The 223,314-nt window shown below is 64.8% G+C and carries 210 protein-coding genes, 6 tRNA genes, 5 pseudogenes and 1 riboswitch (1 of these 222 only partly in view); of the genes and pseudogenes, 115 read left to right on the top strand and 106 right to left on the bottom strand.

The genetic code is table 11. The features are described from left to right. The 3 genes from ACVWZ5_RS08330 to ACVWZ5_RS08320 form a co-directional block, all read right to left on the bottom strand. Positions 1-779 carry the 5' portion of an MFS transporter gene (locus ACVWZ5_RS08330; RefSeq protein ID WP_457340539.1) on the bottom strand. The gene continues 547 nt to the left of window position 1, outside the view, so only the first 779 of its 1,326 coding nucleotides appear in the window; it begins with the start codon at positions 777-779; its stop codon lies off the left edge, out of view. A gap of 28 nt (positions 780-807) precedes the next feature. Continuing rightward, a complete protein-coding gene (locus tag ACVWZ5_RS08325) occupies positions 808-1,878 on the bottom strand; it encodes a C45 family autoproteolytic acyltransferase/hydolase (RefSeq protein ID WP_062574455.1) in 1,071 nt (356 codons plus the stop codon). A 99-nt stretch (positions 1,879-1,977) separates the two neighbouring features. Next, a complete protein-coding gene (locus ACVWZ5_RS08320) occupies positions 1,978-2,895 on the bottom strand; it encodes a LysR family transcriptional regulator (RefSeq protein WP_062574456.1) in 918 nt (305 codons plus the stop codon). Between the two features lie 184 nt (positions 2,896-3,079). On the opposite strand from ACVWZ5_RS08320, the gene ACVWZ5_RS08315 reads away from it, so the two are divergent. Then, positions 3,080-4,801: an amidohydrolase gene (locus ACVWZ5_RS08315; RefSeq protein WP_325925981.1), complete on the top strand. Its 1,722-nt coding sequence runs from the start codon at positions 3,080-3,082 to the stop codon at positions 4,799-4,801. 24 nt (positions 4,802-4,825) lie between these two features. Here ACVWZ5_RS08315 and ACVWZ5_RS08310 read toward each other — a convergent pair whose 3' ends face one another. Further along, positions 4,826-5,401: a hypothetical protein gene (locus ACVWZ5_RS08310; RefSeq protein ID WP_062574458.1), complete on the bottom strand. Its 576-nt coding sequence runs from the start codon at positions 5,399-5,401 to the stop codon at positions 4,826-4,828. Positions 5,402-5,542: 141 nt separating this feature from the next. On the opposite strand from ACVWZ5_RS08310, the gene ACVWZ5_RS08305 reads away from it, so the two are divergent. The 10 genes from ACVWZ5_RS08305 (at position 5,543) to glpT (ending at position 16,134) form a co-directional block, all read left to right on the top strand. Continuing rightward, positions 5,543-6,001 carry a GNAT family N-acetyltransferase gene (locus tag ACVWZ5_RS08305; protein ID WP_062574459.1) on the top strand — a complete coding sequence of 153 codons (459 nt, stop codon included), beginning with the start codon at positions 5,543-5,545 and terminating at the stop codon, positions 5,999-6,001. Between the two features lie 146 nt (positions 6,002-6,147). After that, positions 6,148-7,650 (top strand): glycine betaine/L-proline transporter ProP, encoded by a 1,503-nt coding sequence (proP, locus tag ACVWZ5_RS08300; RefSeq protein ID WP_028691421.1) that lies wholly within the window; start codon positions 6,148-6,150, stop codon positions 7,648-7,650. Between the two features lie 149 nt (positions 7,651-7,799). Beyond that, positions 7,800-8,255, top strand: a complete 456-nt coding sequence (locus ACVWZ5_RS08295; RefSeq protein ID WP_062360968.1) for a (2Fe-2S)-binding protein — start codon at positions 7,800-7,802, stop codon at positions 8,253-8,255. Then, on the top strand, positions 8,255-10,498 hold the full coding sequence (locus tag ACVWZ5_RS08290) for a molybdopterin cofactor-binding domain-containing protein (RefSeq protein ID WP_457340538.1): 2,244 nt from the start codon (positions 8,255-8,257) through the stop codon (positions 10,496-10,498). The genes ACVWZ5_RS08295 and ACVWZ5_RS08290 overlap by 1 nt, the downstream gene beginning before the upstream one ends. Before the next feature lie 17 nt (positions 10,499-10,515). Next, positions 10,516-11,850 (top strand): cytochrome c, encoded by a 1,335-nt coding sequence (locus ACVWZ5_RS08285; RefSeq protein ID WP_343582110.1) that lies wholly within the window; start codon positions 10,516-10,518, stop codon positions 11,848-11,850. A 67-nt stretch (positions 11,851-11,917) separates the two neighbouring features. Then, the gene (locus ACVWZ5_RS08280) at positions 11,918-12,934 is read left to right on the top strand and encodes an XdhC family protein (RefSeq protein WP_343582111.1); all 1,017 of its coding nucleotides are present in this window, start codon (positions 11,918-11,920) and stop codon (positions 12,932-12,934) included. Between the two features lie 81 nt (positions 12,935-13,015). Beyond that, a complete protein-coding gene (locus ACVWZ5_RS08275) occupies positions 13,016-13,591 on the top strand; it encodes a hypothetical protein (protein WP_062574463.1) in 576 nt (191 codons plus the stop codon). A gap of 63 nt (positions 13,592-13,654) precedes the next feature. Beyond that, positions 13,655-14,209 carry a lipocalin family protein gene (locus ACVWZ5_RS08270; RefSeq protein ID WP_062574464.1) on the top strand — a complete coding sequence of 185 codons (555 nt, stop codon included), beginning with the start codon at positions 13,655-13,657 and terminating at the stop codon, positions 14,207-14,209. 58 nt (positions 14,210-14,267) lie between these two features. Next, entirely contained in the window at positions 14,268-14,573 is a 306-nt protein-coding gene (locus ACVWZ5_RS08265; RefSeq protein WP_028691414.1) for an NIPSNAP family protein, read from the top strand. Positions 14,574-14,781: 208 nt separating this feature from the next. Beyond that, positions 14,782-16,134, top strand: coding sequence for a glycerol-3-phosphate transporter (glpT, locus tag ACVWZ5_RS08260; protein ID WP_062574465.1), 1,353 nt, complete (start codon positions 14,782-14,784; stop codon positions 16,132-16,134). Between the two features lie 85 nt (positions 16,135-16,219). Here the strand turns inward: glpT and ACVWZ5_RS08255 are convergent, their stop codons facing one another. Beyond that, positions 16,220-16,564, bottom strand: coding sequence for a hypothetical protein (locus ACVWZ5_RS08255; RefSeq protein ID WP_062574466.1), 345 nt, complete (start codon positions 16,562-16,564; stop codon positions 16,220-16,222). Positions 16,565-16,652: 88 nt separating this feature from the next. Further along, positions 16,653-16,841 carry a DUF1289 domain-containing protein gene (locus tag ACVWZ5_RS08250; RefSeq protein ID WP_028691411.1) on the bottom strand — a complete coding sequence of 63 codons (189 nt, stop codon included), beginning with the start codon at positions 16,839-16,841 and terminating at the stop codon, positions 16,653-16,655. A gap of 155 nt (positions 16,842-16,996) precedes the next feature. Between ACVWZ5_RS08250 and ACVWZ5_RS08245 the strand changes: the two genes are divergently transcribed. Beyond that, complete coding sequence (locus ACVWZ5_RS08245; RefSeq protein ID WP_457340537.1) at positions 16,997-17,449, top strand: thiol-disulfide oxidoreductase DCC family protein; 453 nt, start codon at positions 16,997-16,999, stop codon at positions 17,447-17,449. 65 nt (positions 17,450-17,514) lie between these two features. On the opposite strand, the pseudogene crcB reads toward ACVWZ5_RS08245, so the two are convergent. Further along, positions 17,515-17,810, bottom strand: a pseudogene (gene crcB / locus ACVWZ5_RS08240) (fluoride efflux transporter CrcB); the annotation flags it as partial. A 73-nt stretch (positions 17,811-17,883) separates the two neighbouring features. Continuing rightward, positions 17,884-17,945, bottom strand: a riboswitch (Fluoride riboswitch). A gap of 360 nt (positions 17,946-18,305) precedes the next feature. Between crcB and nhaA the strand changes: the two are divergent. Then, positions 18,306-19,508 carry a Na+/H+ antiporter NhaA gene (nhaA, locus tag ACVWZ5_RS08235; RefSeq protein ID WP_457340536.1) on the top strand — a complete coding sequence of 401 codons (1,203 nt, stop codon included), beginning with the start codon at positions 18,306-18,308 and terminating at the stop codon, positions 19,506-19,508. Positions 19,509-19,637: 129 nt separating this feature from the next. On the opposite strand, the gene ACVWZ5_RS08230 is transcribed toward nhaA, so the two are convergent. The 4 genes from ACVWZ5_RS08230 to vasI form a co-directional block, all read right to left on the bottom strand. Next, on the bottom strand, positions 19,638-20,402 hold the full coding sequence (locus tag ACVWZ5_RS08230; RefSeq protein WP_457340535.1) for an SDR family oxidoreductase: 765 nt from the start codon (positions 20,400-20,402) through the stop codon (positions 19,638-19,640). Positions 20,403-20,928: 526 nt separating this feature from the next. Next, positions 20,929-24,546, bottom strand: a complete 3,618-nt coding sequence (gene tssM / locus ACVWZ5_RS08225; RefSeq protein WP_084941292.1) for a type VI secretion system membrane subunit TssM — start codon at positions 24,544-24,546, stop codon at positions 20,929-20,931. 6 nt (positions 24,547-24,552) lie between these two features. After that, positions 24,553-26,004, bottom strand: coding sequence for a type VI secretion system protein TssA (gene tssA, locus ACVWZ5_RS08220; protein WP_084941295.1), 1,452 nt, complete (start codon positions 26,002-26,004; stop codon positions 24,553-24,555). After that, on the bottom strand, positions 25,992-26,531 hold the full coding sequence (gene vasI, locus ACVWZ5_RS08215) for a type VI secretion system-associated protein VasI (RefSeq protein ID WP_253249218.1): 540 nt from the start codon (positions 26,529-26,531) through the stop codon (positions 25,992-25,994). Before vasI ends, tssA begins: the two co-directional genes overlap by 13 nt. Positions 26,532-26,939: 408 nt before the next feature. Between vasI and tssB the strand changes: the two genes are divergently transcribed. From tssB to ACVWZ5_RS08140, 15 genes are all read left to right on the top strand, one after another. Beyond that, a complete protein-coding gene (tssB, locus tag ACVWZ5_RS08210; protein ID WP_084941297.1) occupies positions 26,940-27,443 on the top strand; it encodes a type VI secretion system contractile sheath small subunit in 504 nt (167 codons plus the stop codon). Between the two features lie 17 nt (positions 27,444-27,460). Continuing rightward, a complete protein-coding gene (gene tssC / locus ACVWZ5_RS08205) occupies positions 27,461-28,951 on the top strand; it encodes a type VI secretion system contractile sheath large subunit (RefSeq protein ID WP_084941300.1) in 1,491 nt (496 codons plus the stop codon). Then, positions 28,948-29,358 carry a type VI secretion system baseplate subunit TssE gene (tssE, locus tag ACVWZ5_RS08200; RefSeq protein WP_084941303.1) on the top strand — a complete coding sequence of 137 codons (411 nt, stop codon included), beginning with the start codon at positions 28,948-28,950 and terminating at the stop codon, positions 29,356-29,358. The genes tssC and tssE overlap by 4 nt, the downstream gene beginning before the upstream one ends. Positions 29,359-29,361: 3 nt before the next feature. Next, the gene (gene tssF, locus ACVWZ5_RS08195) at positions 29,362-31,128 is read left to right on the top strand and encodes a type VI secretion system baseplate subunit TssF (RefSeq protein ID WP_084941305.1); all 1,767 of its coding nucleotides are present in this window, start codon (positions 29,362-29,364) and stop codon (positions 31,126-31,128) included. Beyond that, positions 31,092-32,108, top strand: coding sequence for a type VI secretion system baseplate subunit TssG (tssG, locus tag ACVWZ5_RS08190; RefSeq protein WP_084941308.1), 1,017 nt, complete (start codon positions 31,092-31,094; stop codon positions 32,106-32,108). The genes tssF and tssG overlap by 37 nt, the downstream gene beginning before the upstream one ends. Continuing rightward, positions 32,105-32,662, top strand: a complete 558-nt coding sequence (locus tag ACVWZ5_RS08185) for an FHA domain-containing protein (protein ID WP_084941310.1) — start codon at positions 32,105-32,107, stop codon at positions 32,660-32,662. The genes tssG and ACVWZ5_RS08185 overlap by 4 nt, the downstream gene beginning before the upstream one ends. After that, positions 32,659-33,453, top strand: coding sequence for a type VI secretion system lipoprotein TssJ (gene tssJ / locus ACVWZ5_RS08180; RefSeq protein ID WP_084941313.1), 795 nt, complete (start codon positions 32,659-32,661; stop codon positions 33,451-33,453). Before ACVWZ5_RS08185 ends, tssJ begins: the two co-directional genes overlap by 4 nt. A gap of 52 nt (positions 33,454-33,505) precedes the next feature. Next, on the top strand, positions 33,506-34,843 hold the full coding sequence (gene tssK, locus ACVWZ5_RS08175) for a type VI secretion system baseplate subunit TssK (RefSeq protein ID WP_084941316.1): 1,338 nt from the start codon (positions 33,506-33,508) through the stop codon (positions 34,841-34,843). Between the two features lie 64 nt (positions 34,844-34,907). Continuing rightward, positions 34,908-35,699, top strand: coding sequence for a type IVB secretion system protein IcmH/DotU (icmH, locus tag ACVWZ5_RS08170; protein ID WP_253249221.1), 792 nt, complete (start codon positions 34,908-34,910; stop codon positions 35,697-35,699). A 133-nt stretch (positions 35,700-35,832) separates the two neighbouring features. After that, the gene (locus ACVWZ5_RS08165; protein WP_084941321.1) at positions 35,833-36,348 is read left to right on the top strand and encodes an Hcp family type VI secretion system effector; all 516 of its coding nucleotides are present in this window, start codon (positions 35,833-35,835) and stop codon (positions 36,346-36,348) included. 69 nt (positions 36,349-36,417) lie between these two features. Continuing rightward, positions 36,418-38,580, top strand: a complete 2,163-nt coding sequence (locus ACVWZ5_RS08160) for a type VI secretion system Vgr family protein (protein WP_084941324.1) — start codon at positions 36,418-36,420, stop codon at positions 38,578-38,580. Continuing rightward, positions 38,577-39,497, top strand: coding sequence for a DUF4123 domain-containing protein (locus tag ACVWZ5_RS08155; protein ID WP_253249219.1), 921 nt, complete (start codon positions 38,577-38,579; stop codon positions 39,495-39,497). Before ACVWZ5_RS08160 ends, ACVWZ5_RS08155 begins: the two co-directional genes overlap by 4 nt. Next, on the top strand, positions 39,490-42,480 hold the full coding sequence (locus ACVWZ5_RS08150) for a T6SS effector BTH_I2691 family protein (protein WP_457340534.1): 2,991 nt from the start codon (positions 39,490-39,492) through the stop codon (positions 42,478-42,480). The genes ACVWZ5_RS08155 and ACVWZ5_RS08150 overlap by 8 nt, the downstream gene beginning before the upstream one ends. Before the next feature lie 2 nt (positions 42,481-42,482). Then, positions 42,483-43,376: a DUF6708 domain-containing protein gene (locus ACVWZ5_RS08145; protein WP_336196690.1), complete on the top strand. Its 894-nt coding sequence runs from the start codon at positions 42,483-42,485 to the stop codon at positions 43,374-43,376. After that, positions 43,373-43,630 carry a PAAR domain-containing protein gene (locus ACVWZ5_RS08140; RefSeq protein WP_084941491.1) on the top strand — a complete coding sequence of 86 codons (258 nt, stop codon included), beginning with the start codon at positions 43,373-43,375 and terminating at the stop codon, positions 43,628-43,630. Before ACVWZ5_RS08145 ends, ACVWZ5_RS08140 begins: the two co-directional genes overlap by 4 nt. A 77-nt stretch (positions 43,631-43,707) precedes the next feature. On the opposite strand, the pseudogene ACVWZ5_RS08135 reads toward ACVWZ5_RS08140, so the two are convergent. From ACVWZ5_RS08135 to ACVWZ5_RS08105, 7 genes and pseudogenes are all read right to left on the bottom strand, one after another. Further along, positions 43,708-43,892 (bottom strand): annotated as a pseudogene (locus ACVWZ5_RS08135) (integrase core domain-containing protein); the annotation flags it as partial. Next, positions 43,874-44,095, bottom strand: a complete 222-nt coding sequence (locus tag ACVWZ5_RS08130; protein WP_143514884.1) for an Arm DNA-binding domain-containing protein — start codon at positions 44,093-44,095, stop codon at positions 43,874-43,876. The pseudogene ACVWZ5_RS08135 and the gene ACVWZ5_RS08130, both read right to left, overlap by 19 nt. 21 nt (positions 44,096-44,116) lie before the next feature. After that, positions 44,117-44,192, bottom strand: a tRNA-Gly gene (locus ACVWZ5_RS08125). A gap of 64 nt (positions 44,193-44,256) precedes the next feature. Continuing rightward, the gene (gene pgsA, locus ACVWZ5_RS08120) at positions 44,257-44,817 is read right to left on the bottom strand and encodes a CDP-diacylglycerol--glycerol-3-phosphate 3-phosphatidyltransferase (RefSeq protein ID WP_028692524.1); all 561 of its coding nucleotides are present in this window, start codon (positions 44,815-44,817) and stop codon (positions 44,257-44,259) included. 33 nt (positions 44,818-44,850) lie between these two features. After that, the gene (gene uvrC, locus ACVWZ5_RS08115) at positions 44,851-46,674 is read right to left on the bottom strand and encodes an excinuclease ABC subunit UvrC (protein WP_050704747.1); all 1,824 of its coding nucleotides are present in this window, start codon (positions 46,672-46,674) and stop codon (positions 44,851-44,853) included. Positions 46,675-46,683: 9 nt separating this feature from the next. After that, complete coding sequence (gacA, locus tag ACVWZ5_RS08110) at positions 46,684-47,322, bottom strand: response regulator transcription factor GacA (RefSeq protein WP_028692526.1); 639 nt, start codon at positions 47,320-47,322, stop codon at positions 46,684-46,686. 63 nt (positions 47,323-47,385) lie between these two features. Next, positions 47,386-47,775, bottom strand: coding sequence for a helix-turn-helix domain-containing protein (locus ACVWZ5_RS08105; RefSeq protein WP_028692527.1), 390 nt, complete (start codon positions 47,773-47,775; stop codon positions 47,386-47,388). Between the two features lie 569 nt (positions 47,776-48,344). Between ACVWZ5_RS08105 and ACVWZ5_RS08100 the strand changes: the two genes are divergently transcribed. The 11 genes from ACVWZ5_RS08100 to ACVWZ5_RS08050 all read left to right on the top strand — a co-directional run bounded on the left by ACVWZ5_RS08100 (position 48,345) and on the right by ACVWZ5_RS08050 (position 62,484). Then, positions 48,345-49,652 carry a nucleotide sugar dehydrogenase gene (locus ACVWZ5_RS08100; RefSeq protein WP_062574490.1) on the top strand — a complete coding sequence of 436 codons (1,308 nt, stop codon included), beginning with the start codon at positions 48,345-48,347 and terminating at the stop codon, positions 49,650-49,652. A 96-nt stretch (positions 49,653-49,748) separates the two neighbouring features. After that, entirely contained in the window at positions 49,749-51,239 is a 1,491-nt protein-coding gene (locus ACVWZ5_RS08095; RefSeq protein ID WP_084941501.1) for a glycosyltransferase, read from the top strand. A 16-nt stretch (positions 51,240-51,255) separates the two neighbouring features. Beyond that, positions 51,256-52,419 carry a PilZ domain-containing protein gene (locus ACVWZ5_RS08090; protein ID WP_062574491.1) on the top strand — a complete coding sequence of 388 codons (1,164 nt, stop codon included), beginning with the start codon at positions 51,256-51,258 and terminating at the stop codon, positions 52,417-52,419. A 9-nt stretch (positions 52,420-52,428) separates the two neighbouring features. Further along, positions 52,429-53,877 carry a tetratricopeptide repeat protein gene (locus ACVWZ5_RS08085; RefSeq protein ID WP_084941490.1) on the top strand — a complete coding sequence of 483 codons (1,449 nt, stop codon included), beginning with the start codon at positions 52,429-52,431 and terminating at the stop codon, positions 53,875-53,877. Next, on the top strand, positions 53,874-55,319 hold the full coding sequence (locus ACVWZ5_RS08080) for an alginate export family protein (protein ID WP_084941489.1): 1,446 nt from the start codon (positions 53,874-53,876) through the stop codon (positions 55,317-55,319). Before ACVWZ5_RS08085 ends, ACVWZ5_RS08080 begins: the two co-directional genes overlap by 4 nt. A 12-nt stretch (positions 55,320-55,331) precedes the next feature. After that, the gene (locus tag ACVWZ5_RS08075; RefSeq protein WP_062574494.1) at positions 55,332-56,759 is read left to right on the top strand and encodes an MBOAT family O-acyltransferase; all 1,428 of its coding nucleotides are present in this window, start codon (positions 55,332-55,334) and stop codon (positions 56,757-56,759) included. A 9-nt stretch (positions 56,760-56,768) separates the two neighbouring features. Continuing rightward, entirely contained in the window at positions 56,769-57,863 is a 1,095-nt protein-coding gene (locus ACVWZ5_RS08070; protein ID WP_084941488.1) for an alginate O-acetyltransferase, read from the top strand. 18 nt (positions 57,864-57,881) lie between these two features. Further along, positions 57,882-58,511 (top strand): alginate O-acetyltransferase AlgF, encoded by a 630-nt coding sequence (locus ACVWZ5_RS08065; RefSeq protein WP_062574496.1) that lies wholly within the window; start codon positions 57,882-57,884, stop codon positions 58,509-58,511. 30 nt (positions 58,512-58,541) lie between these two features. Continuing rightward, positions 58,542-59,936, top strand: coding sequence for an alginate O-acetyltransferase AlgX-related protein (locus tag ACVWZ5_RS08060; protein WP_084941487.1), 1,395 nt, complete (start codon positions 58,542-58,544; stop codon positions 59,934-59,936). After that, complete coding sequence (locus ACVWZ5_RS08055) at positions 59,927-61,036, top strand: polysaccharide lyase (RefSeq protein ID WP_084941486.1); 1,110 nt, start codon at positions 59,927-59,929, stop codon at positions 61,034-61,036. Before ACVWZ5_RS08060 ends, ACVWZ5_RS08055 begins: the two co-directional genes overlap by 10 nt. Before the next feature lie 14 nt (positions 61,037-61,050). After that, a complete protein-coding gene (locus ACVWZ5_RS08050; protein WP_084941485.1) occupies positions 61,051-62,484 on the top strand; it encodes a right-handed parallel beta-helix repeat-containing protein in 1,434 nt (477 codons plus the stop codon). Between the two features lie 26 nt (positions 62,485-62,510). Here the strand turns inward: ACVWZ5_RS08050 and ACVWZ5_RS08045 are convergent, their stop codons facing one another. Then, positions 62,511-62,942 (bottom strand): GNAT family N-acetyltransferase, encoded by a 432-nt coding sequence (locus tag ACVWZ5_RS08045; protein ID WP_028692538.1) that lies wholly within the window; start codon positions 62,940-62,942, stop codon positions 62,511-62,513. Next, on the bottom strand, positions 62,932-63,318 hold the full coding sequence (locus tag ACVWZ5_RS08040; RefSeq protein ID WP_336196700.1) for a DUF488 domain-containing protein: 387 nt from the start codon (positions 63,316-63,318) through the stop codon (positions 62,932-62,934). The genes ACVWZ5_RS08045 and ACVWZ5_RS08040 overlap by 11 nt, the downstream gene beginning before the upstream one ends. Before the next feature lie 128 nt (positions 63,319-63,446). On the opposite strand from ACVWZ5_RS08040, the gene ACVWZ5_RS08035 reads away from it, so the two are divergent. Further along, positions 63,447-65,063 (top strand): inorganic phosphate transporter, encoded by a 1,617-nt coding sequence (locus ACVWZ5_RS08035; RefSeq protein WP_062574500.1) that lies wholly within the window; start codon positions 63,447-63,449, stop codon positions 65,061-65,063. Between the two features lie 35 nt (positions 65,064-65,098). On the opposite strand, the gene ACVWZ5_RS08030 is transcribed toward ACVWZ5_RS08035, so the two are convergent. Continuing rightward, positions 65,099-65,794, bottom strand: coding sequence for a glutathione S-transferase N-terminal domain-containing protein (locus ACVWZ5_RS08030; protein WP_457340533.1), 696 nt, complete (start codon positions 65,792-65,794; stop codon positions 65,099-65,101). 30 nt (positions 65,795-65,824) lie between these two features. After that, positions 65,825-66,340: a GNAT family N-acetyltransferase gene (locus tag ACVWZ5_RS08025; RefSeq protein ID WP_084941483.1), complete on the bottom strand. Its 516-nt coding sequence runs from the start codon at positions 66,338-66,340 to the stop codon at positions 65,825-65,827. Positions 66,341-66,523: 183 nt separating this feature from the next. Here ACVWZ5_RS08025 and ACVWZ5_RS08020 point away from each other — a divergent pair, with 183 nt between their 5' ends. Beyond that, the gene (locus ACVWZ5_RS08020) at positions 66,524-66,946 is read left to right on the top strand and encodes a hypothetical protein (RefSeq protein ID WP_336196701.1); all 423 of its coding nucleotides are present in this window, start codon (positions 66,524-66,526) and stop codon (positions 66,944-66,946) included. Here the strand turns inward: ACVWZ5_RS08020 and ACVWZ5_RS08015 are convergent, their stop codons facing one another. Further along, complete coding sequence (locus ACVWZ5_RS08015; RefSeq protein WP_084941481.1) at positions 66,947-67,444, bottom strand: PaaI family thioesterase; 498 nt, start codon at positions 67,442-67,444, stop codon at positions 66,947-66,949. A gap of 203 nt (positions 67,445-67,647) precedes the next feature. Here ACVWZ5_RS08015 and ACVWZ5_RS08010 point away from each other — a divergent pair, with 203 nt between their 5' ends. Beyond that, the gene (locus tag ACVWZ5_RS08010) at positions 67,648-68,898 is read left to right on the top strand and encodes a 2-aminoadipate transaminase (RefSeq protein ID WP_457340532.1); all 1,251 of its coding nucleotides are present in this window, start codon (positions 67,648-67,650) and stop codon (positions 68,896-68,898) included. A 3-nt stretch (positions 68,899-68,901) separates the two neighbouring features. Here ACVWZ5_RS08010 and ACVWZ5_RS08005 read toward each other — a convergent pair whose 3' ends face one another. Further along, positions 68,902-69,204, bottom strand: a complete 303-nt coding sequence (locus tag ACVWZ5_RS08005; RefSeq protein ID WP_062359438.1) for a hypothetical protein — start codon at positions 69,202-69,204, stop codon at positions 68,902-68,904. A gap of 185 nt (positions 69,205-69,389) precedes the next feature. Here ACVWZ5_RS08005 and ACVWZ5_RS08000 point away from each other — a divergent pair, with 185 nt between their 5' ends. Together ACVWZ5_RS08000 and fusA are read left to right on the top strand one after the other, a co-directional pair. Further along, the gene (locus ACVWZ5_RS08000; protein WP_062574505.1) at positions 69,390-69,818 is read left to right on the top strand and encodes a hypothetical protein; all 429 of its coding nucleotides are present in this window, start codon (positions 69,390-69,392) and stop codon (positions 69,816-69,818) included. 67 nt (positions 69,819-69,885) lie between these two features. Then, positions 69,886-72,000, top strand: a complete 2,115-nt coding sequence (gene fusA, locus ACVWZ5_RS07995; RefSeq protein ID WP_028692548.1) for an elongation factor G — start codon at positions 69,886-69,888, stop codon at positions 71,998-72,000. A gap of 92 nt (positions 72,001-72,092) precedes the next feature. Here the strand turns inward: fusA and ACVWZ5_RS07990 are convergent. Beyond that, positions 72,093-72,169: transfer RNA gene (locus ACVWZ5_RS07990), tRNA-Val, on the bottom strand. A gap of 201 nt (positions 72,170-72,370) precedes the next feature. Between ACVWZ5_RS07990 and ACVWZ5_RS07985 the strand changes: the two genes are divergently transcribed. Further along, positions 72,371-73,654 carry an NAD(P)/FAD-dependent oxidoreductase gene (locus tag ACVWZ5_RS07985; RefSeq protein WP_062574506.1) on the top strand — a complete coding sequence of 428 codons (1,284 nt, stop codon included), beginning with the start codon at positions 72,371-72,373 and terminating at the stop codon, positions 73,652-73,654. Between the two features lie 63 nt (positions 73,655-73,717). Here ACVWZ5_RS07985 and preA read toward each other — a convergent pair whose 3' ends face one another. The 3 genes from preA to hydA form a co-directional block, all read right to left on the bottom strand. Continuing rightward, entirely contained in the window at positions 73,718-74,992 is a 1,275-nt protein-coding gene (gene preA, locus ACVWZ5_RS07980; protein WP_457340531.1) for an NAD-dependent dihydropyrimidine dehydrogenase subunit PreA, read from the bottom strand. Then, positions 74,993-76,360, bottom strand: a complete 1,368-nt coding sequence (locus ACVWZ5_RS07975) for an NAD(P)-dependent oxidoreductase (RefSeq protein ID WP_457340530.1) — start codon at positions 76,358-76,360, stop codon at positions 74,993-74,995. Between the two features lie 206 nt (positions 76,361-76,566). Next, positions 76,567-78,006 carry a dihydropyrimidinase gene (hydA, locus tag ACVWZ5_RS07970; RefSeq protein WP_457340529.1) on the bottom strand — a complete coding sequence of 480 codons (1,440 nt, stop codon included), beginning with the start codon at positions 78,004-78,006 and terminating at the stop codon, positions 76,567-76,569. A 617-nt stretch (positions 78,007-78,623) separates the two neighbouring features. Here hydA and ACVWZ5_RS07965 point away from each other — a divergent pair. The 5 genes from ACVWZ5_RS07965 (at position 78,624) to ACVWZ5_RS07945 (ending at position 84,019) form a co-directional block, all read left to right on the top strand. Next, a complete protein-coding gene (locus ACVWZ5_RS07965; protein WP_186600319.1) occupies positions 78,624-80,114 on the top strand; it encodes an NCS1 family nucleobase:cation symporter-1 in 1,491 nt (496 codons plus the stop codon). A gap of 51 nt (positions 80,115-80,165) precedes the next feature. Then, positions 80,166-81,452 carry a Zn-dependent hydrolase gene (locus ACVWZ5_RS07960; RefSeq protein WP_457340528.1) on the top strand — a complete coding sequence of 429 codons (1,287 nt, stop codon included), beginning with the start codon at positions 80,166-80,168 and terminating at the stop codon, positions 81,450-81,452. A gap of 207 nt (positions 81,453-81,659) precedes the next feature. Beyond that, positions 81,660-82,154 (top strand): cysteine hydrolase family protein, encoded by a 495-nt coding sequence (locus ACVWZ5_RS07955; RefSeq protein ID WP_062359445.1) that lies wholly within the window; start codon positions 81,660-81,662, stop codon positions 82,152-82,154. Then, entirely contained in the window at positions 82,151-82,840 is a 690-nt protein-coding gene (locus ACVWZ5_RS07950) for a response regulator transcription factor (RefSeq protein ID WP_186600317.1), read from the top strand. The genes ACVWZ5_RS07955 and ACVWZ5_RS07950 overlap by 4 nt, the downstream gene beginning before the upstream one ends. 6 nt (positions 82,841-82,846) lie before the next feature. Next, on the top strand, positions 82,847-84,019 hold the full coding sequence (locus ACVWZ5_RS07945; protein WP_457340527.1) for an ATP-binding protein: 1,173 nt from the start codon (positions 82,847-82,849) through the stop codon (positions 84,017-84,019). A gap of 76 nt (positions 84,020-84,095) precedes the next feature. On the opposite strand, the gene ACVWZ5_RS07940 is transcribed toward ACVWZ5_RS07945, so the two are convergent. Together ACVWZ5_RS07940 and ACVWZ5_RS07935 are read right to left on the bottom strand one after the other, a co-directional pair. Then, positions 84,096-84,737: a DUF1109 domain-containing protein gene (locus ACVWZ5_RS07940; RefSeq protein ID WP_062574512.1), complete on the bottom strand. Its 642-nt coding sequence runs from the start codon at positions 84,735-84,737 to the stop codon at positions 84,096-84,098. Beyond that, positions 84,724-85,311: a sigma-70 family RNA polymerase sigma factor gene (locus ACVWZ5_RS07935; protein WP_062574513.1), complete on the bottom strand. Its 588-nt coding sequence runs from the start codon at positions 85,309-85,311 to the stop codon at positions 84,724-84,726. The genes ACVWZ5_RS07940 and ACVWZ5_RS07935 overlap by 14 nt, the downstream gene beginning before the upstream one ends. 215 nt (positions 85,312-85,526) lie before the next feature. Between ACVWZ5_RS07935 and ACVWZ5_RS07930 the strand changes: the two genes are divergently transcribed. Genes ACVWZ5_RS07930 through ACVWZ5_RS07915 form a run of 4 tightly spaced genes read left to right on the top strand, consistent with a single transcriptional unit; the run spans position 85,527 to position 87,882 of the window. Beyond that, on the top strand, positions 85,527-85,802 hold the full coding sequence (locus tag ACVWZ5_RS07930) for a BufA1 family periplasmic bufferin-type metallophore (protein ID WP_457340526.1): 276 nt from the start codon (positions 85,527-85,529) through the stop codon (positions 85,800-85,802). A gap of 16 nt (positions 85,803-85,818) precedes the next feature. After that, entirely contained in the window at positions 85,819-86,652 is an 834-nt protein-coding gene (bufB, locus tag ACVWZ5_RS07925; RefSeq protein ID WP_457340525.1) for an MNIO family bufferin maturase, read from the top strand. After that, the gene (locus ACVWZ5_RS07920; protein ID WP_084941473.1) at positions 86,649-87,404 is read left to right on the top strand and encodes an HvfC/BufC N-terminal domain-containing protein; all 756 of its coding nucleotides are present in this window, start codon (positions 86,649-86,651) and stop codon (positions 87,402-87,404) included. Before bufB ends, ACVWZ5_RS07920 begins: the two co-directional genes overlap by 4 nt. A 10-nt stretch (positions 87,405-87,414) precedes the next feature. Next, positions 87,415-87,882, top strand: coding sequence for a DoxX family protein (locus tag ACVWZ5_RS07915; RefSeq protein WP_096049848.1), 468 nt, complete (start codon positions 87,415-87,417; stop codon positions 87,880-87,882). A gap of 48 nt (positions 87,883-87,930) precedes the next feature. On the opposite strand, the gene ACVWZ5_RS07910 is transcribed toward ACVWZ5_RS07915, so the two are convergent. After that, positions 87,931-90,123, bottom strand: a complete 2,193-nt coding sequence (locus ACVWZ5_RS07910) for an OsmC domain/YcaO domain-containing protein (RefSeq protein WP_457340524.1) — start codon at positions 90,121-90,123, stop codon at positions 87,931-87,933. 161 nt (positions 90,124-90,284) lie between these two features. Between ACVWZ5_RS07910 and ACVWZ5_RS07905 the strand changes: the two genes are divergently transcribed. Further along, entirely contained in the window at positions 90,285-90,965 is a 681-nt protein-coding gene (locus tag ACVWZ5_RS07905; RefSeq protein WP_457340523.1) for a phytanoyl-CoA dioxygenase family protein, read from the top strand. Here the strand turns inward: ACVWZ5_RS07905 and ACVWZ5_RS07900 are convergent. The 3 genes from ACVWZ5_RS07900 to ACVWZ5_RS07890 form a co-directional block, all read right to left on the bottom strand. Beyond that, entirely contained in the window at positions 90,952-91,089 is a 138-nt protein-coding gene (locus ACVWZ5_RS07900; RefSeq protein ID WP_155721672.1) for a hypothetical protein, read from the bottom strand. The genes ACVWZ5_RS07905 and ACVWZ5_RS07900 overlap by 14 nt on opposite strands. Before the next feature lie 7 nt (positions 91,090-91,096). After that, complete coding sequence (locus ACVWZ5_RS07895; RefSeq protein ID WP_062359459.1) at positions 91,097-91,294, bottom strand: DUF1737 domain-containing protein; 198 nt, start codon at positions 91,292-91,294, stop codon at positions 91,097-91,099. 393 nt (positions 91,295-91,687) lie between these two features. Then, entirely contained in the window at positions 91,688-93,484 is a 1,797-nt protein-coding gene (locus ACVWZ5_RS07890) for a glycoside hydrolase family 15 protein (RefSeq protein WP_258800239.1), read from the bottom strand. Positions 93,485-93,724: 240 nt separating this feature from the next. On the opposite strand from ACVWZ5_RS07890, the gene ACVWZ5_RS07885 reads away from it, so the two are divergent. Beyond that, a complete protein-coding gene (locus ACVWZ5_RS07885; protein WP_457340522.1) occupies positions 93,725-94,774 on the top strand; it encodes a 3-oxoacyl-[acyl-carrier-protein] synthase III C-terminal domain-containing protein in 1,050 nt (349 codons plus the stop codon). 60 nt (positions 94,775-94,834) lie between these two features. Here the strand turns inward: ACVWZ5_RS07885 and zwf are convergent, their stop codons facing one another. Beyond that, complete coding sequence (gene zwf, locus ACVWZ5_RS07880) at positions 94,835-96,328, bottom strand: glucose-6-phosphate dehydrogenase (RefSeq protein ID WP_457340521.1); 1,494 nt, start codon at positions 96,326-96,328, stop codon at positions 94,835-94,837. Continuing rightward, positions 96,329-97,348, bottom strand: coding sequence for a phosphogluconate dehydrogenase (NAD(+)-dependent, decarboxylating) (gene gnd / locus ACVWZ5_RS07875; protein ID WP_257722101.1), 1,020 nt, complete (start codon positions 97,346-97,348; stop codon positions 96,329-96,331). Between the two features lie 160 nt (positions 97,349-97,508). Between gnd and ACVWZ5_RS07870 the strand changes: the two genes are divergently transcribed. From ACVWZ5_RS07870 to ACVWZ5_RS07830, 9 genes are all read left to right on the top strand, one after another. After that, positions 97,509-97,676, top strand: a complete 168-nt coding sequence (locus ACVWZ5_RS07870) for a DUF6026 family protein (protein ID WP_172402379.1) — start codon at positions 97,509-97,511, stop codon at positions 97,674-97,676. A 492-nt stretch (positions 97,677-98,168) separates the two neighbouring features. Further along, a complete protein-coding gene (gene glgA / locus ACVWZ5_RS07865) occupies positions 98,169-99,728 on the top strand; it encodes a glycogen synthase GlgA (RefSeq protein WP_062574521.1) in 1,560 nt (519 codons plus the stop codon). Positions 99,729-99,742: 14 nt separating this feature from the next. Next, positions 99,743-101,485 carry a malto-oligosyltrehalose trehalohydrolase gene (gene treZ, locus ACVWZ5_RS07860; RefSeq protein ID WP_186600309.1) on the top strand — a complete coding sequence of 581 codons (1,743 nt, stop codon included), beginning with the start codon at positions 99,743-99,745 and terminating at the stop codon, positions 101,483-101,485. Beyond that, complete coding sequence (gene malQ, locus ACVWZ5_RS07855; protein ID WP_062574522.1) at positions 101,482-103,551, top strand: 4-alpha-glucanotransferase; 2,070 nt, start codon at positions 101,482-101,484, stop codon at positions 103,549-103,551. Before treZ ends, malQ begins: the two co-directional genes overlap by 4 nt. Beyond that, complete coding sequence (locus ACVWZ5_RS07850; protein WP_062574523.1) at positions 103,548-106,322, top strand: malto-oligosyltrehalose synthase; 2,775 nt, start codon at positions 103,548-103,550, stop codon at positions 106,320-106,322. Before malQ ends, ACVWZ5_RS07850 begins: the two co-directional genes overlap by 4 nt. A gap of 20 nt (positions 106,323-106,342) precedes the next feature. After that, the gene (locus ACVWZ5_RS07845; protein ID WP_062574524.1) at positions 106,343-106,585 is read left to right on the top strand and encodes a DUF2934 domain-containing protein; all 243 of its coding nucleotides are present in this window, start codon (positions 106,343-106,345) and stop codon (positions 106,583-106,585) included. 69 nt (positions 106,586-106,654) lie between these two features. Then, the gene (glgX, locus tag ACVWZ5_RS07840) at positions 106,655-108,808 is read left to right on the top strand and encodes a glycogen debranching protein GlgX (RefSeq protein ID WP_062574525.1); all 2,154 of its coding nucleotides are present in this window, start codon (positions 106,655-106,657) and stop codon (positions 108,806-108,808) included. 169 nt (positions 108,809-108,977) lie between these two features. Then, positions 108,978-109,772 carry an endonuclease/exonuclease/phosphatase family protein gene (locus ACVWZ5_RS07835; RefSeq protein ID WP_062574526.1) on the top strand — a complete coding sequence of 265 codons (795 nt, stop codon included), beginning with the start codon at positions 108,978-108,980 and terminating at the stop codon, positions 109,770-109,772. 320 nt (positions 109,773-110,092) lie between these two features. Then, the gene (locus ACVWZ5_RS07830; protein WP_084941465.1) at positions 110,093-111,169 is read left to right on the top strand and encodes an autotransporter domain-containing protein; all 1,077 of its coding nucleotides are present in this window, start codon (positions 110,093-110,095) and stop codon (positions 111,167-111,169) included. 53 nt (positions 111,170-111,222) lie between these two features. On the opposite strand, the gene speB is transcribed toward ACVWZ5_RS07830, so the two are convergent. Next, positions 111,223-112,185 (bottom strand): agmatinase, encoded by a 963-nt coding sequence (gene speB, locus ACVWZ5_RS07825; protein ID WP_457340520.1) that lies wholly within the window; start codon positions 112,183-112,185, stop codon positions 111,223-111,225. 23 nt (positions 112,186-112,208) lie between these two features. Beyond that, positions 112,209-113,288, bottom strand: coding sequence for an extracellular solute-binding protein (locus ACVWZ5_RS07820; RefSeq protein WP_062574529.1), 1,080 nt, complete (start codon positions 113,286-113,288; stop codon positions 112,209-112,211). A 102-nt stretch (positions 113,289-113,390) separates the two neighbouring features. On the opposite strand from ACVWZ5_RS07820, the gene ACVWZ5_RS07815 reads away from it, so the two are divergent. Both ACVWZ5_RS07815 and ACVWZ5_RS07810 read left to right on the top strand, forming a co-directional pair. Then, on the top strand, positions 113,391-114,296 hold the full coding sequence (locus ACVWZ5_RS07815; protein WP_062574530.1) for a LysR family transcriptional regulator: 906 nt from the start codon (positions 113,391-113,393) through the stop codon (positions 114,294-114,296). Positions 114,297-114,366: 70 nt separating this feature from the next. Next, positions 114,367-114,837: an LEA type 2 family protein gene (locus ACVWZ5_RS07810; RefSeq protein WP_062574531.1), complete on the top strand. Its 471-nt coding sequence runs from the start codon at positions 114,367-114,369 to the stop codon at positions 114,835-114,837. Between the two features lie 24 nt (positions 114,838-114,861). Here ACVWZ5_RS07810 and ACVWZ5_RS07805 read toward each other — a convergent pair whose 3' ends face one another. After that, positions 114,862-115,803, bottom strand: a complete 942-nt coding sequence (locus ACVWZ5_RS07805; RefSeq protein WP_062574532.1) for a carbon-nitrogen hydrolase family protein — start codon at positions 115,801-115,803, stop codon at positions 114,862-114,864. Between the two features lie 66 nt (positions 115,804-115,869). Next, a complete protein-coding gene (locus ACVWZ5_RS07800) occupies positions 115,870-116,133 on the bottom strand; it encodes a hypothetical protein (RefSeq protein ID WP_028692589.1) in 264 nt (87 codons plus the stop codon). 131 nt (positions 116,134-116,264) lie between these two features. Here ACVWZ5_RS07800 and ACVWZ5_RS07795 point away from each other — a divergent pair, with 131 nt between their 5' ends. Then, a complete protein-coding gene (locus ACVWZ5_RS07795) occupies positions 116,265-116,585 on the top strand; it encodes a DUF883 family protein (protein WP_028692590.1) in 321 nt (106 codons plus the stop codon). Between the two features lies 1 nt (position 116,586). Here the strand turns inward: ACVWZ5_RS07795 and miaE are convergent, their stop codons facing one another. Beyond that, complete coding sequence (gene miaE, locus ACVWZ5_RS07790; RefSeq protein ID WP_028692591.1) at positions 116,587-117,204, bottom strand: tRNA-(ms[2]io[6]A)-hydroxylase; 618 nt, start codon at positions 117,202-117,204, stop codon at positions 116,587-116,589. A 156-nt stretch (positions 117,205-117,360) separates the two neighbouring features. On the opposite strand from miaE, the gene ACVWZ5_RS07785 reads away from it, so the two are divergent. Together ACVWZ5_RS07785 and ACVWZ5_RS07780 are read left to right on the top strand one after the other, a co-directional pair. Then, the gene (locus ACVWZ5_RS07785) at positions 117,361-118,224 is read left to right on the top strand and encodes a universal stress protein (RefSeq protein ID WP_457340519.1); all 864 of its coding nucleotides are present in this window, start codon (positions 117,361-117,363) and stop codon (positions 118,222-118,224) included. A gap of 130 nt (positions 118,225-118,354) precedes the next feature. Then, complete coding sequence (locus ACVWZ5_RS07780; protein WP_280071163.1) at positions 118,355-119,221, top strand: LysR family transcriptional regulator; 867 nt, start codon at positions 118,355-118,357, stop codon at positions 119,219-119,221. On the opposite strand, the gene ACVWZ5_RS07775 is transcribed toward ACVWZ5_RS07780, so the two are convergent. The 5 genes from ACVWZ5_RS07775 to ACVWZ5_RS07755 form a co-directional block, all read right to left on the bottom strand. After that, positions 119,195-120,352 carry an HPP family protein gene (locus ACVWZ5_RS07775; protein ID WP_062574534.1) on the bottom strand — a complete coding sequence of 386 codons (1,158 nt, stop codon included), beginning with the start codon at positions 120,350-120,352 and terminating at the stop codon, positions 119,195-119,197. The two genes, ACVWZ5_RS07780 and ACVWZ5_RS07775, sit on opposite strands and share 27 nt — an antisense overlap. 259 nt (positions 120,353-120,611) lie before the next feature. Further along, positions 120,612-121,931, bottom strand: coding sequence for a sensor histidine kinase (locus tag ACVWZ5_RS07770; RefSeq protein WP_084941462.1), 1,320 nt, complete (start codon positions 121,929-121,931; stop codon positions 120,612-120,614). Continuing rightward, entirely contained in the window at positions 121,928-122,596 is a 669-nt protein-coding gene (locus ACVWZ5_RS07765; RefSeq protein WP_084941461.1) for a response regulator transcription factor, read from the bottom strand. Before ACVWZ5_RS07765 ends, ACVWZ5_RS07770 begins: the two co-directional genes overlap by 4 nt. 1 nt (position 122,597) lies before the next feature. After that, positions 122,598-122,912 carry a PepSY domain-containing protein gene (locus tag ACVWZ5_RS07760; protein ID WP_062359482.1) on the bottom strand — a complete coding sequence of 105 codons (315 nt, stop codon included), beginning with the start codon at positions 122,910-122,912 and terminating at the stop codon, positions 122,598-122,600. Continuing rightward, entirely contained in the window at positions 122,912-123,217 is a 306-nt protein-coding gene (locus tag ACVWZ5_RS07755) for a PepSY domain-containing protein (protein ID WP_062574537.1), read from the bottom strand. Before ACVWZ5_RS07755 ends, ACVWZ5_RS07760 begins: the two co-directional genes overlap by 1 nt. 192 nt (positions 123,218-123,409) lie before the next feature. Between ACVWZ5_RS07755 and ACVWZ5_RS07750 the strand changes: the two genes are divergently transcribed. Further along, positions 123,410-124,489, top strand: coding sequence for a patatin-like phospholipase domain-containing protein (locus ACVWZ5_RS07750; RefSeq protein ID WP_062574538.1), 1,080 nt, complete (start codon positions 123,410-123,412; stop codon positions 124,487-124,489). Positions 124,490-124,542: 53 nt separating this feature from the next. Further along, positions 124,543-124,899 (top strand): 6-carboxytetrahydropterin synthase QueD, encoded by a 357-nt coding sequence (gene queD, locus ACVWZ5_RS07745; RefSeq protein WP_023630589.1) that lies wholly within the window; start codon positions 124,543-124,545, stop codon positions 124,897-124,899. Positions 124,900-124,958: 59 nt separating this feature from the next. Here the strand turns inward: queD and ACVWZ5_RS07740 are convergent, their stop codons facing one another. After that, the gene (locus ACVWZ5_RS07740; protein WP_028692600.1) at positions 124,959-125,438 is read right to left on the bottom strand and encodes a DUF1289 domain-containing protein; all 480 of its coding nucleotides are present in this window, start codon (positions 125,436-125,438) and stop codon (positions 124,959-124,961) included. Between the two features lie 409 nt (positions 125,439-125,847). On the opposite strand from ACVWZ5_RS07740, the gene acnB reads away from it, so the two are divergent. Continuing rightward, positions 125,848-128,457: a bifunctional aconitate hydratase 2/2-methylisocitrate dehydratase gene (gene acnB, locus ACVWZ5_RS07735; RefSeq protein ID WP_062574539.1), complete on the top strand. Its 2,610-nt coding sequence runs from the start codon at positions 125,848-125,850 to the stop codon at positions 128,455-128,457. Between the two features lie 143 nt (positions 128,458-128,600). Here acnB and prpD read toward each other — a convergent pair whose 3' ends face one another. The 6 genes from prpD to ACVWZ5_RS07705 all read right to left on the bottom strand — a co-directional run bounded on the left by prpD (position 128,601) and on the right by ACVWZ5_RS07705 (position 137,004). Then, positions 128,601-130,085 (bottom strand): 2-methylcitrate dehydratase, encoded by a 1,485-nt coding sequence (gene prpD, locus ACVWZ5_RS07730; protein ID WP_062574540.1) that lies wholly within the window; start codon positions 130,083-130,085, stop codon positions 128,601-128,603. A gap of 70 nt (positions 130,086-130,155) precedes the next feature. Further along, entirely contained in the window at positions 130,156-131,346 is a 1,191-nt protein-coding gene (gene prpF / locus ACVWZ5_RS07725; protein WP_062359488.1) for a 2-methylaconitate cis-trans isomerase PrpF, read from the bottom strand. 151 nt (positions 131,347-131,497) lie between these two features. Further along, positions 131,498-134,086: a Fe/S-dependent 2-methylisocitrate dehydratase AcnD gene (gene acnD, locus ACVWZ5_RS07720; protein ID WP_457340518.1), complete on the bottom strand. Its 2,589-nt coding sequence runs from the start codon at positions 134,084-134,086 to the stop codon at positions 131,498-131,500. 81 nt (positions 134,087-134,167) lie between these two features. Further along, entirely contained in the window at positions 134,168-135,295 is a 1,128-nt protein-coding gene (gene prpC, locus ACVWZ5_RS07715; RefSeq protein ID WP_062574542.1) for a bifunctional 2-methylcitrate synthase/citrate synthase, read from the bottom strand. A 105-nt stretch (positions 135,296-135,400) separates the two neighbouring features. Next, entirely contained in the window at positions 135,401-136,291 is an 891-nt protein-coding gene (gene prpB, locus ACVWZ5_RS07710) for a methylisocitrate lyase (RefSeq protein ID WP_028692606.1), read from the bottom strand. Next, on the bottom strand, positions 136,288-137,004 hold the full coding sequence (locus ACVWZ5_RS07705) for a GntR family transcriptional regulator (protein WP_028692607.1): 717 nt from the start codon (positions 137,002-137,004) through the stop codon (positions 136,288-136,290). The genes prpB and ACVWZ5_RS07705 overlap by 4 nt, the downstream gene beginning before the upstream one ends. A gap of 285 nt (positions 137,005-137,289) precedes the next feature. Here ACVWZ5_RS07705 and rloA point away from each other — a divergent pair, with 285 nt between their 5' ends. The 5 genes from rloA (at position 137,290) to ACVWZ5_RS07680 (ending at position 142,705) form a co-directional block, all read left to right on the top strand. After that, positions 137,290-137,826: a retropepsin-like aspartic peptidase RloA gene (rloA, locus tag ACVWZ5_RS07700; protein ID WP_028692608.1), complete on the top strand. Its 537-nt coding sequence runs from the start codon at positions 137,290-137,292 to the stop codon at positions 137,824-137,826. 5 nt (positions 137,827-137,831) lie between these two features. After that, entirely contained in the window at positions 137,832-139,367 is a 1,536-nt protein-coding gene (gene rloB, locus ACVWZ5_RS07695; protein ID WP_062359491.1) for an osmotic stress tolerance membrane protein RloB, read from the top strand. Then, positions 139,367-140,347 carry an alpha-L-glutamate ligase-like protein gene (locus ACVWZ5_RS07690; protein ID WP_028692610.1) on the top strand — a complete coding sequence of 327 codons (981 nt, stop codon included), beginning with the start codon at positions 139,367-139,369 and terminating at the stop codon, positions 140,345-140,347. The genes rloB and ACVWZ5_RS07690 overlap by 1 nt, the downstream gene beginning before the upstream one ends. Positions 140,348-140,513: 166 nt before the next feature. Further along, on the top strand, positions 140,514-141,857 hold the full coding sequence (gene pabB, locus ACVWZ5_RS07685; RefSeq protein ID WP_457340517.1) for an aminodeoxychorismate synthase component I: 1,344 nt from the start codon (positions 140,514-140,516) through the stop codon (positions 141,855-141,857). A 113-nt stretch (positions 141,858-141,970) separates the two neighbouring features. Continuing rightward, complete coding sequence (locus tag ACVWZ5_RS07680) at positions 141,971-142,705, top strand: phosphoadenylyl-sulfate reductase (RefSeq protein ID WP_457340516.1); 735 nt, start codon at positions 141,971-141,973, stop codon at positions 142,703-142,705. Positions 142,706-142,742: 37 nt separating this feature from the next. On the opposite strand, the gene cysB is transcribed toward ACVWZ5_RS07680, so the two are convergent. The 3 genes from cysB to ACVWZ5_RS07665 all read right to left on the bottom strand — a co-directional run bounded on the left by cysB (position 142,743) and on the right by ACVWZ5_RS07665 (position 145,400). Beyond that, positions 142,743-143,717, bottom strand: a complete 975-nt coding sequence (gene cysB / locus ACVWZ5_RS07675) for an HTH-type transcriptional regulator CysB (protein WP_011533140.1) — start codon at positions 143,715-143,717, stop codon at positions 142,743-142,745. A gap of 127 nt (positions 143,718-143,844) precedes the next feature. After that, a complete protein-coding gene (locus ACVWZ5_RS07670; RefSeq protein ID WP_028692613.1) occupies positions 143,845-144,342 on the bottom strand; it encodes a universal stress protein in 498 nt (165 codons plus the stop codon). A 95-nt stretch (positions 144,343-144,437) separates the two neighbouring features. Further along, the gene (locus ACVWZ5_RS07665) at positions 144,438-145,400 is read right to left on the bottom strand and encodes a putative 2-dehydropantoate 2-reductase (RefSeq protein WP_084941456.1); all 963 of its coding nucleotides are present in this window, start codon (positions 145,398-145,400) and stop codon (positions 144,438-144,440) included. A gap of 263 nt (positions 145,401-145,663) precedes the next feature. Here ACVWZ5_RS07665 and ACVWZ5_RS07660 point away from each other — a divergent pair, with 263 nt between their 5' ends. Next, positions 145,664-146,740 carry a 3-deoxy-7-phosphoheptulonate synthase gene (locus ACVWZ5_RS07660; RefSeq protein ID WP_028692615.1) on the top strand — a complete coding sequence of 359 codons (1,077 nt, stop codon included), beginning with the start codon at positions 145,664-145,666 and terminating at the stop codon, positions 146,738-146,740. A 58-nt stretch (positions 146,741-146,798) separates the two neighbouring features. Here ACVWZ5_RS07660 and ACVWZ5_RS07655 read toward each other — a convergent pair whose 3' ends face one another. Next, positions 146,799-147,080, bottom strand: coding sequence for a GNAT family N-acetyltransferase (locus ACVWZ5_RS07655; RefSeq protein ID WP_028692616.1), 282 nt, complete (start codon positions 147,078-147,080; stop codon positions 146,799-146,801). Between the two features lie 633 nt (positions 147,081-147,713). Between ACVWZ5_RS07655 and oprI the strand changes: the two genes are divergently transcribed. Next, a complete protein-coding gene (oprI, locus tag ACVWZ5_RS07650) occupies positions 147,714-147,965 on the top strand; it encodes an outer membrane lipoprotei OprI (RefSeq protein ID WP_003259780.1) in 252 nt (83 codons plus the stop codon). A gap of 230 nt (positions 147,966-148,195) precedes the next feature. Here the strand turns inward: oprI and ACVWZ5_RS07645 are convergent, their stop codons facing one another. The 3 genes from ACVWZ5_RS07645 to ACVWZ5_RS07635 all read right to left on the bottom strand — a co-directional run bounded on the left by ACVWZ5_RS07645 (position 148,196) and on the right by ACVWZ5_RS07635 (position 150,210). Continuing rightward, positions 148,196-149,170 carry a L,D-transpeptidase family protein gene (locus ACVWZ5_RS07645; protein WP_028692617.1) on the bottom strand — a complete coding sequence of 325 codons (975 nt, stop codon included), beginning with the start codon at positions 149,168-149,170 and terminating at the stop codon, positions 148,196-148,198. 94 nt (positions 149,171-149,264) lie between these two features. After that, positions 149,265-149,546, bottom strand: a complete 282-nt coding sequence (locus tag ACVWZ5_RS07640; RefSeq protein ID WP_028692618.1) for a hypothetical protein — start codon at positions 149,544-149,546, stop codon at positions 149,265-149,267. A 58-nt stretch (positions 149,547-149,604) separates the two neighbouring features. Then, positions 149,605-150,210: an arylesterase gene (locus ACVWZ5_RS07635; protein ID WP_280071169.1), complete on the bottom strand. Its 606-nt coding sequence runs from the start codon at positions 150,208-150,210 to the stop codon at positions 149,605-149,607. A 10-nt stretch (positions 150,211-150,220) separates the two neighbouring features. Between ACVWZ5_RS07635 and ACVWZ5_RS07630 the strand changes: the two genes are divergently transcribed. Continuing rightward, the gene (locus tag ACVWZ5_RS07630; RefSeq protein WP_457340515.1) at positions 150,221-150,904 is read left to right on the top strand and encodes an ABC transporter ATP-binding protein; all 684 of its coding nucleotides are present in this window, start codon (positions 150,221-150,223) and stop codon (positions 150,902-150,904) included. Further along, positions 150,904-153,411 carry an ABC transporter permease gene (locus ACVWZ5_RS07625; protein WP_457340514.1) on the top strand — a complete coding sequence of 836 codons (2,508 nt, stop codon included), beginning with the start codon at positions 150,904-150,906 and terminating at the stop codon, positions 153,409-153,411. Before ACVWZ5_RS07630 ends, ACVWZ5_RS07625 begins: the two co-directional genes overlap by 1 nt. Before the next feature lie 192 nt (positions 153,412-153,603). On the opposite strand, the gene greB is transcribed toward ACVWZ5_RS07625, so the two are convergent. The 4 genes from greB to ACVWZ5_RS07605 form a co-directional block, all read right to left on the bottom strand. Then, the gene (gene greB, locus ACVWZ5_RS07620) at positions 153,604-154,077 is read right to left on the bottom strand and encodes a transcription elongation factor GreB (protein WP_028692622.1); all 474 of its coding nucleotides are present in this window, start codon (positions 154,075-154,077) and stop codon (positions 153,604-153,606) included. Positions 154,078-154,166: 89 nt separating this feature from the next. After that, the gene (locus ACVWZ5_RS07615; RefSeq protein ID WP_028692623.1) at positions 154,167-154,475 is read right to left on the bottom strand and encodes a hypothetical protein; all 309 of its coding nucleotides are present in this window, start codon (positions 154,473-154,475) and stop codon (positions 154,167-154,169) included. Positions 154,476-154,721: 246 nt separating this feature from the next. Next, on the bottom strand, positions 154,722-155,156 hold the full coding sequence (locus ACVWZ5_RS07610; RefSeq protein WP_301140249.1) for a DoxX family protein: 435 nt from the start codon (positions 155,154-155,156) through the stop codon (positions 154,722-154,724). 111 nt (positions 155,157-155,267) lie between these two features. Then, a complete protein-coding gene (locus tag ACVWZ5_RS07605; protein WP_062574548.1) occupies positions 155,268-156,674 on the bottom strand; it encodes an MltF family protein in 1,407 nt (468 codons plus the stop codon). Between the two features lie 158 nt (positions 156,675-156,832). Between ACVWZ5_RS07605 and ACVWZ5_RS07600 the strand changes: the two genes are divergently transcribed. The 3 genes from ACVWZ5_RS07600 to ACVWZ5_RS07590 all read left to right on the top strand — a co-directional run bounded on the left by ACVWZ5_RS07600 (position 156,833) and on the right by ACVWZ5_RS07590 (position 159,664). Then, a complete protein-coding gene (locus tag ACVWZ5_RS07600; protein ID WP_457340513.1) occupies positions 156,833-157,639 on the top strand; it encodes a TatD family hydrolase in 807 nt (268 codons plus the stop codon). An 86-nt stretch (positions 157,640-157,725) separates the two neighbouring features. Then, positions 157,726-159,204, top strand: coding sequence for a methyl-accepting chemotaxis protein (locus ACVWZ5_RS07595; protein ID WP_062574550.1), 1,479 nt, complete (start codon positions 157,726-157,728; stop codon positions 159,202-159,204). 91 nt (positions 159,205-159,295) lie between these two features. Next, entirely contained in the window at positions 159,296-159,664 is a 369-nt protein-coding gene (locus ACVWZ5_RS07590; RefSeq protein ID WP_062574551.1) for an Mpo1-like protein, read from the top strand. Positions 159,665-159,724: 60 nt separating this feature from the next. On the opposite strand, the gene ACVWZ5_RS07585 is transcribed toward ACVWZ5_RS07590, so the two are convergent. The 3 genes from ACVWZ5_RS07585 to ACVWZ5_RS07575 all read right to left on the bottom strand — a co-directional run bounded on the left by ACVWZ5_RS07585 (position 159,725) and on the right by ACVWZ5_RS07575 (position 161,667). Continuing rightward, complete coding sequence (locus ACVWZ5_RS07585; protein WP_084941451.1) at positions 159,725-160,522, bottom strand: acyl-CoA thioesterase; 798 nt, start codon at positions 160,520-160,522, stop codon at positions 159,725-159,727. Positions 160,523-160,606: 84 nt separating this feature from the next. After that, positions 160,607-161,374, bottom strand: coding sequence for a CHAD domain-containing protein (locus ACVWZ5_RS07580; protein WP_457340512.1), 768 nt, complete (start codon positions 161,372-161,374; stop codon positions 160,607-160,609). A 14-nt stretch (positions 161,375-161,388) separates the two neighbouring features. Continuing rightward, complete coding sequence (locus ACVWZ5_RS07575) at positions 161,389-161,667, bottom strand: hypothetical protein (RefSeq protein WP_011533120.1); 279 nt, start codon at positions 161,665-161,667, stop codon at positions 161,389-161,391. 158 nt (positions 161,668-161,825) lie between these two features. Between ACVWZ5_RS07575 and ACVWZ5_RS07570 the strand changes: the two genes are divergently transcribed. After that, on the top strand, positions 161,826-162,866 hold the full coding sequence (locus tag ACVWZ5_RS07570) for a patatin-like phospholipase family protein (protein WP_062574554.1): 1,041 nt from the start codon (positions 161,826-161,828) through the stop codon (positions 162,864-162,866). Between the two features lie 107 nt (positions 162,867-162,973). Here the strand turns inward: ACVWZ5_RS07570 and ACVWZ5_RS07565 are convergent, their stop codons facing one another. The 11 genes from ACVWZ5_RS07565 to ACVWZ5_RS07515 all read right to left on the bottom strand — a co-directional run bounded on the left by ACVWZ5_RS07565 (position 162,974) and on the right by ACVWZ5_RS07515 (position 172,569). Further along, positions 162,974-164,833, bottom strand: coding sequence for a SurA N-terminal domain-containing protein (locus ACVWZ5_RS07565; protein ID WP_457340511.1), 1,860 nt, complete (start codon positions 164,831-164,833; stop codon positions 162,974-162,976). Between the two features lie 180 nt (positions 164,834-165,013). Further along, positions 165,014-165,286 carry an HU family DNA-binding protein gene (locus tag ACVWZ5_RS07560; RefSeq protein WP_062574556.1) on the bottom strand — a complete coding sequence of 91 codons (273 nt, stop codon included), beginning with the start codon at positions 165,284-165,286 and terminating at the stop codon, positions 165,014-165,016. A 153-nt stretch (positions 165,287-165,439) separates the two neighbouring features. Then, entirely contained in the window at positions 165,440-167,836 is a 2,397-nt protein-coding gene (lon, locus tag ACVWZ5_RS07555) for an endopeptidase La (RefSeq protein WP_457340510.1), read from the bottom strand. A gap of 155 nt (positions 167,837-167,991) precedes the next feature. Next, positions 167,992-169,275 carry an ATP-dependent Clp protease ATP-binding subunit ClpX gene (gene clpX / locus ACVWZ5_RS07550; protein ID WP_028692635.1) on the bottom strand — a complete coding sequence of 428 codons (1,284 nt, stop codon included), beginning with the start codon at positions 169,273-169,275 and terminating at the stop codon, positions 167,992-167,994. A gap of 108 nt (positions 169,276-169,383) precedes the next feature. Next, positions 169,384-170,025, bottom strand: coding sequence for an ATP-dependent Clp endopeptidase proteolytic subunit ClpP (gene clpP / locus ACVWZ5_RS07545; protein WP_043213484.1), 642 nt, complete (start codon positions 170,023-170,025; stop codon positions 169,384-169,386). Between the two features lie 91 nt (positions 170,026-170,116). Beyond that, positions 170,117-171,430 (bottom strand): trigger factor, encoded by a 1,314-nt coding sequence (gene tig, locus ACVWZ5_RS07540; RefSeq protein WP_028692637.1) that lies wholly within the window; start codon positions 171,428-171,430, stop codon positions 170,117-170,119. Between the two features lie 248 nt (positions 171,431-171,678). Then, positions 171,679-171,978, bottom strand: coding sequence for a DUF6388 family protein (locus ACVWZ5_RS07535; RefSeq protein WP_028692638.1), 300 nt, complete (start codon positions 171,976-171,978; stop codon positions 171,679-171,681). Positions 171,979-172,128: 150 nt separating this feature from the next. Further along, positions 172,129-172,204 (bottom strand) — tRNA-His (locus ACVWZ5_RS07530). Between the two features lie 36 nt (positions 172,205-172,240). Continuing rightward, positions 172,241-172,325 (bottom strand) — tRNA-Leu (locus ACVWZ5_RS07525). A gap of 56 nt (positions 172,326-172,381) precedes the next feature. Next, positions 172,382-172,457, bottom strand: a tRNA-His gene (locus ACVWZ5_RS07520). Between the two features lie 35 nt (positions 172,458-172,492). Next, positions 172,493-172,569: transfer RNA gene (locus ACVWZ5_RS07515), tRNA-Arg, on the bottom strand. A 255-nt stretch (positions 172,570-172,824) separates the two neighbouring features. Here ACVWZ5_RS07515 and folD point away from each other — a divergent pair. The 8 genes from folD to ACVWZ5_RS07475 all read left to right on the top strand — a co-directional run bounded on the left by folD (position 172,825) and on the right by ACVWZ5_RS07475 (position 179,926). Further along, complete coding sequence (gene folD / locus ACVWZ5_RS07510) at positions 172,825-173,679, top strand: bifunctional methylenetetrahydrofolate dehydrogenase/methenyltetrahydrofolate cyclohydrolase FolD (protein ID WP_457340509.1); 855 nt, start codon at positions 172,825-172,827, stop codon at positions 173,677-173,679. 199 nt (positions 173,680-173,878) lie between these two features. Then, the gene (gene ctlX, locus ACVWZ5_RS07505) at positions 173,879-174,796 is read left to right on the top strand and encodes a citrulline utilization hydrolase CtlX (protein WP_062574558.1); all 918 of its coding nucleotides are present in this window, start codon (positions 173,879-173,881) and stop codon (positions 174,794-174,796) included. A gap of 19 nt (positions 174,797-174,815) precedes the next feature. Then, a complete protein-coding gene (locus tag ACVWZ5_RS07500; RefSeq protein ID WP_457340508.1) occupies positions 174,816-175,862 on the top strand; it encodes an ornithine cyclodeaminase in 1,047 nt (348 codons plus the stop codon). Positions 175,863-176,285: 423 nt separating this feature from the next. Further along, on the top strand, positions 176,286-177,068 hold the full coding sequence (locus tag ACVWZ5_RS07495; RefSeq protein WP_457340507.1) for an ABC transporter substrate-binding protein: 783 nt from the start codon (positions 176,286-176,288) through the stop codon (positions 177,066-177,068). A 118-nt stretch (positions 177,069-177,186) separates the two neighbouring features. Further along, positions 177,187-177,894 (top strand): ABC transporter permease, encoded by a 708-nt coding sequence (locus ACVWZ5_RS07490; protein ID WP_028692670.1) that lies wholly within the window; start codon positions 177,187-177,189, stop codon positions 177,892-177,894. After that, positions 177,891-178,604 carry an ABC transporter permease gene (locus ACVWZ5_RS07485; protein ID WP_457340506.1) on the top strand — a complete coding sequence of 238 codons (714 nt, stop codon included), beginning with the start codon at positions 177,891-177,893 and terminating at the stop codon, positions 178,602-178,604. The genes ACVWZ5_RS07490 and ACVWZ5_RS07485 overlap by 4 nt, the downstream gene beginning before the upstream one ends. Before the next feature lie 4 nt (positions 178,605-178,608). After that, positions 178,609-179,421: an ABC transporter ATP-binding protein gene (locus ACVWZ5_RS07480; protein WP_457340505.1), complete on the top strand. Its 813-nt coding sequence runs from the start codon at positions 178,609-178,611 to the stop codon at positions 179,419-179,421. 13 nt (positions 179,422-179,434) lie between these two features. After that, on the top strand, positions 179,435-179,926 hold the full coding sequence (locus ACVWZ5_RS07475) for an Lrp/AsnC family transcriptional regulator (protein ID WP_096049808.1): 492 nt from the start codon (positions 179,435-179,437) through the stop codon (positions 179,924-179,926). Between the two features lie 52 nt (positions 179,927-179,978). On the opposite strand, the gene ACVWZ5_RS07470 is transcribed toward ACVWZ5_RS07475, so the two are convergent. From ACVWZ5_RS07470 to ACVWZ5_RS07460, 3 genes and pseudogenes are all read right to left on the bottom strand, one after another. Next, positions 179,979-181,661, bottom strand: coding sequence for a putative bifunctional diguanylate cyclase/phosphodiesterase (locus tag ACVWZ5_RS07470; protein WP_186600764.1), 1,683 nt, complete (start codon positions 181,659-181,661; stop codon positions 179,979-179,981). A gap of 12 nt (positions 181,662-181,673) precedes the next feature. After that, positions 181,674-182,783 (bottom strand): methyl-accepting chemotaxis protein, encoded by a 1,110-nt coding sequence (locus tag ACVWZ5_RS07465; RefSeq protein ID WP_371349884.1) that lies wholly within the window; start codon positions 182,781-182,783, stop codon positions 181,674-181,676. Positions 182,784-182,957: 174 nt separating this feature from the next. Then, positions 182,958-183,272 (bottom strand): annotated as a pseudogene (locus ACVWZ5_RS07460) (PAS domain-containing protein); the annotation flags it as partial. Positions 183,273-183,515: 243 nt separating this feature from the next. On the opposite strand from ACVWZ5_RS07460, the gene ACVWZ5_RS07455 reads away from it, so the two are divergent. The 4 genes from ACVWZ5_RS07455 (at position 183,516) to ACVWZ5_RS07440 (ending at position 186,831) form a co-directional block, all read left to right on the top strand. Then, positions 183,516-183,830 (top strand): helix-turn-helix domain-containing protein, encoded by a 315-nt coding sequence (locus tag ACVWZ5_RS07455; protein WP_028692676.1) that lies wholly within the window; start codon positions 183,516-183,518, stop codon positions 183,828-183,830. A 209-nt stretch (positions 183,831-184,039) separates the two neighbouring features. Next, positions 184,040-185,350: a C4-dicarboxylate transporter DctA gene (locus ACVWZ5_RS07450; RefSeq protein WP_336196755.1), complete on the top strand. Its 1,311-nt coding sequence runs from the start codon at positions 184,040-184,042 to the stop codon at positions 185,348-185,350. 70 nt (positions 185,351-185,420) lie between these two features. Then, a complete protein-coding gene (locus tag ACVWZ5_RS07445; RefSeq protein WP_301140257.1) occupies positions 185,421-186,122 on the top strand; it encodes a FadR/GntR family transcriptional regulator in 702 nt (233 codons plus the stop codon). Positions 186,123-186,141: 19 nt separating this feature from the next. Further along, positions 186,142-186,831: a GntR family transcriptional regulator gene (locus ACVWZ5_RS07440; protein ID WP_062574566.1), complete on the top strand. Its 690-nt coding sequence runs from the start codon at positions 186,142-186,144 to the stop codon at positions 186,829-186,831. Here ACVWZ5_RS07440 and ACVWZ5_RS07435 read toward each other — a convergent pair. Further along, positions 186,728-187,393, bottom strand: coding sequence for an isochorismatase family protein (locus ACVWZ5_RS07435; RefSeq protein ID WP_280070556.1), 666 nt, complete (start codon positions 187,391-187,393; stop codon positions 186,728-186,730). The two genes, ACVWZ5_RS07440 and ACVWZ5_RS07435, sit on opposite strands and share 104 nt — an antisense overlap. 99 nt (positions 187,394-187,492) lie before the next feature. On the opposite strand from ACVWZ5_RS07435, the gene ACVWZ5_RS07430 reads away from it, so the two are divergent. After that, the gene (locus tag ACVWZ5_RS07430; RefSeq protein WP_062574568.1) at positions 187,493-187,936 is read left to right on the top strand and encodes a GNAT family N-acetyltransferase; all 444 of its coding nucleotides are present in this window, start codon (positions 187,493-187,495) and stop codon (positions 187,934-187,936) included. 178 nt (positions 187,937-188,114) lie between these two features. Next, a complete protein-coding gene (locus ACVWZ5_RS07425) occupies positions 188,115-189,092 on the top strand; it encodes a hypothetical protein (protein ID WP_062574569.1) in 978 nt (325 codons plus the stop codon). Between the two features lie 29 nt (positions 189,093-189,121). On the opposite strand, the gene ACVWZ5_RS07420 is transcribed toward ACVWZ5_RS07425, so the two are convergent. Next, entirely contained in the window at positions 189,122-189,550 is a 429-nt protein-coding gene (locus ACVWZ5_RS07420; RefSeq protein ID WP_062574570.1) for a PACE efflux transporter, read from the bottom strand. Between the two features lie 100 nt (positions 189,551-189,650). Between ACVWZ5_RS07420 and ACVWZ5_RS07415 the strand changes: the two genes are divergently transcribed. The 3 genes and pseudogenes from ACVWZ5_RS07415 to ACVWZ5_RS07405 all read left to right on the top strand — a co-directional run bounded on the left by ACVWZ5_RS07415 (position 189,651) and on the right by ACVWZ5_RS07405 (position 192,566). Beyond that, complete coding sequence (locus ACVWZ5_RS07415) at positions 189,651-190,529, top strand: LysR family transcriptional regulator (protein ID WP_062574571.1); 879 nt, start codon at positions 189,651-189,653, stop codon at positions 190,527-190,529. A gap of 150 nt (positions 190,530-190,679) precedes the next feature. After that, positions 190,680-191,711 (top strand): annotated as a pseudogene (locus tag ACVWZ5_RS07410) (HAMP domain-containing protein); the annotation flags it as partial. Positions 191,712-191,825: 114 nt separating this feature from the next. Beyond that, the gene (locus ACVWZ5_RS07405) at positions 191,826-192,566 is read left to right on the top strand and encodes a methyl-accepting chemotaxis protein (protein WP_371263136.1); all 741 of its coding nucleotides are present in this window, start codon (positions 191,826-191,828) and stop codon (positions 192,564-192,566) included. A 135-nt stretch (positions 192,567-192,701) separates the two neighbouring features. Here ACVWZ5_RS07405 and ACVWZ5_RS07400 read toward each other — a convergent pair whose 3' ends face one another. Continuing rightward, a complete protein-coding gene (locus ACVWZ5_RS07400; RefSeq protein WP_062359526.1) occupies positions 192,702-193,079 on the bottom strand; it encodes a RidA family protein in 378 nt (125 codons plus the stop codon). A 194-nt stretch (positions 193,080-193,273) separates the two neighbouring features. Between ACVWZ5_RS07400 and ACVWZ5_RS07395 the strand changes: the two genes are divergently transcribed. Next, entirely contained in the window at positions 193,274-194,059 is a 786-nt protein-coding gene (locus ACVWZ5_RS07395; protein ID WP_084941442.1) for a sulfite exporter TauE/SafE family protein, read from the top strand. Positions 194,060-194,270: 211 nt separating this feature from the next. Here ACVWZ5_RS07395 and ACVWZ5_RS07390 read toward each other — a convergent pair whose 3' ends face one another. Then, complete coding sequence (locus ACVWZ5_RS07390) at positions 194,271-195,311, bottom strand: DUF1176 domain-containing protein (RefSeq protein ID WP_084941441.1); 1,041 nt, start codon at positions 195,309-195,311, stop codon at positions 194,271-194,273. Between the two features lie 150 nt (positions 195,312-195,461). Between ACVWZ5_RS07390 and ACVWZ5_RS07385 the strand changes: the two genes are divergently transcribed. After that, positions 195,462-196,034 carry a biliverdin-producing heme oxygenase gene (locus tag ACVWZ5_RS07385; protein ID WP_084941499.1) on the top strand — a complete coding sequence of 191 codons (573 nt, stop codon included), beginning with the start codon at positions 195,462-195,464 and terminating at the stop codon, positions 196,032-196,034. 18 nt (positions 196,035-196,052) lie between these two features. Here the strand turns inward: ACVWZ5_RS07385 and ACVWZ5_RS07380 are convergent, their stop codons facing one another. Continuing rightward, positions 196,053-196,424: a hypothetical protein gene (locus ACVWZ5_RS07380; RefSeq protein ID WP_186600726.1), complete on the bottom strand. Its 372-nt coding sequence runs from the start codon at positions 196,422-196,424 to the stop codon at positions 196,053-196,055. Positions 196,425-196,609: 185 nt separating this feature from the next. Here ACVWZ5_RS07380 and ACVWZ5_RS07375 point away from each other — a divergent pair, with 185 nt between their 5' ends. The 5 genes from ACVWZ5_RS07375 (at position 196,610) to ACVWZ5_RS07355 (ending at position 198,461) form a co-directional block, all read left to right on the top strand. Further along, positions 196,610-196,930, top strand: coding sequence for a transcriptional regulator (locus ACVWZ5_RS07375; protein ID WP_172402377.1), 321 nt, complete (start codon positions 196,610-196,612; stop codon positions 196,928-196,930). Continuing rightward, the gene (locus ACVWZ5_RS07370) at positions 196,917-197,237 is read left to right on the top strand and encodes a helix-turn-helix domain-containing protein (protein WP_062574575.1); all 321 of its coding nucleotides are present in this window, start codon (positions 196,917-196,919) and stop codon (positions 197,235-197,237) included. The genes ACVWZ5_RS07375 and ACVWZ5_RS07370 overlap by 14 nt, the downstream gene beginning before the upstream one ends. Positions 197,238-197,272: 35 nt before the next feature. Next, entirely contained in the window at positions 197,273-197,722 is a 450-nt protein-coding gene (locus tag ACVWZ5_RS07365; protein ID WP_062574576.1) for a GNAT family N-acetyltransferase, read from the top strand. 186 nt (positions 197,723-197,908) lie between these two features. Further along, positions 197,909-198,193, top strand: a complete 285-nt coding sequence (locus ACVWZ5_RS07360; protein WP_062574577.1) for a type II toxin-antitoxin system Phd/YefM family antitoxin — start codon at positions 197,909-197,911, stop codon at positions 198,191-198,193. After that, a complete protein-coding gene (locus ACVWZ5_RS07355; RefSeq protein WP_081100312.1) occupies positions 198,159-198,461 on the top strand; it encodes a Txe/YoeB family addiction module toxin in 303 nt (100 codons plus the stop codon). Before ACVWZ5_RS07360 ends, ACVWZ5_RS07355 begins: the two co-directional genes overlap by 35 nt. Positions 198,462-198,479: 18 nt before the next feature. Here ACVWZ5_RS07355 and ACVWZ5_RS07350 read toward each other — a convergent pair whose 3' ends face one another. Next, on the bottom strand, positions 198,480-198,767 hold the full coding sequence (locus ACVWZ5_RS07350) for a hypothetical protein (protein WP_036986696.1): 288 nt from the start codon (positions 198,765-198,767) through the stop codon (positions 198,480-198,482). A 583-nt stretch (positions 198,768-199,350) separates the two neighbouring features. Between ACVWZ5_RS07350 and ACVWZ5_RS07345 the strand changes: the two genes are divergently transcribed. Then, positions 199,351-201,291: a methyl-accepting chemotaxis protein gene (locus tag ACVWZ5_RS07345; protein ID WP_062575749.1), complete on the top strand. Its 1,941-nt coding sequence runs from the start codon at positions 199,351-199,353 to the stop codon at positions 201,289-201,291. A 63-nt stretch (positions 201,292-201,354) separates the two neighbouring features. After that, a pseudogene (locus ACVWZ5_RS07340) lies at positions 201,355-201,519 on the top strand (MFS transporter); the annotation flags it as partial. Positions 201,520-201,567: 48 nt separating this feature from the next. Here ACVWZ5_RS07340 and ACVWZ5_RS07335 read toward each other — a convergent pair. The 18 genes from ACVWZ5_RS07335 to ACVWZ5_RS07250 form a co-directional block, all read right to left on the bottom strand. Then, a complete protein-coding gene (locus tag ACVWZ5_RS07335; protein ID WP_457340504.1) occupies positions 201,568-203,385 on the bottom strand; it encodes an ABC transporter ATP-binding protein/permease in 1,818 nt (605 codons plus the stop codon). Positions 203,386-203,530: 145 nt separating this feature from the next. Continuing rightward, entirely contained in the window at positions 203,531-203,734 is a 204-nt protein-coding gene (locus ACVWZ5_RS07330; RefSeq protein WP_062574578.1) for a formate dehydrogenase subunit delta, read from the bottom strand. Next, positions 203,731-206,607, bottom strand: a complete 2,877-nt coding sequence (gene fdhF / locus ACVWZ5_RS07325; protein WP_457340503.1) for a formate dehydrogenase subunit alpha — start codon at positions 206,605-206,607, stop codon at positions 203,731-203,733. Before fdhF ends, ACVWZ5_RS07330 begins: the two co-directional genes overlap by 4 nt. Continuing rightward, positions 206,604-208,148 carry a formate dehydrogenase beta subunit gene (locus ACVWZ5_RS07320; RefSeq protein WP_186600729.1) on the bottom strand — a complete coding sequence of 515 codons (1,545 nt, stop codon included), beginning with the start codon at positions 208,146-208,148 and terminating at the stop codon, positions 206,604-206,606. Before ACVWZ5_RS07320 ends, fdhF begins: the two co-directional genes overlap by 4 nt. After that, positions 208,142-208,627 (bottom strand): formate dehydrogenase subunit gamma, encoded by a 486-nt coding sequence (locus ACVWZ5_RS07315; protein WP_062574581.1) that lies wholly within the window; start codon positions 208,625-208,627, stop codon positions 208,142-208,144. The genes ACVWZ5_RS07320 and ACVWZ5_RS07315 overlap by 7 nt, the downstream gene beginning before the upstream one ends. 388 nt (positions 208,628-209,015) lie before the next feature. Next, on the bottom strand, positions 209,016-210,173 hold the full coding sequence (locus tag ACVWZ5_RS07310) for a glutathionylspermidine synthase family protein (RefSeq protein WP_084941437.1): 1,158 nt from the start codon (positions 210,171-210,173) through the stop codon (positions 209,016-209,018). Positions 210,174-210,175: 2 nt separating this feature from the next. Beyond that, positions 210,176-210,928 carry a DUF1190 domain-containing protein gene (locus ACVWZ5_RS07305; protein WP_062359546.1) on the bottom strand — a complete coding sequence of 251 codons (753 nt, stop codon included), beginning with the start codon at positions 210,926-210,928 and terminating at the stop codon, positions 210,176-210,178. 25 nt (positions 210,929-210,953) lie between these two features. After that, positions 210,954-211,379 (bottom strand): DUF350 domain-containing protein, encoded by a 426-nt coding sequence (locus ACVWZ5_RS07300; protein WP_028692698.1) that lies wholly within the window; start codon positions 211,377-211,379, stop codon positions 210,954-210,956. A 12-nt stretch (positions 211,380-211,391) separates the two neighbouring features. Continuing rightward, entirely contained in the window at positions 211,392-212,048 is a 657-nt protein-coding gene (locus ACVWZ5_RS07295) for a DUF2491 family protein (RefSeq protein WP_028692699.1), read from the bottom strand. 217 nt (positions 212,049-212,265) lie between these two features. Beyond that, the gene (locus ACVWZ5_RS07290) at positions 212,266-212,967 is read right to left on the bottom strand and encodes a PspA/IM30 family protein (protein WP_028692700.1); all 702 of its coding nucleotides are present in this window, start codon (positions 212,965-212,967) and stop codon (positions 212,266-212,268) included. A 16-nt stretch (positions 212,968-212,983) separates the two neighbouring features. Then, positions 212,984-213,598 (bottom strand): YjfI family protein, encoded by a 615-nt coding sequence (locus ACVWZ5_RS07285; protein ID WP_051555763.1) that lies wholly within the window; start codon positions 213,596-213,598, stop codon positions 212,984-212,986. 87 nt (positions 213,599-213,685) lie between these two features. Then, positions 213,686-214,318, bottom strand: coding sequence for a hypothetical protein (locus ACVWZ5_RS07280; RefSeq protein WP_457340502.1), 633 nt, complete (start codon positions 214,316-214,318; stop codon positions 213,686-213,688). An 11-nt stretch (positions 214,319-214,329) separates the two neighbouring features. After that, entirely contained in the window at positions 214,330-214,620 is a 291-nt protein-coding gene (locus ACVWZ5_RS07275) for a hypothetical protein (protein ID WP_457340501.1), read from the bottom strand. 222 nt (positions 214,621-214,842) lie between these two features. Next, the gene (locus ACVWZ5_RS07270; RefSeq protein ID WP_457340500.1) at positions 214,843-217,254 is read right to left on the bottom strand and encodes a TonB-dependent siderophore receptor; all 2,412 of its coding nucleotides are present in this window, start codon (positions 217,252-217,254) and stop codon (positions 214,843-214,845) included. 163 nt (positions 217,255-217,417) lie between these two features. Then, on the bottom strand, positions 217,418-218,338 hold the full coding sequence (locus ACVWZ5_RS07265; RefSeq protein ID WP_062574585.1) for a FecR domain-containing protein: 921 nt from the start codon (positions 218,336-218,338) through the stop codon (positions 217,418-217,420). Continuing rightward, on the bottom strand, positions 218,335-218,850 hold the full coding sequence (locus ACVWZ5_RS07260) for a sigma-70 family RNA polymerase sigma factor (protein WP_050704877.1): 516 nt from the start codon (positions 218,848-218,850) through the stop codon (positions 218,335-218,337). Before ACVWZ5_RS07260 ends, ACVWZ5_RS07265 begins: the two co-directional genes overlap by 4 nt. A 329-nt stretch (positions 218,851-219,179) precedes the next feature. Further along, the gene (locus ACVWZ5_RS07255; protein ID WP_036986699.1) at positions 219,180-219,764 is read right to left on the bottom strand and encodes a hypothetical protein; all 585 of its coding nucleotides are present in this window, start codon (positions 219,762-219,764) and stop codon (positions 219,180-219,182) included. 325 nt (positions 219,765-220,089) lie between these two features. Then, on the bottom strand, positions 220,090-220,902 hold the full coding sequence (locus ACVWZ5_RS07250) for an aminoglycoside phosphotransferase family protein (RefSeq protein ID WP_028692708.1): 813 nt from the start codon (positions 220,900-220,902) through the stop codon (positions 220,090-220,092). 116 nt (positions 220,903-221,018) lie between these two features. Here ACVWZ5_RS07250 and ACVWZ5_RS07245 point away from each other — a divergent pair, with 116 nt between their 5' ends. After that, complete coding sequence (locus ACVWZ5_RS07245) at positions 221,019-221,630, top strand: hypothetical protein (protein ID WP_457340499.1); 612 nt, start codon at positions 221,019-221,021, stop codon at positions 221,628-221,630. 19 nt (positions 221,631-221,649) lie between these two features. On the opposite strand, the gene ACVWZ5_RS07240 is transcribed toward ACVWZ5_RS07245, so the two are convergent. Next, complete coding sequence (locus ACVWZ5_RS07240; RefSeq protein WP_051555764.1) at positions 221,650-222,057, bottom strand: hypothetical protein; 408 nt, start codon at positions 222,055-222,057, stop codon at positions 221,650-221,652. Positions 222,058-222,493: 436 nt separating this feature from the next. On the opposite strand from ACVWZ5_RS07240, the gene ACVWZ5_RS07235 reads away from it, so the two are divergent. Together ACVWZ5_RS07235 and ACVWZ5_RS07230 are read left to right on the top strand one after the other, a co-directional pair. After that, a complete protein-coding gene (locus ACVWZ5_RS07235) occupies positions 222,494-222,739 on the top strand; it encodes a hypothetical protein (protein ID WP_028692710.1) in 246 nt (81 codons plus the stop codon). A 110-nt stretch (positions 222,740-222,849) separates the two neighbouring features. Next, positions 222,850-223,119 carry a DUF3077 domain-containing protein gene (locus tag ACVWZ5_RS07230; RefSeq protein ID WP_028692711.1) on the top strand — a complete coding sequence of 90 codons (270 nt, stop codon included), beginning with the start codon at positions 222,850-222,852 and terminating at the stop codon, positions 223,117-223,119. Positions 223,120-223,314: the final 195 nt, after the last annotated feature.

Genomic DNA, 223,314 nt, shown 5'->3' with positions numbered 1-223,314 from the left:
GCCTGGGTGGCGTAGGTCAGGAAGAACGTGCTGCCGATGTAGGCAATGGTGCAGTAACCGAAGGCGATACCGGTGCACAGCAGCAGCTGCCGTGGCCGTTGCCGCAGGGCCTGGGCCAGGGGCGCCCGCACGGGTTTGACGGTAGACGCGGCCAGCGGCGTTTTCAGCCGCGCATACAGGCCGATCAGCACCAGGGAGCCCCCCAGCCAGAACGGGATCCGCCAGGCGAAGTCCACCAGGTTGTCATCGAACGCGGCGCTGACCAGGGCGAATACCGCCGCACCGAGAATGCCGCCCACGCCGATGCCCATGCTGGTGAAACTGCCCCACAGGCCGCGCCGGCCAGGCGGTGCCGACTCGATGCCGAACAGCGCGGCGCCGCCCCACTCGCCCCCGGCGGCAAAGCCCTGGACCAGGCGCAACAGCACCAGCAGGATCGGCGCAGCCACGCCAAGACTGGCGTGCCCCGGCAGGCAACCGATGAGGAAGGTGCTCAGCCCCATCAACAGCAAGGTGGTGACCAGCACCTTCTGCCGACCGACACGGTCGCCGAAATGGCCGAACACCAAGCCGCCCAAGGGCCGGGCGAGGAACCCCGCGCCAAAGGCACTGAACGCCACCAGGGTGGCGGTCAGGTGGTCCAGACCGGGGAAGAACACCTGGGGAAACACCAGCGCGGCGGCGGTGCCATAGATGATGAAGTCGTAGAACTCGAGGGCCGTGCCCAGGCCGGAAACGCAGAAGGTGCGCAAGGCGGAGCGGGAAGCTTGTGCATGCATTTTTGTTGTTCTCGTGATGCGGATGGGCTCAGAAGCGTTGGCAGCCGGTCTTGGCCAGTTGCAGCGGGGTGCCGGCCACGTAGTCGAGATGACCGTGCTCGGTGTCGATGGCCACGCTGAGCAGGGTCTCCCAGCGCTCGGTGTCGGGCAGCGCCAGGTCCGGATGGAAGCAGATCGGCGCGGCATCGCCCGCGGCGCCGCACATGGCCTCGGCACGGGCTCGTGGGTCGGCGCTGGTCATCTGGCCTACCACCTGTTGCAGATGGGCCAGCCGGCCCTCGGTCTCGGCCCGGTCGGCGACCTGCTCGCCGGCGCTGAGCTGCGGATCGAGGAAGTGGTTGGTGTGCAACAGCCAGCCATCTTCGCGGGGCAGCACCAGCGCCGTGCGCTCGGGACTCAGCTCGATGCTCACCGCACGTGGGCTGCGGTCCTCGCGGGAGAACACAGTAAGCACGGTGGAGGCGCTGACCCGCGCCGAACGGGCCAGCTCGATGGCCTCGTCGACACTGCATGCCTCCTCCAGCAGCCGTCGGGCGATGGCATGCACCGGCACGCCGCCAGCGGTGTTGTCGCTGTGGTGGTGAAGGATGTTGAAGTGCAGGCCCAGACCCGCGCTGTTGACCCCCAGCTTGGCCAGCATGCCGAACTCGCAGAACAGCTTGACCGCCAGGCCCTGGCGGCTGCGCAAGGCCAGCATCAGGCCATGGGGGCACAGGCTGTCGTGCCAGTCCCAGGTCTGCAGGGTCTGCGGCGCACGCGGGCCACGGGGGGCGTGCACGGTAGTGGAGCATTCGCTGTGGCGCGTGCGTGCCGCCAGCACCTCGGTACGGGCGTTGAGACTCGCCAGCTGCCACAACGGCAGGCCGCTGCCACTGGCCAGGCCAGCGATTTCAGCCGCCAGGTCCGGGCTCCAGGCCTCGAGGGCGGCCAGGCTGTTCTCGCCGATGCGCTGCGCTTCGCCCAGCGTCACGCCGACACGGGGAAAGAAGTCCAGGTACAGCTGGGTGGTCTCGCCGATCTGCCCGGCAAAGCGCTCGCCGACCTGACGGCCGCGGGCATGGGGATCGAGGGTATCGGTGACGCAGGTATGGATCTTCACGACGGCTTTCCTGATGGGACGCAAGCGGCAAGCCTAGCGGCGAGGCCCACCCCGATCATCGCCAGGCCCCGCACAACTTTTGTGCCCACCAGGAAAAACTCAGGCGCGCAGGCCCTGCCCGCGCAAGTGCTCATGCAACAGGGCGATGAATGCCTGCACCTTGCGCGTATTGCGCCGATGCGGCAGGTACAGCACATGCACCCAGGGGCCGAACGCGCTCAGCGCCCTCCAGTAATCAGGCATCACCTCCAGCAGTTGCCCGCTGGCCAGGTAGGGTGCCGCGCACCAGGTGGGGATGAACTGCAGCCCCTGGCCATCGAGCAGGCAGGCCAGCAGAAAGTCGAAACTGTCGCTGACCAGCCTGGCCGTCGGCTGGCGCACGCGCTGGGTCTGGCCCTCGTGCTCGATCCACCAGAAGCTGCGGTTGAGCAACGGGTGGCGCAGCAGCAGCCAGTCGTGCTGGGCGTAGTTGTCCAGGGTAATGACCTCGCCGCGTCGGGCCAGGTAGTCGGGACTGGCGCACAGGATCACGCGGTTCTCGATCAGCGGCTGGGCGATCAGCTCGGGCTGGTCGGTGGGACCGTCGCGCAGCGACAGGTCGTAGCCGCCGTCGATCAGGTCCTCGTTGGCATCGTTGAGGTTCACCTCCAGGCGCACCTGCGGGTGCTCGCGCATGAAGCGGCAGCACACCTGGTTGAGAAAGGCCGGGCCGAACGACGGTGGCGCGGTGATGCGCAAGGTGCCGCGCAGTTCATGCTGCAACTGCTCCACTTCCTCGGTGACCCGCTGCAGGTGCATCAAGGCCTGGCGCGCGCCTTCCAGGTAGAGGGTGCCGGCTTCGGTCAGCGCCATGCGCCGGGTGGTGCGCTCGAACAGGCGCACCCCCAGCTCGGCTTCCAGGTGGGCGACGGCCTTGGTGATGGCCGACGGCGTCTTGCCCAGTTGCTCGGCGGCACGGCTGAAGCTGCCGTGCTCGGCGGCGGCGACGAAGATGGTCAGGGCCGTCATTTTGTCCATGGTTGCTTCCTGGTTGGCACACGTGGGGCGTCGTGGAGTATCCATGGATTCCTGCGCAGGCGGCAATCGACGGAAACAGCAAGCACTCTTTCCAGAACGCGAATAAAGTTGTGCCTGCCGTGCCGTTTAAACGCCCTTCCCGCTTGGCTAGCCTGCCGCCTCCCCATCAAGCACGAGGCATCGCATGAAGCAGTTCCTGAAGATCGCGCTTGGCGCCGGCCTGGCCTGCGCCGCCCTGCCCGGCTTCGCCGCCGTCGACCTGATCCTGCACAACGCCAAGGTCTACACCGCCGAGCCGGGCCAGCCACTGCAGCAAGCCGTGGCGGTGGAGGGCGAGAAGATCGTCGCGGTGGGCTCCGACCTGGCCGTGCTGCGCCTGAAGGTCGATGGCACACGAACCATCGACCTGGGCGGCAAGGTGCTGATGCCCGGCCTGCTCGACTCCCATTCCCATGCCATCAAGGGTGGCCTGCAGCTGGAACTGGCCGACCTGGCCGGTGTACAGATCCCTCTCGACGCGCTGGAACAACGCCTGCGCCAGTGGCGTGACGACGGCAAGGCACGGCGCGGCGAGTTCCTCAGCGTCGGCGGCCTGCCGCCGACCTACTGGGACGACCTGGCCGCGCTCGAGCAGCGCTTCAACCAGGGCGAGTGGGCCGACCAACCGATCCTGTTCGCCGCCAACGACATGCACACCGGCTGGGCCAACCGCGCCATGCTCGCCCGTGCCGGCATCGACGCGGCAAAGATCGCCGCCCTGCCGGCCGCGGCCCGCCACACCATCGGCCAGCACCCGGACGGCACGCCGAACGGCTTTCTCGTCGATGCCGGGCTGTACCCGGTCACCGACCTGCTGCCGGCACTGACCCATGACACCCTGATGAGCGCCGGGCGCCAGGCCCTGGCGCACTATCGAAACCTGGGCGTCACCGGCTGGATGGACCCGCTGGCCAACGAGCTGCCCGGGGCCGAGGTACACAACGATTCGCTCGGCGTGCTGCCGGTGTACAGGGACCTCGCCCTGCGCGGTGAACTGACCGCCCATGTGGCCGCGCTGCTGATGGCCGACTCCAAAGCCCGTCCGGCCGACCTGGATGAGCTGGACAAGGTGCGCCGGCAGTTCCTCGGCGTACCCAACCTCACCCTGCCCGGCATCAAGGTATTCGCCGATGGTGTCGCCGAGATGCCGGCGCAGAGCGCGGCGATGCTCGAGCCTTACCGCAACTCGGGGCAGCACGGCGAACTGCTGCTGGACCCGGCGCACTTCGGCGAACTGGTGAGCGCCGCCGACGCCCGTGGCTGGCTGGTGCATGTGCACGCCATCGGCGACCGCGCCGTGCGCGCGGCGCTCGACGGCGTGGCCCAGGCCCGCCGTGATCGCGCCAGCGGCATCGCGCACTCGATCACCCACCTGCAGATGGTCAACCCGAAAGAGTACGCACGCTTCAAGCAGCTGGACGTGATCGCCTCGATGCAGTTGTACTGGGCCAGCGCCGACGAGGCCAATCTGGAGCTGGTCAAACCCTACGTCGATGCCATGGCCTTCCTGCACACCTTCCCGGCGCACTCGCTGCTTGCCCATGGCGCCATCATCGCCGGTGCCAGCGACTGGCCGATCAGCACCCCCGACCCCTGGCAGGCCATCTACCAGGCCATCAGCCGCGCCGGCCCCAAGGGCGTGCTCAACGCCGCCGAGGCCCTTGACCGCGAGACGATGTTCCAGGCCTATACCCTCAACGCCGCCCGGGCCATGCGCCTGGAACGGCAGATCGGTTCGCTCAGGGCCGGCAAGCAGGCCGACATGATCGTGCTCGACCGCGATGTCTTCAGCGTCGCACCCCAGGCGCTGCGCGACACCCAGGTGCTGCAGACCTGGTTTGCCGGAAAACGGATCTATACGCGCTGAGCCAGCTTGCGCGGGGCGGGTCGATCAACCGTCCATGCTCTTGGTCAACGCGTCGCTGCCCTTGGGCGGGTAGACCACCTCCCGGGTGTCGAGGTCGCGAATCTCGGAGGTGATGGTGATGGTCATCGTCTCTCGCCCGGGCGGACCGTTGATGGCATCGACGGTGTCAAAGTCGACGATGTAGCGCTTGCCTGCACGGAACTCGACGTCGCGCGCGGTGAAACCGCATTTGCCGCCACCGGTCCCCAGCGCGTTCATCGAGGCCCAGCACCAGCTCAGCGAGTGCTTGCCCGGCGTCAGCCGTAGCGCCTGCTTGCCCGCGATATCGAGGATCGAGCGGCGCCCGGCGCCTTCGAGCAACTGGTCATCGACATGGGTGGCCAGCAGCAGGCGATGGAACGGCACGCCCAGGGCGCGGTAACGGACGGTAGCGAAGTACACGACCGGTGCGTCGGCCTGGTTGCCGGACAGATCATAGGGCGTCATCGTCTCAGGCGCCCAGTCACCCTGGTACTCCTTGTAGTGGTAGTTGGAGCAGGCACCGAGCAGGCTGGCAAGTGACAGGGCTACAAGCGATTTGAGGCGGGACGACAGACGCATGGTTCTTCCTTGATGAATGCAGGCGCGAGGATAGCGGCTGCGTGCCCTTAAAATCAAAACGCTATCATCCTCGTCGATCACGCACTGCGGTGTATGCTTCGCGCAAAGCTCCACCCCTCCTGCCCCTGAAAGGACATCGTCATGCTCCGCCTGGACTGGCTGAAACACCATATGGCCCACAGCGACACCCTCGCCAAGTGGCTGCACCAACAGTTCCACTATGAGTACGCGGACGTACCGCTGGCCGACTGGCAACGCGAATTCGCCGAAGGCCAGCACAACGGTCAATGGCAATGCCTGGTCGCCCTGGACGGCGACCGCCTGCTGGGCAGTGCCGCCCTGGCCAGCGACGACCTGCCCGGGCGCAGCGACCTCGGTCCCTGGCTGGCCTGCGTGTTCGTCGCCCCAGAGGCGCGCGGGCAAGGCCTGGCGGAGCGGCTGATCGAAGGTGTCTGCGAGCATGCCCGCAGCAACGCAGTCACCACGCTCTACCTGCATACCCACGACCAGGACGCTTACTACGCCAAGCGCGGCTGGACGCGCATGGAACCGTTCGAGGCCTGGGGGCATAGCCATTGGTTGATGTCTCGCACGCTCTGACCAGCGCCGCTCCTACAGAAATCGCGCATGGTTTACCCCACGCAAATAACCCCGCAGGGAATTATTTAGCGCGCCGTAGTATCTGACCCTAGGTACAAGGCTGGCCAAACCATGGCCACGCCCCAAGCCTTCAAGGACAACGGCCCATGAAATCACGCAGGAAACCCGTCAAACCCATCGGGTTGAAGGACATCACCATCGTCGACGACGCCAAGATGCGCAAGGCCATCACCGCCGCCGCCCTGGGCAATGCCATGGAGTGGTTCGACTTCGGTGTCTACGGCTTCGTCGCCTACGCCCTGGGCAAGGTGTTCTTCCCCAACGCCAGCCCCGGCGTGCAGATGATCGCCGCCCTGGCCACCTTCTCCGTGCCGTTCCTGATCCGCCCGCTGGGCGGGCTGTTCTTCGGCGCCCTGGGCGATCGCTACGGGCGGCAGAAGGTGCTGGCCGCGACCATCGTGATCATGTCGCTGAGCACCTTCGCCATCGGCCTGATCCCCTCCTACGCCAGCATCGGCATCTGGGCGCCGATCCTGCTGTTGCTGGCGAAGATGGCCCAGGGCTTCTCGGTGGGCGGCGAATACACCGGGGCGTCGATCTTCGTCGCCGAGTACGCCCCGGACCGCAAGCGCGGCTTCCTTGGCAGCTGGTTGGACTTCGGCTCGATCGCCGGCTTCGTCCTTGGCGCCGGGGTGGTTGTGCTGATCTCGACGGTGCTTGGCGAGGAACAGTTCCTCGAATGGGGCTGGCGCCTGCCGTTCTTCCTGGCCCTGCCGCTGGGCCTGATCGGCCTGTACCTGCGCCACGCCCTTGAAGAAACCCCGGCGTTCCAGCAACACGTCGACAAGCTCGAACAAGGGGACCGCGAAGGCCTGGCCAGCGGCCCGAAAGTGTCGTTCAAGGAAGTCGCCACCCAGCACTGGCGCAGCCTCTTGACCTGCATCGGCGTGGTGATCGCCACCAACGTCACCTACTACATGCTGCTCACCTACATGCCCAGCTACCTCTCGCACAACCTGCACTACAGCGAGGACCACGGCGTGCTGATCATCATCGCGATCATGGTCGGGATGCTGTTCGTGCAGCCGATCATCGGCCTGCTCAGCGACAAGTGGGGACGCAAGCCGTTCATCATCATTGGCAGCGCTGGCCTGTTCCTGTTGGCGATCCCGGCATTCATGCTGATCACCAGCGGCAAGCTGGCGGTGATCTTCGCAGGGCTGTTGATCCTCGCCGTGCTGCTGAACTTCTTCATCGGCGTGATGGCCTCGACCCTGCCGGCGATGTTCCCCACCCATATCCGCTACAGCGCCCTGGCCAGTGCCTTCAACATCTCGGTGCTGATCGCCGGCCTGACCCCGACCCTGGCCGCCTGGCTGGTGGAGACCACCGACAACCTGTACATGCCGGCCTACTACCTGATGGTCATTGCGGTGGTCGGCCTGCTCACCGGCCTGACCATGAAGGAGACCGCCAACCGCCCGCTGCGCGGCGCCGCCCCGGCCGCCTCGGATATCGAGGAAGCCCGCGAGTTGCTGCAGGAGCACCACGACAACATCGAGCAGAAGATCGAGGATATCGACGCGCAGATCGCCGAGCTGGAGGCCCGGCGCCAGACGCTCGCACAACAGCATCCGCGCATCGATTGAGGGCTACTTGCGCATTCCGCCGGATTGCTTGCCTGATCCTCTGAATCTGTGGGGTGTATCGGTTGCGCAATGGGCCTCTGTGCTAGCGTTTCCAGATTGGGGAACAGCGTATTCCCCGCTTCCACAACCGATGATCAGCAGGTGAGCCCATGGAATTACGAATCAACCAGCAGACTTACCAGGTCGAGGCTGACGCCGACACGCCCTTGCTCTGGGTGATCCGCGACGACCTGGGCCTGACCGGCACCAAGTATGGCTGCGGCCTGGCCCAGTGCGGCGCCTGCTCGGTGCTGGTGGACGGCAACGTGGTGCGCGCCTGCGTCACCCCGGTGGCCGGCGTGGTCGGCCGCGAGATCACCACCATCGAGGCCATCGAGCACGATGCCGTGGGCAAACGCGTGGTAGCCGCCTGGGTCGAGCACCAGGTCGCCCAGTGCGGCTACTGCCAGTCCGGCCAGGTGATGGCGGCCACCGCGCTGCTCAAGCACACGCCCAAACCCAGCACTGCGCAGATCGACGCGGCGATGGTCAACCTGTGCCGCTGCGGCACCTACAACGCCATCCATGCCGCCGTGCAGGATCTCGCCGAAGGGGGTAAAGCCTGATGAGCACACGCATCGATACCCCCGAAGACTTGCTGAAACTGCCAGCAGGCGAAACCGTCAACCTGTCGCGCCGGCGCTTTCTGGTCGGCACCACCGTGGGCGCGCTGGTGCTCGGCTTCGGCCTGCCAGTAGGCGCACCACGCGTACAGGCCGCCAGCGCCCCGGAGCGCGGTACCCAGGTGCCGGCCTTCCTGGAGCTGCGCCCGGACGGCAGCGTGCGCCTGCTCAGCCCGTTCATGGAGGGCGGGCAAGGCGTCAACACCGCCATGGCGCAGATCGTCGGCGAGGAACTGGACCTCGATCCTGCCCGCTTCCTGGTCGAAAGCGCGCCCGCCGGCGAAGCCTACGTGGTGATGGAAAACGGCCTGCGCATCACCGGTGGCAGCATGTCGGTACGCATGAGCTACCCGACCATGCGCCGCCTCGGCGCCCTGGCCCGGGCCATGCTGCTGCAAGCTGGCGCCCAGCGGCTGGGCGTGCCGGTGAGCGAGCTGACCACCGAACCGGGCAAGGTAGTGCATGCCGCTTCGGGCCGTTCGCTGGGCTACGGTGAACTGGCCGAAACGGCCATGGACCTGCCGGTGCCGGACCCCGCCAGCGTCACCTTGCGCGACCCCAGCCAGTTCCGCTGGATAGGCAAGCCGGTACAGCGCCTCGACGCCTACGACAAGTCCACCGGCAAGGCCATCTACAGCATCGACATCAAGGTCGACGGCATGCTCCACGCCGCCGTGCAGCATGCGCCGCGCCTGGGTATGAGCGTCGGCGGCCTGCGCAACGAGGAACAGGTCAAGGCCATGAAGGGCGTGCATTCGGTGCATCAGCTGCCCGGCGCGGTGGCCGTGGTCGCCGAACGCTGGTGGCATGCCAAGCGCGCCGTCGAAGCACTGCAGGTGGACTGGAAGGAGGCAACTGCCGACAGCCAGGTGCGTGCGATGCCCGCCGATTTTTCCAGCGACGGCTGGCGCGACCACCTGGCCGCCCAGACCGGGCCGAGCCGTGACGAGGAAAACCAGGGCGACGTGGCAGGCGCCCTGGCAGGCGCCAAGACCACGGTCGAGGCCACCTACCACAACCAGTACCTCAACCATGCGCAGCTGGAACCGCCCTCCGCCACCGCCCGTTTCAACCCCGACGGCAGCCTGGAGGTGTGGCTGCCGAACCAGGCCCAGGACATGTTCCGCGACGACATCGCCAAGCGCACCGGCCTGGACCCGGCGCGGATCACCCTGCACTCGCCGCTGCTCGGCGGCTTCTTCGGCCGCCACTTCCTGTACGACTCGGCCAACCCCTACCCACAGGCCATCGCCCTGGCCAAGGCCGTGGGTCGGCCGGTGAAGCTGATCTGGAGCCGCGAGGAGGAGTTCCTGCGCGATGCCATGCGGCCGATGGCCGTGGTCAAGTTCCGCGCCAGCCTGGACGAAAAAGGCCTGCCGGTGGCCATCGAGGCGATCAGCGCCACCGAAGGTCCGACCGAGTCGCTCGCCGGCAAGCAGGGCGACAAGGTCGACCCCACCGCCCTGGAAGGGCTGTCGGGCAAGGCCTACGCCATCGCCAACAAGCGCACCGCGCAGATCTATGTCAAAGGCCCGGCCATGCTCGGCTACTGGCGTTCGGTGGGCAACTCGCTGAACGACTTCTTCTACGAGTCGTTCCTCGATGAGCTGGCCGACAAGGGCGGCCACGATCCCTTCGAGCTGCGGCTGCAACTGCTGCAGGGCAACCCGCGCCTGACCACCCTGCTGCAGGCAGTGGGCGAGTTGTCCGGTGGCTGGAAACGCGGCCCGTTCACCGCCGAGGACGGCAGCAAGCGCGCCCGCGGCGTGGCCATGGCCTCGCCGTTCGGCTCGGAGGCGGCGGTGATCGCCGAGGTGTCGCTGGAGGGCGGCCAGGTCAGGGTGCACGACATCTGGCAGGCCATCGACCCGGGCAGCATCGTCAACCCGGCGATCATCGAGGCCCAGGTCAACAGCGCGGTGTCCCTGGGCCTGTCCCAGGTGCTGCTGGAGGAATCGGTGTGGCTCAACGGCATGCCACGGGCGCGCAACTACGACCTGTACCCGGTGCTGCCGCCGTCGCGCATGGCCCGGGTGCATGTGCGCATCGTCGAGAGCGGGGCGAAGATGGGCGGCATCGGTGAGCCACCGCTGCCGGCGGTGGCGCCCGCGGTGGCCAACGCCGTGGCGCGGCTCACCGGCCAGCGCGTGCGCAGCATGCCCCTGAGCCGCCATACCTTCAGCTGACACGACAAGGACAGCCCATGAACAACCGCCGATTCGCAAGAACCGCAGGCTGGCTGGCCGTGCCGTGCCTGGTCGCGGCAGGCCTGCTGGCCTGGTACGTCACCCGCGAGCCCGCCTCGCCCTTCAGCGTCACGGACAGCGCCGACGCCGCCCTGGTCAGCCGCGGCGAATACGTCGCCCGGCTCAGCGACTGCGTGGCCTGCCACAGCCTGCCGGGCAAGGTGCCGTTTGCCGGCGGCCTGGAAATGGCCACGCCGCTGGGCGCCATCCATGCCACCAACATCACCCCGGACCGCGAGCACGGCATCGGCGCCTACAGCCTGGCCGACTTCGACCGCGCCGTGCGCCAGGGCGTCGCGCCGGGTGGGCGACGGCTGTACCCGGCCATGCCCTACCCGTCCTACGTCAAGCTCAGCGACGACGATGTGCGGGCGCTCTACGCGTTCTTCATGAAGGGCGTGCAGCCGGCCGCCGAGGCCAATGTCCCCAGCGACATTCCCTGGCCGCTGAACCTGCGCTGGCCCATCGCCTTGTGGAACGGCCTGTTCGCGCCGACCAGCGCCTATGCGCAGAAGGCCGACCAGGACCCGCTGTGGAATCGCGGCGCCTATATCGTCCAGGGCCCCGGCCACTGCGGCAGTTGCCACACGCCTCGGGGCCTGGCCTTCAACGAGAAGGCCCTGGACGAAAGCGGCGCGCCGTTCCTCGCCGGCGCCCTGCTCGATGGCTGGTACGCGCCGAGCCTGCGCCAGGACCACAACACCGGGCTCGGGCGCTGGAGCGAGCCAGAGATGGTGCAGTTCCTCAAGACCGGGCGGAACAAGCATGCGGTGGTGTACGGCTCGATGACCGAGGCGTTCAACAACTCCACGCAGTTCATGAGCGACGACGACCTGAACGCGATCGCCCGCTACCTCAAGTCGCTGCCCGGCGACCCGGGGCGTGACGGCGCACCCTGGCAGTACCAGGCGGTTGCCGCCGGACCCGACACGCCAGGGGCGCATACCTACGCGACCCGCTGCGCCAGCTGCCATGGCCTGGACGGCAAGGGCCAGGCCGAGTGGATGCCGCCACTGGCGGGCGCCACCTCGATGCTGGCCGCAGAAAATGCCTCGGCGATCAACATCACCCTCAACGGCTCGCAGCGCATCGTCGCCGCCGGGGTGCCGGACGCTTACCGCATGCCGGCGTTCCGCGAGCAGTTGTCGGACCAGGAGATCGCCCAGGTGCTGAGTTTCGCCCGCGGCGCGTGGGGCAATCACGGCGGCGAGGTGCAGGCCAAGGCGGTGGGCACGTTGCGCGGGCATACCGACCCGGCCAGCAGCAGCCCGATCATCCTGCATATGCGCTGATACCGGATTGCCGGCGATGGGCCGCGTAGCGGCCCGAAGCACAATCGACTGAAATACCGAGGACACCATGGAAAGCATCGACCTGCTGGTCCTGCGCACCACCCATGACTGGCTCCAGGCCGGCCATCGCGTGCTGCTCGCCACCGTCGCCCGCACCTGGGGCTCGTCGCCGCGTCCGGTCGGTTCGATGATGGCCCTGCGCAACGACGGTCGGGTAGTCGGCAGCGTGTCCGGCGGCTGCATCGAAGACGACCTGGTCCACCGCTACACCACCGCCTACGGCGGCCCAGGCCTGCCCGAGGGCGCGCCCGAGGTGATCCGCTACGGCGTCAGCGCCGACGAGGCCCACCGCTTTGGCCTGCCGTGCGGCGGCACGCTGGAACTGATCCTCGAGTTCATGCCCGCCGCCACCCCACTGCGACAACTGCTGGTACAACTCGACAACGGCCAACTGATGCGTCGCCAGCTGAGCCTGGCCGACGGCGCGGTCGACCTCGAGCCCACCGCCGCCCCGGAACAGTTCTGTTTCGATGGCCGGCACATGATCAACACCCTCGGCCCCGGCTACCGCATGCTGCTGATCGGCGCCGGCGCGCTGGCCGAGTACCTGGCGACCATGGCCCTGTTCAACGGCTTCCGGGTGGCGGTGTGCGACCCCCGGCCCGAGCACATGGCCACCTGGTCGGTCGCCGGCGTCGAATACCTGAAGGGCATGCCGGACGATGTGGTACACGACTTCAAGGCCGATCTGCGCACCTGCATCATCGCCGTCAGCCACGACCCCAAGCTCGACGACCTGGCGCTGCTCGAGGCCCTGCACGGCCCGGCGTTCTACATCGGCGCCATCGGCTCGCGGCGCAACAGCCAGCTGCGCCGCGAGCGGCTGATCGAGCACTTCGGCGAAACCGAACAGTCCCTCGAGCGCCTGCATGGGCCCATTGGCATCTACATCGGCAGCAAGACCCCGGCGGAAATCGCGGTGAGCGTGATGGCCGAAGTGCTGGCGGCGAAGAACGCCGTGAACTTGCCGGGGGCGGTGAGTGTGTCCGGGGCCAAGCGCGAGCGTGACCATCAACCTTTCTAGTGCCTGAACCTGCCGCACACCTGCCAACCAGTGTCTATGCTTCTTCTCGCATGCACCCTCGACCACAAGGAAGACAGGCCAATGAACCCGACCCGCGCCACCGCTCTCACCGCGCTCATCTTTGCCGCCAGCCTCACCGCCCACGCCGCCGAACTGCCCATCGCCAGTGAGGCGCTGGAAAGCCATGTCACCACCGAGGTGACCAAGATCGACCTGACCAATCGCCAGGTCACGGTGAAGGGTCCCCACGACAAGGACGTGACCTTCCAGCTCACCGAACAGGCCAAGGCCCTGCCCAACCTCAAGGTCGGCGATCAGGTCGACATCTACGTGACCCGCGCCGTGGCCTACGTGCTCAACACCAAGGAAGGCGGCGCACCGAAAGCGTCCGAGGAATCCGGCACCATCCGCGCCACCAAGGACAACCCCAACCCCGGCGGCGAAGCGTTCCGCCAGGTAAAGGTCACCTCGCAGATCAAGAAGATCGACCTCAACACCCATGAGGTCACCCTGCTGCCGCCCGAAGGCAAGGTACAGGTCGTCAAGGTCGAGGACCCGGACCTGCAGGCACGCATGAAGAACCTCAAGGTCGACCAGACCGTCGACGCCATCTATACCGAGATCCTGCGCGTGGAAACCTCGCGCCCAGCCCAGTAAAACCTTTGGCCGGCCCGCGTATCGAACATCATGTGAGCCCTTCCCCCCTTCAGGAGGTTTTCCATGGCGATGCGCCTGGCCGTGCCGTTTTACTGCTGCCTCACCCTCGCGCTCACGGGCTGCACCAGCGCCCGCGACGAGCCGCCACCCACCACGCAACAGATAGAACTGCAGCGCTACCAGGGCACCTGGTACGAACTGGCGCGCCTGCCGATGTTCTTCCAGCGCAACTGCGTGCAGTCCGAGGCCCATTACGGCCTGCGCGAGGACGGCCGTATCGATGTGACCAATCGCTGCCTGGAGAAGGACGGCCAGTGGAATGAGGCCCACGGCCTCGCCGAGCCACAGGTGGCCGGGCGCACCGACAAGCTCTGGGTGCGCTTCGACAACTGGTTCAGCCGCCTGGCCCCCGGCCTGACCAAGGGCGAGTACTGGGTGCTCTACCACGACCCGGACTATCGCGTGGCGCTGGTCGGCCATCCGAACCGCGAGTACCTGTGGCTGCTGTCGCGCTCACCGACCGTCAGCGCCCAGACCCGAGAACAGCTGCTGGAGCTGGCACGCCAGCAGGGCTATCCCACCGACCAACTGATCTGGCGCCAGCCAGCCCCCCAGTGACGGCCGCCATCCGCCCCTGTAAGGTGAGCCACCCGGCTCACCCAAAGGATTGCGTGCAATGATCACCTGCCACCTCAAGTACATCATCGACCCCTACCAGATCCCAGCCTTCGAGGCCTATGGCAAGCTGTGGATCGGCCTGGTCAACCGCATGGGCGGCACCCACCACGGCTACTTCCTGCCCAGCGAAGGCGCCAACAATGTCGCCTACGCCCTGTTCAGCTTCCCCAGCCTGGCGGCCTACGAGCAGTACCGCACTGCCTCGGAAACCGACCCGGAATGCATCGCCGCCTTCGCCCTGGCCAGCGAGCAACGCTTCATCCTCAGTTACGAACGCAACTTCCTGCGCCCTGTGCTCGACTGAGCCAGGGTCATTTGCGCCACATCACAGCTCTTTTATCAGTTGGTCGGGGCGTGTGCCGCCGTGAACCACGCCCTGTGCCGGGCTTGCTTCATGGCGGCAGCCGACCAGGTTCACAAAACAACAGAATCTCCCAGCGAAATCGGTATTTTTTCTGTAACGAAAATGTAAAATTCGTTTTCGCATACCTATAACAAGTTGGGAGCTTCACATGTTTGCCTTCTTCCGCCCTGCCGCGCACCAGGCGCCGCTGCCCGACGGGCGCGTCGACAGCACCTATCGCCGCCTGCGCTGGCAAATCTTCGCCGGGATCTTCTTCGGCTACGCCGGCTACTACCTGCTGCGCAAGAACTTCTCCCTGGCCATGCCCTATCTGATCGAGGAAGAGGGCTACACCCGTGGCCAACTGGGCGTGGCGATTTCCGCCATCGCCATCGCCTACGGCCTGTCCAAGTTCCTCATGGGCCTGGTCTCGGACCGCTCCAACCCGCGCTACTTCCTGCCCTTCGGCCTGCTGATCTCGGCCGGGGTGATGTTCATTTTCGGTTTCGCGCATTGGGCCACGTCCAGCGTGACGATCATGTTCGTGCTGCTGTTCATCAATGGCTGGGCCCAGGGCATGGGCTGGCCGCCGAGCGGGCGAACCATGGTGCACTGGTGGTCGCAGAAGGAGCGCGGTGGCGTGGTGTCGGTGTGGAACGTCGCCCACAACGTCGGCGGCGGCCTGATCGGCCCGCTGTTCCTGCTGGGCCTGGGCTGGACCAACGACTGGCATGCCGCCTTCTACGTGCCCGCTGCCGTGGCCGTGCTGGTGGCTGTGTTCGCCTTCGCCACCATGCGCGACACCCCGCAGTCGGTCGGCCTGCCGCCGGTCGAGCAGTACAAGAACGACTACCCCGAAGGCTACGACGAGAGCCACGAGCAGGAGTTCAGCGCCAAGCAGATCTTCGTCGAGTACGTGCTGCGCAACAAGCTGCTGTGGTACATCGCCATGGCCAACGTGTTCGTCTACCTGCTGCGCTACGGCGTGCTCGACTGGGCGCCGACCTACCTGAAGGAAGCCAAGCACTTCAGCGTCGACACCACCTCGTGGGCGTACTTCTTCTACGAGTGGGCCGGCATCCCCGGCACCCTGCTGTGCGGCTGGATGTCCGACAAGATCTTCCGCGGCAACCGCGGCCTGACCGGTATCGTGTTCATGGTCCTGGTGACCGTCGCCACCCTGGTGTACTGGCTCAACCCGCCGGGCAACCCGACCGTCGACATGATCGCGCTGTTCGCCATCGGCTTCCTGATCTACGGGCCGGTGATGCTGATCGGCCTGCAGGCGCTGGAGCTGGCGCCGAAGAAAGCCGCCGGTACCGCAGCCGGCTTCACCGGGCTGTTCGGCTACCTGGGCGGCTCGGTCGCGGCCAGCGCGGCGATGGGCTACACCGTCGACCACTTCGGCTGGGACGGCGGCTTCGTGCTGCTGGTGAGCGCGTGCGTGCTGGCGATCGCGTTCATGGTGCCGACCCTTTGGCACAGCAAGGCGGCAAGTGCCGGTCGCGAGGCGATCGCCTGATAGCCCCCTGAATCGGCGACACCTACCGTAACGACACTGCCTGGACGACCAGGCGGTGTCGCGGTCACCTCCTGAAGGAGCGTCCTTACTCCGCCCGGAAACTCCAGACAATCTCGACCACTCGCGACGCCAGGATGAGATAGAGCAGGCACAGGATGACCTGCAGTACCGTGTGATATGGCAACTTCGCCAGACGATGCAGCGTGTCGCTGATGTTCAACAGCAACAGCAACGCCGACACCAGGATCAACCCCCAGCCGGTGAAACTGGACACCCACAACCCCAACAGCATCTGCTGGTTGCCATGGATCGCCTCGGTGCCCGCGGCGAACAACAGCGCGCACACCAGCAGGTTCTTGAAGTTGTCGAAGACCTTGTTACTGAGGTCCGCATCCAACAGTGCGAGGTACTTTCGCCACAGTCTGCGCATAGCTTCCCCATGAATTCGGATCATCAGCAGGTGTCAGGGACACGCAAGCGCGCCTGAAGCCCGAGCCAGGCCGCAACGGCGTCTTGCACTAGCGCTTGGCGTTCTTCTTGACGATAGCCTTCATTCGCGAAGCCGCCCGCTGCACGGTCGCCATCTTCTCCGGGCGCTTCATGCCCCGCCATTTGCGAATCTCATCCCGGGTCCGGCCACAGCTCACGCACAGCTCGCCATTGAGTTGGCACAGCGAGACGCAGGGGTTGTCGATGTCCTTGGCCATGGGGCGCTCCAATATCGGGGGGGCGCATGATAGCGGTTCGACAATCGCCCTTGAACCGGCCAACCCCGAGGGCGCGGCTCCCTGCGCGCCGATTCATCGATACTTCCCATCCAAAGCCTCTACAATGCCGCTTCCAGCCTGAACGGAATCAAGCGATGCCCGTCTCCCTGATGCGCCCCTCTCACGCCCCTCTGCTCGCACCAGGAGAAACCGTGCTGCTGTTCGATGGCGTATGCAAGCTGTGCAACGGCTGGGCGACGTTCGTTATCCGCCACGATCGCCACCAACGCATCCGCCTGGCCACGGTGCAGTCAGCCGAAGGCCAGGCATTGCTGGCCTGGGCAGGCCTGCCCGTGACGGCGTTCGACACCATGGCGGTCATTCGTGACAACCACTACTGGGTGCGCTCCGAGGCATTCTTCGAGGTAGTACGCCAACTGCCTGGCGCCTGGCCGCTGCTGCGCATGCTGCGTCTATGCCCCTGCAGGTTGCGGGAAGGGTTGTACGATCGTGTGGCGCTCAACCGCTATCGGCTGTTCGGCCGATATGAGCAATGCCTGATGCCCAGCCCAGACCATCAACGTCGTTTTCTCGGGAAGCAGCCATGAACCGTCTTCACCAGGTCCACTGGCTGGCCCGCGCCACCTGGTTGTCACAGGTGTGCCGTGGCCATCGCCCAGCCAGCGCGGCCGTGCATGAGCATCGACAGCACTTCGGCGCAGAACGTCGAGAAGGTGGTCAGCCCGCCGCAAAAGCCCGTGGTGATCAGCAGCCGCCAGGCCGGATCGAGGTTGGGCAAGCGCAGGAAGAAGGCCATCGCGCCGCCGATGACGAACCACCGACGAGGTTGACCAGCAAGGTGCCCAACGGCATCCCGGGAAACAGCGAGTTCAGGCGCAGGCCAAGGATCCAGCGCAATACGCAACCGGCACTGCCTCCGACGACAACGGAAATGAACGAGAGGTACATCGACTAGCTCCAGGATAGGTCCGAAAGCCCCCCATGGAGAGAGACAGGCACAGGCCTACGCGCCCTCCAATGGGGTTGCGCAGGCATCATCAGCGCTGAGGCGGTTCAAGGAGGGAAGCCATCTCCTGAGGGTCGGTGCTACGGGTCGAAACCCTCGCTTGGCAACATTTCGATGCAAAAATGCAACACACACCTTCGCCCGCACCGTTAGAATGGCCGCCTGGCGTGTGCTGCGTGCGCCCGGGAGCCTTCCCGAATACGGAGAACATTCATTTGTTTTCCGTGAGATCCGTCCATGTTGCACGCATGCCTCCATTCCCCATGGCCCTTCCTGCCCCGTGTCCTCACGGCGTGGGTCGCTGCGCCGCATTTTCCATCCTTCTTCTCGCCCTTCGCCGCAGTGGCCCGTCTTGCCCGGAGCCAGCGTCCCGCCGTGCCCGTTGCCCGTCGCGACACTGCCACCGCGAGGGTGATGCCATGAACGAGGAGCGTTACATGACCGCACCCCTTCCACCCCTCAAGCCGCGCTCGATGCTGCGGCACCTGCTGGCCACCGAGGCGGCCGGTGGCGTCCTCCTGATGTTCACCGCCGCGCTGGCCATCGTCATCGCCAACAGCCCCTGGGCCAGTGCCTACCAGCACCTGCTGCACCTGCCCGTCGGCCCGGTGCTGACCGACAAGCTCGGCCCAATGACCGTGCACATGTGGATCAACGATGGCCTGATGGCGATCTTCTTCCTGCTGGTGGGCCTGGAAATCAAGCGCGAGCTGGTCGACGGCCGCCTGGCCAGTTGGGAGCAGCGCCGCCTGCCGGCCCTGCCGGCACTGATGGGCATGGCCGTGCCGGCGCTCATCTACCTGGCGGTGTCCCGTGGCGAGCCGGGCCTGGCCGACGGCTGGGCGATCCCGGCCGCCACCGACATCGCCTTCGCTGTCGGCGCCCTGGCCCTGCTCGGCCGGCATGCACCGCTGTCGCTCAAGGTGATGCTGGTGTCGGTGGCGATCATCGACGACATGGGTGCGGTGGCGATCATCGCCGTGTTCTACACCTCGTCGCTGAACCTGCTGGCCCTGGCCGGCGCCGCCGGCATCGTCGCGGTGCTGCTGGCCTGCAACCGCCTGCGCGTGGTCAGCCTGTGGCCCTACCTGATCGGCGTGGCCGCATTGTGGTACGTGACCTTGCTGTCGGGCGTACACGCCACCATCGCCGGCGTGGTCGGCGCCCTGCTGATCCCCTACAGCACCGGTGGCAGCGAGGCCCGCGAAGCCAGCCCGCTGCTCAAACTGGAGCATGGCCTGGCGCCCTGGGTCGGCTTCCTCATCGTGCCAGCCTTCGGCTTCGCCAACGCCGGCGTGTCGTTCGGCAATCTGGGCCTGAGCGACATCTTCGCTCCATTGCCACTGGCCATTGCCCTGGGCCTGCTGCTGGGCAAGCAGCTCGGCGTATTCGGCGGCGTGCTGCTGGCGGTCAGGACCGGCCTGGCCAGCAAGCCCCATGGCGCCAGCTGGCTGCAGATCTACGGCGTGGCGATGCTGTGCGGCATCGGCTTCACCATGAGCCTGTTCATCGGCGAGCTGGCCTTCCCCGGCCAGGCCGATAAGATCGACGCAGCCAAGATCGGCATCCTGCTGGGCTCGCTGCTGTCGGCGGTGATCGCCTGCCTGATCCTGCGCTTCGCGCCCAAACCGGCGGATTGATGCAAGCGCTCGGGGCTGCCTGGCAGCCCCGTTCAATCTACTGGTAACTGAACTTGCGTGTAGTAACTGGACTTGCGTGGGCATGCCCCGCGATCATTTTACAGCGCCACCCGGAACCTGCAGCCCACCTCACCCCCGCACCACCGACACCCCGCCATCCACCACCATGGCCGCCCCGGTCATGAAACTCGATGCCTCCGACGCCAGGAACAACGCCGCCTCGGCGATCTCCTGCGGCCGGGCCAGGCGTTTGAGGGCATGCAGCCCTTCGACATGGGCCCGGGCCTCGGGGCTGTTCATCGCACTACGGCCCATGGGCGTATCGGTACCGCCGGGCAGCAGCGCGTTGGCGCGTATGCCACGGCAGCCCTGCTCCGCCGCAATGACCTGGACCAGGCCGACCAGGCCGGCCTTGCTTGCCGCATAGGCGGCCATGCCCGGCATGCCCACGCTGTGGCCGACAAAGGTCGAGGTGAAAATCAGCGAGCCGCCGCCACGGGCCAGCAACGCCGGAATCTGCGCCTGGGCGCAGAGGAACGCGCTGGTAAGGTTGGTGTGCAGGGTGTGTTGCCAGCCCTCCAGGGACAGTTCGGGGACGGCGGCCAGTTCACCGAGGGTACCGGCATTGTTGAAGGCGATGTCCAGGCCACCGAAGCGCGCCACCGCCACGTCCACCAGCTCCCTGACCAACGCCGCATCGGTGATGTCGCCAGCCACGGCAATAGCCCGGCCTTGCCCGGCCGCCGCGATGTCCGCCGTCAATTGCTCGAGTTCGGCCTGGCGCCGGGCCGTGAGCACAAGGTTGGCGCCGTGCCGGGCGAACAATGTCGCCGCGGCTCGGCCGATACCGGAGCTGGCGCCGGTGATGATTGCCACTTTGCCTGCCAGTTGCATGATGAGTACCTCGTCCTGAAGGTGGGTGCAGGGTGCGCGGGTACTATCGGATGCGGTACAAGGGGGATGCTCTCCGTTTCTTGCGGACTGTGGTCAGCCGACCGCAAGATGAAGGTTCGACGAGTCAGGGGGAGCACTGGTCAAGGGCGAGGCAAACTGCTTACCTCAGGAAGATGGGAAACGGCGAACAGGAGCGCTGTGCCCCCCTTGGTAGGGCCACCATCTAGCGACTGCGCAAGCTTGCGTGCAGTCATCGAACCCATGCCCAGATATCGGTGGCCCCCCTACCGACACCTCGCTACGAACTGCCGCGCGAATCACGTCGAAGACCTTCTTTGTAAGCAGGCACTTAGCATAGCTCACGAACGATGCTTGTTCGGATAGCGGGGTCACCTCTTCTTCCATCACTTCCCCACCTGCGACGATCGGATTGCGCACGGTGCGCATCCCAGCCTCAAGTTGTTCGATGGCCTGGGTGCAGTAATGCAAAGCTTGTACTCGCCCTTCCTTTTGTATCGCCTACTCATTACATGACAGGTGCGATCGTCTGTCCGAGCAGAGCCACACTGGATGGCTGTTGCAGCAACCCGCGCGGCAAGCGGAAGCCTTTGAACGGTTGTTGAGTAATTGGGTTGAAGGCCTTCTCTGCGCTGAGTCGGTAGCGCATCACACCATCACCAGTCCTGAAACTCAGATCCACGCTGGTCGCCGTCCGCCCATTGAGCGAACCGCGACTGAGCAGGCGAAACATGGACCATGGCCCTCGGTACTCCAGGCTGCTGCTGTTGCCGTTCTGCCTGAGCAGTGTCAGGTTGCTACGCACATGTTGCCCAAGCGTATTGGGCCAGATAATGCCGGTGATCTGGCTCGTGCCATGGGTGTAGGAAATCAACTGACCGTCCAGATCCAGCAGGCTGGTGCGCTGGTTCGCACTCAGCCCTAACGGCTCGATACTGAACTGCACACTCAAGTTGCCGCGTTGATCGAAGAACGTTTCGCGAATGCGGTCTGCCAGTTCCAACTGCTCGATCACATCGCTGCGGATCAGGGACTGCCCCTGCTGGCCGGTTTGCAGGGCTTCGAGGTTGTCCTTCAGGAACACCTTCAGATACTGCTCATTGAACTGCTTCAGCCGGCCCTTCGGCCCGAAGAACGCCTCGAAGTCATCCAGGGACGCGTCGGGCGCCCTGGCCACGAAGGGGTATCGACCTGCCAGGCGCTGCTGGAAGAAGCTGTACACCTCGGCGTCCCAGCGCCGTTCCAACTCGCGCAGGGCTTCAACGTTCAATACCTGCGCCGTTTGATCAGCCACCTTTCGGACCTGGTGGTTGATCGGCTCAGGCAAGCCGGTGGATACCCGTTGCAAGGTGCCGATGGGGTCATGCCCGATCATCGAGAAACGCTGATGCACGGCCTGCAGAGCAGCCTTGCCTCGGTCCGGGCTGTCCTGCACCGCCTTGGCGTAGTCGTGCACGTCTGCGATAGCAGCCAGGGTTTCATCGTAGTAGCTAGGCTTCTCTGCCGTTGCCTGCAGCATCGCGCTCAGCCTGGCAAAGGCCCTTTGAATAGTCCACGCCTGCTGATGCCCAGGCTTACTACTTGTCGGTGGCACGGTCTTGGCTTCATCTGCCACCTCAACAACGCCAGTCGATGAGAGCGATGTGTTGTCCCTTACCGTATCGAGCAATCGATGCAGCGGCGCCGCAGGCCCCGTCAACTGCTGCAGGATCGCGACACCATGGTCCAGGTCACGGAAATCAGCCACGCTGAAAGCGTTGAGGGCATGGCGCCAACTGTCAATGTAATCGGCGCTGTATAAGTTGCGCAGCCGTTCGCTCAGCGCCTCCCTGTCGGCGTCCGAGTAATCGAGCTGGCTACGCTCGCCCAGCGCCCATTGGTCAATCATCGCCAAATCGGCGAAGCTCTGACTGCGTGGCTCGAAGTACTCCTTGAAACCTTTGGCAGTGAGCATCGGTGCTATCAGCACATCATTATCCTTCCTGGCGCCCATGGACGGCTGATACACCACGTCGAAGGCAGGCCCAACCTGATGACGCAAGTCCAGGCCGGTATGCAACTGCTCCCCGGCCTTTTGTTTCAGGCCGGCGTAAACCCGCTCGGGTAGCGGCACCTTGCGCAGCGCTGCCTGCGCCACGGCGACACGCTGGCTGTATTGCGGCAGGTCGGTATCGGCGTAGGCCAGGGCGTACTTAAGGTGCCGCATGAGGTCGCGCTGCAGTTGCCCCTGACCAGGGAATTTCTGCTGCCATTGTCGGGCCATCCACTCTTCGACCCATTCGGTGCGGCGGTTCTGACGGTCCTCCAGCATGCGGTAAACCCTGAGGGCAGCCATTTGCTGCTCACTGCCTGGCGGCGCCGCATCCATGGCATCGATCACACCACTGGCCAAGGCCGGCAGGAACCGCTTGGAGAGCAAGCTGAGATATGCCTCATCGACACGCGGGCCTATAGCGCGCCCCTGATACAGGCCAAAATCGGAAACACCTGGCCATGCAGCGCGGTAGTCGCCAAAAACCAATACCGCATCGCGAATCTGGTCCAGCGGCTCCAGCAGATTGCGCCCGGTAGGATCCAGACGCTGGTCCACCTCGTGATGGCTGTACTCCCTGCTTTTGGCAAGCACGTTGGCGGCTTTGTCGCCATTGATGTCGAAAAAGCGCTGCCAGCCGGCGATGGCGACACAAAAAGCCAGCATGCCTACCCCTGAGCCCATCCATAGGAGTTGGCGCTTGCTGCGTGCCACCTTGATGTTATCCCCAGCAAGTCCGGCTTCCTTATAGATGACGCGCCCGAACGCATGCTGGATGAAGTACGGCAGCGCCTTGGTTTGCGCCTTGCCCTCGAGCAGAGGGAGCTTCGTCTTGTAGGGTTGCGCAGCCTCGCGCACGAAAGCGTTGAGCATGTCGCCTTGCTGGCTGACCGAGGACCAGTACACTCCGCGTACCAAGGCTGGCGTGGTGTAGCGATCACTGGCCAGCGCTTCTTTCAGGAATTCCTGCAATATTGGGCGCAAGCCGATCAGTTGGGCATGCAATGAGAACAGGCGCGCGCGCTGCGGAGCACTGTCCAGCGCATCGAGCCGATCCACCACCTGCTCGAACAGCTGGCTGATCAACTGTTCGTAGTGATCGCCATACTCCTCCAGCCAAGCGTCGAACGTGCCGATCGCATCCAACTTGAAGGTGAAACCGAGCATTTTTTCCCGCATGGAGACGCAAAGCCCGGCATAGAGCTGGTCGAACCCGTCCAACAGGTCGAACTTGGTCAGCACCACATACAGCGGCAACCGCGAACCCAATTGATTACTGACCTCGTACAGGCGGGTGCGCAACACATGCGCCAAGGCAATGCGCTGCTCGGGTGTGCCATGCAATAGCGCGGGTAAGTCGACTACCAGCAATATGCCATTGAGGGCTCTCTGGCTGCGGCTGCGCAACAACCAGTCCAGCAGGTGCTGCCACAGCCTGGCCGAGGTTGCAGGTGGCACTTGCTGTGTGGCGGATTCGTCGACGGGCGAGCCTGCCAGCGACTCCTGCCTGATGAACGCCCCTGGCGGATCGATTATCACCGCATCATTGCTGACCCACCAACCTATCGGAAAGGCCAGCGCTTGGGCCTGCCTGCCCCGAGCCTGTGCCTTGTCGATGCGAGTCAGGGAAAAGCTTTGTTCTGTGCGATCGATGAAGCTGGTCTTGCCAGCATGCTGGTCGCCTATCACCAAGTACCAGGGCAATCGATACAACGCACGTCGCCCACCTGCGCCATCGAGAAATCGCGAAAGTCCTTGGTCCAAGGCTTTCTCTTGCGCTTGAACCAGTGGCAATACGCTGTCCAGCTCAGCGGCCACCGCCTGCTTGCGCTCAGCCTGCAGGCGAACGTATCGCCTGCGCAGCACCACTAGCCAGCACAACAGCGGCACCAGCACGAGCACCAGGCTGGCCACGCTCCGATGCGCCAGGCTGGCCAGCGGGTGCTGTTCGCGCCACGTCCACTGCGGCCCGAGCCACCAGATGGCGACCAGCATCAGTACGGTACCCAGCACAAGCAGCAGCGGGATGGCCAGGCCGATCCGACTCACCAGGGGCAAACCCCAACGTTTCAATAGCTTCCATAGTTGATTCATGGGGTCCTAGTCCTTGTTCTGATCAGCCAACACATGGGCAGAGGCATACTGTTGCAGTCGTTGAAACACCTCTGGCTCCCAAACGGCGGCCGTGGTGTGCTGCATGATCCGTGCGACGCTGGCGCACAGGTCCTGAGCCAGCCAGGACACGCCTCGCGCTGCCAAGAAATCGGCCGCAATAACGGTGGTATGGCAGCGCTCACGCGGAGCACGAAGGTCCGCCTGCATGGCCTGCAACTTGAGCAATACCGGCTCTACCCCACCTGCGTCCAACTGGCCGGCCAACTCTTCGCGCAGGCCTGCGAACTCATGGGCAGATTCGGCTTGCGTTTGCCCAGCTGCGCCTCTGAGCCAAGCCATGCTTTGATCGTCCACGAACGACCTGCCGTCGCTGAAACACAACTTCTGGAGCGCGGGCATGCGTTGGACGAATCGGGCAGTCGCTGCGCGGATTGCCTCAGCTACCTCCCCCATCGCCAGCCGTGTCGCCGTACTGGCGGCGAGGAAACTGCCGCGTACCCAAAAGGGGCAAGCCGTCACGCTCTTTTCGATCCGCTGAAGCAACGCCGCGTCGATCGCGGTGCCAGCAATCGCCTCTTCATAGTCGCTGGCGATATCCAGCGGCACCGCCATCAGTTCCGTGCGATTGGCTTGCTTGATTTGAGGCGCCGCCTGGATATGGGACCACAGGCCGAATCGACGCAACTGGTAGCCCGTCGGGTCGTAGGGGTCTTGTTGATTGATCATCTCGGCCATGGCCAGCACGGCCCGTCGTGATTCGCGCTCGTTGCCTAACGACACACGAGGCATTGGGGTGGCAATGACCTCGGCCAGCGGTGCAGACTTGGTGGCCGCCGCCGGCGACTTCGCCGCAGCAGGCTCGCCAGCACCGCTCGCCTGCTCCGCCTGCTTGCGCAGCAGCCGACCTACATTATTCAGAAAGGCTCCATCCAACTGAGCAACGGCTTGCTGCTGTTGCAGGCGCTGCAATGCCTCTTGAGCTGCGGCTGCATGAGCAGGGGTGAATGTGTAGCGGTCCAGGCGCGGCAGCGCTTCATTCAAGCGATCGAGCACAAGGCCAACCAGCTTGCGCTTGCCCAGGAAACCTTTGGGGCCAGGCTTTGGATGCGCTACCTCCCAATAGCGCTCGACCATGCCGGCCAGCAACGCCAAGGTAAATCCCCATCGCTCCCAACATCCACTGCGAAGCCACGCAGCACTCAGGTGCGCAACGATACGCAAGTGCTTGCACTGCTGGGCCAGATACTGTCGTGATGCTTCCTCGATATAGGCCCAGTCGATGGTGGATGCCTGCAGCCCGCCCAGCTTGACCATTTCCTGGTCAATGGCCTGATAGGTTTCGTCCTCCACATCGAACAGACCGACCGGTGCCTGCGCATCGATGGGTGCGAGCAGCCGGGCAATTTCCTGTGCGTTAACCTCTGCTACCAGCGACATGTTTTGCGCGCCTCGTCGATGAGCGGGTCCAGGCCTTGAGCATCGAAGACCAATCCATCAATGGAGGGGTTGTCGCTTTGGACCTGAATGCGATGGGCCCCAATCAGTTGCTTGATCTGCTCGATTCCGGGCAAGCCCCGACCCGCATCGAGTACCTGACCGTTCTCCGTCACCTGCCAAGGGGTTGCGACGGTGGTGCTCCGCTCCCCCTGCAATCGCACCGTCACCCGACCAGCGTCAATGGGATGCGCGGCGACCAGTTGCAGCCTGGAGATGTTCTGCAAACAACTGATCACCAGGTAGGGATGCGACGCGGCCGAAGCGATTGCAGGTGCAGAGATCGTCAGCCCGTCGTCTCCAGACGTGAGTCGAAACGTTAGGTCGTCGGGATGGCGTCCTGCTTCGTGAGCCAGCACCCGGCGCACCGTGGGTGAGTCCTGTTCTGGCGGCGACCACTGCATGGGCACCGAGTGTGCAGGCGTTCCGGCAGCTTCATCAAAACACGCCAAGCGCTCAAGGTTGGACACGATCCGCGAGCAATCCTGACCGGAATACACGGGTATTGGCATGCACCCGAGCAACACCCAAAGACTTACGCCACAAGTTTTATTACCAAGCATCGCAAGTAAATACCTTTCATATGGTGCATATGACCTATTCAAATTAGCGGATCTGAAACAGCCCTCTCAGGCACTCAAATTACCGCAAACGGCAAGAGCCTAGCCCATCGGAACAGCAACAAACAAAAAAATATTTTTTTACATTTTCATACTCGACGACATGACAAAATCAAGCGCAATGTTTTTACGCGACGCACAACAAACCCCGCACCCTGTTTACACTTCTGACAAATAACTAGGAAACTTCCCACGCACTAATTTGTAGCTAAAGATCCAATACGGACAACTCTTACTAGAACACGGAGAGATTCTGCGATGGCAAAATCCACAGGATCGGTTGCACCCAAAGAACGCATCAATATCAAATACGTACCCGCCACCGGCGATGAACAGGCCGAAGTAGAGCTGCCGCACAAAATATTGGTAATGGGCGACTTCGGCCTGGATGATACCCGTTCGCTGGAAGACCGATCGGTCATGCGTATCGATAAACACACGTTCAACAACGTGTTGAATGATGCCGATGTCAACCTGGCCATGTCGGTACCTTCCATGCTCAGCACGGCCGCCGACGCAGAGCTGGCGATCAACCTACAGTTCAGATCGATCAATGACTTCGGGCCAGACGGCATCGCCCGCCAAGTACCAGAGCTCAGCAAGCTTCTGGAGCTGCGTGAGGCGCTGGTGGCACTGAAAGGCCCGCTGGGCAACATGCCCGCTTTCCGCAAGCAATTGCAGCACCTGTTGAACAACGAGCAGGCCCGCAAACAACTCGCCGAAGAATTGGACCTGGTGCTTGAGGCGCCAAAAGAAGACTGAGACAACGGAGCGTCCCCATGCCAAAGCCAACCAGCACCTCCCTCGCCGCTGAACTATCTGGCGAGACATTGAGCCATGCCACTCTGCTCGATCAGATCATGGCGCAAACAAAACTAGTGCCCGCTCAAGAGGGCTATCAAGTCGCTCGTCAAGGCGTATCGGCCTTTATTGCAGAAATACTCAAAACTGGTGATCCAGATCAACTAATCAATAAACATCGCGTCGACCAGATGATTGCAGAGCTAGATCGAGTGCTCAGCAAGCAAATGGATGCCATTCTTCATCAACCGGAATTCCAGGCGCTCGAATCCTCGTGGCGCAGCCTCAAACTTCTGGTGGACCGCACGGACTTCCGCGAGAACATCAAGCTTGAAGTCCTGCATGTCAGCAAGGAAGACTTGCTCGATGATTTTGACAATGCCGCCGATATCACCTGCAGCGGTATGTACAAACACGTTTACACCGCAGGCTATGGGCAGTTCGGTGGTGAGCCGGTGGCGGCCATGCTGGGGAACTACAACTTCGGCCCCTCTTCGCCAGACATAAAGTTACTGAGCTACATGGCCTCTGTCGGCGCCATGTCGCATGCCCCGTTCCTGGCCGCCCCCTCTCCCGATTTCTTCAATCTGAGCAGCTTTGAGGAGCTGCCAAACCTGAAGGAAATCAAAGACATTTTCGCAGGGCCGCGACATGCCAAATGGCGCGCCTTCCGCGAAAGCGAAGATGCCCGCCACACAGCGCTGACCGGGCCACGCTTCATGCTTCGTTCGGCCTACCACCCCCAGGAACAGCCGATCAAAAGCTTCAACTACGAAGAAAGTATCGACGGGCGACACGACAATTACCTGTGGGGCAATTCCGCCTTCCTGCTGGCCAGCTGCATCAACGACAGCTTTGCCCGCTACCGCTGGTGCCCGAACATCATCGGCCCGCAGTCCGGTGGCGCCGTGGAGGATCTTCCAGTGCATCTCTACGAGGCGCTTGGGCAGTTGCAAGCGAAGATCCCAACCGAGGTGCTGATTTCCGACCGCAAGGAATTCGAGCTGGCCGAAGAAGGCTTCATTGCGCTGACCATGCGCAAGGACAGCGACAACGCCGCGTTCTTCTCGGCCAATTCGGTACAGAAACCGAAGAACTTCCCCAAGACCCCGGAAGGCTTGCAAGCTCAAACCAACTACAAGCTGGGCACACAGTTGCCTTACCTGTTCATCGTCAACCGGTTGGCTCATTACATCAAGGTGCTGCAACGCGAGCAGATCGGCAGCTGGAAGGAGCGCCGCGACCTTGAGTCCGAGTTGAACAGATGGATCAGGCAGTACGTCGCCGACCAGGAAAATCCCTCGGCCGACGTCCGCAGCCGCCGTCCCCTACGTGCTGCGAAGGTCGAGGTTTCAGACGTTGCCGGCGATCCGGGTTGGTATCAGGTTTCGCTCGCAGTGCGCCCGCACTTCAAATACATGGGCGCGAACTTCGAGATCTCCCTGGTAGGCCGGCTCGACACCCAATGAGCGGATTTTTCGACCGCTTGGTTGCCGATCAGTCCGTGATCCGGGCGCCGTCCAGGCAAGAGAACGCGTCCCACAAGTTCGCCGCCATCAAGCGCCACTTGGAAACGTTGCTCAACGCTCGTCTGGGTTGCTCACAGAGCAGCCCTGAGCTGGGCCTGCGCGATTTCAACGGGCATGACGTGAGCAGTGGCGACCTTCTGAAACAAGTGAGCGCCGACATACGCCGCACCATCCAGCGTTTCGAGCCTCGCGTGCAGGTACGTTCACTCAAAGCCGTGCCCGCTTGTCACGCCCCTCAGGAGCTGCAATTCAGGCTGGACTGCCAAGTGCAGGTGAACAACCACACGGAGCAGTTGCAACTGGAGCTGCTGGTCAACGGCCATACCCGCCATACCCGAGTGAGGTAATCGATGTCGCTCAAAGATCGATTCAGCGAAGAGTTACGCTACCTCCATGAACTTGGGGACGACTTCGCCCAGGACAATCCACAACTTGCCCGGCTGCTGGGCAAGAGGGGTAGCGACCCCGATGTGGAGCGCTTGATGGAAGCCTTCGCCTTTCTGACGGCGAAGCTGCGCCTCAAGTTGGAGGACGACCTCCCAGAGCTGACGCACCCCATGTTGCAACTGCTGTGGCCCAACTACCTTCGCCCGCTGCCGAGCGCCACGATCATCCAGTTCACACCGTGCAAACAGGCGCTCAGCCAGTCGCAACGCGTGCCAAGGGGGGCACGCCTGCTCTCCAAGCCTGTCGACGGAATTCCATGTGAGTTCCGCACCTGTACCACCGTGGACATTCACCCGTTCGGGATCGACGCGGTGGCCTCAACCCAAACGCTCGACAGTTCAGTGATTCGCATCGACCTACACACCTTGGTCGAGCGCCCATTGAACACGCTCGAATGCACCAGGCTCGACTTTCACCTGAGCGGTACCACCCGAACAGCGCGCACACTATACCTATGGATCGCTCACTATCTCAGCCATGTCAGCGTGACCATCAATGGCCAGGCTCGCCGGCTGCCGGCCAGCAGCATCGTCTTCCCAGGTTTCAGCCCGGACGACGCGTTGTTGCCTTATCCGCAGAACGTTTTCGACGGTTACCGGATCCTGCAGGAATACTTCATTTTTCCTGAGCGCTTTCACTTCTTCGCCCTGACAGGCTTGGAGAAGATCTGGCCTGGTCAGACGACTCAGCAAGTGGGTCTGGAATTCCACTTCACCCGTCAGTTACCGGACTCGCTGCGCATTGGCAAAGCGGATTTCAACCTGTTCTGCGCCCCTGCGGTAAACCTGTTCAAGCACAGCGCCGAGCCCATTGACCTCTCCAACGAGGCCGCCCAGGTCGAGCTCACACCTAAAGGCGCCGAGCGCCACGCCTACGAAATCTTCAGTGTCGATCAGGTGATCAGCACTCGTACGACAAGCGACGGAAGTACTGGTAAACACCTGCGAACCTTCCGCCCCTTCGAATCGTTCGCCCATGAGATCGAGCATGTTCAAGGGCGCACGGCGCTATATTACCGCTACACCCTCGAAGACTCACTGCGGGGTAATGGCGTCACGCATCGCATCGCCTTCGTGCGTGCCGACGCCAATACCTATATCGGTGAGCTCGAAACGGCGTCTATCGACCTGACCTGCACCAACCGCGATCTGCCCCTGGCTCTGGGCATCGATGACATCAATGTGCTCTGCGAAGTCACCCCGCCGCTGACCACCTACACGAATATCTGTGCACCGACCCGCCCCTATCGGCCGGTGCTGGACGGCCAGTTGCAATGGGCCTTGATATCCAACATGTCGCTCAATTACTTGTCGCTGCTCTCAGCCGAGCCATTGAAGGCGGTTATTCGCGCTTATGACTTCGCGGCCTTGCACGACATCCAGCAAACACGCACCACCCGCAAACGCCTCGACGGCATCCGGGATATCCAAACGGCGCCTCTGGATTGGCTGATCAAAGGGCAGCCCATTCGCGGCCTGCGCACGCAACTGAAGCTCGACCAGGCCGCATTCCTCTGCGAAGGCGACCTGTACTTGTTCGGCTGTGTGCTCGCGCACTTCTTCGCCTTGTACGCCAGCATCAATTCCTTCCATCAACTGGAAGTGATCAACATCACCAACAACGAGCACTACACATGGCCCATCCAGACCGGCAAGCAACCGCTGATCTAGCCGACAAGTTGCTCGCGGTCGCGCACCGGTACAACTTCTACCAGTTGCTCGAGCGCCTTCACGGGCTTCACGGAGACGATCTTGAACCCCGTTGGCCCAGCAAAGAAGCCCGCCTGCGCGTGCGGCTTGGCAGCGACCCGCGTCTGAGCTTCCCCGTTTCGGATATCTGCAAGGCCGAACGCATGCCCGAGGCACAAGATCGCTATCGCGTGTGCACCACGTTCATGGGCCTGCACGGCACTGATTCGCCTTTGCCCTCCTATTACCTGGAGCAGGTGGCATACGAGCATGCACAGGGTATCGGCGTGCGTCCGGCGTTCTTCGACTTCTTCAATCACTACCTGCTCAGCCTGCTACACCGCATCTGGCGCAAGTATCGCTACTACATTCGTTTCCAGCCGGGTGCCAGCGATGGATTCTCCCAGTACATCTTTGCCCTGCTCGGGTTGAATGACAAACAGCTGCGCGGCGACACGGCGTTGCCCTGGAGCCGGCTGCTCAGCTTCGCCGGCGTCATCGCCAGCCGCAGCCGAGCACCGGGCACCGTCGCCGGCATCATCGCACACTGCTTCGACCTGAAGCAGGTGCAGATTCGCGAGTTCGAAACCCGCCTGGTACCTACGACAACCCGGCAACAGGTAAGCCTTGGCCGTCACAATGGTGAGCTGGGCAATTCCTTCATGGTCGGCAGCCGCACGCGGACTCGCAGCAGCAAGTTCACCATCGTGATCAGCGAGCTCGACCAGGCACAGCTGCGTAACCTGTTGCCCAGCGGCATCAACTTCAACCGCTTGCGTGCTCTGATCGACTTCCTGTTGCGCGACGGCTTGGCCTACGACCTGGAGCTGCGGCTGAAGCAGCACGCGCTGTCGCCCTTCTGCCTGCACCCCAGCCGTGGCGCCCAATTGGGCTGGACCAGCTTCGTCGATGACCACCAAGGCCAGATCAGCCCTGTCGTGCGGTTCCGGGGGCGCTCATGAACACTTTGATCTTGAGCATCACCAACCTCGACCAGTTGCAGCACAACGTCACCGCCCGGCACGAATTCGATCGTGCAGGTGGCACCGTCGGCAGCGCGGGAACCACGTGGCTGATCAATGATCGTGAGCAGGGCGTGGCGCCGATCCATTGCGAGATCCGCTGGATCGAAGGCGGCTTCTGCGTAATCGACCGCTGCGAGCGCACCTACCTGAACGACAACCTCGATAGCCTGGGGCCGCTATCGGCGAGGCGTCTGCTCGAGGGTGACCGGCTCCGTGTTGGCGCTTATCGACTGATGGTTCAGCTTTCACAAGCTGATGCCCTTCCGCTGGAAGACTTGTTCACCACTGACTTGCGAGTGCTCGACCGACTCTTCCTGGATGCACCCGCGCAGCGTTGGCTGCACAAGCCCACGGCTGGCCCAGTCGTCGCTGAGATCTGCTCGGTCTTCGATCCGGGCATGGGCAACGATCCCTTGGCTGCCCTGGAAGCAGTGACACGGCCGGTGCAAGAGAACCCGTTGGATCGACTGATCTCAGGAGAAAGCTCATGACGCGTCATTCACTCATGGCCAGCCTCCTGGCAACACTGATCGAGCTCTCGGGCTGCACCGCCCTGAGCAAAATGGGCCAAGTGGCGATGGACCCCTCGATACCCGTCGGCACGACCAAGGATCAGCCCACCGAAATAGCGTTCAGCATCAACGCCAGCCCCACGCTCAACAGCAACCCCAACAGCCTGCAAGCAGCGACTGAGCAAGAAAACAGCCTGGAACCCAGCCCCTACGCGGTCAGCTTGAGCGCGGGCGACCCCTATGCCCTGACCGAGAAAGTCGGGACCCTGCTCGAGTTTCTTCACGAGCAATTCCCGGCCATCTCGCCCGTCGAACTGCCAGAGGACGAGGCCGATGAGCCGACTCGTTCTCCCATGGAGGAAAGCACGCCGGGCCACTACGAAGACTCGAATGTGGTGCTGACCTTACCGCGTGCAACCACAGTGGCCTCCGAGCCGACCGCCACCCCAATGGCCATCAAGATCCTGCAACTGCGCGACGACTCGCTGCTGCGCAACAGCATTTATGAGCTGTTGGACAAGGAGCCCGCCAAGGTGCTGCGCAGCACCTACATTCGTGATGACGACTACCTGCTACGCCCCGGGCAATTCAAGTTCATTCCGTTTGCCGCGATCGAGGCCGAGACCCGGTTCATCGCGGTGATCGCCGACTATCGCCATCAGGAAAACGCGACCTGGAGCCAGGTACTGCGCATTGCACCGCGCGGCCAACACATCATCTTGTCGGTCTTGCTCAACGACACGCAGATCCTGCTCAAGGAGGAGGACTGATGGCGCCTGCCCCCCTGCCCCTCTCACTTACTCACGCTGACATGGAGCGCTCATGAGTTCACGTAATCCCGTCCTGTGGCCTGAAGGTCTGTTCGTCAAGCCGCAGCATTTCCAGCAGGCTGGCCGTGCCGCTGAAGCGGCCCTGCATCAACGCCTTGGCAGCCTGAACGCAGCCTTCTATGGATTCAGCGAACTGCAACTGAACGACGAATATTTGAGCCTGGGCAAGATCGCCATCACCCGTGCACGCGGCATCATGCCGGACGGCACGGTGTTCGATATCCCGGCAGATCTGCCACCGCCGCCGCCGCTGGAAATCGAGGACAACGGCGCGAAAGACAGCGAGATCTATCTCTGCCTGCCACTGCGTACCGAGGGAGGCCGAGAGGTGAGCTGGCCCGACAATGCCGCCAACTTCCGCTACAGCGCACAGGCTCAGGAAATCAAGGACACCCATAGCGCCGACGGCGACTTGGCGCAGGTCGATCTGGCAGTGCCCAACCTTCAGCTCAAACGCAAGGCCGATGACAGCAGCGCTTACACCCGCCTTGCCATGGCACGCATTCTGGAGCGCCGGCCCGATGGCAGCCTGCAACTGGATGAAGGGTTCTACCCGACCTGCGTCTCGGTACGGGCGGTGCCGGCACTCCAGCGTTACCTCGAGGAGATCACCAATACCCTGCGCGAGCGCTCGCGCAACCTGGCTAGCCGGATAGGTGCATCGGGCCAGTCCGGTATTGCCGACATCCGCGACTTCAACCTGCTGCAGACCATGAACCGCTGGTGGCCGTGCTTCCAGCACTTGGCCAGGCAGGGGCAGACACACCCCGAGCAGTTGTACCTGCATATGAGCCAGGCCTGTGGCGAGCTCGTGACCTTTACCGACGAAAGCCGGCTGCCTCCAGAATTCCCCGCCTATCAGCACACGGCTCTGCGCACGTCATTCAAGCCACTGCAGGACACCTTACGCCGCGCCCTGGGTACGGTCCTGCAACCGCGGGCCATCTCGCTGCCGCTGGACGCGCTGGATTACGGCGTGATGACGACAACGCTCGAAGACCGCCGCCTGATCGATGACGCGGACTTCATTCTTGCCGTGCGCGCGGACCTGCCGCCGCCAACATTGCGCCAGCTGTTCCTGCAGAAAGCCAAGGTCACATCCCTGGAGACCTTGAATGACCTGGTGCATAAGCAGTTGCCCGGCATAGCGCTACATCCGCTGCCTGTGGTCCCTCGCGATCTGCCCTTCCATGCGGGGTTCAGCTACTTCGAGCTCGACCGCCGCGACCCGGCCTGGGTCTGCATGAAGACGGCCAACGGTTTCGGGATTCATATCGCGGGGGCGTTCCCTGGACTTGAGTTGCAGTTCTGGGCGATCAGGAGTGAGTGAGATGCAAGAGAACCACCTCACGTGCAATGAAACCGCATCAGCTCAAACTGAGCAGTTGCCATCGATGCTTGGAAAGGCTTTACCCACTGGCGCCGTGGCCTGCGAGGCAACCACACCAAAGCCCGCCCCTGTTTACAAGGGCTACCCCGCCGATCCCGACTTTCAGCTACGGGGCGGCTACGACAACCTGATGCTGGACGCAGCCACACCACTGCTTGGCCTGGTCATGCGTCTACGCACGCTCGATGCGCTGCCCAACATCAGGGACGTGCACCAACAGGTACGCAACCAGATTGAAAACATCCAGCAAGAGATGCGTCAGCACGGCTACGAGACCACGCAACTTCTGGCGTATTCGTACGGCCTTTGCCTGTTCATCGATGAGGCTGTGATGGAGCGGCCCTGGGGGCAGGCCAGTTGCTGGAGCCAAGAGCCCCTGCTCAGCATTTTCCACAGCGAAACGTTCGGCGGCGAAAAGATATTCACCGTTATCTCGCGCCTGATGCAAGAGCCCCAGCGCTACAAGGACGTGCTGGAGTTCATGTACTTCACCCTGTGCCTGGGACTCAAAGGCAAGTACGCCCTCGCGCCCAAAGGCGAAGAAACGCTGAACACCCTCATTCACCAACTCCACGGAATCATCCGTGAACTGCGAGGGCCCACGCCGACAACGGTCTGTGACCCCTACACCAACGTTGCCCCGCGCAACTTCCGCATGAATCGGCAGTGGCCCTGGTGGAGCCCATTGGTGATTTCCGCCATCGCCATGGCCACCGCCTACGGCATCTACAGCTACCGCCTGCACCTAATCACCAGCGAGGTGCTGCAGTCGCTCAACGGCATTTTGCAGCAATGAACAGCCGGCAGTCGGCACAACCGTATTCAACGAATTGACGCGGCGTTTGCCGCGTTGAAAAAGCCCATCGATTCCGATGGCCACGCTGCCGCTCATGCGCGTGCTTATCCACATGGACGCAGGAGAAACTGCCATGCCAACACCCGCTTACATCAAGATTGAAGGCCAGACCCAAGGCAACATCACCGCAGGCGCCTTCACCTCCGATTCGGTCGGCAACGTGTTTGTCGAGGGCCACGAAGACGAGATTCTGGTGCAAGAGATCAAGCACCAGGTGACCGTACCTACTGACCCGCAAAGCGGCCAACCTGCAGGCCAAAGGGTCCACAAACCCTTCATCTTCACCAGCGCCCTGAACAAGGCGACACCGCTGATGTATCAGGCCCTGTCCAGCGGAGAAATGTTGCCGACCGTTGAAGTCAACTGGTACCGCACTTCGGTAGAGGGCAAGCAGGAGCACTTCTTCACCACCAAGCTGGAGGACGCCACCATCGTCGACATCAACACCACCTTGCCTCATGCACAAAACAAGAAGAACGCTGACTTCACCCAGTTGATCGAGGTATCGATGTCATACCGCAAGATCTCCTGGACACACGTCACCGCTGGCACCGAAGGCTCGGACGACTGGCGTAAGCCCGTCGTCTAACCGCTGAACATCCCTGGCAGGCAGGCCTGCCGGGGGCGTTTTAACTCTCGGACGGCGAAAGGACTTTTCATGCCCAGCCAATCTGATTTGCGGTACACCTTCGAGCCACTCGTTGGCAATGCCGAGTTTGAAGTGGTGGCGTTTGAACTCAAGGAAGAAATCAGCGTGCCTTTCACGCTCGAGCTGGAATTGATCAGCTTCGAACCCGACATCGATTTCGGCCAACTGCTGGATAAACCCATCGTATTCACGATCTGGAATGGCAAAGGTCCGCTGCGCCACGTGCATGGGCTGGTCAGCCGATTCAGCCAGGGTGAAAGCGGCTTTTACCGTACCTACTACCACGCCTTGGTCGAGCCCATCCTGGCACGCGCCGGACTGCGCTCGAACTGGCGCATCTTTCAGCAAAAGACCGTCCCGCAGATTATTGAACTGATGCTCCAGCGTCAGGGCATCGATCAATACGAGCTTCGCGCGAGCCTGGACCATCAGGTGCGCGAATTCTGCGTGCAAGCGGGCGAGACCGACCTCGACTTCATCGCCCGGTTGGCGGCTGAAGAGGGCTTCGTCTATCGCTTCGAGCACAGTGAAAAACTGCATAAGTTGATCATCACGGATCAACTGCAATCCCTTGGGTTGATCAGCCATGACGCGCTCGAGACCGACAACGATGACTTCTTCGATAGCGAGGATGTTATCGATCCCAACTCCGTCCTGTATCAATCCAACAGTGGCGGCGATCAAGCCAGGCCTTGCCTACGGCGCTTGCGCTACAGCGAGCAGGTCCGAACCTCGCGACAGGTCCAGCGCGACTACACCTTCACTCACCCGGCGTATCGCCAGGAACACCGTGCTAGCGGCCCTTTCCTGGAACACCAGTCCGCCGAGTACGAGCGCTTCGACTATCCCGGCCGCTACAAACGCGATGCCGTGGGCAAACCGTTCACCGAAAACCGGATCACTGCCCTGCGTCATGATGTGCGGCTGGCTGAAGTCGAAGGGGATGACGTGCGCCTGCAACCGGGCCTCAGCTTCAACCTGACAGGTCACCCACGTGACGATCTCAACACCCATTGGCGAGTGAAATCGGTCAGGCACAAAGGCAGCCAATTCACCAGTCTGCAAGAAGAAGCCGTTGGCGTCGATCAAGGCACGCGCTACGAGCAGACCGCAGAGCTGGTGCCCGGTCGGACCGAATGGCGCCCTGCCCCACTGGAAAAACCGCGAATCGACGGCCCGCACATGGCTACCGTGGTCGGCCCGAAGGGAGAAGAGATCTATTGCGACGAATGGGGTCGGGTCAAGGTCAGCTTTCCTTGGGACCGGGAGAGCAACAACAACGAGTTCAGCTCCTGCTGGGTCCGGGTATCCCAAGGCTGGGCAGGTGGCAGCTGGGGCTCGATGGCCATCCCGCGGATCGGCCAGGACGTGATCATCCAGTACGTCAACGGTGACCCCGACCAGCCGATGATCACCGGGCGCACCTATTGCGGTAACCAGTTGCCGCCCTACGACCTGCCCGATCACAAGACCCGCATGACCATCAAAAGCCAGACCCACAAGGGCGATGGTTTCAACGAACTGCGGTTCGAGGATGAGCTGGGTCGGCAGGAGGTGTTTATCCATGCGCAGAAGGACCAGAACAATGTCGTCAAACACAACGAGACCACTTTCGTCGGCAATGACCGCAGTGAACAGGTCGGTCATGACGAGACGATCAGTATCGGGCATGACCGCAGCCAAACGGTGGGCAATGATGAGCGGGTCCGGATTGGCCAGGATACGTTTGTCGATATAGGCCGAAATCAGAAAATAAACATCGCCAAAGACCGCATAGAGGCCGTCGGTAATCATCGCCACGACCAGATCACAGCCAATCACCACATCAGCGTCGGCGGCAATCTTGAGCAGCAGGTCGAGGGCCATGCAGAGCTGGAGGCGGGACTGGAAATCCGCAGGCGCACCCGACGCTACGACCTTAGAACAGCGGAAGCTGTGATCATCCAAGGACCCGGAGGCTCCATCCGGATTGATGACACGGGCATCACCCTGGACAGCCCGAACCTACACGTCAACGGCGTCCTGCTCCAATCGCCAAGCGGTAGCACCAACCCCTTTTCCATCAGCAGCACACCCATCACTGGCAAACCTCTGGACCGCCTATGCGGGCGGCGCCCCGACGGCACCTGCCCGTTGCCCGACTGCCGCTGTATCAAAGGGCCAATCCAATGAATACAACGCCCTCGCATCTGTCCGGCGAACCTCTCGGACATCCTTATCGCTTTTTGCTGCTCATGACCCGCGAGCTCGAGTACTGGGCCTACCGGCCCATACCGCAAGAAGGCGAATTGGTGCCGGCCTATGCCCCATCAGTACTCGACCTCATCCATAACGTCAGCCGAAATACTCAACATGCATGGCTATGGAAGCGCAGCACGCTGGACGACCGCCACGAATTTGGCCCTTTGCTGGTCAACGTTTCAGAAGCGCCCGAACTGCTTGCCCATGCAATCACAACCTGGATGCCCGCTGGGGGGGCCATAGCACTGGATAGCGAAGCTTGTCTCGCCGTGCTAGCGGACCACTTCACCAGCCTTACTCAGGTTACGCTCCCGGATCAGGGAGCAGCCACTTTTTATTTAAAGCCGGATCATCTTGCAGCCTGGCTCGATGCATTGGACGACGATCATCGCGCCACCTGGCTTGGGCCTGTGTCGTCACTCGCCTGGCGAGTCAATTGGGGGCCGGCCCACGAATGGAAAACACATGAACGCACCCCGACCACTGCCCGCCTGATATCGCAAGCACCGCTGCGCCTTCGCGTACATGAAATGGAACGGCTGCACGCAGGTATCCGCGAGCACTTCATCCTCACGCTAGCGCACGAAGTCTTGGCCATGCCAACCCATGCCGCCCAAATGTTAGCCGCCATTAGGGAATGGATTGAAGCCCTGTTGCCGCAGCTGAAATCCCTCAACTTTCGCGACGAGGAAACTGCAGGTCAGTTCATTCGGCTGATGGCCGGGCACATGTGGCTGATGAGCAGTGACCAGGCTACGAAGATCTACACCAACCTCAACGAATCGCCCCAGGCCCGTCTTCGCGAGCTGCACGCACTGGTCCAAATCAAGGAATCCATCCATGACTAAAACCGCCGTCGGCAGCGCCACCTCCGGCCCCGCCTGCAGCCCACGCGTGCCCATCCTGCCAGTGCGCTATGCCATCGTCCCGCGCACGGGCGATGCCCCGGCCTGTCGCTACGCAGGCGCAGGCTTCAATCTGGAACAAGGCTTCGCCCCGCTGCAGCACTCGTCCTACACCCTGCGCGCGCTGCGCCCAGGCTACATCTACGTGTTCATGAAAGGTCCTCAGGGCGAAAAGCTGGTCATTCATGAATACGACGGCGAAGGACATTACCGGGAGCTGAGCTACCAGGGCCTGGAAGGCTACCACTTGCGCGAACGCTACCTGTCCAGCCAGAGCATGGGCTGGGTATGGGCCGACACCTGCCCGGACACCGCCAAGGAAGTGTGGATCGGCTACAGCCCGCACCTGTGGACCAACGCCACGACTGCCCGCATCACCGCTTCAGCAGCCCTGCGCAAACGGCATATGCGCCAGCTCGACATGGCCGAGCTGATTGCCAGCAACCCGGCCCCCTCCACTCAGCCCCATGTACTGCCGCTCAGTGCGCTGCAAAACTGGGTCGAAGACTACAAACCGGCAAGCCGGCGTATGTCCCTGACCTGGAGCAGCCACGCGTCCACCGGCATCTTGTCCCTCGGCAGGCTCAACGCCATTGCCCGGGACTATCCCAGCACCCAGCCGAAAATACCGGTGGTGGTGGCGCTGGCTGATGCTGAAGGCGTGGCCCTGGACCTGAGCCTGTCGGTCTCGGCCTACCAGCACCAACTGCACGACCTGATGCCCGCCGAACAGCTGGAACACACCAAACCTGCACAAGGCTCCGAGCAGGCAGGCGTACCGGCGTGCTACCAGCTGGATGCCGAACGGCTCAGCCAGCAGAGCCGCGATTTTCACCATCGCAACCTGGTCGCCCTGTTGCTGAACAAAACCCTGGAGACGATGTACCCGGCGGATATGCCCGCTACCGAAGTGGTCGAGACAAGGCTGCAGTCCACCCGCACAGGACGCCCTCTCCCCCCGGCCGAGGCACGTTACCGGGCCCTCACTCACGAGGACTATTCCCCCAACGGTGCGCGCTTGGCGCTGCGCATCGATACCGACAAATACCTGCAGTTCCTCGCCGAACGCGATGAGCTGGAGCAGCGCATTGCAGGCCTGCGCAACCTTGCCCTGCAAGCCAGTCATGATCACGACGCGTGGCTGGCCACGGCCGAAGCTGCGCATATCGATGACCCCTACAGCCTGGCCGCCGCACTGGCGTGCTATGACCGCAACGAACGCATCTCGGCCCGTGGCCTGGAAATCGCCCTGGCCCTGCTGATTTACCCGATGGGCCAGCCGACACCCGGTACCGAAGACCGAGACCTGCGCTTCAAACGCCTGGAACAGTGGCTGGACCAGCACGACAGCCCGCTCTACACCGCCCTGGCGCCGTTCAACCCCTTCAAGGACAAAGCCGATGCGGCCGGCGGTGTGCTGGGGGGCAGCGACAATGTCATCGAAGGGCTGGCTGGGCGTTTTCCGGCCATTGCCGACATCACCGATCTGACTGCCCAGTCCGTCAACGCCGTGGTGCTCAAACGCCTGCGCGGCCAAACCCGCTGGGATGCCAGCCATACCCTGCGTCAGCAAGTGCTGCTGGCGGCGCGTGAGGCCAATGCCGAGAAAGCGCTGGGGCTGTTGGCGGCGCGTTACCAGATCACCGACCAGGTCATCCGGGAAAACCCGTTCAGCCAGGAGGTGGAGCGGTATTTGAAGAGCGGCATGGCGCAGGTTGAGGAAATGAAGCAGCTGCGTATTTCGGGCAATCGGACGGTGGCGGTTGAGTTGACCACCACTGCGCGGGTTAAACCCAACTTGCTCGGGTTGCTTACGTCGGGCGGAGGCGGTGGTCTGAACGCCGGGATGCTGTGGTTCAACGTGATCTCGCTGAAGACGGCTTACAACAGCCTGCAGAAAAGCGATGCGCCGGAATACACCTTGGGGTTTGCGGCGTCGATTTTCGGGGTGATTGGTGCGGCCGCGGCGACATTGGTCAGCGTGCGGGCAACGCAGAAGGCTGTGATGCTGAGGTTGAGTTCGACGGCGCCGGGGATGGCGTTTGGTAACGGCGTGATCAAGTTCTTGGGGAGCAATCTGTTTGCACGATTATCCGGTTACCCAGCAATTTTTCTAGGACTCGCCTCAGACGTTGAAAAATCCGACAGACAGAAACTACATGGCAACCCTGAAGCATCTAACTTGACACTTTATGGCGGAAGCGCTGTCGCGGCAGGCTCCGTTTTAGTATTGGAGGGCGGGCTCGCGGTTGCGGGAGTAACATCAGTTGTACCCTTTGCCGGATGGGGCGCAGCAGCACTTGTACTCTTGGGAGCGGTGATCATCGCTGGAGGCTTATACCTTCACGCCAAGGCGTATGAACACCTCCATACCCCTATCGAACTGTGGGCAGCAAGGAGCATATTCGGCAATCGTAAAAACGATGGAGAGGTGCATCCCGAAGTCGTTCTGGATCATGAAAAAAAACTTCCTAAATTCCCGTCTCTGCAAGACGAACTTAAAGCCTGGCACGATGAGCATTACGGACCAAGGTTAATAACCGCAGAAGAAGCACAATCCTTTGGTATAACCGGAGTCGATAGCGGTTGGCATGAAAATAATTACTGGGCGCCAGCAAACTGGACCGCCATCACCCATAACGAAGTCACCACTACACAATCCACCGTGGAATTCACAGTATTCCTACCGGGCTTCATCGTAGGCACAAGCGAATGGTCAGGTAGCTTGAGCAGTCTTCGTGAAGACGGAGAAATGATCGTCTTTCCACTTACCGCTATTTGCTACGTTGTAGGCGCTGGCTTAATTCTGAACTTTAAAAATACGATCAACAACCAAAACCATGCCTCACTGCATCTAGCCTATATTTCCAACCAAGGCTTGAGTGGAGACAACGAGGTTACTTCAATTTTTCGTCTCGAGCGCTAATCATGGCAGTCACATGGATATTCAATAAAAACTTAAACTCCAGATACAAACCAGCAATTACCGGGCAGCTAGAAAATTTGTCCGCAGACACGTTAAGCTTGCGAAACCCGTGGGTATCCGACTCTGTATTCATGGCAAAACTATACACTGCCATGACACTAGCCCTGGCTATTTTTTTCTATCCCGACATTGCGGACCCCGAATACAGACCCATACTACTAGAACGCACAGAGTCAATGATGCAATATATTTTTGCACCACTAATATTCACACCATTCCTCGCCTATAGAATCTATTTCATAAAAAACCTTTCAAACTTCCATTTCAGCCGCTCAACCCAAAAAATCCTATACCAGCGCGGTAAAAAACTTATCACTTTTGACTGGAACAAGACCCATGGTGGTGTATTCAAACGCACCGAATTTGGAGGTTCATCCTTTAGCACCAGTTATGCACTTGCCTTCGCCCCACCTCGGGAGGATGGCAGCCTGCACCAAAAAGATTGCTTATGGGTAGACAGCAACGAACCCACTGAATCCGACATCAAACACGTCGCCGAAGTCTGGGAATACCTTCGCCACTTCATGAACCACGGCCCGGCCAAACTCCCTCCTCCCGGCGAACCCAACTGGTGGCACCGGCCGCTTCATGCCATCTGCCTGACCCCGGCAGAAGCCTGGCGCCACTACGCACCCTGGCGAACCGGCGAGCCCGGAGAAATGCAGGGCAAGAAGAACTGGCAACTGCCGTTCTGGGCCGTGTTGTTCCCTTACAACCTTGGCCTCGCCCTCTGCTGGTATGGCGTGTGTCGACTCTTCAATGTCCGGGCAGCACCGCCTCCGCCTGAGGCCTTCGACGAAGCCCCTGTTCAACTAAAAAAAGGAAAGCGCAAATGAAACCCATCGTACTCGTAGGCCATCGTCATAGTTGCCCTATCCATGGCGAAGGCACCGTAGAAACAGGCGCAAGCGCAGCATTCGTGGATGGCAGGGCAATAGCACGCGTCAGCGACCGAATCAGTTGTGGTGCTGTCATCGAAACCGGTGCTGGCAGCACGATCATCGAGGGCCAACCGGCGGCAAGGGAGGGAGACACCACCAGCCATGGCGGAACCTTGGTCGAGGGTGATTCGGGTTGGCTGATTGATTGACAGCAAAACCGGCAGGTGGCTTTGACAATGTCTAGCCCTGAAATAGGTTTACACCTGTTCAGGTAGGCCGATAGGCCTTAAAACGCCCGATGCACCGCAGCGGGCGTTTTGTTTTTCAGGGCCATGTTAGGCCGATCTGTGTTGTAGATCTGCACGGCTCAGCAACCATCTTCCTTGCCTGTTCCAGACTTTCAGGGCTACTTAGCAGCAGCTCTGTTTTGAGGATTCCGTTGATGCGCTCAGCTAGGTGTTCTGTTCTGCAAGGTTTTGGGTGCGGCGCTGATGCCGGCGATGCGTGCAAGGGTTGGTGCCTTGGGCGATCAGCCGCAGCGCTTCATAGCGCAATGAGCGCGCCTGACACAGGCCGACGTCGGGGTAGGTACCGAGGCATGCGATCGGAGTGGCTTTGACTGGAACGAAAAAAGACGCCGAAGCGTCTATTTTCAATGATCTAAAGAATTCCATCAAATTCTGTAGATCTATATTTGGAGCGGGAAACGAGACTCGAACTCGCGACCCCGACCTTGGCAAGGTCGTGCTCTACCAACTGAGCTATTCCCGCGTCGTGATGGGTGCCATTCTAGCGATTTCCAGAACGGCGTCAACCCCTTGATTCAAAAAAACTTTTACTTCTGCTCCGAACCTTCGCGCAGGTGCGGCCAGGCGGCCAGCAGGTAGTGCACCATCGAGATCAGGGTCAGGCCCGCCGCCACCAGCAGCAGCCCATAGCCCAGCACCACCCAGAAGGTCAGCAGCGGCGGGTTGGCCAGCAGGATCACCAGCGCCAGCATCTGCGCGGCGGTCTTCCACTTGCCCAGGTTCGACACCGCCACGTGGGCGCGGGCGCCGAGCTCGGCCATCCACTCGCGCAGCGCCGAGACGACGATCTCGCGGCCGATGATCACCGCCGCCGGCAATGTCAGCCAGAAGTTGGCGTGCACCTGCACCAGCAGGACCAGGGCCACGGCGACCATCAGCTTGTCGGCCACCGGGTCGAGGAAGGCGCCGAACGGGGTGCTCTGCTGCAAGCGACGCGCCAGGTAGCCGTCGAGCCAGTCGGTGGCGGCGGCGATGGCGAACACCGTGCTGGCGGCCATGTAGCTCCAGTGATAGGGCACATAGAACAGCAGGATGAAGATCGGGATGAGCAGGACGCGTAGAACGGTGAGCAGGTTTGGAATATTCATCGGTACGACTGGCTGCGAGTTGAACCCGGCATTCTACTCGCTATGCAGGCTGGCATAAATCGACTCGGCAAGCTTTTTACTGATGCCGGGGGCTTTGGCGATCTCGTCGACACTGGCGCGGTTGAGCTCCTGCAGGCCGCCGAAATGTTTCAGCAGGTCGCGACGGCGCTTGGGGCCGACCCCGGCGACGTCCTCCAGGCTCGAGGTGCGCCGGGCCTTGCCGCGCCGGGCGCGGTGGCCGGTGATGGCGAAGCGGTGGGCTTCGTCGCGGATCTGCTGGATCAGGTGCAGGGCCGGCGAGTCGCCCTTGAGAGTGAACTCGTGGGCCACGTCGTTCAGGTACAGGGTCTCGAAACCGGCCTTGCGGGTAACGCCCTTGGCCACCCCCAGCAGCGTCAGGTCAGCAAAGCCCAGTTCCTGCATCACGTCGCGGGCCATGTTCAGCTGGCCCTTGCCGCCGTCCACCAGCAGCACGTCAGGTAGCTTGCCCTCGCCGTCCTTGATCCGCCCATAGCGGCGCTGCAAGGCCTGGTGCATGGCCGCGTAGTCGTCGCCAGCAGTGACGCCTTCGATGTTGAAGCGGCGGTAGTCGGACTTGAGCGGGCCTTCGGGGCCGAACACCACGCAGCTGGCCACGGTGGCCTCGCCGCTGGAGTGGCTGATGTCGTAGCACTCCAGGCGCTGCGGCACCTCGTCCAGGTCGAGCACCTGGGCCAGCGCCTCGAAGCGCGCGGCCATGTGCTGGCGGTTGGCCAGGCGGGCATTGAGGGCCTGCTCGGCGTTGGTCACCGCCAACTGCTGCCAGCGCGCGCGGGTGCCGCGCACCCGGTGGCTGATGCTGATCTCGCGGCCGCGCAGGGTCTGCAGCGCCTCGCTGATGGCGGCGAAGTCGTCGTGCACCACGTTGACGATCAGCTCGCCCGGCAGCTCGCGCTCGGCGTTGCCCAGGTAGTACTGGGAGAGGAACGCGGCCATGACTTCGGCCACCTCCTCCTCGATGCCCACCTGGGGGAAGAAGTTCTTGCTACCCAGCACCCGGCCGCCACGCACGCTGATCAGGTGCACGCAAGCGCCGCCCGGGTTGACGAAGGCCGCCACCACGTCGACGTCGCCGGAGCCACCTTCCATGTACTGCTGGTCCTGGACCCGGCGCAGCAGGGCGATCTGGTCGCGCAGCTCGGCGGCCTTCTCGAAGTTCAGGGCCATGGCGGCCTTTTCCATCTCGGCGCTGAGCTCGTTGCCCAACTGCTGGCTACGGCCTTCGAGGAACATCACCGAGTGGCGCACGTCCTCGGCGTACTCTTCGGCGGCGACCAGCCCCACGCACGGCCCCTTGCAGCGCTTGATCTGGTACTGCAGGCACGGGCGGGTGCGGTTGGCGTAGTAGCTGTCCTCGCACTGGCGCACCGAGAACGCCTTCTGCAACAGGCTCAGGCTCTCGCGGATGGCACCGGCGCTGGGGTACGGGCCGAAATAACGGCCCTTGGCCTTCTTCGCGCCGCGGTGGATGCCCAGGCGCGGGAATTCACCGTCGGACAGGAACACGTACGGGTAGGACTTATCGTCGCGCAGCAGGATGTTGTAGGGCGGCCGCCATTCCTTGATCAGCGTCTGCTCGAGCAGCAGCGCCTCGGTCTCGTTGGCGGTGATGGTGGTTTCGACCTGGGCGATGCGCCCCACCAGGGCAGCCGTCTTCGGCGCCAGCCCGGTCTTGCGGAAATAGCTGGCCAGGCGCTTCTTGAGGTTCTTGGCCTTGCCCACGTACAGCAGCCGGGCCTCGGCGTCGAACATCCGGTACACGCCCGGGCGACCGCTGCAGGTCGCCAGGAACGCGCTTGCATCAAAAGGTTGTGACATGAGGTGTGCTTACAGACTTGCGTCGACCATACCGTGGCGGACGGCCAGCAAGGTCAGTTCGACGTCGCTGGTGACCGAGAGTTTTTCGAAGATTCGATAACGGTAAGTATTGACGGTCTTGGGGGACAGACACAACTTGTCAGAGATGATCTGCACCTTCTGGCAGCCGACGATCATCAGCGCAATCTGGATTTCCCGCTCGGACAGCGCGTCAAACGGCGAGCCCTGGGGCTGGAATGACTTGAGCGCCAGCTGCTGGGCAATCTGCGGGCTGATGTAACGCTGGCCGGCGAAGGCCAGGCGAATCGCCTGGACCATTTCGTCGAGCCCGGCACCCTTGGTGAGGTAGCCCGCGGCACCCGCCTGCAACAGGCGGGTGGGGAACGGGTCTTCCTCGCACACGGTTACCGCGACCACCTTGATGTCCGGATGGCTGCGCAACAGCTTGCGCGTGGCTTCCAGACCACCGATCCCTGGCATCTTCACGTCCATCAGGACCACGTCCGGCTTGAGCTCGCGGGCCAGCTTGAGGGCGGACTCGCCAGAGTCCGCCTCCCCCACCACCTGCAGCCCGTCGATGTCGGCCAGCATGCGTGTGATGCCGGTACGCACCAGATCGTGATCGTCGACCACCAGGACCCTAATCAAGCAGACACCTCGTCAGTGGGGCGATTGGATCCCGCCACCTTAACAAAATTTTTCACAACGAACCTAGCGCAAAGCGTCATGGAAATATGCCTGCCGGTCAGGCCGCCGAATGCGCAGCACTTGCGCGCCCCCCTCCTCGCCCGCCAGGCGGTTGAGCAGGTGCCAGACCGCGGCCTGGTCGGCCGAGGGCAGGCGGCGGAACGCATCGAGCAGACGGTTTTCGTCGGACGTGAGGCTGTCCAGCGGCGCGGGGGTGTGCACGCCGCTCAGCACATAGAGCGCATCGACGCCCTTGCTGGCGACGGCCGCGAGGTAATCCATGCGCGGCGTGCGTTCGCCGCTCTCGTATTTGCCCTGGGCGTTGGGCTCGACACCGCCGATATCGCCAAAGATACGCTGGGTCAGCCCCAGGCGTTCGCGCTCTTCTCTGAGTCGCGGACCGAATCCGTTCATCTGCTTGCCTCCTTTGCATGAATGGAAGAAGGGTGCATCCCGCACCCGAGTGAATGCTTGCGCAGTCGTCCGGCACTATGCCAATTGGATCCAATCCTTGCAAGCCGTCATTGCGCCCCAGCCGGGCGACTGGGAGACATGGGAGCGCCCGACGACAGTCGAAAATAGCACTTCCAAGAATCAGAAAAATCAACCAAGCCAGTAAAAAAGTGTACATCGAAGCATGACTGAAACGGCGGAAAAAGTGGCGAAAAACGCCATTTTGGCGTCATTTTATCGGCACAAACAAGCATATCGATTTTTTGACGCCTAACTTTTATCAAACTTTAACTCATTGTTTTACAAGCAATTTTTAACTTTCTCACAGCGAATTTAGATTTTATCAAAACAACAACACAACAAAGCTTGCCGAACTATCAGAAAACTCCTTAGGATGTAAAAAGACCACCAAGAAACAGCCTGCATCGCTATATATCTAGCGCGGCCTGATCCTGCGCGTCTGGCATTTCCACAACTTCTTGAACTGAGTATCTCGGCCGGCCTTGCGCCGCGCCTGGGGAGAGGGATCTATGAACATCAGTATCTTCGGACTTGGCTATGTGGGGGCGGTCTGCGCCGGCTGCCTGTCGGCACGCGGACACCAGGTACTGGGGGTGGACGTCGCCCAGGCGAAGATCGACATGATCAACCAGGGCCGCTCGCCCATCGTCGAGCCAGGCCTGGAACAGCTGCTGCTCGACGGCGTGCGCCAAGGCCGCCTGCGCGGCACCACCGATGTCCAGGCGGCGATCCTGGCCACCGAACTGTCGCTACTGTGCGTCGGCACGCCAAGCAAGGCCAATGGCGACCTCGACCTGGTGTACATGGAAGCGGTGTGCCGGGAGATCGGCGCGGCCCTGCGCGACAAGGCCAGCCGTCATACCGTGGTGGTGCGCAGCACGGTGCTGCCGGGCACGGTGAAGAACGTGGTCATCCCGCTCCTCGAGCAGGCCTCGGGCAAGCAGGCCGGGCGTGATTTCGGCGTGGCGGTCAACCCGGAGTTCCTGCGCGAGAGCACGGCGATCCAGGACTACGACTTCCCCGCCATGACTGTGATCGGCGAACTCGACAGCCGTTCGGGCGACCTGCTCGCCGGGCTGTACGAAGGCCTCGACGCCCCGGTGATCCGCAAGTCGATCGAGGTCGCCGAGCTGATCAAGTACACCTGCAACGTCTGGCACGCCACCAAGGTCAGCTTCGCCAACGAGATCGGCAACATCGCCAAGGCCTCGGGGGTCGACGGCCGCGAGGTGATGGACGTGGTCTGCCAGGACTACAAGCTCAACCTGTCGCGCTACTACCTGCGCCCGGGCTTCGCCTTCGGCGGCTCGTGCCTGCCCAAGGACGTGCGCGCCCTCACCTACCGCGCCAGCCAGCTGGACGTGGCGCACCCACTGCTGGCCTCGATCATGGACAGCAATCGCAACCAGGTACAGAACGCCTTCGACCTGGTGACCCGGGCCGGCAAGCGCCGCATCGCCCTGCTCGGGCTGGCCTTCAAGGCCAACAGCGACGACCTGCGCGAAAGCCCGCTGGTGACCCTGGCCGAACAACTGATCGGCAAGGGCTACGACCTGCGCATCTTCGACGCCAACGTCGACCACGCCCGTCAGTTCGGCGCCAACCGCCAATACATCGAGCAGCAGATTCCCCATGTCAGCGCCCTGCTGCGCAGCGACCTGCAGCAGGTGATCGACGAGGCCGAGGTGATCGTGCTGGGCAACAACGACGAGCGCTTCGTCCAGGCCCTGGACGTCGGCAACGGCAAGCAGGTGATCGACCTGGTCGGCTTCATGGCCGGCAGCAGCGACGCCCAACGCCACGGCATCTGCTGGTAAGGCACGCCGCCGCCCGCCGTCACGGCGGGCCCCGACCCAAGGAGCTACAACGCCATGGAACGACAGCAACAGCGGCCTTTCGCGGCCCCGGTGTACATGCGCGCGGCGGCCGGCTTCTGCGCCTGGGCGCTGCTCGCCGGGCTGATCGCCCTGGCCTCGCAGATGGTCGCGCCACAGTACCTGGACCCCAGCCACCACCAGTTCATCTTCATCATCGGCACCCTGGGCATGTGGCGCTACGGCAACGCCATCGTCCACTACCTGCGCGGCATGTACTTTTTGCACTGGCGCTTCCCGCGCCTGCGCCGCCGGGTGGAGCGCCTGGGCGACGCGGCCTTGCCGTCGCACATGTTCATGGTGGTGACCAGTTTTCGCATCCCCACCCACACCACCTTCAAGGTGTACCAGTCGGTGTTCCAGGAGGTGCAGCGGCTCAAGGTGCCGTGCACGGTGATTGCCTCGATCGTCGAGAAGGGCGACGAGCAGTTCATCAAGGACATCATGCGCGACGAGGTGCAGGGACGCGACGACATCGACCTGGTGATCGTCCGCGCCCGCGGCACCGGCAAGCGCGATGGCCTGGCCCATGCCTTCCGCGCGCTGTCGCGGCAGATGCCGCTGGACGACGCGGTGGTCGGCGTGGTCGACGGCGACACCATGATGCTGCCCGGCTGCGTCGAGCGGGCGGTCAAGCTGTTCGCCGTGCTGCCCGACGTCGGCGGCCTGACCACCAACGAGTTCTGCGAGGTCGAAGGCAGCCGCTGGATGCGCCAGTGGCACTCGATGCGCTTCGTCCAGCGGCACATCAACATGTGCTCGATGGCCCTGTCGCACCGGGTGCTGACCCTCACCGGGCGGCTGTCGTTCTTCCGCGCCGGGGTGATGACCGACCCGGACTTCATCCGTGACGTCGAGGCGGATTTTCTCGAACACTGGCGCCTGGGCCGCTTCCAGTTTCTCACCGGCGACGACAAGTCGAGCTGGCTGAGCCTGATGCGCGCCGGCTGGGACACCTTCTACGTGCCCGACAGCCACACCCTGACCGTCGAGCACCCGCCCAGCGACAGTTTCTGGGTGGCCACCCGCCAGCTGATGTTCCGCTGGTACGGCAACTCGCTGCGCCAGAACTTTCGCGCCACCGCCCTGCTCGGCCGCGCGCGCCTGGGACTGTTCACCCTCTATGTACTGCTCGACCAGCGGGTGTCGATGTGGACCTGCCTGATGGGCCTGACCGCCTCGGTGGTGGCCGGCCTGGTGTTCGGCATCCAGTACCTGCTGGTGTACCTGTTCTGGGTGCTGGTCTCGCGCAGCCTGGTGACGGTGCTGTTCGTCTTCGCCGGGCACCCGGTCAGCCCGATGTACCCGTTCGTTCTCTATTACAACCAGATCGTCGGTTCGCTGATGAAGGTCTACGCGATGTTCCACATGGACCAGCAACGCTGGACGCGGCAGAAGACCACCCTGGCCACCGGCAGCGTCGACTTCGACGCCAGCCTCAACCGCTGGTCCTCGAAGGCGATGCTGTGCTCCTCGATCGCCATCTTCTTCGGGGTCATCACCGTTCTTCTGGAACTCACGCAACGTTAAGGAAAGGCGCCTGCACATGAGTACTTCGAATACCCCGGCGGCCCCGGGCAAGACCGCGGCCAACATCGTCCACGAGGCCATCGACGAGCGTCAGTACGTGCGCACCCGCATGCACGCCCGGGTGCGCCTGTCCGGCGCCGGACGCGAACCGTTCGAGGCCGACCTTGCCGATATCTCGCTGGGCGGCATCGGCCTGCTGCACGAGGCGCAGCTGACCGTCGGCGCGCTGTACGACGCCTCGATCCAGCTGCGCCTGAACCAGGTGGACCTGTCGATCGACGGCAAGGTGCGCATCGTCTCCCAGCGCGGCAAGGAGGTCGGCGCGCAGTTCGTCGACCTCGACGCGCAGAAGCGCGACATCCTGCGCTACCTGATCAGCGCCTATCTGTCGGGCGAAGTCGCCGACATCAATGGCCTGTTCAACGTGATGCAGCGCGAGAACTACATCAAGGCGCGCAAGCACCAGCAGGCCAGTGCCCGCACCCCGGGCGAGCGTCTCAAGGCCGTGGCCGGCACCGCGCTGTACGCCGCCGCCGGCCTGGCCGCCCTGGGCTTCGTTGGCTACAAGGGCTACCTGCTGTTCTTCCGCGTCCCGGCGCTGCAGGCCACGGTGGCCGGCAATGCCCAGGTCATCAGCATGCCGGACAACGGCTACGTGAAGTACCTGCTGCCGGCCGGCGCCAGCGAGGTGCAGGCCGGCCAGCCGCTGGCGAACATCTCCACCCAGCTGGCCACCAGCTTCACCAGCCCGGCGGACATGAAGGCCCTGGCCGACCTCGCCCCGGGCGACCTGCAGGCGCTGCTGGGTCGCGCCAGCGTCGAGACGGTGATCAACAGCCCGTGCGACTGCCAGGTCTGGTACCCGTCGCCGCCGCTGGACGGCTATGGCTACAAGGCCGCGCCGATGATGCACCTGCTGCCGAAGAACGAGGGCTTGTTCGTGCGTGCCAACGTGCCGTTCGACAAGCTCGCCGATGTCGGCCGCGTGCGCTCGGTGGACATGCAGGTGTTCGGCCTCGACCAGCACTTCAGCGGCACCGTGGTCGACGCCCGCTCCGACGAGCTGAACCACAACCTGGCGCTGACCATCCAGCCGGACAGCCCGCTGCCGGCGGCGGCCTACCAGAAGGCCGTGGCGGTCGACCTGTACCTGGGCCTGCCGTTCGGCAACGGCAACTGAGGGCCGCTCATGAACGCCAAGAACGCCCCGCGCCTGTTGCTGGCCGGCCTCGGCCTGGCCTGGGCCGGCAGCGGCTGGGCCGGGCAGAGCCTGGAGCAGATCCGCTACGCGCTGTACAAGGACCCGAGCGCCGACGTCACGAGCGACCTGCGCGCCCTCGCCGAGCGCGGCGACCTGGCCTCCAAGCAACTGCTCGGCGATGTACTGGCCAACAGCGACAGTGCCAACCGCCAGGACATCGTGAGCCTGTACCAGGAGGCCTTCGCCGACGGCCACGGCCAGATCCCGGCGCTGGCCTCGCTGGCACGCCTGCTCGACCGCACCCCGCGCCTGCAGCGCAGCCACGAGGCGTGGGTGCGACAGGCCCTGGCCCGCTACCCCAACGACCGTGATCCACGCAGCACCAGCACCAGCCTGGAGGTGTTCCTGGTCTATCCGCAGCTGTTCCCCGGCGAGCGCGCCGCCGAACTGCTGGCGCTGTACGAACAGAGCTGCCTGCTCAACTGCCGTCCCGAGCTGTACCGCGCCGTGGTCGCCGAGCGCCAGGGCGACCGCGCCGCCGCCGAGCGCTGGTACCAGCAGGCGGCACGCATCGACCCGCGCGGCATCGAGCGCTACTACCGCTTCCTCGGCGAGCACCAGGACCCGGCCTTCATCGCCTTCGCCCGCAGCCTGGAGCCAGAGATGGCCAGCCTGCCGGTTGAGGTCGTGCAGCGTATCGGCGCGCTGCTGGACAGCATCCACGGCACCACCCGCGCCGAGCTGGACGCCGAGCGTGAGCAGCGCCAGAGCCGCGCCATGGGCCCCAAGGTCGAGCCGACGCCCGAGCAACTGGCCCGCGACAAGGCCAACGACCAGTTGCGCGCCGACGGCATCGCCGAGGCCCAGCGCTGGCTGGACAACGCCGTCGCCCGCGGCTACCTGCCGGCGCAGGTGTCCAAGGCCAACTTCATGATTTCCAACCCCACCGAGCACAACGCCGAGCAGGCCCAGGCGCTGATCGCCCAGGTGCGGGCCAAGGACCCGACCCGGGCCAAGGCGCTGGACGCGGCGTTCTACATGGTCAACAACTGGCTGACCCTGGATCCGCAAAAGTCCCAGGCGCTGATCGACGAACTCATCGCCGCCCATTACCCCGACGCGCAACTGCTGCTGGGCGACCTGTACAGCAAGGGCGGCCTCGACCAACCCGACCAGGAACGCGCCCTGGCCATCTGGCAGCGACAGGCCGAGCAGGGCTCGACCGCGGCCTGGTACCGCATGGCCACTGTGCACCTGCGCGGCCGGGCCATTTGCCACGACCCGGTCAAAGCCTACACCTACGCCCGCATCGCCCTCGACCTGGGCGAGACACGTGCCCGTGGCCTGATCAAGCGGTTGGACAAGACCTTGCCCAAGGATGACATCGAGCGCGCCCTGGCCGCGCGCAACGATCTGTTGAAGGAGGCCACCCTGTGAAAACCCACTCATCCCTGCTCGGCGCCCTGCTCGCCCTGGCGCCCCTGGCGGCGCTGGCGGGCGAGGAAGTCACCGGCCCCGAGGCCGACAGCAGCGCGCCGGTGCGCGTCGCGGCCGTCGACGGCAGCGAGCCGGTGATCACTTCGGAGTTCTTCAACAAGCTCACCGTGCAGACCGGCTACGGGCCGCAGGACTCCCAGGTCGGCCGCGACCGCGAAAGCTTCTACAGCCTGCGCTATGAGCCGTCGTTCGCCTGGTACTCGCCGGAAAAACGCTGGGCCAGATGGATGGTCTATGGTCGCCTGTGGCTGAACTACGACTCCAGCCAGTCGAGCAACCTGGCCAACGAGTCGACCAACAACAATGAACGCGAGCAGCCCGAGGGCTGGTACGCCGAGCTGCGCGAGCTGTACGTCAAGCGCAACCTGATCGGCGACGACCCGCGCTTCTCGATGTCGTTCGGTCGCCAGCGCTTCTACGACGACTACGGCATCTGGTGGGACGACAGCCTGGAGTCGCTGCGCTTCAACTACCAGGACACCTTCAGCGATGCCTTCGTCGCGGTCGGACAGAAATTTCGCAACTACAACACCGACGTCAATTCGCTGGCCGCAAGCGAAGCACGCACGCTGTACCTGATGGGCCAGTACGCCTATCGCTGGAGCCCGAACAACCAGGTCGGCATGCGCCTGATGCAGGAGAACGACCGCAGCGGTCACGACGTCGACGACCGCTACGACTTCAAGGGTTGGCGCTACGGGTTGTTCTTCAAGGGCGACAACCTGCCGCTGGCCAGCGACTACCACCTGGAACTGGCGGCACTGGACGGCACGATGGACAACACCGCCGGCAACGGCGTCACCAGCACCGGCCACGGCAGCCGCGGCTGGGCAGCGCTGGGCGAGGTCGGCAAGCGTTTCGAGACCTTGCCCTGGACCCCGCGCGTGGCCCTGCGCGGCGGCCTGACCGACAAGCCGGACGACGACAACGACGGCTTCCGGCTCAACCCGATCCAGTCCGACCGCATCACCCGCCAGGGCTCGTACAGCACGCGCCTGACCAGCTCGTTCGTCGCCCTCGACCTGCGCAACCTGAGCTACTACGGCTTGGCCCTGGAGACCCGGCCCACGGCGCGCAGCGCCCTGGACCTGCGGGTGACCCAGCTCAACCTGCGCGATGAAGGCGGCGCCCTGCCGATCCGCATGGCCGCCGATGCCCGCGCCCGGCGCCAGAGCGGACTGAACGCCGGCCTGCATGGCAAGGGCGACAACGTCGGCCAGATGATCGACCTCAACTACTACTGGAAGATGTTCCCGGTAGCCCTCGACGGCAAGCTCCTGGACGTCAACACCCTGGTCAGCGCCAGCTACCTCAACGCAGGCAGCGCGCTGGACACCGGCGACGACTACCAGCTGAGTGTCGGCGTGGTGATCAGCTACTAAGGACCGGCCAGCATGATCTTCGCCTCCAACGTCTTCCTGTTCCTCTACCTGCCGCTGTTCCTGGCCATCTACTACCTGGCCCGGCCGCAGTGGCGCTCGCTGGTGATCGTCGCCGCCAGCTACGTGTTCTACGCCTGGTGGCGCCCGGACTTTTTGCTGCTGTTCGTCGCCATCACCGCGTGGAACTACGGCTTCGGCCTGCTCATCAAGGCGCGCCTGGACGCCGGCGACAAACGCCGCGCGCTGCGCCTGCTGTGGCTCGGCGTGGCCGGCAACCTGGCCACGCTCGGCTACTTCAAGTACGCCAACTTCGGCGCCGAGGTGCTGGCCCTGCTGCTGGCGCCGCTGGGCATCAACACCTGGACCCTGGAGAACATCTTCCTGCCCCTGGGTATCTCGTTCTACGTGTTCCACGCCCTGAGCTACATCGTCGACATCTACCGCAAGGATGCCACGCCCACCCGCAGCTTCATCGACTTCGCCGCCTTCGTCGCGCTGTTCCCGCACCTGGTGGCGGGGCCGATCCTGCGCTACAGCCAGCTCGCCCCGCAGCTGCGCCAGCGCAGCCACTCGCTTGAGCTGTTCTCGCTGGGGGTGTGCCGTTTCATGCTCGGCTTCATCATGAAGGTGCTGATCGCCGACCGCCTGGCGCCGATCAACGTGCTGTTCGTCGGCGAAGGCACCCTGCAGTTCAGCGATGCCTGGTTCGGCCTGGTGGTCTCGACCCTGCAGCTGTACTTCGACTTCGCCGGCTACAGTCACATGGCCCTGGGCCTGGCGCTGATGATGGGGTTCCGCTTCCCGGAAAACTTCAACCAGCCCTATGTGTCGCAGAGCATCACCGAATTCTGGTCGCGCTGGCACATGACCCTGGCGCATTTTTTGCGCGACTACGTGTACCTGCCGCTGGTACGCAAGCGCGTGGCCGGCGCCCTGCCGGCGCTGGTGTGGACCATGCTGCTGTCGGGCCTGTGGCACGGGGCCAGTTTCGCCTTCATCTGCTGGGGGCTGTTCTTCGGCATCGGCATGGTGCTGGAGCGCAGGTTCAACCTCGCGACCAAGGTCACCACGCCCTATCACCTGGGTCGCAACCTGCGCACCGCGCTGCTGATCATCCTGAGCATGCCGCTGTTCTTCACCATGGACCTGCGCCACAGCCTGCAGATCTACCAGGCGCTGCTGGGCTTCAACGGTCTCGGTTCGCTGGAGCTCTACGTGCTCGGCGCCTCGAAGATGGCCATGGCCTTCGCCCTGGTGGCGGTCGCCTGGCTGATCCTGGCCGGGATCAACAACGTGCGCTTCTACGCCGGCAACAAGGAAGGCTACTTCATGCGTCACGTCGGCGTGCTGCACAGCCTGCTGCTGTGGGGCGGCTTCCTGCTGGCGCTGAGCAGCCTGGCGGCCAGTTCGTTCTCGCCGTTCCTGTATTTCCAGTTCTAGGAGAGTGCCATGTACCCGGTGATGAATTCGGCCGGCAAGGCCAACGGTGTGGTCTTCGCCCTGGCGCTGGCGGCGATGTTCGTCTATTCGCTGCCGCCGGTGCTGAGCTTCGCCCGCGCCCAGACCGACAGCTGGAACCTGTTTGTCGATGGCAAGCTGCTGCGCAAGTTCGAACAGGTCTACGACAAGCGCCTGTTCCTGCGTGAGCCTTCACAGCGGCTGTGGGCCGACGCCCAGTTCCAGCTGTTCGGCGAGGGCACCAAGGGCGTGGTGCTGGGCAAGGACGGCTGGCTCTACACCAACCAGGAATACCGCGTGCCCAACGACCTGGACGCCAGCCTGGCGAGCCAGCTGGAGCAGATCGTCAAGGTCCAGAGGCAACTGGCCGAGCACGGCAAGCACCTGGTGCTGCTGCCGCTGCCGATGAAGCTGGATATCTACGCCAGGCACGCCAAGCGCACCTTCGATCCGCGGGTACACAGCCTCTACGACCGCTTCGTCGCCGACCTGCAGCTACGCCGGCTGGACGTGGTGCCACTGCGCGACGCCTACCTGCGCAACCTGGCCGGCCCACGGCTGTTCCTCAAGTCCGACACCCACTGGAGCCCGGACGGCGCGCGCCTGTCGGCCTATGAACTGGCCCGCCAGCGCCCGCAGCTGCTCGGCGATCAGGTGTACGTCTCGCACAAGGCCGGTGACAAGACGGTCAAGGGCGACCTGATGAACTACCTGCAGTTCGACCATGCGCGCCTGGCGCCGCAGTTCGGCCCCAACCCGATCGAGCTGTACGAGACCCTCCAGGCCGAACAGGACAGCGACGCGCTGTTCGCCGAACAGTCGCAAAGCCTGCTGCTGGTGGGCACCAGCTACAGCAAGATCGACGACTGGAACTTCGTCGGGTTCCTCAAGGAGGCACTCAACCGCGACCTGCTGTCCATCGCCGTGGAGGCCCGCGGGCCGTTCGAGGCGATGAACCAGTTCCTCGCCGGCGACCAGTTGCAGAACCCGCAGATCGACACGGTGGTCTGGGAGTTCCCCCTGCGCACCCTGTTGGCACACCGTCCCGGCGCGCTGGCCCACAGCGCCCAGCCCGGGCATTTCTGACGTCCCTAGGAGAACCTGATGAAGCTTTCGCCCCTGTTCACCGCCCTGGCCCTGGCCTGCACCAGCCACGCCGCCCTGGCCGCCGAAGGCAACGCCGACCTGTACGACGCCGTGGCCCCGGCCGATTCGGCGTTCGTGCGTGTGCTCAACCTGTCCGACAGCAATGTCGAGGTGGCCCTGAGCGGCAAGCTCAACCCGCAGAAGGTCGCCCCCGGTCAGCTCAGCGGCTACCGCTTCGTGCCGGCCGGCGTGCACAGGATCGGCATCGGCGCCAAGGCCATCGAACCGAACCTGGCGGCCAACGCCGCCAGCACCGTGGTCTACGACGGCAAGCAGTTGCAGTTGATCGCCGACCAGTACGTCAACGAGCCGAAGAAGGCCCAGGTGGCCTTCTACAACCTGACGCCAGCCCAGGCCACGCTGCGCACCGCCGACGGCAAGCACGAGGTGGTCAAGGCCCTGGCCAGCGGCCAGACAGGCGCGCGCATGGTCAACGAGATCAAGATCGACTTCGCCGCCTATGTCGGCGACCAGGAAGTGGCCAGCTTCGACGAGCTGTTCCTCAAGAAGGGCCGCTCGTACAGCTATGTGCTGCTGCCAGGCAACCGCAGCCTGAGCCTGGCCAACAGCATCGACCCGACCGAGTGACGCCGTGCCGCACGCAAGGATGACTGGCCCATGAACACCCTCCTCCCCCTCGGCCTTGCGGCCACCCTGGCCCTGCTCGGCACGCAGGCAAAGGCCGCCGAGCCCGCCCGGCCCGGCTGCGAAAACCTGCAGTGCATGGTCTGCCCGGCCCTGGCCGAACCGCAGCACTATGCCGAAGGACGCATGAAGCTGATGCGCCAGATCGTCCCCGGCAAGGAGCGCTGGCTGTTCCGCTCGATGGTCGACCTGACCAACGACTTCGGCATTCCCGCGCCCATGCGCCCGGAGTTCGCCCGGCTGATGGACGCGTTCCACCGCCAGGGCATCCAGGTGGCCATGGCGATCCAGCCGACCCGCGGCCTGATGCACCGCGACAAGCTCTACGCCGATCAACTGCACGGATTCGACTACGCGCGCGCCAGCCGTAACCTAGACAGCTACCTGGGGCAACTGCGTCAGGCCGGTGCGGTGGTGGCGCCGATGATGCAGTTGGTGCGCCAGCCACCCCAGGCTGAGTACTTCTTCCGCCGCGACCACCACTGGACGCCGAGCGGCGCCGAGGCGACGGCCAAACTGATGGCCGAAGAGATCCGCCGCCAGCCGTTCTACGACAGCCTGACCAAAAAGCGCTACAGCACAGAGCCCGGCGTGATGGTGCCCAAGGACGGCACCCTGAACCTGGCCCTGAGCTACATCTGCGGCAACAACTACGGTTTCCAGTACGTGCGCGGCTACCAGACCGTGCCGCTGGCCGACAGCAGCGACGCCCTGTTCGACGAGGCGCCCGACCCCGAGGTGATCCTGGTCGGCGACAGCAACGCCGCGGCTCGCGAGGACGAGAGCAAGCAGTTCAACTTCGACGGCTACCTGAAGCAGTACCTGGAAGCGGATGTCCTCAACTACGCCCTGCCCGGCGTGGGCGAGGACGGCTCGCTGCTGGAGTACCTGCTGTCCGCCGACTACAAGCCCGAGGCGCCGCCCAAGCTGATCGTCTGGGAACTGCCGGCCAACTACCGCCTGGATTCGCCGTTGATGTACCGCCAGTTGGTGCCGGCGATACACGGCGGCTGCAAGGCGTCCAGGGAAATCCTTGGCACGAAATTGCAGCGTCCGCCACTCAAGGTCGGCGAGCGCATAGAGTTGCTGAGCAATGCTGGCGGCGCCCGGCAGGCCGTGTCCAAGGGCTTTCTCGATATCCGCCTGAGCGACAGGAGCGTCAAGGACTTCTACATCATCGTCTATTACGACAATGGCGCCCGCGACAAGGTGTGGTTCCGCCGCGAGGCGGCCGTAAGCGGCGGCCAGTACTACCTGGAACTGAGCAAGGCCCCCGAGTTCGCCGGCGCCAACCTGCTTTCGGTGTTCCTCGAACCGACCAAGGCCGGCACCGCCGTCACTGATGTGGAGACCCGCCTGTGCCTGTGAAACCGGCCCCTGGGGTGCTCCTGCTACTTGCAATCGCCCTGCTGCCCCTCCCCACCCACGCAGCTCAATCGATCTGGCCCGCCCGCGCCACCGCGCAATCGGCCATGATCGGCGACTACCGCACCCTCACCTGCAGCAAGGCGCCGCCACCGCCCTACACCGCCAGCCTGCACCTGCAAAGCAAGTACGACCCGCGCGACGCCAGCAAATCCACTCTGCGCGCCAGCCCCGATGCCGACAGCGAGCGCGTCGCCCGGCAGATCAAGCAGTTCGTCGGCGGCCTGATCCAGGCCGGCAAGCGCTTCCAGAACGCCAGCAAGCCGCAGCAGGCCAACATGGCCCTGGCCTGCCAGGACCAGTGGCTGGAACACTGGGCGCAAGCGGGCGCCCTGCTCGACCCGGACGCCAGCAACACCGGCATGGCCGCGCGCAAGTGGGCCCTGGCGGCCATGGCCGGCGCGGTGCTGCTGACCCAGGCAGCAGCCGACGGCAAGGCGCCGCTCAGCCCCGCGCAACGACGCTGGTTCAACCAGCTCGGCGAGCAGGTGATCCGCGAATACGACCCGCGCCGCCAGTCCACCACGGTCTACTTCAACAACCACGACTACTGGGCCGCCTGGGCGGTGGCCGCCGCCGGCATGCTGGTGGACCGCGACGACTTCATCCGCTGGGCCGACGGCAACCTGCGCCGGGGCCTGGCCCAGGCTGTGCGCAGTGGCGACCAGGCCTACCTGCCGCTGGAAGTGGCGCGCAGCAAGCTGGCCGCCAACTACAGCCAGTACGCCCTGGTGCCGCTGGTGCTTCTTGGCGAGTCGGCCCGGGCCAACGGCCTGGCCTGGAGCGAGGACGACCAACGCATCCTCGACCAGTTGGCCAACTTCGCCGCCCGCAGCGTGCTCGCCCCGGACTCCCTGCCCCAGCTCAAGGGCCAGCGCCAGGCCGACGTCGCGCCCTACAAGCTGGCCTGGCTGATCCCGTTCCTGGCCCGCCGACCCGAGCATGCCCTCGCCCGCCAGCTCTACGACAGCGAGGACGGCGAAGTGGACAACTACAGCCAGATCGGTGGCCCGCTCAAGCCGGCCTACCCCAACCTGCCTTGATCAAGGACGCTCCCATGGCACCGTTCAGCCGCTTTTCTTTCACCTGCCTGGCCGCCCTGCTGCTGGCGACCACCGCGCGGGCCGCGCCGGTGATGGACACATTGCCCCAGGCGCAGCACCAGCAGCAGCTGGAGCAACTGCGCCACAAGGCCCGCCAGGCGGTGACCTTCGAGCAGGCGCGCCGCCCGCCACCTGCGGGCCGCGCCAGCGTCAGCCTGCAACCGATGTTCTCGTCCCAGGCCGGCAGCTGGCCGTTCGAGCCGTTCGTCAACAACGGTCTGTTCCGTGCCATCGCCGGCTACCAGGCGCATCACCCCCAGGCCGTGGTGCTGCGCGGTGGCAGCATCAGCCTGGCGCAGCTGCACGATGCGCTGCACGACCCACGGGTGCTCAAGCGCTACAAGGATGGCTACCTGCTGAGCTACCCGTTGATGATCGGCGCCGATGCCGGGCTGCGGCTGGAGGGCACGCGCCTCTACCTGTACAGCTTCTCCGGTACCGCGCTGATCAACCAGGGCTGGCTGGGGCTGAACCAATCGACGCTGGAAAGCGTCGCTGGCGACAAGCCCGGCAACACCGACCGTGCCTGGCGGCCCTTCGTGGTGGCCTGGGCTGGCAGCCATACCGAGGTGATCGGCTCGACGCTCAAGCGCCTGGGCTACAACGCCAACCTGTCCCGCGGCCTGAGCACCGCGCTCAGCACCCAGCAAGCGGCCAGTACGCGTCCCGCCACGCTGCTGGTGGAAGCCAGCCATTTCAGCGAGCTGTCCAGCGCGGTGGAGCTGCAGCACAGCCAGGCGACCATCATCGACAGCCGTTTCGAAGGCTCGCAGCAGTATGCCATCGACACCCGCGACAGCCAGCTGAGCCTGCGTGGCAACCAGCTGCGCGGCGTCGACAACAACAGCGGCGTGCGCCTGCGTGGCCAGACCCGGGCATTGATCGAAAACAACCTGATCCTCGGCGCCGCCAAGGCCGCCATCGAGATCAGCGACCAGCACGGCCCCGTGCTGTTGGCCGGCAATCGCATCGGCGACAGCCGTGGCCATGGCATCCAGCTGCGCAACCTCGCGCCGACGGCCGAAGCCCCGTTGCTGATCGACGACAACCTGCTGGCCAGCAGCCAGGGCAGCGCGGTGGATGCCAGCGAGGTCACGGGCCTGACGCTGGTGGGTAACCGGATCGGCAATACGCCGGAGTACGCCATCAGCCTGCGCAACGCCACGCCGCAGCCCGGGCCGCTGGTGATCAGCGGCAATCGCCTGGGGCAGGTGGGCAAGGCCGTGGTGCGGGTCGAGGGGGTGCGCGAGGTCGAGTTGGGGGGCAATCGCTTCAATGGCAAGGCACTGCTGCAGAACCTGCTGGCCGGCGACCTGCTGGCGTTGCAGGGGCCGGTGCTGGAGGCAATGCTGGTTCAGGAACAGATGGTCAGGGTGCGCCAGGACTGAAATACACGGCCCCCTGCAGGAGCGTGTCAGGGCACCGGACGCTGCATCCGCACGAAACACTCGTCCATCCCGACCTCGACGAACCCTCGGCGCTGATACAGGCGCCGCGCCGGGTTGCTGCTGAACACCATCAGCCGCAGCCACGGCAACCGGCGCTGTACAGTCCAGCCAGCCAACTGCTCCAGCACCCAGCCGCCCACGCCCCGGCCACGATGCTCGGGCAGCAGGTGCAGTTCGCGGATATACAGCGCCTGGCGGTCCTGGCTGAGGCTGCAAAAACCCAGCACCCGATCGTCCTCGACCACCAGCCACTGTTCGCGCCAGCCCCAGGCTTCATCGAAGGCTTCCTCGATCCACAACAAATCGAATTCGCGGTAATACGGCAGCATGGCGCGACGCGTGAGGTCACGGGCAAACGTGAGGTGTTCGTCGGTCGCAGGGATCAGTTCAAGGGGCATAGCACACCGGCGAACTGGCCGGGCCACGGCGCTCCAGTTCGTCCTCAAGCCACCGGGCCAGGACCTGGGCGTTGTTGTGCTCGGTGTCCTTGCCGGCGTACAGCAAGGTCAGGTCGCCTTTGCCGGCCAGGCCCAGCAGCGGATACCAGTGCTCGGGGTGGGCGGCCAACTCCTGCTGGTAGCGCTGGGTAAAACCGGCAAAGTCGAACTCGCCGGCGTGAAACGCCTTGCGCAGTGCGTCGGACGGCGCCACTTCACGCAGCCACTGCCCGTGCAGGTCTTCCTTGCGCTGATTACGGGGCCACAGACGATCAACCAGCACGCGCTGGCCATCCCCGTCCTCGACCGCCTCGTAGACGCGTTTACAGCGAATCATGCGGCACTCCTGCGACATCGTTCCCCAGACAGCCTAGGGCCTTCATTGACCGAGGTCACGCCCCGGTAACGAATAGTTTCTATGCTGAACACCTTCGGCACCACCGCCCGACGCCAACCGGAGCCCTCATGGCAACCCCGTCCCTGGCCAGCCAGTCCGACCTGCCCCTGCCCAGCCCGCGCCCTCACCTTGCCCACAAACCCGGACGCGCCACCCTCACCCTGTTCTTCGGCCTGCTGCTGGCCGGCCTGGCCTACACCTTCTGGAGCCTCAAGCAGGATGTCAGCGCCAGCGGCACCGTGGTCACCACTGTCACCCCCTTCCTGCTGCTGGGCCTGGCCCTGCTGATCGCCCTGGGCTTCGAGTTCGTCAACGGCTTCCACGACACCGCCAATGCCGTGGCCACGGTGATCTACACCCATTCGCTACCGGCGCCGGTGGCGGTGGTCTGGTCGGGGTTGTGCAATTTCCTCGGCGTGCTGCTCTCCAGCGGCGCGGTGGCCTTCGGCATCATCGCCCTGCTGCCGGTGGAGCTGATCCTGCAGGTCGGCTCGTCGACCGGCTTCGCCATGGTCTTCGCCCTGCTGCTGGCGGCGATCATCTGGAACCTCGGCACCTGGTGGCTGGGCCTGCCAGCGTCGTCCTCGCACACCCTGATCGGCTCGATCATCGGCGTGGGCGTGGCCAACGCGCTGATGCACGGACGCGACGGCACCAGCGGCGTGGACTGGACCCAGGCCAGCAAGGTCGGCTACGCCCTGCTGTTCTCGCCCCTTATCGGCTTCGCCTGCGCCGCCCTGCTGCTGCTCGCCCTGCGCGCGCTGGTCAAGCGCCGCGAGCTGTACCAGGCGCCAGAAGGCCAGACGCCGCCGCCCTGGTGGATCCGCGGCGTGCTGATCCTCACCTGCACCGGCGTGTCGTTCGCCCACGGCTCCAACGATGGCCAGAAAGGAATGGGCCTGATCATGCTGATCCTGGTCGGCACCCTGCCGATGGCCTATGCGCTGAACAAGACCATGCCCAACGAGCAGGCCCTGCAGTTCTCGGCGGTCGCCGAGGTCACCCGCCAGGCCTTGGTGCGCGCAGCACCGTACCCTGCCCCGGCCGATCCACGCCAGGTACTGACCGCATTCATCGGCGAGCCCAAGGCCAGTGCCGAGCTGATCCCGGCGCTGGCCGCGCTGACCGGCATGATTGGCGAGGAAGTCAAAGGCTACGGCTCGCTCAAGCGCGTGCCGGCCGAGGCCATGGCCAACGTGCGCAACGACATGTACCTGACCAGCGAGGCCATCCGCCTGATCGACAAGCACCAACTGGCCCGCTACGACGCCGACGCCCGCCGCCACGTGCAACTGTTCAAGCGCCAATTGGACGACGCCACCCGCTATATCCCGCTGTGGGTCAAGGTGGCGGTGGCCATCGCCCTGGGCCTGGGCACCATGGTCGGCTGGCGGCGCATCGTGGTGACGGTGGGCGAGAAGATCGGCAAGACCCACCTGAGCTATGCCCAGGGCGCTTCGGCCGAGGTGGTGGCGATGTGTACCATCGGCGCCGCGGACCTGTTCGGCCTGCCGGTGTCGACCACTCACGTGCTGAGTTCGGGCGTGGCCGGGAGCATGGTGGCCAATGGCTCGGGGATTCAACGCAAGACGCTGGTCAACCTGCTGATGGCCTGGGTATTGACGTTGCCGGCGGCAATGTTGCTGGCGGGTTGCTTGTACTGGTTGCTGAACCAGATCCTCTGAGGATGCGACGGGGGCGCCTTGCGCCCCCAGCAAGGTCATCCCGGGATCTTCAGGCCACGCTGTACAGCCGGGCGTTCAAGGAACTTCGCCAACACCCGCTGTACTTCCGTGAAATCATCGAACCCCACCAGCTCGCGCGCGTTGTAGCGCTCCACCAGGTTGCGCACCCAGGGGAAGATGGCGATATCGGCGATGCTGTACGCATCGACCATCCACTCCCGCCCCTGCAGGTGCCGGTCGAGCACGCCCAGCAGGCGCTTGGACTCATTGACATAGCGATCCCGGGGCCGCTTGTCCTCGTACGCCTTGCCGGCGAAGAAGTGAAAGAACCCCACCTGGCCGAACATCGGCCCGATGCCGCCCATCTGGAACATCAGCCACTGCAACGTTTGGTAGCGCTGGACAGGATCCTGGCTGAGCAACTGCCCGCTCTTCTCGGCCAGGTACTGCAGGATCGCCCCGGACTCGAACAGCTGCAGCGGCCGGCCACCAGGGCCATCGGGGTCGAGGATTGCCGGAATCTTGTTGTTGGCGCTCAGGGAGATGAACTCGGGGCTCAGCTGGTCGTCGTTGTCGAAACTGATCTTGTGCACCTCGTAAGGCAGGCCGATCTCTTCGAGCATGATCGAGACCTTGACGCCGTTGGGCGTGGCCAGCGAATACAGCTGCAGGCGCTCGGGATGCCGGGCCGGCCATTTGCGGGTGATGGGGAATACGGAAAGATCGGTCATGTTCGCGCCCTGAAGGTTGAGGGACTCAATTTAAAGACTGTCGGGCGTCCTGACCATCACCCAGTCTCGGTGTCGCTCGTCACCGCAGGGAAAGATCGCCTCGCCCACCTTGCGAAAGCCATTGCGCCCGTAGAACCGGATGGCCCTGGCGTTGAGTTCGTTGACGGTCAGGCGGACCGGGCCACGGGTATGGGCCAGGATAGCCTCGAGCAGTGACTGCGCGGCGCCTGTGCCGTGGGCGGCGGGCAGCACATAGCAGCGGGAAATCTCCACCAGATGATCGGCCGTGGCGATCCCCAGCTCACCGGGCGCCAGGTCGAGCATGCCGTAGCCCAGCACCTCGCCGTCCTGCTCGACCACCAGCAGGCGCTTGTGCGGGTGGCACAGGTGCGCCTGGAAATGCTCGGGCTGCAGGTTGTGGGCGATGTAGTGCTGCTGCGCCGCCGGAGCGCTGTCGGGCGGACTGGCCAGGGCGAAGGTGGCCTGGCCGATGTGGCTCAGCGCTGTACAGTCGTCGCTGCGGGCCGGGCGGATCTGGTAAGGCATGGCAACATCCTGTCGGGCAGCCGGTTCGCCCTCGACAATGCCAGCCTTGCCCGGCCCTGTCCATCTGCCGCCAGACAAGAAGGTTTTCCCTATGGCCTGTTATTTTTGCCAGTAGACGCCCTTGCAGCGGCCCTCCATCTTCGCAGGACGAAAATCATCCGCGCAGCCCATTGGAGAAAAGATATGACCACCGAATCAGCTCAGGAGATCGGCGTCACAATCTATGGCCAGAACAGCACCTCAGCCAGCGTTTTGAAGGTGTATCGCCAGGATTGGTTCGATGAAGATTTTGGCTTTACCATCGAAGCCGTCAGCGACGGAAATCCAGCGCATGCACAATATTGGCTGAAGTTAACCGGCTACTGGAATCCCAGAGCTGGCGACTACCTGCTAACCGCTGAAGATCAAGGCGAAAAACCACATATCCTGGTCGAATTCGGTTATTTCGAGAAATCTATCAAGGCTATTGAAGCAGGAACGTTCGAACTTCATATGATTGATTACGAAGAGCGTTCGTTGACCGGCCGATTCGAATTCCCGGTGGAACTGGACGATGCTGAGTTTGACATCGAAAGCTGGGAGTTCGACCTAGCAGCCGGTACCTGATCATCCCTGCTGATGAGCCTGGCGCTTGAGTTTCTCGGTATCGACCCGCACGAACACCGAGTCAGCGGTGACAGTCAGCACATCCCCGGCCCAGACCTCGCAGATCACTCGGCTCTTGCGCCCCACCTCACCCTCGACCCGCGCCTTGAGCAGCAGCTCGACGCCCATCGGGGTGGGTTTGAGGTAGGTCAGGCTCAGTTGGCCGGTAACGCAGTCGATACGCGGCAGGCTGCCGGGCTCGCGGCCTTCGGCGCGATAGTGATGTGCCATGGCGGTCCAGTTGGAATGGCAATCGACCAGCATCGCCAACAGGCCGCCGTAGACCAGGCCGGGCCAGCCGATGAAGGTCGGGTCGGGGGAATGACGGCACAGCAGGTGGGCGCCGTCGTCGTCCCAGTGACTGTGCACATGCAGGCCGCTGGGGTGGGAGCAGCCGCAGCCGTAGCAGGTGCCTTCGGGCGCGGCGAGTTGTTGCAGAGAGAGGGCTTGTTCGGTCATACGCGTCCTTGGCTTGTTGGAATTGGGAAGGAGGCCGACTGCCGATGGTAGCGCCCTGCCCGCCCCACGCCAATCAACGTGGCCCGCAGGACGGACATCAAGGTCAGGAAGAAAACGAATGACGGCAATCGAATTATTCGTTTGCGGGATACATCCCCGCCACGCTTGGATACGACCTGACTCGAACAACAGGCCGCGTGCAGATGAATCAGAAAAATATCAGCCAGTCCATCGCCATCGTTCACCCGATCACCCTTTCCCATGGACGCAACGCCGAAGTCTGGGACACCGCCGGCAAGCGCTACATCGACTTCGTCGGCGGCATCGGCGTGCTCAACCTGGGCCACTGTAATCCGGCAGTGGTCGAGGCCATCCAGCAGCAGGCCGCGCGCCTGACCCACTATGCCTTCAACGCCGCACCCCACGGTCCGTACCTGGAACTGATGGAGCGCCTGTGCCAGTTCGTCCCGGTCAGCTATCCGCTGGCGGGCATGCTGACCAACAGCGGCGCGGAAGCGGCGGAGAACGCACTCAAGGTCGCACGCGGCGCCACCGGCAAACGGGCCATCGTCGCCTTCGACGGCGGTTTCCACGGCCGTACCCTGGCCACCCTCAACCTCAACGGCAAGGTCGCCCCGTACAAGCAGCGCGTGGGCGAACTGCCCGGCCCGGTCTATCACCTGCCCTACCCCAGTCCGGACACCGGGGTGAGCTGCGAGCAGGCGCTCAAGGCCATGGAGCGCCTGTTCAGCGTGGAGCTGGCGGTGGAGGACGTGGCCGCGTTCATCTTCGAGCCGGTGCAGGGCGAAGGCGGCTTCCTCGCCCTCGACCCCGCCTTCGCCCAGGCCCTGCGCAGCTTCTGCGACGAGCACGGGATCCTGATCATCATCGACGAGATCCAATCCGGCTTCGGTCGCACCGGCCAGCGCTTCGCCTTCCCCCGGCTGGGTATCGAACCGGACCTTCTGCTGCTGGCCAAGAGCATCGCCGGCGGCATGCCGCTGGGGGCGGTGGTCGGGCGACAGGCGATCATGGGCGCGCTGCCCAAGGGCGGGCTGGGCGGCACCTACTCGGGCAACCCGATCGCCTGCGCGGCGGCGCTGGCGAGCCTGGCGCAGATGACCGACGCCAATATCGCCACCTGGGGCGAACGGCAGGAACAGGCCATCGTGGCGCGTCACGCGCGCTGGAAAGCGTCGGGAAGGTGCGCCGCGCTCGGTCGCCTGACCGGTACAGGAGCCATGCGCGGGCTGGAGTTGGTCAACCCGGACGGCAGCCCGGCGCCGACGCAACTGGCCAAGGTGCTCGAGGCGGCGCGTGGCAAAGGCCTGTTGCTGATGCCCAGCGGCAAGGCGCGGCATATCATCCGCTTGTTGGCACCGCTGACCATCGAGCCCGAGGTGCTCGAGGAAGGGTTGGATATCCTCGAGCAGTGCCTCATGGAGCTGGGCTGAGGGTTACAGGCCCAGCTCTTCGGGGGTGGGCATGTCGCATTCGAAGGCGATCCAGCCGCCTTCGAGCTCGGCGTGGCCGTTGACGATCGGGCCGTAGTAGCTCAGGCCGTTCTCCAAGGTGACGCAGATGTGCGTGGCGCCTTTTTCCGGCGCCCCGAGCGTACCGACGAAATGCACTTTCTTCAGCACCTCGGTCACCGCCTCAAGGCCCACGCGCATGTTGGTGTTCTCCGAGGCCTCGGTATCGCCCCCACGGTCTTCGGCGCTGATGGTCACGGTGGCGGTGTACGGGTACTTGGTACTCAAGCGGGGTTACCTCAACAGGTGTATTAGGCGTATGGGCGCGTAGAGTACGGCAGGCGTTCCCGGTTGTCTCTACCGACCTCATCGCGGGGCAAGCCCGCTCCCGCGCTCGCCATCGAGCATGGCCTCCCCTGCCCCGATCTGTTAGGGTGCCCGCCGATGCACGCCATACCACGCGAGGATACCGAGTGAGCGCCGAACAACCCCTGATCGCCGACCTGTTCGAGGTCGACAAACGCCTGACCCTCAAGCCCGTCGTGGACTTCAACGCCTACCTGCGCAACGCTTTCGGCGACGGCGCCTGCCGCTGCCACCGCTGCGTCGAGGGCAACGGCGACGAGAACGGCTACGAACACCGTCACAGCTTCGAGCTGGAAGGCCGCACCCTGCACCGGCGCTTCGCCAGCACCGCCGGCAGCGACGTGCTGATGGTGCTGAAAAAAGCCTGGTTGTCGTACACCAAGGCCGAGCTGATCACCGTCGGCGTGCTAGACATGACCACCCTCAAGTCATTCACCGAAGCCGCCCTGCACGAACGCCTGCTGGCCCTGCTGCCGGCCAGCGGCCTGGCCCGCGAAAGCGAAGGCCAGTGGCAGTTGCAGGTGCTCGCCGACTGACGGTCGCCCCGGCAGGATTCTCCCGCTCTGCTACCTTGGGAGAATCCTCACCCACAGGTGACCGACCATGGCCCGCACGACCCCCATCGAGCTGTACCGCAACATCGGTATCGTTGCCCACGTGGATGCCGGCAAGACCACCACCACCGAGCGGATCCTGTTCTACACCGGGGTCAACCACAAGATGGGCGAGGTGCACGACGGCGCCGCGACCATGGACTGGATGGCCCAGGAGCAGGAGCGCGGCATCACCATCACCTCGGCGGCCACCACGGCCTTCTGGCAAGGCTCGACCAAGCAGTTCGAGCACAAGTACCGCTTCAACATCATCGACACCCCCGGCCACGTCGACTTCACCATCGAGGTCGAGCGCTCGCTGCGCGTGCTCGATGGCGCGGTGGTGGTGTTCAGCGGCGCCGACGGCGTCGAGCCGCAGTCCGAGACCGTATGGCGCCAGGCCAACAAGTACCATGTGCCGCGCCTGGCCTACATCAACAAGATGGACCGCCAGGGCGCGGATTTTCTGCGGGTGGTGAAGCAGATCGACCAGCGCCTGGGCCACCATCCGGTGCCGATCCAGCTGGCCATCGGCAGCGAGGAAAACTTCATCGGCCAGATCGACCTGGTGAAGATGAAGGCCATCTACTGGAACGACGCCGACCAGGGTACCAGCTACCGCGAAGAAGCCATTCCCGCCGAACTGCAGGATCTGGCCGACGAATGGCGTGCCCATATGATCGAGGCTGCGGCCGATGCCAACGAAGAGCTGACCCTGAAATTCCTCGAAGGCGAAGAATTCACCACCGAGGAAATCAAGGCCGCCCTGCGCCAGCGCACCATCGCCAACGAGATCGTGCCGACCATCCTCGGCTCATCGTTCAAGAACAAGGGCGTGCCGCTGATGCTCGACGCCGTGATCGACTACCTGCCCGCCCCCAGCGAGATCCCGGCGATCAAGGGCACCGACCCGGACGACGAGGAAAAACACCTGGAGCGCCACGCCGACGACAACGAGCCGTTCTCGGCCCTGGCCTTCAAGATCGCCACCGACCCGTTCGTCGGCACCCTGACCTTCGCCCGGGTGTATTCCGGCGTGCTCAGCTCCGGCAACGCCGTGCTCAACTCGGTCAAGGGCAAGAAGGAACGCATCGGCCGCATGGTGCAGATGCACGCCAACCAGCGCGCCGAGATCAAGGACGTGTGCGCCGGCGACATCGCCGCGCTGATCGGCATGAAGGACGTCACCACCGGCGACACCCTGTGCGACATGGACAAGCCGATCATCCTCGAGCGCATGGACTTCCCCGACCCGGTGATCTCGGTGGCGGTGGAGCCCAAGACCAAGGGCGACCAGGAGAAGATGGGCATTGCCCTGGGCAAGCTGGCCCAGGAAGACCCGTCATTCCGGGTCAAGACCGACGAGGAGACCGGCCAGACCATCATCTCCGGCATGGGCGAGCTGCACCTGGACATCATCGTCGACCGCATGCGCCGCGAGTTCAACGTCGAGGCCAACATCGGCAAGCCGCAGGTGGCCTATCGCGAGAAGATCCGCAACACCTGCGAGATCGAAGGCCGCTTCGTCCGCCAGTCCGGCGGGCGTGGCCAGTATGGGCATTGCTGGATCCGCTTCGCCCCGGGCGACGAAGGCAAGGAAGGCCTGGAGTTCATCAACGAAGTCGTCGGCGGCGTGGTGCCACGCGAGTACATCCCGGCGATCCAGAAAGGCATCGAGGAGCAGATGAAGAACGGCGTACTTGCCGGCTATCCGCTGATCAACCTCAAGGCGGCGGTGTATGACGGCTCGTACCACGACGTCGACTCCAACGAGATGGCCTACAAGATCGCCGCGTCCATGGCCACCAAGCAGTTGTCGCAGAAAGGCGGCGCGGTGCTGCTGGAGCCGGTGATGAAGGTCGAGGTGGTGACCCCCGAGGAGTACCAGGGCGACATCCTCGGCGACCTGAGCCGGCGCCGGGGAATGATCCAGGATGGCGACGAGACCCCGGCCGGCAAGGTGATCCGTGCCGAGGTACCGCTGGGCGAGATGTTCGGCTACGCCACCTCGATGCGCTCGATGACCCAGGGGCGGGCCAGTTTCTCGATGGAGTTCACCCGCTATGCCGAGGCGCCGGCGAGCATTGCCGATGCCATCGTGAAGAAGAATCGCGGGGAAGCCTGAGCGGCTCTTGCGCGAGATCGGGCCGCCTGAAGCTTCGCGGTGGAGCCTAACGAAAAAAGGGGCGATCCTTGCGGATCGCCCCTTTTTTGATTTGGTAGGCACAATTGGACTCGAACCAACGACCCCCACCATGTCAAGGTGGTGCTCTAACCAACTGAGCTATGTGCCTGTCGTGTGGGGCGCATTCTACGCGATCCAAATGCCCTGTCAACCGTTTTTTTCACGCTAAGCTACTGAATCTTAAAATATTTATAGAAGGCCAGGGTTCAGCGTCAGGTAAAGGATTTTCACCGGACGACTAGCGGGTGTTTATTATTATTGATAGCATCGGTACATTCGTTAAAAATATAAAACACGAGGTTCCTCGAGCATGGCCAACACCCCCTACCCCCAGTCCTACTACGCCGCCTCGGCCAACCCGGTGCCGCCACGTCCGGCGCTGCAGGGTGAGGTGGAAACCGATGTGTGCATCATCGGTGCCGGCTACACCGGCCTGTCCAGCGCCCTGTTCCTGCTGGAGAACGGCTTCAAGGTGAGCATCGTCGAGGCCGCCAAGGTCGGCTTCGGCGCTTCGGGCCGCAACGGCGGCCAGATCGTCAACAGCTACAGCCGCGACATCGACGTCATCGAACGTACCGTCGGCCCCAAGCAGGCACAACTGCTGGGCCAGATGGCCTTCGAGGGCGGGCGCATCATCCGTGAACGCGTGGCCAAGTACAACATCCAGTGCGACCTGAAGGACGGCGGCGTATTCGCCGCGCTGACCAGCAAGCAGATGGGCCACCTGGAATCGCAGAAGCGCCTGTGGGAACGCTTCGGCCACACCCAGCTGGAGCTGATGGACCAGAAGCGCATCCGTGAAGTGGTGGCCTGCGACAACTATGTGGGCGGCATGCTCGACATGAGCGGCGGCCATATCCATCCGCTGAACCTGGCCCTGGGCGAAGCTGCCGCGGTCGAGTCGCTGGGCGGCATCATCTACGAGCAGACCCCGGCCGTGCGCATCGAGCGTGGCGCCAACCCCGTCGTGCACACCCCGCAGGGCAAGGTCCGCGCCAAGTTCATCATCGTCGCCGGCAACGCCTACCTGGGCAACCTGGTGCCGGAACTGGCGGCCAAGTCGATGCCGTGCGGCACCCAGGTCATCACCACCGAGCCGCTGGGCGACGAACTGGCGCGCACCCTGCTGCCGCAGGACTACTGCGTCGAGGACTGCAACTACCTGCTCGACTACTACCGTTTGACCAGCGACAAGCGCCTGATCTTCGGCGGCGGCGTGGTGTACGGCGCGCGCGACCCGGCGAACATCGAGGCGATCATCCGTCCGAAGATGCTCAAGGCCTTCCCGCAGCTCAAAGACGTCAAGATCGACTACGCCTGGACCGGCAACTTCCTGCTGACCCTGTCGCGCCTGCCGCAGGTCGGCCGTATCGGCGACAACATCTACTACTCCCAGGGCTGTTCGGGTCACGGCGTGACCTACACCCACCTGGCGGGCAAGGTGCTGGCCGAGGCCCTGCGCGGCCAGGCCGAGCGCTTCGACGCCTTCGCCGGCCTGCCGCACTACCCGTTCCCGGGTGGCCAGATGCTGCGTGTGCCGTTCAGCGCCATCGGCGCCTGGTACTACAGCCTGCGCGACCGCCTGGGCTTCTGATCCAGCGCCATCCGGAAAGCCCGCTCCCCTGAGCGGGCTTTTTCGTTTCTACACGGCATGCTCTCAACCCGCTTCACGGTAGGGATTGCGCGGATCCTGGGTCCAGTTCATGTACGGCTTGCCGGTCTCCTGCGCCTGCATGTCGATGCAGCCCTCCACCGGGCAGGTGATCTGGCACAGGTTGCAGCCGACGCACTCGGCCTCGATCACGCTGTAGGCGTGGGTGCCGTCGGCCTTCGGGGTGCTGGCGATGGCCTGGTGCGAAGTGTCCTCGCAGGCAATGTGGCAGCGCCCACAGCCGATGCAGGCGTCCTGGTCGATGCGGGCCACCGACTTGTAGTTGATGTCCAGGTACTTCCAGTCGGTGGTGTGCCCCACGGCCTGGCCGCGAAACGCCTCGAGGCTGCGATGGCCGTGCTGGTCCATCCAGCGCGCCAGGCCGTCCTTCATGTCGTCGACGATGCGAAAGCCGTGCAGCATCGCCGCCGTGCACACCTGCACCGCGCCACTGCCCAGGGCGATGAACTCGGCGGCATCGCGCCAGGTGCCGATACCGCCGATACCGCAGATCGGCAGGCCGTGGGTCTCGGGGTCGCGGGCAATTTCGGCGACCATGTTCAGGGCGATCGGCTTGACCGCCGAACCGCAATAGCCGCCATGGGTGCTCTGGTCGCCGACGATGGGGTGGGCGACCATGCGGTCGAGGTCGACGCTGGTGATCGAGTTGATCGTGTTGATCAGCGACACCGCGTCCGCCCCGCCCCGGTGCGCGGCGCGTGCCGACTGACGAATATCGGTGATGTTGGGGGTGAGCTTGACGATCACCGGCAGCGCGCAGTGGGTCTTGCACCAGCGGGTGACCATTTCCACGTACTCCGGCACCTGGCCGACGGCCGCGCCCATGCCGCGCTCGGGCATGCCGTGGGGGCAGCCGAAGTTGAGCTCGATGCCGTCGGCGCCGGTGGCTTCCACCAGGGGCAGGATGAACTTCCAGGACGCTTCCACGCACGGCACCATCAGCGACACGATCAGCGCGCGGTCGGGCCAGTCCTTCTTCACCTGGGTGATCTCGCGCAGGTTGATCTCCAGCGAGCGGTCGGTGATCAGCTCGATGTTGTTGATGCCCTGCACCTGGCGGTTGGCGCCGAAGTGCGCCGAGTAGCGCGACGACACGTTGACCGCCGCCGGGTCCTCGCCCAGGGTCTTCCACACCACCCCGCCCCACCCGGCCTCGAAGGCGCGGACCACGTTGTAGGCCTTGTCGGTGGGTGGCGCGGAGGCCAGCCAGAACGGATTGGGCGCCTTGATGCCGGCGAATTCGATGGACAGGTCGGCCATTTACGCAGCCTCCACGTTGAGCATGAGTTGGGCATGGATGGCTTCGGCGGCCAGCTTGCCATGTTGCACGGCCTGGACGGTGAGGTCCTGGCCCAGCGCGGTGCAGTCGCCGCCGGCATAGATACCGGGGATGGAGGTCTGCATGTGCGCGTCCACCTGGATGCGCTCACCGTCGCGGGCCAGTTGCGCCGCCAGCGGGTCGGCCAGGCTTGCGTCATCGAAGCCTTGGCCGATGGCCTTGAAGATCGCGTCGGCGGCCAACTCGAAGGTCTCGCCGGTATCGCCCAGGCGTCCGTCGATCAGTTGGGTGCGCGCGAATCGCATGCCGCGAACTTGCCCGGCATCATCCAGCAGCACGGCCTCGGGCCTGGCCCACGTGTGCAGACGCACCTGGTTGTGCTTGGCGATCTCCTGTTCATGAGCGGTGGCGCCCATGTCGGACACGCCACGGCGGTAAACCAGGTTGACGTCGCGGGCCCCCAGGCAGCTCATCTGCACGGCCATGTCGATGGCGGTGTTGCCGGCGCCTAGCACCAGGCAGCGGTCGGCCAGCGGCAGCTGGGTGAGGTCGTCGGCCTGGCGCAGCTCGCGGATGTACGTGGTGGCGGCGAGCAGGCCCGGGGCGTCCTCGTCCGCCAGGCCCAGCTGGCGCACGGCATCCAGCCCCAGGCCGAGGAACACCGCGTCGTGCTGGGCATGCAGCTCGCCCAGCGACAGGTTGGCGCCCAGGCGCTGGCCATGGCGGATCTCGATACCGCCGATGCCCAGCAGGAACTCAACCTCGCGCTGGGCGTAGTCGTCCACCAGCTTGTAGCGGGCGATGCCGTACTCATTGAGGCCACCGGCTTTCTCCCGCGCCTCGAAGATCACCACGTCGTGGCCGTGCATGGCCAGGCGGTGCGCGCAGGACAGCCCGGCGGGGCCGGCGCCGACCACGGCGATGCGCTTGCCGCTGGCCGGCGAGCGCTGGAACGGATGTTCGGTGAAGCCGGCGTGGTCAAGGGCGTAGCGCTGCAGCTGGCCGATCAGCACCGGCGCGCATTCCTGGGCGTTGTTGCGCACGCAGGCCTGCTGGCAGAGGATCTCGGTGGGGCACACCCGGGCGCAGCTGCCGCCGAGGATGTTGGCCGAAAGAATGCGTTCGGCGGCGCCCTGCAGGTTCTCGTCGCTGATGCGGTGGATGAACGAGGGGATGTCGATCTCGCTGGGGCACGCATTGACGCAGGGCGCGTCGTAGCAGTACAGGCAGCGCGCGCTCTCGACGGCGGCCTGGCGGGCGGTGAGTGGGCGCGCGAGGTCGCTGAAGGCCTCGGCCAACTGGTCGGCGCCGGCCCGGGGGCGCGGCAAGTGGTTCAGGGCGTCGATCACGGTTGTAGCCTCTCGCTTTTTTATGGGCTCAGGCGGCGGTCACTCGCCTGTCCGTTCTGGGGGATGGCAGTCAACAGGAGCATGGGTGTTGTTATCAGGGGCGCTTGCGCCCCATTCGCGACACAAGGCCGCTCCCACAGCCCAAGCACCGATCCCTGTGGGAGCGGCCTTGCGTCGCGATGGGCTGCGAAGCGGCCCCAATGGCCTCAGCGCTGAACCGGTGTCGGCCGCTGATGCTCGGCACGCCGCTCCAGCACCTCGTACACCGATGGGTACGCCGGCCGCTCCACATAGCGCCCCGCGCCCGGCTCGGCGCGCAGGTCGCCATCGGCCCAGAGCACCTTGCCCTGGCTGATGGTATGGCTGGGGATACCGCGCACGGTGCGGCCTTCGAAGATGTTGAAGTCGACCCGCTGGTGATGGGTCTGGGCGCTGATCGTGCGCGTGCCCTGCGGATCCCACAGCACCAGGTCGGCGTCGGCGCCGACGCGGATGGCGCCTTTGCGCGGGAACAGGTTGAAGATCTTCGCGGTGTTGGTGGAGGTGAGCGCGACGAACTCGTGGATCGACAGGCGCCCGCTGTTCACCCCGGCATCCCACAGCACCGCCATGCGGTCCTCGATGCCGGCGGTGCCGTTGGGGATGCGGCTGAAGTCGTCGCGGCCCATGGCCTTCTGCTCGGCGCAGAAGCAGCAGTGGTCGGTGGCGGTGGTGTGCAGGTTGCCCGACTGCAGGCCGCGCCACAGCGCCTCCTGATGCTCGCGCGGCCGGAACGGCGGGCTCATCACGTAGCCGGCGGCGGCGGCCCAGTCGGGGTCGCGGTAGACGCTGTCGTCCAGCAACAGGTGGCCCGGCAGCACCTCGCCGTACACCGGCTGGCCCTTGGCCCGGGCATAGGTGATCTCATCCAGCGCCTCGCGGCTGGAGACATGCACCAGGTAAAGCGGCGTGCCAAGGGTCTCGGCGATGCGGATGGCGCGGCTGGCGGCCTCGCCCTCGACCTGCGACGGGCGCGACAGCGGATGCGCCTCGGGCCCGGTCAGGCCCTGGGCCAGCAGCTTCTTCTGCAGGTGATAGACCAACTCGCCGTTCTCGGCGTGCACCGTCGGCACCGCGCCCAGTTGCAGGCAGCGTTCGAAGCTGGCCACCAGGGTGTCGTCGGCGGCCATGATCGCGTTCTTGTAGGCCATGAAGTGCTTGAAGCTGTTCACCCCATGCTTGGCCACCAGCTCGCCCATCTCCTCGGCGACCTGCTCGCTCCACCAGGTGATGGCGACATGGAAGCCATAGTCACTGGCGCTCTTCTGCGCCCAGCCACGCCAGGTATGGAAGGCCTCGAGCAGCGATTGCTGCGGATTGGGGATAACGAAGTCGATGATCGAGGTAGTGCCCCCGGCCAGGCCCGCGGCGGTGCCACTGAAAAAGTCCTCGCTGGCCACCGTGCCCATGAACGGCAGTTGCATGTGGGTGTGCGGGTCGATGCCGCCGGGCATCAGGTACTGGCCTGAGCCGTCGAGGACTTCGCAATCGGTGGGGGTTTCGAGGTGGCTGGCGATGGCGCGGATCAGACCATCGACACACAGGACATCTGCACGGTAGCTCTCTTCATGGGTAACCACGGTGGCGCCACGGATCAACAGGGACATGCCGTTTTCCTCGCAGGCTGACCGGTCTTCTGGCCGGTTCTTGGAATAGTTTCGGGCCGGGCGCTGGAGGTGACGCGTTCAATCCTGTCAGGCCTGACAAGAATCGAGGCTAGTATCTGATCGGATATTCATCAAGAAAAAATATATGCAAATATTAAATTTTGTAACTGTTTGATTTTTAATAAAAACATTAATACTTCACCAAAATGTGACACCCCTTCACCATTTTGACGCACTTGACAGGAAGCCAAATTGGTCAAGATTTTCTACGCAAAATCAGCTGTTTGTTTCCTGGCTGGAAGGCGCAGGCCGCGCCAGTGGTTTTCCAGGTTGCACCCGTTTGAACCACGCGGGTGACGGACCGGCCAGACAGACGGCGCACCAGGGTGCCCACCCCACCCTCGTCGTCGCGCTGAAGAATGCCCTTGCAAGACAGTGAGTTACCTCCGGTTGGCGGCGGCCGCCGGGAAGGCGCGGGCTTTCCCGGCACGTTTGTTGAAAACGCAGGCCACAACCGCCTGGCCGGACCGGAGGAGCAGTACTGCTGGTGTGTGTACTCCGGCCATCGCGGCAGCCCGATGAGCGACAACTACAAGAAAAAAGACCTGGAGAACCCCATGCAACAGAGCAGATCGCAAGTGGTCGAGCAGCATGGCCTGTTCGAGCTCGACGCCGGCAGCGACGTCCTCGACAGCCCCCGCTACAACCACGACATCGCCCCGACCAAGGTGCACCAGCGCACCTGGAACAAATGGCACATCACCGCGCTGTGGGTGGGCATGTCCATCTGCGTGCCCACCTACACCCTCGGCGGCGTGCTCACCGCCTACTTCGGCCTGAGCGTGGGCGAGGCGCTGCTGGCGATCCTGCTGGCCAACCTCATCGTGCTGATTCCGCTGACCCTCAACGCCTTCCCCGGCACCAAGTACGGCATCCCCTTCCCGGTGCTGCTGCGCGCCTCGTTCGGCATCTTCGGCTCCAACGTGCCGTGCCTGATTCGTGCCGTGGTGGCCTGCGGCTGGTTCGGCATCCAGACGATGTTCGGCGGGCTGGCCATCCACCTGTTCCTCGGCTCGCTGTTCCCCGAGTGGAAGGCGCTGGGCGGCACCGGCGAGGTGATCGGCTTCATGCTGTTCTGGTCGCTGAACCTGTGGGTGGTGCTGCGCGGCGCCGAGTCGATCAAGTGGCTGGAGACGCTATCGGCGCCGCTGCTGGTGGCGGTGGGTGTCGGCCTGCTGTTCTGGGCACTGCCGCACATGTCGATGAGCGAACTGCTGGCGCAGCCGCCCAAGCGCCCCGAGGGCGCCAGCGTGGTCGGCTACTTCTGCGCCGGGCTTACCGCGATGGTCGGCTTCTGGGCCACGCTGTCGCTGAACATCCCCGATTTCAGCCGTTACGCGAAGAGCCAGAAGGACCAGATCCTCGGGCAGATCTTCGGCCTGCCGCTGACCATGTTCCTGTTCGCTTCGCTGGGCGTGATCATGACCGCCGCTTCCGCCTCGCTGGTGGGCCAGACGGTGTCCGACCCGGTGAGCCTGATCGGCCATATCCAGAGCCCCGGCTGGGTGGCCCTGGCCATGGCGCTGATCATCATCGCCACGCTGTCGACCAACACCGCGGCCAACATCGTCTCGCCCACCAACGACTTCCAGAACATTGCCCCGCGGCTGATCGGGCGCAACCGCGCGGTCTGGCTGACCGGCTTCATCGGCCTGGCGCTGATGGGTCACGAGCTGCTCAAGAAGCTCGGCTGGATCGTCTCCGACCTGAGCCTGGAGAGCGTGTACTCCAACTGGCTGCTGGGCTACTCCAGCCTGCTCGGTCCGATCGCCGGGATCATGGTGGTGGACTATTTCCTGGTCCGCCGTCAGCACCTGGACCTGGCCGGGCTGTACCGCGACGACGTGTACCCGGCCTGGAACTGGGCCGGGTTCGTCGCCTTCGGCGTGCCGGTGGCGCTGACCGTGATGGCCATCGGCAACAGCAGTTTCAGCTGGTTCTACGACTATGGCTGGTTCACCGGCTCGCTGCTCGGCGGCGGGCTCTACTACGCCCTCGGCGGCCTCGCGGTGCGCGGACCGGCGCGGCTGGCCAAGCCGTTGCCTTGATGCACTGCAGCTCCCACGTGATGCCAAAAACAACAGCCTGAGGAGATACCCATGACCACCCTCGCCAAGGAAGTCCTGCAATCGAGCAAGCAGCACATCGACAGCGCCCGCCTGTGGCAGTCACTGATGGACCTCGCCCGCCTCGGCGCCACGGCCAAGGGCGGCGTCTGCCGCCTGGCGCTGACCGACCTCGACCGCCAGGCCCGCGACCTGTTCGTGCAGTGGTGCGAAGCGGCCGGCTGCACGGTGAGCATCGATGCGGTCGGCAACATCTTCGCCCGCCGCCCCGGGCGCAACGCCAAGCTGCCGCCGGTGATGACCGGCAGCCATATCGACACCCAGCCCACCGGCGGCAAGTTCGACGGCTGCTTTGGCGTGATGGCCGGGCTGGAGGTGATCCGCACCCTCAACGACCTGGGCGTGGAGACCGAGGCGCCGCTGGAGGTGGTGGTGTGGACCAACGAGGAAGGCTCGCGCTTCGCCCCGTGCATGATGGGTTCGGGGGTGTTCGCCAACAAGTTCACCCTCGAGGAGACCTTGGCCAAGCGCGACGCCCAGGGCGTGAGCGTCGGCGAGGCACTGAACGCCATCGGCTACGCCGGCAGCCGCGTCGCGACCGGCCACCCGGTGGGCGCCTATTTCGAGGCGCACATCGAACAGGGCCCGATCCTCGAGGACCAGCACAAGACCATCGGCGTGGTGCTCGGCGCCCTCGGCCAGAAGTGGTTCGACCTGGCCCTGCGCGGCGTCGAGGCCCACGCAGGTCCCACACCGATGCACCTGCGCAAGGACGCCCTGGTCGGCGCCGCCGCCGTGGTCGAGGCGGTCAACCGCACCGCCCTCGCCCACCAGCCCCATGCCTGCGGCACGGTCGGCTGCCTGCAGGCCTATCCCGGCTCACGCAACGTGATCCCCGGCGAAGTGCGCATGACCCTGGATTTCCGTCATCTCGAAGGCGAGCAACTGGACGCGATGATCGCCGAAGTGCGCCAGGTGATCGAGGCCACTACTGCAAAACACGGGCTGAGCTACGAGCTGGTACCCACCGCCGACTTCCCGGCCCTGTACTTCGACAAGGGCTGTGTCGAGGCGGTGCGCGACTCGGCGCGCAACCTGGGCCTGGCGCACATGGACATCGTCAGCGGCGCAGGCCACGACGCGATCTTCCTCGCCGAGCTGGGCCCGGCCGGGATGATCTTCGTGCCCTGCGAAGGCGGCATCAGCCACAACGAAATCGAGAACGCCGCCCCTGGGGATCTCGCGGCCGGTTGCGCGGTGCTGCTGCGGGCGATGCTGGCGGCGTCGGAGGCGATTGCCGGCGGACGATTGGCGGCCTAGCAGGCGATAAAAGGACCGCGCGGGCTTGGCCCGCGACGCAGGCAACGAGGTGCATGGCACAGGCGGTACCGCTGTTGGCGGGGCAAGCGCGTGTTACACATGCACCTTCCAAGAACCCTGGCTGAGCCCGGAGCAGGCCACTGGCCGCAAAATTCCCGCGTGCGGCGGTATACTCGCCAGCTTTCGAACCGCGCCCGGGAATCCGCCATGCAGCAAGTCCTGCTCATCGTCGATGTGCAATCCACCTTCAGCCCCTCCGAGAAACTGGTGGATGGCATCCGCGTGCTGTCGGCGCACATTCCCACCATCGCCTCGATCGAGCTGCACGACGAGCAGGCCACCCCGTTCCAGCGCCAGCTCGGCTGGCACCCGGCCGCAGAGGATGTGGCCCTGGTCGAGGCGGACAAGGTGTTCATCAAGCATGGCTATGGCCAGACCGCCGAGACACTGGACTACATCAAGCAGCTGGGCGTCGAACGCGTGCTCGTGTGCGGGCTGCAGACCGAAACCTGCGTGCTGGCTGCCGGCTTCGCCCTGTTCGATGCAGGCCTGACGCCGACACTGGTCACCGACCTGACCATGGGCTCCTCGCTGGACCGTTCCGGTCAGCTGGGCATCGACCTGTGGAAACACCACTTCGGCCACGTCACCACCGCCGCCGAAGTGCTGGCAGGGCTGCGCGCCCCGCGAGACAACCCATGACCCCCAAGCGCGTATTGATCGTCGAGGACGACGCCGATGGTGCAAGCATCCTGGAGGCCTACCTGAAGCGCGACGGTTTCGAGGTGGACATCGCCGAGGACGGCGCCCGCGGGCTTGCCCTGTTCCGTCAGCGCACGCCGGCGATCGTGCTGCTGGACATGATGCTGCCAAAAATGTCCGGCCCGGAGCTGCTGACCGAGATCCGCCGCAGCGCCGACACCCCGGTGATCATGGTCACCGCCATCGGCGACGAGCCGGACAAGATCGGCGCCCTGCGCTACGGCGCCGACGACTACGTGGTCAAGCCCTGCAACCCCAAGGAGGTGGTGGCCCGGGTACACGCGGTGCTGCGCCGCTACGGCGCGCCGGCAGGCAATCGCCAGCGCCTCGAGTGCCAGGGCGTCTGGGTCGATGCCGAGCGCTTCGTGGCCGGAGTACGGACCTGCGATGGCGAGGAGCAGGTGCTCGACCTGACCCGTTCGGAACTGCTTCTGCTCGCCGCGCTGCTGCGCACACCGACCAAGGCCTTCAGCCGCGAGGAACTGCTTGAGCTGTGCATGCCCGAGAGCGATGCGCTGGTGCGCATCATCGACACCCACGTGCACAACCTGCGGCGCAAGCTCGAAGCCCTGGGCATCAGCGGCGTGCTGGTGACCGTGCGCTCCGTTGGCTACCGGTTCCGCTGACCGCCCATGCGCAAACGTCCGCTGTGGCTGTGGGTCGGCCTGAGAATGACCCTGCTCGCCGTCGGCGCGGTGATCACCATCACCGTGTGCATGTACCTGTACTTCTGGATCAGCGACTACCTGGTGCTGCAGTCGATGCGACCAGAGGACCGCGCCGCGCTGCTGGCCGGCCTTGCCGATGTGCCGCGCAACGAGTCCAGGCTGTGGCAGTTGCTGCAGACGTACTACGACATCCACGACTTTCTTCCCGGCCCCGGTAACAGCATCGACTGGCTGGTGCTCTACGGCTTCGTCATCGTGGTCATTCCGTTCACCTTGATGGTCGGCCTGTACCTGTCCAGGCCGCTGTCCCGGCAGTTCCGCCAGATCGCCGTAGGGGCACGGCGGGTGGCCGAGGGCGACCTCAGCGTGCGGGTCAGCCAGCACCCGCGCCAGCCCAAGGAAATGCAGCGCCTGTGCACCGACTTCAACAAGCTGGTCGAACGCCTGGCGCTGTACGAGAGCGAAGTGGCCGAGTCGAGCTCCAACCTGGCCCACGAACTGCGCACCCCGCTCAATGCCGCCCTGGGTCGGGTGCAGGGCATGCTCGACGAGGTGTTCCCGCTGTGCCCTGAGCAATTGCGCCTGGTGCAGAACCAGCTGTACAACCTCAACACCCTGGTGGGCGACCTGCACCTGCTGTCCCTGGCCCATGCCGGGCAGCTGCCCCTGCACATCAGCCTGTTCTCCCCGGCCAGGCTGGTCGAGGAGCGCCTGGCCTGGTTCGCGCCGCAGTTCGAGGCCGCCGGAATGCAGTTGCACACGGCGCTTGCCGATGACGTGGTGATCGAGGCCGACCCGGCGCGGATCGGCCAGCTGATCAACATCCTGATCGAGAATGCCCTTAAATATGCCTCCGACGGCCGCGAGCTCAGCGTCGCCGTGCGCCAGGGCAAAGGCTGCGTGCAGCTGGAATTCCTTGATCGTGGGCAAGCGGTCGAGCAGAAGGACCTGGGCAACATGTTCGTGCGCTTCTGGCGCGCCGAACAGTCGCGGGCGCGGGTCAGCGGCGGCGGCGGCCTGGGCCTGTCGATCGCCCAGGCGATCTGCGAGGCCCATGGTGGCCGCATCACCGCACATCGCCGGAGCGAGGGGGGGCTGGCACTGCAGGTGACATTACCTCTGGTCACGACAGCCTGAAGGCTTGACACGTTGCCGTGTAGCAGCCGCCTTGCACCGCGAAAGGGCTGCGCAGCACCGCAAAAAACGCACCCGATCACCAACGCAGCAGTCGAGGCCCTGCCACCGCCCCGACGACGGTCGGCAACAACATCCCCAGCAGGTACCACAGCCCCCAGAACGGTACTCCCATTTCCGGGCAGTGCAGGCAGTACACGAGGGTCGCGGTGGATCCGGCGAGCAGCCCGCCAGCTGCGCCGGCCTGGCGCAGCCGGGTCGGTGCCAGGCCGCGCAGGGCCCAGAACACGGCGGCGAACACGGGGGCCGAGAGCAGGGCGATGTTCAACGCGCAGGTGCGCCAGGTGCGGCCGAAGATCAGGTCGGCGCGGGCCTCCACCGGCGCGCCAGCCAGGCTGACGGCTGCCCCCAGCCATACCAACAGCAGCGGCAAGCCGAGCCATCCCCACAGTGCGCCACCGCGCACCCCCGGCCTGGCCAGGCGTTGGGTCAGCCACAGGGCCAGTATCCCCAGGCTGGTGGGCAAGGCCAGCTTGGCCCAGAACAGCGGCGTGCGCGCCACCTCGGCCAGATCGCTGCGCACGCCATAGATGGCAACGGTCATCAGCAACGCGCCCAGCATGCCGGCCAGCAGCGCCAGCAGCAGGCGGCGCGCCAGCACGTGACGATCCACCGGCTCTGCGGCAGCTGCCAAAAGGCTGATCAGCTCATCGGTCTTCATGGTCATCTTTACCTCGAATCAACCTTCCCAGGGCCTTGAGCCCCCGGTGTATGCCCACCTTCACCGCCGAACTGGACAGCCCGGTAAGACGCGCGGTTTCCTCCACCGACAGCCCTTCCAGCTTGACGTGGACGATGGGCAGCCGCTGGCGGTCGGGCAACTGTCCGAGCAGCTTGTTCAAGTCCCGGCGGGCCTCGGCCGGCTCTTCGTCGCCACAAGCGAACAACTCGCTGTCATCCTCCAGCAGCTCGTGACGCGACTCGCGCCGGGCCTGGCCGCGCCAGTGGTCGGCCAGCTTGTAGCGGGCGATTGCCTGCACCCAGGCGGTCAGCGGTTGCTGCGCCTGGTAGGTGTGACGGGCATTGTGTACCGCCAGCAGCACCTCCTGCAGCAGGTCCTCGACCTCGGCCGGTCGCTGCGCCAGGCGCCGCCGCAAAAAACCGCGCAGGTGCACCGCCAGCGCGCCGAGAAATTCGCGATAGGCCCCGGCGTCACCGGCCAGCCCAAGCAACAGCAGGGCCTGCAAGTGTGACTCGCGTGCACTGAGCACATCCTGTGGGTTAGTTCGTTGCATCGGCAGCCAGGGTTACACCGTCAATGGGTTTCTTTTTTATCCAACCATCGCCGCAACGCCCTGCGCAAGCACCGACGCCACCTCCTTACCTTAGGAGGCCGGCGCAGGTGGCGAAAAATATTTTCGCAGGCGCTGTAACCGCCTCGCCCATCACCGCGAACTACTCCATGAGCCGCCGGTACATCGCCACGGCCCCACCTTCTGGAGACGACACCATGAAAACCCTCGCCCTCGCCACCGCCGCCCTCGCCCTCGCCTCCCTGGCAGGGGCAGCCGTGGCCGATGACACCACCAAGGCGGCCACCATGGAGAAATGCTACGGCGTGGCCATGGCCGGCAAGAACGACTGCAAGGCCGGCGCCGGCACCACCTGCGCCGGCAGCGCGAAAAAGGACAACGACGGCATGCACTGGAAAAACGTGCCGACCGGTACCTGCACCTCGATCAAGACCCCCAACGGCATGGGTTCGCTGACCCCGGTCAAATCCTGAGCAGAGGCCATCGACCATGAACGGGAATCAGCCGATGGGCGCAGGGCTCGGCTTGAAGGCCGAGCACTATGACCAGGCCTGGGCCTGCCACGCCGAAGGGTTGTGGTTCGAAGTCCATCCGGAGAACTACATGGTCGGTGGCCCTCGTCTGGCCTGGCTGGCGCTGATGGCCGAGCGCCATCCGCTGTCGCTGCACGGCGTGGCGCTGTCACTGGCGGCGGATGCCGAACCTGACGCCACGCACCTGCGGCGCCTGCGTACCCTGATCGACCAGGTACGCCCGGCCCTGGTGTCGGAGCACTTGGCCTGGTCGACCTGGCGCGGCCAATATCATCCAGACCTGCTGCCCTTTCCACGCAGCGACGAGGCCCTGGCCCGTATTGCCGACAACATCCAGCGCACCCAGGACGCTTTGGGCTGCCACATCTCCATCGAGAACCCCAGCCATTACCTGCACTTGCAGGGCCATGACCTGGATGAGATCGACTTCCTTGCCGAGCTGGTGCGACGCACCGGCTGCGGCCTGTTGCTGGACGTCAACAATGTGTACGTCAGCGCCCACAATCTCGGCTTCGATGCCGCCGACTACCTCGCCCGCTTCCCTGCCCAGGCCATCACCGAGATTCACCTGGCCGGGCACAGTCACGACGACCAGGGCGCACTGCTGGTCGATTCCCACGATGCCGCCATCGCTGCGCCGGTGTGGTCGCTGTACCAGCAGTTGATCGCCCGCATCGGTCCGCGCCCGACCTTGATAGAACGCGACGGCAACATCCCGGCGTTCGACGAACTGCTCGCCGAACGCGCCCTCGCCCAGGCCACCCTGGACCTGGCAGGAGCCTTGCCATGAACCTCAGCCTCGGACAGTTCCAGAACGCCTTCACCGACGCCCTCTATCAGCGCCCCGCGCCTGAGCTGTCGGCACTGACCGCGCAGCCCGCGTTCGCGGTGTATCGCAACACGGTGCTGGCCGGTTGCGTCGAGGCCCTGCGCGCCAACTTTCCCAGCGTCGAGACCCTGGTCGGGCAGCAATGGATGCACGACGCCGCCGCGGAATATGCCCGGCAATCGCCGCCCTGTGATGTGCGGATGATCCGCTATGGCGCGGCGTTTCCGGCATTTCTCGAGGCGTTGCAGCCCGTCCATGGACTGTGCTACCTGGCGGATGTCGCACGGCTGGACTTCGCCTGGTGCGAAGCGTTCAGCGCCGACGACGATCCGTGGCTGAGATTGGCCGACCTGGCCGGCATGACCGCCTCGGACCTCGAACACAGCCAGTTGAGCCCGCGATCCGGCGTGCGCTGGCACTGGTTCGACCAGCATCCTGTCTACAGCCTCTGGCAGCACGGCCGCGATGGCAGGCCCTGGCCCGAGGACCAGCCCTGGGTGGCCGAAGGCGCCCTGCTCAGCGGCGACCGCGAAGGCGTCGTCCACCAGCCGTTGAGCCTGGGGGGATGCATCTTCCTTGATGCCTGTGCCGCCGGCTACCCATTGGACAAGGCCTCGCAGTTGGCCCTGCACGCCCAACCCAACCTGGACTTCAGTGACCTGCTGGGCAGGCTGCTGAATGCCCGGGCCTTGCGCCCGCTCGCCTTCACCTGAGGAACACGCCATGGACATCAGCCACGCCAGTTCATCGCCCCACGGCCTGCGTTTTTACTGGAACCGCCTCGCCGAACAGCTGCAACGCCTGCTTGGCGACAGCGTCCTGTGCCTGGTCGCCCGCCTGGGCATCGCCTCGATCTTCTTTCTGTCCGGTCGGACCAAGGTCGAAGGCCTGCTGAGCATCACCCCCGGCACCTACGAGCTGTTCCAGAGCGAGTACGCCTTGCCGCTGGTGTCACCCTGGCTGGCGGCGCACCTGGCGACCTACGCCGAGCACCTGTTCCCACTGTTGCTGGTGCTCGGCCTGTTCACCCGGCTGTCAGCCCTGGCCCTGCTGGGCATGACCCTGGTGATCGAGATCTTCGTCTATCCGGACGCCTGGCCCACCCACCTTTCCTGGGCCGGCCTGCTCCTGCTGCTGATCGCCCGGGGCGGCGGTGCACTGTCCCTGGACCGGGTATTGCGCTTGCGTTAAGAAAAAGGGTCGCCAAGCGACCCTTTTCATTCATTCGAGCGACTCGGCTCAGAGCCCTGCCGCCCGCGCCCGCGCCGCGCGCAGCTTCTTGTAGCTCTCCACCAGGCGCAGGTGGCGATCCAGTCCCTCGAGCTGCAGGTTGGTCGGCGTCAACCCATGGAACCGGACGCTGCCGTCCACCGAGCCCAGCACCGCGTCCATCCGCTCATTGCCGAACATGCGACGGAAGTTGTGCTCGTAGTCGGCCATCTCCAGCTCATCGTCCAGCACCACCTCCAGCACCACGTTCAACGCCTGGTAGAACAGCCCGCGCTCGACGGTGTTGTCGTTGAACTGCAGGAACATCTCGACCAGCTCCTTGGCCTCCTCGAAACGCTGCAGCACCAAGTGGATCAACAGCTTCAGCTCGAGGATGGTCAGCTGGCCCCACACCGTGTTGTCGTCGAACTCGACGCCGATCAGCGTGGTGATGGTGGTGTAGTCATCCACCTCGGCGTTGTCCAGGCGCTTGAGCAGCAGCTTCAGCGAACGATTGTCCAGCTTGTGCAGGTTGAGGATATCGGCACGGAACCCCAGCGCGCGGTTGGTGTTGTCCCAGATCAGGTCCTCGACCGGGTAGATCTCGGAATAACCCGGCACCAGGATGCGGCAGGCGGTGGCGCCAAGGTCGTCGTACACGGCCATGTACACCTCCTTGCCCAGGTCCTCGAGGATGCCGAACAGGGTCTGCGCCTCCTGCTGGTTGGAGTCCTCGCCGTGCCCCGAGAAGTCCCACTCGACGAACTCGAAGTCGGCCTTGGCGCCGAAGAAGCGCCACGACACCACGCCGCTGGAGTCGATGAAGTGCTCGACGAAGTTGTTCGGCTCGGTCAGCGCGAGGCTGTCGAAGGTCGGCTGCGGCAGGTCATTCAGGCCCTCGAAGCTGCGGCCCTGGAGCAACTCGGTAAGGCTGCGCTCCAGCGCCACCTCGAAGCTCGGGTGGGCGCCGAACGAGGCGAACACCCCGCCGGTGCGCGGGTTCATCAGGGTCACGCACATCACCGGGAACTCACCGCCCAGCGACGCGTCCTTGACCAGCACCGGGAAGCCCTGCTCCTCCAGCCCCTGGATGCCGGCGACGATGCCCGGGTACTTGGCCAGCACTTCCTGAGGCACGTCCGGCAGGCACAGCTCGCCTTCGAGGATCTCGCGCTTGACCGCCCGCTCGAAAATCTCCGACAGGCACTGCACCTGCGCCTCGGCCAGGGTGTTGCCGGCGCTCATGCCGTTGCTCAGGTACAGGTTCTCGATCAGGTTGGACGGGAAGTACACCGTCCCGCCGTCCGACTGGCGCACGAACGGCAGCGAGCAGATGCCACGCTCCTTGTTGCCCGAGTTGGTGTCGTACAGGTGCGAGCCGCGCAGCTCGCCGTCGGGGTTGAAGATCTGCAGGCAGTGCTCGTCGAGGATCTCGGCCGGCAGCGCGTCCTTGGGTCCTGGCTTGAACCACTGCTCGTTGGGGTAGTGCACGAACGCCGCGTTGGCGATGTCCTCGCCCCAGAACTGGTCGTTGTAGAAGAAGTTGCAGTTCAGCCGCTCGATGAACTCGCCCAGCGCCGAGGCCAGCGCCGCTTCCTTGGTCGCGCCCTTGCCATTGGTGAAGCACATCGGCGACTGCGCATCGCGCACGTGCAGCGACCAGACATTGGGCACGATGTTGCGCCAGGAGGCGATCTCGATCTTCATCCCCAGGCCCGCGAGGATCGCCGACATGTTGGCGATGGTCTGCTCCAGCGGCAGGTCCTTGCCCGGGATGTAGGTGCTGGTATCCGACACCGGCATCAGCAGCGCCTGGGCGTCGGCGTCGAGGTTGTCGACCTGCTCGATGATGAACTCGGGGCCGGTCTGCACCACCTTCTTCACGGTGCAGCGATCGATGGAGCGCAGGATGCCCTGGCGGTCCTTCTCGGAGATGTCCTCGGGCAGCTCGACCTGGATCTTGAAGATCTGGTTGTAGCGGTTCTCGGGGTCGACGATGTTGTTCTGCGACAGGCGGATGTTCTCGGTCGGAATATCGCGGGTCTGGCAGTACAGCTTGACGAAGTACGCCGCGCACAGCGCCGACGACGCCAGGAAGTAGTCGAACGGCCCCGGGGCCGAGCCGTCGCCCTTGTAGCGGATCGGCTGGTCGGCGATCACCGTGAAGTCGTCGAACTTGGCTTCGAGACGAAGGTTGTCGAGAAAATTGACCTTGATTTCCATGCGCAGGGGTACCAAAAGCGGGCGGGAACGGATAAATGGCGGGCATTATCCGGGATTTTTGCCGGAAAGTGTTGGCCTGCGACGAGCTGGGGATTGCTGCCCCTCGCAAAAGCCAGCCGTGCTTACTACGCTGGGTCATCGACAGGGAGAGCGAGACGACAATGCCCCATCACGCGACACTTCAGCAGGCCGGTTACGTCCTGCTTCGCCAGGCCGTCCCCCATGGATGGCTGGAAGAACTGCGCCATGTGTTCGAGGCCGGGGTGAAACCTGCGCAGCAGTGGCCAGTGCCACGCGCCAGCGACTGGCGTCACTCGCAACTGGACTGCGCCAAGCGAGTCCAGGCGGTCTGCCGCCTGCCGCGGTTGCTGGCAGCGGTGGGCGCGCTGATCGGCGAACGGTTCTTTCTCTACCAGGTGGAGGGCCGTGCCCCCGTGGCCGGTGGCGGCCACCAGGCGCTGCATCGCGACCTGTCGATGCAGCGGCCGGGCGACCTGGTGGGTGTCATGGTCTATCTGGACGACTACGGCCCGCACAACGGCGCCACCCGCATTGTCCCTGGCAGCCACCGGCCTGAACCGGGCGAGACGCCCTTCGACTACAGCGACGAATCCCGGAGCCTTCACCTGTCGGGGCGCGCGGGTGATGCCCTGGTGTTCGATGTAGACCTGGTGCATGCCGCCAGCCTGAATGCCAGCGGCGCACCGCGCCGCGCCCTGCTCATCGGCTATGCCGCCGGACCGCTCCAGGTGGCACTTCAGCAAACCGAGCATTTGCGCAATGTACACATGAACACGCAGGAATGCTTCGAACCCTCGGACTACGTGTTCACGGCACCATGACCGGGAGCCTGCCATTCACCCGACCGATCCTCGCGATGTAGGGGCTGTAGGCCGCTGCAACCAGGACGGCAACTTCATCGGCGTCGTCAAGCATGGCCCGGCGCAGGCGGATTGCAGCATCCATGTCCGTCTCAGTCCCTGACTACCGGCCACAGCACCGCTTGAGCAGCCACTACATGTCCCTTGCTGCTATCGAAGGTCACACTGGGCGACCCATGAAGCTGATAGCCCAAGGCCAGGCTCTCGGAAATACGCTGGCAGAAACTGGCGTCGTCCTTGCCGGTGATCAGGCGATAGACCGGCAGGCCGTTGGGTGGGGTCGAGGGCATCTGAGTATTCCTTTCATGGCAGGCGTCTATCGCGTGCGAGGCCGGGCATCATGCCATAGCTATCGTGTTGATTCGCCTCGGTGTGGGCTGAGCGGGCATGCTCCATAAGGATGGCACCGGCTGCGCCGGTTCGGCCATGAGTGGTGTTTCTTAACCAACCCCTGCTGAAAAGAGTGTTACCGAAACGCAGAGTGAGCCCTCGAATAATGCAGAAGATCGCATTCAAACCACAATGGATGAGTTGAAGGCTCACACGCCACCCCATTAACTCATTAGACGACATCTACGAATTCGCTGACCAATTAAGGGACACCGTGGGCTACTACGAGTAAAGAAAAGACGCCCTCGCCACTGGAGTGCCGCCGGAGCAAGGATAACCCTACCGTCTCACCATCAACTGCCCCCCGCCCGATCCCGCACCGGACACTGCGCCCGGTGCAGGTTCAACGCCGTATTGATGATCCCGATATGGCTGAACGCCTGCGGAAAATTCCCCAGCATCCGCTTGCCCGCCGGGTCGTACTGCTCGGCCAGCAGCCCCACGTCGTTGCACAAGCCCGTCAGTCGCTCATACAGCACCTGCGCCTCGTCCTGCCGCCCCAGCAGCACATACACATCCGCCAGCCAGAACGAACACACCAGGAACGTCCCCTCCCCCGGCGTCAGGCCGTCACTGCAACTGTCACTGTCGTAGCGCAGCAGCAGGCCGTTGCGCAGCAGGCGCCTTTCGATCTGTTCCAGGGTACGCAGAAAGCGTGGATCGTCGGCCGGCAGAAAGCCGGTCAGGGCGATCTGCAGCAGGCTGGCATCCAGCTCCGTCGAACCGTAGGCCTGGACGAAGTGCCGGCCGCCGGCGTCCAACCCACGCCGGCAGACCTCGTCACGGATCTCGTCCGCCACCTGGCGGTAATGCCGACTGCGCTCTCGCCCCTCCTCGGTGGTATCGGCCAGGCCCGCCGCCCGGTCGAAGGCAACCCAGGCCATGACCTTGGAGTGCACGAAGTGCTGGCGGCCGCCCCTCACCTCCCACAGCCCCTCGTCCGGCTCTCGCCAGATGCCTTCCAGGTACGGCAGGATCGCACGGGCGATGGCTGCGCCGCGCGAGTGGCGCGGCAGGCCGCCCTTGATGGCCTGGGTCATGGCGTCGGCCAGTTCTCCGTAGATGTCCAGCTGCAACTGCCCGGCGGCGGCATTGCCGACCCGCACCGGCTGCGAGCCCTCGTAACCCGGCAGCCAGGGCAAGGTGAACTCGGGAAGATCCCGCTCCCCCGCCAGGCCGTACATGATCTGCATCTGCTCGGGGTTGCCGGCCACCGAGCGCAGCAGCCATTCGCGCCAGGCCTGGGCCTCGTCGAAGTAGCCCAGGTTCATCAGCGCCAGCAAGGTCATGGTGGCGTCGCGCAGCCAGCAGTAGCGGTAGTCCCAGTTGCGCTCGCCGCCGACGCGCTCGGGCAGCGAGGTGGTGACGGCGGCGACCATGCCGCCGGTGGGCGCGTAGGTCATGGCCTTGAGGGTCAACAGCGAACGACGCACCCGGTCGGTGTAGGGACCGACATCAGGGCAGCGGGCGGCGAAGGCCCGCCACTGCTCCAGGGTCTGTTCGAAGTCGTGGTCAATGTCGCAATCGGGCTGCACGGGCAGGTGCGAGGCCTGATGGCAGAGGCTGAACACTTGGCGCTGCCCCGCGCACACGCGAAAACGGGCGACGCTGTGGTGGTCGCGTCCATGGGTTTCGGTGCTGCTGCGCAGGATCAGCCGATCGGGACCGGCGACGGCGCTCAGGGTCAGCGGGTCGATCTTTTCCACCCAGGGCACGCTGCGGCCGTAGTCGAAGCGCAGCACCAGGTCCATCTCGAAGGCCGTCTCGCCGGCCAGGCCCTCGACGATGCGTAGCACGGCGTTGCGCTCGCCCAACGGCATGCAGTCGAGCACCCGGGCGCGCCCACTGGCGGTGGTCCAGGTGGTCTCCAGTACCAGGGTGTCGTCGAGGTAGCGGCGAGCGCTGTGCTCGACCGGGTCGCTGGGGGCGATGCGCCAACGGCCGTTTTCCTCGTTGCCCAGCAGCGCGGCGAACACCGCGGGGGCATCGAAGCGTGGCAGGCACAGCCAGTCGAGGGCGCCGTCGCGGTTGATCAGGGCGGCGCTACGGCAGTTGCCGATGAGGGCGTAGTCTTCGATGTGGGCGGGCATCTCGGAGCCTCGGGAGGGGGTTGAGGTTGGATGCCGGAGAGGGATTCAGGGTTCCGCTGAAGTGCACTCGGCGTGGAGTGGAAGTTGTCGACATCGATGCCCAGGAATATTGATCTACGACATTGAGCCACTCTTTTCCTGTGCTAGAAATAGCGGGCCAGAGGCTGCTTACAGGAATGAGCATGCCTCTGCCCATGCGTAGCCATTACGCAGGATCAATCCCCTCAACAAGGACGTTATATGAAGATCGTCGGACTTTCCGCAATACTGCCGTCACGCCAAGTCACCAACCAGGACGTCATCAACCTGGTCGAACAACACTCCAGGGACACCTTCCAGGAGGACTTGCCGAAAACCTTGAAGACCATCGGCAAGTTGCTGGAAAAAAGCGGCAGCGACACCCGCCATTGGCTGGCGGCTGAAGAGACGCCGATGGCACTGATGGAAGCGGCGTTCGACGCGGCGCTGGCCCAGGCCAATATCAGCAAGGCCGACCTGGACCTGCTGATCTATCCCAACGTCACCCGTGGTTTCATCGAACCGGCCAACAGTACCTTCATCGCCAAGGCGCTGGGCCTGAACTGCCGCAACTTCGATGTGGTCGATGCCTGCAACGGCTGGGTGACGGCCATGGACGTCATCAACAGCAAGATGCAAGCCGGTGAAATCCGCTACGCCGCCATCGTCAACATGGAGTTCGGCATGTCGGAAGGCGGGCCGGTGATGCCCAAGAACTTCTCGTTGCAGTCGTCGGCCGAACTGGCCTACAAGTTCCCGAGCTTTACCATTGGCGAGGCCGCTGTCGTCACCATCCTGAGTAACGAGGCACCGGGGAACTTCAAGTTCTCCTATATCAACCGACCTGACCTGAGTGACTTGTCGACGATTTCCTTGCCAGACTGGAAGCTGTTCTGCAACGAGGAGGATATCGCCAAAATCGAACCGACCGGTGGCCAGTACCAGTTCAACTCCTATGCCGCCGCCTTGCACGAAGACGGGCGCAACGAAGCGATGAAAGTCTTCAACATGCAAAACCTCACCGCGGACGACGTGCACAAAGTGTTCATCCATACCGGCTCGCCAAAGATGTGGGAACACATTGGCCAGATGATTGGCGTCGATCACAAGTTGCATCACGTCGGGCACAAGACCGGCAACATCATTACCGCGTCGATTCCCTTCGGCATCTTTGATGCCATGAGCCGCGGCGAAGCCGAGCCAGGCCAGTTCTGCATGGGCTGGGCGGGCAGTGGCGGGATGGTGTTCTCGGCGCTGTCGTTTACCTTTTAGGGCTGCTTTGAAGGCCTGCCGCCGCACTGTAACGGCGGCAGGACGCTATCCCCGCCAGCGTCACCCCAGCGTGTGCCACTCGCGCTTGTCCCGCGCCAGCAGTTCGTCGCCGGCCTCGGGGCCATCCTCCCCCGCCGCATACCCATGCACTTCGCCGCCCTCGGCCGCCCAGGCATCGAGGAACGGTTGCACCGCGCGCCAGCCGTTCTCGATGTTGTCGGCACGCTGGAACAGGGTCTGGTCGCCGGTGAGGCAGTCGTAGATCAGCGTCTCGTAACCGGTCGCCGGGGTCATCTTGAAGAAGTCCTTGTAGGCGAAGCCCATCTCGACATTCTCCATCACCAGCTCCGGCCCCGGGCGCTTGGCCTGCAGGTCGAACCACATGCCTTCGTTGGGCTGGATCTGGATCTTCAGGTAGTTCGGCTTGGGCCGCTCCAGCTCGCTTTCGCGAAACTGCGCGTAGGGCGCCGGCTTGAAGCAGATGGCGATCTCGGTGTCGCGCACGCTCATGCGCTTGCCGGTACGCAGGTAGAACGGCACCCCGGCCCAGCGCCAGTTGTCGATCATCACCTTGAGGGCGACGTAGGTCTCGGTCTGGCTGTGCGGGGCGACGTTGGCCTCCTCGCGATAGCCGGGCAGGTGCTTGCGGCCCTGCTTGCCGGCGCTGTACTGGCCACGCACGGAATTGCGCAGGGCCATCTTGTGCGACCAGGGGCGGATGGCGCCGATCACCTTGGCCTTTTCACCGCGCACGGCGTCGGCGCCGAAGGCCGCCGGTGGCTCCATGGCGACCATGGCCAGCAACTGGAACAGGTGGTTGGGCACCATGTCGCGCAGGGCGCCGGTGTTGTCGTAGAACGCCCCGCGCGTCTCGACGCCGACAGTTTCGGCGGCGGTGATCTGCACGTGGTCGATGTAATGATTGTTCCAGAACGATTCGAACAGGCCATTGGAGAAACGGCTGACCAGGATGTTCTGGACGGTCTCCTTGCCCAGGTAATGGTCGATACGGTAGATCTGCCGCTCGTTCATCACCTTGAGCAGGCGGGCGTTGAGCGCCTCGGCGCTGGCCAGGTCAGTGCCAAAGGGCTTTTCCACCACCACCCGGCGAAAGCCCCCGCGCGACTCGTCGAGCAGGCCGGCATCGCCCAGGCGCTGGGCCACCTCGGGGAAGAAGCGTGGCGAGGTGGCCAGGTAGAAGATGGCGTTGCCGTGGCGCGTCTTGTCGATGCGCCGGGCCAGGGCCTGGTAAGTCTGCGGATCGAGGAAATCGCCGGTCTGGTAGTCCAGGCGCTTGGTCAGGCGTGCCCAGAGCTTCTCGTCCAGGCACTTGCCGGCGTCGCGCTCGGCCATGAAGGCATGCAGGCGCTCGGCGAACGCCTCGGCCGTGGCGGCATTGTGGTCGACCCCGACGATGCGCATGTTGCGATCGAGCAGGCCGTCACGGCTGAGGTTGTACAGCGCCGGCATCAGCAGGCGCTTGACCAGGTCGCCGCTGGCGCCGAACAGGAACAGGGTGCAGGGCGGCGCAGCGGGGATGGTCGATTTGCTCATTCAGTCCTTCTTCTTCTCGACGTGGCCGCCAAAGCCCAGGCGCATGGCGGAAAGGATCTTGTCACCGTAGGTGCCCTGCTGCTGGCGCGAGCGGAAGCGGGCGAACAGCGCGCTGGACAGCACCGGCACCGGCACGGCCTGCTCGACGGCGGCATCGATGGTCCAGCGGCCTTCGCCGCTGTCGGACACCGAGCCGCTGAACTCGGTCAGTTGTGGGTCGGCGACCAGCGCGTCGGCGGTCAGGTCCAGCAGCCAGGAGGTGACCACGCTGCCGCGGCGCCACACTTCGGCGATCTCGGCCACATTCAGGTCAAAGCGCTGTTCTTCCGGCAGTTCCGGGCCGCCCTTGCTGCGCAGCAGGTCGAAGCCTTCGGCGTAGGCCTGCATCAGGCCGTACTCGATGCCGTTGTGCACCATCTTCACGTAGTGGCCGGCACCGGGCGGGCCGGCGTGGATGTAGCCGTGCTCGGCGCGCTCGTGCTCGCCGCTGCGGCCCTGGGTGCGCGGAATGTCGCCGACGCCCGGGGCGAGGGCCTTGAACAGCGGTTCCAGGCGCTCGAACACCGCCTTCTCGCCGCCGATCATCATGCAGTAGCCACGGTCCAGGCCCCACACGCCGCCCGAGGTGCCGACGTCGAGGTAGTGCAGGCCACGCTTGCCCAGTTCGGCGGCGCGGCGCACATCGTCCTTGTAGAAGGTGTTGCCGCCATCGATGATGGCGTCGCCCGGCTCAAGCAGGTCGGCGAGCTGGGCGATGGTCTGCTCGGTGATTTCGCCCGCCGGCAGCATGACCCACACTGCCCGCGGCGCCTTGAGTTTGTGCACCAGCGCGCCCAAGTCGTGGGCGCCCACGGCACCTTCGCCTTCCAGGGTGGTGATGGCTTCGCGGTTGCGATCGTGGACCACAGTGCTGTGACCTGCGCGCATCAGGCGCCTTGCGATATTGCCGCCCATGCGGCCAAGCCCGATGATTCCCAGTTGCATGTGACGACGCTCCCGTTGGTTTTGCTTTACAACAATTGACGATTTCAGATTAGTCCAGCGTTCTGGCGGAGGGTTCACCGACGAACGGGGCGACAACGATAAACAAAAAAGTTCCCAAGGGCCTGCGAAGAATTCAGAATGCGCGCCGCGCGAAGCGACTACGCTTCAAATTGTCACCAGCCATGCGAGGTGTGCCATGGGTACCCTGATGCCAGCCACTCCCACCCAGACCCTCTATGTCACCGTGCGCCGCGACGAGCTGCGCCAGTTGAAGGACGAACGCGACCAGTTGCGCCAGCAGGTCGCCCAGCTGAACCTGCTGCTCGAGCAGGCCCGCGTGCACGGCAAGGCCGCCGGTCTCTGATTCACCTTTCCTGTGTGGGAGCACCTTGGCTCCCACCCGTTCACTGACGCCCTTTCTTGTTGCCGTATCGCGCCCGGCGCGGGTCGAACCCGCTACGCAGCGCTGCGACCCTCATATTTTGCAACAACTCGCCAACGTTTGCGCGGGCAAACGTCCGCGAGAAACATGACCAACGGGTCACTTTTCTTGCATTTGGTCTCCTACACTCCAGTTTCGGCCCGCGTTTTGCTCATAAAAAAGTGACGTAAAAAAGTCGAACTTTGCAAAGCACGGGCAGGTCAGGACTTAAGTGGGCCGGTGCAAAAGGACTTCCTCACGCCAGGCCCGCCCACCCCAACCAGTCCATACGTCTTTCGGCCGGAATGCCGAACGTGCCGTGCCTGCGCGCACGAATCTGGGGCAAGGACCGCACTACGAAGATGCAACAACGATCAGAGAGCACACCCACGAGCCAACGTTAAGCACACACCAGAACAAGGGACGGAGAGAAGTATGATCAGTGCCGCTGTCGAACCTCACGTAGAATCATTCAACCCGGATAGCCGCGAGCCGCTGCCAGCGGCGCTCGCCCCGACAGTCAAGGCACCCGGCGCACAGCGCCAGCACAATCCGAACAAGCGCAAGATCCTGTTCGTCACCTCGGAGATCGCCGACCTGGTCAAGACCGGCGGCCTGGGCGACGTGTCCTCCGCCCTGCCCCGCGCCCTGGCGCATTTGCACGATGTGCGGGTGCTGATCCCCGGTTACCGGCAGGTGATGGAAAGCGACAACCCCATCCATATCGTCGGCGAACTGGGTGGCCACGCAGCCCTGCCACCGTGCAGGATCGGCCGCATGGACCTGGCCGACGGCCTGGTGATCTACGTGCTGATCTGCCCCGAGCTGTACCAGCGCGACGGCACGCCCTACGGTGCCAACAACGGCCGCGACTGGCCCGACAACCATATCCGCTTCGCCCGTCTGGGCCTGGCGGCGGCGGAAATCGCAGCTGGCGAAGGCATGGCCCACTGGCGCCCCGACCTGGTGCACGCCCACGACTGGCCGGCCGGGCTGGCCCCGGCCTACATGCACTGGCGCGGCTTGAGCACCCCGACCCTGTTCACCATCCACAACCTGGCCTACCAGGGCGTGTACAGCCGCGGCTGCAGCCCGGAGCTGGCGATCCCCGACCACGCCATGCAACAGGAAGGCATGGAGTTCTACGGCAAGCTGTCGTTCCTCAAGGCCGGCCTGGCGTACTCCAGCCACATCACCACGGTCAGCGCCACCTATGCCCGGGAGATCACCACCCCCGAGTTCGGCTGCGGCCTGGACGGCTTCCTGGCCAGCAAAGCCCAACAAGGGCTGCTCGGCGGCATCCCCAACGGCATCGATGAAAGCTGGGACTCGGCCACCGACCGGCACCTGCACCACAATTTCAGCCTCAACGACTGGGCCGGCAAGGCGCGCAACGCCCAGCAGGTGCGTGAGCTGTTCGAACTGGAGCCGTCGGACGGTCCGCTGTTCGCCGTGGTGTCGCGGCTGGTCTACCAGAAAGGCCTGGACCTGACCCTGGGGGTGGCCGACTACATCGTCCAACAGGGGGGCCAGATCGCCATCATCGGCCGCGGCGAACCCGAGGAGGAACAGGCCATGCGCGAGCTTGCCCTGCGTCATCCGGGCCGTATCGGCGTGCGCATCGGCTTCAACGAGACCGACGCCCGGCGCATGTTCGCAGGCAGTGACTTCCTGCTGATGCCGTCGCGCTACGAGCCTTGCGGCCTGAGCCAGATGTACGCCCAGCGCTTCGGCTCGCTGCCGGTGGCGCGCAACACCGGTGGGCTGGCCGACACCATCGAGAACGGTGTCACCGGCTTTTTGTTCGACGACTCGACCGTCGACAGCTACCGCGAGGCTCTGGCCCGCGCCTTCTACGTTTACGGCAAGAAGAGCCTGTTGAACGCCATGCGCTGCCTGTCGATGACCCAACCGTTCAACTGGTGCCAGGCGGTGGAGCCCTATGCACGCCTGTACGAGGACTTGGTCAAGCAAGCGCAGCACAGCCACTACTGAGCGGGGAATTGAAGATGCACAGGCATGGCGCACACCTGCTGGACGCCACGTCGGCGCGTTTCGCCCTCTGGGCGCCGGATGCGCGCAGCGTGAGCGTGGAATTGGAGCAGCAGCCGGCGATCGAGCTATTGCCCGACGGTGACGGCTGGTACACCGGCGTGGCCCCGTGCCGGGCCGGTGACCGTTACCACTACCGTATCGACGGTGCACTGAAGGTGGCCGACCCGGCCTCGCGCTACCAGCCCGATGGCGTACAGGGGCCGAGCCAGGTGGTGGATGTGGCCAGCTACGCCTGGCGACACCCCTGGCAGGGCCTCCCCTGGCACGAAGCGGTCATCCAGGAGCTGCATGTCGGCCTGCTCGACGGCTACGTCGGGGTGGCCCGGCACCTGCCGCGTCTGGCCGACCTGGGCATCAGCGCCGTCGAACTGATGCCGCTGGGACAGTTCCCTGGCGAGCGGAACTGGGGTTACGACGGCGTGCTGCCCTATGCGCCGCAAAACACCTATGGCAGTCCCGAGCAATTGTGTGAGCTGGTCGACCAGGCACATGGCCAGGGGCTGATGGTGCTGGTCGATGTGGTGTACAACCATTTTGGCCCCGACGGCAATTACCTGCAGCAGTACGCCAGCCCATTCTTTCGCGAGGACCGGCAGACTCCCTGGGGGGCAGCCATCGACTTCCGTCGCCCGCAGGTGCGCGAGTACTTCATCCAGAACGCCCTGATGTGGTTGTGCGACTATCGCTTTGATGGTCTGCGCCTGGATGCCGTGCACGCCATCGACCAGCCCGACTTCCTGGTCGAGTTGGCGCAAAGGGTACGCGCGGCCGTGGAGCCTGGCCGTCACATATGGCTGGTGCTGGAAAACGAGCACAACCAGGCCGCACTGCTGCAGCAAGGCTTCGACGCGCAGTGGAACGACGACGGCCACAACGCCCTGCATGTGCTGCTGACCGGCGAGACCGAAGGCTACTACGCCGACTTCAAGGACCGACCGATCGACCAGCTGGCCCGCTGCCTGGCCGAAGGCTTCGTGTTCCAGGGCCAGCCCGACCGCCACGGCACGCCCCGCGGCGAGCCCAGCGGCCACCTGCCACCAAGCGCCTTCGTGCTGTTCTTGCAGAACCACGACCAGGTCGGCAACCGCGCCCTGGGTGAACGCCTTACCCGCCTCTGCCCGCCGCCGGCCCTGCGCGCCGCCACCGCGCTGTTGCTGCTGGCGCCGATGATCCCGCTGCTGTTCATGGGCGACGACGACGGCAGCCGTGAGCCGTTCCTGTTCTTCACCGATTTTCACGATGAGCTGGCCGACGCCGTGCGTGAGGGCCGCCGCGGCGAGTTCGCCCATTTCGACGCCTTCGCCGATCCGCACAAGCGCGAGCAGATACCCGACCCGAATGCCGAGGCGACCTTCGCCTCATCCAGGCCCCGGCAACGGAATGTACTGGCCGGCTGGCACGGTCTGTACCAGCAATTGCTCGACCTGCGCCGGCGCCATGTCGTACCGCACCTGCCCGGCGCACGCGCCCTCGGCAGCGAGGTGCTCGGCGACCAGGCGCTGACCGCCCGCTGGCGCCTGGGCAATGGCGACGAGCTGCGCATCGACCTCAACCTCGCCGCCCAGCCCCAGCCGGTCGCGCTGCCCGCCCTGCAGCGGCGCCTGTACGACAGCAGCGACAACGCCCACCCCGACTCGGCCCTCGCCGCGCACAGCTGCGTGGTCAGCCTGCTGCCCCCCGACCAGGAGACGCCATGAGCGAACAGCCCCTCCACCGCCTGGCCGCGCGGGTCGGCCTGGCCCGCGACTGGATCGATGCCAACAACCGCCCGCAGCAGGTCAGCGACGAGGTATTGCGCCGAGTGCTCGCAGGCCTCGGCCACCCGGCCGGCGATGCCGCCGCCATCGCTGCCAGCCTGCGTGCCGTCGAACAAGCCGAGGACAGCGAGCACCTGCCGCCGCTGCTGACCGTCGATATCGGCCAGCCCCTGGACCTGCGGCGCTATTTCACCGCCGGCCGCCAGGCGTACTGCACACTGGAGGACGGCAGCCTCCGCCGCCTGCCCCTGGACACCCAGGCGCGGTTGCCGGGCGAGCTGCCGCTGGGCTACCACCGGGTGGACATCGATGGCCGCAGCTTCAGCGTGGCCGTGGCGCCGCCGCGCTGCCATGCCCTGGAGGACCGCGTCGAGCAGCAACCGCCGCGCTGCTGGGGCATCGCGGCGCAGCTGTACAGCCTGCGCCGCCCCGGCGATGGTGGCTATGGCGACTGCCTGGCCCTGGAGCAACTGGCGCGCAACGCCGCAGAGCGCGGCGCCGATGCCTTGGCGATCAGCCCGATCCACACCCTGTCGGCGTTCGATCAGCGCCACTTCAGCCCCTACTCTCCCTCCAGCCGGCTGCTGCGCAACGTGCTGTACGCCAGCCCCGGTGTCGTCTTTGGCGAGCGCGAGGTGCGCATGGCCATCGAGGCCTGCGACCTGCAGGCGACCCTCGACATGCTGGAGCAGCAGGCGCTGGTGGACTGGCCACGGGCCGCCGATGCCCGTCTGCGCCTGCTCGAGGCGCTCTACCGGCAGTTCAGCCAGGGCGAGCATCCATTGCGCGAGGACTTCGAGAGTTTCCGCGCCAGCGCCGGCGAACGACTGGAGCACCATTGCCGCTTCGAAGTGCTGCAGGCGGAAGCTGTCAGTACGGGCCTGGGCGCCGACTGGCGCCGCTGGCCCAAGGCCTGGCACGACCCCTACCACCCCGAGGTCGAAGCCTTCGCCAACGCCTATCCGGCGCGGGTCGAGTTCCACGCCTTCTGCCAGTGGCTGACCGAGCGCAGCCTGCAGCGGGCCCAGGACGCGGCGCGCGGCAACGGCATGGCGGTAGGCCTGATCGCCGACCTGGCGGTGGGGGCCGACGGCGCCGGCAGCCAGGCCTGGAGCCGCCAGGACGAACTGCTGGCCGAGCTCAAGGTCGGCGCGCCCCCGGACATCCTCAACCGCTCCGGCCAGGATTGGGGCATCTGCGCCTTCTCCCCCGAAGGCCTCAGGCGCAACGGCTACCGCGCGTTCATCGAGATGCTGCGGGCCAACCTGGCCCACGCCGGTGGCCTGCGCATCGACCATGTGATGGGCCTGCGCCGGCTGTGGCTGATCCCCCGCGGCGCCAAGCCGAGCGAAGGCGCCTATCTGGACTATCCGCTGGACGACCTGCTGCGCCTGCTGGCGCTGGAATCGGCGCGACACCAGGCGATCATCCTCGGTGAAGACCTGGGCACCGTGCCCGAGGGCCTGCGCGAACGCCTGGCCGAAAAGGCCGTGCTGGGCATGCGCGTGCTGCCGTTCGAGCAGGCCGCGCCCGGACAGTTCAAGCCGATCCTCGACTGGCCGGACAATGCCCTGGCCACCACCGGCACCCATGACCTGGCGCCCCTGGCCGGTTGGCTGGCGGGCCGCGACATCGACTGGAACCATCGCCTGCAACTGATCGACGCCGCCACCGAGCTGCACTGGCGCCACACCCGGGCCCTGGAACGCGACGGCCTGCGCCGCACCCTGGAGCAGAACTACGGGCCACTGCGCGGCGACGACGCGCTGATCGACGCGGCGATCCGCTATGTTGGCCACAGCCGCGCCCCCCTGGTGCTGGTGCCGCTGGAAGACCTGCTGGGCAGTGACGAGCAGGCCAACCTGCCCGGCACCACCGAAGGCCACCCCAACTGGCGCCGGCGCTTCAAGGCGCCAGCATGCGACCTGCTCGACGACGAGGACGCCGCCCGCCGCCTGGAGCTGCTGGCCCAGGCTCGCGAACAGGCCTGGGAGCGTGACCGATGAAACCGTTGACCGCGACCCTGCGCCTGCAACTGCACAGCGACTTCACCCTGGATGACGCGGTGCCGCTGGTGCCCTACTTCGCCCGCCTTGGCATCAGCCACCTGTACGCTTCGCCGATCCTCACCGCCCGCGCCGGTTCCCGGCATGGCTACGACGTGGTCGACCCGACTCGGGTCAATCCCGAGCTTGGCGGCGAGGCGGCGCTCGAACGCCTGGTGGCCGCGTTGCGCCAGCACGGCATGGGGCTGATCCTCGACACCGTGTCCAACCACATGGCCGTCGGCGGCGCCGACAATCCCTGGTGGCAGAGCCTGCTGGCCTGGGGCCGGCGCAGCCCCTATGCGGAATTCTTCGATATCCAGTGGCATTCCAGCGACCCGTTGCTGGCCGGGCAACTGTTGCTGCCGTTCCTGGGCAGCGATTACGGCGCGGCCCTGCAGAACGGCGAGATCCCGTTGACCTTCGACGCGCCACAGGGGCGTTTCGAGGTGGCCCACCATGAACATCGCTTCCCGATCTGCCCGCTGGACTACGGGCGCATCCTCGGCCAGGCCGAGGATCCGCGCCTGCAGGCACTGGCCGCGCACTTCAGCGCCCTCGGCGAGGCCGACGACCCACTGGCCGCGGCCCTGCCCCTGCAGCACGAGCTGGCGCGCCTGGCCGCCGCCGGCGCGGACCTGCAAGCGGCCCTCGGCGCGTTCGACAGCCGTGTCGAGGCCGGCTTCAAGCGTCTGCACCTGCTGCTGGAACGCCAAACCTACCGCCTGGCCAGCTGGCGCACCGCCGCCGACGACATCAACTGGCGGCGCTTCTTCGACATCAACGAACTCGGCGGCCTGCGCGTGGAGCGCGCGGTGGTGTTCGAGGCCACCCATGCCAAGCTGTTCGAGCTGATCGAACGCGGCCTGGTGGATGGCCTGCGCATCGACCATATCGACGGCCTGGCCGACCCGCGCCGCTACTGCCGCAACCTGCGCCGCCGGGTCGACCGCTTGCTGGCGCGACGGCCACTGGATGCCGCACTGGCGCACTTCCCGATCTATGTGGAGAAGATCCTCGGCGCCGACGAGCACCTGCACCGCGACTGGCTCACCGACGGCACCACCGGCTACGAGTTCATGAACCAGGTGTCGCTGCTGCAGCACGATCCCGCCGGCGAGGGGCCGCTGGGCGAGCTGTGGAGCAGCGTCAGCGAGCGCCCCGAGTTCGCCGAGGAGGTGCGCACTGCCCGCCATCTGGTACTCAACGCCAGCCTGGCCGGCGACTGCGAGTCGGTGGCCCAGGCCCTGCTGCAAGTGGCTCGCGACGACCTGATGACCCGCGACCTCACCCTCGGCGCCATTCGTCGGGCGCTGCAGGCGCTGGTCGAGCACTACCCGGTGTACCGCACCTACATCAACGCCTGTGGCCGCCCCGCCGAGGACGAGGTGTTTTTCCAGCAGGCGTTGGCCGGGGCGCGACAGTCACTGGGCGAAGCCGACTGGCCGCTGCTCGGGCAACTCGAGCGCTGGCTCGGTGGCCAGCAGTGGCGCCGCCTGCCGCCGGGCCGGCCACGCAAGCACCTGCGCCATGCCTGCGTGCGCTTCCAGCAACTGACCGCGCCCAGCGCCGCCAAGGCCGTCGAGGACACCGCATTCTATCGCTCGGCCCGCCTGCTGTCGCGCAATGATGTGGGCTTCGACGCCGAGCGTTTCAGCGCCGGGACCGCCTGGTTCCACAACGAGGCCCAGCGCCGCCTGCGCGACTTCCCCGACAACCTGCTGGCCACCGCCACCCACGATCACAAGCGCGGCGAGGATTGCCGGGCGCGTCTGGCCGTGCTCAGCGAGCACGGCCCCTGGCTGGCCAGCCGCGTCGAGCACTGGCGCGAGCTGGCCGCGCCGCTGCGCGAAGCACTGGACGATGGCGAGGCCCCCAGCCCCGCCGACGAACTGCTGCTGTTGCAGACGTTGCTCGGCAGCTGGCCGCTGACCCTCGACCTGCATGACCCAACGGCCCTGCGCGCCTATGCCGAACGCATCCGCCAATGGCAGCGCAAGGCCCTGCGCGAAGCCAAGCTGCGCAGCAGCTGGGCCGCGCCGAACGAGCGCTACGAGCAGGCCTGCGCGGCCTATGTCGACGGCCTGCTGCTGGATGATGAGAACCAGCAGCTGCGCCAGTCGCTGCACGAGGCGGCGCGCCGCCTGGCCTGCCCCGGTGCCTTGAACGGCCTGGTGCAGTGCCTGCTGCGCATGACCACCCCCGGCGTGCCGGACCTGTACCAGGGCAACGAGTACTGGGACTTCTCGCTGGTCGACCCGGACAACCGTTGCCCGGTGGACTACCCGGCAAGGCGCGCCAGCCTCGACGACGGCACACCCCTGACCGAGCTGCTCGCCCACTGGCGCGATGGCCGCATCAAGCAGGCCCTGGTGGCCCGTGTGCTGGACGCGCGCCAGGCCCATCCCGAGCTGTTCCAGCGCGGCGCCTACCTACCGCTGACCGTGCAGGGCCGCCACGCCGACCAAGTGCTGGCCTTCGCCCGCCTGGGCCAGGGCGAACGCGCCATCATCGTCGTACCACGGCTGGCCAGCGCCCTGCTGGGCGCGGCCGCCACCCCGTTGATCCCGGCTCCGAACTGGGACGATACCCGGCTTGTACTGCCGTTTGCCTTGTCGCCTGCCAACTGTTCGGGACTTTTCGGCGGCGGTGCTGTCACCCCTTCAAGGGAGCTGATGTTGAGCACCGTGCTGATGGAGTTTCCGGTCAATGTGTTGATTGAACATGCCTAACTGCATTCAGGAGCATCGAGATGAGTGTCGAAGAAAAGCGTATTCGCGAGTTTGCGTATCAGATCTGGGAGTCGGAAGGCAAACCGGCGGGTCAGGAGAACCGCCATTGGGAGATGGCGTGCAAGCTGGCCGAAGCCGAGGCGCTGGCGCCCAAGGCCGCGCCGCGCAAGAAGGCGGCGACCAAGCCCAAGCCCGCCACCCCCGTGGAAAAACCGCTTGCCGTGAAGAAGCCCAGGGCAGTGAAGAAGCCGGCGGCGGGCTGATTTCATTTTAGTGCCAGCAATGGGCCGCACAGCGGCCCCGCTTCCGCCCCAAGGACCATGAGGACCGCCATGAGCCCCCGCACCCCGAAGAAGACCCGCTCCGTCGCCCCGTCGCGCATTCGCGAAGGCCTGCCCTTTCCGCTCGGCGCCACCTGGGACGGCCTGGGGGTCAACTTCGCGCTTTTCTCGGCCAACGCCACCAAGGTCGAGCTGTGCCTGTTCGACGCCAGCGGCGAGCAGGAAATAGAGCGCATAGAACTGCCCGAGTACACCGACGAGATCTATCACGGCTACTTGCCCGACGCCCACCCTGGCCTGGTCTACGGCTACCGTGTGCACGGCCCGTACGACCCCGAGAACGGCCACCGTTTCAATCCCAACAAACTGCTGATCGACCCCTACGCCAAGCAGCTGGTCGGCTCGCTGAAGTGGTCCGAAGCGCTGTTCGGCTACACCATCGGCCATCCGGACGCCGACCTGTCGTTCGATGAGCGCGACAGCGCGGCGTTCGTGCCCAAGTGCAAGGTCATCGACCCGGCCTTCACCTGGGGCCGCGACCAGCGCGTGTCGATCCCGTGGGAGCGCACCATCATCTATGAAGCCCATACCCGCGGCATCAGCATGCGCCACCCGGCGGTGCCCGAGCACCTGCGCGGCACCTTCGCGGGGCTGGCCAACGACGAACTGCTGGCGCATATCAAGGAACTCGGCGTATCGAGCATCGAGCTGCTGCCGATCCACGCCTTCGTCAACGACCAGCACCTGCTGGACAAGGGCCTGAACAACTACTGGGGCTACAACAGCATCGCCTTCTTCGCCCCCCACCCGCGCTACCTGGCCAGCGGCAAGATCGCCGAGTTCAAGGAAATGGTTGCCCACCTGCACGACGCCGGGCTCGAGGTGATCCTCGATGTAGTCTACAACCACACCGCCGAGGGCAACGAGCGCGGCCCGACCCTGTCTATGCGCGGCATCGACAACGCCTCGTACTATCGTTTGATGCCCGACGACCGGCGCTTCTACATTAACGATTCGGGCACCGGCAATACCCTCGACATGAGCCATCCACGGGTGCTGCAACTGGTCACCGACTCGCTGCGCTACTGGGCCGGCGAGATGCACGTGGATGGCTTTCGCTTCGACCTGGCGACCATCCTTGGCCGCTATCACGACGGCTACAGCGAGCGCCACGGCTTCCTCGTCGCCTGTCGCCAGGATCCTATGCTCAGCCAGACCAAGCTGATCGCCGAACCCTGGGACTGCGGCCCGGGCGGCTACCAGGTGGGCAACTTCGCCCCGGGCTGGGCGGAATGGAACGACCGCTTCCGCGACACCGTGCGCAGCTTCTGGAAAGGCGACGAAGGCATGCTCGCCGACTTCGCCGCGCGCATCACCGCCTCGGGCGACCTGTTCAACAACCGCGGCCGGCGGCCCTACGCCTCGGTCAACTTCGTCACCGCCCACGACGGTTTCACGTTGCGCGACCTGGTGTCGTACAACGACAAGCACAACGAGGACAACGACGAGAACAACCAGGACGGCACCGACAACAACCTGTCGTGGAACTGCGGCGTCGAAGGCCCCACCGACGACCCGGCGATCAACGCCCTGCGTATGCGCCAGATGCGCAACTTCTTCGCCACCCTGCTGCTGGCCCAGGGCACGCCGATGATCGTCGCCGGCGACGAATTCAGCCGCACCCAGCACGGCAACAACAACGCCTACTGCCAGGACAGCGAGATCGGCTGGGTGAACTGGGACCTGGACGAGGACGGCCAGGCGCTGATGGCCTTCGTCAAGCGCCTGACCCGGCTGCGCCTGGCCTATCCGATCCTGAGGCGCTCGCGCTTTCTGGTCGGCGACTACAACGAGGCGATTGGCGTCAAGGACGTCACCTGGCTGGCCCCGGACGCCAGCGAGATGACCGTCGAGCAGTGGGAAGACCCGCACGGGCGTTGCCTGGGCATGCTGATGGACGGCCGCGCCCAGGTCAGCGGCATCGCCCGGCCTGGCGCCGAGGCGACCATGCTGCTGATCGTCAACGCCTACCACGACGTGGTGCCGTTCACCCTGCCGGCGGTGCCGGAGGGTGACTACTGGAGCTGCCTGGTCGACACCGACCGGCCCGAGCTGCGCAAAGCGCAGCACCTGGCGTTCGACACGGTGTTCGAGGTCAAGGGGCGGTCGCTGCTGTTGCTGGTGCTGCAGCGGGAGGAGGACTGAACCCCAAAGGGGAAGGCCTGTCCTAGACTGTGTTGTGACAGTACAAACCTGGGGCTGCTGCGCAGCCCATCGCGACACAAGGCCGCTCCCACAGAGGCCTCGATCTCCTGTGGGAGCGGCCTTGTGTCGCGATGGGCTGCAAAGCGGCCCCCTTCACCCAGGAGCACTCGTGAACCTCGAAGCCGGCAGTCCAGGTTTCGCCAACGTCAACCAGGCCCCGGCCGTGCACCGGGTCAAGGTGCTGACGGTCAACACCCACAAGGGCTTCACCGCCTTCAACCGGCGCTTCATCCTGCCAGAGTTGCGCGAGGCGGTGCGCAGCACCGGGGCCGACATCGTGTTCCTCCAGGAGGTGCTCGGCAGCCATGACCGCCACGCCGCGCGCTACCCCGGCTGGCCACGGACCTCGCAGTACGAATTCCTCGCCGACAGCATGTGGAGCGACTTCGCCTATGGCCGCAACGCGGTGTACCCCGACGGCCACCACGGCAATGCGCTGCTGTCCAAGTACCCGATCATCGAGCACCGCAACCTCGACGTGTCGATCACCGGCCCCGAGCGCCGCGGCCTGCTGCATTGCGTGCTGGACGTACCCGGGCGGCGCCAGGTGCATGCCATCTGCGTGCACCTGTCGTTGCTCGAGCGCCACCGCCAGCAACAGCTGCACCTGCTGCGCCGGCTGCTCGACGCCCTGCCCGCCGACGCCCCGGTGATCATCGCCGGCGATTTCAACGACTGGCAGCTGCGCGGCAACCACACCCTGGGGCTGGAGCATGGTCTGCACGAGGCCTTCGAGCGCCACCATGGCCTGCTGGCCCGCACCTACCCCGCGCGCCTGCCGCTGCTGCGCCTGGACCGTATCTACCTGCGCAACGCCGAAAGCCACGCCCCGAGAATCCTTGGCAACAAACCCTGGACCCACCTCTCCGACCATCTGCCGCTGGCAGTGGAAGTGCGGTTGTAGCAACGATTCGGCATAGCCGCCGCACGGCAAATCACCATTTTCGATATGCATGCTTAAAAATTACATAAATTCAATAGGTTGAGCGGTCAAACAGTAATTTTGCAATCCATTCACGCTTTCTTGACGCAAGCGCTGTCCTCTCCTTAGCTGAACAGTAATCACCAGACGTAAAAACTCGTGCCGGGCCTCTAGCGCGCGCCTTCGTGCGCTCTCCAGAAGGTTGGTGCGCTGGTTCGTGTCGCCCCTGTTCTTGTCGTACAGCACGTGACATCAGGCCAGGTCTTGGGCTGTTCACTTCACACACCAACAGGAGATCCGCCATGAAAAGCACCTCGAATCCTTCGCGCTTCGACGCTTTTTTCTGTGCGGTTTCCACGTCGCTGCTCTTGGCAACCCCGGTGGAAACCTTCGCCTTCGAAACCCAGGAGGGCGAACCCTTCGCCCCCGTCCTGGCGCAGCCCGAGGTGCCGCGATTGTCGCTCGATCCGGTCAGTGTCAGCGGCCTCAACCAGGGCCTGCTCAGCGCCTTCTCCGAGCGCATGGATGAACGTCATGGCCAGCCCGACACCAACCCTATCGCCAGCCAGTGGGCGCAGTTCTTCCCCGGCACGCCGCGCCCGGGCGCCCAGCCGCCCGCGCAGGTGGAGGCCCCCAGCCAGCAGATGCTGATCGGCCCGGACCTGTTCGTGCGTGAAACCAGCGGCGGCAACGTGCACCGCGCAGGGATCTTCGTCGGTCACAACAACCTGCAGAGCAGCTTCAACGGCATGCGCCCGCTGCTGGGCGACAAGCAGCGTGACGCGGTCAACCTCAGTGGCGAGAGCCTCGGGGTGTACTGGAGCATGACCCATGAACAGGGCTGGCACGTGGATGCGCTGGCCATGGGCACACGCATCGATGTCAACGGCCGCTCCCAGGCGGGGCAGCGCGTCGACGACAGCGGTCATGCCATGACGCTCTCGGTGCAAGGCGGCTATCCCATCGGCCTGGGCGCCGGCTGGGTGATCGAGCCCCAGGCGCAGTTGATCAACCAGCAGTTCTTCCCGGGTAGCCAGGTACAGGAGGAAACCCTGCAGGCCTTCGACAGCCAGCCCAGCTGGAGTGGCCGGGTCGGTGCCAAGCTGTCGGCGCGCTACGAAGTGCGCGGCATGCCCATCGAACCCTATGTGCGCACCAACGTCTGGTACGACTTCAGCGATGCCGATTCGGTGAAGCTCGACCAGGTCGACAAGATCTCCAGTTCGCGCAGCGCCACTACGGTGGAACTGGGCTTGGGCCTGGTGGCCCGGGTGACGCCGAACGTGGCGCTGTTCGTCAGCGCCGACTACAGCTCCGACGTGGATGACAACGACCTCAACGGCTTGATCGGCAGCCTTGGCGTGAGAATGCGCTGGTAGACGGGTTCGGCCTCATCGCAGGTTTGCGATGAGGCCGTGCGTCGCGTTGTCGATCAGGCCTGGTCCACCTTGTGCCGCGCCGCATACAGGCACAGCATCTCCATCGCCAGCGTTGCCCCGGCCAGCGCAGTGATATCGGCATGGTCATAGGCCGGCGCCACCTCCACCAGGTCCATCCCCACCAGGTTGATCCCGCGCAAGCCGCCGAGAATCTCCAGTGCCTGCACCGTGCTCAGCCCGCCGCATACCGGCGTGCCGGTGCCAGGCGCGAAGGCCGGATCCAGGCAGTCGATATCGAAGGTCAGGTAGACCGGCCTGTCCCCCACCCGCTGACGGATCGCGGCGATGATCGCCTCGGTGCCCTGGCGATGCACCTGACGGGCATCGAGGATGGCGAAGCCCTGGCTGTCGTCATTGGTGGTGCGCAGGCCGATCTGCACCGAATGCGCCGGGTCCACCAGGCCTTCGCGCGCCGCGTGCCAGAACATGGTGCCGTGATCGATGCGCTTGCCCTCCTCGTCCGGCCAGGTGTCGCTGTGGGCGTCGAAGTGGATCAGCGCCAGCGGACCGTGCCGGCGAGCATTGGCCTTGAGCAGCGGGTAGCTGATGAAGTGGTCGCCACCGAGGGTGAGCATGGCGCAGCCGGCCCCGAGGATATGCTCGGCGTGCGCCTCGATGCTGTCCGGCACCGAGGCCGGCGTGCCGCTGTCGAACGCGCAGTCACCGTAGTCGATCACCGCCAGGTGATCGAACGGGTCGAACGTCCAGGGCCAGTGGCGGGCCCACGCCTGCTGCACCGAGGCGGCGCGGATCGCCCGCGGGCCGAAGCGCGCGCCGGGGCGGTTGCTGGTGGCGGTGTCGAACGGCACCCCGCTGACCACCACGTCGACACCGCGCAGGTCGCGGCTGTAGCGGCGCCGGGAAAAACTGGTGATACCGGCGTAGGTGCTCTCGGCGGCGGTGCCGTAGAGGCTGTCACGGGTCATGGCCTGGTCGTTGTCCTGGGCGAGGTCCACGGTCTGTCTCCTGTCGTTGTTGTTCACTGGCGGCTGCGGAAGGTGGTCCACAGGCGGTTGCGCTGGCGCAGGTCGGACAACGCCATGCTGCGGTCGGCAAACAGGCGCTGGCGCACCTCGGCCGATGGGTAGATGTCCGGGTCATTGCGGATTGCCACGTCCACCAGCGGCGTGGCGGCCTGGTTGGCGTTGGCGAAGAACAGCGTGTTGGTCAGTGCCGCCACCGACTCGGGGCGCAGCATGAAGGCGATGAAGGCGCGGGCCGCCTCGGGGTGCGGCGCGTCCTTGGGGATCACCAGGTTGTCCTGCCAGACCAGCGTGCCCTCGCGGGGAATGCGGTAGATCAGCTCGAACGGCTTGCCGGCGCGTCGGGCCTGGTCGGCGGCCATGGCCGCATCGCCGTTGTAGGTCAGCGCCAGGCATACGCTGCCGTTGGCCAGGTCGTTGATCTGGCGACCGTTGGCCACGTAGCTGATCGATGGCTGCAACTGCTGCAACAACGCCTGGGCGGCGTCCAGGTCGGCCTTGCTCTGGCTGTACGGGTCCTTGCCCAGGTAGTTGAGGGTCACCCCGATCACCTCCTGGGGCGAGTCCGGCATGGCGATCCCGCAGTCCTTCAGGCGACTGGCGTATTCGGGCTTGAACAGCAAGTCGAGGCTGTCCAGCGGGACGTCGCCCAGGCGCTGGCGCACGGCCTCGACATTCACCCCCAGCCCCAGCGTGCCCCAGGTGTACGGCACGGCATGGCGGTTGCCGGGATCGGCCTCGGCCAGCTTGGTCAGCAGGTCCGGGTCAAGGTTGGCATAGCCGGGCATCGCCTGGGCATCGAGCGGCTGCAGGGCACCGGCCTTGAGTGCCCGGGCCAGCACCGTGGCCGACGGCACCACCACGTCGTAGCCACTGCCGCCGGTGAGCAGCTTGGTTTCCAGCACCTCGGTGGTGTCGAAGGTGTCGTAGCGGACCTTGTAGCCAGTCTCCTGCTCGAACCGCGCCAGGGTTTGCGGGGCGACATAATCGGCCCAGCTGTACAGGTTGACGACCTTCTCCTCGGCCTGCAGTGGCAGGGCGATCAGCAATGAAAGCAGGCACAACGTTCGACGCATGGCGGGCACCTCGGCTTGGGGGTGGATGCCGCCAGCATGCCTGCCGGGTTACATTGTAAAAATGGCAACTATTCAAAGCTGACATTCATCAGGACCAATGTGATGCTCGGACAATTGCACGACCTCGACCTGCACCTGCTGCGGCTGTTCGTCACTGTAGTCGAGGCCGGCGGCTTCAGCGCCGCCCAGGGCGTGCTCGGGCTCAGCCAGCCCAGCATCAGCCAGCAGATGGCCAGGCTCGAGACCCGCCTGGGCTATCGCCTGTGCAGCCGTGGCAAGGGCGGCTTCCGGCTGACCGAGAAAGGCGAGCTGCTGCTCCAGGCGACCCGTGGCCTGCTGCTGCAGATCGAGCAGTTTCGCCAGCAGGCCAACGGCGTGGCCGGACGCTTGCTGGGCACGTTGCGCATCGGCCTGGCCGAGAACCAGGACCGCGATGTCACCTTGCGCCTGGCCCGGACCATCGCCCGGTTCCGTCAACGCGACCAGCAGGTGCGCCTTGAGCTGACCAGTGCGCCCCCCGCCGAGCTCGAGCGGCTGTTGCTGGAACAGCGCCTGGACTGCGCCATCAGCTATTTTTCCGGCAACCAGGCGGCATTCGATTACCTGCCGTTGTTCGAGGAGCGCCAGCGGCTCTACTGTGGCCTGGGGCATAAGCTGTTCGACCAGGCCCAGGTCAGTCGCGAGCACTTGCTGGAGGCCGATCAGGTCTGTCATCCCTATCGCTTTCTCAAGCAGGGTGAACCCTTCCAGAGCCGACACAGCCTGGCAGTGGCGGAACAGATCGACAGCGCGCTGACCTTGATCCTGTCAGGGCAGCATATCGGCTACCTGCCCTGCCACTGCGCCGCGCCCTGGGAAGCCCAGGGGCTGTTGCGGGCACTGGACCCGACACTGGATTTCGAGGTGCCGTTCATTTTGGCGCGACACCGTGGGCAGGAGCCCGGTGAGGCGCAGCAGGCGTTCATGGAGGATCTGCACCGTGTCTTTGTCGAACAGGGAACACACTGAGCCCCGCTTTCTTCGCCGTCGCGCATTTGCCACACTGCGGACTCGCCCGTGCCCCGAGGTCCAGATCACCATGCATGCCCGCTTCTGCCTGATCCTGCTGCTGACCCTTGGCCTGAGTGCCTGCGCCCTGTTCCAGGCGCGTGATCCGCTGAACATCAGCGTGATCGGTATCGATCCTCTGCCCGGCCAGGATCTGGAGCTGCGCATGGCGGTCAAGATCCGCGTGCAGAACCCCAACGAAACCCCCGTGGACTTCAACGGCATCGCCCTCAACCTGGAAGTCAACGACCAGCCCCTGGCCGCCGGGGTGAGCGACCAGCGCGGGCATATTGGCCGCTACGACGAAGCGGTGATCGTGGTGCCGGTGAGCATCACCGCCTTTGCCTTTCTGCGCCAGGCCTATGGCCTGAGCCGGGTGGAGTCCCTGCAGGGCCTGCCCTATGTATTGCGCGGCAAACTGGCAAGCGGCCCGCTGGGCACCGTACGCTTCACCGACAAAGGCAAACTGGACCTGCCCGCAGCCACAAGCGCCGGATGGTGAACCTGTTGTCGAGCAAACGAACGATCACTTGCCAGCAGTGGCTTGACCGACAAAGCGCACGCCGGGACGCGGACACTCGTCCACGCTGAGCTCGAACACGTCCGGCCGCGCATAGTGGCCGACCACATCGAAGTCGTAGCGCGCACGCACCAGCTCGTCGGTATCGATTTCGGCGCAGAGCAGGCCGCGCTCGCCCACCAGCGGCCCGGCCAGCACCTCGCCGAGGGGGCCGACGATCACGCTGCCACCGTTGATCAACGGCCGCTCGGCCGGCCAGTTGGCCACCTCAAGACCCAGCGCCGCCGGAGAATCCTGCACCTGGCAGGCGCTGATGACGAAACAACGCCCTTCGGCGGCGATGTGGCGCATGCTGACCTGCCACAGTTCGCGCTCATCCACCGTCGGCGCGCACCACAGTTGCACGCCCTTGGCGTACATCGCGGTGCGCAGCAGCGGCATGTAGTTCTCCCAGCACACCGCCGCGCCAATGCGCCCGGCGCGGCCCTCCACCACCGGTAGCGTGGAGCCATCGCCCTTGCCCCAGATCAGCCGCTCGGTGCCGGTGGGCATCAGCTTGCGGTGCTTGGCCACCAGACCGCCCTCGGGCTCGAAGAACAGCACGGTGCAGTACAGGGTGTTGCCGCTGCGCTCGATCACCCCGAGCACCAGGCTCGCGCCGGTCCGTGCCGCCAACCCGGCCAGCGCCTCGGTCTCGACGCCCGGCACATCGATGGCGTTGGCGAAATAGCGGGCGAAGGCTTCGCGCCCTTCAGGCAGGCGATAACCGAGCTGGGTGCCAAACCCCTCGCCTTTCGGATAACCGCCGAGCAACGCCTCGGGCATTACCACCAGGCTGGCGCCGGCCTCGCGGATGGGCTGCTCGTAATCGAGGATCTGCGCCAGGGTAGCGGCCTTGCCCGCCGGCAACGAACCGATCTGCAAGGCGGCAACGATGGATCTTGGCATCTTGGAGACTCCTGTCAGAAGAAAGCCGAAAGGTGCGCGCCGCCGCAGCGCAAGTGCTCGCCTGACTCAGCGGTTGGCGCTGGCGGCGGCCATCATCTTGTTCACTTCACTGCGTACCAGCTGGTTGAACTCCACTGGCGACATGCCGTCGAGCTCGGCGCGCACCCATTCGGCCCACTTGCCCTTGCGCCGCGGTTTTTCCGCGATCAGCCGCGCGGCCTCGCCCTTGGCCTTGGCCAGGTTGTTCTGCCAGTACTCGAACAAACGCGCCTTCTCTGCCTCGATCTGCGCCCGTTCCTGGAAGCTCATGTTGGCCAGATTGAAACTCATGGGGGTATTACCTGCCGCTGGAAAATGGACGCTATCTTACACTTAGCGACGCGCCATCGGTACGCCGCTGCAACTTTCCCGGCGCCGTGGCATCCACTGTTCAACGCCCAACCCTTCATGAGGATGTGTACATGGCCAGGAAAACCGCCGCGCAAGCAGACAACGACCAGATCAAGGATCAGGTATTCAGCGAACTGCAGGCATTGATCGAGGAGTCGGAGAAACTGCTCAGCGACAGCGCGTCGCTGGTCGGGGAAGAAGCAGAGGGCCTGAGGGCGCAACTGGGGCTGAAACTGCGCCAGGCACGCGAAGCCACTGGCCGGCTGGGGGAGAAGGCGCAGCCGGTGGTCGAGGCGACCCAGGAATACATTGGCGGCCATCCCTGGCAGACGGTGGCGATCTCCGCGGGCTTCGGCCTGGTGGTCGGCCTCTTGCTCGGACGCCGGCAATAGCTCAGGCGGCTTGCGCCATCGGGATCCCACTGTGGAAGCGCAGTTCCTGGTCGGGTGAGGTGATCAGCCCGGCCTCGGCCTCGCGCACCTGCTCCACTACTTTGGCGATATCCGCCTCGTCACCGTACTGGTGAGCCAGTTTCAGATAGCCCTGGTAGTGTCGTGCCTCGCTCTTGAGCAAGCCGTGGTAGAACGTGCCGAGCTCTTCATCCAGGTGCGGCACCAGGGCGGCGAAGCGCTCGCAGCTGCGCGCCTCGATGAAGGCGCCCACCACCAAGGTATCGACCAGCTTGACCGGCTCATGGGCACGCACCAGCCGCCGCAGGCCCGAGGCATAGCGCCCGGCCGAGACCGGACGCAGCGGCACGCCACGGCGCTTCATAAGGCGCAGCACCTGCTCGTGGTGCACCAGCTCCTCGCGGGCCAGGCGCGACATCATGTTGATCAGGTCCAGGTGGGTGTTGTACTTGGCGATCAGGCTTAGCGCAGTGCTGGCGGCCTTGAATTCACAGTTCTTGTGATCGATCAGCAGCGTCTCCTGGTCGGCCAGCGCCGCCTCGATCCAGGCATCAGGGGTACGGCAACCGAGGAAGGCGTCGATTTCGGGAATCAGGGACATGGCACTCACAATCACACAGGACATCGGCAGGACCGGCGATTATACCGGCGACCGCGTCGAGCACCAGTGACTATGCTTGATACATATCAAGCGGCGGCGGCAGCGGCGCCGTCTATAGTCAGGCATTGGCCGCCATTCTGAACGGAGTTCACGCCCATGCAAGCCGTACGCAGCATTCTTGTCGTCCTCGACCCCGAGCACGCCCACAGCCTTGCCCTGACCCGGGCCAAGCTGATCGCCGGGGTGACCGGCGCGCGCCTGCACCTGCTGATGTGCGACAAGAAACAGGATCATGACGCGCTGCTCAGCCTGCTCAGCAGCCAATTGCATGACGACGGTTACGACAGTGTCACCCACGAGCAGCACTGGAAGGACAATCTGCACAAGTCGATCATCCATGTGCAGCAAGCCGAAGGCTGCGAACTGGTGATCAAGGAGCACCGGCCGGACAATCCGCTGCGCAAGGCCTTGCTCACCCCCAGCGACTGGAAACTGCTGCGCGAGTGCCCGTGCGCGGTACTGATGGTCAAGAGCGAGCGGCCATGGACGGGGGGCAGGATCCTGGCGGCCGTGGATGTCGGCAACCAGGATGAAGCCCATCGCCTGCTGCATGCCAGCATCATCGACCATGGCTATGACATTGCCAGCCTGGCCAAGGGCGAACTGCACGTGATCAGTGCCCATCCCTCGCCCATGCTGTCGGCGTCCGACCCGGTCTACCAGCTGACGGAGACCATCGAGAAACGCTATCGCGAGGCATGCCTGGCGTTCCAGGCGGAGTTCGATATTACCGATGACCGACTGCATATCGCCGAGGGGCCGGCGGATGTGTTGATTCCCCATACCGAGAAGAAGCTCGATGCCGTGGTGACCATTATCGGCACCGTGGCACGAACAGGTATCTCGGGGGCCTTGATCGGTAACACCGCGGAGGTCGTGCTGGACTCGCTGGAAAGCGATGTACTGGTGCTCAAGAGCGAGGAGGCCAAGGCGCACCTGGCCGAGCTGGCGCGGGGCTAGGCCCGCTTCGGGCAGGAGCCTCCAGGGCAGTGGCGAAATGCCTGGCATGCGCAGTCATCCAGGCATCGGTCGCCCCATCTCGGTGCAAAGTCACTAGAATGGGCGGTCTCTCCAGCCACAGAACCTTCCCATGGACATTGATCAGGCCCGTACCTTCCTGGAAATCGTCCGCTGCGGCAGCCTGGTCGCCGCCGCCGAACGCCTGTTCGTGTCGCAGACCGCGATCACCGCCCGGGTCCAGCGCCTGGAGCAGCAACTGGGCTGCCAGCTGTTCGTGCGCAGCCGCAATGGCGCCAGCCTCACCAGCGACGGCGAGGCGTTCGTCCCCTATGCCAACCAGCTGGTGCAGACCTGGGAAGCAGCACGCCGTGACCTGCCGCTGCCCCAGGGCTGCCAACAGGTGCTGCACGTGGGCGCCGAAGTGAGCCTGGGCAATCCGATGCTGCTCGACTGGGTCAGCGCCCTGCATCACGAGCTGCCCAGCCACGCCATCCGCAGCGAGGTCAGCGACGGCGAATCGCTGCTGCGCAAGGTGCAGATGGGCCTGCTCGACGCCGCGCTGGTCTACCAGCCGACCTATGGTCCGGGCCTGCAGGTCGAGCAGTTGATGGAAGAGAAGCTGATCCGCGTGCGTCGGGCCGATGCGCCCGATCCCTATGTCTACATCGACTGGGGCGAGGCTTTCCGTCGCCAGCACGATGCGGCCCTGCCCGAGCTGTCACGCCCGGCCCTGAGCTTCAACCTTGGGCCGCTGGCTCTGCAGTTCATCCTCGACCGTGGCGGCAGTGGCTATTTCCGTACGCGAGTGGTGCAGGCCTACCTGCAGAACGGCGTGTTCGAGCGCGTGCCCCAGGCGCCGGAGTTCACCTACCCGACCTTCCTGGTGCATGCCCGCGAGCGCGACAGCGAGGCCCTGCAACAGGCCTTCGGGGTGCTGCGCCGGCTGGTGGCCGCCGGCGAGAGCGACTGGTCACAACGCTGGGACCCGCTGATCTGAACCCGACGCGGCGGCGCTAAGCAGGCGTCGCTTGAGGCCGGCGATCAGGTCGGTCTGGGTGATCACCCCCACCAGGCGCTCGCCGTCGAGTACCGGCAGGCAGTGCAAGCCTTGCTCGCCGAGCAACGGCAGCAAGCGTTCCAGGGGCTGCCCGCCGTCGACACTGACCACCCGGCGACTCATCACCTGTTCCAGACGCACGGGCTGGCGACGGAACAGGCCACGCCAGCTGAATCGCCCACGGGCCATGGCCGCGCCGACCAGGTCGGTGAGGCTGACCATGCCGACCAGGTGGCCATCTTCCAGCACCGGCAAGGTCTTCAGGTGGTGATCGGCCAGCATCCGCCAGGCCTGCTCCAAGGTGGTGGCCGGAGTGGCGGCCTGCACGTCACGGGACATCACCGAGCGCGCGGTGATGCCGCCCAGGCTGCGCTGCAGGGCATGCTGCTCGGTGGCCAGGATGATGCGTTCCAGCTCGTCACGGGTAACGTCGACGAATTCGCCGATCTCTGCCAGGGCCTGGTCCAGGTCTTCGCCCCGGATACCAACCCGCTCGCCCGGCAGCGGGTCGTGGGTATGGTGCGGGTCCTTGCGCGGCGCCGCATTCTTGGGATAGCGCACGCCGGTCAGGCGGTTGTACAGCACCGCCACCGTCACCAGCACCAGCCCATTGAGCAGCACCGGTTCGAGCAGATGGTCCCCCATGGCCACCAGGCCCGGATCGGCCAGCACCGTGCTCACCGCCACGCCGCCAGCGGGCGGGTGCAGGCAGCGCAGCAGGCACATCCCCAGGATCGCGACACCCAGCGCCGCCGCCGCCACCCACAGGCCGTCACCGAAACCGTGGCGCATGGCCAGGCCCACCACGCCAGCCAGGGCATAGCTGCCCAGCACCGGCCAGGGCTGGGCCAGGGGCCCGGAGTGCACGGCGAATACCAGCACCGCCGAGGCCGCCAGCGGCCCAAGCAGGTGCAGGGCGATGGACGGGCCGTAGGCCAGGCTGCACAGGTAGCCGGCGAGAAACAGGCCCAGCAGCGCGCCGAGGCCAGCGCGCAACCACTCTCTGGGGGGAATGTTCAGGGGCGCCGGGAGCAGGCGCTGCAAGCGGGATTGGGGACGCGAGGCAGGCATCGAGGTATTCGGATCGTGTTCTTGTGCGAAAAAAGAAAGCCCAGCGCGACCGGCCTGGGCCCTGTGTTGCGCAATGCAATCGCGCAAGGGCTCCGTCCATGGATAAATGGAAACCGCAGGGTTTCGTGGGGAAGGATTGTGCCGGGCGCGGGTGACCATGGGCCAATTCAAAAAACTGCGGCTGTACTGCAATTTTTTTGCAGGGTTGATCCGCCTTTCTTCAAGGCATACGCCATCCCTGTGGGAACGGCCTCGCCGATCAACGCCCCTTGCGCGGCAGGTCAATGCTGACCCGCAACCCGCCCTGGGGGCTTTCCAGCAGCGCAATCCGCCCGCTCCAGGCCTCGACGATATCGCGCACGATGCCCAGTCCCAGGCCATGGCCATCGACCTGCTCGTCCAGCCGCGAACCGCGTTCAAGCACCTGCAGGCGCTGCGTCTCGGGGATGCCCGGGCCATCGTCGTCCACCCACAGCCGGTAACCCTCGGCGGTCGGCGCGATACCCAGGCGCACCTCGCTGTCGGCCCATTTGCAGGCGTTGTCCAGCAGGTTGCCGAGCAGTTCCAGCAGGTCTTCGCGGTCCCAAGGCAACAACAACCCGGGCGGTACATCGCGCTCGAGCAGCAGGCCCTCGCCATGGATCATGCCCAGCGTCGCCAGCAGCCCCGGCAACTCAGCGTCGCAGTCGAACTGCGCCCCCGGCAGCGCATCGCCGGCCAGGCGCGCGCGGTTGAGCTCGCGGGCCAGGCGCTGCTGGATCTGCTCGAGCTGCTCGCGCATCTGCGCACGTACCTCAGGCAATCCTTGGAGGCGCTCGCTGGCGGCCAGGCTGAGCAGGACCGCCAACGGTGTCTTCAAGGCATGGCCGAGGTTGCCCAGGGCATTGCGCGAACGCCGCAGGCTGTCCTCGGTGTGGGCCAGCAGGTGGTTGATCTGGTCCACCAGTGGTTGCAGCTCGCTGGGCACCTCGGCGTCCAGTTGCGAGCGCTGGCCCTGCTGCAACTGGGCGATCTGCTGGCGCGCCCGTTCCAGTGGACGCAGCGAACGGGTCACGGTGATGCGCTGCAGCACCAACACCAGCAGCAGCGCCACCAGGCCCAGGCCCAGGCCGATCTGCTGCATGCGCCGAAAGCCCTCGCGCACCGGCGAATAGTCCTGGGCCACGCTGATCGAGATGTCCTGCCCCAAACGCCGGTAATCGCCGCGATAGGCCAGCAGCTGCTGGCCCTCGGGCCCCAGTTCGTGGCCATCGTCCAGCCCCGGCTTGCCGGGCTTGGGCATGTCCATGTCCCACAACGAACGCGAGCGCCAGGTGCCCTGGTCGAAATCGATGCGAAAGTAGTAGCCCGAGAATGGCTGCTGGTAGGCGGCCGACAACCGTCGCTCGTCCAACTGCAAGCCGGAAGGGCCGCGCACCAGCGCCACCAGCAGGTTCTCGCTTTCCTTGCGCAGGCCGGCTTCCAGATAGCGCTGCAGCCCGGCTTCGAACAGCCACAGGGTCAACTGCGCCAGGGCCAGCCCCACCGCCACCAGCACCGCCACCAGGCCCAGGCTCAGGCGCGCCTGGATCGACTTCACGCGGCGCTCCCCGCGTACACGTAACCCTGGCCGCGGCGGGTTTCGATCACGCTGCGCCCCAGCTTGCGCCGCAGATGGTTGACGTGAACTTCCAGCACATTGGAATCGCGCTCGGTTTCACCGTCATACAAGTGCTCGGCCAGGTGGCTCTTGGACAGCACCTGCCCCGGGTGCAGCATGAAGTAGCGCAGCAGGCGGAATTCGGCGGCGGTGAGTTGGACATCGACACCCTCGCGGCTCACGCACTGTCGCGATTCATCCAGGTGCAGGCCGGCCGCTTCCAGCTTCGGCTGGTTGGCCAACCCCTTGGCCCGGCGCAGCAGGGCCTGGATGCGCAGTTGCAGCTCCTCGGGGTGGAAGGGCTTGCTCAGGTAATCGTCGGCGCCAGCCTTGAGCCCCTCGATCCGCTCGGCCCAGGAACCACGGGCGGTGAGGATCAGCACCGGAGTGGCCAAGCCGCCCGCCCGCCACTGCGCCAGCACCTCGAGCCCCGGCAGACCGGGCAGGCCGAGGTCGAGGATGATCAGGTCGTAGGGTTCGCTCTGGCCCTGGTACACCGCGTCGCGGCCATCGGCCAGCCAGTCCACGGCGTAGCCCTGGCGTTGCAGGGCGGCGGTCAGTTCATCGGCCAGGGGGACATTGTCCTCGACAAGCAACAGGCGCATCTCAGTCGTCTTCCTCGTCTTTGAGCAACTCGCCGGTGCGGGCATCGAGCTTGATCTCGCGCACCACGCCGGCCGGGGTCAGCAGTTCGACCTCGTACTCGTAGCGCTCGTGCTTTTCTTCCAGCTCCGCCTCCAGCAGCCGCGCCCCGGGGTAACGCCCCAGGGCGGACTCGAGCAGTTGCTCGAGCGGCAGGATGATGCCCTGTTGCCGAAGCGCCAGGGCTTCATCCTGATCCAGGTCGCGCGCGGCGGCCAGCGAGCATACGGTCATCAATGCGAAGGCAAGATAGCGCGTCGTTCGCGGTAGATCGCTCATCAGTTGTCCCGGGCGTCACGCAGCACTTCACCGGTCTTGGCATCGACGTCCACGTCCCACTCTGCCTTTTGCGCATCACGCAGCTCGACCTTGAGCACGTAGCGGCCATAGGTGTTTTCCAGCTCGGAATCCGTGATGGTGGCGTCTGGGTGTTTGGCCTTGGCGATGTCTGCGATTTTTTGCAGCGACTGAACGGTACCCGCCTTTTCCAAGCCACTGATCTCGTGAGCCGGCACATCGGCCAGGGCAACACTGGCGCCAAGTGTCAGGGCGGCGGCAGTAACAAGGGCAGTCAAAGTTTTCATGAGGTTCTCTCCAGCGAGATGTGTAATTTGTCTACGGGGTTAAGATTAACCACCGGCCCTTAACTCAACCTGAAAACAGCTGGCCGCATGATAGCGCAGCTCTTGGTGCCCATGCGCAGCCCCTTGCAGGAGCACCTCGGCAAGGCCGGCAAATCCCCTATACTGCCCGCCTGCCCCACCCGAGACCCCGCCATGAGCGCGATTCACATCAAGTACCCCGCCCTGACCTTCAAGGCCGGCCAGCGTGCCCTGCGGCAGATCCGCGAACGCGGCCTGCGGGCCGAAGATGTCGGTGTGTTGCCGGGCGCTGCCGGTGGCCCCAAGCCGCTGGGGATCCAGGGCCTGGACCTGGCGTTGTTCGGTGAATGGCTGACCAGCGCGCCGCGCCAGCGTGCGCTGATCGGCGCCTCGATCGGTGCCTGGCGCTTCGCCAGCGCCTGCCTCGACGATCCGGTCGCCGGCATCCGCCGCCTGGGCGAGCTGTACACCGAGCAGGACTTCGCCAAGGGCGTGACACCAAAAGAGATCAGCCAGAGCTGCCAGCGCATGCTCGACGACCTGCTGCAAGGCCGCGACGGGCAGGTCCTGACCAACCCGCACTACCGCCTGAACATCCTGGTGGTGAAGAGCCATGGCCAGCTCGCCCACGACCACCGCGGCCGCCTGGGCATGGGCCTGTCCTCGGTGATCGCCAGCAACCTGCTGGGGCGCGCGCGCCTGGGCCGGCATTTCGAGCGGGTCATCCTCCACGACCAACGCGCCGCGCCGCCGCTGGAGCCACTGACCGATTTCCCGTCGCGCAGCCTGCCGCTGGACCTGGCCAACCTGCGCCACGCCCTGCTCGCCTCGGGCTCGATCCCCATGGTCATGGAAGGCGTGCGCGACATCCCCGGCGCCGGGGCCGGCACCTACCGCGACGGCGGCCTGCTCGACTATCACCTGGACCTGCCCTACCAGGGCGACGACCTGGTGCTCTACCCGCACTTCACCGACAAGGTGGTGCCCGGCTGGTTCGACAAGGCCCTGCCCTGGCGCAAGGGCGACGCCACGCGCCTGCAGAACGTGCTGCTGATGACCCCGTCGCCGCAGTACCTGGCCGCCCTGCCCTACGGCAAGCTGCCAGACCGCAACGACTTCAAGCGTTTCATGGGCGATGCGCCGGGCCGCAGGCGCTACTGGTACCAGGCCATGGCCGAAAGCCGGCGCCTGGGCGACGAACTGCTGGAACTGATCGCCACCGGGCGGTTGCAGGATCGGTTGCAAGCCTTGTAGCGGGCATGCTGGTAGACTGCGCGCATCGTTGATTCACACAGAGTTATGCCAGCGTGGAAATCTTTAAGGAATTTACCTTCGAATCGGCTCACCGCCTGCCCAACGTCCCTGCCGGCCACAAGTGCGGTCGCCTGCATGGCCACTCGTTCAAGGTTGCCCTGCACCTGACCGGCCCGCTCGATCCGCACACCGGCTGGATCCGCGATTTCTCCGAGATAAAGGCGATCTTCAAGCCGATCTACGAGCAGTTGGACCACAACTACCTGAACGATATTCCAGGCTTGGAAAACCCCACCAGCGAAGTGATCGCCAAGTGGATCTGGGACCAGGTCAAGCCGCTGCTGCCGGAGCTGTCGAAGGTGCGCATCCATGAGACCTGCACCAGCGGGTGCGAGTACACCGGCGACTGATCTGCACCGGCCTTTTCGCGGGTAACCCGCGAAGAGGCCAGCACCGTTACCCCAGAGCTTCAGCCCTGCCCGCGGTCCAGGGCGTCTCGCAAAAAGCTCGGCGCGATATAGCGCTGGTAATGCGCCTCCGACAACAGGAAAAACTCCCGGTCGATGGCATCGCGCAACTGCGGCAGTTCCCAGTCGCGGAACTCCGGCAGCAGCGCCATCCCGTACGCCTCCAGGTCACGGATCATCCGCGCCCCACGGGCGATCAGCTGATACGCCCAGCAATACTCGGACTGGTGCGCGACGAAGCGGACCGAGCGCTGCTCCAGCTGCTGGCGCAGCAGCGCTTTGTCGAACACTTCCAGCTTGGCCATCATCACCTGCACCAGCAGTTGCTCCAGGCGCAGCCACACCGCGCGCTTCTGCTCGTCGTCGTAGCCGTTCCAGTGGATCACTTCGTGGTGAAAGCGCTTGCAGCCGCGGCACACCAGGTCGCCGTAGACCGTGGAGCACAGGCCGACGCAAGGGGTCTTGATGGATTGGTTGGACATGTAGAAACAACAGCTTGGCGGTGGAACACCGGTTCATGTTAGCCCTTTGTCTAACCAGGGTCACCCGTTAAAGTCATCTACGCCGCCTTACCTTCGGCTTATTTTTGCCGTAGAATCACTCCGCCTTTTCTAGGCAACAATGTCCGTTGGAAGCTGTTTTCAAAGCGTCACGAGCACAGTTGATCCGGTAGAACGGCGTTGGCCCTGTCCATGCAAGCGCGCATGGCCATGGCCAACCCCTCATCAGCCTTCCGTTCTACAGGCGTAAAACTTTGAAAGCAGCTTCTGTAAGGATTCTCTGCGACCCTGGCTTGCCGGCCCAAAAAGCCGTCTTGAGCGCATGGGTGCATGGGAATGCTGGATGAGCGTCCCGGACTCCCTTTAGGGACCACTGATGAGGGTAATAACTGTGCTTGAAGCCTACCGCAAACACATCGAAGAGCGTGCCGCTCTGGGTATCGTGCCCCAGCCGCTGAACGCCGAACAAACTGCAGGCCTGGTCGAGCTGCTGAAAAACCCGCCGGCCGGCGAAGAAGCCTTCCTCGTAGACCTGATCACCAACCGCGTTCCGCCAGGAGTGGACGAAGCCGCCTACGTCAAGGCCGCGTTCCTCTCCGCCGTCGCCAAGGGTGAAGCCAAATCCCCGCTGATCGACCGCAAGCACGCCACCGAGCTGCTGGGCACCATGCAGGGCGGCTACAACATCGAGACGCTGGTCGCGCTGCTGGACGACGCCGAACTGGGCGCCGTCGCGGCCGAACAGCTCAAGCACACCCTGCTGATGTTCGATGCCTTCCACGATGTGGCCGAAAAAGCCAAGGCGGGCAACGCCCACGCCAAGGCCGTGCTGGAATCCTGGGCTGCCGGCGAGTGGTTCACCAGCCGTCCGGCGATCGCCGACAAGTACACCCTGACCGTGTTCAAGGTGCCTGGCGAAACCAACACCGACGACCTGTCCCCTGCCCCTGACGCCTGGTCGCGCCCTGACATCCCGCTGCACGCCCTGGCCATGCTGAAGATGGCCCGCGACGGCATCGAGCCTTCGCAGCCAGGTTCGGTCGGCCCGCTGGCCCAGATCGAAGCCATGAAAGCCAAAGGCTTCCCGGTTGCCTACGTCGGTGACGTGGTCGGCACCGGTTCCTCGCGCAAATCCGCCACCAACTCGGTGCTGTGGTTCTTCGGCGACGACATCCCGTACGTGCCGAACAAGCGCGCCGGTGGTTTCTGCTTCGGCACCAAGATCGCCCCGATCTTCTACAACACCATGGAAGACGCCGGCGCCCTGCCGATCGAGTTCGACTGCACCAACCTGGCCATGGGCGACGTCATCGACGTCTACCCGTTCAAAGGTGAAGTGCGCCGCCACGGCAGCGACGAACTGGTCACCAACTTCGAGCTGAAGACCGAAGTACTGCTCGACGAAGTCCGCGCCGGCGGCCGTATCCCGCTGATCGTCGGCCGTGGCCTGACCGAGAAGGCCCGCGCCGAACTGGGCCAGGCCCCATCGGACCTGTTCAAGAAACCCGAGCAGCCAGCCGCTTCGACCAAGGGCTTCACCCTGGCGCAGAAGATGGTCGGTCGCGCCTGCGGCCTGCCGGAAGGCCAGGGCGTGCGTCCAGGCGCCTACTGCGAGCCGAAGATGACCACCGTCGGCTCCCAGGACACCACGGGCCCGATGACCCGCGACGAGCTGAAAGACCTGGCGTGCCTGGGCTTCTCCGCCGACCTGGTGATGCAGTCGTTCTGCCACACCGCGGCCTATCCGAAGCCGATCGACGTCACCACCCACCACACCCTGCCAGACTTCATCCGCACCCGTGGCGGCGTGTCGCTGCGCCCGGGCGACGGCATCATCCACAGCTGGCTGAACCGCATGCTGATGCCTGACACCGTGGGTACCGGTGGCGACTCGCACACCCGCTTCCCGATCGGCATCTCGTTCCCGGCAGGTTCCGGCCTGGTGGCCTTCGCCGCCGCCACCGGCGTCATGCCGCTGGACATGCCAGAATCCGTGCTGGTGCGCTTCAAGGGCAAACTGCAGCCAGGCATCACCCTGCGTGACCTGGTCCACGCGATCCCTTACTACGCCATCCAGAAGGGCCTGCTGACCGTCGAGAAGAAGGGCAAGAAGAACATCTTCTCCGGCCGCATCCTCGAGATCGAAGGCCTGAACGAGCTGACCGTCGAGCAAGCCTTCGAGCTGTCCGACGCCTCGGCCGAACGTTCCGCTGCCGGTTGCACCATCAAGCTGCCAGAGAAGGCCATCGCCGAGTACCTGCAGTCCAACATCACCCTGCTGCGCTGGATGATCGGCGAAGGCTACGGCGATGCCCGCACCCTGGAGCGCCGCGCCCAGGCCATGGAAGCCTGGCTGGCCAAGCCTGAGCTGCTGTCGGCCGACGCCGACGCCGAGTACGCCGAGATCATCGAGATCGACCTGGCCGACGTCAAGGAGCCTGTGCTCTGCGCGCCGAACGACCCGGACGATGCCCGCCTGCTGTCCTCGGTACAAGGCGAGAAGATCGACGAAGTGTTCATCGGCTCGTGCATGACCAACATCGGTCACTTCCGCGCTGCCGGGAAGCTGCTGGACAAGGTCAAGGGCGGTATTCCGACCCGTCTGTGGCTGGCTCCGCCAACCAAGATGGACGCCCACCAGCTGACCGAAGAAGGCTACTACGGCATCTACGGCAAGGCTGGCGCGCGCATGGAAATGCCAGGCTGCTCGCTGTGCATGGGTAACCAGGCACGTGTGCAGACCGGTTCGACCGTGGTCTCCACCTCGACCCGTAACTTCCCGAACCGTCTGGGCGACGCCACCAACGTGTACCTGGCCTCGGCCGAGCTGGCTGCTGTCGCTTCGATCATCGGCAAGCTGCCGACCGTCGAGGAGTACATGCAGTACGCGAAAGACATCGACAGCATGGCTGCCGACGTCTACCGCTACCTGAGCTTCGACCAGATCGCCGAGTTCCGCGAAGCGGCGGCCAACGCCAAGATCCCGGTGGTTCAGGCGTAAGCTGAGCAGTACGTTGTAGAAGAAAGCCCCGGTAGCGATACCGGGGCTTTTTTGTTGGATTTACGATCCTGTCGCGGGGCAAGCCCGCTCCCACGTCAACATGAATTTCCCCCCGCGGGAGCGGGCTTGCCCCGCGATTGTCGTCAGATCACGAACAGATCAACGAACCTGTGCACCGGCATCACCTCCAGCGCCTGCTGATCCTTGCACACGTCCAGGATCGCCTCACAGCGCTGCCGCGCGAACCGCGTCGCCAGGTTCTCGCGGAACTTGGCCTCGAGCAAGGGCATCCCCTCCTCCCGCCGCCGCCGATGCCCGATCGGGTACTCCACCACCACCTGCGGCGTGTGCGAGCCATCCTTGAAGAACACTTGCACGCCATTGGCGATGGAGCGCTTGTCGGCCTCCAGGTACTCGCGAGTGAAGCGCGGCTCCTCGACGATCACCATCTTCTCGCGCAGGCGATCGATGCTCGGGTGCGCGGCGTGGAAGGCATCCTCGTAGTGCTCCGCCACCAAGTCACCGAAGATCAGCGGCACGGCGGTCATGTACTGCAGGCAGTGGTCGCGGTCGGCGGCGTTGGCCAGCGGCCCCTCCTTGGAAATGATGCGGATCGCCGACTCATGGGTGGTAATGACGATCCGGTCGATCTCGTGCAGGCGGTTGCGCACCTGCGGGTGCAGGGTCACTGCAGCCTCGCAGGCGGTCTGGGCGTGGAACTCGGCGGGGAAACTGATCTTGAACAGCACGTTTTCCATCACGTAGCTGCCCAACGGCTGCGGCAGGCGCAGTTCACGCAGCGGCTCGGGCTTGAGCGCCAAGTCCTTGTTGGTGTGGCTGAACGACACATCGTAGAAGCCCCACTGTCTGGCGGTCAGCGCACCGGGCACGCCCATCTCGCCACGCAGGGCAATATCGGCCAGGCGCACGCCGCGGCTGGAAGCATCCCCCGCCGCCCACGACTTGCGCGACCCGGCGTTGGGCGCGTGACGGTAGGTGCGCAGGGCCTGGCCATCGACGAAGGCGTGGGACAGCGCCGACAGCAACTGCTCGCGATTGGCGCCCATGAGCCTGGCGCAGACCGCCGCGGAGGCGACCTTGACCAGCAGCACATGATCCAGGCCGACCCGGTTGAACGAATTCTCCAGCGCCAGCACGCCCTGGATCTCGTGGGCCATGACCATGGCATCGAGTACCTCGCGCATGACCAGGGGCGCCTCGCCATTGGCCACACGCTTTTGCGAGAGGTGGTCGGTGACCGCCAGGATGCCGCCGAGGTTGTCCGAGGGGTGGCCCCACTCCGCCGCCAGCCAGGTGTCGTTGTAGTCCAGCCAGCGGACGATGCAGCCAATGTCCCAGGCGGCCTTGACCGGATCGAGGCGATAGCTGGTACCAGGCACGCGGGCGCCATGGGGGACAAGGGTGCCCTCGACCAGCGGGCCTAGGTGCTTGGTGCATTCAGGAAAGCGCAGGGCCAGCAGGCCGCAGCCCAGGGTGTCCATCAGGCAATAGCGGGCGGTGTTCAGGGCTTCGGCGGAATCGACGCGATAGCCAAGCACGTAGTCGGCGAGGGTCTGCAGGACCTGGTCGTAGTCGGGGCGGGTGTTGAGGTCTACGTTTGCGCTCATATACAGCTCCCTTCAAGATTGCCGGGGCTGCTCTGCAGCCCCAACCAACGAAAGCCGAACGCTAGATGCCCTAGAAACTATCACCGGGCACGCGCACCCAGCCCTCCATCAGCACCCGAGCACTTCGGCTCATGATTGCCTTGGTCACGGTCCACTGCCCATCCACCTGACGCGCCTCGGCCCCGACCCGCAACGTCCCGGACGGATGACCGAAACGCACGGCACTGCGTTCACCGCCACCGGCGGCAAGGTTGACCAGCGTCCCCGGGATCGCCGCGGCGGTGCCGATGGCGACCGCCGCGGTGCCCATCATCGCGTGGTGCAGCTTGCCCATCGACAACGCACGCACCAGCAGGTCGACGTCCTCGGCTGCGACAACCTTGCCACTGGAGGAGGTATAGCCGGTCGGCGCCGCGACGAACGCGACCTTCGGCGTGTGCTGGCGCCCGGCGGCCTGGTCGATGTGCTCGATCAGCCCCATGCGCACCGCGCCATGGGCACGGATGATCTCGAAACGCTGCAATGCCGCGGCATCGCCGTTGATCGCGTCCTGCAGCTCGGTTCCGGTATAGCCGATATCGGCGGCATTGACGAAGATGGTCGGGATGCCGGCGTTGATCAGGGTCGCCTTGAAGGTGCCGACACCCGGCACCTCGAGATCATCGACCAGGTTGCCGGTGGGGAACATCGCCCCGCCGTCACCGTCCTCGTCGGCGGCCGGATCAAGGAATTCCAGCTGCACCTCGGCGGCCGGGAAGGTCACGCCATCGAGCTCGAAATCGCCGGTTTCCTGCACCTCGCCTTCGGTGATCGGCACATGGGCGATGATGGTCTTGCCGATATTGGCCTGCCAGATCCGCACGGTGGCGATACCATTGCGCGGAATCCGACTGGCATCGACCAGCCCGCTGCTGATGGCGAACGAGCCGACCGCGGCGGACAGGTTGCCGCAGTTGCCGCTCCAGTCGACGAAGGCCTTGTCGATCGACACCTGGCCGAACAGGTAGTCGACGTCGTGGTCGGGCTTGATGCTCTTGGACAGGATCACCGTCTTGCTGGTGCTGGAGGTGGCGCCGCCCATGCCGTCGATCTGCTTGCCGTACGGGTCGGGGCTGCCGATCACCCGCAGCAGCAGGGCGTCGCGGGCAGGACCAGGAATCTGCGTCTGCTCGGGCAGGTCCTGGAGGCGGAAGAACACACCTTTGCTGGTGCCGCCGCGAATATAGGTGGCGGGAATTTTGATCTGGGGTACGTGAGCCATTGTCTTGGGCATCCTGATAGTCCGGTGAAGTACCCTGGGGCTGCCCTGCAGCCCTTTCGCGACACAAGGCCGCTCCCACAGGTACTGCGCCGCTCGTTGTGGGAGCGGCCTTGTGTCGCGAAAGGGCCGCAAAGCGGCCCCCGTTTCATGCTCAGGCCGCCCCCTCCAGGAAGTCCTGGGCAAAGCGCTGCAGCACCCCACCCGCCTCGTAGATCGATACCTCTTCGGCGGTATCCAGGCGACAGGTCACCGGCACCTCCACACGCTCGCCATTGCGCCGCGTCACCACCAGGGTCAGCGTCGCCCGTGGCGTGCGCTCGCCGAGCACATCGTAGGTCTCGCTGCCGTCCAGGCCCAGGGTCTTGCGGTCGGTGCCCGGCTTGAACTCCAGCGGCAGCACGCCCATGCCCACCAGGTTGGTGCGGTGGATACGTTCGAAGCCTTCGGCGACGATGGCCTCGACTCCGGCCAGACGCACGCCTTTGGCCGCCCAGTCACGGGACGAGCCCTGGCCGTAGTCGGCACCGGCGACGATGATCAGCGGCTGCTTGCGCTCCATGTAGGTCTCGATGGCCTCCCACATGCGGGTCACCTTGCCTTCCGGCTCAAGGCGCGCCAGCGAACCCTGCTTCACGCTGCCATCGTCCTTGCACACCATCTCGTTGAACAGCTTGGGGTTGGCGAAGGTGGCGCGCTGGGCGGTCAGGTGGTCACCGCGGTGGGTGGCGTAGGAGTTGAAGTCCTCCTCCGGCAGGCCCATCTTCGCCAGGTACTCACCCGCGGCGCTGTCGAGCATGATGGCATTGGACGGTGACAGGTGGTCGGTGGTGATGTTGTCCGGCAGCACCGCCAGCGGGCGCATGCCACGCAGGGTACGCTCACCGGCCAGGGCGCCTTCCCAATACGGCGGACGGCGGATGTAGGTGCTCATCGGGCGCCATTCATACAGCGGCGCGACTTTCGGCCCCTTGTCTTCCTCGATGGTGAACATCGGGATGTACACCTGGCGGAACTGCTCAGGCTTGACCGAGGCGCGCACCACGGCGTCGATCTCTTCATCGCTCGGCCAGATGTCCTTCAGGCGAATCTCCTTGCCGTCGACCACGCCCAGCACATCCTTCTCGATATCGAAGCGGATGGTGCCGGCGATGGCGTAGGCCACCACCAGCGGCGGCGAAGCCAGGAACGCCTGCTTGGCGTACGGGTGGATGCGCCCGTCGAAGTTGCGGTTGCCCGATAGCACGGCGGTGGCGTACAGGTCGCGGTCGATGATTTCCTGCTGGATCACCGGGTCCAGCGCGCCGGACATGCCGTTGCAGGTGGTGCAGGCGAAGGCGACGATGCCGAAGCCCAGCTGCTCCAATTCCTGCTCCAGCCCTGCTTCCTTGAGGTACAACTGCACGGCCTTGGAGCCCGGCGCCAGCGACGACTTGACCCATGGTTTGCGGACCAGGCCGAGCTTGTTGGCGTTGCGCGCCAGCAGGCCGGCGGCGATCACGTTGCGCGGGTTGCTGGTGTTGGTGCAGCTGGTGATGGCGGCGATGATCACCGCGCCATCGGGCATCTGCCCAGGCACTTCTTCCCATTGGCCGGCGATGCCCTTGGCCGCCAGGTCGCTGGTGGCCACGCGGGCGTGCGGGTTGGACGGGCCGGCCATGTTGCGCACCACGCTCGACAGGTCGAAGCTCAGGGCGCGCTCGTACTCGACCTTGGCCAGGCTGTCGGCCCACAGGCCGGTGGCCTTGGCATAGGTTTCCACCAGCTGCACTTGCTGGTCATCGCGGCCGGTGAGCTTGAGGTAGTCGATGGTCTGCTGGTCGATGGCGAACATCGCCGCGGTGGCGCCGTATTCCGGGGCCATGTTGGAGATGGTGGCGCGGTCGCCCAGGGTCAGCGCGCTGGCGCCGGCGCCGTGGAACTCCAGGTAGGCGCCGACCACCTTCTGCTTGCGCAGGAACTCGGTGAGCGCCAGCACCAGGTCGGTGGCGGTGATGTTCGGCGCCAGGCGACCGGTCAGCTCGACGCCGACGATCTCCGGCAGGCGCATCCACGAGGCGCGGCCGAGCATAACGTTCTCGGCCTCCAGGCCGCCGACGCCAATGGCGATCACACCCAGGGCATCCACGTGCGGGGTGTGGCTGTCGGTGCCGACACAGGTGTCCGGGTAGGCCACGCCGCGATCGTTGTGGACCACCGGCGACATCTTCTCCAGGTTGATCTGGTGCATGATGCCGTTGCCCGGCTGGATCACGTCGACGTTCTTGAAGGCCTGCTTGGTCCAGTTGATGAAGTGGAAACGGTCTTCGTTGCGGCGATCCTCAATGGCACGGTTCTTCTCGAACGCCTGCGGGTCGAAGCCGCCGCACTCCACGGCCAGCGAGTGGTCGACGATCAGTTGCACCGGCACCACCGGGTTGACCTGGGCCGGGTCGCCGCCTTTGTCTGCAATGGCATCGCGCAGGCCGGCCAGGTCGACCAGGGCGGTCTGGCCGAGGATGTCGTGGCAGACCACGCGGGCGGGGAACCAGGGAAAGTCGAGGTCGCGCTTGCGCTCGATCAGCTGCTCCAGCGAGGCGTTGAGCGTGGCCGGATCACAGCGGCGCACCAGGTTTTCGGCCAGCACGCGGGAGGTGTACGGCAGGCCGTCGTAGGCGCCGGGCTTGATCGCCTCGACCGCGGCACGGGCGTCGAAGTAGTCCAGGGCGGTGCCTGGCAGGTTCTTGCGGAATGCGGTGTTCATATCGTTATCGGGCTCGGTCACGGTGTTCAGTAGGCAGGTCTGGCCTTGGGGGGCTGCGCAGCAGCCCCAGCGAGCTATGACTCAACGCTGCTCGATCGGCACGAACTGGCGCTGCTCGACGCCGACGTACTCGGCGCTCGGGCGGATGATGCGGTTGTTGGCGCGCTGTTCGAACACGTGCGCGGCCCAACCAGTCAGGCGCGAGCAGACGAAGATCGGGGTGAACAGCTTGGTCGGAATGCCCATGAAGTGGTACGCCGAGGCATGGTAGAAGTCGGCGTTGGGGAACAGGCGCTTCTGCTCCCACATAGTCTTGTCGATGGCTTCGGAAACCGGGTACAGGACCTTGTCGCCCACTTCATCGGCGAGTTGCTTGGCCCAGCCCTTGATCACCTCGTTGCGCGGATCGGACTCTTTATAGATGGCGTGGCCGAAGCCCATGATCTTGTCCTTGCGCTCGAGCATGCGCAGCAGCTCGGCAGTGGCTTCCTGCGGAGTCTGGAAGCGTTCGATCAGCTCCATCGCCGCTTCGTTGGCGCCGCCGTGCAGCGGGCCGCGCAGCGAGCCGATGGCCGCAGTCACGCAGGAGTACAGGTCGGACAGGGTCGAGGCGCAGACCCGGGCGGTGAAGGTCGAGGCGTTGAACTCGTGCTCGGCGTAGAGGATCAGCGAGACGTTCATCACCTTGACGTGCAACTCGCTCGGTTTCTTGCCGTGCAGCAGGTGCAGGAAGTGGCCGCCGAGGGTGTCCTCGTCGCTGGTGCAGTCGATGCGCACGCCGTGGTGGGTGAAGCGGTACCAATAGCACATCACCGCCGGGAACAGCGCCAGCAGGCGGTCGGTCTTCTCGCGCTGGGCGTCGAAGGTCAGTTCCGGCTCCAGGGTGCCGAGCACCGAGCAGCCGGTGCGCATCACGTCCATCGGGTGGGCATCGCGCGGGATGCGCTCGAGCACTTCCTTCAGCGCTTGCGGCAGGTCGCGCAGGCCCTTGAGCTTGCGCTTGTAGTCGGCAAGCTCCGCCTCGCTCGGCAGCTCGCCGTACAGCAGCAGGTAGGCGACTTCCTCGAACTCGGCGCCGGCGGCCAGGTCGCGCACGTCATAGCCGCGGTAGGTCAGGCCGGCCCCGGCCTGGCCGACGGTCGACAGCGCGGTCTGGCCGGCCACCTGGCCACGCAGGCCCGCGCCACTGAGTACTTTTGCTTCGGCCATGGTGTTTCTCCTTTCTTGAATTTGTTATCGAAGTCTTTTCTGGCTAATCGGATATCGGGCCTGTTCGCCGGCAAGCCGGCTTCTACAGGGCGACGTGCGCTTGAATCATCCCTTCTTCTGCGCGAACAGCGCATCGAGGCTCTGCTCGAAGGCGTGGTAGCCGATGGCATCGTAGAGCTCCATGCGGGTCTGCATGGTGTCGATCACGTTCTTCTGCGTGCCGTCACGGCGCAGCGCGGTGTAGACGTTCTCGGCCGCCTTGTTCATGGCGCGGAAAGCCGACAGCGGGTAGAGCACCAGCGACACGTCGACCGAGGCCAGCTCCTCGGTGGTGTACAGCGGCGTGGCGCCGAACTCGGTGATGTTGGCCAGGATCGGCGCCTTCACCCGGTCGGCGAAGGTCTTGTACATCGAAAGCTCGGTAATGGCTTCCGGGAAGATCATGTCGGCGCCGGCCTCGATGCAGGCGGCAGCGCGGTCCAGGGCGGCGTTCAGGCCTTCCACCGCCAGCGCGTCGGTGCGCGCCATGATCACGAAACTGTCGTCGCTGCGAGCATCCACGGCGGCCTTGATGCGGTCGACCATCTCCTGCTGCGAGACGATCTCCTTGTTCGGGCGATGGCCACAGCGCTTGGCGCCGACCTGGTCCTCGATATGAATGGCCGCGGCGCCGAACTTGCTCATCGACTTGACGGTGCGGGCGACGTTGAAGGCCGAGGCGCCGAAGCCGGTGTCGACATCCACCAGCAGCGGCAGGTCGCACACATCGGTGATGCGCCGTACGTCGGTGAGCACGTCGTCCAGGCCGCTGATACCCAGGTCCGGCAGGCCCAGGGAGCCGGCGGCGACACCACCGCCGGACAGGTAGATGGCCTTGAAGCCGGCACGCTTGGCCAGCAGGGCGTGGTTGGCGTTGATGGTCCCGACCACCTGCAGCGGATGTTCGGCGGCGACCGCGTCACGGAAACGCTGGCCGGGCGTGCTCTTCACTGTCATGACTCACCTCGTGGGCTATTGTTGTCGGCACCTTGGTAGTGGCGCTCGATATTGCGTTTGGACGCGCCGATGTGGCGGCGCATCAGGAGTTCTGCCAGTTCGCCGTCGCGGGCTTCGATTGCATCGAGGATGCGATGGTGCTCGGCGAAGGCCTGGCGCGGGCGGTTGGGCGTGCTGGAGAACTGGATGCGGTACATGCGCACCAGTTGGTAAAGCTCGCCGCAGAGCATCTTGTACAGGGTCTGGTTGCCGCTGCCCTGGATGATCCGGTAGTGGAAGTCGTAGTCGCCTTCCTGCTGGTAGTAGCCCTGCCCGGCCTGGAACGCGGCGTCGCGCTCGTGGGTGTCGAGCACATGGCGCAACTCGTCGATGGCCGCCTGGCTCATGCGTTCGGCGGCCAGGCGGCAGGCCATGCCTTCAAGGGATTCGCGGATTTCGTACAGCTCGATCAACTCGGCATGGCTGAGCGACACCACCCGGGCGCCGACATGGGGCACGCGCACCAGCAGGCGCTGGCCCTCCAGGCGGTGGATCGCCTCGCGCAGCGGGCCGCGGCTGATGCCGTAGGTGCGCGCCAGCTCCGGCTCGGAGATCTTGCTGCCGGGGGCGATCTCGCCCTTGACGATGGCGGCCTGGATGCGCCGGAAGACGTGCTCCGAGAGGGTCTCGGTCTCGTCCTGAGGCAGCGTGGTGGCCGGGGCTGTGTCCAGCATGATTGTCGACACCTTCAAAATCAGTGACGCCAAAACTAGCCAAATAGAGGAATGGAGTCAAAGACAAAAAGAATATTGTCGACAATCGTCTAATAACGAACTTACCCCGCCTTCATGGGGTCTGATCGCGGGCGCGCTGGCGTCAAGACATCAGCGTGATAGAATGCCGCGCTCCTTCGGGAGCATGGATAGTGTGTCTGTCATCATTTCATGTTGTTGACAGATCAATGAGGACGCTTGGCCAGTCGCCTTGCCCTGAAACCTGCACAGCACCGCGCCAGGATTATGAGACTCAAACCCGCTTTATTGCTGCTCTGCCTGACCCTGCTGCCGGCGCTCGCGCCCGCGGCCGAGAAAACCGTGTACGGCCTGAACGAATACGCCCGCCTGGGCGACCTTGACCTGGAAGTGGCTGCCAAGCTCGACACCGGCGCCAAGACCGCCTCGCTCAGCGCCCGCGACATCAAGCGTTTCAAGCGCAACGGCGAGAGCTGGGTGCGCTTCTACCTGGCCATCGACGCCGCGCACAAGCACCCCATCGAACGCCCCCTGGCCCGCGTCAGCAAGATCAAGCGCCGCGCCGGGGACTATGATGCCGACTCGGGCAAGGCCTACACTGCCCGCCCGGTCATCGAACTCGAGATCTGCATGGGCCAGACGCAACGTACCATCGAGGTCAACCTCACCGACCGCAGCGCCTTCCAGTTCCCGCTGCTGATCGGTTCCGAGGCCCTCAAGCACTTCGGTGCGCTGGTCGACCCAAGCCTTAAATACGCGGCCGGCAAACCTGCCTGCGCCACCGAAGCTCCCAAAGCAGAGTAATTCCGATGCGCTCTCTTACCCTTCACCTGAAAGTCCTGATCACCGTCCTGGTGCTGCTGGGCATCGCGATCACGGCCTACCAGATCTTCGCCCTCGGCATCCCGGTGACCGAGGATGAGACCGACGACCTGTGGAACATCGACGCCAAGGTCGAGTTCGTCGCCAGCGCCAAGGATCCGGTCAAGGTGCAGATGTTCGTGCCCCCGCTGAACCGTGACTACGTGAGCCTCAACGAGAGCTTCATCTCCAACAACTACGGGGTCAGCGTCAACCGCGCCGACGGCAACCGCAAGGTGACCTGGTCGGCCCGTCGCGCCAGCGGCAACCAGACCCTCTACTACCGCCTGGTGCTGACCAAGCGCTACAGCAACGAAAAGACCAAGATCAAGGGCCCGACCTTCCGCGACAGCCTGGCCGTCGAGGGCCCGGAGAAGATCGCCGCCGAAGCGCTGATGGCACCGATCCGCCAGCACTCGGCCGACGTCGAGACCTTCGTCAGCGAGACCATCAAGCGTGTCAACAATGTCAACGACGACAACGCCAAGCTGCTGCTGGCCGGCGACAACTCACCGCTGAAGAAGGCCCAGGTCATCGACCTGCTGCTGTCCATCGCCCACGTGCCGCTGGAGAAGGTTCACACCATCCGCCTGGTGGCCGACACCCCGCAGAGCCCCGAACTGTGGCTGCGCAGCTTCAACGGCAACGACTGGCTGTACTTCAACCCGGAGACCGGCGAGCAGGGCCTGCCCAGCGACCGCCTGCTGTGGTGGACCGGTGACGACAACCTGATCACCGTCGATGGCGGCAAGAAGGCCACCGTCACCTTCAGCATGAACAACAGCGAGATGAACGCCATCCGCCTGGCCAAGCTGACCGACGAGAACACCGACGCCGACTTCCTCGAATACTCGCTGTACGGCCTGCCGCTGCAGACCCAGCAGACCTTCATGATCATGGTGATGATCCCGATCGGCGTGCTGGTGATCCTGGTGCTGCGCAACCTGATCGGCATCCAGACCCTGGGTACCTTCACCCCGGTGCTGATCGCCCTGGCCTTCCGCGAGACCCAGCTGGGCTTCGGCATCATCCTGTTCACGGTGATCACCGCCCTGGGCCTGTCGCTGCGCTCGTACCTTGAGCATCTCAAGCTGCAGATGCTGCCGCGCCTGTCGGTGGTACTGACCTTCGTCGTGGTGCTGATCGCCGCCATCAGCCTGTTCAGCCACAAGCTGGGCCTGGAGCGCGGCCTGTCGGTGGCACTGTTCCCGATGGTGATCCTGACCATGACCATCGAACGCCTGTCGATCACCTGGGAAGAGCGTGGCGGCGGCCATGCCATGAAAGTGGCCGTTGGCACCCTGTTCGCCGCCTCCATCGCGCACCTGCTGATGACCGTGCCGGAAGCGGTGTACTTCGTCTTCACCTTCCCGGCGGTACTGCTGATCCTGGTGGGCTTCATGCTGGCGATGGGTCGCTACCGCGGCTACCGCCTGACCGAGCTCGTACGCTTCAAGGCATTCCTGAAGAAGGCTGACGCCTGATGTTCGGCCTGATCAAGACGTGGAAAGCCCTGGAGGCCCGGGGCATCATGGGTATCAACCGGCGCAACGCGGACTACGTGCTGAAGTACAACAAGCGCCACCTGTACCCGATCGTCGACGACAAGATCATCACCAAGGAGCGTGCCCTGGCGGCCGGCATCCATGTACCGGAGATGTACGGCATCATCGAGACCGAGAAGCAGATCGAGAAACTCGACGAGATCATCGGCGGGCGCAGCGACTTCGTCATCAAGCCGGCCCAGGGCGCCGGCGGTGACGGCATCCTGGTGATCGCCGACCGCTTCGAGGACCGCTACCGCACGGTCTCCGGCAAGATCATCAGCCACGAGGAGATCGAGCACCAGATCTCCAGCATCCTTACCGGCCTGTACTCGCTGGGCGGGCACCGCGACCGCGCGCTGATCGAGTACCGGGTCACCCCGGACCAGATCTTCAAGAGCATCAGCTACGAAGGCGTGCCGGACATCCGCATCATCGTGCTGATGGGCTACCCGGTGATGGCCATGCTGCGCCTGCCGACCCGCCAGTCCGGCGGCAAGGCCAACCTGCACCAGGGCGCCATCGGCGTGGGCGTTGACCTGGCCACCGGCCTCACCCTGCGCGGCACCTGGCTGAACAAGATCATCAGCAAGCACCCGGACACCACCAACGCGGTGGACGGCGTGCAGTTGCCGAACTGGGACGGCTTCATGAAGCTTGCCGCCAGCTGCTACGAGCTGTGCGGCCTGGGCTACATCGGCGTGGACATGGTTCTGGACCAGGACAAGGGCCCGCTGATCCTCGAGCTCAACGCCCGCCCCGGCCTGAACATCCAGATCGCCAACGACTGCGGCCTGACCCAGCGCACCCACGCCATCGAGGCGCACCTGGAGATGCTGGCCAAGGAAGGTCGCAGCGAGGATGCCGAGCAGCGCGTGAAGGTCTCGCAGGGCTTGTTCGGACACGTCAATCCGCTATAGCCCAGGCCCTGCGCAATCCCTGTAGGAGCGGCCCTTTCGCGACACAAGGCCGCTCCTACAGGGGAACTGCGCAGAACCGGACGATGAATGTCGCTGCCAGCGCTAGGCGCATTTCCCCCACGGGTCTACAATCGCCCACCTCGCTTGTTCATCGCCGTCCATCCTGATGCCGACCTGTACGCTCCACCCCCTGCCTTACCAGCCCGACCCCGCCTTCTACTTCGAACGCCTGCGCCGCGCGCCCGGTGCGATCCTGCTCGACAGCGCCCGCCCGGGTGCCGAACGCGGTCGCTACGACCTGCTCAGCGCCTGGCCGTTGCAGCAGTTGCAGGCAAATCCCGAGGAAGACGGTCGCGACTACCTGCAGCGGCTACGCCAGGCCCTGGCCGACCTGGGGACGGCACAATTGCCCGAGGGCATCGAGCTGCCGTTCGCCGGCGGCCTGATCGGCTACCTGAGCTACGACTTCGGCCGGCGCCTGGAGCAGTTGCCGACACACGCGGTCGACGACCTCGGCCTGCCCGATGCCCGGCTGGGGCTGTATGCCTGGGCGCTGGTGTCCGACCATCGGCTGGGCAGGAGCCAACTGGTCTTTCACCCAAGCCTGCCACAGACCGAACGGCAACGGCTCATCGCGCTGTTCGACGCCAGCACCCCGGGCGACACCGGCGACTTCCACCTGCTCGCCCCCATGACCGGCGATCTTCACCCCGAGCAGTATCGGGCGGCGTTCGACCAGGTGCAGCGCTACATCCAGGCCGGCGACTGCTACCAGATCAACCTCACCCAGCGCTTTCGCGCCCCCTGCCAGGGCGACCCGTGGCGCGCCTACCAGGCCCTGCGCGCTGCCTGCCCGACGCCGTTCTCCGGTTACCAGCAGCTGGATGAAGGCACGGCGCTGCTGAGCTTCTCCCCCGAGCGCTTCATCCGTGTCTGCCAGGGCGAGGTCGAGACCCGTCCGATCAAGGGCACCCGCCCGCGCGCCGCCGACCCGGTGGAGGACGCACGCAACGCCGCCGAGCTGCTGGCCAGCCCCAAGGACCGCTCGGAAAACCTGATGATCGTCGACTTGCTGCGCAACGACATCGGCCGCACCTGCCAGACCGGCTCGGTGAAGGTACCGGAGCTGTTCAGCCTGGAGAGCTACCCCAACGTTCATCACCTGGTCAGCAGCGTGGTCGGCCGCCTGGCTGCCGGCAAGGACGCCCTGGACCTGATCGCCGGCAGCTTCCCCGGCGGTTCGATCACCGGCGCGCCGAAGATCCGCGCCATGCAGATCATCGACGAGCTGGAGCCGGCGCGCCGGGCGCTGTACTGCGGCTCGCTGCTGTATGTCGACGTGCGCGGCGAGATGGACAGCTCCATCGCCATCCGCAGCCTGCTGGTCAAGGATGGCCAGGTCAGTTGCTGGGGCGGCGGCGCGGTGGTGGCCGACTCGGACTGGCAGGCCGAGTACGAGGAGTCGATCGCAAAGGTGCGGGTGCTGATGGAAACGCTGCAGGCCTTGTAAGACTCGGTGGGAGCGGGCTTGCCCCGCGATCGCCAGGCGTCTGCCCCGCCATTTTTTGTTACCATCTGACCACTACGAGCGCACAGCGCCACTCAACCGATGGAAACCGCCTGATGAGCCAACCCTTCGACGTCGCCGCCCTGGCCGCGACCTATGCCAGCAAGTCCCCGCAGGAGATCCTCAAGCTCGCCTTCGAGCATTTTGGCGACGACCTGTGCATCTCCTTCAGCGGCGCCGAGGATGTGGTGCTGGTGGACATGGCCTGGAAACTGAACAAGCAGGTCAAGGTGTTCAGCCTCGACACCGGCCGCCTGCACCCGGAAACCTACCGGTTCATCGACCAGGTACGCGAGCAGTACAACCTGCCCATCGAGATCCTCAGCCCGGATCGCGAAAAGCTCGACCCGTTCGTCAAGGAAAAAGGCCTGTTCAGCTTCTACAAGGACGGCCACGGCGAGTGCTGCGGCATCCGCAAGATCGAGCCGCTGCGCCGCAAGCTGGCCACCGTCAGCGCCTGGGCCACCGGCCAGCGCCGCGACCAGAGCCCCGGTACCCGCAGCCAGGTGGCTGCCCTGGAGATCGACAGCGCCTTCTCCACCCCGGAGCGCACCCTGTACAAGTTCAACCCGCTGGCGCAGATGACCAGCGAGGAAGTCTGGGGCTACATCCGCATGCTCGAGCTGCCCTACAACAGCCTGCATGAGCGCGGCTTCATCAGCATCGGTTGCGAGCCGTGCACCCGACCGGTGCTGCCGAACCAGCACGAGCGCGAAGGGCGTTGGTGGTGGGAAGAGTCGACGCAGAAGGAGTGCGGGTTGCATGCCGGCAACCTGATCAGCAAGGCTTGAAATAGCGGGGGCCGCAAAGCGGCCCCGCTATTTCAGATCAGTGCACCGGCAGTTCGACCCCTTCGAACAGCTCTTCGAGCTCCTGCTTGTTATGGCACTGGATCGCCTTGGCCATCACCTCACGGGTCAGGTGCGGCGCGAACTTCTCGATGAAGTCGCACATGAAACCGCGCAGGAAGGTGCCGCGACGGAAGCCGATCTTGGTGATGCTGGCCTCGAACAGCTCGCTGGCGTCCAGGCACACCAGGTCGCTGTCGAGCTTCGGGTCCACCGCCATCTTGGCCACGATGCCCACGCCCAGACCCAGACGCACATAGGTCTTGATCACGTCGGCGTCGGCGGCGGTGAACACCACCTTCGGCGTCAGGCCACGGTGATTGAACGCCTCGTCAAGCTTGGAGCGACCGGTGAAGCCGAACACGTAGGTGACGATCGGGTACTCGGCCACCGCTTCCAGGGTCAGCTTCGGCAGCTTGGTCAGCGGATGGCCCTGGGGCACCACCACGCAGCGGTTCCACTTGTAGCACGGCATCATGATCAGGTCGCCGAACAACTCCAGCGCCTCGGTGGCGATGGCGAAGTCGACGGTGCCGTCGGCCGCCATCTCGGCGATCTGCATCGGCGAGCCCTGGTGCATGTGCAGGGCGACTTCCGGGTACTGCTTGATGAAGTTGCTGATCACCGGCGGCAGCGCGTAGCGCGCCTGGGTGTGGGTGGTGGCGATCGACAGGGTGCCCTTCTTCTCGTTGGAGAATTCCTGGGCAATCTGCTTGATGCTCTCGACCTTGCGCAGGATCTCGCCGGCGGTGTTGATGATGCGCTCGCCAGCCGGGGTGACGCGGGTCAGGTGCTTGCCGCTGCGGGCGAAGACCTCGACGCCCAGCTCATCCTCGAGCAGGCGGATCTGCTTGCTGATACCCGGTTGGGAGGTGTACAGACTCTGCGCCGTCGCGGAAACGTTGAGGTCATGGTGCGCCACTTCCCAGATGTAGCGCAGTTGCTGAAGCTTCATAGATATCCCTCAAAGGCGGTAGGTCACCGGCGCGCCGGCAGCGACGAGTTATAACTATATTAGTGGCTTGATAAATAAATCTAGAACTATTTTGTTACGTTCGCCGGAAAAAGTCCTACCGCTAGGCTCATGATTTCCTACGCCCAAGATGGTGAGCCAGCGGCACCATGTACACCGGCACCGGTGACAACTGCAGCAGCCGCACCGCCGTGCGACCGATCGGCACATCCACTCCCGCGCCGGCGCTGTGGCTACCGAAGATCAGCAAGTCGACCGACAACCGCTGGGCCTGCTCGAGGATCACCTGGGCCGGATCGCCCTGGCGCACCCGCACCGCGCGGATCAATGCCAGGTCGGCCGGTTCGGTCATCTCGTCGCGAAAGTTCTCCAGCACCCGCTGCTCGATATTGGCCATGACCGTGTTTACGCCCTCGCTGTGCAGCGCGTCGAGGGTCTGCTCGTCGAGGTAGCTCTGCAGCAGCGATTCGGCGAACTGCCCCATGGGCTCCACGGCGTGGATCACATACAGCTCTGCGTTGAAGGTCCGCGCCAGGGCCAGGGCGTGCTGCATGACGAAGGGCGCATAGACACCGAGGTCAGTGGCAAACAGCATGGAACGGATCATTCGACCTCCTCGACTGCCGCGACGGCAGAGCAAGCTTGAGCTTAGCAGCGCCTTCGGCGGTCGCCTGGCCATCGGGCGTGCAGCCGCCGCGGGCTTCAGGCCTGCCGGCTACGCCGGTCGATGAACGCCAGTGCCTGGTACAACGCCTCCATGCGCGGCAGCGCGCAACCGGCCGCGCGGGCCCGAGCCAGGGGCTCGGCATAGATCGCCTGCAGCTCCAGGGGCCGCTGCTGGACATGGTCGTGGTACATGCTCGGCCAGTAGTCGGGCATCTTCTCGGTAATGCGGAACAGGTGCTCGGCATAGCCCGCCGGCAGCTCGCGGCCACAGGCCTTGGCGCCCGCCACCACTTCGGCCATCAGCGCCTGGATCAGCGCGCGGCTGTCGGCATCGCCCATCAAGGGCGTGGTGCTGGCCTGCAGCAACACCGAAAGGCCGTTGTAGGGCACGTTCCACACCAGTTTCTGCCAGCGCGCCTGGTCGAGGTCGGCCATGGCCTGGGAGTCGATGCCCGCGGCCCGGAACAGCCCGGCGCCCTCCTCCACCACGGCGGCCCCGCCGCCCTGCGCCGGGCCACTGTGATAGCCCAGGTTCACCGCGCCCAGCGACTGGTGGCGGATTTCTCCGGGACCCTCGCGATTGACGCAGATGAAGCACAGGCCGCCGAGCAGGTGCAGGTCCGGGCGCAAGGCCGGGCGCAACTGCTCCTCGACCCCAAGGCCGTTCTGCAGCAACACCACCCGGGCTTCGGGCGCTGCTGCCTGCACGATCAAGGGCGCCAGCTCCGCGTTGCTGGTGGCCTTGGCCCCCACCAGCAGCCAGTCGCAGGGCGGCATGTCGGCGGCACGGGCGTACGCCTGCACCGGCATGTGCAACTGGCCATGCACCGCGCTGTCCAGGCGCAGCCCCTGCTCGCGCACGGCCTGGTATTCGCTGCGCAGCAGGAAGTGCACGTCGAAGCCGGCACGGGCCAGCATCAGGCCGTAGAAGCCACCGATTGCGCCGCTGCCGATGATACCGATGCGGGGATTGCCAATGCGAGGGTCAAGGGACGCCATGCCGTGCTCCTGGTCGAGAGTCATTATTGTGAGTCAGCCACTATACCCGCGTGCCGGCCATCGCGGCCAAATCCTCCCCATAAGGCGCGGCGCTTGCCCGCAAATGCCGTCTGATGGGTAAAAACCCCGTATCGACGGGCCCCAGCCCATTGTCGCGCCCCCTGCTAACGCGCTAAGGTTCGGCCTCCCCGCTGCGAATAATCTGCTGCTGGGCCGCACGGGGAACGCTGGCGGCCGGCACCCGTGACCTGACGAGTAACACGATGGCTGATTTACCGATCGATGACCTTAACGTTGCCTCCAACGAGACCTTGATCACCCCCGATCAGCTCAAGAAGGAAATCCCCCTCAGCGCCAAGGCCCTGCAGACCGTGACTGCCGGCCGCGAAGTGGTGCGCAACATCCTCGACGGCAAGGACCATCGCCTGTTCGTGGTGGTCGGCCCCTGCTCGATCCACGACATCAAGGCCGCCCACGAGTATGCCGAGCGCCTGAAAGTACTGGCCGAGGAAGTGTCCGACACCCTGTACCTGGTCATGCGCGTGTACTTCGAGAAGCCGCGAACCACCGTCGGCTGGAAAGGCCTGATCAACGACCCGTACCTGGACGACTCGTTCAAGATCCAGGACGGCCTGCACATTGGTCGCCAACTGCTGCTGGACCTGGCCGAGAAGGGCCTCCCCACCGCCACCGAAGCGCTTGACCCGATCTCCCCGCAGTACCTGCAGGACCTGATCAGCTGGTCGGCCATCGGCGCCCGCACCACCGAATCCCAGACCCACCGCGAGATGGCCTCGGGCCTGTCCTCGGCGGTCGGCTTCAAGAACGGCACCGATGGCGGCCTGACCGTGGCCATCAACGCCCTGCAGTCGGTGTCCAAGCCGCACCGTTTCCTGGGCATCAACCAGGAAGGCGGCGTGTCCATCGTCACTACCAAGGGCAACGCCTACGGCCACGTGGTACTGCGCGGCGGCAACGGCAAGCCCAACTACGACTCGGTCAGCGTTGCCCTGTGCGAGCAGGACCTGGTCAAGGCCAAGATCAAGCCCAACATCATGGTCGACTGCAGCCACGCCAACTCCAACAAGGACCCGGCCCTGCAACCCCTGGTCATGGAGAACGTCGCCAACCAGATCCTCGAAGGCAACCAGTCGATCATCGGCCTGATGGTCGAGAGTCACCTGAACTGGGGCTGCCAGGCTATTCCGAAGAACCTCGACGAGCTGCAATACGGCGTGTCGGTCACCGATGCCTGCATCGACTGGGCGGCCACCGAGAAGACCCTGCGCAGCATGCACGCCAAGCTCAAGGACGTGCTGCCCAAGCGCCAGCGCGGCTGAAATCCTGCGCAAACGAAAACGCCGGGCAATGCCCGGCGTTTTTCATGTGTACGGCCGTTCAGACCTTGCTCGAGTGGCGCTGCTGGCGCTCCATATAGCGCTCGACGTAAGAGCAAGAGGGAATCACGGTATAGCCCATCTGCTCGGCATAGGCCAAGGCCTGCTCGGTGAGCGCCGCGGCGATCCCGCGACCGCGCAGGGCATTGGGGACGAAGGTGCGATAGATGTCCAGCGTCTGCTTGCCCAGGTCCATGTACGTCAGATAGGCCCGGTGACCGTCCACGGTGGTCTCGAACTGATGACCGGCCTGGTCATGGTGGATGGTCAGCGTTTCGCTCATCACTACTCCTCGCAGGTCTTGTCGGCAGACCCTTACCTTACCGATATGGTTTATCCGGCGGAGGAACCTCCAGGCTTTGCGCGAAAAGTGCCTGCGCGACGATCATGCTGCGTTGAAAACAGGCTCGGAATGCTCATTTACAACCCGTAAACTGCGCTTCCTCGCCTGTTTTCGCCTTGCCTGATCGCCGCTCGGCGACTTTTCGCACAAAGCCTACGCCACCTGTTGCCCCTTGGACAGCAGCCCGACTGGGATCGTTCTGCGTCGAGGCCCCCTCAAATAGTAGGCGGCGCCAGCGAGAATGCTCAAGCTGCGCAGAATGAAAATACTGACAGCCACCCGCCCGAGGCCCGGCAACAGCAACCGGATGTTCTTGGGCTATGACGCTCGTGGACAGTTAAAGTCACCCTTAGTTCAACAAAAAGTTCCTGTACTACAATCGCTTGCGAACGCTGCCCAGGATTTTCACACTTTGTTTACAAACCCCGTCGCCGGGGCCGTCCAGAGCATTTTTTTTGCAGTTCTTGCGCTCAGTCAGTTTACTTACTACAAGTAATGGGTACTATGTACGCCGGCCAGTTTCTCTTTTCCGAGAGATGGCTATTTAATAGAAAGTCCTTGAAGGGGAACACGATGAACAACGTTCTGAAATTCTCTGCTCTGGCTCTGGCCGCAGTTCTGGCTACCGGTTGCAGCAGCGTATCCAAAGAAACCGAAGCTCGCCTGACTGCTACCGAAGACGCAGCAGCTCGCGCCCAGGCTCGTGCAGACGAAGCCTACCGCAAAGCTGACGACGCTCTGGCAGCTGCTCAGAAGGCTCAGCAGACCGCTGACGAAGCCAACGAGCGCGCTCTGCGTATGCTGGACAAAGCCAGCCGCAAGTAATAATCCTCACGGATTGTTATGGAGCCGACCCACTTGTGGGTCGGCTTTTTTATTGCCTGGGAGAAAAGCAGGCGATGCCAGCCAAACAACTGGGGCCGCCTTGCGACCCATCGCGGGACAACCCTGCACCCAAAGGCATGGCGTTCGCCGTACCTGCAGGAGCGGGCGTGTCCCGCGATGGGCCGCAAGGCGGCCCCAAAGTGCACTGCTAGTTGCCAGCGGGCAATCGCTTACTGCAGTTCTGGCGGAATGCTCGACACCATCGGCGCACTCGAGCCATTGACCGGCACGGCAATTTCGACTGGCATGCCGTCTTCGGCCGCCACCACATCGCGAACCATGTCCCAGTTCATGCGCAAGTTGTTGGCCAGGTCTTCACGCTTGAGCAAGGCGTTGATGACCGCAGTGTGCTTGTCGACCACCGACGGGTTGCCGTGGTCGTCCAGCGGCGTGTGCGCCTCGAGGTAGACCTTGCCGGCGCTGATGCCAAACTTGTAGGGCTCGTTGATGATGCGCACCGGCGTGCCCACAGGGACCATCTTCGACAAGGTCAGGACGTTGTTGTTGAGCATGCGGAAGCAACCGTGACTGGTACGCATGCCAATGCCGAACTTCTTGTTCGAGCCATGGATCAGGTAACCCGGCACCCCCAGGGTGAACTTGAATGGGCCCAGCGGGTTGTCCGGCCCGGCCGGCACCACGGCCGGCAGGATGTCGCCATCGGCAGCGTGCTCGGCGCGGATCGAGGCCGGCGGTGTCCAGGTCGGGTTCGGCGTCTTGGCGGTGATCTTGGTGTTGGCGATCGGCGAACCCCAGCCCTCGCGACCGATGCCCAGCGGGAAAGTGTGTACCACGTTCTGCCCTTTCGGGTAGTAGTACAGGCGGTACTCGGCCAGGTTGATGACGATGCCCTCACGCGGGCCCGGCGGCAAGATGTAGCGGGTAGGCAGGACGATCTCGGTGCCGGCGCCTGGCAGCCAGGGGTCGACGCCCGGGTTGGCGGCGATCATCTCGAGGTAGCCGAGGTCATTGGCGGTGCCGATGTCGGCGAAGGTGTCCTCGTACTTGGCCTTGATGGTATGAACCTGGCCGACGACGTCTTCACCGGGAGGTGGCAACGGCAGTTCCAGCGCAACAGCGGGGCCTGTCGCCAGCATGGCGGCCAGGGTCAGGCTACGGGTGACGGCGGGAAAGCGCGGCAACATCCGGGAAATCCTTCGAAAGATCAGTCAAGAAAACGATTGTACACCCGCGCCGAAACGAGCGGGAGGCGCATGCGTTTCAGATGATGAAAGGCGCTCAGAGTTCCGGCCACACCGGGCGCATGCCGCGCCGCTGGGCATCGAGGATCGCCCGGCACAGCGGGCACAGGCGCTCGTCGCGGTAGATCGCCCGCTCCACCCCCGACCAGCGCGGCTGCGCCGGCAGCAGGCCACCGCACAAGGTACGGTCGACCGGCACGCCCAGTTCGAGCTGGCGGGCGGCCAGGTGGATGCGCACTTCCTGGCAGGCAAACAGGTCGAGCTGCTCATCGGGCTCGATCAGTTGGTAGGCGTACAGGGACCAGGCGGGGCGCGGCATCGGGGGCACTCGAAACGGGGGGCGCAACATTAGCCGAAAGCGGCCCCCGATAAAAGCGTCACAGCAAGGGTTTTATCGTCGGCCAGGCATTTTCCAGCAGGCGTTGCTGGGCGGCCGCCGCCGGATGGATGCCATCGGCCTGCATCAACTCCGGCACCCCGCCCACGCCATCGAGGAAGAACGGCACCAGCGGTACCTTTTTATCGGCGGCCAGCTGCTCATAGACCTGGGCGAACGCACTGGTGTAGCGCACGCCGTAGTTCGGCGGCAGGCGCATGCCCAACAGCACCACCTTGGCACCGGCCTGGCGGGACTGGTCGATCATCGCGGCAAGATTCTGTTGCAATTGTTGCGGCGACTGCCCGCGCAGGCCGTCGTTGCCTCCAAGCTCCAGCACCACCAGGTCCGGCTTGTGCGCCGCAAGCAGCGCCGGCAGCCGCGCCTGGCCACCTGCGCTGGTGTCGCCGCTGATCGAGGCATTGACCACCTGATCGTCGAAACCCTCCTTCTTCAGCTGCTGTTGCAGCAGGCTGACCCACCCCTGGCGGGTATCCAGGCCAAAACCGGCGCTGATACTATCACCGACGACAAGCAGCGTTCCCGCCGCCGCGCCCTGGGCCAGGCAACACAGGGCCAGGCCGGCACTCAACCACCACATTCGCATCGGATTCTCCATGGGCCCCAGCATTCTCGTTGCGCAGAACCTTAGCAAAGTGGTCCCCAGCGCGGAAGGCGACCTGACCATCCTCCACGCCCTCTCCCTCGATCTCGCCCAGGGCGACAGCCTGGCCATCGTCGGTGCCTCCGGCTCCGGCAAGTCCACGCTGCTGGGCTTGCTCGCTGGACTCGACCGGCCCAGCGCCGGCAAGATGATCCTCGCCGGCCACGACCTCGGCCCACTCGACGAGGACCAGCGCGCCCGGGTGCGCGCCGAGCACGTGGGCTTCGTGTTCCAGTCGTTCCAGTTGCTCGACAGCCTCAACGCCCTGGAGAACGTCATGCTGCCGCTGGAGCTCGACGGTCGGCGCGATGCCCGCGAGCACGCCCGCGACCTGCTCGAGCGGGTCGGCCTGGGCAAGCGCCTGAGCCACACCCCGCGCCAGCTCTCCGGCGGCGAGCAGCAGCGGGTGGCAATCGCCCGCGCCTTCGCCGCGCAGCCGGCGGTGCTGTTCGCCGATGAGCCCACCGGCAACCTCGACAGCCATACCGGCGAGCGCATCAGCGACCTGTTGTTCGAACTGAACCAGGAGCGCGGCACCACCCTGGTGCTGGTGACCCACGACGAGCGCCTGGCCAAGCGCTGCCGCCGCCTGATCCGCCTGGATGCCGGTCGCCTGGTCGCGCCCCTGGAGCCCTGATGACTCGCCTATCGCTCCCGCGACTGTGTGTCCTGGCCCTACGCCAGCTACTGCGTGATGCCCGCGCCAGCGAAGTGCGCGTGCTGTTCTTTGCCTTGCTCGTGGCAGTGGCGGCCAGTACCGCCATCGGCTACTTCGGCGCCCGCCTCAACGGTGCCATGCAACTGCGCGCCAGCGAGTTCCTCGGCGCCGACCTGGTCCTGCAGGGCAGCGCCCCGCCCAGCGCGCAGCAGATCGCCGAAGGCACGGCGCTGGGCCTGGGCCATGCGCGGGTAGTGGAATTCACCAGCGTGGTCGGCGGCGAAAGCGGCATCCAGCTGTCCAGCATCAAGGCCGCCGACCCCGCCTATCCCCTGCGCGGCCAGCTGCGCAGCGCGGCAGCGCCCTACGCCGAGGAAACGCCTGGCGGCGGCCCCGCGCCGGGCGAGGCCTGGGTCGAGCCGCGCCTGCTCGCGGCGCTGGGCCTGGCCATCGGCGACAGCATCGACGTGGGCATGAAGACGCTGCGCATGAGCCGCGTACTGACCTACGAACCCGACCGCGCCAACAATTTCTACAGCCTCACGCCACGGGTGCTGATGAACCTCGCCGACCTCGACGCCACGGGCGTGATTCAGCCCGGCAGCCGGGTCAGCTACCGCGACCTGTGGCGCGGCGATCTCGACGCCCTGCAACAGTACCGGCAAACAGCGGAAAAAAACCTGGCAGCCAACCAGCGCCTGCTCGACACCCGTGACGGCAACCGGCAGATCGGCGGCGCCCTGGGCAAGGCCGAACGCTACCTGAACATGGCCAGCCTGGTGGCGGTGCTGCTGGCCGGCGTCGCCGTGGCCCTCTCGGCCAGCCGCTACGCCGCGCGGCGCCTGGACGCCAGCGCCCTGCTGCGCTGCCTGGGATTGTCCCGCCATCAGGCCCTCGCTCTCTTCAGCCTGCAACTGGCCATGCTCGGCGGCATCGCCGCGCTGGCCGGCGCCCTGCTCGGGTGGCTGGCGCAGCTTGGGCTGTTCCGTCTGCTGGAAGGCTTGCTACCCAGCCAGGTGCCACCCGGCGGCCTCACCCCGGCGCTGGCCGGCATCAGCACCGGGCTGGTGGCCCTGGCCGGCTTCGCCCTGCCGCCGCTGGCGGCCCTTGGTCGCGTGCCGCCGCTGCGGGTCTTGCGCCGCGACCTGCTGCCGCTGCCACCGAGCAGCTGGCTGGTGTACGGCGCCGCCCTGCTCGCCCTGGGCCTGATCATGTGGCGCCTGAGCCTGGACCTGCTGCTGACCTTCGCCCTGCTCGGCGGCGGGCTGATCGCCGCCTTGCTGCTAGGTGGATTGCTGTTGCTCGGCCTGCGCAGCTTGCGCCGGCTGCTGGCCGGCGCGCCGCTGGCCTGGCGCCTGGGGCTCGGGCAGTTGCTGCGCCACCCGCTGGCCGCCGCCGGCCAGGCCCTGGCCTTCGGCCTGATCCTCCTGGCCATGGGCCTGGTCGCCCTGTTGCGGGCGGAACTGCTCGACACCTGGCAGGCGCAGTTGCCCAAGGACGCACCCAACCATTTCGCCTTGAACATCCTGCCCGACGAGCGCCAGCCGTTCGCCGAGCGCCTGGCCCAGATCAACGCCACCGCCGCACCGCTGTACCCGGTGATCCCTGGCCGCCTGACCCATATCAACGAGCAGCCGGTGCGCCAGCTGGTCAGCAAGGACTCCACCGGCGAGCGCGCCATCCAGCGCGACCTCAGCCTGACCTGGGCCGCCGAGCTGCCCCAGGGCAACGCCCTGAGCGCGGGCCAATGGTGGCAACAGGCGCCCGCCAGCGATGACGTGCCTGGGGTTTCCGTGGAGGCGGAACTGGCGCAGAGCCTGCACCTGCAACTGGGTGACCTGCTGACATTCGACATCGGCGGCCAGCAGCGCCAGGCCCGGGTCAGCAGCCTGCGCAGCGTGCACTGGGACAGTTTCCAGCCCAACTTCTACATGATCTTCCAGCCAGGAACGCTACAAGGCCTGCCCACCACCTACCTCACCAGCTTCTATCTGGCACCGGGCCACGACCAGGAGATCGTCGCGCTGTCCCGCGCGTTCCCGGCGGTGACCGTGCTGCAGGTCGACGCGTTGCTGGCGCAACTGCGCAGCATCCTCGCCCAGGTCACCCTGGCGGTGGAGTACGTGCTGCTGTTCGTGCTGGCGGCTGGGCTGGCGGTGCTGTTCGCCGGCCTGCAGGCAACCCTCGACGAGCGCATCCGCCAGGGCGCCCTGCTGCGGGCGCTGGGGGCGGCGCGCCAGCTGCTGGTCAAGGCTAGGCGCATCGAGTTCGGCCTGCTCGGCGCGGCAAGCGGCGTGCTCGCGGCACTGGGTTGCGAGCTGATCACCTGGGCGCTGTACCGCTATGCCTTCGACCTGCACTGGGCACCCCATCCGTGGCTGCTGGCGCTACCACTGGCCGGGACGGTGCTGGTGGGCGGAGCCGGGGTGATCGGTACACGTCGCGCGCTCAATGCCAGTCCGTTGGCGGTGTTGCGCGAGGGGTGAAGAAATGAAGCATTGCGAATGATCGAGGGTTTGCGCTTTTCCCTGTAGGAGCGGCCTTGTGTCGCGAAAGGGCCGCGCAGCGGCCCCAGCAATCGTTGCCTTGATGCTGATATCCCGGGGCCGCTATGCGGCCCTTTCGCGACACAAGGCCGCTCCTACAGGGATCGAGTATGGCCTTGAGTTCTGCGCCTGCTAGAGGTTGTAGCGGATGCTGTTCACATACCAGGTCGCCTCACCGGTGGGCGTGTGCACCACCACCTCGTCGCCCTCCTCCTTCTTGAGCAAGGCCCGGGCCATGGGCGAGTCGATGGAGATGTAGTCGTTGCGCCCGTGGATCTCGTCATAGCCGACGATGCGAAAACGCAGCTGCTCGCCGTCATCGTTCTCGATTTCCACCCAGGCACCGAAGAACACCTTGCCTTCCTGCTGGGGCGAGTACTCGACGACCTTGACGTCTTCGAGGCGCTTGCGCAGGTAGCGCACGCGGCGGTCGATCTCGCGCAGCAGCTTCTTGTTGTACTGGTAGTCGGCGTTCTCGCTGCGATCGCCCAGCGAGGCCGCCCAGGTGACCTTCTGGGTGATCTCCGGGCGATAGACCCGCCACAGGTGATCAAGCTCCTGCTTCAGCGCTGCATGGCCTTCGATGGTGATGATGTTGGTGCTCAACGACTGTCTCCTCAGTGCATCCGCGGCGGACGACAGGCGCCCACCGGGAGACCGAGCTTAGCGAAAAACGGCTGGACGCGACACGCCGCTCAACGGCGGGTAATCAGGCCCTGGCGGGCAATGCGGGTGAGCTGGCCGATAACCTCGGCGGCCACTTCGGCCTCAGGCGCCTGGATCACGGCCAGGTCGAAGCGGTCGTTGCCGTACTGGTCGAGCTGTTCACAGCTGTCGGAGAACTGGATAAGGAAGGCACAGGCCTGGCCCTTGCGTCGGGAAAAGCCATCGAGATTGCGCAAAAGCGTGGGTTGATGCTGGCCGCCGAGCAGGATGCGCGGGGTACGGGAAGCCTGGTTCTTGGCCAGGGGGGTCAAGCAGACACTGGTACGTGGGCAACTCATGGAGTCTCTCTCCGCCTCGCTGTTCCCGCTGGGCAGCGGTGGGAGGCGTCACCGAACCAGCGCTTTAGCGGTATTTCGGATGACCCGTCAGGGCCTCTCCTGCGCCCCGCAAGTAGCTGTTTAAATCGGCGCAATCGGTATGCTAGAGGCAGACGCTTGAAGTTACAAGCGCTTGCGCAAAAGCAATCGCGGGGCCAGCCCGCTCCCACACGCTTCGTGGGAGCGGGCTGGCCCCGCGATTGACGATCAGCGTGCGATCAGGCGGTCCAGCGACAGCCGGCCCGCGCCCTCGATCAGCACCGCCACGGTACCGGCCATCAGCGCCAGGGCGAACTCGTAACCGTTGTTGGACATGAACAGCCCGTTGCCGATATGCACCGAGAAGATCGCCACCACCAGGGTCACGCTCAGCGCCAGCGCCGCCGGGCGGGCCAGCAGGCCGACCACCAGGGCCAGGCCGCCGAAGAACTCGGCGCTGCCGGACAGCAGGGCCATCAGGTAGCCTGGGGCCAGGCCGATGCTTTCCATCCACTGGCCGGTGCCTTCCAGGCCGTAGCCGCCGAACAGGCCGAACAGTTTCTGCGCGCCGTGGGCCATGAAGATGACGCCGATCAGGATACGCACGACGCTCAGGCCATAACCGGCGCGGGTGGTGAACAGGGCTTTGAGGGAGTTGTTCATGTTTGCTTCCTTGTTTGAGCAGGTGTGTGTTGGATGAGCGCCATCTTAATCAAATCATCGAATAATAAAATCGCAATAATCGCGTATAATCTATCGAATTATTGGATTTATCTAGCGCTTCGCCACACGCTCCAGGGAAGCTCGCTCGCGGTTGAACGCGAGGAAGTACTTGTTGACGCTGTTGACGAAGTTCACCGGCCCCATGCCCACCTGCTCCATCGCGATGCGCTCGGTCTGGAAGAACCACTGGTTGCCATTGAGCCCACGCCGCCGGGCCTCGGCACGCATGGCCTGGACCCGCTCCGGCCCGAGGTTGTAGGCGGCCAGGATAAACGCCATGCGCTCACGCTCGTTGAGCTGGGGGCTGGCAAAGAACTTGCGGCGGATCAGCGCCAGGTAACGGGCGCTGGCCTGGACATTGCCGTCCAGCGTGGCGGTGTTGCTCACTCCCACCCGCTGGGCCGCAGAAGGGGTGATCTGCATCAGCCCGTGGGCGCCACCGGTGCCGCGCGCCTTGGGATCGAGGGTCGACTCCTTGAACGCCAGGGCGGCCAGGTTGAGCCAGTCGAACTGTTGGTCGCCACCGTGCTTCTGCAGCACCGGGCGCACCGACTCCAGACGCTGGCGGTCCCGGCGGGCCAGCGGGTTGTGCACCCTGTACTGGCGCCGGTAGATGCGCTCGAAGGCCGCGTCCTGGTTGTCCGGCGCGCGATAGGTGGCGAGGAAACGATCCACCGCCGCCTGCAGCACCGGTGCGTCCTGGCGCACATACCAGCGCATGGCCTGGGGCTGGGCCAACTGCAGCTTGCTGTCCACCCGCAGACGCGGCATCACCCGCGCCCAGCGCTGGGCGATCGGCCGCTCAACTACTGTCAGCGGGTAGATACCGGCCTGAACCATTTCCAGCACATCCTCCACCGCCAGCGTCGGGTCGACCCACTCCACCTTGATCGGTGCCCGCTTGCGCAAGGCCAGCCGCTGGTTGATCGCCTGGATCGCCGCGCCCGCGGCACTGGCCGTGGTCAGGGCGACGGTGCGCCCGGACAACTGCTCGGGGCGGCTGTAGCCGCGCTCACCCTTGCGCCCGACCAGTTGCAGCGGCACCTGGTCGACCACCGGGGCGCTGACGCCGACACCGCGCACCACGCTCGGGTCGAGCAGCTCGCCGGGGGCGGCAAGATCGCCCTCACCCCGCTGCAATGCCGCGAGCAGCTGCTCCTTGGCGCGGGGGATGATCTTCAGGGTGATTTCCTGGCCGTCGGCGACCCGGGCATTGAGGGCGTGCTCCAGGGCGCGCAAGCGATAGTACTCGACGCCCACCGGCTCGCCCTTGACCTCGCCGGAGCTATTGCGGCTCTGGTTGACCAGCACCCGCAGCACCTTGCTCGAGCGGATCTGCGCCAGGTCGCGCGCCTGGCTGGCCGGCACATGCTGCTGCGGCCCGGCTTCGCCGGCAGCGACCGGCCCGGCGGTCAGCAGCCCGGACAGCAACAGGCACGTCAAAAAGGTTCGCAACATGGGAAAAGGGTCCGAGAGCGGTTGGCGGGCACCATGGTGCTGTGATCGATCCGTGACAAATGACCGCAACAGACCACGGCAAACGTTTGAAGTTCTGGGTTTTTTCTCGATATCCCGGTTTTTGCTATGCTGGCCGCCCCGCGGCACGAGGTAGCACCATGCAACTGATCGATATCGGCGTCAACCTGACCAACAGCAGTTTCCACGACCAGCAGGCCGCCATCGTCGAGCGCGCCGTGGAGGCCGGCGTGGCACAGATGGTCCTTACCGGCACCAGCCTGGAGGTCAGCGCCGAGACCCTGGAGCTGTGCCAGCGCCTGGACGAGCCCGGCCAGCGCCTGTTCAGTACCGCCGGCGTGCACCCTCACGACGCCAGCCACTGGAACAGCGGCAGCGAACGCCAACTGCGTGAACTGCTTGCCCAGCCACGGGTGGTGGCCGTGGGCGAATGCGGCCTGGACTTCAATCGCGACTTTTCCCCGCGCCCGGCCCAGGAAAAGGCCCTGGAAGCGCAGCTGGCGCTGGCGGTCGAGCTGCGCCTGCCAGTGTTCCTCCACGAGCGTGAGGCCAGCGAGCGCCTGCTGGCAATCCTCAAGGACTACCGCGACCAGTTGCCCGCCGCCGTGGTGCACTGCTTCACCGGCGAGCGCCAGGCACTGTTCGCCTACCTCGACCAGGACCTGCACATCGGCATCACCGGCTGGATCTGCGACGAGCGCCGCGGTACCCACCTGCACCCCCTGGTCGGCAACATCCCCGAGGGCCGCCTGATGCTCGAAAGCGATGCGCCCTATCTGCTGCCCCGCAGCCTGCGGCCCAAGCCGAAGAACGGCCGCAACGAGCCGGCCTTCCTGCCCGAGGTGCTGCGCGAGGTAGCCCTGCATCGCCATGAAACCGCAGCGCACACCGCCGCCCACACCAGCGCCTGCGCCCGCGCGTTCTTTGGCCTGCCTGAGGTTTCTTGACGCATATCAACAAGGCCCCTGGCGTTGGCGGGCACAATGATGGCACCTTGCCAATAATGTTTCCGCCAACTCAGAGAAGACCTACCATGGGTGCCTGGCTTAGCAACGTTTCCCTCAAATACAAGTTCTGGGCCGTCAATGCCGTGGCCTTCGTCACCACCCTGCTGCTGGTGCTCTACGCGGTGTACCTGGAGCAACAGGCCCGCGCCACCGGCGCCCAGGCGCAAGCCCAGGCCCAGGCCGAACTGCTGGCGGCATGGCCCGCCGGGCAGGCCCTGCCCACCCAGGCCAACCTGATCACCTGGCGCAATGGGCAAACGCCGCAGTTCGCCGGCGCCCCCCTCGAGGCCCTGCGCGATGGCCAGGGCTGGGTCGAACTGTCCGGTGCCTGGATCCTCGGCGACAACCCGCTGCGTGGCGCCCAGGTGCTGCGCCGGGGCGACCAGCAGCTCGCGGTAATCGCCCAGTCGCCGAGCCTGCGCCAGGTCTATTTCGATCGCTTCAGCAACTACGCCGTGTGCGTGCTGATCCTCATGCTGGCGATGCTCTGCGCTTCACAGTTGTTGATCCGTTTCCTGCTCAGCCAGCTCAACACCCTCAAGGATGTGATGCTGCACGTGGAGAAGACCGGCGACCTCTCGGCCCGGGTGCCCCTGGCCTGCGGCGACGAAGTCGGGCAGATGGCCGGCGCGTTCAACGCCATGCAGACCACCTACCACCGCGTGGTCAGCACCGTGGCGCGCACCGCCGCGCAGCTGGACTCCGGCGCCGCGCGTCTGGCCGGCAGCATGGATGAAGTGCGCCACGGCATGATCGGCCAGCAAAGCGAGACCGACCAGGCCGCCACCGCCATCAACGAAATGACCGCCACTGTCCACCATATCGCCCAGCATGCCGGCGCCACCCGCGACCTGTCGCAGACCGCCGACACCCTGGCCGGCAGCGGCCAGGCCGTGGTCAGCCGCGTGCAGGACTCGATTGCCGGGCTCTCCAGCGGTGTGCAGCAGACCGCCGAGATGATCCGCCAACTGGCCGACGACAGCCAGAAGATCAACGGCGTGGTCGGCGTCATCCACAGCATCGCCGAACAGACCAACCTGCTCGCCCTCAACGCCGCCATCGAGGCGGCCCGGGCCGGTGACCTGGGCCGGGGCTTTGCCGTGGTCGCCGACGAGGTGCGCAACCTCGCCAAGCGCGTGCAGACCTCCACCGACGAGATCACCACCATGGTCGCCGACCTGCAGGCCGGCACCCGCGACGCGGTGGATTTCATGCAGGAAAGCTCGTTCAAGGCCGACGATTGCGTCAAGCAGGCCCGCGAGGCCGGCGAGGCCCTGGCCGAGATCACCAGCGCCGTGGCACAGATGCGCGAAAGCAACACCCAGATCGCCGTGGCTGCCGAGCAGCAGAGCCAGGTGGCCGAGGAGATGAACCGCGCCGTGGTCAGTATCCGCGACGTGACCGAGGAGACCGTGCAGCAGACCGTCGGCTCGGCCACCACCAGCAGCGAGCTGGCGACCCTCGCCGGCGAGCTGAACAAGGCGATCGGCCAGCTCAAGCTGTGACCCGCCCCGGCTATGGCCACCATAGCCAACCTCGATTGGCCCCCGCCCGGGGGCCGCACTAAGCTTTGGACAGGCCCCAGAGGATCTGTCCATGAGCAAACGACTGCCCAACCTGCCCGCCTGGCAATGGCGCGGCTATCACCACAACCATCGCCACCCCGCCAATCTGGTGCTGCACCTGATCGCCGTGCCGCTGTTCATCCTGGGCGCGCTGCTGGTGTTGTCGGGGCTGTTTGGACTGGACCTGTCGCAGATCGCCGTGGGCATCATCGCCCTGGTGGCCGGGCTGGGCCTGCAACGTCAGGGGCACCGTCTGGAAGATGAGCAACCCGAGCCGTTCAGTGGTCGCAAGGACGCCGTGCAGCGACTGCTCACCGAGCAGTTCATCACCTTCCCGCGCTTCGTGCTGAGCGGTGCCTGGTGGCGAGCCTGGCGCGAACGCCACAAGCACCGCCACTGACTGAAAACATCACCCGGCGTGGGAGCGGGCTTGCCCCGCGATTGGCTTGATGAAGATGGCTCAAGCGAACACGGTCACCGTCTGCCGGCTCAACGCCAGCAACTCCCCTTCAGCCGTCCACAATGCCGCGGCCGCATGACCATAGCCATCCCGGGCATACTCGGTCTCGACCACATAGCGGCACCAGTCGAGGGTCGACAGCTGCGGCGCGGGCTGCACGAACTCGATGGTCCAGGTCAGCGTGCTGCCCGCGGCGGGCTGCTTGAGGTACGGCAGCAGGCTGGGCGGCCAGGCATCGACCAATGCCAGCAGGTGCGCCACCCCGACCGGCTCCTCGGCGACATCGCGCAGGCGTACCCAGCCCCCCATATGGCGCGAGTCGTTGCCACTGAACGGCAGGCCGCCCACCGCCCAGCGAAACGCCACATGCTGCATGAACGCCGGTGTAATGCCCTTGATAAAGGGCAACTCCGGCGCCGCCTCCTGCAGCGGCTTCATCGGCATCGCGGCAGGCGCGTCGACCGCCACCACCGAAGGGCGACCAGCACCGAAGCTGCCCTGCACCAGGGTCACCACCTGGCCATCCTGCACGGCGCGCCCCAGCAAGGTGCTGACCGCCTTGCCCTCGCGCAGCACCTCCACCTCCAGGCTGATCGGCATATCCGGCGCCGCGGGGCCGACGAAGGTGATGGCCAGCGAACGCACCGGGCGGTCGTCGCCCAGCTTCTGGCGCATCGCTTCGTGCACCATCGCCGCCATCAGGCCGCCGAACACCGCGCGTCCCTGGGCCCAGCCGGCGGGTACGCTGATCGCCTCGGGGTGTGTGCGGGCGGCAGTCAGCAATTCTGTGAAGTTCATGTGCCAGGGCTCCTGCGCAAAAAAGAACGGATAGTAACCAGCGATCACGCCAGCCACAGCCCGCATATCGGTCATTTGCCAGGACTAACGGCGCGCCAGAGCCTTTTGCAGCGCTTCGAGGGTGAGGTCGGAACGCGCCTCGGCAGCATGCAGCTCATGCTCCCAGGCCACCTTGCAGCCGAGCAGGTCGCTGTGCTCGCGCACCTGCAGCAACCACTGCACACGGTCGTGCCAGTCACCCAGGTCACCCTGGGCCGCCTTGAGCAGTCGCTGCAGCTTGCTGCCGGCGTGTTCGAGTTGCGGGTAGGCCTGATCACCATAGCGCACCCGCTTGATCAGCAGGCGCAGGCGGTGGCGGTCGTGGCCAGGGTCCGACAGGGCCGCCTGCAGCTTGTGCCATTGCTTGTGCAGGCGCTTGTCGATGCGCTGCCCCAGCTTCTGCGCCAACCCCTCACGGCCAGCAGCACGCAGGAACATCGGGAAGGCATCGAGAATCGCCAGCACGCGAATGAGCTGGGCACTGGCCGCGACACTGGCATAGGTGCGCGCCCTGCCCTCCTGGCGACGCTGGCCTGCCTGCGCGCGCCCACGGCCGATCAGTTGCGCCGCCAGCACCTCGCGGTCACGCAGCGGCGTGGTCAGCGTGCCCAGCGCCCCAGCCGCCTGCTCGAGCTGTTCGACGCCTGGCAAGCCACGCAACGGCCGCAGCAGGCTGCGCAGACGCCGCAAGGTGATGCGCAGATCGTGCAACGCCTCGCGGTCGGTGTCGGCGGCCAGGCGTTCGCGGCAGGCCAGCAGGCGCACCTGCAGCGCCAGGATCTGGCCGACCACATGATCGAGCATGGCGGACATGGGCAGCTCCTCGATCAACGCCCGGCGCGGGATTCACGAATGTAGAAACGGGCCTTCTCGGCCTTGCGGGTGCAGCCTTCGAAACCTTCGAACTGCTGCTGGGTCTTGGCGCCGGTCAACAGCGACAGCGCCTTGGAATAACTCACGGTGCCGGCAAAGCCTTCGGCCTTGGCCAGGTCCAATTCCTTCCAGGCGGCATCGAGCTGGGTCGCGCAACTGTCGCGATAGGCCGTCTTGCCCGCGCAGCCGACCAGGGCCAGGGCAATCAGAGGAAGGGTGATCCAGGCTTTCATCGGTAATACCTCAAGGGTGAAAAACTAAGGTGGCCGTTCGACGGCAAAGCAAACGAAAAGTGCCCTGCTCAGCGTAGTCCAGCGCGGACTACATTGAAGCACAGGTGGCAATGGGTGCATTGTTGGACCATGGTGGCACAGCTGCGGGGGAAAAGGTCATGGGCAAACGCGTGGCATTGGTGCTGGGCTCCGGTGGTGCCCGAGGGTACGCGCACATCGGCGTGATCGAGGAGATCGAACGGCGCGGCTATGAGATCGGCTGCATCGCTGGCTGCTCGATGGGCGCAGTGATCGGCGGTATCTACGCCGCCGGCAAACTCGACGAATACCGCAGCTGGATCGAGAGCCTGGACTACCTCGACGTGCTGCGCCTGGTGGATGTCAGCTTTCGCCTGGGGGCGATCCGTGGCGACAAGGTGTTCGGGCAGATCCGCAAGATCGTTGGCGAGATCAACATCGAGCAGTTGCGCATCCCCTACACCGCGGTCGCCACCGACCTCACCAACCAGCAGGAGATCTGGTTCCAGGAGGGCTGCCTGCACCAGGCCATGCGCGCCTCGGCGGCCATTCCCAGCCTGTTCACCCCGGTGGTGCAAGGCAACCGCACGCTGGTCGATGGCGGCATCCTCAACCCGCTGCCGATCGTGCCGGTGGTGTCCAGCCATTGCGACCTGATCATCGCCGTCAACCTCAACGCCACCAACCAGAAGCAGTACCAACTGCCGGTGATCGAACGCCCGGCGGCGTTCAAGATGCGCTTCGATGCCTTGATCAGTTCGCTCGGCTCGCGCCTGCCGTTTCGCCGCAAGCCGGCCGAGCAACTGATCCGCCTGGAGCAGGAAATCACTGCCGAGGGGCTGGCCAGCCCCAACCCGTGGCTCGCTGAAAGCGCCGCCCCCGAGGGCCAGCAGCCGGCGGCCGCGCCGCAGAGCGAGGGGGCGCCGAAATCGGCCACGGGTTCGTTCATCGTCGACAACGTCGGCCCCGCCTCCCTGCTCGACCTGATCAACCAGAGCTTCGAGGTGATGCAGACGTCACTGGCGCAATACAAGATCGCCGGCTACCCGCCGGATGTACTGATCAACGTGCCCAAGCGCGTGTGCCGGTTCTTCGAGTTCTACAAGGCACCGGAGCTGATCGCCCTGGGACGGGAGATTGCCCGGGATACGCTGGACAATCATGAGGGGGTTCGGCGGTAGGTCTCTCTTCAGGCCGCGTGCAGCCCCTGTGGGAGATATGCGAAGGTCTTGGTCATTGGAAACGAAACAGGCCGCATGTGCGGCCTGTTTCGTGATCAGCGCGCCACTCAGTAGCGCGTGATGTCGGCACTGCCCTCAAGCAGCTTGCGATAGGCCGCGAAGTCCTGCGAACCGGCACGCGACGTGAGGTAGCGACGGATCTGCGCCTTCTCTTCGTCGGTGGCGGCGGCGCCTTCGTTGACGCCCTTGAGCTGCAGGACCACCAGGCTGCCGTCGCCCAGGACCACGCTGCCGTAGACCGGCTTGTCCTTGGACGCAGGCTTGCCGAGGCGGAACACCGCCTGCAGCTCGGCCGGGTCGATACCGTCCTGGCCACGGGTGACCGCTTCGTGGACCTTCCAACCCTGACCTTCGGCCTTGGTCGAACCCTCGCGCAGACCGGCGATCAGCTTGTCAGCCTTGGTCTTGAGTTCGGCAATCGCCTTCTCCTTGGCCAGGTGCTGGCTGATGTTCTTGGCCACGGCCTCCAGCGGCAGTTGCTCAGGCTTGCGATGCTCCTTGACGCGCAGTACCACCACGGTCTCCGGATCCAGCTCGATGGCGTTGCTGTTGGCACCCTCTTCCAGCACCTGCTCGCTGAACGCGGCCTGGATCACCGCACGGTTGGCGGTGATGCCTTCGCCACCCTCGCGACCGAAGGCCGCCGAGGTGTGTACCTTCAGGCCCAGGTCCTGGGCCGGCTGGGCCAGGTCGGAGGCTTCGAAGGCGGTGTCCTCGAGCTGCTTGGTGGCCTCGACGAAGCGCTGCTCCACCTGCTGGGTCTTCAGCTCGTGGGTCAGCTTGTCCTTCAGGCTGGCGAAGCTCGGCACGTCCGGCGCCTGCACACCCAACAGCTTGATCAGGTGGTAGCCGAACTCGGTGCGCACGGGTGCGGACACCTGGTCCTTGTTCAGCTTGTACAGCGCGTCCTCGAAGGCCGGGTCGTAAACGCCGGGGCCGGCGAAGCCGAGGTCGCCACCGGTATTGGCCGAACCTGGGTCCTGGGAGAATTCCTTGGCCAGCTTGGCAAAGTCCTCACCCTTGTCCAGGCGCTGCTGGATCTCTTCGATACGGGCCTTGGCCTTGGCATCGTCGGTCTTGTCGTTGACCTCGATCAGGATGTGCGCGGCATGGCGCTGCTCGCCAAGGTTGGCGATCTCCTTCTCGTACAGGGCCTTGAGCTCGCCGTCATCGACCTTGACCTGGTCAAAGAAGGCCGACTTCTTCAGCTCGAGGTAGTCGATGACCACCTGGTCCGGGGTCATGAATTCCTTGGCGTGCTGGTCGTAGTGCGCCTTGACCTCGTCATCGCTCACCTTGACTGCGGCCGGGTCGGCCTTGAAGGTCTGCGAAGCGAAATCACGGGTCTGCTTCTCGAGGCGGGCGAAGGCCTCGACCTGCTTGTCGGTGACGAAGCTGCTACCGGCAAGGCCGGTGCGCATCTGGCCGATCAGCATTTCCTGGGCGAGCATCTCGCGGAACTGCATGCGGCCGTAGCCCATCTGGCGGATGACCGAGTCGAAGCGCTCGGCGCTGAACTTGCCATCGACCTGGAATTCAGGCGTCTGCAGGATCAGCTGATCCAGCGCGGCCTCGGAAAAAGCGAACTTGGCGTCTTCGGCACCCTGCAACAGCAGCTTGCGATCGATCAGCCCCTTGAGCGCGGCTTCGCGCAGCATCTTCTCGTCCAGCAGCGCAGGGTCGAAATCCTTGCCCAGCTGTTGCATCAGCTGGCGGCGCTGCATGTCCACGGCCTGACTCAGCTCGTTCTGGCTGATGGTCTGGCCGTTCACCTTGGCAGCGTCCTGGCTATGGCTGGCGGCCTGGAAAATGGCCTCGAAACCGGTCAACGCCATCAACACGACGATAAGGCCGATGATGGTCTTGGCAATCCAACCTTGTGAATTGTCCCTGATATTCTGCAGCATGCGTCCCCCAGAAACGGCTGTACCACTGCGTCGACAACCGCGGAGCGTGGGTAGAATCCTGATAGAAGAAAGGCGCATCCAGTGGATGCGCCTTTTCGAAGCGAGCGTGCCAGCGGGAACGTTTGCGACCCGCCGTCACGCGGTCGGCCCTGACGATGCCCGGGCCGGCTGAAAGACGACTTAGTTGACGGCGTCTTTCAGGCCCTTGCCAGCCTTGAAGCCTGGAACCTTGGCGGCAGCGATCTTGATCGCCTTGCCGGTTTGCGGGTTGCGGCCGGTGCGCTCGGCGCGATCCTTGACCGAGAAGGTACCGAAGCCAACCAGGACAACATCGTCGCCTTTCTGCAGGGCGCCCTGAACGGATTCGATAACTGCGTCCAGCGCGCGGCCGGCTACAGCTTTCGGGATGTCAGCAGATGCGGCGATAGCGTCAATCAGTTCCGACTTGTTCACTCTAAGTCCCCTTATTTCTCTATTGAGTTTGTTTCTAAGTATGTAATGAAAAGCTTATGAAACGAGCGCTGGGTGGCCTGTTGACACTGGCGTGCCGTTTTATAGCAAGGGCCGGAAAATACTGTCAACCAACGCCCCCCAGCGAAATACGTACTAGTGCGTGCTGATTCTTTCCTTAGCATCGCCGTCGCGCTTCTCATCTTTCGCGACAATCTCCGGAGCCACATCTGGCAAGGGCTCCGGGGCGTATTGCAGCGCAATTTGGAGGACTTCGTCAATCCATTTGACCGGTTTGATCTGAAGATCCTGTTTGATATTTTCCGGAATCTCCTTCAAGTCGCGAACATTCTCCTCGGGAATGATCACCGTCTTGATCCCACCGCGGTGTGCCGCCAGCAGTTTTTCCTTGAGGCCACCGATGGCCAGGACTTGGCCGCGCAGGGTGATCTCACCGGTCATCGCCACATCGGCGCGGACCGGGATCTGGGTCAGGGCCGACACCAGTGCGGTGCACATGCCGATACCAGCGCTTGGGCCGTCCTTGGGCGTGGCGCCTTCGGGCATATGGATGTGAACGTCGCGCTTCTCGTGGAAATCTGCGGCGATCCCCAGGCTCTGGGCACGGCTGCGCACCACCGTCTGCGCGGCGGTGATCGACTCGACCATGACGTCGCCGAGCGAGCCGGTCTTGATCAGTTGGCCCTTGCCCGGGATCACCACGGCCTCGATGGTCAGCAGCTCGCCGCCCACCTGGGTCCAGGCAAGACCGGTGACCTGGCCGATCTGGTCCTGCTGCTCGGCCAGGCCATAACGGAACTTGCGCACGCCCAGCAGTTGCTCGAGCTGCTCGCCGCTGACCTTGACCTTCACCTGCTTGGACCCTGCGTGCTCCTTGACCACCTTGCGGCAAACCTTGGCGATCTGGCGCTCCAGGCCACGCACGCCAGCTTCACGGGTGTAGTAGCGAATGATGTCGCGGATGGCCGACACCTCGACCTCCAACTCGTCCTTCTTCAGGCCGTTGGCCTTGACCTGCTTGGGCACCAGGTACTTGACCGCGATGTTGATCTTCTCGTCCTCGGTGTAACCCGGCAGGCGGATGACTTCCATGCGGTCGAGCAGCGCCGGCGGGATGTTCATCGAGTTCGAGGTGCACAGGAACATCACGTCCGAGAGGTCGTAGTCGACTTCCAGGTAGTGGTCGTTGAAATTGTGGTTCTGCTCGGGGTCGAGCACCTCCAGCAGCGCCGAAGCCGGATCGCCGCGCATGTCGCTGCCCATCTTGTCGATCTCGTCGAGCAGGAACAGCGGATTGCGTACACCGACCTTGGTCATTTTCTGAATCAGACGACCGGGCATCGAACCGATGTAGGTACGACGGTGGCCACGGATCTCGGCCTCGTCACGCACGCCGCCCAAGGCCATGCGCACGAACTTGCGGTTGGTGGCGGCGGCGATCGATTCGGCCAGCGAGGTCTTGCCCACGCCGGGCGGACCGACCAGGCACAGCACCGGGCCTCGGATCTTCTTCACGCGCTTCTGTACGGCGAGGTACTCGAGGATACGTTCCTTGACCTCTTCCAGGCCGTAGTGGTCGGCATCGAGGATCTCTTCGGCCTTGGCCAGGTCCAGGCGCACCTTGCTCTGGGCCTTCCACGGCACCTGCACCAGCCAGTCGAGGTACGAACGCACCACGGTGGCCTCGGCCGACATCGGCGACATCTGCTTGAGCTTGTTCAGCTCGGCCTGGGCCTTGGCCAGGGCGTCTTTCGGCAGGCCGGCGGCGTCGATGCGCTTTTTCAGTTCCTCGACTTCGTTGTGGCCTTCGTCGCCATCGCCGAGCTCTTTCTGAATGGCCTTCATCTGCTCATTCAGGTAGTACTCGCGCTGGCTGCGCTCCATCTGCTTCTTGACCCGGCCACGGATGCGCTTCTCGACCTGCAGCAGGTCGATCTCGGCGTCCAGCAGCGCCAGCACATGCTCGACGCGGGCCTGCAGGTCGACGATCTCGAGGATCTCCTGCTTCTGCTCGATCTTCAGCGCCATGTGCGCGGCCATGGTGTCGACCAGGCGGCCCGGTTCCTCGATGCTGTTGAGCGAGGACAGCACTTCGGCCGGGACCTTCTTGCCCAGCTGCACGTACTGCTCGAACTGCGACAGCAAGGTCCGCACGAACACTTCGGACTCGCGCTCGGCGGTCTCGGCTTCGTCGATCAGGCTGACTTCGGCGCGGATATGGCCGTCGACTTCGTTGAAACGCTCCACGGCGCCGCGCTGCTCACCCTCGACCAGCACCTTGACGGTGCCATCGGGCAGCTTGAGCAGTTGCAGCACGGTGGCGACGGTACCGACGCGATACAGGGCGTCTTCGCCCGGATCATCGTCGGCCGGATTCTTCTGGGCCAGCAGGAGGATCTGCTTCTCGCCCGTCATCGCCGCCTCGAGGGCTTCGATGGACTTCTCACGCCCCACGAACAGTGGGATGACCATGTGCGGATAGACGACGACGTCGCGCAATGGCAAAAGAGGCAAGTCGAGGGTGGTCTTCATGATTTCGCCTCTACAGCGGCCTTGGTGGCCGGAAACCGTTGGAAATGGTGCTTGGGGCTAATGTGGGGGCAGGCCTGGCAAATTACAAGCACCCAGGCCATGAAATGCAAAAAGGGGCCAAAAAGGCCCCTTCGTGCGTGCTGCCCCTTGCCCGATCAGGCGTCGGGGGCGGCCTTGGCCTGCGGCTCGCTGTTCTCATAGATGAGCAGCGGCTGCGACGAGCCTTCGATGACGCTTTCGTCGATCACCACCTTGCTGACATCCTTCTGCGAAGGGATCTCGTACATGGTGTCGAGCAGCACGCCTTCGAGGATCGAACGCAGGCCACGGGCGCCGGTCTTGCGCTCCAGTGCCTTGCGCGCGACGGCCTTGAGTGCATCGCTGCGGAACTCGAGGTCGACGTCTTCCATCTCGAACAACTTGGCGTACTGTTTGGTCAGCGCGTTCTTCGGCTCGGTGAGGATCTGCATCAGCGCAGCCTCGTCCAGCTCGTCCAGGGTCGCCAGCACCGGCAGGCGGCCGACGAACTCCGGGATCAGGCCGAACTTGACCAGATCGTCCGGCTCGACCTCACGCAGCGACTCACCGACCTTCTTGCCCTCTTCCTTGCTGCGTACTTCGGCGCTGAAGCCGATGCCGCCTTTGGTCGAGCGGTTCTGGATGACCTTTTCCAGGCCCGAGAAGGCGCCACCGCAGATAAACAGGATATTGCGGGTATCGACCTGCAGGAACTCCTGTTGCGGGTGCTTGCGCCCCCCTTGCGGCGGCACGGAGGCCACGGTGCCTTCGATCAGCTTCAGCAGCGCCTGCTGCACGCCCTCGCCCGAAACGTCACGGGTGATGGACGGGTTGTCCGACTTGCGCGAGATCTTGTCGATCTCGTCGATGTAGACAATGCCCATCTGGGCCTTTTCCACATCGTAGTCGCACTTTTGCAGCAGCTTCTGAATGATGTTCTCGACGTCCTCACCGACATAACCAGCTTCAGTCAGGGTGGTGGCGTCGGCAATGGTGAACGGCACGTTCAACAGGCGCGCGAGCGTCTCGGCGAGCAGCGTCTTGCCCGAGCCGGTCGGCCCGATCAGCAGGATGTTGCTTTTACCCAGTTCGACTTCGTCGCCTTTCTTGTCACGCTGGTTCAGGCGCTTGTAGTGGTTGTACACCGCTACTGCCAGGACCTTTTTCGCGCGCTCCTGACCAATCACGTACTGGTCCAGGATGCCGCTGATTTCTTTCGGCGAGGGTAACTTGTGCGCGTTGCTCTCGGCCTGGGCTTCCTGCACCTCCTCACGGATGATGTCATTGCACAGGTCGACGCACTCGTCGCAGATAAATACCGAGGGGCCGGCAATCAATTTACGCACTTCATGCTGGCTTTTGCCGCAGAAGGAGCAGTAGAGCAATTTGCCGTTGTCCTCGCCGTTACGGGTGTCAGTCATTCGATCGATCCAATCCGGTAGGCTTGAAACACAAGATGAAGGCAATCGCTGGCTTTTTCAAGTCCGCGCTCGGGCGCAATCCGCGCCCGAACGCTCTGGCGTATTGCTTCAGGATGCCAGTTGCCGCTTGTCGTAGACCGAGTCGATCAGGCCGTACTCGGCCGCGCGCGCGGCGCTCATGAAGTTGTCGCGCTCGGTGTCGCGCTTGATGGTCTCGAGGTCCTGACCGGTGTGATGGGCCAGCAACTCGTTCAGGCGCGCCTTGATGTTGAGGATTTCCTGGGCATGGATCTCGATGTCGGTCGCCTGGCCCTGGAAGCCGCCCAACGGCTGGTGAATCATCACCCGCGAGTTGGGCAGGCAGTGGCGCTTGCCGGCGGCACCGGCCGCGAGCAGGAAAGCACCCATGCTGCAGGCCTGGCCGATGCAGATGGTCGAGACATCCGGCTTGATGAACTGCATGGTGTCGTAGATCGACATGCCGGCAGTTACCGAGCCACCCGGGGAGTTGATATAGAGATGGATATCCTTGTCCGGGTTTTCCGCCTCAAGGAACAGCAGCTGCGCCACCACCAGGTTGGCCATGTAGTCTTCTACGGGGCCAACCAGGAAGATCACGCGCTCCTTCAGGAGGCGCGAATAGATGTCGTAGGCGCGTTCGCCACGGGCGGACTGCTCGATAACCATCGGGACCAGGCCGCCTGCGGCCTGGATGTCAGAGCTCTGCTGAATATAAGAATTGCGGGACATGTCCTGCACTCACTCCCAAATAGTCATGGCTTGAATACGCACAAGCCAGCGCGAAGGCTGGCTTGTGGGGGTTTCCTACGAGAGTAGCCTGTTACTCAGCGTCGGCAGCAGCCTGTGCTGGCTTGACGGCTTCTTCGTACGAGACCGATTTGTCAGTCACAGTCGCTTTCTGCAGGACAGTATCTACAACTTGCTCTTCCAGCACAACCGAACGGACTTCGTTCAGTTGCTGGTCGTTCTTGTAGTACCAGGCGATGACCTGCTCGGGCTCCTGGTAGGCCGAGGCCATCTCTTCGATGACTTCGCGAACCTTGGCTTCGTCCGGCTTCAGGTCGAACTGCTTGACCACTTCGGCGACGATCAGGCCCAGCACGACGCGACGCTTGGCTTGCTCTTCGAACAGTTCGGCTGGCAGTTGGTCAGGCTTGATGTTGCCACCGAACTGCTGGACGGCCTGCACGCGCAGACGATTGACTTCGTTTTCCAGCAGGGCCTTAGGCACGTCGACCGGGTTGGCGGCCAGCAGACCGTCCATGACCTGGTTCTTGACCTTGGCCTTGATGGCCTGGCGCAGTTCACGCTCCATGTTCTTGCGAACTTCGGCGCGGAAACCTTCCAGGGTCGACTCCTTGATGCCGAACTGGGCGAAGAAGGCTTCGTTCAGCTCAGGCAGCACAGGGGCGGAAACGCTGTTGACGGTGATGGTGAACTCGGCGGCCTTGCCGGCCAGGTCCAGGTTCTGGTAGTCCTCTGGGAAGGTCACGCTGACCACGCGCTCTTCACCGGCCTTGGCGCCAACCAGGCCTTCTTCGAAGCCCGGGATCATGCGGCCGGAACCCAGCACCAGCTGGGTGCCCTTGGCCGAACCGCCGGCGAAGGCTTCGCCGTCGATCTTGCCAACGAAGTCGATGTTGACTTGGTCATCGTTGGCAGCAGCGCGCTCGACGGCCTCGAAACGGGTGTTCTGCTTGCGCAGGACTTCCAGCATGTTGTCCAGGTCGGCGTCAGCCACTTCGGCGCTCAGGCGCTCGACGGCGATCGACTCGAAACCGGCAACGGTGAATTCAGGGAAGACTTCGAAGATGGCGACGAACTCGAGGTCCTTGCCTTTCTCGAACGACTTCGGCTCTACGGCAGGCGCGCCAGCCGGGTTCAGCTTCTGCTCGACAATGGCTTCGTAGAAGGAAGCCTGGACCAGGTCACCGAAGGCCTCTTGACGGGCATCGGCTTCGAAACGCTGGCGGATCACGCTCATCGGCACCTTGCCCGGACGGAAGCCGGCAACCTTGGCGCGCTTGGCAGTCTGCTGCAGACGCTTGTTGACTTCGTTCTCGACGCGCTCGGCCGGAACGGCGATGGTCATGCGGCGCTCGAGAGCGGAAGTGTTTTCAACAGAAACTTGCATGGATATTCCTCGTTGCACAGACGTTAGCCGGCGATAGCCCGACTCCAGAATCAAGGGCAAACATTCTAGTGACTCATCAAGCAGAAGTCACCCCACCCGGATTGTCGGCGGGCCGCGCCGGTCGATTTCCTTGAAAGGCCCGCCCGCCTTGGCGTCGAGCCTGTTTCATTCACGGCCGCGCAGGCCCTTGTGGCCCGCGCGGTTGTAAAACCTTGTCAAACAAACAACAGCCAGAAAGATCGTCCGCCTTACTGCGGATCGAGGTCGTTGAACTGGCAGTATTCTTCCCAGGCCATGCCCAGCGCCTCGGCCACCTCGCGATGAGTCTCCAGGCGCATGGCCTGCAGTTGCTCCGGCGACTCGGCGATCAGTTGCAAGGCATACTCCCAGGGCTCGACGCCCTGCTCCTGCGCCGCATCCTCGAACGCCCACTCGATCTGCTGGGCCTGCTCGCGGGCATCCAGCTCGCGGATCTCCTCGAGCAGCTGCGGATTGGCCTCGGCGAAACGTTGCAGCGCCAGGGCCTGGCGCGCTTCTTTTGCGATCATGTGCGCTATTCCTCTGCCGGCATCTCGGCCAGCCCTTCAACCGGCTGAAATTTATCAGCTTTTATCGCTCCGCCACCAGTAGCCACAAGGCCCGTACGGCAGAAACGAAAAAGGCGCCCGATCATCCGATGCGGGCGCCTTCTTCAAATATGGGGTGGACGATGGGAATCGAACCCACGACAACCGGAATCACAATCCGGCGCTCTACCAACTGAGCTACGCCCACCATAATGCAGTGTTGCGGTACAGCCTTACAGAAACATGGTGCGGACGAAGAGACTCGAACTCTTACAGCTTGCGCCGCTGGAACCTAAATCCAGTGTGTCTACCAATTTCACCACGTCCGCATGAAACTCAAAAACAAAGGCGCCGGATCATTAAATCGAGGCGCCCCTGCAGAATCTGGGGTGGACGATGGGAATCGAACCCACGACAACCGGAATCACAATCCGGCGCTCTACCAACTGAGCTACGCCCACCATATTGCGGTACTGCTTACTTGCCCAGGCCTTAATGGCGCACCCGGCAGGACTCGAACCTGCGACCATCCGCTTAGAAGGCGGATGCTCTATCCAGCTGAGCTACGGGCGCTTAAGCTTACAGTCCAGCCGAACAAACGAACCGCTTATTCTGCCCGACTTTGCCAACCCGTGCCAGGCAGTGCCCGACAAGTGCGGCGAATCTTATAGGCGACCCTGCAGGTCGTCAACACCTTTCGCAAAAAAATTTAAATTATTGAAGGGGTTAGGGGATTTGCCCGACCACTCGCCTTTGCCCTTGGGCCGTGTCGTGCGAGAATGCGCGCTTCTTATATATGTTCCCTTCTCGATGGTTAATCACGCGTCTATGACTGCACACCTAATCGATGGCAAGGCGATCGCCGCCAACCTGCGCCAGCAGATCGCCCAACGTGTCGCCGAGCGCCGCCAGCAGGGCCTGCGCACGCCTGGCCTGGCGGTGATCCTGGTCGGTACCGACCCGGCCTCCCAAGTCTATGTCTCGCACAAGCGCAAGGACTGTGAAGAGGTCGGCTTCATCTCCCAGGCATTCGACCTGCCCAGCGAGACCACGCAGCAAGCCCTGACCGACCTGATCGATCGCCTCAACGATGACCCGGCCGTCGACGGTATCCTGCTGCAGCTGCCGCTGCCCGAGCACCTGGACGCCTCCCTGCTGCTCGAGCGCATCCGCCCGGACAAGGACGTGGACGGTTTCCACCCCTACAACATCGGCCGTCTGGCCCAGCGCATCCCGCTGCTGCGCCCGTGCACGCCGAAGGGCATCATGACCTTGCTGGAGAGCACCGGCCAGGACCTGTACGGCATGAACGCGGTGATCGTCGGCGCATCCAACATCGTCGGCCGGCCAATGGCCATGGAGCTGCTGCTGGCCGGCTGCACCGTCAGCGTCTGCCACCGCTTCACCAAGGACCTGGCCGGCCACGTCGGCCGCGCCGACCTGGTGGTGGTCGCCGCCGGCAAGCCGGGCCTGGTCAAGGGTGAATGGGTCAAGGAAGGCGCCATCGTCATCGACGTCGGCATCAACCGCCAGGACGACGGCAAGCTGGTCGGCGACGTGGTCTACGAGACCGCCCTGCCCCGCGCCGGCTGGATCACCCCGGTGCCGGGCGGCGTAGGCCCGATGACCCGCGCCTGCCTGCTGGAGAACACCCTGTATGCGGCTGAAGAGCTGCACAAGTAGGTTGTTCCGGCAATGACGCAACGGCGCCTCTCGAGGCGCCGTTTTCGTTTGAATGCCCGTCTCCACGGAGCCACAGCCGATTCGGCTGGCAACCCATCCATTTCAGCTGGACCGGCTGCCCACCTCTCACGCTTCAGCCGGGATTGCCTCGCGATCCCCCTGACAATGGTCACACAGCCCACCCGTGGATGCGTGCCCAATGCAAACAACAAATACCGTCCTCATGATTCGCCCGGCGCGGTTCGCCTTCAACCCCGACACCGCCGCCAACAACCGCTTCCAGCAGGCGCCGTCGGACCCTCAGGCCGCCAGCGAAAAGGCCCTGGAAGAATTCGACGGCTACGTCGACACCCTGCGCCAGCACGGCGTCGATGTGCTGGTGGTGCAGGACACCCCTGAACCTCACACCCCCGACTCGATCTTCCCCAACAACTGGTGGAGCAGCCACGCCGACGGCAGCCTGGTGCTGTACCCGATGGAGGGCGAGAACCGCCGCCTGGAGCGCAGCAAGGGCGTGCTGGCCGTGCTGCGGGAGCGCTTCGCCATCCAGCGCACCATCGACCTGAGCCCGCTGGAACAGCAGAATCTGTTCCTCGAAGGTACCGGCAGCATGGTCCTGGACCGCGAACACCGCATCAGCTACGCCTGCCACTCCGGGCGCACCCATGAACATGCCCTGCGCCAGTTCGCCGAGCGCCTGGACTATCGCCTGTGCCTGTTCCACGCCGTGGACCGCCGCCAAGCGCCGATCTACCACAGCAACGTAATGATGAACGTCGGCCGCCAGCTCGCCGCGGCCTGCCTCGACGCCCTGCCCCGCCACGATGAACGCCGTGCCCTGGAGCATTCGCTGCGCGATACCGGCAAGCAGGTGCTGGCGCTGAACTTCGACCAGCTGGAGAACTTCGCCGGCAACATGCTCGAAGTCCACGACCGTGACGGCCGCTCCCTGCTGGTGATGTCGCGCAGCGCCTGGCATGCGCTCGACGCCGACCAGCGCCGCCAGGTCGAGCGGCACAGCCACCCACTGGTGGTGAACATCGACCATATCGAACGCATCGGCGGCGGCAGCGCGCGCTGCATGCTCGCCGAAGTCCACCTGCCCTCGCGCCACTGACTCGACAAGGAAAATCATCATGACCCGCTACATCGACGTGCACGACCTCGCCCACCTGGTCAACCGCAAGGGATTGCCCACCTGCCTGGCAGAGATGGCCGAGTACATCCGCCAGGACTACCTGCGCTGGCATGACTTCGAGAAATGCCCGCGCCTGGCCAACCACTCGGCGGACGGGGTGATCGAGCTGATGCCGGTATCCGACGCCAACCTGTACGCCTTCAAGTACGTCAACGGCCACCCGAAGAACACCCGCAACGGGATGCTCACGGTGATGGCCTTCGGCGCCCTGGGCGATGTCGACACCGGCGCGCCGGTGCTGCTCAGCGAGATGACCCTGACCACCGCGATCCGCACCGCCGCCACCTCGGCCCTGGCCGCCCGCTACCTGGCACGCCCGGACAGTAAACGCATGGCGCTGATCGGCAACGGCTCGCAGAGCGAGTTCCAGGCCATCGCCTTCCATGCCTTGCTCGGCATCGAGGAGATCCGCCTGTTCGACATCGACCGCAAGGCCTCGGCGAAACTGTTGGCCAACCTGGCCGGTTTCCCACAGCTGAAGCTGATCATTGCCGACAGTGTGGCCGAGGCGGTACGCGGCGCCGACATCGTCACCACGGTCACCGCCGACAAGGCCTACGCCACCATCCTCACCCCAGGGATGATCGAGCCAGGCATGCACCTCAACGCCGTGGGCGGCGACTGCCCGGGCAAGACCGAGCTGCACCGCGACATCGTCGAGCGGGCGCGGGTGATCGTCGAGTACGAACCGCAGAGCCGGATCGAGGGCGAGATCCAGCAGATGCCTGCGGACTCGCCGACCACCGAGTTCTGGCAGGTGGTCGAGGGGATCGCCGCCGGGCGCGAGAGTACCGCGCAAGTAACGCTGTTCGACTCGGTCGGCTTCGCCCTGGAGGACTATTCGGCGCTGCGCTATATGCTGGATGTGGCCAAGGCGCTGGACATCGGGCGCGACATCGCGCTGGTGCCGCAGTTGGAGAACCCGAAGGACCTGTTTGCCCTGCTGCAGCCGAAAGTGGCGCAACGCAAAGCCAGCGCCGCCTGACCGGCTATACGCAACCCCTGTGGGAGCGGCCTTGCCGAGGCGTCGGACCGGTCGGAAAGGGCTGCGAAGCGGCCCCAGGGTTTGAGCTACGCAGCCGATATTGCCGGGGCCGCTCTGCGGCCCTTTCCGACCGGTCCGACGCCTCGGCAAGGCCGCTCCAGGGCCCGCGTAAACAGTGGCCGACAAGCATGTCAGCCTCTCGGCCTGACAGAAACCGCTGTCGCACTTCCATAAAACTTTGTCGCAGCAGCCGATTCGGCTGCAGAAGGAAACTTTACAGCCGAATCCGGCAGCCCATGCGCAGGCAAACGACACAAAAAACCTGTCTATCTCGCGCATTCTGAGCCCGACCCATGAGTCACCGACGGACCTACACGCGCTAATCGCCCTACTACCAATAACAACACCCAGGGACCCAAGACCATGCCCTCCATGCGAAAACGCCTCGGCGTGCTGCTGTTCTCGTTGTGCGCCACCACCCTCACCCAGGCCAAGGAGTGGACCGAGATCCGCTTCGGCGTCTTCCCCGAATACCCACCGTTCGAATCCGTCGCCGCCGATGGCAGCCTGCAAGGCTTCGACATCGACCTGGGCAATGCCATCTGCGCCAAGCTGCAGGTCAAGTGCACCTGGGTGCACAACGAATTCGACGGCATGATCCCCGCCCTGCGCGCCCGCAAGTTCGACGCCATCATGTCGTCGATGGCCGTCACCCCGGCCCGCCTGAAGCAGATCGACTTCAGCAACCGCCTGTTCCTCAGCCCCACCTCGGTGATCGTGCGCAAGTCGGCCGACTTCGGCGACAGCGCCGAATCGCTCAAGGGCAAGCAGGTCGGCGTGCTCCAGGGCTCGCTGCAGGAGGCCTACGCCCGCGCCGTGCTGGCGCCGCTGGGCGCGCAGGTCAAGGCCTACCAGGGCCAGGACCAGAACTACGCCGACCTGCTCAACGGCCGCCTCGACGCCACCGTCACCGACAAGCTCGAAGCCCAGCTGAACTTCCTCTCCAAGCCCGAGGGCGCCGACTTCAGGAGCGGCCCGGCCATCAAGGACCCGACCCTGCCGCTGGACATCGCCATGGGCCTGCGCAAGACCGACCCCGAGCTCAAGGCCCTGCTCGACAAGGGCATCGCCATGATCCACGCCGACGGCACCTACGCCCAGATCCAGAAAAAGTACGTCGGCGACCTGGACATCTATAACGAGTGAGTTCCCACCGGCCTCTTCGCGGGCAAGCCCGCTCCCACAAGTAACCACCAGCCTTCGGCCTGCACACTTCCTGTGGGAGCGGGTTCACCCGCGAAGAAACCACCGCGAGATCCCCGTCATGCACGACTTCCTCACAAGCGGCCTGCAAGGCTTCGGCCCGCTGCTGGCCCAAGGCACCTGGATGACCGTCAAGCTGGCCTTGCTGTCACTGGCGTTGAGCCTCGCGCTCGGCCTGATCGGCGCCAGCGCCAAGCTGTCACGGTCCCGGCTGCTGCGCTTGCCGGCCACCCTCTACACCACGCTGATCCGCAGCGTCCCGGACCTGGTGCTGATCCTGCTGATCTTCTACAGCATGCAGATCTGGCTCAACGACCTGACCGAGGCGCTGGGCTGGGACTATGTCGAGATTGATCCGTTCGGCGCCGGGGTCATCACCCTGGGCTTCATCTACGGCGCGTACTTCACCGAGAACTTTCGCGGCGCCATCCTCAGCGTGCCCGCCGGCCAGCTGGAGGCCGCCACCGCCTACGGCCTGAGCCGGGCGCAGCGGTTTCGGCTGGTGCTGTTCCCGCAACTGATGCGCTTCGCCCTGCCGGGGCTGGGCAACAACTGGCTGGTGCTGCTCAAGTCCACCGCGCTGGTGTCGATCATCGGCCTGGCCGACCTGGTCAAGGCCGCGCAGAACGCCGGCAAGAGCACCAACGATGTGTTGTTCTTCCTGTGCCTGGCGGGCCTGGTGTACCTGGTCATCACCACCTTGTCCAACCGCCTGCTCAAGCACCTGGAGCGGCGCTACAACATCGGCATCAAGGAGCTGGCGCGATGATCGAACTCCTTCAGGAATACGGCCTGGCCTACCTGTACCACGATGGCAGCGGCCTGTCGGGCCTGGCCATGACCCTCTGGCTGTTCCTGGCCAGCATGGTGCTGGGCTTCGCCCTGTCGCTGCCGCTGGCCCTGGCACGCACCTCGCGCCACGCCTGGCTGCGCCTGCCGGTGCAGCTGTACACCTTCGTGTTCCGCGGCACGCCGCTCTATATCCAGCTGCTTATCTGCTACACCGGGCTCTACGGCCTGCAGGTGGTGCGCGAGCACGCCCTGCTCGACCAGTTCTTCCGCAACGCGCTCAACTGCACCCTGCTGGCGTTCGTGCTCAACACCTGTGCCTACACCGTGGAGATCTTCGCCGGGGCCATCCGCAACCTGCCCGCCGGCGAGCTGGAAGCGGCCCAGGCCTATGGCCTGCGTGGCTGGAGGCTCAACCTGTTCCTGATCCTGCCAGCAGCCCTGCGCCGCTCGCTGCCAGCCTACAGCAACGAGTTGATCCTGATGCTGCACGCCACCTCGCTGGCCTTCACCGCCACCGTCGCCGACATCCTCAAGGTGGCCCGCGACGCCAACGCCGCGACCTTCCTGACCTTCCAGGCCTTCGGCATCGCCGCCCTGCTGTACATGCTGCTGTCCTTCGCCCTGGTCGGCCTGTTCCGCGTGGCCGAACGTCGCTGGATGCGCTTTCTTGACCCTGCCCGAGGCTGAACCCATGACCGCTACCGCACTGCCACTCACCACCTTCGAACAGGCCCCCAAGGCGCGTGCCCATACCGGCACCCTCAAGCTCAGCGTCGACGGCCTGCACAAGCACTACGGCGAGCACCAGGTGCTCAAGGGTGTCTCGCTGCAGGCGCGCAAGGGCGACGTGATCAGCCTGATCGGCGCCAGCGGCTCGGGCAAGAGCACCTTCCTGCGCTGCATCAATTTCCTCGAAAAGCCCAACGCCGGCAGCATCACCCTCGACGGCCAGACCCTCGACCTGAGCAAGAGCACGCCGCCAGCGGCCCAGCTGCAGAACCTGCGCACGCGCCTGGCCATGGTGTTCCAGCATTTCAACCTGTGGAGCCACCTGACGGTGCTGGAGAACATCTGCCTGGCGCCGCGCAAGGTGCTGGGCATCAGCGCCGGCGAAGCCGAGGCGCGGGCGCGCAAGTACCTGGACAAGGTCGGCCTGCCGGCCCGCGCCGCCGACCAGTACCCGGCGTTTCTCTCCGGCGGCCAGCAACAGCGCGTGGCCATCGCCCGGGCGCTGGCGATGGAGCCGGAGATCATCCTGTTCGACGAGCCCACCTCGGCGCTGGACCCCGAGCTGGTCGGCGAAGTGCTCAAGGTGATACAGACGCTCGCCGAGGAAGGACGTACCATGCTCATGGTCACCCATGAAATGGGGTTCGCCCGCCAGGTGTCGAGCCAGGTGCTGTTCCTGCACCAGGGCCTGGTCGAGGAAAGCGGCAGCGCCGAGATCCTCGACCGGCCACAGAGCGAGCGCCTGCGGCAGTTCCTCTCCAATCGTCTGAAGTGAAGTCACGCCGCCTATGGATACCAAGGCCATCACCCCCGCAGCTACACCGCTGGATCGCATCGACGAAGCGATCATCGACGTGCTGCGACACCAAGGAAGGATCACCTACGAGAAGCTCTCCACCCTCGTGCACCTGACCCCCAGGCCCTGCCTGGAACGGGTGCGCAAGCTGGAGCGGCGCGGGGTGATCCGCGGTTACGGGGCAATCATCGACCTGCAGCAGGTCTCCCCCGGGTTGTCGTTGCTGGTGCTGGTGGCCTTGTCCAACCAGAGCGGGCGCTCGGCGCAACGGGCATTCGAGGCCACCGTGCGCGCCTGCCCGCAGGTCTACGAGTGCCAGCTGATCAGCGGGCACTTCGACTACAGCCTGCGCATGCGCTGCCGCGACATGGAGCATTACCGGGTGCTGACCGAGACCTGGATGAACAACGACGAGCTGCATATCGACAAGCTGGTGGCGCATCCGGAGCTGGCGGCGGTGAAGAGCACGGCGCCGCAGGCGTGAACAGGCAAGGCCCCTGCAGGAATGGGTTTGTCCGTTCCTGCAGGGGGCAAGTTCAGCGCCACGCCTGAGGCTGCCGGTAGTCCGCCACCCACTGCGCCACCGCCTCTACCGGCATCGGCCGGGCGATGCCATAACCTTGGGCCAGTTCGCAGCCCAGCCCCATCAGCACCCGCCCGTGCTCGACAGTCTCCACCCCTTCGGCCACCACCTCACGACCAAACGCCCGCGCCAGTCCGATCACCGCGCCGGTCAGGGCCAGGTCGTCATGATCATGAAGGATGTCGCGCACGAAGGACTTGTCGATCTTGATGGTCTGCGCCGGCAGGCGCTTGAGGTAGCTCAACGAGGAATAGCCGGTACCGAAGTCGTCCAGCGAAAAACGCACGCCCAGGGCTCGGCAGGCATCCAGGCAATGGCCAACCCGCGGCAGGTTGTCGATTGCCACCGACTCTACGATTTCAAGGTCCAGTCGCCCTGGCGACACCCCAGGATGGCGCGCCAAAAGGTGCTCTAGGCGCTGGGCAAAGTCGCCGCGCTGCAGCTGGCGGGCGGCGATGTTGACACTCAGTGACCAGTCGCGTCCGGACAGTTGCCACTGCTGCAATTGGGTCAGGGCCTGGTCGATGACCCACTCGCCCAGTTCGACGATCAGGTCGGTCTGCTCCACGAAGGGCAGGAATTCCCCCGGCGGTACCGGCCCCTTGGATGGATGCATCCAGCGCAGCAAGGCTTCGAACCCGATCACCTGACCGCTGCGCATGTTCACCTTGGGCTGGTAGTGCAGGCACAGTTCGCCCTGGCGCAGGGCCTGGCGCACCCGCGCCACGGTCTGGTGGGTGGCCTTGAGCTCGAGCTCCTGGGACACGTCGAACAGGTGGTAGCGGTTGCGTCCGCGCTGCTTGGCCACGTACATGGCCTGGTCGGCGTGGCGCACCAGGGTGTCGGCATCCTCGTCATCCTGCGGGAACAGGGTCACGCCGATGCTCGCGCTCAGGCTAAGCGAGTGCTCGCGCACCACATAGGGCGCAGCCAGCGCCTGGAGGATACGCTGCAACGCGGCGTGCAACTGCTGCGGGCCTTCGATATGGCGCAAAATCAGCACGAACTCGTCGCCCGACAGCCGCGCCACCGCATCACCGCCACGCAGGATGTCCTGCAGGCGTTGGGCGACCTCCACCAGCAGCAGGTCGCCGGTGGCGTGGCCGTAGCCGTCGTTGACCGCCTTGAAGCCATCGAGGTCGAGCATGCACACCGCCAACGGAATACTCTCCCGCCGGGAGAACGCCAAGGCCTGGTTGAGCAGGTCGGAGAGGTAGGCGCGGTTCGGCAGGCCGGTCAGCACGTCATGCCCCACTCGCCACTGCAGGGTGTGCAGCAACTGGCGCTTCTCGGTGACGTCGAAGCGGATCGACACGTACTTGCGCACCTGGCCGGTGTGCGGGTCGATCAGCGGCACCATGGTGCTGTCCACCCAGTACAGCGAACCGTCCTTGGCACGGTTGCAGATCTCGCCTTTCCACACCCGGCCGGCGGCCAGGGCGCGCCACATTTCGAGGAAGAAAGTCGGCTCGTGCAGCCCGGAATTGAGGATGCGGTGGTTGGCCCCCAGCAGTTCCTCGCGACTGTAGCCGGAGATGCTGCAGAACTGCTGGTTGACGTAGGTGATGCAACCGCGCAGGTCGGTCTCGGAAAAGATCGCGGCCGCATCGACGGCCGCGCGGTAGTTGTCGTCCATAAGCCTCGCAACCTAGCGGTTGAAGCGCTCCACCAGGGCGCGCAGCCCGGCGCACACTTGCTCCAGTTCCGCGCCGCGCACGGCCGCGGCATTGGCGCGGCGGGCGCTCTGCTGCACCGTGCCGGCCACACCGTTGATCTGCCGCGAGACATCCTCGGCCACGCTGGACTGCTCCTGCGAGGCCGCAGCCATCTGCTGGCTCATGTCGCTGATACGCTGCACCGCGTGCTGGATGCCCTGCAGCGCCTCCTGGGTCAAGGCAACCTGGGCCACACCCTGCTGCGCGCCCTCCAGGCCCTGGCTGGCGATGCTTACCGCCTGCTCGGCACCGCCGCGCAGGCTGTCGATGATCGACTGGATATGCAGGGTCGACTGACGGGTCTTGTCGGCCAGGGCACGGACCTCGTCAGCGACCACCGCGAAGCCGCGCCCCTGCTCGCCGGCGCGCGCCGCCTCGATGGCGGCGTTGAGCGCCAGCAGGTTGGTCTGCTCGGCGATGGCGCGGATCATTCCGGCTGCCTCGGCAATGGCACCGGTCTGACCGGCCAGGTCGTTGACCGCCTGGTTGATCTGTCCGACCGTGCCGGCCAGGCTCTGGATCGCCGCGCCGGTGGCGTCAGCCACCTGACTGCCCTGACCGGCCAGCAGGTGCGCGGTGTGCGCCTGCTCGGCGGTCAGTTGCACATGGCCGGCGACCTCGCCGATGGAAGCGGCCATCTCGGTCATGGCGGTGGCGGTGAGGTCGGTCTCGGCACGCTGTTCGAGCAGCGCCGACTCGGTACTGCGCGACAACCGTCCGGCATCCTGTGCGGCGCCGGCCATCTGCACCGCGAGGTCGCTCAGGCGGGTGAGCGCAGTCTTCAAGCGCGCCTCCTCGCTGACCAGGATCAGCTCCAGCTGCCCGGCGGCACCAGGCAGGTCGCTATAGGTCAAGGCCGCGACCGGGTCGCTGAAGGTGTTGTCCGCAACCTGGACGATGCGCCGCAAGTGGCGCCCCATGCGGCTCTGCGCCCACAGGCCGACGCCGGCGAACAGCGCCAGGGTCAGACCTTGGGCGGGCAGGTCCGGCAATACCTGGCCGGCGCCAATGGCCACGGCCCCCGCCAGCAGCGGCAACGCCATGGCCCGCCCCAGCAGGGCCAGGCGCCGGGTCGGCGATAGCGCCGCCTGGCCGTCACGCAGCCGGGCGTACAGGGCTTCGGCACGGGCCACCTGCTCGCGGGTCGGACGCACGCGCACCGACTCGTAGCCGACCACCTGGCCGTTGTCGAGCATCGGCGTGACGTAGGCGTTGACCCAATAGAAGTTGCCGTTGCTGCAGCGGTTCTTGACGATACCCATCCAGCTGCGACCGGCCTTGAGGTACTGCCACATCAGCTCGAACACCGCCTCGGGCATGTCCGGGTGACGCACCAGGTTGTGCGGGCTGCCGATCAGCTCCTCCTGGCTGTAGCCGCTGATGGCGGCGAACTCGGCGTTGCAGTAGGTGATCAGGCTGGCCGTATCGGTTGCCGAAATCAGCCGCTGGTGCTCGGGGAAGCTTTGCTCGACCGGATTGACCGGCAGGTTCTGACGCACGATGAGACTCCATTCATATACGGGCCGACGCATGGCCTGACAGGAGGCCAGGTGCGCCGGAACCGGTCATCCTGGATCAGTTCCAATGTCCGACAACGCTTGCACACGGGCCGGCAAATGGCCGGATCGCCTTGGACGACGACTTGAATGACTGATCAATCAAAGCGGCGAATTCTACGAATTCCATCACATTTTGCAAATAAAGGTGACGAATCATGGCGTTGCGCCATATCGACATATATCGTTAAGTGCTTGATTCTAAATGGGAATTGAGCGATGACGAGAACAGGTCTAGGTCCAGCCCTGCGCCGCTACCGCAAACTGGCGGGCCTCACTCAGGCGCAACTGGGCGAGCGAACCGGCTTCGACCCCAAGACCATCAGCCGCTTCGAGACCGGCACCTATACCCCCAGCGTCGAGTCGTTGGTGGGCTTCGCCGATGCCCTGGGGGTCAAGCCAAAAGTGTTCTTCAGCGACCCCGAAGACGAAGAAGAACAACGCGCCTACCTCTTCGGCGTGATCCATAACGCCCCCCCCAAGGACCTCGGCAAGCTGATCGCCGCCGTCGATCAGGTGCTGGCAAAGCCATGAAATCTCCACAGGCACCACGCTAGAGCAGAAGCCGTGTCAGTGCACCTTAACTGGTAAGACCGGTAAGGCCAAAATTGCTTGCAATGGAGGAAATTTCGGAGTTTTATGGCTCGGCAGTGAACAAACCGGTAAGACCACAATAATTAAGTCCTGCGCTCTTTCGCTCCGTGTGGCTTGGGGGGCAAGGACACCGACCAGAGACTCCTCCCATGCTCAAATGGTGTTCGCGTTCGATCTTCCTCCAGGTTGTGCTCGGCCTTGCCCTCGGCATTGTCTGCGGCCTGAGCTTCCCCGACCTGTCCCTGCAACTCAAACCCCTGGGCGACGGCTTCATCAAGCTGATCAAGATGCTCATCGGCCTGATCGTGTTCTGCGTGGTGGTCAGCGGCATTTCCGGCGCCGGCGACCTGAAGAAGGTCGGGCGCATCGGCCTGAAATCGGTGATCTACTTCGAAGTGCTGACCACCCTGGCCCTGGTGATCGGCCTGGTGTTCGCCTTCTCCACCGGCATCGGCAGCGGCGCCAACATCCACCTCGACCAGCTGTCCAGCGCCGATGCCGGCGCCCTGGCCGAGCGCGGCGCGCACCTCCACACCACCACCACCTTCCTCATGGACCTGATCCCCACCTCGGTGGTGGGCGCCTTCGCCGATAACAACATCCTCCAGGTGCTGCTGTTCTCGGTGCTGTTCGGCAGCGCGCTGAACCTGGTGGGTGAGTCGGCCTCGGGCATCTCGCGGCTGATCAACGAACTCAGCCACGTGATCTTCCGCATCATGGGCATGATCGTGCGCCTGGCCCCGATCGGCGTATTCGGCGCCATTGCCTTCACCACCAGCAAGTACGGCCTGAGCTCGCTGCAGCACCTGGGCGGTCTGGTGGCGCTGTTCTACCTGACCTGCGCCGGTTTCGTGCTGATTGTCCTCGGCACGGTGATGCGCCTGTCGGGCCTGAAACTGCTGCCGTTCATCAAGTACCTGCGCGAGGAGCTGTCCATTGTCCTCGGCACCGCCTCCTCCGACGCCGTGCTGCCCCAGGTGATGCGCAAGCTCGAACACCTCGGCATCGGCAGCTCCACCGTCGGCCTGGTGATTCCCACCGGCTACTCGTTCAACCTCGATGGGTTCTCCATCTACCTGACCCTGGCCATCGTGTTCATCGCCAATGCCACCGGTACGCCGCTGGCGATGACCGACCTGCTGACCATTCTTCTGGTGTCGCTGGTGACTTCCAAAGGTGCCCACGGCATCCCAGGCTCGGCCCTGGTGATCCTTGCCGCCACCCTGACCGCGGTACCGGCGATTCCGGTGGTGGGCCTGGTGCTGGTACTGGCGGTGGACTGGTTCATGGGGATCGGCCGGGCGCTGACCAACCTGATCGGCAACTGCGTCGCCACCGTGGCCATCGCCCGCTGGGAGAAAGACATCGACCTGGAACGCGCCCACAACGTGCTGGCCAACAAGCCTGGCTTCGCCCCGATCACCCGCAAGCAGGGCCAACCCCATCAACAGGAATTCTAAGCCCAAGGCCGCCGGCGCCCAGCGCCGGCCGGCCAAGCGCAAAGATGCCGCGTCAACCAAGGAGCGAACCGTGATCAGCTCTTCGACCGTAGTCAATTCAGTGGTGGAGAAACTCCGCCAGGCCCTGGCCCGTGGCCAGTGGCGCAGCGGCGACATGCTGCCCGGCCAGCGCGAGCTGGCCGAACAACTGGGGATCAGCCGGCCAAGCCTGCGCGAAGCGGTGATTGTCCTGGAAACCCTGGGCCTGGTGCGCTCGATGCCCGGCAAGGGCGTGCTGGTGCTGGATGCCGACGCGGCCCTGGCGCAGGAAGCGGACACCGTGGCCGAGGCCAGCCTGGCCGACGTGCTCGAGCTGCGCTACACCCTCGAACCCTTCATCGCCGGGCTGGTGGCGCAATCGGCCGGCAGCCAGGACATCGGCCAACTGCGCCTGATCCTGATGGACATGCGCGAAGCCCTCGAGGCCGGTGACAGCGAGGCCGGCATCAACGCCTACATCACTTTCCACGAAGCGCTGTTCGCCCTGACCACCAACCCGATCTTCCAGAGCGTGGTGCAGCAGACCGGCAATGCCCTCAAGCAGAGCGCCGCCATGCTGCGCAACTCGCCCGAGCACCTGGCCGCGCGCCTGAGCGAGAACGAAGCGGTGGTGCGCGCCATCCGCGAACGCAACAGCGCCAAGGCCAGCCAGCAAATGCGCCAGCACATCCTCGCCGAGGGACAGCGCATGGGCATTGCCCTGAACATCCCGGACGACCAACCAGGCACCTGAACAAAGAAGGAGAGCGACCATGACCGCCTGCGCCCCAGCCGCCCCCCGCCTGCCTGCCCTGCTCGGTGCCGGCGAGACCCGCCTGTCGGCGGAGCAGATCTACCCACGGCTGTTCGACGCCATCCTAGAACAGCGCCTGCCGCCCGGCAGCGCCCTGCCCGAGCAGGCGCTGGGCAATGCCTTCGGTGTCAGCCGCACGGTGATCCGCCGGGTGCTCGGGCGCCTGTCCGACCAGCAGGTGGTGGTGCAGCGCCCCAGCCATACCGCGCACCTGGCCGCGCCCGACCCCGAGCAGGCGCGCCAGGTACTCAGCGCCCGGCGCCTGGCCGAGACCACGCTGATCGGCCTGGCCACCCAGCGCGCCCGACCGGCGCAGATCCGCCAACTGCGCCAGCTGGTCGAGCGCGAACGCCAGCATCATGAGCGCGGCGAACGCTGCACGGCGATCCGCCTGGGCGGCGAGTTCCACATGAAACTGGCGCAGATGGCCGCCAACGCACCACTGGCGCGCTTCCTCAACGGCCTGGTGCCGATGACCTCGCTGATCATCGCCCGCTATGAGTCACCATGCTGCGAGCACTGCGCGTGGCAGGAGCATGCGGCGATCATCGATGCGGTGGAAAGCGGCGACAGCGAGGCTGCGCTGGCGCTGATGCATGATCATCTGGACCGCCTTGAGGCCAAACTCGATCTGGATCCGACTGGCTGAATCGGGCGAACGCCACCGCCTCGACATCCGGCAGGACCACCACTTCATCACCCAACGACCATTCCGCCGCCCGCGCCGCCAAGGCGGCGGGCACGCCGGGTGAACCGCCCGGGCCGGGCGGCACGTCGTAGGTGGCGTGGGCATCGTGCGCCAGCAACACTTCGAAGCCCCGTTGCAGCGCGGCGCGGGCGGTGGCGGCCAGGCACATTTCCGAGAGCAGGCCGCACAGGGCCAGGCACTGGACACCCAATTCGTGCAGCAAGGCCTGCAGGCCAGTCTCGACGAAACCGTCGTCCTCGGTCTTGAACAGCACGTACTCGCCACGGCTCGCCGGGAAATAGAGTTGCCAGCCATCCGTATGCGCAGCATCCGGGCTGCCGGGAGCGCCGTCGTTCTGCAGGAAGATCACCGGCACGCCGGCCTGCCGCGCCCGCGCCAGCAAACGGGCGATGCTCGCCTGCAGGGCGAGGTGACCGGGGACGGCGTCGGCCCCTTCCATGAACGCGCATTGCACGTCCACCAGCAACAGGGCCTCGGCCCGGGGGATCGGTTCAGCGGACATGCGACGTTCCAGGACAAGGGATGAAACGTCGAGCATAGCGCAGCACCAGGGCACGCCGTACCATACCCGTCGAATCATCACAGTGCCCTGGAGGCCAACATGCAGCACACTATCGCGCCAGCGGGCGCGGAACATTTCGATCGGCTGGCCGATCTGTGGGAAGCCTCGGTACGGGCGACCCATGACTTTCTTCCCGACGGCTACATCGAGCGCCTGCGTCCGCTGGTGCGCGAGCAGTACCTGGGCTTTGTGGAGCTGCGTGCCTGGCGTGACCAGGAAGGCCATATCCGGGGGTTTGCCGGGGTGCATGACGGCAAGCTGGAAATGCTCTTCGTCGACCCCGCCTGCCGCGGCCAGGGCATCGGCAAGGCGCTGCTGGCCAGCGTGGTCGAGGAGTTGGGCGTGCGTGAGGTGGACGTCAATGAACAGAACCCGCAGGCGGTGGGGTTCTACCTGAAACAGGGGTTCGTCCAGGTCGGCCGCTCCGAGCTGGATGGCCAGGGCGATCCGTATCCATTGCTGCACTTGAAGCTGGAGGGGTGAGTATGTCATTCACGCCTGCAAAGGGGGCCGCTCTGCGGCCCATCGCGGTGCAAGCCCGCTTCCACAGGTACTGCGTTGCGGTCCCTGTGGAAGCGGGCTTGGCCAAGACAAACCTATACTTCGGGTAATCACCCAGCCTCTCGCCAAGGGGGCAATCCGCGTGAAATCAATCCTCGTGATGTTTGCGCTCTGCCTCCTGCTGGCCCTGGCCGGCTGCGCCGGCAAACGTCCCCCGGCCCCGCCACCCCCGCAGAGTCTGCCCCCCGCCGCCTGGCAACGCATCGACCAGGACATCATCGAAGCTTCGGTCGGCGCAGCGGACTCGGCCAACGACTACGCCCGGCGCTCCATGCGTGTGTGGAAGGAGCAGGTACAGCAGCGTACCGAGAACGATTTCATCCCCTGGTTCACCGGCTACTGGACCCAGCAATGGCTCACGCTCAAGGTGGCCTGGTACACGATGAACAGCGGCAACGGCAACGAGCCGCCAGAGAAGCGCCTGGGCCTGTACCTACAAGAGCAATACCGCGAACGGGTGATCGACCCGGTGGCCGAGCAGATCAACCCCGAGGGCATCCGCGACCGCGCCAGCGAGCTGTACCTGCAACTGCTCGGCCAGCAGCTGCCGGCGATCATCCAGCGCTACAACGCGCCGCCCGAGCAGTTCAGCCAACGCCTGAACCGCATCCCGATCATCGCCCTGGGGCCACCGGACGCACGCAACGCCTCGCTCTACCAGTTGCTGCGGGCTAAATCGCTGGACCAGCAACCGGCCTGGCAATCCCTGCGCCAGCACCTGCACCAGCAGGCCGCCAAGGCCCCTGGGCAGACCGAGGCTGGGCTGTCGTCGGTGGCCACCCAGGCCAGCGAAAAACTCGGCGCCACCCTGGCCCCGCGCGGCGCTGCCAGCGCGATCGCGGCGGCGGTGGGCAAGGCGGCGGGGGCGTTGATCTCGGTGGCGGCAACTGGCTACGGCATCATCACCCATGACCGCGAACAGCCGCAGATGGTCGAGCAACTGCGGGTGATCCTCAATGTGGCGCTGAACCAGGAATGGCAGGAGCTGATGGAGAACCGCCAGAGCGGGGCCATGGCCGGGGTGTACTACCTGTCGGGGCAGGTGGAGGACAGTTTGCTCGGCTACCGATCCCCCTGAGCCGAAGCCAACGCGCGCCTGCAAAAGGCTCAGGCCGTCGCCATTGCCGAGGTCGGCAAGCCGAAAATCCGGTCGAACGCCCAGTTATAGAGGAACGTGTAGCACGGCACCAGGATGATGAACGCCAGGTCCACCAGCAACGCCTCCAGCAGCGTCATGTCCAGCCACCAGGCGATCAGCGGGATCAAGTACACCACCAGGGTCAGCTGGAAGCCGATGGCATGCGCCACCCGTCGGCCCAGGCTGCGGCCGCGCTTGGCCTGGCGGCTCTCCCAGCGCTCGAACAAGGTGTTGTAGATGAGGTTCCAGAACATGGCGATGGTGGTGATCATCACCGCCAGGGGCCCGGTGTGCGAAGCCTGGGTGTCGGACAGGTAGGCCAGGCCCAGGGTCGACATGCACAGGCCGATCAGTTCATAGAAGGTCACGTAGACCAGTTTGCGTTTGAGTCCTTGCACGAAGTTACCTTGCTGCGGGTATGACGAAGGCGCGCAGGATGAATCAATAAACTTGACAGAAAAAGTCGGCACCTTTCAGATTTTCTGAAAGGAGACTGCCATGAACTTTTCCAGCGATACCATCCTGCTGTTCCTTGCCGTGCTCGACCGCGGCTCGTTTTCCGCCGCCGCGCGGGCCCTCGGCCGCGTGCCTTCGGCGGTGAGCATGGCTATCGGCAACCTCGAGGCGGAGCTTGGTTACCCGTTGTTCGAACGCGGCTCGCGCGAGGCGCGCCCGACCGCCCAGGCCCAGGCCCTGGAACCCCATGCCCGGCTGATTGCCGAACAGCTAGGGCTGCTGGAGGTGCACGCGCTGGAGCTCTCGCGTGGGCTCGAAAGCAGCCTTGCCATCGCCGTGGTCCCGGACATCGACCAGCGCCCGTTGCTAGAAGCCATTACCCGCCTTGGCGAGCGCTATCCGCTGCTGGACATCGAACTGCTCGCCGCGCCCCAGGAAGAGGCCCTGCAGTTGCTCGACAGCGGCCGCGCCGGCCTGTGCCTGGCCTTCGCCGGATTGCAGGTGGATCCGCGGCGCAGCTTCCAGCACATCGCCATCGAATCGCTGGTGGCCACGCTGTCGCCGCAGCACCCCGCCCTGCGCGAAGGGCGCATCCGTCACCTCGAAGACCTGGTAAACCTGCGACAGATCCTGGTACGCAGCCGCGACCTGCCACTGTCCGACCCGCGCTCGCTGATCGGCACCTCGCACTGGCGCACCGACAGCCTGGACCTTGCCGTGCAGATGGTCGAGGCGGGCCTGGGCTGGGGCGATTTGCCCCTGTCACGGGTCGCACCGCTGATCGACGCCGGGCGCCTGGTGCGCCTGGAATTCCACAACACCCGCAACGAACTGCAACTGCCGGTGAATGCCTTCTGGCTCAAGCAGCAACCCCTCGGCCAGGCGGCCAGGGCGTTGGTGAGCCTGTTGGCTTCGAAATGATTTGTCACCCTGTTAGGGCAATTGCGCCAAGCATTGCGACATTTAGTCTTTCAACATTTTTCAGACTCGGCCGATAGCGTTGCAACAGGCTCCGCCATCCGTGCCACAAGCACGCGGCGCCCTCCTTTCACTGGCTCAAGGTCTCGAAACATGAACCTGAAATTCCGCCACAAGATCCTGCTCAGTGCCTGCGCCGTCGTCGTACTGGCCTTCGCACTGTTCACCCTCTACAACGACTACCTGCAACGCAACACCATCCGCCAGAACATCGAGTCCTCGGTGCGCCAGGCCGGCGCGCAGACCGCCAGCAGCGTGCAGAACTGGATGAGCGGACGCATCCTGGTGCTGGAGAACCTGGCCCAGGACATCGCCCAGCAGGGTGCCGGCAGCAACGTGCCGGGCCTGGTCGACCAGCCGTCGTACACCAGCAACTTCCAGTTCACCTATTTCGGCCAGAACACCGGCCTGTTCACCCAGCGCCCCGACGCCAAGATGCCCGATGGCTATGACCCGCGTCAGCGCCCCTGGTACACCCAGGCCGTGGCCGCCAACCAGACCATGCTGACCCCGCCCTACATGGCGGCGGTAGGTGGCCTGGTGGTGACCATCGCCATGCCGGTCAAGGCCAAGGGCAGCGGCGAGCTGATCGGTGTGGTCGGCGGTGACCTGAGCCTGAACACCCTGGTCGACATCATCAACGCCGTCGACTTCGGCGGCATCGGCCACGCCTTCCTGGTCGACCGCAATGGCCAGGTGATCGTCAGCCCGGACAAGGACCGGGTGATGAAGAACCTCAAGGACATCTACCCGGGCTCGCCGCTGCGCGTGGAAACCGGCATCCAGGAAGTGAGCCTCGACGGCAAGGAGCGCATCATCTCCTTCGCCCCGGTCGACGGCCTGCCGTCGGCACAGTGGTACATCGGCCTGTCGATCGACAAAGAAAAGGCCTACGCCCCGCTGAGCCAGTTCCGCACCTCGGCCATCATCGCCATGCTCATCGCCGTGGCGGTTATCGCCGGCCTGCTCGGCCTGCTGATCCCGGTGCTGATGCGCCCGCTGACCACCATGGGCCGCGCCATGCAGGACATCGCCGAAGGCGAAGGTGATCTGACCCGCCGCCTGACTGTCGAGCAGAAGGACGAGTTCGGCGAGTTGGCCATCTCGTTCAACCGTTTCGTCGAGCGTATCCACGCCTCGATCAGCGAAGTGTCCTCGGCCACTCGCCTGGTGCATGACCTGTCGGAAAAGGTCGTGGTCGCCTCCAACGCCTCGCTCACCGGCTCCGAAGAGCAGAGCATGCGCACCAACAGCGTCGCTGCCGCCATCAACGAACTGGGCGCCGCCACCCAGGAAATCGCCCGCAACGCCGCCGATGCCTCGCAACACGCCAGTGGCGCCAGCGAACAGGCCAACGGTGGCCGCCAGGTGGTCGAAGAGGCCATCAGCGCCATGACCGCCCTGTCCGAGCGCATCAGCGAGTCCTGCGAGCAGATCGAGACCCTCAACGCCAGCACCGACGAGATCGGCAAGATCCTCGACGTGATCAAGGGCATCTCCCAGCAGACCAACCTGCTGGCGCTCAACGCCGCCATCGAGGCCGCCCGTGCCGGTGAGGCCGGCCGTGGCTTCGCCGTGGTCGCCGACGAAGTGCGCAACCTGGCCCACCGCACCCAGGAGTCGGCCGAAGAGATCCACCGCATGATCACCAGCCTGCAGGTCGGCTCGCGCGAGGCGGTGCACACCATGAACACCAGTCAGGTCTCCAGCGAAGAGACCGTGCAGGTGGCCAACGAGGCCGGTGAGCGCCTGGCCAGCGTCACCCAGCGCATCGGCGAGATCGACGGCATGAACCAGTCGGTGGCCACCGCCACCGAAGAGCAGACCGCCGTGGTCGAGAGCCTGAACCTGGACATCACCCAGATCAACGCGCTGAACCAGCAAGGGGTGGAGAACCTCAACGAAACCCTGCGCCACTGCGACGCCCTGAGCCAGCAGGCCGGGCGCCTGAAGCAACTGGTGGGCAGCTTCCGTATCTAAGTCGTGCTCTTCGCCGACAAGCCGGCTCCTACTGCAGGAGCCGGCTTGTCGGCGAACCGGCCGCTCAGGCCACCTCAATCTCCCCTGCCCCGCCGCATCAGCCCATCGTCCTGACCGCCTACGACGGTGCTGATCTCATTCCTGCCCGACGAAGGCCTGCACCTCGATCTCCACATCCACGCCCAGGGCCAACGCCGAGGCCACCGTGGAGCGCACCGGCAACGCCGCGCCGAAGAACGTCTTGTACACCTCGTTGAAACCCGCGAAATGACTCATGTCCGACAGCCATACGGTGCACTTCACCACCTGGTCGAAGCGCGCCCCGCAGGCCGCCAGGCTCTCGCCGATCCGCTCGCAGGCCGCGCGGGTCTGTTCCTGAATATCGCCCTTGACCACCTCGCCGGCCGCATTCATCGGAATCTGCCCGGAGAGGAACAGGAACCCTCCAGCCTTCACCGCACGTGAAAATGGAAACGGCAGGCTGCTGGGAAAACGCTGGATGTCATTGCTCATGGAACACTCCTTTCAGGGTTGGTTGGAACGTGCCGGGGACAGCGCGCGAACTCATCGAGATTGCAGTACGCCCGTCGCACATCTTGAACAGGCCAGCGGTTATAACCTAATAACGAACAAGTCTATTTGGCTATAAAAAAATCTATATGCTGGCAAGCATCCGATCACGGGCAAGCTGGACAGTCGAGTAGCGTATGGATGTAGGTTCTTTCGGTTTCACCATTGCCGGGCTGGTAGTGGGCTTCATCGTCGGCATGACCGGCGTTGGCGGCGGTTCGCTGATGACCCCGATCCTGCTGTGGTTCGGCATCAACCCGGCCACCGCCGTGGGCACCGACCTGCTCTATGCCGCCATCACCAAGGCCAGTGGCGTCTGGGTGCATGGCCGCAACAAGAACATCGACTGGAAGATCACCGGCTTGCTGAGCCTGGGCAGCGTCCCGGCCGCCGCGCTGACCCTGTGGTTCCTCAGCACCCTGCACACCGATACCTCGGCGCTGAACGCCATCATCAAGCAAGGCCTGGCGGTGGTGCTGATCCTCACCGCCCTGGCGATCCTGTTCAAATCGCGCCTGCAGGCGTTCGCCAGCAAGCATGCCGGCGATCACTACCACCTCAGCGACCGCACCCTGAACATCCTCACCGTGATCACCGGTGTGGTGCTGGGCGTGATGGTCACCCTGACCTCCATCGGTGCCGGCGCGCTGGGGACCGTGGCGCTGTTCCTGCTGTACCCGTTCCTGGTCACCCGCCGTCTGGTCGGCACCGAGATCGCCCACGCCGTGCCATTGACCCTGGTGGCTGGCCTCGGTCATGCCGGCATGGGCAACATGGACTGGTCACTGCTGGGCTACCTGCTGCTGGGTTCGCTGCCGGGGATCTACCTGGGCAGCCACCTGACCGGGCGCATCTCTGACCGCGTGCTGCGGCCTTGCCTGGCGACCATGCTGCTGCTGATCGGCTACAAGCTGGCGTTCTGAACCACACCTCGCGCCCTTCTGAGCGGCCTTGCCGAGGCGTCGGACCGGTCGGAAAGGGCCGCAGAGCGGCCCCGGCAATATCAGCTTGATGCGCAGATCTGGGGGCGCTTTCAGCCTGCGCGGCCAGTGGCGCCATGAGCGCCAGCAGCAGTGCCGCACGGTAGTGTTTCATCCATTGCATGGTGTTGCCCCGGACGTCCCTTTCACGCTTTCAGCCTTCGCTGCGCCATAGTACCGGCCAACTGTCAGTGCCCACTTCGGCGCACCGGTCCATCCGCGCCAACCTGACCAGGCGCATGCGCATGCCGTCGTAGCGCCAGCTTTCCTCGACCCCGCAACTGCCGGGATAGTCGTCCTTGGCATAGCTGTGGAGCTCGCCTTTTTTGGGGTAGAACTCGATGGCGTCGCGCATCCGGCTGATCAGCACCGGGCTGGACGGTGCCTCGAACTCAAGCGGCCCAAGGGTGTAAGGCGCCTTACGCGACACCTTGTACAACGCGTAGAGGCAATGGAAGTCGTTGCAGTTGTAGCTGAGCAACGCCAGGGCGTGCTGGTCGTCCAGGGCATGCAGCTCAAGCTTGGGAGCGACATCGTATTCGTTCTTCAACTGGTCTTCGGCGGCCGCCTTGGCCATCACTACCGGGTTGATGCCCGCCAGTTCCTGCTCGCTAAGCGGCGTGGCTGCCACAAAGGCCGGCCCCTTGGGCTTGGCCGGGATGGGCAGCTGGGTGTCGGCGACGCTGTCACCGGGTCGCATCAGCGCGCTGTAGTGACCGCCCCGGCCCTGCACCGCATCCATCAGCAGCAAGACGGCGCTCAGGCCCTGCAGCGAACTCACGCGCTCCCCTGGCCGGGTGTCGTCCACCAGGCGCTGGCCGTTACGCAATTGCCGCAACACGGCGTAGGCATCGGCGCCCTCCAGTTCCAGGGTGGTCTCGACGCCGCGGGTCATGCGCCAGGGGGCGACCAGCAACTGGCCGTCGAGCAGGGGCTCGCCCGACCAGTCGGTGCTGCCCACCAGGGTCAGGTGCAGGTTGCCCCAGGCGCCCGCCTCACGCTGCACCAGCATGCCCACCCGCATCTTCTCCGGATGATCGGCCAGCACCGCGGTGCAGAAACGCGTGTTGTCGCAGCCCACCACCCAGTCCTTGATCTCCCGGTACACCGGTACCGGCTCTGGCTCCGCCGCGCCGACCAGGCCCGGTAGCAACGCCAGCCCCAGGGCCAGCCAGTTCCTTGTTGTTGCGCGCATCGTGCTGCATTCCTGTCTTAGCCGTGAAAGCCCCACTCCAGAGGCGGCGCAATGATTCCACAGATCAAATGCCAGGTGCGGAAAATCGGCAGTGGTGGTGGCGCCATGGGATCTGGCAGTATCGGTTGCGTCCTGTTCAGAGCCTGCGCCATGTCCGCTACCGTCAGCCCGCTGTTGCTTGCCTTGCGCGAAGGTACCCGCGCCTGCCACGAAGGGCTGGAGGCGCGCCTGCCGTTCTTCAGCGAAGGTTTCGACCGGGCGGCCTATGCGCGTTTGCTGGCGGCTTACCATGGCTTCCATGCGCCGCTGGACACCTTGCTGGCCGAGTACCAGGGCACCGAACGCAGCAAGACACCTGCTTTGTCCCGCGACCTGGGCGCCCTGGCCATCGATGTCGAAGCGCTGCCCTTGTGCCATGCCCTCCCTCGCATCGACGATGAAGCCAGTGCACTCGGTGTGATGTATGTACTGGAAGGCTCCACCCTGGGTGGCCAGGTGCTCAAGCGGGCAATGGCTGAACGCCTGGGCATCGACGCCGACAACGGCGGTGCGTTTCTCGATGTCTACGGCGCGCAGACCGGCGCACGCTGGCGCAGCTTCCTCGATCGACTGGCTGGCACCGATCCGGAGCCTGCCGCCCAGGCCCGGACGGTAAAGGCTGCGGTCGAGACCTTCACCTGCTTCGAACGATGGCTCGAAGAGCGACGCGTGCTGGTCTGCTGATCCCCCGCGCTGAGGCCCTCACCTGCGGCACTTGTTCAACAGCGATGTCACCGCAGGCGTCATGCTGATCGCCGCTGCGCACAAACCACCGCATAACAACGCGAAGCCCAGCGCCCGCAACGGATGCAAGGTATTGAAGAACGCCAGCACCAACAGCACCAGCAACAGCGCCAAGCCGTAGCGCAGTGACGCCCTTGGAATAGCCACCATCAGCAGGTTGAAGAGCACGAAGGCGTAGAACACCATCATCGTCGCCAAGCCGACGCTGACGCCTCGCGCCATGGGCGGGCCAACATGCTGCCGGTACAGATCGAAGCCTAGGCTCAAGAGGAAGGGAAACGCCACACAGGCCAATGCGTGCAGCAGGAAACGGGAAAGCAACGGCAACATTCGTCCTTGATCCTGGAGCCGGCCATGGTTTGCGCAGGGCCGTGAGTGAGGAAAACGGATGCTAATGGCCGGAATGGACGCCAGCAAGCCACAGTATTGGCCGGCAACCCCTCGTGACAAAGACCTGCTTTTCCAGCTTGGCGCCACACAGCAGAATCCCTACGTCAAAGACGTAAGGATGCGGTATGCTGACGATCATCGAAGCGCCACTGTTTTCGAAGCTGTGGCCCGACTACTGGACCGCTGACGAACATGGCACGTTCATGCACCACTTGGCCAACAACCCTGATGGCGGCACAGTCATCCCCGGCTCCGGTGGCTGCCGCAAGGTACGCTGGCGCATCGAAGGCCAAGGCAAGCGCGGCGCCGTGAGGGTCATCTACACCGCCCAGCTAGACAATGGTGTTCTGGTAGCACTGCTTATCTACGGCAAGAGCGCCACCGAGAGCATACCCGCGCATGTACTGCGCCAGATCGTGAAGGAACTGAACCATGCCCCTGACTGAAAAAGAACTGATGCAGCGCGATGCCAAGCGCAATATCGCAGAAGAGCTGCTTCAGTCCATTCGCGATGTCAAAGCCGGACGATTTGGCGCTGTACACCAGATCGAGGTGACCGAAGCCGCAGAGGCCCGGAGCAAGACCGGCTTGTCCCAGCTGAAGTTCGCCGAGCTGCTCGGCGTCTCCGTACGTACGTTGCAAGAGTGGGAACAAGGCCGGCGCACGCCTTCGGGAGCTGCACGTACGCTACTGCATATCGCATCTGTACGGCCGGATGTGTTTCATGAAATCCTGCAGGATCGCCCCACATAGCAAGGGCGCTGGACAGCCTGATAGCGAGCCCCGACATGAACGTCATTGCCTGTGATCTGCACCACCTGGACGCCGCCGCGGACCTCTTCAACCAGTACCGGATGTTTTACCAGGAGGCGGATGACCTCCCCGCTTCCCGCGCATTCCTCAAAGCCAACCTTGAAACCGACAACTCGCGTATCTACCTGCTGCTGGACGCCGACGGCCAGGCCATCGCCTTTGCCCAGCTGTACCCGGCGACCTGCTCGCTGGCGATGAAGCGCTTCTACTGGCTGTATGACCTGTTCGTTGCTCCGCACGCCCGCAGGGGTGGCCATGCCCGTTACCTGATGCAGCAACTGACCGATATTTTCCAGGCCGAGGGCGCGCAGCGATTGAGCCTGGACACCGCCCGGACCAACCTTGCCGCCCAGGCGTTGTACGAATCGCTGGGGTATGTGGCCGAGCAGGATTTCGTGACCTATCACAAGATGCTCGAGCACTGAGGCCTGCATGCCGCCGTGCGCCATCGGATAAGCGGGCTTGGCGCATACGTACAACGTTCTGTACATTCCCAGGTCGAGCATCCCTGATCAGGTGCCGATCAAAAATGCCCTACGCAAGCCTCGGCCAGGTCCTGCATCAAGCCTTGCACGCCCGTGGTACATGATGTGTTCAGAAAGGAACAACCAATGAACGTACTCACTTTCAGCCAGGCTCGCGCCAGCCTGAAACAGGCGATGGATGATGTCTGTCGCGACCATGAGCCGACGGTCATTACCCGGCAACGTGGTGAGCCGGTAGTCCTGCTGTCTTTGGACGACTACAACGCCATGGCCGAAACCATGTACCTGCTGGGCACCGAAAACAACGCGTCGCGGCTGCGCCAGTCCATCGCTCAGCACAAGGCTGGAAATACCTTCAGCAAGGACATTCCGTTGCATGACGCAGAAGCAGAAACGGCAGAACAAGGCTGAGGCCCGCAATGCCATCAAGGTGTCCTTCACGCCGATCGGCTGGGAGGACTTCGTGTACTGGCAGTCTGCCGACGCCAAGGTCCTCGGCAGGGTGCTGTCCCTGATCGACGAATGCTGCCGCTCGCCCTTCAAGGGCACGGGCAAACCCGAACCCTTGAAAGGCGACCTGACCGGTTACTGGTCGCGGCGGATCAACAAGGAGCATCGCTTCGTCTACTACTACGAAACTGGTGCACTGACTGTGCTGGCCTGCAGGTTTCACTACTAGCAGCCCTGCAACGTCTGTTCAGCCTCGCTCTATCCCATCCAGCACAGCCGACGCCAAGGCCAACCCTTTCTCCAGGGAGTTCTCCGTCGCCACCAGCAGACTGCGCAGTGGTTCGCTGGCTTTCTCCAGGGCCATGGCATTGGTTTCGTAGGCCGCCTGCAAGGCCGCTACCGCGCACACCAGCGCATCCTCGCCATCAATGCCGGCATGCACCGAGAACATCGGTGGATGGGCGTCGTGGCAGGTGCCAAAATGGGCGTGGGCCGTGGTGGGGCGGGAGGTTCGAGGGGTCGTATCGAGGGTCATGGGCGAACCTCCCGGGGCAAGACACGGGGTGGATCGGGCACGATTTTCAGCATGGTTCAGCACTCCTACATAGCCAGGGGAGCTGCCGATATCCGCTTGCACTCGGAACGATGGAGGCAGCTGTACGTGGGTGTGCAAGACCGTGGATGTAGGAACCCGGCAGGCCCGAAGGCCTCCCACGTACAGCCGCCATTGAGCGACTTGAACCACATCCTCGGGCTTGCACACCCGGTCGTTGAATCAGCAACGACAGGGCGAGACTAAGGAATGCGACTGGCCAGAACAACAGCTGAAAGGCCGTAAAAGCATGCTTGGGAAACGTCCTACGTGAAATAGGGAAAGTCTTAGTAATCCGCTTGAAACAACTGTCCTGGCCTCATCGCGGGGCAAGCCCGCTCCCACGTTTCTCCCGCTATCTGCCCAGTTATTTGCCCTGAAAGTCAGGACAATTTCTTATTTTCCTGTACACGAAATATCTACTAAAGGTTTATATTCCGCCCGCCGAAACAGAAAAGGTAGCAAGTGGCCACCACTTCATCGAAGCGGCCATGTACACCCTTCACTCTCACGGATGGGCGTCACCATGAAAATAAAAAACAAACTGATCCTGGCCTTCGTACTGGTGGCCTTCATCCCGGTGGCGTTGGTTGGCGGGATCTCGGTGCTGAACATCCGCAGCGAGGCGGTCGACCAGTTCCTCGACGGCAGCACCCGGGAAATCCGCCAGATCGACGGCAACATGCGCCAGTTCTTCGATGGCACGCTGCAGAACGTCGATCAAATGGCCAAGGATCCTGTATACACCTCGGTCACCTCGCTCAAGGACTACACCGGCGCGGATGCCGCCCGCCAGCCAATGCCCGAGGCCGCGCAGAAGGTGATCGACGCCTTCGCCCGCTACGGCACCACCCACCCGGCGGCGGCGATCCTGTCCATTGGCCTCGAGGACGGCAGCTACGCCAAATGGCCGGATGACCCGCAACTGGCCAAGTACGACCCACGCACCCGCCCCTGGTACAAGGCCGCCATGGCCAGCCCGGACAAGACCGTGCGCACCGCCGCCTACTACTACGACAAGGACGATGTGGCCCTGGTCGGCACCGCCCGGGCGCTGCTCGACGACGCCGGCAAGGCCAAGGGCGTGTTCGTGGTCAGCGTGTCGCTGAAGAACCTCACCGAGCTGGTCAAGAGCATCAAGCTGGGCGACAGCGGCTACGTGATGCTGATCGAGGACGGCACCGTGCTGGTCGACCCGCGCAACGCCAGCCACGGTTTCAAGCAGCTCAAGGACCTCGGCGCGCCCTACGCGCAACTGGCCGCCACTTCCCAAGGCTCCACCGACGTGGTGATCGACGGCGTGCGCTACATGGCCAATGTGTGGACTTCACCGGGCCTGGGCTGGCGCTTTATCGGCCTGATCGAGTACGACGAGGTGATGGCCGCGGCGACGCGCATGACCTATGTCACTGCGCTGATCGTGGTGGTGCTGGCCCTGGTCTTCGCCTTGGTGGCCGCGGCGTTCTCGCGGGTGATCGTCAAGCCGATCGGCCAGGTCAGCATCGGCCTGCAATCGATCGCCGAGGGCGAAGGCGACCTACGCCGCGACCTGCAGGTCCAGGGCAAGGACGAAACCGCCGAGCTGGCCGGCTGGTTCAACAAGTTCCTCGCCGCCATCCGCCAGCTGATCCAGCGCATCGGCGCGGCCTCGACCAACCTGCACGAGGCCTCGCGCAGCAACAGCGAGATGGCCGGCAACATGAACGAGGCCGCCGGGCGCCAGCGCGAGGCGGTGGAGCTGGTGTCCACCGCGTTCAACGAGATGGTCGCCACCGCCAACGAAGTGGCGCGCTCATGCAGCAGCGCCGCCGACGCCGCCGAGCATGGCCACCGCCGGGTGGCCGAAGGCAAGCAGCAGATCGAGGCGACCACCGACAACGTCAATCGCCTGGGCCGGCGCCTGAGCGAATCGTCCCAGGCCATGGTCGAGCTGGAGGAAGGCAGCCGCAGCATCAACCAGATCCTCGGCACCATCCGCGCCATCGCCGAGCAGACCAACCTGCTGGCACTGAACGCCGCCATCGAGGCGGCCCGGGCTGGCGACCAGGGCCGTGGTTTTGCCGTGGTGGCGGACGAGGTGCGGGCGCTGGCCAAGCGCACCGCCGACTCCACCGGCGAGATCGACCAGTTGCTCAACACCCTCGGCGGCAAGACCCAGGAGGTCTCGCAGAAGATGGAAAGCTGCCTGGACCTGTCGCGGGCCAGCGTGTCGTCGATCGAAAGCGCGCGGGACAGCTTCGAGGGCATCCAGCTCTCGGTGAACGAGATCCGCGACCAGAACCTGCAGATCTCCGCCGCCGCCGAGGAGCAGCACAGCGTGGCCGAGGAGATCAACCGGCATATCCAGCAGATCTACGACGAGGCACGGCTGGTGGAGGGGCTGGCCAGTTCCGCCCAGGCTGACTCCGGCAGGTTGGCGCAGTTGTCGGATGAGTTGAATGGGCTGGTGGGGCGCTTCAAGTCGTGACCTTTGGCTTCAGCCTTTACACGGGTCCTGAGCGGCCTTGCCGAGGCGTCGGACCGGTCGGAAAGCTCCTCGGAGATGATCCATGCCCTGCACCCTCTGCACATTGTCACCGTGCTCGGCACCTCGGTGCTGGCCGTGGGTCTGAGCGAAGGCAGCGCCGAGGCGACGGCGGCGATCACCAAGGTGTTCTCCGGCGCCAGCGACCGCCTGGGCAAAGCCAGCTCGCTGATATCGGACTTCACTTAGTTGAGACCGTAGGGGGGCTACGTAGAGACGCTAGGCAGGCACCTCCGTCGCAGGCTGCTGCTCCAGCAACGACCATCCCCCCTGCCCGTCCACCTCCAGCCGATGAGAATGGAACCCGGCCAGGGTGCTGCGGTGCCCGACACTGACCAACAGCGTCGCCGGCAGCTCCGCACGCAGCAGCGAATACAGCGCATGCTCCAGCCCTTCGTCCATCGCCGAGGTAGACTCGTCGAGGAACACCACCTGTGGCCGGTTGAACAGCACCCGGGAGAACGCCAGGCGCTGCTGTTCGCCCAGCGACAAGATCCGCGACCAGTCGCGCTGCTCGTCCAGCCGTTCGGCCAGATGGGCGAGGTTGACCTGGCGCAGGGCCTGCTGCATGCGCGCATCGTCCCCGAGCACGCCCTGTGCCGGGTAGGCGATGGCGGTGCGCAGGTCGCCCAGCGGCAGGTACGGGCGCTGCGAGAGGAACAGTGCCTGCGTCCCCAACGGCCGCCTGACCTCACCCTCGGCATAAGGCCACAGGCCCGCCAGGGCACGCAGCAAGGTGGTCTTGCCGCTGCCCGATGGTCCTTTGATCAGCAGCGCCTGGCCGCTGTGCAAATTCAGGTCGAGATCGGCGATCAGCGCGTGGCCGTCGGGGCGACGCACCTGCAAGCCCTGAATCCCCAATGCGTGTTCCTGATCCACGCTAACTACGCGCGGCAACTCGCTGGCCTGCTGGTTGGCATCGAGGAAACCGGTCAGACGGTCGAGGGTGGCGCGGTACTGGGCGAAGGTGTCGTATGACTCACGGAAGAACGACAGCGAATCCTGCACCTGGCCAAACGCCTGGGCGGTCTGCATCACATCACCGAGCTTGATCGCGCCGCTGAAGAAACGCGGCGCCTGGAGGATGAACGGGAACACCACCGCCACCTGGCTGACGCCCAGGTTGAAGCCGCTGAACTTGAGGTTCCGGAACACCAGCGCCCAGGCGTTGCCGATCAGCGCGAAGAAGCGCCCGAGCAAGGTGCCCCGCTCCACCTGCGCGCCCTGGTAGAAGGCGATGTTCTCGGCGTTCTCACGCAGGCGCATCAAGGCGTAACGGAAGTTGGCGGTGAGTTTCTCGTTGAGAAAATTCAGGCGGATCAACGGCTGGCCGAGGCGAAAGGCGATCCAGGTGGCGATCAGCACATAGACATACACGGCGAACACCATCGCCCGGGGGACTTCGATGCCGGCCACCGCCAGCGGCGCGGAGAGACCCCAAAGAATGCCGGTGAAGGCCACCAGCGACACCAGTGCGCTCACCGCCCCCAGCGCCAGCGACACGGAGCCGGTGACGAAGGCGTTCACATCCAGTTCGATACGCTGGTCGGGGTTGTCCACCGGCTCGGCGAGAAACTGCCCGCGGTAGTAGGCATCGCCGTGCATCCAGTCGGCGGTCAGGCGCTCGGTGAGCCACACCCGCCAGCGGATGTTGAACGCCTGGGTGACGTAGAAGGCGAACAGCGAGCGCAGCACATGAATGGTCGCCAGTACCGCGAACACCCCGAGCAGGTACCAGAACGCGGTCTGGTCCAGTGCCTGCAAGGCGCTGTAGAAGCCGTTGTACCAGAACGAGAACAGCACGTTCAGGCGCACCGCGAACAGCGTCAGGACCAGCAGCAGCGCAAAAGCAAACAAGGGCCGCCAACTGCGGCGCAAGCTGAAATAAGGTCCGGCCAGTTGCCAGAACTGAGCCCCCCAGCGGGTGTAGCGCACAGCCAGCAAGGCGGTAATGGTGAAGCAGACAAGGGTGACCAACGAGGCGATTGCCAGCCAACTCAGGCTCTCTTGCAGGGCCTGGTGCCAGTTCATGTCCATGGTGAGATTCCGTGACGGTGTTTTCGCGAGCGTAGCACCGGCCCAGGATTAACCTTGTAAGAATGAAGGACATTTCATCTTGAATCTATACCGCCCCTTCGCTGGCAAGCCGGCGAAGGGGCGGTACAGGCAGCACTCGGAACGCCTAGCCCAATGCTTCCCTTACCTTCGGGTCCAACCCCTCCCCTGCATGGGCCTCGCTCCACGCCTGCAACTGCCGGCGCATCGCCGGCGTCCAGAAGCTCTGCAGGTGCTGCCTCACCCCCTGCACCGCCTTGGTGTGATCCGGTTCGCTGTCGAAGTAATGGGCGATCTGGTTGGCCATCTTCACCAGGTTGTCGCTGCTCATCGACGCACCTCCGCCGTTTCCGCTTGCCGGCGCTCCTTGAGCAAGCGCCGCTGCTCGTCACTGAAGCGCTGGTAGCGCTTCTGCCACTCCGACGGCTCGAACACCTTGGCCACCTCCACCGCAGTGACCTTGTATTCCGGGCAATTGGTAGCCCAGTCGGAGTTGTCGGTGGTGATCACGTTGGCGCCGGACTCAGGGAAGTGGAAGGTGGTGTACACCACCCCCGGCGCCACCCGGCCGCTGACCCGGGCACGCAGCACGCTCTGCCCGGAGCGGCTGCCGATACCTACCCAGTCGCCGTCGCTGATACCCCGACTCTCGGCATCGCTGGGATGGATCTCCAGGCGATCCTCGTCATGCCAGGCGACGTTTTCGGTGCGCCGGGTCTGCGCGCCGACGTTGTACTGGCTGAGGATGCGCCCGGTGGTCAGCAGCAGCGGGTAGCGGCCGTTGACCTTCTCGTCCGTGGGCACATAGCCGGTGAGCATGAAGCGCCCCTTGCCGCGCACGAACTGGTCGATGTGCATGGTCGGCGTGCCGTCGGGCGCGGCGTCGTTGCAGGGCCATTGCAGGCTGCCGTGACGGTCGAGCTCGGCATAGCTGACCCGGCGGAAGGTCGGGGTCAGGCGGGCGATCTCGTCCATGATCTCGGAGGGATGCCGGTATTGCATGGGGTAACCCAAGGCACCGGCCAAGGCCACGGTGGCCTCCCAGTCGGCCTTGCCGGCCAGCGGCTCCATCACCTTGCGCACCCGTGAGATGCGCCGCTCGGCATTGGTGAAGGTGCCGTCCTTCTCCAGGAACGAGCTGCCCGGCAGGAACACATGGGCGAACTTGGCGGTCTCGTTGAGGAAGATGTCCTGCACCACCACGCACTCCATCGCCAGCAGCGCGGCGGTGACGTGCTGGGTGTTGGGATCGCTCTGGGCGATGTCCTCGCCCTGGCAGTACAGCGCCTTGAAACTGCCGTCCAGCGCGGCCTCGAACATGTTGGGGATGCGCAGGCCCGGATCGGGCTGCAAGGTCACGCCCCAGGCCTGCTCGAACTCGGCGCGCACGCTTTCGTTGGAGATATGCCGGTAGCCGGGCAGCTCGTGGGGGAACGAGCCCATGTCGCACGAGCCCTGCACGTTGTTCTGCCCGCGCAGCGGGTTGACCCCCACCCCTTCGCGGCCGATGTTGCCGGTGGCCATGGCCAGGTTGGCGATGCCCATCACCGCGGTGCTGCCCTGGCTGTGCTCGGTCACACCCAGGCCGTAGTAGATCGCCGCGTTGCCGCCGGTGGCATATAGCCGCGCGGCGGCGCGGATCTGCTCGGCGGGCACGCCGCACACCGGGCCGAGCACTTCAGGGGCGTTGTCGGGCTGGGCGACAAAATCGCGCCAGCGGGCAAAATCCTCGGTCTCGCAGCGGGCGTCGATGAAGTGCTGGGCCAGCAGGCCTTCGGTGACGATCACATGGGCCAGGGCGTTGAGCATGGCCACGTTGGTGCCCGGTCGCAGTTGCAGGTGCAGCTCGGCGCGGGCGTGGGGCGAATCGACCAGGTCGATACGCCGCGGGTCGATGACGATCAACCGCGCGCCCTGGCGCAGCCGGCGCTTGAGCTGCGAACCGAACACCGGATGGGCGTCGGTGGGGTTGGCGCCGATCACCAGCACCACGTCGGCCTGCATCACCGAGTCGAAGCTCTGGGTACCGGCGGACTCGCCCAGGGTCTGCTTCAGGCCATAGCCGGTCGGCGAATGGCAGACTCGCGCACAGGTGTCGACGTTGTTGTTGCCGAAGGCCGTGCGCACCAGCTTCTGCACCAGGTACGCCTCTTCGTTGGTGCAGCGACTGGAGGTGATGCCACCGATGGAATCGCGCCCGTACTTGAGCTGGATCCGCCGGAACTCGCTGGCGGCATAGGTGACCGCTTCGTCCCAGCTGACCTCCTGCCACGGGTCTTCCAGGCGCTTGCGGATCATCGGCTTGGTGATGCGGTCCGGGTGCGTCGCGTAGCCCCAGGCAAAACGCCCCTTGACGCAGGCATGGCCATGGTTGGCACCGCCGTTCTTGTCCGGGACCATGCGCACCAGTTGCTCGCCCTTCATCTCGGCGCGGAACGAGCAACCCACGCCACAGTAGGCGCAGGTGGTGATCACCGCCCGCTCGGGCTGGCCGAGCTGGACCAGGCTTTTCTCGCTCAGGGTGGCGGTCGGGCAGGCCTGCACGCAGGCGCCGCAGGACACGCATTCGGAACTGAGGAAATCATCGCCACCGGCCGCCGCCACCCGCGAATCAAAGCCACGCCCGGTGATGGTCAGGGCGAAGGTGCCCTGGATCTCCTCGCAGGCGCGCACGCAGCGGTTGCAGACAATGCACTTGCTCGGCTCGTAGTCGAAGTACGGGTTGGACACGTCCTTCTGTTCGCTCAGGTGATTGGCGCCGTCGTAGCCGTAGCGCACCTCGCGCAGGCCAACCTGGCCAGCGACGCTCTGCAGCTCGCAGTTGCCGTTGGCCGAGCAGGTCAGGCAGTCCAGCGGATGGTCGGAGATGTACAGCTCCATCACGTTGCGCCGCAGGTCGGCCAGGCGCGGTGTCTGGGTGCGCACCACCATGCCCTCGCTGACCGGCGTGGTGCACGAGGCCGGGTAGCCGCGCATGCCGTCGATCTCGACCATGCACATACGGCACGAGCCGAAGGCCTCGAGGCTGTCGGTGGCGCACAGCTTGGGAATGCTGGTGCCGAGCACGGCGGCGGCGCGCATCACCGAGGTGCCGGCGGGCACGCTGATCGAACGGCCATCGATAACCAGGCTGACCTGCACCTCGCTGATCCGTTCCGGGGTGCCCAGGTCTATGTCGTTGCGGGGATCGAAGTAGTTGATCATTGCGCGGCCTCCAGGCCGAAATCGGCGGGGAAGTGCTTGAGGGCGCTGACCACGGGGTACGGGGTCATCCCGCCCATGGCGCACAGCGAGCCGTACTGCATCGTGTCGCACAGGTCGCGCAGCAGGCCGGCCTGGCTGGCGCGGTACGCCGGGTCGGTACTGGCGATCAGCCGATCAACCACCTCAACACCGCGGGTCGAGCCGATCCGGCAGGGCGTGCACTTGCCGCAGGATTCCTCGGCGCAGAACTGCAGGGCGAAACGGGCCATGCCCGCCATGTTCAGGGTGTCGTCGGCCAGCACCACGCCACCGTGGCCGAGCATCGCGCCCAGGGCGGCGAAGGCCTCGTAGTCCAGCGGGGTGTCGAACTGCGCGGGCGGTACCCAGGCGCCCAGCGGGCCGCCGACCTGCGCCGCCTTGATCGGCCGACCACTGGCGGTGCCGCCGCCGTAGCCTTCCACCAGCTCGCGCAGGGTCAGGCCGAAGGCGCGTTCCACCAAGCCGCCATGGCGGACGTTGCCGGCCAGCTGGAACGGCAAGGTGCCCGTCGAGCGGCCCATGCCGAAATCGCGGTAGAACGCCGCGCCCCTGGCCAGGATGATCGGCACCGAGGCCAGGGTGAGCACGTTGTGCACCAGCGTCGGCTGGCCGAACAGGCCTTCGAGCGCCGGCAGCGGCGGCTTGGCCCGGACGATGCCACGCTTGCCCTCAAGGGATTCGAGCAGCGCGGTTTCCTCACCGCAGATGTACGCGCCCGCCCCCACCCGCACCTGCAGGTCGAAGGCCACGCCGTTGCCGGCGACATCCAGGTACCCGGCCTCGCGGGCCAGCAGGATGGCTTCGTTCAAGGTCCGCACGGCATCCGGGTATTCCGAGCGTACATAGATGTAGCCCTTGCTCGCCCCCACGGCGAGGCCGGCGATGATCATGCCCTCGATCAGCAGGAACGGATCGCCCTCCATCAGCATGCGGTCGGCGAAGGTGCCGGAGTCGCCTTCGTCGGCATTGCACACCACGTACTTCTGCCCGGCCGGCGCCTGGCGCACGGTGCGCCACTTGATGCCCGCCGGAAACGCCGCGCCACCCCTGCCGCGCAGCCCGGAGTCGAGCACCGCGGCGACCACTTCATCGCCGTCCAGCAGCGTGGCCTGGCGCAGGCCTTCGAAGCCGCCGTTGGCGTGATAGTCGTCCAGCGACAGCGGCCGGGTGATGCCGGCGCGGGCGAACAGCAGGCGCTGCTGGGACTTCAGGTAGGGAATCGCTTCGACCGGCCCCAACGCCAAGGCATGGCTGCCGGGATCGCCTGCCAGGGCGTCGAGCAACCCGGGCACATCCTCAGGGGTGACCGGCCCGAAGCCCACGCGGCCTTGGGCGGTGTCCAGCTCCACCAGCGGCTCCAGCCAGTACAGGCCACGGGAGCTGGTGCGCTTGATATGCAGTGGCAGGCGCCGCTGCGTGGCTTCGCGGGTCAACGCCTCGGCCACCTGGTCGGCACCGACGGCGCGGGCCAGCGAATCGCAGGAGATGCACAGGTTCAGCATGCCTTCACCTCCTCGCGGCAAGCGTCCACCAGCGCTCGCAGGCGTTCGGGGGTGACGCGGGCGTACAGCCGGCCATCAAGCTCCAGGGCCGGCGAGCAGGCGCAGGCACCCAGGCAATACACCGGGCGCAGGTCGAGCGCGCCGTCCTCGGTGCGACCGAGATCATCCAGCCCGAGCTGCTCGCGCAACTGCGCGGCCAGCGCCTCGGCGCCACGGCTCTGGCAGGATTCGGCGCGACACAGGCGCAGGGTATGGCGGGCCGCCGGTGTGGTGCGAAAATCGTGGTAGAAGCTGATCACCCCGCGCACCTCGGCCTGGCTGAGGTTGAGCGCGTGGGCGATCTCGGCGACGGCGCTGTCGGGGATGTAGCCGGCGCCGGCCTGGATGGCGTGTAGGATCGGCAACAGGGCGCCGGCGGTATCCTGCTCACGGGCCAGGACGCGTTGGATCAGTGGCAGGTGGTTCAAGTCATCAGGCATACAGCAGACCTCGGCATCCCGGGGCAGCCCGTTGGCGGGCGGCGGTCCGGCGGTGTTCAGCTGTGGTGCGCGGGCCAGCTCACGGTGGCGGCAGGCCGGGCACCTTCCTTGTCCATGGCCGGGCGTCTAGCTGCGCTCGGTCCACGGGCATCTTCAGAGCATGGCAGTTATTGCACGAGGGGGTTGTGCGCGGGCGACCCGGCGCGTCCTGAAACCGACCACCGGAGGTGCCATCATGAGTCAGTTGCTTGCTCGTGTAGGAGCGGCCTTGTGTCGCGAAAGGGCTGCGCAGCAGCCCCGGGATTTCAGCGTTGACGCAAAGACTGCCGGGGCCGCTTTGCGGCCCTTTCGCGACACAAGGCCGCTCCTACAAGGAGAGCGCAGGCGGTCAGTCCAGTACTACATGGGGCAGGAAACGCGAGCTGTCCTTGGTGATCAGCGTGTCGTCTTCACGAATGCCGATCCCCGAGGCCAGGTCACCGATCACCCAGGAGCCGATCAGGGTGTAGCTGTCGCCGAACTTCGGCAACGGCGCAAAGCCCTGCAGGATGTACGGCGCATCGTCGTAGGGCCCGTCCTCGAACACCCGCTGGTCGTCGGCGGTGCGGATATCCACGTTGGCACCCTCGCGGGAGAAGTACGGCTTGCGTACCCAGCCCTTGGGCACCGGGCGTCGCGGGTCTTGGTCGAGAAACGCCGGCAGCAGGTTCGGGTGCCCTTCGTGCCATTCCCACAGCAGCGGCAGGATGCCCTTGTTGGAGATCAGCGCCTTCCACGCCGGTTCCACGAACTGGGTATCGCAGCCGGCGATGGCCTGGCCGAAGTCCTCGTGGAAGATATGCTCCCAGGCGTGCAGCTTGAACAGGCGCGGGATCGGCCGGCCTTCGAGGTCGACGAAGCGCCCTTCGCCGTTCAGGCCGATGTCCTCCAAGTCGATATGCCGGGTGCTGATACCCACGTGCCCGGCCATCTTGCGCAGAAAATCCGTGGTGCCACGGTCTTCGACGGAACCGGCGATGGCCGAGAAGTAGAACGGGCTTTCGCGCTCGAAGGCGCCGAAGGCCCGCACCAGGTCCTCGGCCAGGGTATTGAACTGGCTGGCATGGGCCGGCAGCACGCCGCGCTCGATCTGCTGCTCCAGCCAGATCAGCTGGAACGCCGCCGCCTCGTACAGCGAGGTCGGCGTGTCGTAGTTGGCCTCGATCAACTTGGCCGGGCCCTGGCCGTCGTAGCTGAAGTCGAAGCGCCCGTAGAGGTGCGGATGCCCCTCTTTCCACGAACGGCGCACCAGGTCGAAGAACGCCGGCGGGATCGCCAGGCGGGTCATCAACGCCTCGCTGTCGACGATGCGCTCGACCGCATCCAGGCACATGGCATGCAGCTCTTGCGTGGGCGCCTCCAGGTCACGGCTGACCTGGGCCTCGCTGAACTGGTAGTAGCCGCGCTCGTCCCAGTAGCGCTCGCCGTCGATGGTGTGGAAGGCGAAACCTTCACGTTCGGCGGTGGCGCGCCAGTCCGGGCGTTCGTCGATGCTGATCTTGCGCATGCTCAACCGCCGAAGCTGAAGCCGCCGCTGCTCTTGCCGCCCCAGCCGCTGCGCGCAGTGGCCTGGCTGCCGAAGCCGCCGCGGGAGATCGACGAGGACACACTGGAGCGGGTCGAGGTGCTGGATTTGTAGCTGCGCCCGCTCGAGCTGCCGGAGTAGTAGCTGGAATAGCTGCCGCCGCTCTGCTGGGCCTGGTCGGAGCGCTCGAAGCGCTTGCCCTGGTCGATCTGCTGGCCGAGCGTGGTGCTGCGGTATCCGCCGCTGCTGTCACGGTACTGGTAGACCGGCTGCGAGTAGTACTGGCGATTGCCGCCGCTGAGCACTTGGCCGAGCAACAGGCCGGTAAGCAGGCCGTTGAAGTTGCTGCCGCCGCTACTGGCCTGGCCGCTGTTCTCGACCTGGGCGCGGGCCGCGTCGACCTGGGACTGGCTGACCTCGCCCGACACCGCCAGCTCGAAGCCGCCGAGGCGCGGCATGTAGCGGTTGTCACTGGTGACCTGGCAGTAGTCCGGCACGAAGTCGGCCTCGCAGGCGGCCTTGTCGCCATAGGTCGGGGCGATGCGGCGGTGGTCGGCCAACGCCTGCATGTAGGCGTCGGAACACACGTCCACCGGCATCTTGTCATCGACGCAGGCCTGGACCGTGGTGTAGTTGCTGCGCTTGCTGACCGTGTAGGTCTCCTCGGGCGCGCTGCACGCGGTAAGCGCCAGCGGCAGGGAGCTGGCCAGCACCAGCTTGACGGAACTTCGTCTCATGTAGGGCTCCTTGCGCGCAAACGGCTCAGACCGACGGGGTCATGCAGGCCGAGTTGAGGAAGCCCACGCTGATCGCCACGGCGGCGGCGTAGATCGCGGCGGCCATCTCGCCCTTGGCGATACGGCTGGCCAGGCCCTTGAGCACCAGGCTGGTGATGCCGAAGGCCAGCAGTTGCACCACCGCGGCGATCACCACCCAGACCACGAAATCGAGCAGGCTGACGCTGTAGGCGATGATGTTGCTGGCCGGCAGCGAGAAGCCGATCAGCGCGCCGCCCAGGGCGATGGCCGCGGCGCTGTTGTTGTCGCGGATCAGGGCGAACTCGCGGTGCGGGGTGAGGTGCGTGTAGATGAACTGGAATACCCAGAACAGCACCAGCGCCACGCTGATGTAGAGGATGAAGCCGATCACTGCCTGGGCGTTGAGCGACATGCGAAGAGCGTCGAGCATGGTGAATCCTTGTCAGATGACGTTGAAGTCCGTTGATTGCAGGGTGACACCCACCGAAGTGGTCAGGCTGACATTGCCTTGTTCGTCCTCCTCCACCGACAGCAGGAGGAACTCGCGGCGATCGGTCAGGCCGGTCTCGCGGGCATACAGCATGGACAGGTGCTGGATGCGGTAGCTGGTCTCGGGGCTGGTGACACGTTCGCTGATCGGCGTCAGCTCGGTCTGCCCCTCTTCGCTGCCCCACTGGCGGACGAACTCATAGCCTTCGTGCTCGTAGTACGGCAGGCCGATGGTCGACTCGGGGCCCACCAGGCGCTTGAGTTCGGCGTCACTGTTGATCGGCAGCACGCTGTAGTAGCCGAACAGGATGATATCGCGCACGTCCTCGGCAGACGTGCCGTTCATCACCACCTGCAGCCAGTAGTCTTCGTCTTCCATGTAGAAGCGCGCCAGGCGCACCGACTGGCCAAGGTCGACCTCGCCGACGGCCCAGACCACTTCCTGCTCGGGGACTTCCAGTTCAGAGTGACCGTCGAGCAGCAGCTTGAGCGAGGGGTCGAGCTTGAGCATGCGCCCGCTGCCCAGGCCAAACGGCAGGTTGCCTTGGGCCTGGCTGCCGGCGGCAGGTTTGGGGGCTTCGAAGCCCATGAAGCGTTTCAACCAACCCACGGGGCATCTCCTGGGTGAGAGGGTGACGGAACCGGAGCCAATGCAGGTGCTGAAGCGAACAGGCAGGGCCTGTGGGGAGAAGGCGACATTGAAGATCCCTTGGGTCGCGGCAGTCCTTTGGCGGGGGCGACACGATACTGCTTTTCGTGCGCGCCGCCAACGGGTCTGGCATCGGGTGTTGCGCCGGCCCCGTGATAGGGCCGGCCCACTCAACGGATCACTCCGCCGGCTTCGCCGCCTTGGCCTTCAAGCGCGCCAGCACATCATCGGCGCCGCTGTTGCTGGCGCCGATCCCGGCCGCCTTCAGGCGTGCCTCCAGGTCGCTGCCATCGGCCTTGCCGGCCAGCTCCGCCGCCGCTTCCAGCTCGGCCGCGCGTTCGCTCTGGCGCTTCTTGATGCGGTCCAGCGAGCCGACCGCCGTCTCCAGGCTGCCATTGGCGCCGCCGGTGGCCGACGCCGCGCTCACCTGGGCGCGCTGCACGCTCTCGCGGGCCTTGACCAGGTCCACCTGCTGCTTGAGGCCCTTGATCTGCGCCTCGGTCTTGCTCACGGTGGCGGTCAGGGTCGCCACCGACGCACCGAACTGGTCGGCCAGCGCCTGCTCGGAATCGCGCTGGTTGGTCAGGTCGGCGATGCGCGCCGCGCACTCGTGGGCAAGCCCTTCCTCGCCCTTGTCCAGGGCGGCGATGGCCTTCTGCTCCCAGTCACCGATGGTCTTGTCGAACTCGGTGATGCGCTGCTGCGCGGTCTTGTGCTTGGCCATGATCTTGACCAGCTGGTTGCGCGCATCGATCAGGTTGTTGTCCGCGTCGCGGATCTCCTGGTCGAGGATGCGCAGGGCCTGGGAGTCGACGATCGCCTCACCGACTTCCGAAGCGCCGCCACGCAGGGCGGTGACGATCTTTTTCAACAGGCTCATGGGGCAATCTCCGGAATCAGTGGGTGAAGTAGTCTTCGAAGTCTTCGGCGGCGGTGATGACGTTGTCGGCCAGGGTGTGGATCTCCTGGACGATGTTGTCCAGCGACGAGGCCGCGCTCAGGGCGCCGAACATGGTGTACACCGACTCGCCCGAGGGCAGCCTGTGCAGGCCGATGGACGACAGCGGGAACACGTCGCGGGTGCGCAGCACCGCATCGTTGAAGGCGGCCGCGTCCTTCACCTGGCTGGCTTCGACCAGCAGCGTGTCGACCAGGATCTGCTCGCCGGCCACGGCGATGTACAGCGGCAGGCCGTCCAGCTCGTGCATCACCAGCTTCAGGCTGGGTTCGGCGCCCTGTTGCAGGGACAGGCCGATCGCCCCGCCACGCACATCCTCCAGGCCCTGGAGGGCGCCGTGCAGCGATTCGATCGTCCAATGGTTGTGCTCGGTCATGAAATCCTCCGTTCTGACCTGTTTGCCCGCGAGGGGCTGACGTAAAGCCTTCTCGATACCGCGCAAGGCGGCGGCATGCTCTGGCAGGATCCACAGCTCACGCTTGACCAGGCCGGCGGCCTTGAGCCGGGCACGCATGTCGCGCATGTAGTCGGTGGAGCTTTTCTTGCCTGCCATCGAGGGGTGTCCTTGTCTCACATGTGAGGTACGTTACGCCTGGATTGTGACGTTCGCAAGTCTCACATGTGAGCCACGATGCGCCCGCTACCCGGCCACCCGCACCAATCGCTGCAACACCTCGATCACCTGGGGATCGCGCACTTCGAGCACGTCCATCCGGATCCGCGCAATCACCGCCTTGAGCAGCTCGGTCTGGCTCATCCGGGTCTGCTGCAGCAGTGCCAGAAAGTCTTCGGCCATGTGTGCGTTGACCTTCATCGACAAGCGCCGGGTGGCCCCCGATGCCTGCAACCCACGCTGACGCTGCTGCGCCTCCAGGGCCGTCACGAAGGCCTCGTGGCCATGCTGCAAGCCCATGCCCTGGCGCGCCTGCACCAGCCACTGGAAGTAATGGGCGAGAAACAGCTTGCGCAGGTGCAAACCCGCCTCGCTGCAGACAGCCTGCATAGCCGCATCCAGTACGTCGAGATAGACCGCTGGCAGCCGCGCCTCGATGGACTTGAGCTGCTGCTTGCGCGCCTCGCGGATCGCCGGGGTGGACTGCGGCGGGATGGCCACCACCGTGTCGCAGCCATCGCACACGCCCACCAGGATGTCCCTCGCAATGCCCTGGCCATCGCTGAAGGGCACATCACGCCGGATGTAATGCATGCCGACGAGCGCCTGGCAGTGCTCGCACAGGGCCTGGCCGGTATCGCCTTCGAACAGGATCTTCATGGTCGGAATACTCACTGGTGAACGCTGATGAACCACGTCTGGGGCTCGATGAAATAGAACTTGATGTACCAGCCGCGGCGCTTGAGCACATGGACCTCGATGGCCGGCACGGCATGATGCGGACTGCTGCTGTAGTGGCTACCGTCGCAAGAGTGGATGATGTCGATGACTTCACCTGCGCCGACCTCGCCAATGGCCAGCAGGTTCTTGACCTCGATATCGCCCCTTGAAACGTGCAGGTAACTGCCGGATTCGAGCGCGGCGACTACCGCGCTCCTGACTGCCCTGAAACCTTTTGGCATGATCCTTCCCTGTCATTACGAAAATCATCGTACAAAACCTCGACAGAATCCACCCTTGCAGTTGATTCAGCCGACCGGCGGCGCTGCTGTTGCTCCGGGATGCGGAAAACGCCTGGGTAAGCACTATGGCTTGCCAGGGAAAGGCGTGTCGGTTGAGGGTGTAACAGGTACTTTCAGGAAGGAGATGGTTCCCACGCATGGGAACCATCGGACGCCACAACGCTAGAACGCGTAGACCAACGTCGCCGTGGCACTGCGCGGTGTGCCATACCAGCCACGTGCGCCGATCGCCGAGTAGTACTTCTCGTCCAGCACGTTGTTGAGGTTCAGCGAAACGCTGGTCTGCGGCGTGATCGCGTACTGCGCCATCAGGTCGACCACGCTGTAGGCGTCCTGGGTGAACGTCTCGCCATGGGGCCCCGCTTTCTTCTTGTACTCCATGCCCTGCCAGCGCACGCCGCCGCCGACTTTCAGCTGCGGCAGGGACTGCAGTTGATAGCTGGTGAACAGCTTGAAGGTGTCGCGGGGTACTTCGGTGAGCAGGCGCTTGCCATCGGCGTCCTCGGCCTGGGCATAGGTGTAGCTGGCAGAGACTTGCCAGTCGGGCAGGATCTGCCCGGCCGCCTCCATCTCGAAACCACGGGTCTTGGTGCCGGACTCGGCGCGGTAGGCCTGGTCGCCGTTCGGCGCCAGCTTGTCGCCGTCGGCCACGGCCAGGTTGTCCTGCTGCACTTCGAAGACACTGAAGGCAGTGGTCAGGCGCTTGTCCCAGAACTCGCTCTTGATACCCAGTTCGTAGTTCACCCCCTCCAGCGGTTCGATATAGCCACCACTGGCATCCTGCCTGCTCTGCGGCTTGAAGATGGCGGTGTAGCTGGCGTAGGCCGACCAGTTCTCGGCGAAGTCGTAGACCAGCCCCACGTAGGGCGTGACCACTCCGGTCTCGCTGCGCGAGGTGCGTGTGGTCGCGCCGGTCGACAGGGTCGTCCCGGTTTCATTGCGCTTCCAGTCGATCACCCGCGCACCGGTAATCAGCGACAGGTCATCGTTCAGGCTCCAGCGCACCGACGCCACCAGGCCGTCCTGGGTTTCGTCCAGCGCGTCTTGCGAATACTTGGTGTGGATGGCATCCGGGATCGCCAGCGAACCGTCCCAGGTATGGATGTTGTCGATCGGCTGGATCGTCCACAGCTGGTAGCCGGGGTTACGGTAGTAGGCCCGGTAGTGGCTGGCACCAAGGTACGCCTGGTGCTCACGGGACAGCAGCTCGAACGGGCCGGTGGCCGAGAGGTCGAACGACGTCTGCCGCGGCTCGCCCGCCCAACGGCCGGTCCAGGTGCTGATGCCGCTGCCATCGGGATTGACGGTGCCGCTGGCGGCGGTGGCGAAGGTGTCGTCGTAGCTGCGACGGCTGTGCTCGGCGTTCAGCTTCAGTTGCCAGCCGCTGTCCAACTGATGCTCCAGGGTGGTGAACAGGGTTTTCGTGCGGCGCTTGTGGTAGCTCCAGTCCGAGGCCGAGTTGAACGAACGCGACGGGCTGAAATGGCTGCCATCGGCGTTGTACATCGGGAAACCGTGGTTGCCCGCGCCATCGTTGTCCATCTCCTGGTATTCCGCGCCCACGGTCAGCATCGTGCTGTCGGTGACGTCCCATTCCACCACGCCGTAGGCCACCTGCCGCTCCAGCGACTGGCGGTCGACGTTGCTCTGGCTGTCGGTGGTCGAGGCCACGAAACGGCCACGCACATGGCCGCTTTCAGACAGCTTGCCGGACAGGTCCAGCTCGGTACGGTAGCTGTCCCACGAGCCAGCCTTGAGGGTCAGCTTGCGCTGGGTCTCGACGGTCGGCTTCTTGCGAATCAGGTTGACGGTGGCGCCGGGATCGCCGGTGCCCGACATCAGCCCGGTGGCCCCGCGCACCACTTCCACGCGGTCGTAGGACACCATGTCGGCCAGGTCGTCGCGAAAGCCGAAGGTATCGGGGCGGTTGACGCCGTCGACCTGGATGCTGCCGACCTGGAAGCCCCGCACGTAGATATGGTTGGCGTCGCTACCGGCTGGCCCCATGCTGTCGACGACCACGCCCGGCGTCTGCTCGAGCACCTGGGTCACATCCGTGAGGTTCTGGTCCTCGATCTGCTGGCGGGTTACCACGCTGACGGACTGCGGCGTCTCCCGCGCCGACAGGCGCAGGCCGGTCGCGGTGTTAGCGGAGCCTGTGGTGTAGCTACCGGTGCCTTCGGTGGTGCTGCCCAGGCCCAACGCATCGATGCTGGTGGCGCCCAGCTCGACGGCGCCGTCGTTCTGTACCTTGCTCAGCACATAGCGCTTCTCGCCCACCTGCTGCACCCGCAATCCGGAGCCCTGCAGCAACGTGGTGAACCCCTGCTCCAGTTCGAAGCTGCCGCGCAGCCCCGATGAATGCAGCCCGGTGGTTTCGTCGTTGCTGAAGCTGATGGTCACGCCGCTGGCGGCGGCGAACTGGCTGATCGCAGCAGCCAGGCTGCCGGCCGGGATATCGTAGCGCTGCGCGGCGGCCCAGGCGGTCGAGGTGGCCAATGCGGCACCGCAAAGGCCAAGCGCAAGGGTCGCCTGGCGAATGCTGCAGGCTAGCGAGGTACGGCGTGCGGACATGAAAAGGGGTTCCTGTGCTGGTTGGCTTGGGCACGCTTGAAGCGCGCGCCCTGATGAGCCGAAGCAGCGCGAAAAATCTGCTACCCCAAATGCGAAAAATTCTCGAATGTTGAGGAAGGATGAGCAATCACCCACGAAAAAATTTCAGAAGGGTGTGTTCTACCTACCCCATCCCAAGTGGCTCCAGGCGCACCCAATAGCGCGTCACGCGCCTTGCCCGAACCGGCAACGCGTCTTCCAGACTGGCCAACGCGACATCGGTATCATCAAGATTGAACGCCCCCGACAGCCGCAACCCGGCAACCTCCTGCGCACACCCCAGATAACCAGGCCGATAGCGCGCCAGCTCACGCACCACATCGCCCAGGCACCAATCGACGCTGACCAGCATGCCCTGTGCCCAGGCTTGGGCGCCGGCAGCCAGGGGACGCAGCGGCCCGAGGCTGTCGGCGCCGAAGCTCAGCCCATACCCGGCATCGATACGCACCACTCGCGACGTTTGCCCTGGCCGCACCTCCACGGCATGGGCGGCGACCGCCACATGGCTCATCCCGGCGTCCTGGCGCACGCTGAATCGGGTGCCGAGGGCAAGGATCACGCCTTCAGCGGTGCGTACGCTGAGCGGACGCGGGTCCTTGGCGGTTTCCACCAGGATCTCGCCCTGGCGCAGGTGGATCAGCCGCTGGCCAGCGTCGAAACGGATATCGACGCGGCTGTTGGTATTGAGGTCCAGGCGCGTGCCATCGGCCAGGGTCACTCGGCGCCGCTCGCCGGTCCGGGTCGAGTAGTCGGCGCTCCATGGCGAGATCCGGTAGCCCTGCCATCCCACCACGCCAGCACCTAGCAACAGCGCCAGTACCTTCATGGCATGGCGCCGATCCCGCCGGGCGATTTCCAGGGTCTGCGCGGCACCGCTGGGGGCGTTGCCCAGGCGGCCTTGCAGCGCCTCCAGCCGCGCCCAGGCGGCGGCATGGCGAGGGTCGGCGGCGCGCCAGGCTTGCCAGGAAGCGTGGGTGGCGGCGTCGACGTTGCTGTCGTGCAAGCGCACGTACCAGTCCACGGCCTCGGCAAGAATGGCCTTCATGCACCCTCGACCAGCAGGCAGTGCATCAGCCCGCGCGCCAGGTGCTTGCGCACGGTGCTCACCGAAACACCGAGGCGTTCGGCGGCCTTTTCGTAGCTCAATCCGTCCAGTTGCACGGCAAGGAAGATCGCCCGGGTGCGCGGGCCGAGGCCGTCGAGCATCCGGTCGATGGCCATCAGGGTATCGAGGATGGCGGCGTGGGTCTCGGCGGAAGGTGCGTAGTTCTCCGGCTGCAGCGCCAGCGCTTCGAGATAGGCGGTTTCCAGGCTGCGGCGGCGATAGAGGTCGATGACCAGGCCACGGGCGATGGTGGCCAGGTAATGACGTGGCTGGTTGAGGGTGCCGGCGGTGCGCGCCAGCAGCACGCGGATGAAGGTGTCCTGGGCCAGGTCGGCGGCATCGGCGGAGCTGTTCAGGCGTTGGCGCAGCCAGCCGTGGAGCCAGGTGCTGTGCTCGCGGTAGAGCGTTTCCAGGCCGCAGTGGACAGTGCCGGCGGGAACAACGGTGGACATCTCGCCCTCCCCCAAAAAGATTACCAGGTGCAAATAAGAATTTGTCGCAAGTGTACTCAGTGAGGGCAGGATTGGGAATGGTGGCAGGTACGCTCACATTGCTGGAAAGCCGTTCATGAACGGATCGATTGCCTGCATCAGCTGCGCAACAATTGATCCGCCCATGATGGATCGTCGTCAGTTGTGAAATGACTGCGCCAGAAACTCGGTGATCTGCAACGCAATCTGCTGCTGGATCAGCGCCCGTGGCCGAGCGTTATCGCCATCCCGGCATATGACGCCATTCCCATAAGCCAGTTGCTTTCAATCGGCTCACGCAGGATCGCCGCTCAGAACAGCCCGCCCAAGGTAAATGTCCCACCTACCCCAGCCTGCAACCCCGCGTTCACGCCGCCTGTGAGGATCACACCCTTGGCCGAGCGCAGCAGGCGCTCGGTGGTGTCTTGCGGAAGGAGCAGTTGGCCCACCGGAATCACCGTGGCCGCAGTCATGGCCAGCAGCTTGGTGTCCAGACCGAACAGCATGCCCGAGAAGCTGGCGCCGCCTATCAGCCCCAGCCCCCCTTCGATGAACACGCAAGCCCCCTTGAAGTCCTCGCGGTTCAGGCCGCGCGCCGCGATCGAGTCAGCTACCAGCACTTTGCCTCTGGCATAGAAATCTTCAGTCGCGCCTGCCGCTCCGACGCTCTTGCCCCGCACCTGCAAGTTGACCTTGCCGTACCGTGGCAGGCGGGCACCGGCACCAGCGCCGACGCCGGCCGAGCCGTAGCGATACTGATGCAGGGCACCGGTGGGATCTTTCAAGGTCAGCATGCCACCACTGGCCGCTGCGAACATCACCGTCAATCCGCCACTGCTGGCAGTCTCGTACTCCCAGTCGCTGGTACTGAGGGTCAATGGGAATTGCAGTCGCATCAGAATCTCCTTGTATGGGGCCGCGCCGGGTGGCGGCGGCAAGTCCATGCGACCCGCTGATGGCCGCTCCCTGGGATGGGCACGATGACTGGCTGAGGCACCAGCAGGCTTGCGCCACACGCTTCTATGGGGGCAATGCTGGAAAGTCCGGACAGGAAAGCGCAGCCGGTCTTTGACCAGCCAGTGGAGAAACAGAGCAGATTGCTCTGGGCGAGCGATAGCGTCCTGGCCATGACAAGTCCCTTGCATCGTCCGTGACATGCCGGGCCATTGCAACGAACCTCTGGGGTAGTGTCAACCCTGTCGAATCTGTGAGGCACCCGGTTCAGTCAGAAACCTGAACGTCGCAGTCGAGCGCCGAAGCTGCCAGCTTCACCATCTCAAGCCTACGGTACGGCTCGACACCGTCCTCGATCATCCAGGTCGCCGACAACCCTGCCCATGCCAACACCCATTGCAAAATCCTGCGCCGATCAATACCGGCAGCAGTCGAGATAATCGCTATCCGACGCGCAAAGGCCCCCGGTGCCAACGCGCTTGCATCGTCGGGGTTGCAGAGGATGTTGGCGTAATCGAAGCCGCGCTCGCCGTACAGCCCCTTGGGATCGATGGCGAGCCATCCAGCCGGCCCGAAATCCAGCACGTTGCCGTGATGGATATCGCCGTGCAGCACTACCACATCCTGCGGTTCGGCCAAAAGCGCCCTCGCCGCCCTGGCACTGTATTCCAGCACCCCACCGTGAGTTGCCGCCGCACTCCACAACGCTTCGAACCATTGCGCCAGCGGAACCAGCGCAGGCATTGGCTCAGCGCGTGGGGCGTGTAGGCGGGCTACCACCGCGCAGAGGATGCGCGTGGCTTCATCATCCCGGCCATCGGCAACCATCTGCGCCAAGGATGCCGAGCCTTGCGCCCGCTTCATCAACAATGCCTCGCCATCATGAGCCAGTACCGAGGCCGCACCATCACCGCCCCACCAGGCCATGAGCTGGTTGCCGGCCTGCTCTTCGGGTGATTGCGCGATTTTCAGCATGGCGGGTGTATCGCCCTGGCGAACCTGGAGAAGATGGCCGTTCAACGAAACGAGCGCGTCCCCGTCGAGGGTAAGCGCCCATCGTTTCAGGTAGTGGTCAAACATGGTTTCATTACTCGCGATTCACTTGTGAACGGGGCTCTATGAGCCGGTGAACATCCATCGATGCCGTTCATTCGGAAATGACTATCCTGACGCGACGCTTACTCGAGTACCAGTAGATGCTATCCGCACACCAAGCCAGCGCCATCGTCCTCGACTTTCTTAAAGACGTCATCCGAGACGGCCGCCCGGAACGGTTCGTCATTCAGTCCTGTGAACTCACTGCGAAGGGTGACTACTGGGTAGTTCGTTGCAACAGCGAGGACTGCGTGGTGCATGGCAAGACCGAGTATTGCTACGTCGGCGTCAACGCCCATCTGGTCGATGTAAACAGCGGCGCGCTCGAAACAGTCGCCAACTGCTTCACTATCGAGGAATACCTGCAGGACAAGGACGACCTCCATGCCACAGCGGGCAAAACCTATGTACTGGCGCCTTCGTTCTCTCGTGAAAACAGAACGGCGGTGATCAATCTGCGACAGAAGCTCGCCTACTCCTATCCCGATACCCTGTTCCTTTTGAAGGGGGCAGGCCGGCTGTGGTTCAAGGGTATCCGCCGGCAACTTGAAGATGCCCGGCAACTGCTGGCCATCGAAGGTATCACCACACAGATCGAGCTACATGCCGAGCCACTGGACGCAATCCTGATCGGGCCGGAAACCTGGCACACCGAGGCGGTATTCAATGCGCTGCGCAGGAAGCCACTTCCCCATGGCGAAGCTGCTGAATGACGCCAGCCCTGCAACTGCCTCAACGGGAGAAGTCTGCCAGTAACGTCTTGACCGTCCCAGGCCCCATGGCACTCAAAACCTGCGTGGCTGCCTCGCGCATCGGTTGCCAGTGGCCGCGCTGAAAGATCGACCGATCATGGCAAGGCAAGTCGCCGTCGCCCATCGACGCATAGAGCGCCCATACACGGTTCAATGGCGCCGCAATCGAATCAGGCAAGGCATTACCGACGACCTGAAGCGCGTCCTGTACATGACGCATCCTGGCGCTCCACACCTCGCAGGCCAGGCAACCCGGCAGCGCTTGCTCCTGCTGTGTTGCGGTCATGGCAACGAACTCCAGCGCCGGAATCAAACGCGCTATCGCGTCGACAGACTCAAGTTCGTCTGCGCCATACCACTGGCAAATCAGGTCGACAAAATCAGGCATCTCGCTGGCCTTTGAGGTTGAGGTGCATCAGCAGGAACACGGGTGTTCGGCATGGAACACCACCTTGCATGCGATGTACACCCATTGCCCAAGCCCTTTGCCAGTCACTACTTATAAAGCGCTCAGCAAGACAGCGAGAATCAGATTAAGCCCCTTCCTTGTAGTCCATTTCCCAAACATACTGCTGCCGCCTTTTTTCCGTTGCGACTGCTCTGATCGGGCTCTAGTCTCGGGCGAGTCGCTGGTGTTCAGCGACCGGCTTTGACAGGCCGCAACGGTATTAAGCATACGGCTAGCCCTCGATGGCGGCTGTACGTGCGGGCACGCTTGCGTGCGCCGGAACTTTGCTTATTCCGCCGGTCTGTCAACCCACGTACAGCTGCCACCCTAATGTTTGACAGCAGACAGGTGGCAGCCCTTCGAAAGGAATAAGTACATGCTCAAGATCGTCCCCGACCCACCCCACGACCACCACTCCCTCGAAGACACCCTCATCCAGGCCACCGAGTACGCCCTGTGTGCATTGACCGTGGCCCATCATGCCGTACAGCTCAAACCCAGATCGCCCGCCGCGATCCTGATGATGGCGTCGATGCATGAGATGGAAGCCCTACGCGTACTGCTGGAATCGGCATTGATCCAGGTACAGATGCCGAACGCGCAGCCGCGTCCGTTGCACTAGACCCCAAGGCCTGTGGCACCTGAGCTGACGCCATCGCATCCCACCGTGGGAGCGGGCTTGCCCCGCGATAGCGTCAGACCAGGCAGCGAAAACTTCAGGGAGATCCAATAATGACCACAGACACCACCACACCCCACACCACCGTGGGCAAGACCAAGTTCTACCAAGGCGAAGGCCAGACCGATCCGCTGTTCTGCATCGAACCTGGGATCCCTTGCCAGCATGCGCGGGATCAGGCCTCGGAACTGATGGGCTGCGTGCGCGACCTGACCATCACCGGGATCATGGAGGAGAAACCGCAGATGCTCTGGGCGGCGTATTACCTGAGTGCATTGGCCAAGGCGCTGATGGATGATGCGGAGTTGGGGATGAGCCGCTGAAAAATCAGCCCTTTCAAGGTATTGAGAATGGCGTTCGGCTTGAAACTGCCGGGGTCGCTTTGCGACCCTTTCGCGACACAAGGTGTAGTGGTCTACTAACCCCGGACACCTCTTAAGGGCGATATGATTCGCCCATTCAGGAGGTTCCATGCAAGAACGAAAGACCTATACCCGCGAGTTCAAGCAACGTGCTGC

The organism is Pseudomonas sp. TE6283 (genome assembly GCF_054060555.1).
The sequence above is the reverse complement of the archived record's forward strand: the minus strand, read 5'-3'. Positions and strand labels throughout refer to the sequence as shown.

Excerpts from the sequence above, each read along its gene's own strand:
- ACVWZ5_RS07965 (WP_186600319.1), top strand. The coding sequence starts at position 78,624 with ATGCAACAGAGCAGATCGCAAGTGGTCGAGCAGCATGGCCTGTTCGAG.
- ACVWZ5_RS07385 (WP_084941499.1), top strand. The coding sequence starts at position 195,462 with ATGTCCGCTACCGTCAGCCCGCTGTTGCTTGCCTTGCGCGAAGGTACC.
- ACVWZ5_RS08310 (WP_062574458.1), bottom strand. The coding sequence starts at position 5,401 with ATGCGTCTGTCGTCCCGCCTCAAATCGCTTGTAGCCCTGTCACTTGCC.
- ACVWZ5_RS07660 (WP_028692615.1), top strand. The coding sequence starts at position 145,664 with ATGGCTGATTTACCGATCGATGACCTTAACGTTGCCTCCAACGAGACC.
- ACVWZ5_RS07740 (WP_028692600.1), bottom strand. The coding sequence starts at position 125,438 with ATGTCCAACCAATCCATCAAGACCCCTTGCGTCGGCCTGTGCTCCACG.
- ACVWZ5_RS07615 (WP_028692623.1), bottom strand. The coding sequence starts at position 154,475 with ATGAGTTGCCCACGTACCAGTGTCTGCTTGACCCCCCTGGCCAAGAAC.
- ACVWZ5_RS08265 (WP_028691414.1), top strand. The coding sequence starts at position 14,268 with ATGATCACCTGCCACCTCAAGTACATCATCGACCCCTACCAGATCCCA.
- tssC (WP_084941300.1), top strand. The coding sequence starts at position 27,461 with ATGCCAAAGCCAACCAGCACCTCCCTCGCCGCTGAACTATCTGGCGAG.
- ACVWZ5_RS07635 (WP_280071169.1), bottom strand. The coding sequence starts at position 150,210 with ATGCGAATGTGGTGGTTGAGTGCCGGCCTGGCCCTGTGTTGCCTGGCC.
- ACVWZ5_RS07680 (WP_457340516.1), top strand. The coding sequence starts at position 141,971 with ATGAGCCAACCCTTCGACGTCGCCGCCCTGGCCGCGACCTATGCCAGC.
- ACVWZ5_RS07595 (WP_062574550.1), top strand. The coding sequence starts at position 157,726 with ATGGGTGCCTGGCTTAGCAACGTTTCCCTCAAATACAAGTTCTGGGCC.
- ACVWZ5_RS07785 (WP_457340519.1), top strand. The coding sequence starts at position 117,361 with ATGCAAGCCGTACGCAGCATTCTTGTCGTCCTCGACCCCGAGCACGCC.
- ACVWZ5_RS08145 (WP_336196690.1), top strand. The coding sequence starts at position 42,483 with ATGGCAGTCACATGGATATTCAATAAAAACTTAAACTCCAGATACAAA.
- preA (WP_457340531.1), bottom strand. The coding sequence starts at position 74,992 with ATGGCCGACCTGTCCATCGAATTCGCCGGCATCAAGGCGCCCAATCCG.
- ACVWZ5_RS08095 (WP_084941501.1), top strand. The coding sequence starts at position 49,749 with ATGCGCGCGGCGGCCGGCTTCTGCGCCTGGGCGCTGCTCGCCGGGCTG.
- ACVWZ5_RS07450 (WP_336196755.1), top strand. The coding sequence starts at position 184,040 with ATGCTCAAATGGTGTTCGCGTTCGATCTTCCTCCAGGTTGTGCTCGGC.
- ACVWZ5_RS07435 (WP_280070556.1), bottom strand. The coding sequence starts at position 187,393 with ATGTCCGCTGAACCGATCCCCCGGGCCGAGGCCCTGTTGCTGGTGGAC.
- ACVWZ5_RS07705 (WP_028692607.1), bottom strand. The coding sequence starts at position 137,004 with ATGCTGGACACAGCCCCGGCCACCACGCTGCCTCAGGACGAGACCGAG.
- clpX (WP_028692635.1), bottom strand. The coding sequence starts at position 169,275 with ATGACTGACACCCGTAACGGCGAGGACAACGGCAAATTGCTCTACTGC.
- ACVWZ5_RS08305 (WP_062574459.1), top strand. The coding sequence starts at position 5,543 with ATGCTCCGCCTGGACTGGCTGAAACACCATATGGCCCACAGCGACACC.
- ACVWZ5_RS07430 (WP_062574568.1), top strand. The coding sequence starts at position 187,493 with ATGCAGCACACTATCGCGCCAGCGGGCGCGGAACATTTCGATCGGCTG.
- ACVWZ5_RS08275 (WP_062574463.1), top strand. The coding sequence starts at position 13,016 with ATGAACCCGACCCGCGCCACCGCTCTCACCGCGCTCATCTTTGCCGCC.
- cysB (WP_011533140.1), bottom strand. The coding sequence starts at position 143,717 with ATGAAGCTTCAGCAACTGCGCTACATCTGGGAAGTGGCGCACCATGAC.
- ACVWZ5_RS07900 (WP_155721672.1), bottom strand. The coding sequence starts at position 91,089 with ATGGATGCTGCAATCCGCCTGCGCCGGGCCATGCTTGACGACGCCGAT.
- proP (WP_028691421.1), top strand. The coding sequence starts at position 6,148 with ATGAAATCACGCAGGAAACCCGTCAAACCCATCGGGTTGAAGGACATC.
- ACVWZ5_RS07335 (WP_457340504.1), bottom strand. The coding sequence starts at position 203,385 with ATGGACATGAACTGGCACCAGGCCCTGCAAGAGAGCCTGAGTTGGCTG.
- tssA (WP_084941295.1), bottom strand. The coding sequence starts at position 26,004 with ATGTCGCTGGTAGCAGAGGTTAACGCACAGGAAATTGCCCGGCTGCTC.
- fusA (WP_028692548.1), top strand. The coding sequence starts at position 69,886 with ATGGCCCGCACGACCCCCATCGAGCTGTACCGCAACATCGGTATCGTT.
- tssM (WP_084941292.1), bottom strand. The coding sequence starts at position 24,546 with ATGAATCAACTATGGAAGCTATTGAAACGTTGGGGTTTGCCCCTGGTG.
- ACVWZ5_RS07395 (WP_084941442.1), top strand. The coding sequence starts at position 193,274 with ATGGATGTAGGTTCTTTCGGTTTCACCATTGCCGGGCTGGTAGTGGGC.
- ACVWZ5_RS07285 (WP_051555763.1), bottom strand. The coding sequence starts at position 213,598 with ATGGCAGGCAAGAAAAGCTCCACCGACTACATGCGCGACATGCGTGCC.
- ACVWZ5_RS08155 (WP_253249219.1), top strand. The coding sequence starts at position 38,577 with ATGAATACAACGCCCTCGCATCTGTCCGGCGAACCTCTCGGACATCCT.
- ACVWZ5_RS07440 (WP_062574566.1), top strand. The coding sequence starts at position 186,142 with ATGACCGCCTGCGCCCCAGCCGCCCCCCGCCTGCCTGCCCTGCTCGGT.
- ACVWZ5_RS07565 (WP_457340511.1), bottom strand. The coding sequence starts at position 164,833 with ATGCTGCAGAATATCAGGGACAATTCACAAGGTTGGATTGCCAAGACC.
- ACVWZ5_RS07495 (WP_457340507.1), top strand. The coding sequence starts at position 176,286 with ATGCCCTCCATGCGAAAACGCCTCGGCGTGCTGCTGTTCTCGTTGTGC.
- ACVWZ5_RS07895 (WP_062359459.1), bottom strand. The coding sequence starts at position 91,294 with ATGCCCTCGACCCCACCCAACGGCCTGCCGGTCTATCGCCTGATCACC.
- ACVWZ5_RS07820 (WP_062574529.1), bottom strand. The coding sequence starts at position 113,288 with ATGCGTCGAACGTTGTGCCTGCTTTCATTGCTGATCGCCCTGCCACTG.
- ACVWZ5_RS08035 (WP_062574500.1), top strand. The coding sequence starts at position 63,447 with ATGGCAACCCCGTCCCTGGCCAGCCAGTCCGACCTGCCCCTGCCCAGC.
- tig (WP_028692637.1), bottom strand. The coding sequence starts at position 171,430 with ATGCAAGTTTCTGTTGAAAACACTTCCGCTCTCGAGCGCCGCATGACC.
- ACVWZ5_RS07400 (WP_062359526.1), bottom strand. The coding sequence starts at position 193,079 with ATGAGCAATGACATCCAGCGTTTTCCCAGCAGCCTGCCGTTTCCATTT.
- ACVWZ5_RS07465 (WP_371349884.1), bottom strand. The coding sequence starts at position 182,783 with ATGGCGTTGCCGCTGCTGGCGGGGGCCGTGGCCATTGGCGCCGGCCAG.
- ACVWZ5_RS08150 (WP_457340534.1), top strand. The coding sequence starts at position 39,490 with ATGACTAAAACCGCCGTCGGCAGCGCCACCTCCGGCCCCGCCTGCAGC.
- ACVWZ5_RS07235 (WP_028692710.1), top strand. The coding sequence starts at position 222,494 with ATGCTCAAGATCGTCCCCGACCCACCCCACGACCACCACTCCCTCGAA.
- ACVWZ5_RS07690 (WP_028692610.1), top strand. The coding sequence starts at position 139,367 with ATGTTCGGCCTGATCAAGACGTGGAAAGCCCTGGAGGCCCGGGGCATC.
- ACVWZ5_RS07240 (WP_051555764.1), bottom strand. The coding sequence starts at position 222,057 with ATGCCTGATTTTGTCGACCTGATTTGCCAGTGGTATGGCGCAGACGAA.
- ACVWZ5_RS08030 (WP_457340533.1), bottom strand. The coding sequence starts at position 65,794 with ATGACCGATCTTTCCGTATTCCCCATCACCCGCAAATGGCCGGCCCGG.
- miaE (WP_028692591.1), bottom strand. The coding sequence starts at position 117,204 with ATGTCCCTGATTCCCGAAATCGACGCCTTCCTCGGTTGCCGTACCCCT.
- ACVWZ5_RS07330 (WP_062574578.1), bottom strand. The coding sequence starts at position 203,734 with ATGAGCAGCGACAACCTGGTGAAGATGGCCAACCAGATCGCCCATTAC.
- oprI (WP_003259780.1), top strand. The coding sequence starts at position 147,714 with ATGAACAACGTTCTGAAATTCTCTGCTCTGGCTCTGGCCGCAGTTCTG.
- fdhF (WP_457340503.1), bottom strand. The coding sequence starts at position 206,607 with ATGATCAACTACTTCGATCCCCGCAACGACATAGACCTGGGCACCCCG.
- ACVWZ5_RS07850 (WP_062574523.1), top strand. The coding sequence starts at position 103,548 with ATGAAACCGTTGACCGCGACCCTGCGCCTGCAACTGCACAGCGACTTC.
- acnD (WP_457340518.1), bottom strand. The coding sequence starts at position 134,086 with ATGAACACCGCATTCCGCAAGAACCTGCCAGGCACCGCCCTGGACTAC.
- prpB (WP_028692606.1), bottom strand. The coding sequence starts at position 136,291 with ATGACAGTGAAGAGCACGCCCGGCCAGCGTTTCCGTGACGCGGTCGCC.
- clpP (WP_043213484.1), bottom strand. The coding sequence starts at position 170,025 with ATGTCCCGCAATTCTTATATTCAGCAGAGCTCTGACATCCAGGCCGCA.
- ACVWZ5_RS08315 (WP_325925981.1), top strand. The coding sequence starts at position 3,080 with ATGAAGCAGTTCCTGAAGATCGCGCTTGGCGCCGGCCTGGCCTGCGCC.
- malQ (WP_062574522.1), top strand. The coding sequence starts at position 101,482 with ATGAGCGAACAGCCCCTCCACCGCCTGGCCGCGCGGGTCGGCCTGGCC.
- ACVWZ5_RS07815 (WP_062574530.1), top strand. The coding sequence starts at position 113,391 with ATGCTCGGACAATTGCACGACCTCGACCTGCACCTGCTGCGGCTGTTC.
- ACVWZ5_RS07930 (WP_457340526.1), top strand. The coding sequence starts at position 85,527 with ATGAAAACCCTCGCCCTCGCCACCGCCGCCCTCGCCCTCGCCTCCCTG.
- ACVWZ5_RS07490 (WP_028692670.1), top strand. The coding sequence starts at position 177,187 with ATGCACGACTTCCTCACAAGCGGCCTGCAAGGCTTCGGCCCGCTGCTG.
- ACVWZ5_RS08040 (WP_336196700.1), bottom strand. The coding sequence starts at position 63,318 with ATGATTCGCTGTAAACGCGTCTACGAGGCGGTCGAGGACGGGGATGGC.
- ACVWZ5_RS07935 (WP_062574513.1), bottom strand. The coding sequence starts at position 85,311 with ATGCAACGAACTAACCCACAGGATGTGCTCAGTGCACGCGAGTCACAC.
- bufB (WP_457340525.1), top strand. The coding sequence starts at position 85,819 with ATGAACGGGAATCAGCCGATGGGCGCAGGGCTCGGCTTGAAGGCCGAG.
- ACVWZ5_RS07580 (WP_457340512.1), bottom strand. The coding sequence starts at position 161,374 with ATGTCCGCCATGCTCGATCATGTGGTCGGCCAGATCCTGGCGCTGCAG.
- ACVWZ5_RS08025 (WP_084941483.1), bottom strand. The coding sequence starts at position 66,340 with ATGCCTTACCAGATCCGCCCGGCCCGCAGCGACGACTGTACAGCGCTG.
- ACVWZ5_RS07920 (WP_084941473.1), top strand. The coding sequence starts at position 86,649 with ATGAACCTCAGCCTCGGACAGTTCCAGAACGCCTTCACCGACGCCCTC.
- glgX (WP_062574525.1), top strand. The coding sequence starts at position 106,655 with ATGAGCCCCCGCACCCCGAAGAAGACCCGCTCCGTCGCCCCGTCGCGC.
- ACVWZ5_RS07960 (WP_457340528.1), top strand. The coding sequence starts at position 80,166 with ATGACCACCCTCGCCAAGGAAGTCCTGCAATCGAGCAAGCAGCACATC.
- ACVWZ5_RS07905 (WP_457340523.1), top strand. The coding sequence starts at position 90,285 with ATGCCCCATCACGCGACACTTCAGCAGGCCGGTTACGTCCTGCTTCGC.
- pabB (WP_457340517.1), top strand. The coding sequence starts at position 140,514 with ATGCCGACCTGTACGCTCCACCCCCTGCCTTACCAGCCCGACCCCGCC.
- ACVWZ5_RS08230 (WP_457340535.1), bottom strand. The coding sequence starts at position 20,402 with ATGCAACTGGCAGGCAAAGTGGCAATCATCACCGGCGCCAGCTCCGGT.
- pgsA (WP_028692524.1), bottom strand. The coding sequence starts at position 44,817 with ATGAATATTCCAAACCTGCTCACCGTTCTACGCGTCCTGCTCATCCCG.
- ACVWZ5_RS07355 (WP_081100312.1), top strand. The coding sequence starts at position 198,159 with ATGACGCAGAAGCAGAAACGGCAGAACAAGGCTGAGGCCCGCAATGCC.
- ACVWZ5_RS07345 (WP_062575749.1), top strand. The coding sequence starts at position 199,351 with ATGAAAATAAAAAACAAACTGATCCTGGCCTTCGTACTGGTGGCCTTC.
- ACVWZ5_RS07605 (WP_062574548.1), bottom strand. The coding sequence starts at position 156,674 with ATGTTGCGAACCTTTTTGACGTGCCTGTTGCTGTCCGGGCTGCTGACC.
- ACVWZ5_RS07600 (WP_457340513.1), top strand. The coding sequence starts at position 156,833 with ATGCAACTGATCGATATCGGCGTCAACCTGACCAACAGCAGTTTCCAC.
- ACVWZ5_RS07250 (WP_028692708.1), bottom strand. The coding sequence starts at position 220,902 with ATGTTTGACCACTACCTGAAACGATGGGCGCTTACCCTCGACGGGGAC.
- ACVWZ5_RS07350 (WP_036986696.1), bottom strand. The coding sequence starts at position 198,767 with ATGACCCTCGATACGACCCCTCGAACCTCCCGCCCCACCACGGCCCAC.
- tssB (WP_084941297.1), top strand. The coding sequence starts at position 26,940 with ATGGCAAAATCCACAGGATCGGTTGCACCCAAAGAACGCATCAATATC.
- ACVWZ5_RS07405 (WP_371263136.1), top strand. The coding sequence starts at position 191,826 with ATGCGCACCAACAGCGTCGCTGCCGCCATCAACGAACTGGGCGCCGCC.
- tssK (WP_084941316.1), top strand. The coding sequence starts at position 33,506 with ATGAGTTCACGTAATCCCGTCCTGTGGCCTGAAGGTCTGTTCGTCAAG.
- ACVWZ5_RS07750 (WP_062574538.1), top strand. The coding sequence starts at position 123,410 with ATGAGCGCGATTCACATCAAGTACCCCGCCCTGACCTTCAAGGCCGGC.
- ACVWZ5_RS08245 (WP_457340537.1), top strand. The coding sequence starts at position 16,997 with ATGCCCGTCTCCCTGATGCGCCCCTCTCACGCCCCTCTGCTCGCACCA.
- tssF (WP_084941305.1), top strand. The coding sequence starts at position 29,362 with ATGTCGCTCAAAGATCGATTCAGCGAAGAGTTACGCTACCTCCATGAA.
- ACVWZ5_RS07575 (WP_011533120.1), bottom strand. The coding sequence starts at position 161,667 with ATGAAAGCCTGGATCACCCTTCCTCTGATTGCCCTGGCCCTGGTCGGC.
- ACVWZ5_RS08320 (WP_062574456.1), bottom strand. The coding sequence starts at position 2,895 with ATGGACAAAATGACGGCCCTGACCATCTTCGTCGCCGCCGCCGAGCAC.
- ACVWZ5_RS08045 (WP_028692538.1), bottom strand. The coding sequence starts at position 62,942 with ATGCCCCTTGAACTGATCCCTGCGACCGACGAACACCTCACGTTTGCC.
- ACVWZ5_RS07365 (WP_062574576.1), top strand. The coding sequence starts at position 197,273 with ATGAACGTCATTGCCTGTGATCTGCACCACCTGGACGCCGCCGCGGAC.
- ACVWZ5_RS07755 (WP_062574537.1), bottom strand. The coding sequence starts at position 123,217 with ATGAAAACTTTGACTGCCCTTGTTACTGCCGCCGCCCTGACACTTGGC.
- ACVWZ5_RS07485 (WP_457340506.1), top strand. The coding sequence starts at position 177,891 with ATGATCGAACTCCTTCAGGAATACGGCCTGGCCTACCTGTACCACGAT.
- uvrC (WP_050704747.1), bottom strand. The coding sequence starts at position 46,674 with ATGTCACAACCTTTTGATGCAAGCGCGTTCCTGGCGACCTGCAGCGGT.
- folD (WP_457340509.1), top strand. The coding sequence starts at position 172,825 with ATGACTGCACACCTAATCGATGGCAAGGCGATCGCCGCCAACCTGCGC.
- ACVWZ5_RS07585 (WP_084941451.1), bottom strand. The coding sequence starts at position 160,522 with ATGAACTTCACAGAATTGCTGACTGCCGCCCGCACACACCCCGAGGCG.
- lon (WP_457340510.1), bottom strand. The coding sequence starts at position 167,836 with ATGAAGACCACCCTCGACTTGCCTCTTTTGCCATTGCGCGACGTCGTC.
- ACVWZ5_RS07640 (WP_028692618.1), bottom strand. The coding sequence starts at position 149,546 with ATGCCGCGCCCCGCCTGGTCCCTGTACGCCTACCAACTGATCGAGCCC.
- ACVWZ5_RS07830 (WP_084941465.1), top strand. The coding sequence starts at position 110,093 with ATGAAAAGCACCTCGAATCCTTCGCGCTTCGACGCTTTTTTCTGTGCG.
- ACVWZ5_RS08280 (WP_343582111.1), top strand. The coding sequence starts at position 11,918 with ATGGAAAGCATCGACCTGCTGGTCCTGCGCACCACCCATGACTGGCTC.
- ACVWZ5_RS07230 (WP_028692711.1), top strand. The coding sequence starts at position 222,850 with ATGACCACAGACACCACCACACCCCACACCACCGTGGGCAAGACCAAG.
- prpD (WP_062574540.1), bottom strand. The coding sequence starts at position 130,085 with ATGAGCGCAAACGTAGACCTCAACACCCGCCCCGACTACGACCAGGTC.
- ACVWZ5_RS08010 (WP_457340532.1), top strand. The coding sequence starts at position 67,648 with ATGAATCAGAAAAATATCAGCCAGTCCATCGCCATCGTTCACCCGATC.
- ACVWZ5_RS07795 (WP_028692590.1), top strand. The coding sequence starts at position 116,265 with ATGGCCAGGAAAACCGCCGCGCAAGCAGACAACGACCAGATCAAGGAT.
- ACVWZ5_RS07985 (WP_062574506.1), top strand. The coding sequence starts at position 72,371 with ATGGCCAACACCCCCTACCCCCAGTCCTACTACGCCGCCTCGGCCAAC.
- ACVWZ5_RS08020 (WP_336196701.1), top strand. The coding sequence starts at position 66,524 with ATGACCACCGAATCAGCTCAGGAGATCGGCGTCACAATCTATGGCCAG.
- ACVWZ5_RS07290 (WP_028692700.1), bottom strand. The coding sequence starts at position 212,967 with ATGAGCCTGTTGAAAAAGATCGTCACCGCCCTGCGTGGCGGCGCTTCG.
- ACVWZ5_RS07955 (WP_062359445.1), top strand. The coding sequence starts at position 81,660 with ATGCAGCAAGTCCTGCTCATCGTCGATGTGCAATCCACCTTCAGCCCC.
- ACVWZ5_RS07665 (WP_084941456.1), bottom strand. The coding sequence starts at position 145,400 with ATGGCGTCCCTTGACCCTCGCATTGGCAATCCCCGCATCGGTATCATC.
- ACVWZ5_RS08070 (WP_084941488.1), top strand. The coding sequence starts at position 56,769 with ATGTACCCGGTGATGAATTCGGCCGGCAAGGCCAACGGTGTGGTCTTC.
- ACVWZ5_RS07425 (WP_062574569.1), top strand. The coding sequence starts at position 188,115 with ATGTTTGCGCTCTGCCTCCTGCTGGCCCTGGCCGGCTGCGCCGGCAAA.
- ACVWZ5_RS07780 (WP_280071163.1), top strand. The coding sequence starts at position 118,355 with ATGGACATTGATCAGGCCCGTACCTTCCTGGAAATCGTCCGCTGCGGC.
- ACVWZ5_RS08130 (WP_143514884.1), bottom strand. The coding sequence starts at position 44,095 with ATGGAATTCTTTAGATCATTGAAAATAGACGCTTCGGCGTCTTTTTTC.
- prpF (WP_062359488.1), bottom strand. The coding sequence starts at position 131,346 with ATGGCTCACGTACCCCAGATCAAAATTCCCGCCACCTATATTCGCGGC.
- ACVWZ5_RS07375 (WP_172402377.1), top strand. The coding sequence starts at position 196,610 with ATGCTGACGATCATCGAAGCGCCACTGTTTTCGAAGCTGTGGCCCGAC.
- ACVWZ5_RS08105 (WP_028692527.1), bottom strand. The coding sequence starts at position 47,775 with ATGAACGGATTCGGTCCGCGACTCAGAGAAGAGCGCGAACGCCTGGGG.
- ACVWZ5_RS08015 (WP_084941481.1), bottom strand. The coding sequence starts at position 67,444 with ATGACCGAACAAGCCCTCTCTCTGCAACAACTCGCCGCGCCCGAAGGC.
- ACVWZ5_RS07590 (WP_062574551.1), top strand. The coding sequence starts at position 159,296 with ATGAGCAAACGACTGCCCAACCTGCCCGCCTGGCAATGGCGCGGCTAT.
- ACVWZ5_RS07570 (WP_062574554.1), top strand. The coding sequence starts at position 161,826 with ATGGGCAAACGCGTGGCATTGGTGCTGGGCTCCGGTGGTGCCCGAGGG.
- ACVWZ5_RS07915 (WP_096049848.1), top strand. The coding sequence starts at position 87,415 with ATGGACATCAGCCACGCCAGTTCATCGCCCCACGGCCTGCGTTTTTAC.
- ACVWZ5_RS07305 (WP_062359546.1), bottom strand. The coding sequence starts at position 210,928 with ATGAGACGAAGTTCCGTCAAGCTGGTGCTGGCCAGCTCCCTGCCGCTG.
- ACVWZ5_RS07845 (WP_062574524.1), top strand. The coding sequence starts at position 106,343 with ATGAGTGTCGAAGAAAAGCGTATTCGCGAGTTTGCGTATCAGATCTGG.
- ACVWZ5_RS07390 (WP_084941441.1), bottom strand. The coding sequence starts at position 195,311 with ATGCGCGCAACAACAAGGAACTGGCTGGCCCTGGGGCTGGCGTTGCTA.
- ACVWZ5_RS07370 (WP_062574575.1), top strand. The coding sequence starts at position 196,917 with ATGCCCCTGACTGAAAAAGAACTGATGCAGCGCGATGCCAAGCGCAAT.
- nhaA (WP_457340536.1), top strand. The coding sequence starts at position 18,306 with ATGACCGCACCCCTTCCACCCCTCAAGCCGCGCTCGATGCTGCGGCAC.
- ACVWZ5_RS07630 (WP_457340515.1), top strand. The coding sequence starts at position 150,221 with ATGGGCCCCAGCATTCTCGTTGCGCAGAACCTTAGCAAAGTGGTCCCC.
- ACVWZ5_RS07260 (WP_050704877.1), bottom strand. The coding sequence starts at position 218,850 with ATGTCCACCGTTGTTCCCGCCGGCACTGTCCACTGCGGCCTGGAAACG.
- zwf (WP_457340521.1), bottom strand. The coding sequence starts at position 96,328 with ATGAGCAAATCGACCATCCCCGCTGCGCCGCCCTGCACCCTGTTCCTG.
- ACVWZ5_RS07945 (WP_457340527.1), top strand. The coding sequence starts at position 82,847 with ATGCGCAAACGTCCGCTGTGGCTGTGGGTCGGCCTGAGAATGACCCTG.
- ACVWZ5_RS07475 (WP_096049808.1), top strand. The coding sequence starts at position 179,435 with ATGGATACCAAGGCCATCACCCCCGCAGCTACACCGCTGGATCGCATC.
- hydA (WP_457340529.1), bottom strand. The coding sequence starts at position 78,006 with ATGTCCCTGTTGATCCGTGGCGCCACCGTGGTTACCCATGAAGAGAGC.
- ACVWZ5_RS07940 (WP_062574512.1), bottom strand. The coding sequence starts at position 84,737 with ATGAAGACCGATGAGCTGATCAGCCTTTTGGCAGCTGCCGCAGAGCCG.
- ACVWZ5_RS07810 (WP_062574531.1), top strand. The coding sequence starts at position 114,367 with ATGCATGCCCGCTTCTGCCTGATCCTGCTGCTGACCCTTGGCCTGAGT.
- ACVWZ5_RS07765 (WP_084941461.1), bottom strand. The coding sequence starts at position 122,596 with ATGCGCCTGTTGCTTGTCGAGGACAATGTCCCCCTGGCCGATGAACTG.
- ACVWZ5_RS07950 (WP_186600317.1), top strand. The coding sequence starts at position 82,151 with ATGACCCCCAAGCGCGTATTGATCGTCGAGGACGACGCCGATGGTGCA.
- ACVWZ5_RS07315 (WP_062574581.1), bottom strand. The coding sequence starts at position 208,627 with ATGCCTGATGACTTGAACCACCTGCCACTGATCCAACGCGTCCTGGCC.
- ACVWZ5_RS07760 (WP_062359482.1), bottom strand. The coding sequence starts at position 122,912 with ATGAGCGATCTACCGCGAACGACGCGCTATCTTGCCTTCGCATTGATG.
- tssE (WP_084941303.1), top strand. The coding sequence starts at position 28,948 with ATGAGCGGATTTTTCGACCGCTTGGTTGCCGATCAGTCCGTGATCCGG.
- ACVWZ5_RS08140 (WP_084941491.1), top strand. The coding sequence starts at position 43,373 with ATGAAACCCATCGTACTCGTAGGCCATCGTCATAGTTGCCCTATCCAT.
- ACVWZ5_RS07255 (WP_036986699.1), bottom strand. The coding sequence starts at position 219,764 with ATGCGACTGCAATTCCCATTGACCCTCAGTACCAGCGACTGGGAGTAC.
- ACVWZ5_RS07670 (WP_028692613.1), bottom strand. The coding sequence starts at position 144,342 with ATGATCCGTTCCATGCTGTTTGCCACTGACCTCGGTGTCTATGCGCCC.
- ACVWZ5_RS08285 (WP_343582110.1), top strand. The coding sequence starts at position 10,516 with ATGAACAACCGCCGATTCGCAAGAACCGCAGGCTGGCTGGCCGTGCCG.
- glpT (WP_062574465.1), top strand. The coding sequence starts at position 14,782 with ATGTTTGCCTTCTTCCGCCCTGCCGCGCACCAGGCGCCGCTGCCCGAC.
- prpC (WP_062574542.1), bottom strand. The coding sequence starts at position 135,295 with ATGGCCGAAGCAAAAGTACTCAGTGGCGCGGGCCTGCGTGGCCAGGTG.
- rloB (WP_062359491.1), top strand. The coding sequence starts at position 137,832 with ATGCGCTCTCTTACCCTTCACCTGAAAGTCCTGATCACCGTCCTGGTG.
- ACVWZ5_RS07310 (WP_084941437.1), bottom strand. The coding sequence starts at position 210,173 with ATGCGCAAGATCAGCATCGACGAACGCCCGGACTGGCGCGCCACCGCC.
- ACVWZ5_RS07885 (WP_457340522.1), top strand. The coding sequence starts at position 93,725 with ATGAAGATCGTCGGACTTTCCGCAATACTGCCGTCACGCCAAGTCACC.
- icmH (WP_253249221.1), top strand. The coding sequence starts at position 34,908 with ATGCTTGGAAAGGCTTTACCCACTGGCGCCGTGGCCTGCGAGGCAACC.
- ACVWZ5_RS07805 (WP_062574532.1), bottom strand. The coding sequence starts at position 115,803 with ATGCCAAGATCCATCGTTGCCGCCTTGCAGATCGGTTCGTTGCCGGCG.
- ACVWZ5_RS07275 (WP_457340501.1), bottom strand. The coding sequence starts at position 214,620 with ATGCCAAAAGGTTTCAGGGCAGTCAGGAGCGCGGTAGTCGCCGCGCTC.
- rloA (WP_028692608.1), top strand. The coding sequence starts at position 137,290 with ATGAGACTCAAACCCGCTTTATTGCTGCTCTGCCTGACCCTGCTGCCG.
- ACVWZ5_RS08075 (WP_062574494.1), top strand. The coding sequence starts at position 55,332 with ATGATCTTCGCCTCCAACGTCTTCCTGTTCCTCTACCTGCCGCTGTTC.
- ACVWZ5_RS08185 (WP_084941310.1), top strand. The coding sequence starts at position 32,105 with ATGAACACTTTGATCTTGAGCATCACCAACCTCGACCAGTTGCAGCAC.
- ACVWZ5_RS07265 (WP_062574585.1), bottom strand. The coding sequence starts at position 218,338 with ATGAAGGCCATTCTTGCCGAGGCCGTGGACTGGTACGTGCGCTTGCAC.
- ACVWZ5_RS08165 (WP_084941321.1), top strand. The coding sequence starts at position 35,833 with ATGCCAACACCCGCTTACATCAAGATTGAAGGCCAGACCCAAGGCAAC.
- ACVWZ5_RS07890 (WP_258800239.1), bottom strand. The coding sequence starts at position 93,484 with ATGCCCGCCCACATCGAAGACTACGCCCTCATCGGCAACTGCCGTAGC.
- ACVWZ5_RS07470 (WP_186600764.1), bottom strand. The coding sequence starts at position 181,661 with ATGGACGACAACTACCGCGCGGCCGTCGATGCGGCCGCGATCTTTTCC.
- ACVWZ5_RS08050 (WP_084941485.1), top strand. The coding sequence starts at position 61,051 with ATGGCACCGTTCAGCCGCTTTTCTTTCACCTGCCTGGCCGCCCTGCTG.
- ACVWZ5_RS07655 (WP_028692616.1), bottom strand. The coding sequence starts at position 147,080 with ATGAGCGAAACGCTGACCATCCACCATGACCAGGCCGGTCATCAGTTC.
- ACVWZ5_RS08085 (WP_084941490.1), top strand. The coding sequence starts at position 52,429 with ATGAACGCCAAGAACGCCCCGCGCCTGTTGCTGGCCGGCCTCGGCCTG.
- ACVWZ5_RS07270 (WP_457340500.1), bottom strand. The coding sequence starts at position 217,254 with ATGTCCGCACGCCGTACCTCGCTAGCCTGCAGCATTCGCCAGGCGACC.
- ACVWZ5_RS07870 (WP_172402379.1), top strand. The coding sequence starts at position 97,509 with ATGGGTACCCTGATGCCAGCCACTCCCACCCAGACCCTCTATGTCACC.
- ACVWZ5_RS07300 (WP_028692698.1), bottom strand. The coding sequence starts at position 211,379 with ATGCTCGACGCTCTTCGCATGTCGCTCAACGCCCAGGCAGTGATCGGC.
- ACVWZ5_RS07480 (WP_457340505.1), top strand. The coding sequence starts at position 178,609 with ATGACCGCTACCGCACTGCCACTCACCACCTTCGAACAGGCCCCCAAG.
- ACVWZ5_RS07380 (WP_186600726.1), bottom strand. The coding sequence starts at position 196,424 with ATGTTGCCGTTGCTTTCCCGTTTCCTGCTGCACGCATTGGCCTGTGTG.
- ACVWZ5_RS07280 (WP_457340502.1), bottom strand. The coding sequence starts at position 214,318 with ATGAAGATCCTGTTCGAAGGCGATACCGGCCAGGCCCTGTGCGAGCAC.
- ACVWZ5_RS08255 (WP_062574466.1), bottom strand. The coding sequence starts at position 16,564 with ATGCGCAGACTGTGGCGAAAGTACCTCGCACTGTTGGATGCGGACCTC.
- ACVWZ5_RS07775 (WP_062574534.1), bottom strand. The coding sequence starts at position 120,352 with ATGCCTGCCTCGCGTCCCCAATCCCGCTTGCAGCGCCTGCTCCCGGCG.
- ACVWZ5_RS08270 (WP_062574464.1), top strand. The coding sequence starts at position 13,655 with ATGGCGATGCGCCTGGCCGTGCCGTTTTACTGCTGCCTCACCCTCGCG.
- ACVWZ5_RS07360 (WP_062574577.1), top strand. The coding sequence starts at position 197,909 with ATGAACGTACTCACTTTCAGCCAGGCTCGCGCCAGCCTGAAACAGGCG.
- ACVWZ5_RS07800 (WP_028692589.1), bottom strand. The coding sequence starts at position 116,133 with ATGAGTTTCAATCTGGCCAACATGAGCTTCCAGGAACGGGCGCAGATC.
- ACVWZ5_RS07610 (WP_301140249.1), bottom strand. The coding sequence starts at position 155,156 with ATGAACAACTCCCTCAAAGCCCTGTTCACCACCCGCGCCGGTTATGGC.
- ACVWZ5_RS07910 (WP_457340524.1), bottom strand. The coding sequence starts at position 90,123 with ATGGAAATCAAGGTCAATTTTCTCGACAACCTTCGTCTCGAAGCCAAG.
- ACVWZ5_RS07625 (WP_457340514.1), top strand. The coding sequence starts at position 150,904 with ATGACTCGCCTATCGCTCCCGCGACTGTGTGTCCTGGCCCTACGCCAG.
- ACVWZ5_RS07455 (WP_028692676.1), top strand. The coding sequence starts at position 183,516 with ATGACGAGAACAGGTCTAGGTCCAGCCCTGCGCCGCTACCGCAAACTG.
- ACVWZ5_RS07500 (WP_457340508.1), top strand. The coding sequence starts at position 174,816 with ATGACCCGCTACATCGACGTGCACGACCTCGCCCACCTGGTCAACCGC.
- ACVWZ5_RS08160 (WP_084941324.1), top strand. The coding sequence starts at position 36,418 with ATGCCCAGCCAATCTGATTTGCGGTACACCTTCGAGCCACTCGTTGGC.
- ACVWZ5_RS07535 (WP_028692638.1), bottom strand. The coding sequence starts at position 171,978 with ATGATCGCAAAAGAAGCGCGCCAGGCCCTGGCGCTGCAACGTTTCGCC.
- ACVWZ5_RS07320 (WP_186600729.1), bottom strand. The coding sequence starts at position 208,148 with ATGCTGAACCTGTGCATCTCCTGCGATTCGCTGGCCCGCGCCGTCGGT.
- ACVWZ5_RS08060 (WP_084941487.1), top strand. The coding sequence starts at position 58,542 with ATGAACACCCTCCTCCCCCTCGGCCTTGCGGCCACCCTGGCCCTGCTC.
- tssG (WP_084941308.1), top strand. The coding sequence starts at position 31,092 with ATGGCCCATCCAGACCGGCAAGCAACCGCTGATCTAGCCGACAAGTTG.
- ACVWZ5_RS07415 (WP_062574571.1), top strand. The coding sequence starts at position 189,651 with ATGAACTTTTCCAGCGATACCATCCTGCTGTTCCTTGCCGTGCTCGAC.
- ACVWZ5_RS08295 (WP_062360968.1), top strand. The coding sequence starts at position 7,800 with ATGGAATTACGAATCAACCAGCAGACTTACCAGGTCGAGGCTGACGCC.
- ACVWZ5_RS08100 (WP_062574490.1), top strand. The coding sequence starts at position 48,345 with ATGAACATCAGTATCTTCGGACTTGGCTATGTGGGGGCGGTCTGCGCC.
- treZ (WP_186600309.1), top strand. The coding sequence starts at position 99,743 with ATGCACAGGCATGGCGCACACCTGCTGGACGCCACGTCGGCGCGTTTC.
- glgA (WP_062574521.1), top strand. The coding sequence starts at position 98,169 with ATGATCAGTGCCGCTGTCGAACCTCACGTAGAATCATTCAACCCGGAT.
- ACVWZ5_RS08250 (WP_028691411.1), bottom strand. The coding sequence starts at position 16,841 with ATGGCCAAGGACATCGACAACCCCTGCGTCTCGCTGTGCCAACTCAAT.
- tssJ (WP_084941313.1), top strand. The coding sequence starts at position 32,659 with ATGACGCGTCATTCACTCATGGCCAGCCTCCTGGCAACACTGATCGAG.
- ACVWZ5_RS08065 (WP_062574496.1), top strand. The coding sequence starts at position 57,882 with ATGAAGCTTTCGCCCCTGTTCACCGCCCTGGCCCTGGCCTGCACCAGC.
- ACVWZ5_RS08290 (WP_457340538.1), top strand. The coding sequence starts at position 8,255 with ATGAGCACACGCATCGATACCCCCGAAGACTTGCTGAAACTGCCAGCA.
- ACVWZ5_RS08090 (WP_062574491.1), top strand. The coding sequence starts at position 51,256 with ATGAGTACTTCGAATACCCCGGCGGCCCCGGGCAAGACCGCGGCCAAC.
- ACVWZ5_RS07245 (WP_457340499.1), top strand. The coding sequence starts at position 221,019 with ATGCTATCCGCACACCAAGCCAGCGCCATCGTCCTCGACTTTCTTAAA.
- ACVWZ5_RS07645 (WP_028692617.1), bottom strand. The coding sequence starts at position 149,170 with ATGTTGCCGCGCTTTCCCGCCGTCACCCGTAGCCTGACCCTGGCCGCC.
- ctlX (WP_062574558.1), top strand. The coding sequence starts at position 173,879 with ATGCAAACAACAAATACCGTCCTCATGATTCGCCCGGCGCGGTTCGCC.